The organism is Streptomyces sp. S.PB5, from assembly GCF_030403745.1.
In the GTDB taxonomy this organism is placed as follows: domain Bacteria; phylum Actinomycetota; class Actinomycetes; order Streptomycetales; family Streptomycetaceae; genus Streptomyces.
Genome location: NZ_JAQMWP010000017.1, coordinates 1 through 225,566, shown reverse-complemented (window position 1 = coordinate 225,566; position 225,566 = coordinate 1). Strand labels below are relative to the sequence as shown.

Genomic DNA, 225,566 nt, shown 5'->3' with positions numbered 1-225,566 from the left:
AGCCGGCGAACAGCGGCGTCGCGAACATCAGCAGCATGATCGTGCCGTGCATCGTGAACGCCTGGTTGAACTGCTCGTTCGACATGATCTGCAAGCCGGGGCGGGCGAGTTCGGCGCGCATGAGGAGCGCCATCACGCCACCGATGCAGAAGAACGCGAACGACGTGACCAGATAGAGCGTTCCGATCGTCTTGTGGTCGGTGGTCGTCAGCCACTTGAGGTGCCTCATGCCCCGCCTGTGTCCGCGCCCCGCCCGGACGTCACACTTCAGGGACGCGACGAGAATCACGGAAACGCCGGTGACGATCCCGAGGGTGCCGGACACGAACGGAACATGAGCGACGACGACAACTTCGCCGCTGCCTATCGCGAGCACTACTGGGCGGTCAGCCGCTATGTCGCGCGGCGACTGGACGGGCGCACGCATGAGGTCGAGGAAGTGGTGGCGGAGGTCTTCACCGTCGCCTGGCGCCGCCGGAGCGACCTCCCGGACACCCCGCTGCCCTGGCTGTACGGCGTGGCACGGAACTGTCTGGCCAACGCGGTCCGGGGGCAGGGGCGACGGCGGCGACTGGTGGACCGGCTGGGCAACGACGACACCGCGCACCGCCGGCACATAGCGGCGGGCCCGGAGGCGGAGACCCCCGGCGGCTGGGTGCACGAGGCGCTGGCCCGGCTCTCCCCGGCCGACCAGGAGGTGCTGCGGCTGACGGCCTGGGAGGAACTCGGCGTCGACGAAGTGGCCGTCGCCCTCGGCTGCGGCACCCGGGCCGCGTCGATGCGGCTGCACCGGGCGCGGCGTCGGCTGAGAGCCGAGATCGACCGCCTGGGCCCCACGACCGCAGCCACCCTGAAGGAGAACGGCCATGGCTGACGAACTCGAACTCCTGCGCCGCGCCAACCCGGTGCCCACCGACGGCCCCCACTTCGGCGACGGTCCCCTGGACCACCATGCCGAGCGGCGGCTGAACCTGCTGATGCGGCAACGGACTTCCCGTCGGCCGCGTCTGCTGTGGGGGCTGGCGGCTACGGCAATCGTCGCCGCACTGGTGTCGGCGCTGCTGTTCACCGGGGGCACGACCACTCCGGCGGCCGCCGCACCGCGCCCGCTGGTCGTACGGGCCGACTCCACCCCCGTGTCCCTGGAGACCCTGGCCGACCGGGCGCGAGCGGCCGGCGGTTCGCTGGGGCTCCGCAAGGGCACCCACGTCAGGACGTGGAGCCTGGGCATGAGCGAGGACGAGCCCCCGATCACCTACCCGGAGGAACGCGTCGTGCGCTGGCACGCCGACGACAGCCACACGGTCGTCGTCGACAACGGCCGGGACCGCACCGAGCAGACCTACCCGCCCAGTTGGAGCGACGCCCCGCCGCAGTCACCGCCCCCGCACGACGCGGAACGTCTGCGCGCCTACCTGCTGGAAGCCACCTACACCGAGGGAAAACTGGACACCGGCCGACTCCTCGACGGCGTCGAGGTGCTCCTGGACACCTGGCAGCTCGGCGCCCGTGAGTCGGCCGCGGTCGCCCGGCTGCTCGCGGACGCCGAAGGGCTGACGCCCGTCGGACAGGTGACGGACCGGCTCGGGCGGCCCGGACAGGCGTACGTGTACACGCAGTCCGCGACCCGCCGGATGCTGATCATGGACCCGGCCACCGGCGCCGTACTCGGTCTGGAGACCACCTTCACCGAGGCGGCACCCGAGTACGGCGTGAAGGCCGGCGACGTCATGGACTACAGCGCCTGGATGCGCTGACTCACACCCCGAGCTGCCGGGCCGCGGCGTCCACCGTCTGCTCCAGCAGCGTGGCGATCGTCATGGGACCGACGCCGCCCGGCACCGGGGTGATCAGCGAGGCCCGCTCCACCGCGGAGTCGAAGTCGACGTCGCCGACGTTCCCGGCGTTGTACCCGGCGTCGAGCACGACCGCGCCGGGCTTGATGTCCTGCCCCTTGATGAGCTTCGCCCGCCCCACGGCGGCGACCACGATGTCCGCCTCCCGGACGGCCGTGGACAGGCCCGCCGTGCGCGAGTGGCAGTACGTCACCGTCGCGTCGCGGGCGAGCAGCAGCATCCCGGCCGGCTTGCCGAGGATCGCGCTGCGGCCGACGACCACGGCCCGCTTGCCGGCGGGGTCGACGCCGTACTCGTCGAGCAGCCGCATGATCCCGCCGGGTGTGCAGGACACGAAGCCCGGCAGGCCGAAGCTCATCGTTGCGAACGAGGCGAAGGTGACCCCGTCGACGTCCTTCTCGGGTGCGATCGCCTCGAACGCGGCGCGCTCGTCGATGTGGTGGCCCATCGGGTGCTGGAGCAGGATGCCGTGCACGGCGGGATCCGCGGAGAGCTCCCGCAACGTGGCCACCAGCTCCTCGGTCGTGGTGGCGGCGGGCAGCTCCACGTGCCGGGAGGCGATACCGGCCTTGCGGCAACGGTTCTGCTTCATCCGGACGTACGTCACGGAGGCGGGGTCCTCGCCGACCAGTACGGTCGCGAGACAGGGTGTCGTGCCGGTGCGTTCGGTGAGGTCGGCGGCGCGCTTGCCGGTCTCCTCCACGATCCGCCGGGCGAGCGCGGTGCCGTCCTCCCCCAGTGCCTTAAGGGCCTGGGAGGTGCCCCCAGCCGGGCCTGGGACATGATCCACTCCTGGGCTGGTAGTCGGTTCGCCCAGGCGCACGGCATCAGATCCTGCGGTCCGCTCCCCGGTGGTGCTCCACCTCAGCGCCAGTCACGGCCCGCCCTCAGCCTGACCGAGCCGGTGGGAGGGCCGGGACCGGACCTTCGGCAACCGCCTCCCTACTCGTCCCAGGCCTGGATCATGGTCTGCTCGGCGATCTTGCCGTCGCGCAGCGTGATCATCGACTCGGCGAGCACGCGCACCCCGTCCGAGTACAGACAGGACTCGCTGTAGGCCACGTGGTCGCCGTCCACGACGCACCGCTCCAGCTTGTGCGTCATGTCGCGGCTGTAGACGTCCTCGAGGAGCTCGCCGATCTCGTCCCGGCCGTGCAGGATCCTCGGGCTGCTGGGCTGGGTGTTGCGGTCGACGACGCGCAGCTCGGCGTCGTCCGTGTACAGCGACAGCAGATTCGCAGCGGTGTTTCCTTCGATGCCCCGGCGCAGTGTCTCGGTGCTGAACCCGGTGCCCATGATTGCCTCCTGCGAGGCCCGCGGCAGCGGGGAGCGGGCCGCGAGGGCCTCACCTTCGAGACTCCTCCGCCCCGCCGGGCTCGGCAAGCGCAGCAGCGGCACTCCGCCGCCCCGATGGCGACCGCGGCTCCCGGGCATCCCGTACTGACGCGCACCGCGTACTGATCCATACGTTCATACGCGTACCTCCGTACCGAGGACCGTCCGGGAATCCCGGGCGGCCCTTGACATTGTTGCCGGTTGAACAGAGCATGCGCTTAGAAATGAATCATGGTTCACGTGGCGAACAAAGAGGTCCGCATCATGCCCATCACCCGCGAACTGTTCATCGGCGGCAAGGACGTGCCCGCCGCCTCCGGCCGTACGACGGAGGACCTCAACCCCTACACGGGCGAGGTGTATGCGACCGTCGCGGCCGCGGGCCCCGAGGATGTGCGCCGGGCCGTCGACGCGGCCGAGGCGGCGTTCCCCGAGTGGGCCGCGCTGGCCCCCTTCGCCCGGCGCGCGATCCTGCTGAAGGCCGCCGACCTCCTCGAGACCAAGGGCGACCAGGTCGCCGAGCTGATGGCCCACGAGGCCGGCGGCACCCGGCCCTGGGCGCACTTCAACGTCTACCTCGCCGCGAACATGCTGCGTGAGGCGGCCGCCGCCGTGACCGCCCCGCGCGGCGAGGTCCTCACCGCCCAGGAACAGGGCGCGCTCGGCCTCGCGGTCCGCGAACCGGTCGGCGTGGTCGCCGCGTTCGCGCCGTGGAACGCCCCGGTCATCCTCGGCGTACGGGCCGTCGCCGCGCCGCTGGCCGCAGGGAACACCGTCGTCGTCAAGGCGAGCGAGGACGCGCCCATCGCCTGCGGTCTGTTCGTGGCCGACGTGCTGCGTGAGGCGGGCCTGCCGGACGGCGTCCTGAACGTCGTCACCAACGCCCGTGAGGACGCGGCCGAGACGGCCGAGGTCCTCATCGCCGACCCGCGCGTCCGCGCGGTGAACTTCACTGGCTCCACAGGCGTCGGCCGGATCATCGGCGAGCACGCGGCCCGTCATCTCAAGCCCGCCGTCCTGGAGCTGGGCGGCAAGAACTCCGTCATCGTGCTGGACGACGCGGACGTCGACTACGCCGTGGACGCCGTCACCTTCAGCGTGTTCATGAACGCCGGACAGATCTGCATGTCCGGCGACCGCATCCTCGTCCACGAGTCGCTGGCCGAGGAGTTCACCCGGAAGTTCACCGCCAAGACGGCCTCGCTGCAGGCCGGTGACCCGGGGGACCCGCACACCGTGATCGGCCCGCTGGTCGCCGCCTCCTCCGCGCAGCGCGTGGCCGGGCTCGTCGAGGACGCCGTCGCCAAGGGCGCCAAGGTCCTCACCGGCGGCGGCAAGCCCGAGGGCGCGGTGCACCCGGCGACCGTCCTCACCGATGTGCCCAAGGACGCCGAGCTCTACCACGCCGAGGCGTTCGGGCCGGTCTGCGTGGTCGAGACGTTCACCGACGACGACGCCGCCGTGGCCGTCGCCAACGACACGGAGAACGGTCTGACCTGCGGCATCATCACCGAGAACGCCACCCACGGACTCGCCGTGGCGCGCGGCATCCGCACCGGCATCGTGCACATCAACGACCAGTCGGTGGCCGACGAACCGCAGGCCCCCTTCGGCGGCTTCAAGGCTTCCGGCTACGGCCGCTTCGGTGGCCGCTGGGGCATCGAGGCCTTCTCCAACACCCGCTGGGTGACCATCGCCACCCAGCAGGCGCACTACCCGTTCTAGACCCCTGACTCCGGCCCGGCGTCCAGGAAGTGGAAGCCGGGCCGGGGGTGCATCAGGAACTCGTGGTGGGAGATGTTCCACGCGTACGCCCCCGCCAGCGAGAACGCCACCCGGTCACCGGCCCGCAGCCCGGGCGCGGGAACCCGGCGGGCGAGGACGTCCTTCGGCGTGCACAACTGCCCGGCCAGCGTGACGTGTTCGCCCCCGGCGGCCGGCCGCTCCCACGGGTGCGGCCAGTCCGCCACCCGCAGCACGGCACAGGGCTGGTCATGCCCCTTCGTCGCCGGGGTCCGCAGATGGTGGGTGCCGCCGCGCACCACGCCGAACTCCTCGCCGTGACTGCGCTTCACGTCCAGCACCTCGGTGGCGTACCAGCCGCAGTACGCCGTCAGCGCCCGCCCCGGCTCGATGCGCAGGGTCAACTCCGGGTGCGCCTCGCTGAGTTCGGCGAGACCCTTGCCGTACGCGGCCCAGTCGAAGCGGCGCTCGGGGTCGGCGTAGTCGACGTGCATGCCGCCCCCGACGTTGACCTCTTGGAGCGGCACCCCGAGCCCGGTGGCCCACCCCACGACCGCCTGAGCCACCGCGAGCTGCTCCGGGGCTTCGAGGCCGCTGGCCAGGTGGGCGTGCACGCCCCTGAATTCGAGCTGCGGGCAGGCGCCGCCCACCAGCTCACGGACCACCTGGCGCGCCCGGTCCGGATCCATGCCGAAGGGTGTCGGACGCCCGCCCATCGCCAGCGAACTGCCCGCCAGCGACCCGTCGGACAGCGCCAGGTTGACGCGCGCCAGCACACCGGCACGCCGTCCCGTCCGCCGGGCCAGCTCGCCCAGCATCCGCAGCTCGTGCTCGCTCTCGACGTGGAAGCGCTCGACTCCCCGCTCCAGAGCGGCCATCACCTCGTCCGGTGTCTTGCCCGGACCGCCGAAGGCGAGAGGACGCCCCGGCATCGCCTCGGCGACATGGGCGAGTTCACCGCCCGAGGACACCTCGTAGCCGTCGACATACGGTCCGAGCGCGGCCAGGATCTCCGGCTCGGGGTTGGCCTTGGCCGCGTAGTACAGCTCGACCCGCGACGGAAGTGCGGCCCGGACGGCGGCGGCGTGTCTGCGGAGCTCCGCCAAGTCGTAGAGGTAGGCGGGAAGTTCGGTCGCCCCGAGGGCCAGGGCGCGTTCCTGCACGGCAGGGGTCATCGGGTGCTCCCGGTCAGGATGTCCTCGGCGAGCGGGGACGGCAGACGGACGTAACCGGCCTCACGGTCCGCCTTGCGCTCCCAGCGGGTGAGGAGGTTCGCCTTGGCGGGCAGGGGGACACCGGCGAGGAGGGCGGCCAGGCGGGGCGGGCAGCCGAGCTGGTCGGCGTACGAGCGCAGCGTCGCACGGACCCGGGCCCAGAGGGCGGCCTCCGCCCCCGGGTGCAGATCGGCGAGGGCGGCCAGCAGCTCGGCCACATGGTTGACCAGCAGACAGTAGACGACACGGTCCCAGCCGCGCCGGGCGTCGTACGTCATCGGGCCCGCGACCTCGGGCGGCAGCGCGGCGAGCGTGTCGGCGTGGTGCTCGGGGACGAGCTTGGTGCCCTCCAGGTCGCGGAAGAGGACCTGGGCGGGCATGCCGTCGGCGTCCACGCAGACCAGGACGTTCTGGAGGTGGGGTTCGAGAACCAGGCCGTGGTCGAAGTAGGCGGCCAGGACCGGCGGCAGGAGCAGGTCCAGATAGGCCGACCACCACTTGAGGGCCGTCCGCTCGTCCGCCGCGCCGAGGAGGCGGGAGATGTGGGCGGCACCGCTCGGGTACTCGTCGGCCACCGCGGCCGCCAGCAGGGCGGTGGTGCCCGGCGCGAGGCGGCTCGGCAGACCTTCGCGGACGATGACACCGAAGCCCTCGAACAGGGCGCGGTCCGGTGTGCCGTCCGGGCCGGGCAGCGCGAGCGTGCGGTAGGCGGGCTCGCGGAGCACCGCGCTGCCGGGGAAGCGTCCGGCGAGGTCCGCCAGGGCCGGGGCCAGCACACGGGTCAGGGCGACGGCCCCGGACAGCTCGTAACTGCTGTTCTTGCGCAGGCAGTTGGTGATCCGCACGTTCAGGCTGAACTTGAGGAAGGTCTCCCCGTCGTAGAGGGTGCGGACGGACGCGGTCGCGGCGAAGGGCCGCCCGCCCGGGCCGAGGTCCAGGACGTCGCCGCTCTCCAGCGCCGCGCTCAGTGCCGGGTGCCCGCGGAGCGTGTCGTACTGCCAGGGGTGGGCGGGCAGCAGCCGGTAGCCGTCGGGGAGGTCGGGGCGCAGCCGGTCCAGGGCCGCGGCGGCCGATGGCTGCGCGCACTCCTCGGCGATCAGGTGCTCGCGCACGGCGAGATGACGCAGCGGGAAGGCGGCCCCGGCCTCGGGCGCGTACGCGGACCAGGCGCGCGGGTCGCCGGTGCGGGCCTTGGGGGTGGGGTGGAAGCGGTGGCCGAACAGCAGGGACTGCTCGGAGGCGAGATAGGCGTCGGTCCGGGAGGTCCCCGCCGACGCGAGTGCGGTCGTGACGGCCTCATGACTGGAGACGACCTGTTCCAGGAACTCCTCGTTGCGCACCCCCGTCCGCAGTGACAGCTCGTCGTGCGTGTACTCGGCGAGGCGGCGCCAGTCCAGCTCCGCCCAGTCGCCGTCGCGTTGCTCGGACACGGGGCCGGTGAACCGGTGCGCGCCGAGGAGGGAGGTGCGGCGCAGTGTGATCCGGAGCAGCACTCCGCGGCGGGGCAGGCGCAGCAGGAGCCGGCCGTCGGTGACGACCGTCTGGTGCTCGGGTCCTGAGACCTCGCGCAGCAGGCAGTTGAGGAGGGTGTGCGCCACCACCTCGTCGGCGGTGGGCAGTTGGGTGCGCCCGGGGGGAGTCTGGGGGACGGTGAGCGAGGGCATCAGCGGCTCCAGCGGGGGGTGAGGGTGGGGAGGAGGGTCGCGACGGCGATGACGGCGGCCACGGCGGCGCCGGTCAGGACGGGCGCGGCGGGTCCGAACCGGGCGCTGCCGGCCGCCGCGGCGAGACCGGCGGCGACCGCGCCGGCCTTGGAGAAGAACTCCAGCGAGCCGAACATCCCGCCGGGCGCCCGGCCCTTGGCGCACTCCGCGGCCAGGACCTGGAGACACACCAGGCCGAGGGTGAGTCCGGCGCCGAGCAGCAGTCGTACGGCGATCAGCGCGGGCAGCGAGTCGACGGCACCGTGCCCGGCGAGACCGAGCGCGATCAGGACGAAGCCGAGCGCGATCCCGGCCCTGGGGCGGTCGCGGAAGGCGGAGTGCACGGTCAGGGCCGCGACCAGATAGCAGAGGTGGGGGAGGGCGAAGAGCAGTCCGGAGAGCGTCGGTGACGTGCCCGGGAGCCGGTCGTCGACGAGGGCGATGAGGTAGGGGAAGGAGATCACGGTGGAGAACACGAAGGTGAACTCCAGCGCGTAGAGCGCCTTGAGCGACATCACGGGAGGCGGCTGGTCGGCGGCGACGGCCGGCTCGCTCTTCTCGCGCCGGACCGGCCCCGGCTCGGGCAGGGCCGCGAGCAGCAGAGCGGCCGTGAGCGGCAGCACGGCGAGCAGCGCGTACTGGCGGTGCGGTGACAGCCAGCCGGACAGGGCGCCGACCACGATCGGCGCGACCACCAGCGCGGCCCGGGCGCTTCCCTGCATCAGGGTGAGCGCCTTGGACAGGGACGGGCCCTCCAGGCCCGCGCCGAGATAGCCGTTGGAGGCGGCGAAGGTGCCGCCCAGGATGCCCTGGAGGACGAGCGCGAGGGTGAAGGTGGCGAGCGAGTCCGCCCACCCGGCCATCAGGAAGGCCACCGCGAGCCCCAACTGGGCCCGCAACAGCAGCCGTTTACGGCCGTACCGGTCGGCGAGCCGGCCCCACAGCGGTGCCGTGATCGCACCGAACACGGTCGGGACGACATAGAGCACGCCCGCCCAGCGGGCCGCCCGGTCGCCCAGCTCCGGGAGGATCTCGGTGAGATACGGGGGCAGGCCGAGGGCCGCGAAGGACGCCACGAAGTAGCAGCCCGCCACCGCGTGCACATGACCGCGGCCGAAGGCCGGACGGGGCATGCGGAGGGTTTCGGCGCTCATGCCGAACCCCCTTCGCGCAACAGGTAGTTGGGCCCGCTGGTGTAGTGCTTGTTGATGTCGGCCGCGCCCGAGCGCTCCTTGGACAGCAGCGTCCCGGCGGTGACCATCGCCTTCACCGGGAGCCGTGGCGCGTCCAGCACCCGCTCCCGCAGGGCGGCGCCCGCGTCCCCGCCGAGCCGGTCGACCGCCTCGCTCAGCCGCTGGCGTACGAGAGCGAGCAGGGCTCTCCGGTGCCGGGGGAGGCCGAACGCGTAGGCGCCCGCGCACAGATGGACGGTGATGGTCGTGAACACGTCGGCCACCGGCCCGTCACCGGTGACATGGGTCCGGGCGTCGTCGAAACCCCATGGGCCGGGCAGGACCGCACCCAGGCGCTTCGGGTTGATCCGCGGCCCGTCGTCGTCCTTGAACAGCAGCCGCAGACCGCCGGGCCGCAGCACCAGCGAGATGTTCTGCTGGTGCGACTCCAGCGCGATGCCGTACCCGAACAGCGTGGTCTGCCAGTCGAGGAGCAGCGTCAGGAAGGCGTCAAGGAGGGCGAGCGGGTCACCGCCGTAGAAGCGCTCGGCCAGGTGGTCGAGGACCAGCCGTCCGTCGGGCGCTTCGGCGAGCAGGGCGGCCAGCGGTACGACCTCGGCGTCGTCCAAGCCGACCGGGAAGCGGCGGCACAGCACGGCCAGCAACTCGTGCCCGGCATGGGCGTACGTCGTCTCGTCGGCGTGCAGGATCGAGTCCCGGAACCGGGGTTCACGGGCGAGCACGGCCTCGACGAGCCGCTGTCCCGCCGCGCCGTCGACGAGGGTGCCCGGCTTGATGGACCGCTTGTTGCGCAGGCCCAACGTGGACGTCGCGAGGGGGAGTTTGAGGTGGTGCGTCGCGTCCACGGCCACGGTGCGCATCGACAGGGTCGGTACGACGTCGAGGTGGGCGCGGTCGGCGAACAGGGCACCCTCGGGAAGGCCCGCCTCGCGCAGGGCGTCCACGGTCAACGGGTGCACCGGCAGGGGCAGATGGGTGCCCTCGGCCGCCGCCAGCCCGAGGTCGGTGCAACTGGGCCAGAACTTCGGGAGGGTGCCGGCGAGGGTGAGGGACTCGCGGGGCACGGCCAGCCAGCGCAGGGCGAACCGGGGGTGGAACTCCGGTGCATATGCGCGCAGTTGATCCTCGGTGAGCCCCGCGCGTCCGCGTGCCGTCGGATACACGGGATGGTCGAGACGGGCGGCGAGGGCGTCGTACGCGAGCGGCGGCCACCGGGTGGGGTCCGCACCGAAGCCGACGGGTGAGGTCGCGTGCAGCCGCATGGTGGCCAGCGTCTGCCGGCACTCCTCGGCGAAGGCGTCGTAGCCCGCGCGGTCGACGGGGTCGGCGAGTGCGCGCAGTGCGCTGAGGACGGTGTCGTGCGAGGTCAGCTCGGCGCCGTCCGACTCGCGGACCAGCAGCGGCAGCCGGGCGGCGTACTCGCACTGGAACCCGTCCTCGGTGACGGGCAGCAGGAGCGCGTCGCCTTCGGCGGGCAGCCGGAGCCAGGGGCCGTCCGGGTGGTCGACGAGGGTGCTGCGGGTGCGCAGGCCCGCGACGTCCTCGCGGAGGAGGGCGCTGAGGACGCGGGTCAGCAGCTGTGCGTCACAGATCGCTTCGGCTCGGGTCGTACCGGCCGTCACGGCTGGATCTCCCAGCGCAGGCCCGCCAGGAATCCGGCCGTCACCCGGTCCACCGTCGGCTGGTCGGTGCCGACGGCCCGCAGGACGCCGAGGTAGTCCCGGTTGGTGCGGTACAGCTCGTGCCGCTCGCCCGTCGCGCGCAGCGGACGGTACGTCAGGTGGACGCCGTCGACGGTCAGTTCCGTTGCGGCGGGTGCCTCGGTGAGGAGGCCCGGGCGCTCGGCGCACGGATACTCCAGACGGGCGGCACCGTCCCGGCGCGCCCCGAGGTCCGCGGGGAGCGGCTCGCCCAGATGGGCGCGGAGGATGTGCTCGAAGAGCGGGATCTGAAGCAGGCGCGCCAGCAGCAGATCGCACTGGTCGCCGATGGCCCGGTAGTTGACCTCGATGATCCGGGCCCGCCCCTCGTGGACCACGAACTCGGTGTGACAGGCCCCGAAGCCCACCCCGAGCGCGTCCAGTTGGGCGAGGATCTGCCCGACGACGGCCTCGGGGTGGGCGGGGACGAAGGTGAGGCGCTCCTCGATGAAGTACGGCGGCGGCGACAGCTCGGTGTGGAAACCGCCGAGGACGTGCCGGGTCCGTCCGTCCCCGAGGGTCTCCAGGGTGTACAGCTCGCCGGGGAGGTACTCCTCGACGACCAGGACGGCACCGGGACGCCGGTCGAGGATCTCCTTGGAGCGGGTGAACAGGTCCTCGGCGGTGTCGACCAGGACGACGTCCTCGCTGGCCACGCCCTCGCGCGGCTTGACGACACACGGGTACGGGGCGTCCGGCAGGGCGGCCGGTCCGGTGAGCTCGGCCGACCACACGGTGTCCACGCCCGCCGCGGCGAGACGACGGCGCATCTCGGCCTTGTCCTTGCAGCGCAGGGTGGCCCGCCAGTCCTTGCCGGGGAGCCCGAAGTAGGCGGCGGCGAGGGCGGCCTGGGTCTGGAGGTGGTCGCTGTTGGTGAACACCGCGTCGGGGCGGTGGTGGGTGGAGACGCGGGTGACGACGGCCCGGAAGTCGCGGACGTCGCACTCCAGGACCTCGATGTCCGGATACACGGCGCGGTGGGCGTCGGGCTGGTCGGTGAGGACGGTGACGTCCAGGCCGAGCCGGGCGGCCGCGGGCAGGAAGCCCTCGGTCACGGAGTCGGTCGGGTTGAGGGCAAGCAGGTACAGACGCATGGGTGGTGGGGAACTTCCGCTAGCGGGTGGGGGGTTGAAGGGGCGGGCCCGGCCCATGGCTGCGGCCCGCCCCGATTCAGCGGGAGTTACTTGGCGGGGAGTTCGACGCCGGTGTCCTTCGCCACGTCCGCGAGCATCTGCTCGGCGGCCTGGACGCCGATGCCGGACATCCACGTCTCGTCGGGAACCTCGAAGACCTTGCCGTCCTTGACGGCCGGCAGGGACTTCCACACGGGGTTCGAAGTGACCTGCTTCTTCTGCGTCTTGTCGTCCACGTCGGCGGAGGTGACGAAGATCAGGTCGGCGTCGGCCTGGTCGATCTGCTCCGGGCTGACGTCCTTCATCGTGACCTCGGGGTCGGTGGAGACCTGCGAGGAGGGCCGCTTGAAGCCGATGTCGTTCAGGACGACACCGCTGTAGGAGTTGGACTGGTAGAGGCGGGTCGGGCCGGCGATGAAGCGGACCACGGACGCGGTCGGCATGGTGCCGCCGTCCTTCTTCCTGATGGCCTCACCCAGCGCCTTGGCCTGCGTCTCGTACTCGTCGAGCTTGGCCGCGGCCTCCTTCTCCAGGCCCAGCGCCTCGGCGTGGACCTTGAGGTTGTCCTTCCACACGCCGCCGGTGGTCTCGGTGAAGACGGTGGGGGCGATGGCGCTGAGCTTGTCGTAGACCTTCTCGTGCCGGATCTTGGAGGACAGGATCAGATCGGGCTTCAGCGAGGCGATCTTCTCCAGGTTGGGCTCCAGGAGCGGGCCGACGTCGGCGGTGTTCTTCAACTCGCCCTTGAGGTACGTCGGGAAGCCGCCCTCGGTCTTGAAGTGCGGGGCGACCGCGCCGACCGGGTCGATGCCGAGGAGCGTGACGTCGTCCAGCTCACCGGTGTCGAGGACGACGACCCGCTTGGGCTGGGAGGGGATCTTCACGTCGCCCATGGCGGTCTTGAGGGTGCGCGGGAAGGCACCCGAGTCGGCGGCGGGCTTTGCGGCGGTGGCGGTGTCGTCGGACTCCGAGCCGCCGCAAGCGACCAGGGCGGCCGTACCGAGGGTCACGGCGAGCAGCGGGGCCAGAATCCGGCGGATTCCGGGCATGGCGAAGCGGTGGGACATGGGGGGGCGGCTCTTTCTTGGTAGGGAGTTGATCAGGCGGTGGCGGCGGAGCGCCGCACCACACTGCTCTTCGGGACGACCAGCGGGGTGCCGGTCTCCGGGTCGGGAATGACCCGGCAGTCCACGTCGAACACGGACTTCACCAGCTCCGCGTCGAGGACGTCCGCCGGGGCTCCGGCGGCGGCGAGCCGGCCGTCCTTGAGGACCACCATGTGGTCCGCGTAACGGGCGGCCTGTCCGAGGTCGTGCAGCACCATCACCACGGTGCGGCCCGCCTCGGCGTGCAGGGCGGCCACCAGATCGAGGACGTCGAGCTGGTGCCGCAGGTCGAGGAAGGTGGTCGGCTCGTCGAGCAGGAGCAGTTCGGTGTCCTGGGCCAGCGCCAGCGCGATCCAGGCCCGTTGCCGCTGACCGCCGGAGAGCCGGTCCACCGGCTGGTCGCGCAGGGCGGTGGTGCCGGTGCGCTCCAGGGCCTCGTCCACCGCCTTCTGGTCGGCGGCCGACCAGGGGCTCAGCAGCCGCTGATGCGGATAGCGGCCGAGCCGTACGAGCGCCTCCACGGTGATCGCCTCGGGCGTGACCGGCTGCTGCGGCAGCAGACCCATCCGCAGCGCCAGGGACTTGGCCGGCATGCGGTGGATGTCGGAGCCGTCGAGGGTGACCGTACCGGCGGCCGGGGCGAGCAGTCGGCTCAGCCCCCGCAACAGGGTCGACTTGCCGCAGGCGTTGGGGCCGACGATCGCGGTCACGGCCCCGCCGGGCAGGGTGAGATCGAGGCCGCCGACGACCAGACGGTCGCCGTAGCGGAGGTCGAGGGACCGGGTGGCGAGCTGGTTGAGGGTGTCCACCGGGGTCTGCGGTCCGGCCTTCATGCGTGGCTCCTGTTCACGGGTGAGCTCTGCCGGAGCATCAGCACCAGCAGCCAGGGCGCTCCGAGGGTCGCGGTGACCGCTCCCACCGGCAGCCCTTCGATCGGCAGCAGGTGCTGCACCACCAGGTCGGAGGCGAGCAGCAGCACCGCGCCGGTGAGACCGGCCAGCGCCAGTGACGCGGCGGTCGGGGGCCCGGTGAGGAACCGCACGATGTGCGGCACCGCGAGCGCCACGAAGGTCACGGGCCCGGCGAGCGCGGCGGCGAGCGAGGCCAGCACCACGGCGAGGACGAGCAGTTGCAGGCGGGCGGTGGAGGTGCGCAGGCCGAGGGCGCCCGCCGAATCGTCCCCGAGGTCGAGCACGGCCAGCCGGCGGTGCAGTACCAGGGCGGCGGCCAGCGCGAGGACCATGGCACCGCCCGCTCCCCACACCTCGGTCCAGGTCCGCCCGTACACCGAACCGGTCGTCCACTGCAGGGCCGATCCGGCGAGCTCCGCCGGGAAGCGCACGATCATCAGGTTGACGGCGGCGGCGAGCCCCGCCTGCACGGCGAGCCCGGTGAGCACGAGGCGGGTGACGGCGAGCCCGGAACCCCAGGCGAACACGCCGAGGAGCAGCGCGGCGAGGAGACCCCCGCCCAGCGCGCCGACCGGCACCAGTGTCTGCGAGGCCCCGGCGGCGATCAGCGCGACCGCGCCCAGCGAGGCACCGCCGGTCACCCCCATGACGTCGGGGGAGGCCAGAGGGTTGCGGAACAGCCGCTGCAGCACACAGCCCGCCACACCGAGCCCGGCCCCGCCGGCGATCGCCGCCACGGACCGGGGCGCCCGGAACTGCTGCACCACCAGCACATCGCCGGCATCGCCGAGCCCGGCCAGCGCGCGCAGTGCGGTGACCGCCGGGATCCGCATCTCACCGGTCGTCAGGGAGACGGTGAGCAGCACGAAGAGCGCGACGAGAGCGGTGCCGGCGAAGGCGAGAACGCGTATGCGTGTTGTGACCCGGTTCACCGTGTCGCCACCTTCCGGGCCAGCAGCGCCAGCAGGGGCGCGCCGAGGAACGCGGTCACGATGCCGACCTCCAGTTCCGAGGGGCGCAGCACCATCCGCCCGAGCACATCGGCGCAGAGCAGCAGCAGCGGACCGGCGATCAGACAGCCCGGCACCAGCAGCCGGTGGTCGCCGCCGAGCAGCGGACGGACGAGATGCGGTGCGGCGAGCCCGATGAAGGCGACCGGCCCGGCGACCGCGACCGCGGAGCCGGCGAGCAGGACGACCGCGATGCCGCCGGCCAGCCGGATCCGGGCCACCGGGACACCCAGGGCCTGGGCCGAATCGTCGCCCAGCGCAAGGGCGTTGAGGGCGGGGGAGACGGCCAGCGCGACCACGATCCCGAGCAGCAGGGTCGGCAGTACCGGCCACAGCGTGTCGAGGGGACGCCCGGACAGCGACCCGGCGAGCCAGAAGCGGGCCTCGTCGAGCGTGCGCTGGTTCATGAGCATCACGGCCGATGTCCAGGAGAACAGCACGAGTTGAAGCACGGTGCCGCCCAGCGCGAGCCGTACGGGATCGATGTCCCCGGCGCGCCGGGACAGCGCGGTGGCGAACAGGGCGGCGCCCGCGGCGCCCGCGAACGCGAACCACACGTACTCGACGGGGTCGTTGAGCTTCAGCGCGAAGATCGCGACGACGACCGCGAAACCGGCGCCCGCGTTGATGCCGAGGGTCGTGGGGGAGGCGAGCGGGTTGCGGGTGATGCCCTGGGCGACGGCCCCGGCGACGCCGAGCGCGGCACCGACCGCGAGGCCGATGACGGTGCGCGGCAGCCGCAGCCCGGTCACCACGAGGGCGTCCCGTCCATGGGCGTCGCCGAAGAGGGCGTCGGCCACCGTGGACAGCGGCACCGAGCGGGCGCCGAGGGCGAGGCTGAGGGCGGTGCAGAGGGTCAGGGCCGCGAGGCCGGTCAGAAAGAACGGTATGTGCCGGAAGGCACGCAAGGGCACACCTGTGGGGGGTGCGCCCCGTTGGGTCGCAGTCACGAGCGGTGAGCTTAGGTGAGGCTTGCTTTACTTTTCAACTGCCTGTGCGGTTCCTTTGAGCCGCCTTGACGTGGGAGTCCCTTGATCAAGCTAAGGTAAGCCTTGCCTATCAAGGCTCTACCGAAACTCCCCCGCACTGGAGCACGCTGATGTCCGTGACCCTGAAGACCTCACCGGACGTCACCGTCGCCCGAGCCCTCGCCGACACCTACCGACGGCTGGCCGGCATCTGCGAGGCGCTGGAGGTACGGGTGTCCGAGGCGCCTCAAGGAGGAGTGACGGCCGCGGAGCTGGCGTCGGACCGGGACGTGCTGGACGCGTTCGTCGCGGCCGAGACGGCCCGTGTCCGACACCGCTACGAAACCGCCGTACGCCCGGACGTCGCCGCCTCCCGCGCCCTGCACGACTACGCGTGGTCCGTCGGCGCACTGATGGGCGGCACCTGGTACCTGGAGCGCCGGGTCCCCCGGATCCGCCCCGAGGACCTGCGACTCGACCTCACCACGGGTTCGTACGAGATCACCCCCGGCACGGAACTGGCCTGCCTGCCGGACGACGCCCTCTCCGCCGCCCCCGGAGTGTTGACGCTCCCTCAGGAGGACCTGCTGCGCACCCAGTTGCGCATCTCCCTGGCGGACCACATGCGCCCGCTGCTCGCCGCGATCGGCCCCGTCGCCCGCCGCCGCTCGCGCGCTCTGTGGGGCATGGTCGAGGACGACCTGGTCTCCGCCATCTGGTACCTGGGCCGCATGCTGGGCGAGGAGAGCGAGGCGATCCGGGCGGCGACCGAGGTGCTGCCGATGCCGGTTCCGCCGTATCCGGCCGGCGCAGGCTTCCGCCACCTGGTGGGCGAGGACGGCCGCAGCCACGCGACCCGCACCCGGACCGGCTGCTGCATGTTCTACGCGATCCGCCCGGCGGAGGCGTGCTCGACCTGCCCGCGCACCTGCGACCAGGAAAGGCTGCGGAGGCTGGAGGAGTAGACGGACGACTCAGTCCGCCGTCGCCAGGAACTGCGTCGCCGCCAACTCCGCGTACAACGGATCCCCGGCCACCAGCTCCCGATGCGTCCCCACCGCCCGCACCCGCCCCGCGTCCATCACCACGATCCGGTCGGCCATCGTCACCGTGGACAACCGGTGCGCGACCACCAGCACCGTCGTCGTCCGCGCCACGTCGGCGACCGTGTCCCGCAACGCCGCCTCGTTCACCGCGTCCAGCTGCGAGGTCGCCTCGTCCAGCAGCAACAGCCGCGGCCGCCGCAGCAACGCCCGCGCGATGGCGACCCGTTGACGCTCGCCCCCGGACAACTTCGTCCCGCGATGGCCCACCAGCGTGTCGAGCCCCGACGGCAGCCGCGCCACCAGACCGTCCAGCCGCGTCGTCTTCAGCACCCGCGCCACCGCGCCGTCGTCCGCCTCCGGGTTCCCCAGCAGCAGGTTGTCCCGCAACGACCCCGACAGCACCGGCGCATCCTGCTCGACGTACCCGATCGCCGACCGCAACCGCGCCAGCTCCCAGTCGGCGAGATCACGCCCGTCCAGCGTGATGGACCCCGACTCGGGATCGTAGAACCGCTCGATCAGTGAGAACACCGTCGTCTTCCCCGCGCCGGACGGCCCGACGAACGCCGTCATCCCCTGCGCGGGCACGGAGAACGTCACACCGTGATGGACGTACGGCAGATCGTCGGCGTACCGGAAACGCACATCCGTGAAGGTGAGCGCGGCCGGCTCCGAACCCGCGGCCGGCAACGGCGCGGCCTCGCCCGCCGGTTCGGCCGGCAGCCGCAACGCCTCCTGAATGCGCCCCAGCGCCGCCGCACCCGTCTGGTACTGCGTGATCGCCCCGACCACCTGCTGGATCGGCGACATCAAGTAGAAGACGTACAGCAGGAAGGCCACCAGCGTGCCGACGTCGATCGCCCCGGTGGCCACCCGCGCACCGCCCACCGCGAGCACCGTGATGAAAGCGATCTGCATCGCGAGCCCCGCCGTGTTGCCCGCGGCCGCCGTCCACTTGGCGGCCCGCACGCTCTGCCGCCACGACTCCTCCGCGGCCGCGTGCAGCGTACGTTCCTCCCGGTGCTCCGCACCCGAGGCCTTCACCGTGCGCAGCGCGCCGAGGATCCGCTCCAGCGAGGCCCCCATCACACCGACCGCGTCCTGCGCCTGCCGACTCGCACGGTTGATACGCGGCACGATGACGCCGAGGACCGTGCCCGCGCCCACGATGACGGCCAGGGTGACCCCCAGCAGCACCGGATCGACCAGGCCCATCATCACCACCGTCGCCACCAGCGTGAGCCCGCCCGTGCCGAGGCCGACGAGGGAGTCGGTGGTGACCTCGCGCAGCAGCGTGGTGTCCGAGGTGATGCGGGCCATCAGATCGCCCGGTTCGGTGCGGTCCACGGCGGTGATCCGCAGCCTGAGGAGGTACGACGACAGCGAGCGCCGCGCGCCCAGCACGACCGACTCCGCGGTGCGCCGCAGCACGTACGAACCCAGCGCTCCCACCGCCGCGTTGGCGACCACCAGGCCCGACATGACGAGCAACGCGCCCGTGATGGTGCGGTCGTGGGAGAGGTCGTCGATCAACTCCCGTGCCACCAGCGGGAGCAGCAGCCCGGTGGCCCCGGTGACCAGGGAGAGCAGAGCGCCTGCCGCCAGGGCCCAGCGGTGGGGGCGTACATATCCCAGGAGCAGCCGCCAGGTGGGCGGGGCCTGCTCCGTCGCGGCGATGCTCACGGCGCTCCTTGTGGGGTGGGGCGGAGCATTCAGGCTACGTCGGCCCCCTTCCGTGCGGCCCACCGGATCCGCGTCACGGAGAACATCAGGGGCCGGGAGTCGGTGCGCGACAGGCAGCCGTCGAGCATGCCGGTGAGGACCTCGCCGGGGCCGAGTTCGACGCCGGCCGGGCGGACCCGGTGCCGGTCGAACAGGGCCTGCCGGGAACCTCGGCCGGACAGGTGGCCCGCACCCTGGTCCATGTGCCGCACCGCGTGCCGGCGCAGGGCATCCGCAGGGCCCCCGGCCCGCGTGCCGGCGGCTCCCATGCCGTTACCGATCAGTTACACGTAGGGTCGAGAGGACGGACACCGGCCGACGGAAGGGTTTCACCACCATGGCGCAGGAAGTACGCGGCGTGATCGCACCGGGCAAGAACGAGCCGGTCCGGGTGGAGACGATCCTGGTGCCCGACCCCGGGCCGGGCGAAGCGGTCGTCCAGGTGCAGGCCTGCGGGGTGTGCCACACCGACCTGCACTACAAACAGGGCGGCATCTCGGACGACTACCCCTTCCTGCTCGGCCATGAGGCGGCCGGCATCGTGGAGGCGGTCGGCGAGGGAGTCACCGATGTGACCCCGGGCGACTTCGTCATCCTCAACTGGCGCGCCGTGTGCGGCAATTGCCGCGCCTGTCTACGGGGCCGCCCCTGGTACTGCTTCAACACGCACAACGCCCGGCAGAAGATGACCCTCGCCTCGACCGGACAGGAGCTCTCCCCGGCGCTGGGCATCGGCGCGTTCGCGGAGAAGACGCTGGTCGCCGCCGGACAGTGCACCAAGGTCGACCCGCAGGCCTCGGCCGCCGTCGCCGGTCTGCTGGGCTGCGGCGTGATGGCCGGGATCGGCGCCGCCATCAACACCGGCAACGTCGGCCGCGGTGACACGGTGGCGGTGATCGGCTGCGGCGGCGTCGGCGACGCGGCGATCGCCGGGTCGAACCTGGCGGGCGCGGCGCGCATCATCGCCGTAGACATCGACGACCGCAAACTGGAGAAGGCCCGCTCGATGGGCGCCACCCACACGGTGAACTCCCGCGAGAGCGATCCGGTCGAGGCGATCCGCGAGCTGACCGGAGGGTTCGGGGCCGATGTCGTCATCGAGGCGGTCGGCCGCCCCGAGACGTACGAGCAGGCCTTCTACGCCCGCGACCTCGCCGGCACGGTCGTCCTCGTCGGAGTCCCCACCCCGGAGATGAAGCTGGAGCTGCCGCTCCTGGACGTCTTCGGCCGCGGCGGCGCGCTGAAGTCGTCCTGGTACGGCGACTGCCTGCCGAGCCGTGATTTCCCCATGCTGATCGACCTGCATCTGCAAGGCCGCCTGGACCTGGAGGCGTTCGTGACCGAGACCGTCCAACTCGACGAGGTCGAGAAGGCCTTCGAGCGCATGCACGGCGGAGACGTCCTCCGCTCGGTGGTGGTGCTCTGATGACCGCCCGCATCGAACGCCTCGTCACCTCAGGGCAGTTCAGCCTCGACGGCGGCACCTGGGACGTCGACAACAACGTATGGCTCGTCGGCGACGACCACGAGGTGATCGTCATCGACGCCGCACACGACGCCGAGGCGATCGCCGCCGCGGTGGGGGAGCGCAGGCTGACCGCGATCGTGTGCACCCACGCCCACAACGACCACATCGACGCCGCCCCGGCCCTCGCCGACCTCACGGGCGCCACGATCTGGCTGCACCCCGACGACCTGCCGCTGTGGAAGCAGACCCATCCCGACCGCGACCCCGACGCCCACCTCCAGGACGGACAGGTCATCGAGGCGGCCGGCGTCGATCTGCGGGTGCTGCACACCCCGGGCCACGCCCCCGGCGCGGTCTGCCTCCACGACCCGGGCCTGGCCACCGTGTTCACCGGCGACACCCTCTTCCAGGGCGGTCCCGGCGCCACCGGCCGCTCCTACTCCCACTTCCCGACGATCATCGACTCGATCCGCGACCGGCTGCTCGTCCTGCCGCCCGCGACGAAGGTCCTCACCGGCCACGGCGACCCCACCACGATCGGCGCGGAGGCCCCGCACCTTCAGGAGTGGATCGCCCGCGGCCACTGACGAGGGCGCGGCGGCCGGCGGACCGGGCGCCGCCGCGAGTGCGGATCAAGACCCGCAGGAAAAGGTGACAGAAGATGTCCGGCTTACCGTGCACCGTGGAATGGACGACGCACCACGCACACAGGGGAGCCGGACATGTCACAGCCGCTCAAGGGCAAGGTCGCACTGGTCGCCGGAGCGACCCGGGGAGCCGGACGGGGGATCGCCGTGGAGCTTGGGGCGGCCGGTGCCACCGTCTACGCGACGGGGCGCAGCACACGCGACCAGCGCTCGGAGTACGACCGCCCCGAGACCATCGAGGACACCGCCGACCTGGTGACCGAGGCCGGCGGGACGGGCATCGCCGTCCCCACCGACCACCTCGTCCCCGCCCAGGTCCGCGCCCTCGTCGACCGGATCGCCGACGAACAGGGCCGCCTTGACGTCCTGGTCAACAACATCTGGGGCGGCGAGAAACTCTTCGAGTGGGAGAGCCCCGTCTGGGAGCACGACCTCGACAACGGCCTCAGGCTGCTGCGGCTCGCCGTCGAGACCCACGCGGTCACCAGCCATCACGCCCTGCCGCTGCTGCTGCGCAACCCGGGGGGACTGGTGGTCGAGGTGACGGACGGCACCGCCGAGTACAACGGCACCAACTACCGCGCCACCTTCTTCTACGACCTCGCCAAGACATCCGTCCTGCGTATGGGCTTCGCCCTCGGCCAGGAACTCGGACCGCGCGGCGCCACCGCCGTCGCGCTGACCCCGGGCTGGCTCCGCTCGGAGATGATGCTGGAGCACTACGGGGTGCGCGAGGACAACTGGCGCGAGGCCCTCGACCAGGTCCCCCACTTCGCCATCTCGGAGACCCCGCGCTACGTCGGCCGCGCCGTCGCCGCCCTCGCCGCCGACCCCGACGTGTCCCGCTTCAACGGACAGTCCCTCTCCAGCGGCGGCCTCGCCCAGGTCTACGGCTACACCGACCTCGACGGCAGCCGCCCGGACGCCTGGCGCTACGTCGTCGAGGTCCAGGACGCGGGAAAGCCGGCGGACACCACCGGATACCGCTAGATCAGACCGGGCCGCCAGATCAGACCGGGCCGCCAGATCAGGACCGGTCCGCCGACGGCAGCTGCCACCGCACCGAAAGGCCCGGTGGCAGCGCCAAGTCCTCGCGCACGGCCGCGTAGTAGCCGTCGCGCCCGACGCGGTGCCGTTCCACCAGCGCCCGCCAGGCCGCCGGATCACGCGTCCCGTCGCGCAGGACCTGCTCCATCTCCAGCACCACGGTGACCCAGGCCCGCGCCTTCTCCACCACCCGCGGACTCCCCAGCAGCAGGAGCGCCTCCCCGGCCGGGTCCCGGGCCAGGGTGGCCTCGGCCAGCCGGGGCGTGGCCTCCTCGGGGGACAGGGGGTGCGGGTGCGGGTCGTTGCCGAGGTGCGAGGCCGCCCGGCACGCCAGCGTGACGGTCTGCTTCAGCGTGCTCGCGTAATCGGCGTACACCGCGAGCCGCCGCTCCTCCCAACGGGCCGACTGCTCACGGCGGAAGCGGGCGCCGTCGCTGCGCACGACCGCCAGGTACGAGCCGAGCGCACCGATGACGACGCCCAGGAGCGCGGGCAGTTGCTGTATGAACGCGGACATGGGCGCACGGTATCTGCCCGGTTGATCGACCAGGCACTACGGTGCGATCCCATGACGGACACAACGCGCTTCGAGGGGTACTCAGTTCTCATCACCGGCGCCGCCCGCGGCATCGGCGCCGCGACCGCGCGACGGTTCGCCGAGGAGGGGGCGCGGGTGCTGGTGACCGACATCGACGCGCCCGCGGCGGAGAAGACCGCGGCGGCCCTGCGTGAACAGGGGCTGGCGGCCGAGGCGTTCGGATGCGACGTGGGGGACCGGGCCGAGGTCGAGGCGGCCGTCGAACACGCCGTCGGCGCCTTCGGCTCGCTGGACGTCCTGGTCAACAACGCCTTCCACTGCACCCCCGACGCCCCGCTCTTCGAGGACGAACCGGACGACGAGTGGGCCCGCGACCTCGACATCACCCTCACCGGCGCCTTCCGCTGCTGCCGGGCCGCCCTGCCGCACCTGGCCGCCTCCGGACGCGGCGCGATCGTCAACGTCGGCTCCGTCAACGGCCTGTACGACTTCGGCTGCCACGCCTACAGCGCCGCCAAGGCCGGTCTCGGCTCCCTCACCCGCACCCTCGCCGGACACGCCGCCGACCGCGGCGTCCGCGTCAACCTCGTGGCACCCGGCACCGTCCGCACCACCGCCTGGGCGGGCCGTGACGACGACCTCGCGAAGGCGCGCGAGCTGTACCCCCTGGGCCGCGTCGGCGAACCCGAGGACATCGCCGCCGCGATTCTCTTCCTCGCCTCCCGCGACGCCTCCTGGATCACCGGCGTGACGCTGCCCGTCGACGGCGGGATCACCGCGGTCGAGTCCGGGTTCCACCGATTCCGCAGGAACGCTTAACACTCGCTGTAGATCTTTTCACTTGTCCTGCGCGGACGGTGTCGGGCAGCGTTCCTGTGTGCCCGACACCGAATCCCCTTGGCGCAGCGCCGACTTCCGCGTCCTGTTCGCCGCGAGCACCCTCAGCCAGCTCGCCACGAACGTCAGCTACGTCGCCGTCCCCCTGATCGCCGTCACCGCCCTCGACGCCGGTCCCGGACAGGTCGGTGCGCTCGCCACCCTCAGCACACTGGCGTTCCTGCTCATCGGCCTGCCCGCGGGCGCCTGGGTGGACCGGCTGCGGCACCGCCGGGTGCTGATCCTGGCCGACCTGGCCCGCGCGATCCTGTACGCCTCCGTGCCGCTCGCCTGGTGGACGGACACGCTCACCCTCGGCCAGCTCTACGCCGTCGTCCTGCTGAACGGCGCCGCGACCGTCTTCTTCGACGTCACCTCCCAGAGCACCCTCCCGCGCCTCGTCGGCCGCGAGGCCCTCGTGCCGGCGAACGCCGCCATGGTCGGCCTCCAGGCGGTGGGCAACGTCGCGGGGCGGGGCGCGGGCGGCGCCCTGGTGCAGTTCCTCACCGCCCCGCCGGCCGTACTCTGCGCGGCGGCGACCTATCTCGCCTCCGCGCTCCAACTCGCCCTGATCCGCCACCAGGAGGAGCCACCGGCCCGGCAGCGGAAGGCGAGCCTGAGGGCGCAGATCGCCGAAGGGCTGCGCCATGTCTTCGGCAACCCGGAACTGCGCGCCCTCGCCCTCACCGCGGCCCTCACCAACCTGGGCATGCAGATCGTCAACACCATGCTGCCCCTGCTCTTCGTCCGCGAACTCGGCCTCCCCGCGAGCGCGTTGGGCCTCTTCTGGGCGGCGGGCGGCCTCGGTCTGCTGCTCGGCGCCCGCTGTGCCCGCCGCCTCGCCGGACGCCTGGGATACGGCCGCTCTCTCGGACTGGCCGGGGCGGTCCTGGCACCCGCCGCCCTGCTGGTGCCGCTGATCGACCGGGGTGCCTGGCTGTGGGTGGCCGGCGCGGGCTGGACGCTGGCCCTGTTCAAGACCGGCACGGACAACGTCCTCGGCGTGAGCCTGAGGCAGCGGATGACCTCGGACGACCTCCTCGGCCGTATGAACGCCACGTTCCGCTTCGTTCTGACCGGAGCGCTCGCCCTCGGCGCGGCGGTCGCGGGTGTGCTCGGCGAACTGGCCGGTGTCCGCGCCACGCTGTGGGCCGGCGGGGCGGTGCTGGCGGCGGCCTTCCTGCCCGTCTTCCTCTCGCCGGTCCGTGTGCGACGCGAACTCCCGCACCCCGCCCCGGTCACCGCGCCCGCGCCACAGCCCCGATGATCCGCTCCACGTCGTCCGCCGACGTCCGCCAGTTGCTGAACGCCGCCCGCAGCCCGGGCGTCCCGCCGTACACGGTCGGCGTCACGAACGCCTCGCCGCTCGCCGCCACGGCCTGCGCGAGCGCGTCGACCCGCTCCGGCGTCGGATCCCCGGCCAGGGTGAAGCACACGACGTTCAGCCGCACCGGAGCCAGCAGGCACAGCCCGTCAAGCCCGGCGAGACGCTCACCGAGCTCACGCGCCAGCGAGACGTTCCGCTCCACGATCTCGCGGTGCCCGTCCCGGCCGTACGCCATCAGCGAGAACCACGCCGGGAGGGCCCGCAGCCGGCGCGAGTTCTCCGGTGTGAGATGCACGAAGTCGGGCTCGCCGACGGGCAGTCCGAGATACGGCGAGGCGTTGTGGAAGACCGCCACCTGCAGATCCCGGCGGCGGGTGAACTGGACGGCCGCGTCATAGGGCACGTTGAGCCACTTGTGCAGATCGACACAGACGGAGTCGGCCGCGTCGAGGCCGTCGACGAGAGCGGCGTACGACGGGGAGAGCGCGGCGAAGCCGCCGAACGCGGCGTCGACGTGCAGCCAGAAGTCGTGCCGTTCCTTGAGCGCCGCGATGGCCCGCAGATCGTCGAAGTCGACCGTGTTCACGGTGCCGGCGTTGGCGACCACGATCGCCGGGCGGCCCTCCAGCGCGGACAGCGCCGCGTCCAGCGCGCCGACGTCGACCGCCTCGCGATTGCCCGACAGCACCGGCACGGGCCGCAGCCGGTCCCGGCCGATGCCGAGCACGGACAGGGCCTTGCCGATGCTGGAGTGCGGGCTGCCGGACAGCACATGGACCGGGCCCAGCGCCCCGACCCCGTCCCGCGACACGGACACCCCGAGTCGCTCGCCCAGCCACTCGCGGGCGACGGCGAGCCCGACGGTGTTGGACGCGGTCGCCCCCGTGACGAACGCCCCGCTGTGCGCCTCGCCCAGCCCGAACAGCTCGCGCAGCCACCCCACCGTCTCCCGCTCCAGAGCCGTCGCCCAGGACCCCACCGCCCCCGAGACGTTCTGGTCGTACGCGCTGGTCAGCCAGTCCCCGGCGACCGAAGCGGGCGTCGCGCCGCCCGTGACGAACCCGAGGTAGCGCGGCCCCGCCGAGCCCGAGAAGCCCGGCGCCCACCGCTCGGCGAACCGCGCGAGAGCCCCCTCCGCCCCCGCACCCCCGGTCGGCAGTGCCTCACGGTCGGGCGCCTTGTCGAGCTGCACGACCGGCCGCCCGGACACCCCGGCCAGCTCACGGGCGGCCAGATCACGGGCGGACTGGAGAAGTTCGGGGAGCCGGGAGAGATCGTCGGCGAGAGTACGGTGCATGAGCGGCAGCCTAGGAGGGTCGTGTCCGTCCGCGCCTGGTCCACTTGGGCCGAACTGGACCGGCGATCACGGGACCCGCCGACGTGGGTATGGTCCACTTCGGTCAGACTGGACCGATGACCATCGGATTCGCCGCCGCCCTCGGCGCCTGGCGCGAGCGGCGCGGCCCCCTGGCCCAGACCCTGGCCGCCGCCGTGCGCGAGGCGGTCGTCGACGGCCGGCTGCCCGCCGGGACCCGACTGCCCTCCGAGCGCGAACTCGCCCGCGTCCTGGGCGTCAGCCGCGGCACCGTCGTCGCCGCCCTGACCCTGCTGCGGGACGACGGCTGGCTGCACACCCGGCACGGCAGCGGCAGCCGGGTTTGCCTCCCCGCCCGTCTCACCGAGCGCACCACACCCTGGTCCCTGGACCGCGGCGGAGCGGGCGACGCCGACCTCGACCTCACCCTCGCCCTCACATCCGCACCCCACGACGCCTACCGCGCCGCCCTCGCCCGGGCCGCCGACCGCAGCGCCGCCCTCCTCGTCGACTCCGGCATCGCCACGGCGGGCCTGCCCCGGCTGCGTGAACTCCTCGCCGACCGCTACACCCGCGCGGGCCTCGCCACCCGCCCGGAACAGCTCCTCGTCACCTCCGGCGCCCAGGCCGCCCTCACCCTCCTCCTCGACCACCTCCACACCGACCGCCGACGCCCCGTCGCCGTGGAGAGCCCCTCCTACCCGGGCGCCCTGGCGGTCCTGCGCGCCCGCAGGACCCGGCTCCTCCCCGTCCCGGTGACATCGGACGCCGGCTGGGACACCGAGCACCTCGCGGCCGCCGTACGCACCCGAGGCCCCCAACTCGCCTACCTCATCCCCGACTTCCAGAACCCCACCGGCGCCCACATGGACGCGGCGACCCGCGCGGAGATCGCCCGGCTCCCGGTCACCGTCATCGCCGACGAGACGATGCGCGACCTCGACCTGCGGACCGAGCCCGGCACCGAACCCCATCTCGCGGGCCCCCGCGTCATCCAGATCGGCTCGGCCGGCAAGACCGTCTGGAGCGGCCTGCGGGTCGGCTGGATCCGCGCCACCGCCGATCTCGTACGACAACTGCGCCAAAGCCCCCTGCAAGCACAGCTGTCGCCGCCGCCTCTGGAACAGCTCATCGCGGCCGAGATCCTCGGGGAAGGACTGGACGAGGTGCTGCGGGACCGACGGACCCGGCTGCGCGCCCAGCGCGACCACCTCGCCGGACTCCTCGACGGGACGGGATGGACGTACACGCTGCCCGGCGGCGGTCTGTCGCTGTGGGCGCACCTCGGCGCCACCACCTCGGCCACGGATCTCGCGGCCCGGGCCGCCCGGCTGGGCCTGGCGGTGACGCCCGGCCCGCACTTCGCCGCCGACCGCACCACCCTCACCCACCACCTGCGCCTGCCGTACACGGCGACACCGGACGTCCTCAGCCGCGCGGCGGGTCTGCTCCGGCGCTGCCACGAGCAGGAAGTTCACCGTTTCGTCACAGCCTGACCCGGCATACAACCGCCGCCCCCGCGCACCGGTCTAGCAGGCAGCTCACACAAGACTGCGCAAGGGAAGGGCCCGCCATGGGGGACATACGCAGACGAGGGGCAGTCGCCCTCGGAATCACCGGACTGATCGCACCGCTCACGCTGACGCTGGGCGCCGCGCCCGCCCAGGCGGCGAGCTGCACCACGCAGACCGGGCCGTACCAGAAGCAGGTCGAGAAGTTCCTCGGCCTCCCCGTGGACGGCAAGCAGTCCAGCACCGACTGCAAGGCCATCCGGGCCTTCCAGAACAAGCACGGCATCAAGCCGAACGCCGGCTACGCGGGCCCCGTCACCTGGGGCGTGATGAACCTGATGAACAAGCAGAAGGCCGTGGGCAACAAGCCCAACAAGGACGGCAAGTGCCCGGTGAACAAGGGCCGGATCGCCTGCGTCAACCTGACCCTCCAGCTGAGCTGGATCCAGGACGGCGACAAGCTCGTCTACGGCCCGGTCCCCGTGCGCACCGGCCGCGACGGCTACGAGACCCGCACCGGCCTGAAGAAGATCTACTGGCGCGACATCGACCACGTCTCGTCCATCTACGACGTCCCCATGCCCTACAGCCAGTTCTTCGACGGCGGCCAGGCCTTCCACTCGGTCAACCTCAGCATGTGGAACCCGCCGGGCTCGCACGGCTGCACCAACATGACCAAGAAGGACGCCAAGAAGTACTGGTCCCTGCTGAAGAAGGGCGACGACGTCTTCGTGTACGGCCGCAAGCCGGGCACCTGATCCCTGGCACCCGGCTCACGGCCGGCGCCCTACTGAGGGGCGTCCCCGAAGTCCGGGATCCGAAGCCGTGCCCCGCCCTGCCGAGCCGAGTCGTGCGCGATGATGCCCGGCAGGGTGTAGCGGGCCGCCACCCAGGCGTTGACCGACGGCAGGGTGCGGGTGTTGACCGCGGTGACGAAGTCGTCCACCAGGAAGTGGTGGCTGCCCTCGTGCCCGTTGTGGAGGTTGTCGAACTCCCTCGGCAGCCGCGACCGGTCGTGCACGGGAGCCGAGCCGGAGGTGAACGCGGCCCGCAGATCCGGCGCGATGTGCTGGAGTGACGGGTCGTCAGGAGACAGTGTGGGCTTGGGTTCCAGCAGTTCGCTGATGTCCTTCACGCCCTTCTTGTCCTGCCACAGCGCGAAGGTCGCGAGCTGCTCCATGCTCCCCTCCGTGCCGAAGAACCGGAAACGGGACTCCCGGATGTGGGACGGATACCCCACCCGCCGGAACTCGTTCGTACGGAACGAACCGCCGCCCGCGACCTCGAACAGCGCGGTGGCGTTGGAGACGTCGTTGCCGAACTGGCTGACCTCCTTGTCGAAGACCCCGTCGCCCCGGTCGTCGACCACACCGATCGCCGACACGCTCACCGCATGCGTCTGCCACGCGCCCAGCACCCCGCCCACCGAGTGGGTCGGGTACAGCAGCGGGGGATAGCTGGCCGTCGCCTTCCAGTTCTCGCCGCCGCTGTACCGGTACGCCTCGTAGAACCCCAGATCCATGTCGTGGACGTAGTCGCCCTCGGCGTAGAAGAGCCGCCCGAACGCGCCCTCGGCGATCTGGTTGCGGGCGTGCACGGTCGCCGGGTTGTACTGGCTGGTCTCGCCCATCATGTACGTCAGTCCGGTCGCCCGCACCGCGTCGATGATCGCCGCGATCTCCTCGGTGGTGATCGCCATGGGCACCGCGGAGTACACGTGCTTGCCGGCGTCGAGCCCCTGCACCACCAGCGGGCCGTGGGTCCAGCGCTGGGTGAAGATCGCGACCGCGTCGACCGCCTTCGACTCCAGCATCGCCTCGTACGAGGGGAAGGTGCCGGTCAAGCCCTCGGCGGCGGCGAGGAGTTCGGCTCGTTCGGGCAGAAGGTCGGTGACGTGGACGTCGCTGACGCCGGGGTGGGCCAGGAACAGTTTCGCGAACTGTCCCGAGAACTGCCCGGCGCCGACGATGCCGAGGGAGAACGTCATGGATGCGTTGCCCTTCACTGGTCGAGGATCAGGTTGATCTGGCCGTTGGTCTCGTCGAGGCTGCTCATGGACTTGCCGTTGCCGTAGATGTCCTCCATGGCGGGCGGAGGCCAGATGGGCCACCCACTTACGGGCGTTGACCTCCGGACGTGCCGCCACACAATGATCAGGGCGATCGTGGGGATCGCCCAGGTTGTCCAGGCCGCAGCGTCGGCGCGATGAACAACGCGGCGAGCCGCCCGTCGCCCCCGCCCGACGGCAGACGTGACGGAGGACTGCTGGGGGCGATGGTCATCGGGGGGCTCCCTCGTCCACGGCGGCTCATCCTCGGCATTTACTTTTGTAGCGAAAGAATCAATGCGTCAAGGGGCCTGCAGTCATCGTTTCAAGGTCAGCGCGAGCGCCTTAGAATGGTCATGTTGCTTTCATTGCGAAAGAAACCTGAGGGGGGAGGCTGACCCGCATGACCGCAGTAGCCGCCAGCTGGCATCCCCTGAGCGCCGGTGAGCGCTCGGTGGCGATCGAGGTGCTCGTCAACGGACCGCTGTCACGCACCGAGCTCGCCCGGCGCCTCGACCTCTCCGCGGGCAGCCTCACCCGGCTCACCAAACCGCTGATCGAGTCCGGCCTGCTCATCGAGGTCCCCGAGGCCGGAGCCCCGGCCGAGTCACGCACCGGCCGCCCCTCGCAGCCCCTCGACGTCGTCGCGGAATCCCGCTCCTTCGTGGGGTTCAAGGTCACCGACGACATGGTGTACGGCGTCGTCACCACCCTGAGGAGCGACATCGTCGCCCGCCACGACCGCCCGCTGCCCGGCCATGAACCGGCCGAAGTCGCCGATCTGCTGGCGGAGATGACCGAGGAGCTCGCCCGCGTCCACCCCGGACGGCTGGCCGGTATCGGGATCGGTGTGGGCGGCCTGGTGCAGCAGCGCGCCGTCGTGGGGGAGTCCCCGTTCCTGCACTGGCGGGACGTGCCCCTCGCCGAACTGGTCGAGGAACGCACCCAGTTGCCGGTCGTCGTCGAGAACGACGTCGCCGCCCTGGTCGAGGCCGAGACCTGGTTCGGCGCGGGCCGCGGACTGGACCGCTTCGTCGTCCTCACCATCGGCGCGGGCCTCGGCTACGGGCTCGTGCTCGGCGGACGACGGGTGCCCTGCGCCGAGGAGGACCGCGGTTTCGGACGGCGCTGGATCGTGAACCCCAACGGCCCGCTCACCCCCGACGGCGAACGCGGCAGCGCCGTCTCGCTGCTGACCATCCCGAACATCCGCTACCAGGTGCAGGCCGCGACCGGCCGCGACCACACCTACGAGGAGATCCTCGCCCTGGCCGCCGCGGGCGAGGCCATGTCCGCCCGTGTCGTCGACGAGGCCGCGCGCGCCCTCGGCACCCTGGTCGCCCAGATCTCCAACTTCGTGATGCCGCAGAAGATCCTGCTCGCCGGAGAAGGGGTCGGACTGATGGACGTCGCGGGCAGGACCGTGGAGGCCACCGTCCGTGCCGGACGGGACCCACTGGCCGCCCCCGTCGATGTGGAGACCAAGGTGTCCGACTTTCACGACTGGGCGCGCGGGGCGGCCGTGCTGGCGATCCAGGTGCTGGTGCTGGGCACAGCGGAAGCGTGAATTCCGCCGCGACTGCGGGTCTTAACTCCCTGACCTGCATTGACAGATGGACGTGATCAGCAACACGGTCCGAATTGCCCGAATTACTCGTACTTACTCACGCTGCCTTCACCTCCGGCGCCGTATGCTTCACAGCATGTCCACCACTGTTGAACCCGCCTCCGATAGGACGGCTGACGAGGTCAACGAGGAGATCCGGGCCCTGTGGCGCCGGTCGGGCGGGACACTGAGCGGCGAGCAGCGCGAGGAGTACCAGCGGCTCGTCCTGGAGTGGGCCGCCGCGGCCCCGCAGCCGGCCTGACCCCTCCCTCTCGCAGACCACCGACGGCACCCGCTCGCACGGGTGCCTTCTTCATGTCGGCCCCAGGTCGCCTCAGCCTCAGCCCCAGGTCGTCGAGTAGTACCGCTGATACGCCTTGCGGTCCTGCTCCGCCCGGATGTACCGCGTCGCCACCAGCGCCATCATGCTGCCCCCGATCACCAGCAGCCCCGGACCCACGTTCCGGGTGTCCGTGAGCCGGGCCAGCAGCGTCTCCCCGGCCGTGCCGCCACCCGTCACGGGTGTCGAGGAACCCGGCGTGGCCGCACCGGGAGCGGCGGCGCCCTGCGAGGCCGCCGCGGACGGTGCCGGAGCGGCGCTCTGCTGTCCGGCGCCGGTCTGCTGCTGCGACACGATCAGCTGGACACCGAGTTCGCTCATCGCCTTCGTCACCGGCTGGAAGAACGTCGTCCCGCCCGTCGTGCAGTCACCGCTGCCGCCCGAGGTCAGTCCGAGCGCGATCCCCTCGGAGAACATCGGCCCGCCGCTGTCCCCGGGCTCCGCGCACACATTCGACTCGATCAGCCCGGTGACCGTGCCCTCGGGGTAGTTCACCGTGGCGTTGACGGCCGTCACCGTGCCGTCCCGCAGCCCGCTCGTGCTGCCGCTGCGGAACACCCGCTGTCCGATGGCCGGATCGGCGGCGCCCGTGATCCGCACACCGTTGCCGTTCCCGATGGCGACCACGTCGGCGCCCTCGCCCGCCTTGCCGCTGTCGTACCGGACCAGCGAGAAGTCGGCGCCGGGGAAGTTCTGCCGCACGGTCTCGCCGACCTGTGTCCGGCCCCGGTTGTCCGCGAACCAGACCGAGCCCGTGGGACCGCAGTGCCCGGCCGTGAGGATGAAGTCCTGCCGGCCGTCGGTCACATTGAAGCCCGCCGAACAGCGCCCGCCGGTCGACAGGATCGGCTGCGCCCCGTTGATCCGGGTGGTGAAGGTGCCCTCACTGCGCTCCATGCGCACGAAACCGCCGATGCTGCGGGCGACCTCGGTGAGCTCGGCCCAGTCGGCGGCCGAGACGGTGCTGTCCGCCCGTACCACGACCTGGTTGGTCCGGTAGTCCATGGCCCAGGACGTGCCCGCGATGCGCGGCGCCGAACGGAGCGTGCCCGTCGCCGACTTGAGTTCGTTCATGCTGTGCGACACGACCTTCGCCGTGGCGCCGGACCGGCGCACCTCGGCGGCCGCGTCCTCGTCGGTGACGGCGACGACCGGTTTGCCGTCGGCGCCGATCCAGGTGCCTGCCGTACGGGAAGTGCCGAGCTTCGTCACCAGGCCGCTGCCCGTCGCCGCGGCGGACTGCGCGGTCGTGAGCGGCAGGGCGGAGGTGCCCGCGGGCTCGCTCGCCACGGCCTGCGTGACCATCACTCCGCCCAGAAGGATTCCGCCGACGGCGGCCAGCCGTGTCACTCGCCGGACGACCCGTCGTCGTGCGTGCCTCATGCATGGCTCCCGAACCCCGAACAGCACGGCGTCAACACCGTGAGGCACTCCGGTAGTCGAGCACCCCCTTGTCATACGTGGGCTGAGCCGCCTTTGTTCATCTCTTGCGGCCCACTCCGCCGTACATCGCCACCTCCCGCGGATCGGCGCCGTCGGCGTGCTCGGGCCGCCAGCGCGAGCACGACACCACGCCGGGTTCCAGGAGGTCGAGGCCGTCGAAGAAACGGGCCACCGCCTCAGGGGTGCGCTGGGTCAACCGGGGCGTGCCGTGCGTGTTCCAGAACCGGACCGCCGCGTCCACGTCCGGCATCGCCGGCAGGACGACGGTGTGCGACAGCACCAGATGGCTGCCCGCCGGCAGCGCGTCCATCAGCCGCCGCACGATGCCGTACGGGTCCTCCTCGTCATCGATGAAGATGACCACACCGAGCAGCATCAGGGCGACGGGACGGCTGAAGTCCAGGGTGGCGGTGGCCCGTTGGAGGATGGCGTCCACATTGCGCAGATCCTCGTCCAGGTGATCGGTCGCACCCTGCGGGGTGCTGGTGAGCAGGGCGCGGGCATGCGCGAGGACGAGCGGGTCGTTGTCGACGTAGACGATCCGCGCCTCCGGAGCGACACGCTGCGCGACCTCGTGCGTGTTCTCCGCCGTGGGCAGCCCGGTGCCTATGTCGAGGAACTGCCGGATCCCGGCCTCGGCGACCAGATGTCTGACCGCCCGCCCCAGGAACAGCCGGTCGGCGCGCGCGTACTCCCCTATGTCCGGGTGCAGTTCACGGATCCGGTCGCCCGCCACCCGGTCGACCTCGTAGTAGTCCCCGCCGCCCAGCCAGTAGTTCCAGATCCGGGCCGTGTGCGGCTGCAGCGTGTTGATCCGCCGGCGCAGCGTCGCGGCAGGGTCCTCGGTGGCCGGTGAGTGGTCCGTCACGGGGCTCGGTTCTCCTGGAGTGCCTGGCACGGTGCGTGGAGTACGACGTCAACCGGAAATCTAGCCCCGCAGTTGATGTTTGTTGAGGGTACGGAGGTAATTTCCGTGAGCGAGCGCCGTACTCCCGTCCGGGTGCACGAACCCTCCGCGGTGCGGCGCCCCGGCCGCTGCCTAGACTCCCTGTCATGAGCGACACGCCGCTGGACCGGCTCGGGGCCGGCAAGTACCTGCTGATCACCAGCTACCGCAAGAACGGCACCCCGGTCCCCACCCCGGTGTGGGTGGTGCGCGACGGGGACCACCTGGGGGTGTGGACGGTTGCCGACTCCTGGAAGGTCAAGCGGATCCGGGCCCGCTCCGACGTCCTCGTCGGCCCCTGCGACATGCGCGGCAACCCCACCGGCGACCCCGTCCCGGCCGGCGCCGAGATCTGCGACGCGCAGACCAGCGCCCGCTACCGCCGGCTCATCGCCCGCAAGTACGGCATCGTGGGCCGGCTCAGTCTCCTCGGCAGCCGGCTGCGCCGCGGGTCCGACGGGACGGTGGGGCTGCGGGTGACGCTCAGGGACTGAGCCGGGGGTGAGCCGCCGCGCCGTCGGGGAAGGCCACGAAGAACGACGGCGGAGCGGGAGCGCCGCGCGGGGCGGGCCCGGGTCCCGTCAGGTCCAGGCGCGGTAGGGCTCGTCGAGCAGTTGGAAGACGGGCTCGCCGCGCACCGGGTCCTTGGCCGCGGAGAGCCGCACCCGGTCGCCGCTGTGGATGCCGATGGGCGGACCCATGACCCGGCCGCGCACGACGAACCCCTCGGCCATCTCGACCATCGACACATTGCGCGCGCCGGGGGTGTTGCGGTGCACGACGGTGGAGTGCCGGACCGTGCCCGTGCCCTCGCTGCGCTCCGTGCGCAGGTCGCTGCCCTGGCAGACCGGACACAGCAGCCGGTGGTACATGGCGGTGCCGCACCAGTTGCACCGCTGGTAGAGCATGGCGTCGTTGTCCGGGGCCGCCGGTTCGAGTACGCCCGCAGCGGCACCGAATCCCTGAGGAGCGACGTTTCCTGAGTAGTGGTACACGCTGGTCAACTCCCTGTGCTCGGCCGGAACCCACGTGCGCGGAGGGCCGTGCCACCGTGCACCACCTCAATGTATGGCACTGAGTGTCGAGCGTAAAGGCACTGCGTACCCTGAATTTCCTGGGACCGGGCCGGGGTCAGTCCTGCGTGAGGGTGGCCTCGATCTCCTGGACCACCCGCCACAGCGGCGCCCCGCGGCGGGACACCAGGACCACCACGTCCTCGGTGTCCGCGGGCTGCCCGGGCCGGGCGGGGGGCGTGCCGAACGCGGTCTGCACGTACCCGAGCGCGTGGTCCATCTCGGTGCCCACGTCGCCCTTGCCGTCGGAGCGCAGCCAGGAACGCAGCGCGTTGTTGTGCGCCGCCGCGACCGCCGCCGAGACCACGTCCGCCTGGAGATGGCCGTCGGGCCGACCGGCGAGCCGGCGCCGCAGATACTCGGCGAAGGCGCGCTCGTAGCGCCACACCACGGACAGCTCGTAGGCGCGCAGCCCGGGAACCTGCTTGGTGAGCCGGTAGCGCTGCACCGAGAAGTCCGGGTTCTCGGTGTACATGCGCAGAACCAGCCGCACCGCCTCGCAGACCCGCTGCACCGGCTCGTCCGCGTCGTCGCCGGCCGCGAGGAAGGCCGTCACATCGGCCAGGCAGCCCTCGTGGTCGGGGAAGACCACGTCCTCCTTGGAGGGGAAGTAGCGGAAGAACGACCGCCGCCCGACCCCGGCGAGCGCCACGATGTCGTCGACCGTCGTCTGCTCGTACCCCCGCTCCAGGAACAGCTGGAAAGCCGCCGCGACCAGGGCGTCCCGCATCGGCGGCTTGATGGCGGCCGCATCCGTCTTCTCGCCGCGGCGGGGGACCGCGCTGCTGGAGCTCATGGATGTGAACGTAGCACCGGAGGGCGCTCGATGGCACTAAGTGCGCTACTGGGAGGGTACTGAGTGCTGCACTCGCTCGTTTTGATCGTATCGAGCGTAAGTGATCGATACGATTGCGGGCGTAGGGTGAGCGCTTCGGGATCACGCTCCGCGTCGCCCCGTGAACGTTCGTCCGGCCTCGCCCCAGGGGGGATTCCATGCGACTGCACGTCGACCGGCGTCATGAGCGGGTGCTCCAACTGGTCAAGGAGCGGGGCAGCCTGCGGGTGGCCGAACTCGCCGCCGAACTCGGTGTCTCCGCGGTCACCTTGCGGCGTGACGTGGAGGCGCTGGCGGCGCAGGGCCGGGTGCAGCGGCTGCACGGTGCCGTGGTGTGGCCGGGGGAGAGTGCGGCCGAGGTGCGGGAGCGGCCGGAGAGCTCCGAGGGTGTGGTGATCGGGATGATCGTTCCGACCACCAACCATGTCGTCGTCGATGTCGTGCGCGCCGCCCGCGAGGCCGTCGCCGCGCAGGGGGGCCGCCTCGTCCTCCGGGTGACCGGATATGTCGGCGCCGAGGGCACCGTACAGGCGGAACACCTGGTCGCGGGCGGTGCGGAGGGGCTGCTCGTCGCGACCGGCTGGTTCGACGGCGGGCCCGCGGACGGCCGGGAGAAGTGGCTCCTGGACCATGACGTGCCGGCCGTCCTGGTCGAGCGCTCGGCCCCGCCCGGCAGTCCGGCCGCCGGACTCGACCGGGTACGGACCGACCGCGCCCACGGCGCCGCCGTGGCCGTCGGTCACTTCGCCGCGCTCGGACACCGCAAGATCACCGCGCTGATGCAGGAGGGCCCGCACGCCACCCAGATCGCCGCCGGTTTCCAGGCTGCCGTGCGCGCCCTCGGCCTCGAAGTCGACGCGGGCGCCCCGAGCGTGCGCGAGCACGGGGACTACGAGGCCGGCGTCGATCATCTGATCGCCGCGGTGAAGAAGCGCGGCGTCACCGCGGCGCTCGTGCACAGCGACGAGGACGCGATCGTGCTCGTGCCGCGGCTCCAGGCGAGCGGTGTGCGGGTCCCGGACGACCTCGCGCTGATCGCCTACGAGGACCAGGTCGCGGGCCTCGCCGACGTCCCGCTCACCGCTGTCGCACCGCCCATGCGGTCGGTGGGGGAGCAGGCCGCCAAGCTGCTGCTGGAGCGGGTCGCGGAACGCCGGAGCGGTCGGCGGCCGGAGCCGCGCCAACACCTCGATCTGCTCCCGGAGTTGCGGGTCAGGTCGTCGTGCGGTGGCGCGGCGGTGACCGACGGAGGCAGAACGACCGACTGATGAGCATGACCGACGTCCTCACCGGACACCTGGTCCCTCGGCAACGAACTGCACCGAATGACCGATTGGGCCATCGACGAGGTCTCCCGGTACGCGCGAGGCTTGCCGTTCGCCCACGGGGTCGGGTCCGGGGAACTGTCCCGCTCGGCCTGAACGCCCCACCGCTGAAGGGAGATCCCGTGCAGGATCGTGTCCTCGTCGTCGGCATCGACGGCGTACGTCTCGACGTACTGCGCCGCCTGTCCACCCCGCACCTCGACGCCCTGGCCGCCGACGGCTTCCTCACCCCGATCGAGGTGGACGCGGACACCCCGACCATGTCGGGCCCGTGCTGGGCGACCGTCGTCACCGGCGTGACGGTGGTCAAGCACGGGGTGTGGAGCAACAACTTCATCGGTCACCGGCTCGACACCTTCCCCGACTTCACCACCCGCCTCGCCGAGAAGGACGGCCGCCACACCCTGGTCGCCGCCGGCTGGCAGCCCCTGATGCAGGTCCGCAGCGGCGGCCCTCTGTTCCGCGCCCCGTCCCGGTCCGTCTACATCGCGCCGGCCGAGGACACCCCCGAGGCCTGGGAGGAGTGCGACGAGCAGATCACCGCGGCGGCCGCGCGCGTGCTCGCCGAGGAGGACGTGGCCGCGTCGTTCGTCTACCTCGGCGCACCCGACGAGACGGCCCACTACCGCGGCTGCGGCGAGGAGTACGAGACCTCGGTCCGCCGGGCCGACACCCGGCTCGGCACACTCCTGACGGCAGTGCGCTCCCGGCCCTCGTACGCCGACGAGCGCTGGACCTTCCTCGTCGTCACCGACCACGGCCACGCCGACGCGGGCGGCCACGGCGGCCGTACGCCCGAGGAGCGCACGGCATGGCTGGCCGCGGCGGGTCCCGGCATCGGCGCGGCACCGCCCGTCGTGCGCCACACGGACGTCGCCGTCCAGGCGCTCGTCTCCGCCGGCCGCCATCCCGACCGGCACTGGTCGCTGGACGGCCGCCCCTTCGCCGCCCGCCCGCACGCCGTGCTCCTCGACATGGACGGCACCCTCGTCGACACCGAGTCCCTGTGGCTGCGCACGGTCCGCCAGACCGCTCCCGACATCGACGTCACCCACGTCCTCGGCCGGTCGGTGGGGGACACCGCCGCTCATCTGCACACCCTCACCGGCGCCGACCCCCGGACGCTCGCCGCCGATCTGGAGGCGCGTTTCCTGGCCGTCGTACGGGAGGAGGCCGCCCCCCTGCCGGGCGCGCTCGACCTGCTGGATCTCCTCGCCGAGTCCGGCATCCCCGCGGCCCTCGTCTCCGCCTCCTCGCGCCCCGTCGTGGACGCGGTCCTCGAAGTGCTGGGCGCCCACCGCTTCCGTACGACGGTCGCCGAGGGCGAGACGCCCCGCACCAAGCCCGCCTCGGACCCCCACCTCGCGGCCGCCCGTGCGCTCGGCGTCGAGGCGGCCGCCTGTCTGGCGGTGGAGGACTCGCCCGCCGGTGTGCGGGCCGCCGAGGCCGCGGGGTGCCGGGTGCTCGCCGTCCCCTCGTACGCGGCGATCGAGCCCGCGCCCCGGCGGACCGTGCTCCCCGAGCTGAAGGGGATCGGGCGGCGGGAGCTCTGGACGGCGGGACTGTGACCTCGTGGACCGGCATTTTGTTCGAAGAACTCCCGCTGCATACGATCACTGCTCGCCGCCGCCGAGGAGTCCCGTATGTCCCGCATCCTGTACGTCACCGACCTGGCCTACCAGGCACGCGGGCGCCGGTACTGCGACGAGGACATCTTCCTCACCGCACGGCTGCGCGAGGACTTCGACCTCGCCCTGTGCGATCCGCGCGACGCGGCGGCGCTGATGGACGCCTTCGACGCAGTCGTCGTCCGCAACAGCGGGCCGGTCCTCACGTACCAGGAGGCCTACGGCGGCTTCCGCGAGCGGGCGCTCGCCACCGGGGCACGGGTCTACAACCCGCTGTCCGGCAAGGCCGACATGGCCGGCAAGCAGTACCTGCCGGACCTGTACGCGGCCGGGTACCCGGTGATCCCCACCGTGGACCGCGCGGACGACCTGCACCGGCTGCCGCGGACGGACCGGTACGTCGTCAAGCCCAGACTCGGCGCCGACTCCATGGGGCTGGAGATCGTCGGCGGCGACCGGGTGCGGGACCTCGTCGGCGAGGACGTGCTCGTGCAGCCGTGTATCGACTTCGTCCACGAGGTCTCCTTCTACTTCGTCGACCACGCCTTCCAGTACGCGCTGTACGCACCGCACACCGATCGGCGCTGGCAGCTGGAACCGTACGAACCCACCGGCGCGGACCTGGAGTTCGCCCGCAGGTTCGTCGAGTGGAACGCCCTCGGCCACGGCATCCAGCGCGTCGACGCCTGCCGTGCGCCCGGCGGTGAGCTGCTGCTCGTCGAGTTGGAGGACCTCAACCCCTATCTGTCCCTGGACGCGTTGAGCGACGACGGCAGGGACGCCTTCGTCGCGGCGATGAAGGCGTCCCTGCACGGGTTCCTCGCGGCCTGAAACTCACCCTGGCCTGACGGTGATCCTCTGTGTGGCCATCGATCGTTTGATGAGGAGGAGTGGCGCTGAACTCGCCGGGCCGCAGCCGCGTATCACTGCGCGAGGGGACGGGCCCGGCCCCTGTGCGAGGGACGGAAGGAGAGTGAGATGCCGATACCTCCCGAACACGGGGAGCCGCAGGTCCGCCCGCCTCTGGAGCCGATCCGGGTGGTGCGTCCGCGGAACACCGACGCACTGGCGGCACTGTTCAGGGATCCACCGATGGAGACCCGCGGCCGCGAGTCCTTCGTGATGCCGCGACGGCTGTCCGGAGCCGAGGACGAGACACAGGACCTGCCGCCCGTCCCCGCACGCGACGGCAGCCCCCGCTTCGGGTTCGGTCCGGGCCTGCGCCGCTCCGCCGTCGCGCTCGGCGTGTCCGCGGCCGCCCTGGTCGGCTTCGGCTGCGCCCTTCTGCTCCCCGGCCGCGGCGGTGACGACACCGCAGCGCCCCCGCCCGCCCCGCTCCCCTCCGTCACCGCGACCCCTTCCGTCACCGCGACCCCCTCCGCCGCCACGACGCCGTCGGCCGCCACCGACCCCGACGGCCCCGGCACCCTGCGCGAGGGCGACAGCGGCCCCGAGGTGACCGACCTCCAGCAACGGCTGCAGCGCATCCCGAACGTGTACGACAACGGCTCCACCAGCGGTAGCTACGACACCGTCCTCACCGAGGCGGTGGCCCGCTTCCAGCTCTGGTACGGCATCCGGGGCGACGAGAGCGGCGTCTACGGCAATGACACCCGGCTCGCACTGGAGTCCCGGACGGCCGCCGGCGGCGGCTGACCTCTCGAACGCCCGGCAACACAAGGGAAAAGAATGCCGGTGCACGGGACGACGGGCCTCACCATGGAGGCACCCGTCCGACCCGAAGGCCGAGCCGATGAGCGCCTCCCGCATCCCGGGCCTCCTGCTGCCCGCCGTGTTCCTGCTGGCCCTTGTCGTGGGCGCATGGTGGTACTGGCGGCATCGCGACGACGAGTGAGCAGTGCGGACAGTGCGGACAGGGGGCGTGGACGGCCGGGTGAAGCCGGGCCACGCAGGGCCGGCAGGAGCCTGGCCTAGAACTCGTCCAGCGGCACCCGGACGTCCACGACGCACACGTCGTCCCGCCGTTCGCCCTCCAGCAGATCCGCGAGCATCGGCCCCAGGGAGCCGGGACCCTCGGTGTGGCGGGCGACCATGGACTCGGCGAGCCGCTTCAGGCCCCGGTCGATGCCTTCCGTCGGCCGCTCGACCAGCCCGTCCGTGTACAGCAGGAGCCGGTCACCGGGTTCGAGGCGGAACTCGGACTCCGTGAAGTGCGGTGAGGCGCTCGCCCCGAGCAGCATGCCGCTCGGCCGCTCCAGATAGCTCACCTCGCCGTCCCGCAGCAGCAGCGGCGGCGGATGCCCGGCCTGGGCCCACACCAGGCGGCGTTCGTCCGGGCTGTAGCGGGCCATGACCATGGTGGCCGTGCCGTGCGAGTCACGGGAGTGCAGGAGCAGGGTGTTGAGCCGGGTCAGCGCGCCGGTGAGCGAGGAGCCGGTGATGACCATGCCCTTGGCGGTGAACCGGAGCTGGGCCATCGTGGCGACGGCGTCGATGCCGTGCCCGGCGACATCGCCGACCACGAACAGGGCGTCGCCGTCGGGCAGTTCGATGGCGCTGAACCAGTCGCCGCCGACATGGATCCCGGACTGCGCCGGAAGATAGGTGACTTCGACACGCAGCCCGGACAGCTGCTGCGGTCGGGTGGGCAGCGGCAGCAGCGCGTGCTGCAGCCGCGCGGCCAGCATCCGCTCGGACCGCAGGATGTCGTGCTGGGTGACGATCGCCTGCTCGCTCTCGACGAGCGCCAGTTCGGCGCTGCGCTGCGCGGTCAGGTCCTGAAGGAAGCCGTGCACCTCGACGGGCGTGCCGTGGATGTCGGTGACCGCCTCCGCGACGATCCGCAGATGCCGGATCCCGTCCGCCGCCCGGACCCGGAACGGCAGGGCGCAGGGCCGCCCCCGGCCCACGAGTTCGCCGACGGCGCGGGTCAGGGCGGGCACATCCTCGGGGAGGGTGAGATCCGGCATCGCCGTGATACGGACCGGGCCCTGCTCGGGGTCCCGGCCGAGGACGGCGTAGACCTGCGACGACCAGGAGACCTCGTGCGTGATCAGGTTCCAGTTCGCCCAGCCGAGGTTGCCGAGCCGCTGCACGTCCGCCAGCCGCTGCTCCTGCCGGTCGGAGGGATCGTGCCGGATCCAGCTGAGCGCGAGGGCGTCGCCGAGGCGTGACACGCGCACCGAGTACATGGACAGTTCCGCGACGCCGCCCACCACCGCCTGTTGGGCGAACGGCTCGCCCTCGTAGGGATCGCCGGTCGTCAGGGTCTCCAGGCAGCCCCGCCACAGCGGCTGTTCCTCCGACAGTGTCGGGAAGCACTCCAGGAGCCGCAGCCCGACCAGTTCCCGGCCGGTGCGGCCGAGCAGGTCGAACGCCTCCTCGGTGGCGGCGGAGACACGGTAGTCCTCGATGCCCCCCGAAGCTGCGCGGAGCGGGCTGAGCAGCATCGTCGCGCCCGGCAGGATGTTCAGTACCTGCTGTACGGCGTCGGCGACGGGGTCGGGCGCCGAGCCGCTGCGGGGGTCGAAGGCGCGCAGTCGTCCGGCGCAGAGCCGGGCGACGGCCATCAGGTGTTCCCGTACGTCCGGCGTGAACGGCCCGGTCTCGGTGCGCAGGAACCCGATGCAGACCTCGGCCGTGTCCCTGGTGACGACGGGCAGCCAGGCGCGGGAGAGCCAGCGCTCGGGCGGGTCCCCGATCAGCAGATACCGCTTCCGGTCCGCTCGGATGTCCTCCAGCCAGCGCGGCCGCCGGGCCTCCAGGGCGTCGAGTGCGGCGATTCCGCTCAGGGGTGGGACCTGGCGCCACTGGGCGGCCAGTGTGGCGTCGATGCCGGCGTGCCCGATCAGTTCGAGGCCGCCCGAGGGCAGTCGGGCGAAGATCATGATCGCGTCGGCGGAGTCGCCCGGCGACAGGTGCTCCAGCAGACAGCGGGCGAGATCTTGCGGGGTGCCCACCCGGACCAGGGCCTTGCCGAGGCGGCCCAGGTCGCGGGTGCGCTCGCCGGCCGTGCCGCATGCGGTGGAAGCGGTGACGCGCGGGGCGGCCCCGGGCTGCTCGGCGGTGTCCGGCGGCGGAGGAATCAGGCTGCCGAGGGTGATCCAGCACTCCTCCAGCAGCGTGCGCTCGGCGGTCTTCGCACGCTGCACCAGCTCCTCACCGGCGGCGTCCGGCGAGCAACCGGTCAGCGCCATCACCGCGCCCTTGGCCCGCTCGACGACGGCCGCGGTCGCCGCCTGGTCGCGCAGCCGGTCCAGCTCGGCGCGCTGGCGGGCGACGATCTTGGCCAGCGCTACCGTGTCTGGTGCGGGTCCGGATTCCACCGGGCCGGCGGGCTCGCTCGTCACGCGATGAGCATCGCACACGGGGCCCGGTTCGATCGCGGCCTTGTCAGGACCGGTTTCACTCGAAAGTGCGGAGTATCCGCGCCCCGGTCAACGCCCGGCGCTGTGGTCGGTCAGAGCCCGGGTGACGGCCCGGACGCTGCGGGCGATGTGCTGCAGCTGCATGACCTCCGCGGCGTACAGCTTGATCGTGTGCTCGATGACCGACTCCGGCAGTCCCAGACCGGGCAGGTCGGCGCGCGCCGTCTGCAGGGCGGTACGTGCGACCCGGACCTCGTTCTGGACCTGGATCTGCGCGTGACGGGCCAGCAGCACGGGGTGGCGCAGCAGCGCCGGGTAGCTGGCATAGCGCGCCGGTACCAGTTCGCGCAGCCACTTGGTCGCCGAGCGCTCCCAGTCGTAGCTGCCGGGCGTCTTGACCTGGCAGGGCCAGTCCTGGCTGATGCGCGTGGTCGTCAGGGTCATGGACATCTCTTCCCAAGGTGCGGCGTCAGGAGGGGTGGTCCGACGTTTATGGGCGGCCCCGGCCTAGGGGATGACCGGGGCCGCCCAGGGCGCTCGCCGAGGCGAGGCCCGATCGGACACCCGGGGCACCGACGCGGGTAGGTGACGGCGGCTGCGGGTGTCCGCTCAGGGGCCCGGGGCGGCAGACGGCGCCCGCGCGGCGGATGGTGCAGCGTGCGCATGGGCGGACCGTCGGCTTTCTGCGGGCGGATGCGGAGATGAAACGGGTGGGGACGGGGGTGCGGAACGTGTCCCCGGGAGCGTCCGGGGCGATCCGTGAGCAGTATTTATATATGCCGTCCTCTTTGCAAGACGTATGAAAACATTCATGCGTGAAATGCAACGACTTGTCCCCGTGTGGCATGGTTCGTCGGGCGTGGCCGAAGTGGCCGGAAGAGGCGGGTCAGTCCCGCAGGAAGAACTGGTGCTGCTCGGAGATCTGCTCGTACTCCTCGAGCCGGGCCTGGGTGCGCTCGGGATCGGCGTCGGTCATGGCCTGCAGCAGCGCGGCGGCCATCACTCCGGGGGCGGCGTAGGAGTCGAAGACCAGCCGGGAGCCGGTGCCGGTGGCGAAGACGACGTCCGCCTCGTCGGCGACCGGGCCGAGCGCCAGATCGGTGATCAGGGCGACTTTGAGTCCGGCGCTGCGGGCGACCTGCACGGCCGTCAGTGTCTCCTGTGCGTGCCGGGGCATGGAGAACGCGAGCACCCAGGTCCCGCCCGCCTCACGCGACTGCAGGAGTGCGTCGTAGGCGACACTGCCGCCCAGTGTCACCAGCCGTACGTCGGGATGGATCCGGCGGGCCGCGTAGGCGAAGTACTCCGCCAGCGACACCGAGATGCGCACCCCGAGGACGGTCAGCGGTGTCGACTCCGACAGCTTGCGGCCGATGTCGATGACCTGGTCGGGGTCGAAGAAGTCGCGCCGCAGGTTCTCCAGGTTCTCGATCTCCGCGTCGACCGCGGCCTGCAGTTCGTTGCCGCGCATCTCCTCTGCCGCCGCCGGGCCGCCCGCCAGGGTGCTGAGGGCGATGGACTGGAGTTTCTCGCGCAGTGCGGGGTAGCCGCTGAAGCCCACCGCCGCCGCGAACCGGGTCACCGAGGGCTGGCTCACGCCGGCCCGCTCGGCGAGGTCGGTGATCGAGAGGAAGGCGGCCTCGGTGATGTGCTCGATCAGGTACTGGGCGATACGGCGCTGTCCCGGCGACAGCCGGGGCCGGTCGAAAAGGGTTCTGAGCTGGGAGGTCGGTGAGGCCTCGGCCTCCGGAACCGACTTGCCAGAGGTGATCGCGGATGCCTGTGCGCGTGCCTGCTGCGGCGATGGCACCGGTGCGCCTCCTTTGTCTTCCACAGTGCCTCAACATAGCTCACACACCGTCGTGACCAGGGCGTGTACGGTCACCTTCGATAGATCGTGATCGAATGACCGACTTGATCGATCGAGCGACTGCTGTCGATCAACTCGGCAAGCCGCCCTCGTGCCTTGGCGACCGACGAGTCCGACACCACGAGCAGCCCGCGCACCGTGTCGACCGGCACCTTGCGCGGATCGGACGCCTCGATGCCGTAGTACGACGGCACACCACTGCCCTTGTACACGAGCCAGATCCGCTCGCCCGGATACCGCTCGCGCAGCCGGTCGGCGAGGCGGCCCAGGTCCTGGCCCCAGTCCACATTGGAGTCGTGCAGCCGCAGATGCGTCTTCGCCGGACCGCCGAACGCCTCGTTGGAGTACGGAAGATAGTAGGGGAACGTCCGCACCGAACTGGCCCCGGCGAACAGCACCAGCGCCCCCGCCACGGCACCGGCCCACCGCCGCCGCACGGCGAGCACACCGGCCGCCGCCACCGCGAGGAACATCGGCACGAACACGGCGTAGCGGGTCCCGAAGTCCCGGGAGCCGGTCATGGCCGCGACGAGCAGTACCGCGGTGGGGGCGAACAGATAGAGCGCCGCGGGCCGGAGCCGGCGCACCGCCACCATCGCCACGGCGCCCGCGGCCCACAGCGCGAGCATGCCCAGCGGCGTCTTCACCAGCAGCGCGGCCGGCAGGTAGTACCAGAGGGACCCGGTGTACAGCCGACCGAACAGATACCCCTGCCACGGCTGGTTCTCGAAGCCGAACTGCACCCGCATCCCGTCCCGGTACGCCTCGGGGAACGGCATCAGATCGACGAGCAGCGCGCGCAGCCCGTGCACGACGGGCACATGCTGCTCCGGGCTCCAGCGCAACCGCGGATCCACCGCGAGGTACGAGGCCCACACGACGGCGACCGCGGCCGCCGCGAGGACGCCCGCCCCCGCCGCCGCCCGCGCCAGGGCCCCCCGGCGGTCCGCCGGACCGGCGGCCTGCCACACCGACCAGGCGGCGAGCGCCAGCAGCACCGGAACGGCCGCCAGCGCGCTCATCCGCGTCGCCAGGGCGGCCCCGGCCGCGAGTCCGGCCAGCGGTACGTACAGGCGTGGGCGCCGTCGGGCCCGCCACAGCAGCCACACCGACGTCAGCAGGAAGCCGGCCGTGAGGACGTCGAGGGTGGCCAGGGAGCCGTGCGCGATCACATCGGGGGAGAAGGCGTACAGGGCCAGGGCCAGAACCGCGCCCGCGCCGCCGACGAGTTCACGGGCGAAGGCGAACACCACCAGACCGAACGCCAGCGTCAGCACGATGACCGGCAGCCGGGCCCACAGCATCACCCGCCAGGGGTCGTTGCCGGACGCGTACAGCAGATGCCGCCCCACCTGCCCCTGGTCGCCGGTGAAGGAGGGGTCGTAGTGCGGGTCGGCGAGGGCCAGCCCGGCGCCGATGACCAGCTTGCCCAGGGGCGGGTGCTCCGGGTTGTACCGGATGCGGTGCTCGTGGAGATAGGAGGCGGCCGTGCCGACGTAGACGGGTTCGTCGATGGTGGGTGTCTGCTGCACGGCGGTCGTGACCATCGCGACGGCCATCTGGGCCAGCAGCACCACGACCAGGAGCGGCACGAGCCACGGCCTGTGCGACCCCGTGAGGGATCGCGCGGCGGGCACCTCGCGGGGTGCCCGCGCTGCCGGGACCGGGTGCGGTGCGCGTGCCATCATCCGTCCCGCGACGACAGGGGCCGCGAGAGGGCGGGAGCGATGCCGGGAGGCCTCATGCGCCTACTGTGCATCAGCTCCCGCCCTCAGGGGCGTCACCGCTTCAGGAGTCGTACCGACAGACCTTCCGCCGTGTAGACGGGTACGGCCCGCAGCGTGTCGGAGTTCAGCTCCACACGCTCGAACCGGCCGCGCAGCCCCGCGGCGCTCAGGACCCGCACCGTGCTTCCCGCCGCCGGCGGCCGGTCGGCGTCGAGCCGCAGCGACAGCACGCTGCCCGCGCCGAGGATCGCGCGCCGCGTGACCTCCAGCGCGGGGCCGCGGCCCGAGCGCAGGGTGACCTCCAGCGTGGACGTCTCCTGCGCGTACGTGCCGTGGATCTGGACCGACTTGGCCGTCGCCACCCGCAGCGTGCCGCCCGAGACGCGTACCTCGCCGTGGCCGAGGGCGTGCGCGGAGGCCGCGGAGAGCACGCCCTCGGCCACCATCGTGCCGCCGGTGTACCGGTTGTGGCCCGTCAGGGTGAGCGTGCCGGTGCCGCGCTTGGTCAGACCGCCGTCGCCGTCGATGTCGTTGCGCCACGCGTCGGCGGCACCGAAACCGCCGGCCGAGGCGTCCAGGGTGACGGTGACGTCGGAGTCGAAGGAGCCGTAACCGTCCGCCGCGGCGAACAGGTTGAGCCGGCCCCACTGCTCGAAGCCGTCCAGCAGGACGTACCCGGCGGGCAGCGCGGTCGTGCGCAGCACCGCGCGCCGCTGCTCCGCGTCCAGATAGGGCAGCCGCGTCTCCAGCAGGACCTCGGCACCCTTGGGCACGGTCAGCGGCCGGTCGCGGCCCTGACGGGTGAGGATGTACGTCAGCTTGGGCCTGACCAGGCAGGCGTTGGCCTCGCGGTCGGCGTACGGGTCGGTGTCGGGGCCGGCCGAGTGCGCGTAGGCGTACAGCGTGTCGGCGGTGGTGCCCGTCTTCGCCTGGAAGTACTCGGCGGCCTGCTTGCGCGCCGCCGCCTTGAGCTCGGCGTTCTTCGGATCGGCGAGCGCGGCGGCGGCCAGGGCGGTGGCCATGACGCGGCCGCCGAGGACGTCGAGCGCCGAGTGCATCCCTGAGACGATCCGGTCGTGGCTCGTCTCGAAGGCGCGGGTCACCATCTCCTGGAAGCGCTCCGGGACGGCGTAGGCGTAGGCCAGCGCCGCCAGGTGGAGGGCGTTGGTGTGCCCGCTGGGGAAGCCGCCGTCCGTGGCCGGGTCCTCACCGCGCTGCCGCAGCAGCTGGTCCACGACGACGACGTCGCAGTCGTACACCGGGAACCCGAACGCGTCGGTCCGGCCGGTGTCGACGACCTCGCTGTTCTCGTTCAGCCGCCAGGGGCGGGGGTACTGGTAGGCGAACTTGGACGGGTTGCTCGACGCGAACGGACCGCGCACGGTGTCGACGAGCTCCGCCACCTTGCCGAGCTCGGAGGTGGTCGATCCGGCGCCGTTCGCGGATCCGGCGGGGGCGTCGGCGGGGACGGAGTCGCTGATCTTGCCGGGCGGGGTGCCGTCCGGGGCGGAGGTGATCGCGGTGACCGCCTTGGCGCCCGCCTTGTACAGGTCGGCGAGCGGGCCGAGACCGGTGATCACCGAGTAGCTCTGGTGCTGCCGGTCGGTGAGGAACGCCTCGCGTGCCTGCTCCTCGGTGCGCCGCGAGGTGACGAGCACGCTGTAGCGGATGTTGGCCCGCGTCACCTCCGGCAGCAGCGGGGTGCCGGTGTTCCAGGCGTCCCCGGTCTTCCATATCCGGGCGAAGCCGCCGAGCACCCGGATCACCGCGTTGGTCTCGGGCGTGAGGTTCGCGGTGGTGTTGGTGGTGTAGTCGTCGACGAACGCGGCGGGGCCCGTCGCCGCCTTCGCGTCCGCGGCTCCCAGCCACGACGCGAAGGCGGGCGCGGCCAGCACACCGGCCGAGACTCCGACGGAGGTCCGCAGGAACCCCCTTCTGTTCACGGCGAGTTCACTGGCCGACGAGTTCGAGCGGTGCCCGGCGGATGACGGCATGCGTCTGCCTCTCTTGAGTTCTTCGGCCGTTGGGCCGGGGAAGTCGTGCGATGACAGCCGTGGGGCGCGGGAAGACGCATGAGTCGCGAGGTGCCCCATGAGGCTTACGAGCGAAGATCTACTGGCGAGTTGTGTCGGACCGGGGTGGGCCCGGCGTCCGGCAGGTGTCACAGAAGTGAACGCGCCAGCGCCACCGCCCCCTCGACCGGAGGCACCCGCAGCGGCTGTGGTCTGGCCGTGGGCACCCGGTCCGAGAGGGCGGAGGTGAAGGCGTCGTACAGAACGGGCTGGGCGAGGACGGTGCTGCCCGCCACCACCACGTCGTCCACCGGGACTCCGCGTTCGGCGAGTCGCCCGACCAGCGCGGCCAGCGACCGGCCGCCCTCCTCGATGACCGCGAGGGCGAGCGCGGAGCCCGCCTCGGCGGCGGCGAAAACGGCGGGAGCGTGCCGGCCCCACTCGGCGGAGATGTCCTGCGCGGCCTCCATCGCCGCCCCGATCGCGGGGACTTCGGGGACGTCGAAGGAGGCGACGAGCCCGAGCGCGAGCGCGTCGGGTTCCTCACCGCGGTCATGGGCCGCCCACACGGCGCGTGCGGCCTCGCGGACGAGACCGGCGGCACCGCCCTCGTCACCGAGGACCGCACCCCAGCCGCCGACCTGAGCGGGCCGGCCGTCGGGGAAGCGGCCCACCGCGACCGAACCGGTGCCGGCCACCAGACCGACACCCTTGTCCAGACCCGCGGCGGGGACGAGGAGTTCGGCGTCGCCCACGACCAGCGCGGGCGCGTCGAAGTGGAGTTGCAGTGCGGTACGGATCTGGGCGCACTGCCGGGGGGTCTCGCAGGCGTGTCCGCCCACGGCGAGGGCGGACGGGCGGGAGCCCGCCGGGAGGGCCTCGGCGGTGAGGGCGGCCAGCCAGCCGGCGGCGGCCACGGGGTCGTGGGGCCGCCAGCCACTGCTGGAGCGGACGTGATCGGCGACCGGCGTGTCGCCCGCGAAGGCGCGCAGCTGTGTCTTCGTGCCGCCCACGTCGATACCGACCACCAGGGGTGCGGATTCCTGCACGGATCCTCTTTCGTCGTTGCGTCGAGCATGCGACGGCGGGCGAAACCGTGCGGGAGGAAGGGCAGTTGAGAACTCGGGAAGCCCCGGGACGGGCCTCTGGACGGATCACGGCAGGCGAGTACCGTGACGTTCGTTAGGAAGTTAACTAACGAAGTACAGTGCGTCAAGAGAAAGCGCGCACTCGACCACCGCAGAGCCGCTGCGGGGCGGGAAAGCGTGACGTCATGGCATCCCATCGCCGCATCCCGTGAAGACTCCTCGACCCCGGAGCGCGGCGCTCGACCCTGTGGGAGAACTGTGGAACACGACGTGGCGGAAGCCCCCCGCCTGACCGAGAGCGCGAGCGCCGTATTCGCCGTTCTCGCCCGGGCCGGCACGGCGACCCGCCCGCAGCTCGCGAGCCTGGCGGGCCTGTCCAAACCGACGGTGTCCTCGGCCGTCGCGGAGCTGGAGAGCGCCCGCCTCGCCGCCCACTCCGGCACCGCCTCCGGCGCCACCGGGCGCTCCGCCGCCGTATATGGTCTGGGGCCCGCCGCCGGTGCGGTGCTCGCCGTCGACCTCGGTCCCGCCCTCACCCGGGTGCGCGGCTGCGCCCTGGACGGCACCCTGCTGGCCCAGGCCACCGGTTCCCGCGACGAGGCCGCCGACGTGGTGCGCGAGGCCGTCTTCGCGCTGCCCGCGGACGCTCCGGTGCGCTCCATCGTCGTCGCCGTCGGTGACGTCACCGCCGAGCAGGAGGGCGCCGGACCGCGCCCCGCGACCGCCAAGGCCGGGCCCGTCTTCGACGCCATCACCGTCGCCCTGCCCCGGGGCGTCCCCGTGCACCTGGAGAACAACGTCAACTGCGCCGCGCTCGCCGAACTGCACGAGGGCGCCGCCCGCGGCCGCACCACCTTCGGCTATCTGCGGATCGGCGTCGGCATCGGTCTCGGCATCGTGGTCGGCGGCCAGGTGCTGCGCGGGGCGAACGGGGCGGCCGGTGAGCTCGCCCGGCTGCCCTATCCCTGGGACGAGGACGTGGAGCCGCGTCAGGAGGCCCTGGAGGAGTACATCGGCGCCCGCTCGCTGGTGCGCCGGGCCGCCGAGGCCTGGCCGGACACCGACGGGCCCTGCCCCCGCACCCCCGACGAGCTCTTCGCCCTGGCCCAGGAGGGCCGTACGGCGGCCCGCACGGTCGTCGACCGCCACGCCGCCGACATCGGCCGTCTGGCGGCCGCCGTGACCGCCGTACTGGACCCCGGACTGATCGTGCTGGGCGGCAGCACCGGCGCGGATCCGCAGCTCCTGTCGGGGGTGCGGACGGAGATGGCGCGGCTGAGCTGGCCCACCGAAGTGGTCAGCAGCACGCTCGGCGATCTCGGCACCGTCGTGGGTGCTTCCCGGCTCGCGGTCGCCCGGGGAGTCCAAACCGTGACCCAGGGCGGGGTGACCAAGGATTGACGGTTTCCGGCTCGGTCTGCCAATGTCCGGACAAGCGCTTTCTAAGTCGGCCGGGAACGCCGGCTTGGAGCGAGCGTCCCGCCCGTACGCGACGTACGGCAACCGCACGAGGGCGTGCCCGTGCGGTGACGGCCAGGGGCCGGGGATCCTCGCCCGTCAGGAAGACGCGGCCGGGCGAGGCCGCGCCCCCGGAAAGTGACTTTTCCTGCAAAATGCACCAGTGCCGCCTTGGCCGGCGCCGTGCTCCGTCCCCTGTGACGAAAAAGGGATCCAAGATGATCAATGTAGGTGCGCGGCGCTCTCGCCGACTCGGCCGCGGCGGTGTGGGCCGCCTGGCTTCCCTCGCTGCCGTGACCACGGCAGGTGCCCTGCTGCTCTCCGCCTGCGGAGGTGGCTCCGACTCGGGCGGCACCTCCAAGTCGCTGACGTTCTGGATCTCCACGGTTCCGGGGCAGGACGCGGGCTGGAAGAAGATGGTCGCGCAGTACAAGAAGGAAGCCGGCGTCGACATCAAGCTCGTCAACATCCCCTACGACGGCTACACGACGAAGCTGCACAACGCCGCACAGGCGAACTCCCTGCCCGACGTGGCCGCCGTGCCGGCCCTGGACCCGATCTGGTCGAACAAGCTGCTCGACCTCAAGTCCATCGCCGACAAGAAGAGCAACAACATCAACCCGAACTTCCTCGCGAAGGACTCGTCCGGGAAGGTGCTGGCCATCCCCTCGGACGTCACCGCGTCCGGCATGTACATCAACAAGTCGCTGTTCGAGAAGGCCGGCGTCGAGTACCCGACCTCGCCCGACAAGACCTGGACCTGGGACGAGTTCATCAAGGCGGCGAACACGGTCCGCGAGAAGACCGACGCCAAGTACTCCCTGACGTTCGACCAGTCGCCGTCGCGACTGCGCGCCATGGTGTACGAGAAGGGCGGCAAGTACGTCCACGCCGACGACTCCGGCAAGTTCTCGGTGGACGCGGCGACCAAGAAGGCCGTGAACACCTTCGTCGGTTGGAACGACGACAAGACCATGCCGAAGTCGGTGTGGACGTCGGGCGCCGACCCGTCCGCGATGTTCCAGAGCGGTGACGTGGTCGCGTACTGGTCCGGCGTGTGGCAGGTCGCCTCCTTCTCGGACAGCATCAAGAAGTTCGAGTGGGCGAGCGTCCCGACCCCGGCCCAGCCGGTGCAGGCCAGTGACGTCAACGCCGGCGGCCTGGTCGTCGGCTTCAACAACAACGGCGACGCCGCCAAGGCCGCGACGACGTTCCTGTCCTGGCTGTACGAGCCGGCCCACTACAAGGTGCTGTGCGAGACGTCCGGCTTCCTGCCGGTCGAGAGCGGTCTGAACCCGGTCTACCCCTTCAAGTCCGAGGCGGCGCAGGCGGCGTTCAAGCTCTACAACGAGTCGATCCCGCTGTACGCCCCGATCTCCGGCTACTTCAACAACGCGCAGACGGAGTGGGTGCTGAAGGGCAAGAGCCTCACCGAGGACCCGACCAAGACGGAACTCGGCAAGGCGATCAACGGCCAGCAGTCGACCGACAAGGCCCTGCAGAACATCGTGGACAGCTACAACCAGCAGGTCGGCGGCTGATCACGGGCCACCGGCGCCCGGGCGGCGGCGTCCCCACCCCGCCGCCCGGCCCCGGCCGCCCGCCTGACGCCGGGCTCAGGGCCTGAGCCCCCGGCAATCCCCTTCCACCAGCACGGAGACAGGAAGATGACAAAACGCGCCTCGGTCGTGTCGGTGAGCTCGCCGAGTCCGCCCAGGAGACGCAGCAAGTACACCCTTGCGCCGCTCGTCCTCATCGCGGCCAACGTCGTGCTCTTCGCGCTGTTCTTCGTCTGGCCGGCGGTGATCGGGCTCCTCTACTCCTTCACGAACTACACGGGCGTCGGGGCGTTCCAGTGGGTCGGGCTGGACAACTACCACAACCTGGTCGGGGACTCCACGTTCTACGACGCGCTGACCCGGACACTGCTGTACACCGTCCTCTTCGTCCCGCTGAACTTCGTGGTCTCCCTGCTCGCCGCCAACCTGGTGGTGAGCAAGTACGCCAAGGGCGGGTCGGTCGCCCGCGTCATCTTCTTCATCCCGTGGCTGCTGTCGCCCATCGTCGTGGGTGTCCTGTGGCGGTGGATGTTCGGTGAGAACTTCGGACTGGTCAACTACGTCATCGAGAAGTTCGGCGGCGACGCCGTGCCGTGGCAGTCGAACGCGGACCTCTCGCTGCTCGTGGTCGTGATGGCGGCGTCCTGGACCTGGACGGGCTTCACGATGCTGCTGTTCATCGCGGCCATCAAGAACGTACCGGTGTCGTACTACGAGGCCGCCTCGCTCGACGGCGCCGGCCCCTGGCGCCAGTTCTTCAGCATCACCCTGCCGAGCATCGCGCCCACCTCGTTCATCGTCATCCTGCTCAACACGATCAACGCGATGAAGGAGTACCCGGTGTTCGTCGCCCTCAACAAGGGCGGCCCCGGCACGTCGAACAACCTGCTCGTCCAGTACATCTACGAGACCGGCTTCAAACGGGGCCAGATCGGCTACGCGAGCGCCGCGTCGTTCGTGCTCATGCTCATCCTGATGGCCGTCGCGATCATCCAGCTGATCGTCAACCGACGGGTGGAGAACCGATGACAACCACCGACATCCCGCGCCCGGCCGACGTCGGCCCCAAGCGGAGCGTCTCCAAGAAGCCGCCTCGCAAGACGGCCACCGGTGGGCTCCGGCAGGCGGTGTCCGCGACGACACTGCTGTGGATCATGGCGTGCCTGTACGGCTTTCCGCTGCTGTGGTTCATCCTCAGTTCCTTCAAGCCGGCCAGCGACCTGTTCTCCTATCCGCTGACGCTGGTCCCGCACAACCCCACCCTGTCGGGGTTCAAGGCGGCGTGGGACAGCGCCAACTTCTCCCAGTACTTCATCAACACGGCCCTCGTGTGTGTGATCACGACGATCCTCACGGTGGGGGTCAGCTGCTGCACCGGGTACGCGCTGGCCAAGTACGACAACCGATGGCTCAAGGCGTTCTTCCTCTGCATCCTGGCCACCACGATGCTGCCGGGCGAGGTCATGCTCGCCCCGTCGTTCCTGGTGGTCCGCGACCTCGGCCTCTACAACTCGTTCGCCGGCATCATCCTCCCGGCCGTGCTCACCGCGACCGGATGCTTCATGTTCCGCCAGTTCTTCCTGACGGTCCCCGACGAACTCGTGGAAGCCGCCCGCATCGACGGCGCCAAGGAGCTGTCGATCTTCCTGCGGATCATGGTGCCGATCTCCCGGCCCATCATGCTGACCCTCGCCATCCTGTCCTTCCAGTGGCGGTGGAACGACTACATCTGGCCGCTGCTGATGCTCAACGACCCGAACAAGTTCACCGTCCAGATCGGCATCCAGAGCATCGTCGGCGCCGAGAACATCAACTGGTCGGTCCTGCTGGGCGCGTCGGTCATCTCCATGATCCCGCTGATCGCCATCTTCCTGGTCTTCCAGCGCTATGTCATGAGCGCCGACATCAACGCGGGTCTGAAGGACTGACCTTGCCCGCTCCGATCGACCACGAGTTCGTCCGCGCGGCCGCGCTCGCCGCCGACGGGTCGGCCGACCCGTCGGCGGAATTCATCGAGCCGCACCGCGCCCTGGCCCGGCGGGTGAAGACCCTGGTCGCGGCGTACCGCTCGCCGGAGTCGGCCCTGCACGGCAGCGAGCGGGCCGTCGCCGCCGCGCTGACCCACCTGCGCGACCTGCGGGCCGTGCAGACGCCCTCCGGTCTCTTCGCGGGCGGCGACAACGTCCAGTCGCCGCCCGACTCCGCGTTCACCGTCAACGACGTGTGCGACGCGTACGTCCTCGCCGCCGACGCGGGACCGGAACTGGGCGAGGTGGCGGCCGCGCTCGCCGAGATCGCCGGCGCCGCCGCCGAAAGCCTCCTCATCGGCGGGGTGCACACCCCGAACCACCGCTGGGAGCTGTCCGCGGCGCTCGCCCGGCTGCACCGGTCGTTCCCCGACGACCGGCTGCCCGCCCGCGCCGAGGAGTGGCTCGCCGAGGGCGTCGACATCGACGCCGACGGCCTCTACTCGGAACGCAGCGCCGTCTACGCGTCCATCGTGACCAACCCGGCGCTGCTGTTGCTGGCCGAGGTGCTCGGGCGCAGCGACCTGCTGGACGCCGTCGAACGCAACCTCACCGCGACCCTGGACCTGATCAGGCCGGACGGCACGGTGGAGACCGTCCACTCGCGCCGCCAGGACCAGAGGCAGTCGTTCCCGCTGTGGCCCTACCTGCCGCACTACCGGCTGCTCGCGATCCGCACCGGCCGGGGCGACTTCGCCCGCGCGGCCCGCCTGGCGGCCGCCGACGGCATCCACGACCCCGACCTGCTCGCCCAGACCCTCCTCACCCCGGACCTGGCCCGCGCCCTGCCGGCCCCGGACACGGAGCAGCTCCCGCGCGAGCGGTACCTCCCCACCGCACGCCTCGCCGCACACGCCTCGGACACCGCGCACACCGTGGTGTACGGCGGCTCCGACGTGCCCGAGCACCGGCGCATCCGCTCGGGCCTCGCCTGCAACCCCACCTTCCTGCGCCTGTTCGCCGGTGCCGCCGTCCTCGACTCGGTCCGCCTCTCGCGGGCGTTCTTCGACCTGGGCCCGTTCCGCGCCGCCGGCATGGAGCGGCTCGCCGACCACCGGTACCGGCTCACCCAGACCCTCACCACCGCCTACTACCAGCCGCTCCCGAAGGACCGAAGGCGCCACGACGGCGCCTACCGTCTGGTGGACGAAGGCCGCTTCTCCGCCGCGATGTCCTTCCCCGACCGCCCTCAGGACGAGGTCTCCCACACGACCCGCGTCGAGGTGGACCTGCGGGAGGACGGGGCCGACCTGCGGATCGACATCAGCGGACCATCGGTGCCCTGGGCCCTCGAACTCACCTTCCGGCCGGGCGGCGAGCCGCAGGGCGCCGTACCGCTCGACGACGGACGCTGGTGCCTGACGACCGAGCCGGTGACCTACCGCGTCGGCGACGACGAGATCCGCATCGAGGCCGCCGTGGAAGCGGGCGAACCCCTCGTAGGACCGGACCGCACCGACGTGTTGCGCTACGACCCGGGGCAGGACCACACCGTGGCCGGCGGCACCGACGCGACGACCGGAAACCGCGTGTACCTCGGTGGGCACGGACCGCAGACACTGACTCTCACACTGCGCTCCACCTCTTTGGCATGAAGGGCTGATTTCCGTGTACCTCCCTCGCCAGCTCGGCCCGTTGCACGACCTGCCGGACACCCCGCAGGCGTACGACGCCGTGCTCGCCGACGTCACCGAGCAGGCCCTCGCGCGCCTCACGCCCGAGGGCAACCTCGAACACCCCGACTCCCTCGACGACATCGGCGACACCTCGCTCGGCATCACCTCCCTGCTCGCGCTCGACTGGCAGCGCGGCAAGGACCCGCGGCTGCCGGAGGCGGTCAACCGCAGCCTCGCCTTCCACCTCCGGGAGCGGGTGTACACCGAGGACAACCCCGGCTACCCCAACCTGAAGGTGCGCAACTCCCATCTGCCGTACGCCCGTTACACCCTCGCGGCGGGCGCCCACCCCATCGGCGACTGGCCGAGCACGGTGTGGGCGCTGCTCCAGGCCGTCAACGTGCTCGACCTCGCCGACGGCCTGGTCGAGGACAAGGCGCGCGCCCAACTCCTCGACGTGGCACGCGGATACTGGCGCTGGCTGACCGAGGCGACCTTCTTCAACCCGCAGGAGGCGGGCAACCAGGCGATCGGGTGTGTCGTCGGCGGGCTGATGCTGGCCCGTCATCTCCCGCCCGAGCAGGGGGAGTCGGTCCGGTCGAAGGCCGTCGAGCTGTACGCCGACGAGATCCGCGCCCACCGCGTCCGCGACCGGGGCGCCCTGCTGCCGCCCGAGCACGGCGGCGCCTACGACAACAACTACGGCCCGATCTCCCTGTCCTTCCTCGCCCAGGCCCACCGGATCAGCGGCGAGGAGATCTTCGCCGAGGACGGCGACACCCTGGCCCGCTACATCGACGCCCGCCTGACGAACGGCGGTTTCGACAACGGCGGCCCCCGCTACAGCGAGCAGCACTCCGCCTTCGAGTCGGTCCTGGGGCTGCGCTACTTCGGCGCCCGCATCGGCTCCGACCTCGGCCGCTACCGGGGCGACAGCCGCTGGGCCCGGCACGCGGTCCAGGAGGACGGCAGGGTCGACGGGCACTTCGCGTGGATGCTGGTCTGGCAGATCCAGGACACCACGCGCTGGCACCGCACGCCCTCGGCCGAGCCCGTCCGCCATCAACTCCGGGCCGGCACGGTGTCCGTGGCCTTCGACGGCCATCTGACCCCGGCGGTGGTCGAGGCGGGCGGCACCTACTACCTGCCCGCCGCCGTCCACCGCCAGCACGGCTTCGGCCCGGTCGTCGACGGCTTCCTGTTCTGCCGCCCGATGGGCGAGGTCCGCGTCCGCGACATCCGGGCCGAGGGCCTCGCGGCCAAACTGGTCACCAAGCCGGTCGTCGGCCGCGACCACGTCCTGCGGCACGTGCGGTCCCTGTACGTCACCGACGGCACCAGCCTGTGGACGACGGTCGCCGTGGAACGCCTCCCCGGCACGCCGTACCTGCTCGCCGGAATGCCGTACGCCACCGACGACGGCGACCGCGTCCGCCGCACCGCAGGGCACCAGGCCGTCGCCGCTGGCGAACTCCGCCTGACCCACCCGGACACGGAGGGCCCCGACCACTTCGACGCCCGCTCGGAGCTCACCCAGGAGCAGGCCGCCTTCGCCCTGGCCGAGGACCCGCGCGGTTACGGCAACCCCGACCTGGGCTGGCGTCATCTCGTCTCCTCGACGGCGCTGGAGGCGGGCCCGGTACCGGGCGCCCCCGAGGACCTGCATGTCTTCGCCGTGCGCTACGGCCCCGGCGGTGCGTTCGCGCCGGTGATCGAGCACGGGCCCCAGGGGCTGACCGTCCGGACCGAGGCGTTCACCGCGGTGATCGGCGACCCGGCCGGCGACGCGCACGGCGAGCCGGAGCTGACGATCGTCGCCTGAACGTCCACGGCGGCCCCATGCGGTGAGTCCTACCGGAACGCCGCGGCGTTCCGTCGCGCCCAGTCGGCGAAGGTGCCCGGGGCGCGGCCGGTGACGCGCTCGATGTCGGGGCTGACGCGCTGTTCGGCGGGGGTGGGGGAGCCCAGGACGTCGAGTGTGGTGTCGGCCACGGGCTCGGGCATGAAGCGCAGCAGGTGGCTCCGGGCCTCGTCCCGGCCCAGCTCGACGAACCGGACCGGCTCGCCCAGCGCCGTGCCGAGCGCCGCGGCCTGCTGACGGGGCGTGACCAGGGCCGGGCCGGTCAACTCGTAGGCCTGTCCGGCGTGTCCGTCCTCGCGCAGCGCCACCGCGGCGACCGCGGCGATGTCCGCGGGGTCGACCGTGGGCAGACCGACGTCGCCGAACGGAGTGGCTACGGTGCGCCGGTCGCGCACGGACTCGGCCCAGGCGAACGCATTGGAGTGGAAACCGTTCGGCCGCAGGATCGTCCACTCCAGGCCCGACTGGCGTACGGCCTCGTCGATGGCCCGCCCGATGCCACCGTGCGAGACCGACTCCGGCCTGGTCACCACGCCCAGCGAGGACAGCAGGACGACCCGCCGGACCCCGCCGGCCTTGGCGACGTCCATGAGATGCGGAACGTCGAGATGGTGTGCGGACAGACCGCCGTCATGCAGGAAGAGCGCGTCGGCTCCGTCGAGCACGGCCCTGAGACTCTCGGCGTCCGCCAGATCCGCCGGCCGCGCGCGGACCCCCTGCGGCGCGTCCCCGTCGGCGATCCGCCGGGACGTCGCGGTCACCTCGGCACCGGACCCGGCGAGTGCGCGGACGAGCTCCCGGCCGACGTTCCCCGTCGCCCCCGTCACCACGATCATGAGCAACTCCCTTGTGAAATCGGCCTTGTTGCCGACGAAGGGACGCTAACACCGTGGATATAGTAGGTACCTAGGGGAAAGTGACTACCCCGGAGGGATGTGCGCATGGAGATCGCGGCCGCGACCGACCCCGAACTCGCCTGCCCCATAGGGCCGGTGGTCGACATGGTGTTCAGCCGCTGGACCACACCGATCCTGTGGAGCCTGCACGCGCACGGCCGGCAGCGGTTCGTGGAGCTGGAGCGGCGCATCACGAAGATCACGCCGAAGGTGCTGACCCAGCGGCTGCGGCAACTGGAGCGCGACGGCCTCGTCGTACGCACCTATCACCCCGAGGTCCCGCCCCGGGTCGAGTACGAGATCAGCGAGCTGGGCCGCAGCCTCGCCCCGCTCTTCGCGCACCTCGCCGACTGGTCGGCCGACCACCTCGACGAGGTCGAGCGGGCGAGACGGGACTACGACACCGCCTGACGGCCCTCGAGTGCCGTGACCGGCACGACCAGATCCGCCCGGCCCCGCGTCGCCGCGACCAGGTCGGCGTTGCGCTGGTCGGTGCCCAGCACCCAGGCCACGGCCTCCTCGTGCTCCTTGCCGAACTCCTCGTGCCGGGCGACCAGCCGCCGGATCCGCTCCTGCTCGTCCACCTCGCAGAACCACACCTCGTCCAACTGCTGCCGCACCCGGACCCACGCGCCCGTGTCCAGCAGCAGGTAGTTGCCCTCGGTCACCACCAGCCGGGCCGACGGCGGCACCGGCACGGCGCCCGCGACGGGCTGCTCCAGCACCCGTTCGAAGCTGGGCGCGTACACGATGTCGTCGCCGTCCTCCTCCGTGCGCAGCCGGCGCAGCAGCGCCGCGTAGCCCGCCGCGTCGAAGGTCGCGGGCGCGCCCTTGCGGTCGCGCAGGCCGAGCCGCTCCAGCTCCACGTCGGCCAGATGGAAGCCGTCCATGGGGACGTGCGCGACCCATGGCTCCCCGCTCGCGTTGAGCTCGCGCACCAGGGTCTCGGCGAGTGTCGTCTTGCCCGCACCGGGGCTGCCCGCGATGCCGAGCACGGCGCGTCCGCGCCCGCCCCGCCGGAGGGACCGGGCGCGCAGCAGCAGGTCGTCGAATGTCAGGGGCACACGCAGAGTGTGACACCCGCCGCCGCGCGGGGGCCCGGGGCGGCGGGGAGGATGGCGAGGGGACCGAGGAGGGAGCCGCCACCGTGTCCGACGACGCCGCGCAGATCCGCACCCTCATCACCGCCTGGGCCGACGCCGTGCACCGGGGCGACCTCGCCGGCGTGCTCGCCGGGCACGCCGAGGACATCGTCATGTACGACGTCCCGCCGCCCCACCACGGCATCCACGGACTCGACGCCTACGGCGCCGCCTGGCCGCCCTTCTTCGCCTGGCAGGCCCAGGGCGCCTGCTTCGACATCGAGACCCTCGACGTCACCGCCGGCTCCGACGTCGCCTACGCCCACGCCCTCCTGCGCTGCGCGACCCCCGAGGAACTCGCGGCACACCCCGCCCTGCGGCTGCGCCTGACCTTCGGTCTGCGCAAGGAGGGCGGCCGCTGGCTCGTCGCCCACGAGCACCACTCGTTCCCGCACGACTGACGCGCGACTGACGCACGATGGGCGCAACAGTTGTGCCGATAATCGGACGAAATATCAGGCACCTGGCCGAACTTCGCGCTGCGCACCGACAGGACACGGGTTAGTTTGTCCGTGTTTTCTGTAATTCCCCAGCTCAAAGCCGTGGGATCTCAGGAGCGCCACGGCGCGTAGGGGTGAGGGGTGGACGATGACGCAGGGCGGGAACGCCGTACTGATGGGCGTGCGACGGCACGAGGCGGCGGCCGCGCCCGGCAGGCTCCGGCGGACGCGCGCAGACGCCCTGCTCGCCGGCGTGGCCGGCGCGTTCGTCCTCGCCCAGCTGGCGCTCGTACGGCCCGGGATGGGCCTCGGCTGGGACGAGACCGTGTACGTCAGCCAGGTCGGCGCCCAGGCCCCGGCCTCCTACTTCAGCGCCCCACGCGCGCGTGGCGTGTCCCTGCTGGTGGCGCCGGTCGCGTCCTGGTCGACGTCCACGCCGCTGCTGCGGATCTACCTCGCCGTCCTGTCCGGACTCGCCCTCTACCTCGCCCTGCGCGTCTGGCGCGGTGTCTTCCCCGCGCGCGTCCTCGCGGGCGCCGGGGCACTCTTCGCGTCCCTGTGGGTGACGCTCTACTACGGTCCGCAGGCCATGCCCAACTACTGGGTGGCGATCGGCGCCCTGGTCGCCGTGGGCTGCTTCCTGAAGGGCCGCGTGTGGGGCGTGCTGGCGGGCGCCGCCCTGATGGCACTGATGCGGCCCACCGACGCCGTCTGGGTGACGGCGCCCCTCCTCGTCCTCACGGTCGTGGGCCGGCGGTGGCGGCTGCTCGGCGGCCTCGTCGCGGGGCTCGTCCTCGGCGCCGCCCAGTGGGTGATCGAGGCGTATCTGAGATACGGCGGCCTGGCGCAGCGGCTGCACGACGGCTCGCGCATACAGGGCGGACTCGGCTGGAACCTCGCCGTCGACGACCAGATGAAGAGCCAGGTCGGCCGCACCCTGTGCCGCCCGTGCACCGGTGAGATGCCCCATCCCGCGCTGACCGTGTGGTGGGTGGTCCTCCCGCTGCTCGCCGTCCTCGGCCTGGTCGTCGCCGTCCGCGCCCGGCGCACCGCGCAGAGCCTGATCCCGTTGCTCTGCGCCACCACGGCGGCGTTCCCCTACCTGTTCCTGATCGGATACGCGGCTCCCCGCTTCCTGCTGCCCGCCTACGCCCTGGCCGCGATCCCCGTCGCCGACGGGCTGCTCCGGCTCGTGACCGCGCCCGGCGGCCGATGGCGGCCGATGGCCACGGCCCTCGTCGCGCTCGGGCTGGCCGCGCACCTGGCCGTGCAGTACGCCGTCGTCGACCGCGTCGTCACCCGCTCCACCACCGACCGCGAGGCCTGGGAGCGGACGGCCGCCGAACTCCACCGCGTGGGCGTCAGCCCGCCGTGCGTGCTCACCGGGTACGAGGCGCTGCCCATCGCGTACTACACCGGCTGCTCCTCCGCTGCCGTGAAGGGCCCCAACACCAACTCCACGGCGGCCGAGATCGAGGACACCGCCCGCCGGATCCCCGTCGCCCACCTCGTCTACCCGGACAGCCGTCCCGCCGGGTACGCCCACGACTGGACCCCGTACCGGCTGAACGGGCTCGATGTACGGGTCGGCCCCGTGGCGGACGGCGGCGGCCCATGACGTCCGAACCGGTTGTCGTCGCCGCCCCCGGCCGAAGACGCGTCTACTGGCACGGCGCGCTCTCCCTCGTCGTGCTGATCGGCGCGGTCTGTCTCGCCCGGCGGCACTGGCCGGTGCTGGAACAGGGAGCCGTGCGGCTCGCCGTCGCCGACCAGGGCTGGCTGCTGGTGGGGGCCACGGCCGCCGCCGCGACCTGGGTCTGCGCGGCGCTGGCCCAGCAGGGCGCGGTGGTGCGGCGGCTGCCCCAAGGGCGGCTCGTGGCCGCCCAGTTCGCCGCCTGCGCCGCCAACCATGTGCTGCCCGCCGGACTCGGCGCGGGCGCGGTCAACCTCCGCTTCCTCATGCGGTGCGGGCTGCCGGCCTGCCGCGCGGCGAGCGCCCTCGCCGTGAAGGGCACCGCCGGAGTGGCCGTCCGCGCCGTCCTGATCGTCGCGCTCACGGTGGCCTGCCCCGGCGTCCTGCGGATGCCACGGCTCTCGGCGGGCGTGCTCCTCGCCCTGCTCGCCGCGGCCGTCGGGGTGGCCGTCGTGCTCGCCTGGTCGCGATGCCGGCGCGCGCTGGCCGCCGTGGTCGCCGACATCAGGGCCGTCCACGCCAACCCGTCCCGGGCGGCGGCCCTCTGGGGCGGCTCGCTCGCCTTCGCCGCGCTGCACGCCCTCGTCCTGATCGCCGTCACCCAGGCCGTGGCCCTGTCGCTGCCGCCGGCCCGGGTGGCGCTGCTCTATCTCGCCGCCAGCAGCGCCGCCGCCCTGCTGCCCACCCCGGGCGGCTTCGGCTCCCTCGACGCGGCCCTGGCGCTCGCCCTCACCGCCTCGGGCGCCCCGGCCACCGCGGCGGCCTCCGCCGTGCTCGGCTACCGCCTCCTGACGGTGTGGCTGCCGCTGGTTCCGGGCCTCGTGGTGCTCGGGGTGCTGGTGCGGCGCAAGGCGCTGTGAGCGGGGCGGGACGGTCCACGGCGGCAGTTGTGACGACGATCGCGTGTTTCCCGCGCAGCCGCTCCAGGTAGGACTCGGATGTCGGCCCGGGCAGACGAGGGGGAACGCCATGACGGACAGTGAGCGGGGCGGGCGGCTGGGGGAGGAGTTCTTCACTCCCGGGACCTCGTCCTTCACCGAGTTCCTCGCCGCCCACCGGCCCGGACTGCTCCCCACCCGCAGGCCTTTCCCCGACGGCGTGCGCGCCGCACCCGACGCCTTCCCGCACGGCACCACCGTGCTGGCCCTCGCCTACCGCGACGGTGTGATGATCGCCGGCGACCGCAGGGCCACCATGGGCAACCTCATCGCCCAGCGCGACCTGGAGAAGGTGCACCCGGCCGACGACCACACGGCCGTCGCCTTCGCGGGCACCGTCGGGCTCGCGCTGGACATGGTGAAGCTGTACCAGGTCGAGCTCAAGCACTTCGAGAAGATCGAGGGCGTCCCGATGACCCTCAACGCCAAGGCCCGGCGCCTGGCGGGCATGATCCGGCAGAACCTGGGCCAGGCCATGCAGGGCCTCGCCGTCGTCCCCCTCCTCACCGGCTACGACCACACCGCCCCGGACGGCGAGCAGGGCCGCATCTTCAGCTTCGACGTCGCCGGCGGCCTCTACGAGAAGACCGACTTCCACGCCGAGGGCTCCGGCTCGCCCTACGCCCGGGGCGCCCTGAAGAAGCTCTTCCACAAGGGCATGTCCCGGCGCGACGCCGCGCTCGCCGCCCTCCAGGCCCTCTACGACGCCGCGGACGACGACTCCGCGACCGGCGGCCCCGACATCAGCCGGCGGATCTTCCCGATCGTCTCGGTCATCACCGAGGACGGCTTCGAGCGGCTGCCCGAACCGGAGACCGAGGAACTGACCCGGGTGATGGTCGAACAGCGCCGCAGCCGCCCGGACGGCCCGACGGCCACGCCCTGACGGTGTCCTGACCGCGGACTTTCCCCTCCCGTGGGGAAGATCTGTCACGGCCTTTACTGCACATGAGTTGCAGGTGCCGCAGGATGGCACAAGGCTGCGGTGTGCGGCCGTACGACCGAACGAAAGATCCTCCCCGTATGACGGCCGCCCCTGACTCCGCTCCGTTCTGGTCCCGCGTCCGCGGCTCGATGACGCGTCAGGAGTGGATCAGGGTCGGCGGGATGGCCGCGTTCGTCGTCGCCCTGCACGTGATCGGCTGGTTCACGCTCGTCGCCCTCGTGGCGCCCGGGCACTACAGCATCGGCGAGAAGTCCTTCGGCATCGGCATCGGCGTGACCGCCTACACCCTCGGCATGCGGCACGCCTTCGACGCCGACCACATCGCGGCCATCGACAACACCACCCGCAAGCTGATGGGGGAGGGGCAGCGGCCCCTGTCGGTGGGGTTCTGGTTCTCCCTCGGCCACTCCAGCGTCGTCTTCGCCCTGGCCCTGCTGCTCTCCCTCGGCGTGAAGGCCCTCGCGGGCCCCGTCCGCGACGACGGCTCAGGACTCCACGACATCACCGGCCTGATCGGCACGACGGTCTCCGGAGTGTTCCTGTACGCCATCGCCGGCATCAACCTCGTGATTCTGGCGGGCATCTGGAAGGTGTTCCGCCGGATGCGCTCGGGGCACTTCGACGAGGCGGCGCTGGAGGAGCAGCTGAACAACCGCGGCTTCATGAACCGACTGCTGGGCCGGGTCATGAAGTCCATCACCAAGGCCTGGCAGATGTACCCCCTCGGCCTGCTCTTCGGCCTCGGCTTCGACACCGCCACCGAGGTCGCCCTGCTGGTCCTCGCCGGTTCGGGCGCCGCGTCCGGCCTGCCCTGGTACGCGATCCTGTGCCTGCCCGTCCTCTTCGCCGCCGGCATGTCCCTGCTGGACACGATCGACGGCACCTTCATGAACTTCGCCTACGGCTGGGCCTTCTCCAAGCCGGTCCGCAAGGTCTACTACAACCTCACCGTCACCGGCCTCTCGGTCGCGGTCGCCCTCCTCATCGGCACGGTCGAACTGCTCGGCCTGATCGCGGAGAAGGCGCACCTGCACGGCCCCTTCTGGAACTGGATCTCCGGCCTCGACCTGGGCACCCTCGGCTTCGCCGTCGTCGGCCTGTTCGTCCTGACCTGGGTCGTCGCCCTGCTGGTGTGGAGGTACGGCCGCATCGAGGAGAAGTGGACCGCGGACCTGGCCGACCGCTGACACGGATCAGCCGCGCAGCCCCATCTCCTTGCGCCACTTGACGATCTGCTTCTCCGGCTCCCCGGTGTACGACCAGGGCGTCCGGGTCGCCCGCCGCCCGAGCAGCCGGAACAGCGGGCCCGCGACATCCGCCAGCCCCGCGAGACAGGCCGCGTGGGTCAGGTAGTTGAGGTCGCGGAGCTCGGCGGGGGCGACCTCGCTCTCCGGGCGGCCGGCGATCCAGCGCTGCCAGGTGCGGCGTACGTCGCTGACGGCGCCGTCGCTGTTCCAGTGCTGGGCGAGCCCCACCGCTGCCTGGCGGCCCTTGGCGGCGTCCAGGGCGAAGCGGTACTCCTCGACCCGGGCGTACTGGACCAGCACCGGCAGCGCGCAGCCCGGCGGCGCCACCCCGGCCGCGTCGCGGGCGAAGTCGTACATCAGGCCGTGGGTGCCGTGCCAGCGGGACGAGTAGTAGTGCAGCACCTGGAGGTGGCCCTCCACGCTGTAGGGGTCACGCTGGTGCAACTCGTCCCACCAGCGCGCCAGTTCCTGTCTGCGGACGCCGGACGGGTACAGCCGTGCGACCGAGATCAGGGAGATCCACGGGGTGGGGTCGTCCAGGTACGCGTCCGCCGCCTGCAGGCACGCCATCACCGCCGTGTCGATGCGGTGCTGGTCGATCGGCACGCCACGGCCCGCGCTGATCGCCAGGTTGAACGCCCGGGCCGTCTCCGTCGCCGCGCGCAGCACCAGGGCGTCGGCGCCGTGCGGTTCGGCGGCCAGCCAGGACTCCGCCGTCGAACTGCCCGCGCAGGCCTGGGCGAGCAGCCGGACCCGGTGGCCGCGGACCGGCCAGTTGGGGCCGGTCGCGCGCAGCAGCTCCCTCAGACCCTGCCAGCGGCCGATGACGATGTCCTGGCGGGCCGTGGTGAGAGGGATGTCCCCGCAGTCGGGGTCGAAGTCCGGAGCGAAGCGGTCTCGCGCCATCGTCGTCTCCCTCAGAAGTCGGTGGGGAGACCCTCGTGGACACGGGACTGCTCGGGCAGGGCCCGGTCGGGCACGTAGTCCGTCTCGACCGTGCGGGCGGCGTCCAGCTTCGCGGGCCGGTAGTAGTCGCTGCCCTGCCGCCAGTACCAGAGCATCGGGATCAGCCCGACGGCGAGCCCGCCGATGCCGATCGTGACCGAGGCGGAGCTCAGCTCACCGAGGGACTCGACGAGGATCCAGAACATGAACACCGCGCCCAGCAGTGGCCACAGCCCGCCGAAGACGAGGTTGGCCGCCGACTTCAGCAGCATCCTCCGGTAGGCGACGACCACCGCGAGGCCCGCGAGACCGTAGTAGACGGCGATCTGCAGACCGATCGCCGAGATCGCGTCGGAGAGGATGTCGCCCACCGAGCCCAGCGCGTTGGAGGCGATGAACATCACCAGCGCCACCCCGCCGACCACGGCGATCGCTACCCACGGCGTGTTCCACTCGCGGTGCACCTTGCCCAGTGCGGACGGCATGGTCCGGTCGCGGCCCATCGCGAACAGTGAGCGCGTCACCTGGATCAGCGTCGTCTCCAGGGTGGCGATCGTGGACAGCATCACGGCGACGATGAGGAGCTTGCCGCCCCAGCCCGGCCAGATCTCCTCGCCCAGCACCGCGAGGACGTTGGCGTCGTTCTGCTGGATCTGCGTCGAGGACAGCACCACGTTCACCGCGACGGTGAACACCTCGAACAGCAGGAAGACGATGCCGACCCCGATCAGGCCCGCGAGTCCCGTCGTACGACGGCTGTTGCGGGTCTCCTCACTGAGGTTGCTGGTGACGTCCCAGCCCCAGTAGTAGAAGGCGGCGATCAGCGCACCCGACGCGAACCCGGAGACCCCGTCGAACTGGCCGAAGCCGAACCAGGACCAGTCGAAGGCGCGGGCGTTGTCGGTGTGGAAGAAGGCCAGGACCGCGAAGAGGGCCAGTATCGCCAGCTCCACGCCCGACATCAGCAGCTGGGCGCGGACGGTGAGCCGGGCGCCGCCGAGCACCACCAGGAGCATCACCACGAACCAGGCGGCGCCGACCACCGTGGACAGCGCGGTGTTCTCGGCGAGGCCCTCGTCGAAGAGGGCCAGCGTCATCGACCCGGCCGGCAGCGAACCGGCCACCATGAAGATGGTCGCCGACACCACCAGTGCCCAGCCGCTCAGGAAGCCGAGGAACGGGTGCAGCGTACGCCCCACCCAGGAGTAACTGGCGCCCGCGTTGACGTCGATCCGGCTGAGATAGCTGAACGCCAGCGCGATGCCCAGCATCGGGATCGCGCAGTACAGCAGCGCGGCCGGGCTGGCCAGGCCCACCGAGCCGACGAGCACCGCGGTGGTGGCGGCGATCGAGTAGGCCGGGGCACTGCCCGCCACCGCCATCACCACTGTGTCGAACGTGCCGAGGGCGCCGGCCTGCAGCCCTCTGCCCCTGTGGTAGCTCATGCCGAACTGCTTTCCGTCTTGCACGGCGCGAGGACGACCAGGCCTCGACGACGTAAAGGAGTGGGGGGTGGACCCGCCTCGGACCGAGGGAGGATGGCCTCGGCCCGGGACGGCACATGGGGGGCGGCGGACACCGTTCAGCGTCGCGTCGGCAGACGGTCACACCGTGTGTGCGAGTGATGATAGCCCTACCGGAACCCCTTTCAAGATTGACCGGAGGGTAATCTCCCGCATCCAACTCCACCGCAGGTCAAGGCCGTTGTCGACCCTGGGTCAGTCTCCGATGCGGTCGATCTGGCGCAGCTTGTTCGTGGCGTCGAGAGCCGCGATCTTGTAGGACTCGGCGAGCGTCGGGTAGTTGAACACCGCATCGACGAGATAGTCCACCGTTCCGCCGCACCCCATCACGGACTGCCCGATGTGGATCAGCTCGGTCGCCCCGGTGCCGAAGCAGTGCACGCCGAGCAGGGAGCGGTCCTCGGGGGAGACGAGCAGCTTCAGCATGCCGTGCGAGTCGCCGATGATCTGCCCGCGGGCCAGTTCACGGTAGCGGGAGATACCGACCTCGAAAGGCACGCTCTCCTCGGTGAGTTGATCCTCCGTCCGGCCCACGAAGCTGATCTCCGGGATGGTGTAGATGCCGATCGGCTGCAACTGGTGCATCCTGCCGACCGGTTCACCACAGGCGTGGTAGGCCGCCGAACGCCCCTGCTCCATCGAGGTCGCGGCCAGCGCCGGGAACCCGATGACATCGCCGACCGCGTAGATGTGCGGCACCTCGGTGCGGTAGAACTCGTCGACCGTGATCCGGCCCCGCCGGTCCGCCGTCAGACCCGCCTTGTCGAGGTCGAGTTCGTCGGTGAGACCCTGCCGGCCCGCCGAGTACATGACGGTGTCGGCGGGGATCTTCTTGCCGCTCTCCAGGATGGTGAGCGTGCCGCGCGGGTGGCGCTCGACCGCGGCCACCGTCTCCCCGAAGCGGAAGGTCACGGCGAGATCCCGCAGGTGGTACTTGAGCGACTCGATCACCTCGATGTCGCACATGTCGAGCATCCCGGCCCGCTTCTCCACCACGGTGATCTTGCTGCCGAGCGCGGCGAACATGGACGCGTACTCCATGCCGATGACTCCGGCACCGACGATGACCATGGACCGCGGAACCCGTTCCAGGGCGAGGACGTTGTCCGAGTCCATGATCGTCCGCCCGTCGAACTCGACGCTGTCCGGCCGCGCGGGCCGGGTGCCGGTGGCGATCACGATGTGCTCGGCGCTGAGCAGCCGGTCATGCCCGGTCACCTCGCGCAGCGCCACCGTGTGGGCGTCGACGAAGCGGCCGGTCCCGGCGTACAGGGCGATGTGGTTGCGGGCGAGCTGGCTGCGGATGACGTCGACCTCACGACCGACCACATGCTGGGTGCGGGCGGTCAGATCGGAGACGGTGATGTCCTCCTTGAGGCGGTAGCTCTGGCCGTACAGATCGCGCTGGGTGAGACCGGTGAGGTACAGCACCGCCTCGCGCAGGGTCTTGGAGGGAATGGTGCCGGTGTGGATGGAGACCCCGCCGACCATGTCGGGGCGGTCGATGATGGCCACGCGGCGGCCCAGCTTGGCCGCGGCGATGGCGGCCTTCTGGCCACCCGGACCGGATCCGATGACGAGCATGTCGAAGTCGGGCACCCTCCGCAGTCTGACAGTCCGAGGCCCGGATTCGAAAGGGTGAACCGGTGGACACCGTGCGAGCGTTGGCTCACGGCGCCACACTGGAGTCATGGGGCATCGACTCGGTGACGCGAGCGCACCCGCCCGGCTGGCCGCCCCCGACGAGGGCATCGGCCGGGACGAACTCGCCCTCGCCACCCGCAACCACGGCCTGCCGCTGGAGACCCTGCGCCACGACGTCACCCCGCCGGGCCTGCACTACGTACTGACGCACTACGACATTCCGTACGTCCCCGACGACACGGAGTGGCAGCTCACCCTCGGCGGCCTGGTCCGCCGCCCGCTCCGCCTGGACCTGGCCGACCTGCGGGCGTTTGCGCCGGTCACCACCCGCGTCACGCTGGAGTGCGCGGGCAACGGACGCGCCCTGCTCACGCCCCGCCCGGTGAGCCAGCCCTGGCTCGTCGAGGCGGTCGGCACCGCCGAGTGGACGGGCGTCCCCCTGCGGCGGCTGCTCGAAGAGGCCGGCGTCGGGCCCGGAGCCGTCGACGTCGTCTTCACCGGCGCCGACCACGGCGTGGAACGCGGCGTCGAACAGGACTACCAGCGCGCCCTGCCCGTCGACACCGCCCTGGGCGCCGATCCCGAGGTACTGGTGGCATACGCCATGAACGGCGCCCCGCTGCCGCCCCAGCACGGGCGTCCGCTGCGCCTGGTCGTGCCCGGCTGGTACGGCATGGCACACGTGAAGTGGCTGCGCGAAGTGACCGTCACCGACACGCAGTTCACCGGATTCCAGCAGGCGGTGGCCTACCGGCTGCGGGCGCGGCCCGAGGACGTGGGCGAACCCGTCACCCGGATCGTGCCGCGCGCCCTGCTGGTGCCGCCGGGCTTCCCGGACTTCATGTCCCGCACCCGGGTGGTCCGGCCCGGCCCCATCGAGCTGGAGGGGCGCGCCTGGTCCGGACGGGCCCCGGTGACCCGGGTCGAGGTGAGCACGGACGACGGGCACAGCTGGCACGAGGCCGCGCTGGAGCCGGACGGCGGGCATCGCTGGGCATGGCGCCGGTGGCGTGCCGGCTGGACGGCGACGCCCGGCGAGCATGTGCTGAGCGCGCGGGCCACCGACGCCGAAGGACACACCCAGCCACTCGAACAACCGTGGAACCGGGGCGGCTTCGCCAACAACCTCGTCCAGCGGGTCCCGGTGCTGTGCCTCGACGAGCCCGAGCCCGGGCAGCCGGGAGCGGACGCGGACGCGGGGGCGGGCGCGCCGGAGTGACGGGCCCGCGGCCCTACAGGCCCGGGGCCCGCTGCGCCGGCACGACCCGCCGGACGGGCCCTAGGGCAGCAGCTTCTCCAGGGCGGCGGGCCCCTCGGCCTCCAGCTTGCGCCTGGCCCACTCCAGGTTCCGCGGGGTCAGGTCCCTGCCTGCGGCAAGCACCACGTCCTCGGGCGACACCTCGGTGCCGGTACGGGTGTGGAGCAGGGCGTCCGGGGTGGCGCGGTCCTCGGACGGCCCGGACGCGTCGGGCTGTGACGTCGGCATGATCTCTGCTCCTCGGATCGTCATCGGGTCCGATATCACCATTAACCCGCCGGGCGCCGCGTGCATCCGGAGCGGGCCGCGCCCGGGATGCCGGGGTGATCGTGCGGGCGTCTAATGGGGGTAGCGAGCGAAGGTCAAGGCCATGTCACCCACCCGCAGTGCAGCGCAGGACGGGGGGACTGGGGGGACTGGGGGGACCGGGGGGACCGCCGCCACCGGGGGACTGCGACGGCTGGGCGAGTGGTGCGCCCGCCACTTCGTGATCGTCATCGTCGCCTGGCTCGTCGCCCTCGTCGCGCTCCAGACCCTGAACCGGTCCGTCGGCGGGGAGTACCAGGACAACTTCTCACTGCCCGACGTGCAGTCCCAGCAGGGCCTCGACGTCCTGAAGAAGCACGACCCGGCGGCCGGCGGCTACAGCAGCCAGATCGTCGTCCACGACGCGGACAAGGCCCTCACCGCGCTGGACTCCCAGATGTCGACGACCGTCGCCGACCTCCAGAAGCTTCCGCACGTCCTGGCCGTCCAGAACCCGCTGACCGCCACCGCGACGCCCGTCGGCCCGCTGTCCTCCGACGCGCGGACGGCGTACGTCACCGTCCGCTTCGACGTCCAGCCCTCCACCCTCGGCGACGACTACCTGCCCGGCGTGGACAAGGCCGTGCAGCCGCTGCGGGCGGCCGGCGCCGACGTCGAGTACGGCGGACCGCTCGGCGAGCTGGCGCGGCCCGCCGCCGACGACCGGGTGAGCGAACTGATCGGTTTCGCGGTGGCGATCGTCGTGCTGCTCGTGGGCTTCGGCAGTGCGATCGCCGCCGGACTGCCCCTGGTGACCGCATTGATCAGTGTGATCGGCGGGCTCGCCTGTCTCGGACTGCTCGCAGCGGCGTTCACCTTCGCGACCGTCTCGCCCACCTTGGCCACGATGATCGGACTCGGCGTCGGTATCGACTACGCACTGTTCCTGATCACCCGTCACCGGCAGCACCTCATGAACGGCGCCGACCCGGTCACCGCGGCGGGCCGGGCCGCCGCCACCAGCGGCCGCGCGGTACTGGTCTCCGGCTGCACGGTCATCGTCGCGCTCGCGGGCCTGTCCGCCTCCGGCGTCAGCTTCATCGGCAAACTGGGGCTCGCCGCGGCCGTCACAGTCGTCTCCGCTGTCCTCGGCGCGCTCACCCTGGTCCCGGCCCTGCTCGGGCTGATCGGCACCCGTGTCGACCGCTACCGAGTGCGCCGCCCCGTCGCCGAGACCGACGCCGAGGAGGGCGCGACCCCGCACGGGACCTGGCACCGCTACGCCCAGCGCGTCGAACACCATCCGCTGCGCTACCTCGCCGCGGGCGTCGCGGCCGTGGTCGTCCTCGCCATCCCGGTGTTCTCCATCCAGCTCGGCCACATCGGCGACGGCGCCGACCCCACCTCCTTCACCGACCGGCGCGCCTACGACCTCATGACCGACGCGTTCGGGCCCGGCTCCAACGGCCCGCTCACCGTCGTCATCGACCAGAGCTCCGTCCCCGACTCCGCACGCTCCGCCCTCGCCGACCAGGCCGGCAAGACCCTCGACGGCGTCTCCGGCGCGGCCGCCGTCACCCCGCTGACGCCCACGAAGGACGGCGACGTCCTGATCGGCACCGTCTACTCGAAGACGTCCCCGCAGAGCGCCGCCACGACGGACCTGACCAACCGGCTGGTCGACGACACCCTGCCCGCCGCGGTCTCCGGTACCGACGCCAAGGGCTATGTCACCGGCACGACGGCGGCCCAGGTCGACTTCCGCGACATCGTCTCCAGCCGGCTGCCCCTCATCATCGGCGTGGTCGTCGCGCTGGCCTTCCTGATCATCCTCGCGGTCTTCCGCGGCCTGCTCGTCGCGATCAAGGCGGCCGTCCTCAACGTGCTGTCCATCGCCGCCTCCTACGGGGTCGTCGTCGCCGTCTTCCAGTGGGGCTGGGGCGGGCCCGCGCTCGGAGTGTCGGGCAAGGTGCCCATCGAGAGCTATGTGCCGATGATGATGTTCGCGATCATCTTCGGGCTGAGCATGGACTACGAGATCTTCCTGCTCTCCCGGGTGCACGAGGCCTGGGTGCGCACCGGGGACGCGAAGGCCTCGGTCGCCCACGCGCTGGAGATCACCGCCCGGGTCATCACGTGCGCGGCGCTGATCATGGTGAGCGTGTTCGCCGCGTTCATCGTCAGCGACAACGTCGTGGTCAAGATGCTCGGACTGGGGCTCGCCGTGAGCGTGTTGATCGACGCGACCGTCGTACGGCTGCTCATGGTGCCCGCGGTCATGGTGCTGCTGGGCCGGCACGCCTGGTGGACGCCGCGGTGGCTGGACCGGCTGCTGCCGCACATCGACGCCGAGGGGGAGCACCGGGAGGCGGTCGCCGGACCGGCGGCGCGGGCCGAGGTCAGACAGGGCTGAGGACGAGCATGGTGACATCGTCCGGGACGGTCCCGCAGTGGCCGGTCAGGTCGTGCCACACGCGCTCCACCATGACCGCGGGCTCGTCCCCGGCGAACGCGGGGAGCCGGTCGAGCAGCGGGTAGAACGCCCCGCTCGGCCCCCTCGCCTCGGACACCCCGTCGGACGCGAGGAAGAGCCGGTCGCCCGGCCGCAGGGGCACGGTGAGCCCCCGCGGCACACCGGCCCCCGCCAGCCCCAGCCCCAGCGGCACACCCGCCGTGACGTCCAGCTCGACGGCCCGCCCGTCCCGCAGCAGCACGGGCGCCGGATGACCGCACACCACGATCCGCACGGCATGCGCGTCGGCGGTGAACTCCAGCAGCACGGCCGTCGCGAACAACTCGGCGTGCGGCACGTCCGCCGAGTCCACGACCAGCCGGCGATCGAGACGCGAGGCCACCGACTCCGGGTCCGGCTGGTCCAGCACCGCCTCCCGGAACGCACCCAGCAGCGACGCGACCGTGGCGACGGCGGACAGCCCGTGCCCCTGCACGTCACCCATCACCGCGCGCACCCCGTGCGGCGAGGGGCGTACGTCGAAGAAGTCCCCGCCGACCAGGGTCCCGCGCTGCGCCGCCCGGTAAAGGCCCGCGCAGCGCACCGCCCCCACCCGCTCCGGCAGCGGCGGCACGACCGCGCGCTGGGCGGCCTCCGCGACCGCCCGCTCGGTGACCAGCTGGGCGTCACGCCGGCTCCGGACGAACGACACGAGCACGCTCAGTGCCGCCACGAAGCCCACGGTCAGCAGATCGGTGCTGCCGGGGTCGTCGAGCCGGAACGCCGGCACGACCAGCACGGCCACGACGAGGCCGCCGAGCACCGCGGTGGCCGCCGGCCCGTACGACAGCACCGCCAGCGGCGGAATGGCACCCAGCAGGAACCCGATGTCGAGCGGATCGGGGCTGGCCAGCGTCGCCGCGCACACCCCGCCCAGCAGCGCGACCGGCAGCACCCGCACCCACCCGGGCGGCGGCGCCCCGTGCAGCCACCCACGCCGCTCCCCGTCCCGAGGGCCCCGCACGACACGCGCCTTTCCCACGCCTCCACGCTCCTACGAGGGGCCACGCCTCGCACGCCGAGCCTGCCACCCGGGACACCGGCTCCGGCCGAGAGACCTCGCGAGCCGACCCTCGTCGAGCCTCGCGTTCCGTGTCCGCACCCGAGAAACCGCCCACCCTCCCGGAAATTCACTGGACGCCCCCGCCCCGCTCTCCTAGCGTGTCCCCGTCACGCCACACGACCCGGCGAAAGGAGGCGAGTGCCATGCAGTTCATCGACATCCAGCGCTCCCTTCCCGTCGCCCCGGGCGTGCGCGACTGAGTCTCCCGGGAGCGCTCCACGCAGCATGCATCCCGGAGGAATCCATGACCGGTCTGGTCATCCGCTCGCTCGACGAGAGCAGCGCCCACGAGTTCGACTCCCTGCCCGACCCGCTCGGTGTACGAGCGGCGCACCCGCTGACCCGGCACCGCCCCGACTGGCAGCGGGTGGCGCTGCGCGACGGCCGGATCGTCGCCCGCGCGGCCTGGTGGGGCGGCCCCGACGACACCGAGCCGCTGTGCGTCGACCGGCTCGACATGGCGGACGCAGAGGTGGAAGCCGCCGCCGAACTCCTGCGCAGCGCGCCCTGGCGCGTCGACATCGACTTCAGTCTCCCGGCCGGCTGGCGTGACGACCCGGCGCTGCGCACCGCCGTCGAGGCCCGCTTCGGCGCCGCGCGGGCGGCCGGGTACGAGCTCCTGGTCGAACGCTTCACCTACGTGTGGACCCCTGAATGCGGTCTGCCCGAGCGGCCGGGACGGCTCGTCTTCGCCCCCGAACCCGACGACGCGGTGTTCTTCGAGGCGCTGCGCCGCATCCACTCCGTCACGCTCGACGCCCACTCCCTGAAAGCCATTGCCGAGGGAGGTCTCGACAAGGCGGCCCAGGAAGAGCTCGACTTCTTCCGCTGGTGCCCGTCCCCGCGCGAGTGGTGGCAGGTCGCCCGGACGAAGGACGGCGACCTCGTGGGCATCCACGTCCCGGCACGCAACTTCCAGTCCCCGGTCGTCGGTTTCATCGGCGTCGTACCCGAACAGCGCGGCCACGGATACGCCCACGACCTGCTGGTCGAGTGCACCCACTTCCTCGTCGAACACGGCGCCGACCGGATCGTCGCCGCGACGGACCGGGGAAACCACCCCATGGCGGCGCACTTCGCCAAGGTCGGCTACCCGGTCACCAGGGAGAGGGTCAACTTCCATCACCCCGACGGGACGCCGTAGCCGCAGTGGGGCGAAAGGCGCGGACGCCGCTGTCGGTGCCTGTTGGCAAGGTGCCGATGACGATCGGCGCCGGATGACGGAGGCGGAGTGGGCGGTTTCACCGCCCGCTCCGCCGGTTCCGATGGAGCGACAAACCGTTCGACGCACAGCCGGCCTCCCTGCGATCTTGGATGCCCGGGATCGTGGAGAGGACCACCATGCAGAGCGCCGCGGACTTGATCGCAGAGACCTACGCACTCGGTGACGGACCGTGGAAGATCACCCCCGTCACCCGGGGCGCACTGGGGCAGATCTGGAAGCTGTCGGGGCCCCGGACGTCCTGGGCGGTGAAGGAGCTGCTGTTCGGCTGCGACGAGGATCAGGTCCAGCGCGAGGCCGCCCTGCGCGACGCCTCGGAAAAGCTGGGCATCTCCGCGCCACGGCTGATGCCCGACCGCGACGGCGCGCACGTCTCGCGGCTCGCCGGGTCCCATGTGAAGCTCTACGACTGGGTCGACGGCACCCAGGCGGACCCCACCGACCCGGAGCTGCTGCGCTGGTGCGGCAGGACCCTGGCCCTCCTGCACAGGGCGGGACAGGGCACGACCGAGACCCTGGACGACTGGTACGAGAAGTGTCCGCGGGAGACCGACTGGGCCGGGCTGTACAAGAAGGTCCGGCAGGCCGGGGTCGCCTGGTCGGACGAGCTGGGCCGGTTCCTCGACACCCGGATGCGGGAGCCGGCACGGCATGTCACACGGTCGGGCCCGGACGGCGTGGTGATCTCGCATCTCGACATGCAGCCCCAGAACGTACTGGTCGGGCCTGCCGGTCCGACCCTCGTCGACTGGGACAACGCCGGCCCCGTCGCGGCGGACCGTGAACTCGCGCGCGCCCTCTTCATGTGGGTGGGCGGAAACGACTTCTCGGCCGACGCCGCCCGGCTGCTCGTACACGCCTACCGCGACGCGGGAGGCCCGGCGCGGATCACGGGCCTGGACTCGTTCTCGATGCTCTTCGCCACCGCCCTGAACTTCGTGTACGTCCAGGCGGAGTGCGCCGTCGATCCGGATGTGACCCCCGCACAGCGGGAGTTCGCGAGCGGCAAGGTCGTCGACACGCTGGCGACCCTGCCGGACCCGGCCGCGATGGCCCGCCTGACGGAGGCCCTCGCCGGCTGAGCGGCCTCGGTCCCTCAGCCGAGGTCCGCACCCAGCAGGGACTCGGCCGCCGCCAGGATCTCGGTGACCCGCAGCCCGAACGCCGCGTCGCACGGGTGCGGACGGCCGGTGCGGGCTGCGGCGAGCAGGGCGTCCGTGGCGCGTCCGAGCGCGGGGACCGCACCGTCCGGACTGCGCGGCAGCAGCGTCACCCCTGCCTCGCCGCGCAGCTCGACGGCGGCCCCCGCCGCCGCGGGCGGCGCCGTGAGGCTCAGGGTCAGGGTGCTCGACGCACCGCCGGCGTGTTCGAGGACCAGATGCACGGTGTCCGCGGGACCGTGCGCGGCCGCCGCCACCCGGCGTACGTCGCCCAGCACCGGCAGCAGCACCGACAGGGCGTGCGGACCCACGTCCCACAGCGCGCCCTTCTCCCGTCGCCACGGCGAGGCCCCGAACGGGCTGTCCGTGGTGAACACCGCGCCGAGCCACTCGGCCCGCGCGGTGAACCAGCCGTCGAGGGCGGCCTGTTCGGTGATCCAGGACTCGGTCACGCTCTGGAAGCGGGTGGTGAAGAAGACGACCGAGGCGACACCGGCCTCCTGCGCCGCCGCCACCACGGCCCGGCCCTGCTCGACCGTCGGCGCGAGCGGCTTGTCCAGCAGCAGATGGCAGCCCGCCCGGGCCGCCCGCACCGCCAGATCGGCCTGGACCGCGGGCGGCAGGGCCACCGCGACGGCGTCCACGTCGGCGAGGAGCGCGTCGACGTCGTCGTACGCCCGGGTGCCGAACCTGCCGGCCAGCTCCTTGGCGGCGTCCGGACGGCGGCCCCACACCCCGGTGAAGTCCACCTCGCCGTGCCCGCTGAGGGCGGGCGCGTGCGCCCCCTCGGCCCACGGGCCCGTGCCGAGCAGTCCGATGCGCATACCGCCGCCTCTCCACACCGTTGAACAGGGAACGACCGGTCGAAGGGGAGCGTGCCACACGCACCCGGTGAGCGTGCGACGAATCCGAGACAAGGGGGGGACAAGGGCGGTAGAAGGGCGGGAGAAGGGCGGGACAAGGACCGGACACCCGTCGGCACGTGCCGCAATTCAGTTGTCGCGGTGCTGAATGCGTTCTCTTTCTTCTATTGGACCTGCGGGCGCGGGCGGGGTGAGGGTGGGACCAACGGTCCCGCGCGACAGCCGGAAAGAGGTCACGAACCCATGCAGACGCGACGCATCGGTGACGTCGAGGTCAGTGCGATCGGCCTGGGCGGGATGCCCATGTCCATCGAGGGGCGGCCCGACGAGGCACGCTCCCTGGCCACCCTGCACGCCGCCCTCGACGCGGGCGTCACGCTGATCGACACCGCGGACGCCTACCACCGCGACGCCGACGAGGTCGGCCACAACGAGACCCTGATCGCCAAGGCCCTCGCCTCCCACGACCGGGGAGCGGACGTCCTGGTCGCCACCAAGGGCGGGCATCTGCGCCCGGGCGACGGGAGCTGGACGCTCGACGGCAGCCCGAAGCACCTCAAGGAGGCCTGCGAGGCGTCCCTGCGCCGGCTCGGTGTGGAGGCCATCGGGCTGTACCAGTTCCACCGCCCCGACCCGCGCGTGCCGTACGCGGACTCGGTCGCAGCGGTGCGGGAGCTGCTGGACGAGGGGAAGATCCGGCTCGCGGGGATCTCGAACGCGAACCCGGAGCAGATCCGGCAGGCCCAGGACATCCTCGGCGGGCGGCTCGTCTCCGTGCAGAACCAGTTCTCCCCGGCGTTCCGCTCCAGCGAGCCGGAGCTCAGCCTGTGCGACGAGCTCGGCATCGCGTTCCTGCCCTGGAGCCCCCTCGGGGGTATCTCCCGCGCCCGTGAACTGGGCTCCGCCTACGCGCCGTTCGCCCGGGTCGCCGAGGCCCACGGGGTGAGCCCGCAGCGGGTGTGCCTGGCCTGGATGCTCGCCAAGTCGCCGGTCGTCGTACCGATCCCGGGCGCCAGCCGCCCCGAGTCGATCCGTGACTCGGTCGCCGCCGCCGATCTCGAGCTGACGGCCGGGGAGATCGCGGCTCTGGACGCGGTGTAATCCGGGACGAGGCCGGGCAAGGCGGAGGGAAAGCGCTTGCCGACGGCCACCGGAGGCCGCTGGAGGCCGTTCGCCGGACAACCGTCGTCCCAGCCGCCCGGAAGGAACCACCGCCAATGGCCTCGCCGTTGGAGAGACCGCTCGACCACCGTTACCGGGGCGAGCACCCCGTCCGCACCCTCGCCTATCTGTTCCGCGCCGACCGCGGGCGGCTCGCCGCCGCGGTCGGCGTCTTCGCGGTCAAGCACAGCCCGATCTGGCTGCTGCCCCTGATCACCGCGACCATCATCGACACCGTCGTCCAGCACCAGCCGATCAGCCGCCTCTGGCTGAGCACCGGCATCATCCTGTTCATCCTGCTGATCAACTACCCCCTGCACGTCCTGTACGTCCGCCTCCTGTACGGCAGCGTCCGCCGCATGGGCACCTCCCTGCGCTCCGCGCTGTGCACCCGCATGCAGCAGCTGTCCATCGGCTACCACGCACGCGTCAGCGCCGGTGTCCTGCAGGCCAAGGTCGTCCGGGACGTGGAGACCGTCGAACAGATGGTGCAGCAGACCGCCGAGACCGGGCTCGGCGCGGGCACCGTCCTCATCGGCGGCCTCGTCATCATCGGCGTCCGCACCCCGGAGTTCCTGCCCGTCTTCCTCGTCGTCGTGCCCGCGGCCGCGCTCGTCGTGGCCCGCCTCAGGGCCCGGCTGCGCACCCACAACGAGCACTTCCGGCACGAGGTCGAGACCCTCTCGTCCCGCGTGACCGAGATGACCCGCCTCATTCCGGTCACCCGCGCCCACGGTCTGGAGGGCAAGGCGCTGCGCCGCATGGACGGCACCCTGCACCGGCTGCTCACCTCCGGGATGCGCCTCGACCTGGTCAACGGCCGGTTCGGGTCACTGGCCTGGGTGGTCCTCAACGTCGTCGGCGTGCTCGTCCTCGCCGGCGCCGCACTGGTGTCGTACTACGGCGTCTGGGGCGTCACCCCCGGCGACGTCGTGATGCTCAGCGCGTTCCTGACCACCCTGACCAACTCGACGACGACACTGGCCGGCCTCGCCCCGGTCATCACCAAGGGCCTGGAGTCCGTCCGTTCGGTCGGCGAGGTCCTGCAGGTGCCCGAACTGGAGGAGAACGAGGGCAAGTCGCAGGTCGCCGAGGTGCGCGGCGCCGTGACCTTCCGGCAGGTCGGCCACGTCTACGCCGACGGCGAGCGGCCCGCCGTACACGACTTCACCCTCGATGTGCGCCCGGGGGAGACCATCGCCCTCGTCGGCGCGTCCGGCGCGGGCAAGTCCACCGTGCTCAACCTCGTCATCGGCTTCATCCGCCCGACCGCGGGCCGGCTGCTGCTCGACGGCACCGACATGAACAGCCTCGACCTGCGCACCTACCGGCGGTTCGTCTCGGTGGTGCCGCAGGAGTCGATCCTCTTCGACGGGACCGTCCGCGAGAACGTCGCCTACGGCATGGAGGACGAGGCCGACGAGGAGACCGTGCGCGCCGCGCTGCGGGACGCCAACGCGCTGGAGTTCGTCGACCGGCTCCCGCAGGGCGTCGACACGGTCGTCGGTGAGCGCGGGGCCCGGCTGTCCGGCGGGCAGCGCCAGCGGCTCGCCATCGCCCGCGCCCTGATCAGGGACCCCAGGGTGCTGGTGCTCGACGAGGCGACCTCGGCGCTCGACACCCGCTCCGAGGCGCTCGTCCAGGAGGCGCTCGCCCGGCTGCTGCACGGACGCACCACGTTCGTGGTGGCCCACCGGCTGTCCACCGTGCGCGGCGCCGACCGGATCGTGGTCATGGGTGACGGCCGCATCCAGGAGATCGGCACACACGAGGAACTCCTGCGCCGGGGCGGCGTCTACACGGCGCTGCACACCGGACAGGTCGCCTGACCGGACCCGTCAGGCGGCGCTGCTGCGCGGGATGCGGTGCGGACACGACGAGTCGTGATCCGTACCGCAACTCGTCCACCACCGCTCACAGCACGCGGCGTCGAGCTCGATACGTACGACGTCCTCCTCCGCGGCGCACTCGACGCCCCACAGCTCACCCACGGCCGGCCGGGGGCGCGGCTCGCTCTCGCGTGCGAGGGCGATGACGGGGACCAGGCTCGCGGCACCGAAGAGACACGCGGCCCACAGGGGGCCGTGACGGTACTCGAGGACCGTGGTCCAGGTGAGCCCGGCGCTCGTGGCGACGTAGAGCGTGCAGAGCAGGCGCTGGAGGTGATTCATGGGCGGACACCGTTCGTGCGATCACGCGTGCGTGCTGGGGACGTGCCCTCTGTTCAACTGCCGAGGGCGCGTGGGGAAGCGGGTCGGCGCCGTACCCGCCGGAACGTCACTCCTGTGGGTAGCGCCCCGGTGGGATTCGAGCGTCAGTCGGGCTTCGGGCGACAGGATTCCGTCAATCGCGAGCCGGAGAGCGGCAGATGGGATTCGTCCGCCACCGCCCGGGCATACGCAGCGGAAACACCAGAGAGGGGCTCTTCGTGCTCGTTCCGGATCCGAAAGTCGTCAGAAGACTGCTGACGCGCTATGCCACCCTGCGCATCGCCGAGGCCGAACGGAACAACCCGGCGACGACGGTGGAGTTGGCGGACGTCAGTTACACGCTCTGCGTCATGATGGGCACCACCGACATCCAGGACGCCATCACGAAGGCGGACGCGCTCCTCCTCGACGCCGCCCGGACCAGGGCCGCGCCGGGGGAACCGGCGGCGCCGCGGCGTCTGTTGACCGTCTCCGACCTCCTCGACACGCTCGCCGAGGAGTCAGGCACCCGCGGTCCGGACGCCCTGCCGCCCATGGAACGCCGAGCGGTAGGCCTGCGGACCGGTGCCGACCGCGCGGCTGAACCGCTCACGGAAAGCGGTCGCTGACCCGAACCCCGCCTGCGGCGCGATGCGTTCGACCGGATGATCGCTGTTCTCCAGCAGGTACTGGGCGCGCCGTACCCGCGCCCTGAGCAGCCACTGCGGCGGTGTGGTGCCGGTCTGTTCGCGGAAGCGGCGGCTGAAGGTGCGCTCGCTCATCCCGACCGGGAGGCCGTCGCCCCCAGGGTGATCTCCCGGGCCAGACGGTCCTCGATCCACTCCAGGGCGGGCTCCAGTGTCGAGCCGCGCGGCACGGGCGGGTGGTCGTGCACGATGAACTGGGCCTGCCCGCCCTCCCGTTCGCGCGGCATCACGGACATCCGGGCGGCGTCCGCGGCGACCGCGGAGCCGAAGTCGCGCCGGATCATGTGCAGACACATGTCGAGGCCCGCGGCGGCACCGGCCGAGGTGAGGACCTGCCCGTTGTCGACGTGGAGGACGTCCGGCTCGACCCGTACGTCCGGGAAGCGGCGGACCGAATCCCCGGCGGCCACCCAGTGCGTGGTGGCGCGCAGCCCGTCCAGCAGCCCCGCCTCGGCCAGCACGAAGGCGCCCGTGGCCGGACCCGGTACGGACGGCGGCCGTCGGGCAGCCGGGGCCAGTCGAAGAGTGCATGGGCGCCGCCATGTCGAACGGCGCCACCTGGTCGAGGGCCAGGATCGCGACGGTGTGCATGCGCGCCACGACAGGTTGCCGGCCGGTGTCCGTGGCGCGTGGGTCGGTACGGCCGGGGCGATCCTCGCCTTGCCGTCGCCGGTCATGGGCTGTCAGTCGACGGAAGCCATGAAGTTGCGCATCCTGCGGTTGATCGCCTCCGCCTGGTCGATCTGCGGCCCGTGGCCCGTGCCGGAGATGATCTCGGCTCGGGCGCCGGGAACCAGGCGCGGCACGCGCTCTGCCTGCCGCTGCGGGCGCACGAGGAGGCTTCGCCTGCCGAGCACCAGATAGAGCGGAGTCCGGATGGCGGACAGCTCCTCCTCGGTCAGGGGGAGCGGTGCCGGGCGGCGTATGCGGTAGGCGCGCACCGCCGTTCTGATCATCGTGCGCAGTTCCGGCACGACGAGGACCGGCTGTTCCAGCCAGGCCGCCAGTCGCGGGCGGAGCGCCTTGGGTGCGAAGGTCGCGAAGAGGCCGGCGAAGAGCCAGACGAAGAAGCGCAGTCCCACTTTCTCCAGGCCGCCGGGGTCGAGCAGGGTGACCGAGGCGAGGCGACCGGGCCTGCGGTGCGCCTGGTTCAGGGCGAGCCAGCCGCCGTAGGAGGAGCCGATCAGGTGGACGCGTTCGAGCCCGAGCCCGGTGAGCGTCTCGTCCAGCCACTGCGCCGCGCGTTCGGGCCGGTGGACGGGTTGGCGCTGTGCGCTGCGGCCGGGATCGCCCAGGGTGTCGATCGCGTAGACCGGGCGGTCTGCGCTGAGGGCGGGCGTGTTCGGGTACCACATGGCGGAACAGGAGCCCGCCCCGTGCACCAGGACGACGGGGGTGCGGGAGCGGGCGGCCTCGTTCGTGGGGCCGTAGCGGTAGACGTGCGTGGTGCCGAAGGAGGTCTCGACGTCCTCTTCCGCGAGTGCGGGCGCTCCCAGCGCGTAGACGGCGTCGCAGGCCGCGAAGTAACGCTCCCGACAGGCATCGCTCACATAACGGCCGACGTCGGCCCGGGCTCGGGCAGCGGTCTGGGGCATGGCCACCTCCGGCGTCTCGGTTTTGTGATACGAACGTACCACGAAGTTGGTACAGCTGTATCATCAAAAGGCCCCAGAGCCATCGCAGGAACGACGAGCGGAGAGCCGGCCGATGCCCAAGCGCGTGGACCACGCAGAACGGCGCACCGAGATCGCCGAGGCCCTCGTCCGGGTCGCCGGCCGACGCGGGCTGCATGCCGTCGGGATGCGCGAAGTGGCCGCGGAGGCGGGCGTATCACTGCGGCTGGTGCAGTACTACTTCCAGACCAAGGAGAAGCTGCTGCTCTTCGGACTCGAACTGCTCACCGAGCGATTCGGCGAACGGGTCTCCGCCCGGGTGCGGGCCGCCGGGGACAGTCCTGGTCCGCGCGCGACGGTCGAGGCGCTGCTGAGGGCGGCGCTGCCGACGGACGACGAGAGCCGCACCTTCCACCACCTCTACACCTCCTACGCGGTGCTGGCCGTGAACGACCCGGCGCTCGCGGCCCAGCCCTTCATCAAGAACCCTGATGCCGCCGAGGATGCCCTGACCGAACTCCTCCGGCAGGCACAGGAAGCGGCACTGCTCGAGCCCGGTGTGGACGCACGGCTGGAGGCAGCCGGCCTGCTCGCCATGTCCGCGGGACTCGGCACCGGCATCCTCGTCGGCCAGCGCAGCCCGGAGTCCGCGACCGCAGTCCTGGACCACCATCTGAACCGGATCTTCCGCGCCGGTGACGCGGCGGGCCGTCACGAGAGCGCGGTCACGACCCCGCGATAGGCAGGTTCTCGTCCCCCCCACGCCTTCAGGGCAGTGGGGGAGGGGGGCCTGGGCGACGGCCGGCTCGTCACCTCCCTCGCGCTGACCGCCGCGGCCGCCGGGATCCTGGTCGCCTTCGTGCTGCCCCGTCAGGAGGAGCTCCTCGAACAGCTGGACACGCGGCAGGCGGTCGAGCGGGCCGGTACGGTTCGACTCGCCATGTTCACCGGCATCTTCAACCTGCTGGGCCACGGTCACGGTCCTCATGATCGTCCGGCCCGGTTCCACGACGGGAGCCTGAGTCAAGCCGAACGGTGGAATTCACCCCGCAGGGTGCAGTGGCGCCTAGACTCGGCAGCTGCGCCCATACCCATGGGCCATGACACGAAAGGCACGTTGACGGGTGTTCCAGGATTCCCCCATCTATGACCGACTCATCGCGGAGCGCGGCGACGTACCCACTCAGGTCCGACGGGAGGCCGAGCGAGTCAGCAGGGAACTGGAGTTCGTCATGCAGCCCCTGCAGTCCATGGGCCGCTCCCACCCCGGCGAGCTGCCGTCCGCCCCGGCCCCGCAGTGGCAGCGGACGGCGCTCATGCCCGGCCCCGGGCAGCTGTGAGGCATGGAGTTCTTCTGCTATCACCGTGACCGGCCGGGCTCGCTCCCCCTGCGCCGGGAACTGCTGGAAGAGCACTGGTCCTACATGGACCGGTACGACAAGGAGCTGATCGCCCGCGGCCCCACCTTCGCCGCCGACGGCGAGACGCCCACCGGCAGCGTGCACATCGTCGACCTCCCGGACCCGGCCGCGGCGCGCGCGTTCGCCTTCGACGAGCCGGGCTACCAGGCCGGTGCGTACCGCGACGTGCTGCTGCGCCGGTGGCGCAATCTGCTGGGGCGCACCATGTGGGACTTCCCCGGCGGCCGCACCGGCGGCAACCGCTATCTCGTGCTCGGCCTCGGCTCGGGACCGGCGGTCGACCTCGAGGTGCCCCCGGACCGGGACGAGCTGATCGCGTACGGGCCGCTGCTGTCCGACGACGGCGCCGGCTGGCTGGGCACCGCGGCCCTGCTGCGGGCCCCTGACCCTGCGACGGCGGGCGCCGTGCTGACGCGCGACCGGTACGCCCATGTCGAGGTCCACGACTGGGAGTTCGGCGGACGCCGGTGAACCGGCCGCTCAAGTCGCCGCGGTGCCCCGGCCGTTGACGCACTCCTCGTGCTCCGGCACCGGCCGGGCCAGCCACTCTGCGATGGTCCGGGCGATCGGCTGGCCCGTCTCCACCTCCACGAAGCCGAACTGCCCCGACTGGTTGCACTCCAGGAACCACCACGTGCCGTCCGCGTCCTCCGCGAAGTCGAAGGCTCCGTAGGCCAGTTCGGCCTCACGGACGTACGCGCGCACCCCGTCGGCGATCCGCGGCGGGACCTCGACGGGGCACCACGGGGTGTCCGGGGAGGCGAAGCGGACGTCCACCTCGTCGTCCGCCGCGGCCGCCTTGCGCGCGGCCAGCATCCGCTCGCCCACCACCGTGAGCCGTATGTCCGCCCGCTTGGCCACGCGGCGCTGCAGCAGCGTGGGACCGAAGGCGACGGCGGAGAAGTCCGCGTCCGGCGTCACCCGGCTGGTCGGCACCGCCCGGGGCGGGTCCTGCGGATGCGCCCCGGAGACCGGCTTGACCACCAGATCCGGGTAGCGCTCCGAGAACTCGCGGGCGGCCTGCGGGAACGTCGTGATCAGCGTCGCCGGCACGGGCAGCCCGCAGCGCTGCGCCAGCCGCAGCTGCCAGGGCTTGTGCCGGGCCCGGCGGGCCGCGTCGGGATGGTTCATCCACCGCGCCCCCGAACTGCGCAGCATGCCGTACAGCGCCTGCGAGGACTCCTCCGTCAGCCAGGCGGAGGGCGCGCCGGCCCGGGTGGCGGCGGTGCCCGGCCGCCGTACCCACACCGAGCGCAGCCCTCCGATGCTCACCAGCCGCCCCCCGGACGACAGATGGCCCCGGAAGGCGCCGTGCACGTACTCGCCGGACAGCGCCGCCCCCTCGGTGAGGTCGGCGGGGTCCAGCCGCACCACCGGGACCCCCGTCGCGTTGAGATGGACGACCACCATGTCGGCGGTGACGTCCGCTTCACAGGTGAGGATCAACACGGTCATGTGTGTCCGCCTGCGTTCAGTCGTCGAAGTGCGTCTTCGACCCCGCGGTGGAGGTCGTGGTCCCGAGCTCTCTGAGCAGTGCCAGGTCGTGGGCGGCGATCCGCCCGTCCGAGAGCACGTTCAACTGCAGTCCGGAGTCGTAGACATAAGCAGCGGTGACCTCCGACTCCGCTGCCGGACGTGCGTAGTTGAGCGCGAACGGTTGCATCGTCTCTCCCTCGTGGGTCCTGCGCCGATCCAGCGATGGTCACCTTGCGCCGTCGCTCGGTCCGCCGACTGCCGTCGGCTTCCTGAGACTTATACGAATCGAACGGGTGATTGGTTTCCTTACGCTGCGTAGTCATGGGCGGTTCGTGGTCCGGACAACGGGGGAGACGTGGGTGAAGTCAGACAGGTTCACTGCGCGAATATCTGCGCAGTGAACGCAGCGCGAGGAGCAGCACGCCGATGTCGTCCAGGTACACCGGATCGGGCAACAGATCGGCGGGCAGGAAGAAGTACGCGAGGGCTCCCCAGAAGACCCAGCGGGGTCCGGTCGGAAGACCGGCCTCCTGCAGCCCGCGCCGGGTGCGGAGCAGTCGTACGAACACGGCCACGGCCACGGCCAGGACGGCCGCCGCGACGACCGAGGCGACGACGATCCAGCTGACGGTGGTGTCCAACGGCCCTCCTCCCTCCGGGGCGCCCTGAAACGCGCACGCATACTCGGATTCCCGCTCGCGGCCCCTGTATTGCCTGCCGGGGCCAAACCGGTGCACTCGAACACCAGTGGGAGTGGAGAGGCATGGGCGCCGAGCCGCGGTCGTACCCGTGGCGCACCCGAGTGGCACGCCCCGTACGACACCCGGTGATGGTCACCGTAACGGCGATCCGGTGGACGGTCCGGTGCGGTCAGCCGTGGCCGACCGGCCGCTGGAAGAGGTGGCCCAGCCCATCACGCTCCTCGAACAGTCCCCGCTGTACGCGCGGGCCACGGTCGACGCGCCGCGCGCGGTCGGCGTGAACCGTTGCGTGGACGACGTCCCCCGGCTGGTCGTCCTGCTCACCCGGCCGTCACCGGACGGTCCGTCGAGGACCTCGTGGAGCTGACCGGACGTCTCGCCGAGGAGCGCAGGGGAACCAGCCGCCGCAGACCACGGAACCGCCCGCCCCGGCGGTCGAGGGCGACCCGGCGCCGGCTGCGGCGACGCTCCCCGTCCGCGGGCGCCTCCGCGCCGCCGGACCGCCCGCCTGGCCGGGCCGTCTCACCGCCGCGGCCCTCCTCGTCCGCGCCCTCGCCCATTTCCCGGGCCAGCAGGACGGGGTGTCCCTGCGCCGCTACGGTTTCGTCCTCGGCCTGTCCGCCCTGTGCCGGCTGCTCGGTCTCCTGGTGGCGGCCCGCCCCACGGCCCCGGTCCTGACCGTCGCGGTCCTGCTCCCGGCGGCCCTCGCCGCGACCCAGCTGTACGCAAGCCGCTTCGGCGCGGGCCGGCTCTCCGGCGCCCTCGACCTGACCCTCGCACCGTCCTGGCCGGCCGGACTCGCCGCCGTGTGCGCGGCCCTCGCGGCACTGACCGCCCCGGTCGTCCGACCGGCGTCACACACCGCGGCGGACCGCTGCGGAACGCCTCCTGGCGGAGTGACCGGGGGCGGGCGTGGCCTCATCGGATCCGGTGACGTCGGCTGCGGTTCGGCGGCGCCCTGGAGGGGCGCGGGACCGTGTCACCTGTGCGGCTCCGCCGCGTGGGCGCGACCGGCTACGACGGCGCCGCAGCCGACCGGCGACCCCTCGCCGTACTTCCGGCGGAGCGCTCAGTGGCCGGACCGGCCGCCCGACCCGGGACGCGGCCTGAAGCGTTCCAGGGCTCGGGTCAGGTGCTGGAGCGGGGAAGCGGGCTGAGCGGCGGCCGGGTCGGGCGGTACGAGGCCCGCCTCGCGGTAGGCGGCCAGCGCCTCGTTGGCACGCTCGGCGGCCTCCCGGTACAGGTCCCGGGACTTCGTCATGGCGTCGAGTGCCTCGGCGTACATGGCGACGAGCTCGCGCTGGCGGGCGAGTTCCTCCTCCACGGTCGTCAGCCGCCACTGCTCGCGCAGTGCGGTGACCGCGTCCTCGGCACCCTCCGGCAGCGGCCTGGGCAGGGCCGCGAAACGGGTCAGGGCGTCGACCAGTCCGGTGGGTTCGGTGCCGTCGAGGAAGACGCTGCGTACGGCGAAGTCGTCGGCGTCATGGCCGGCCGGCAGCGGTGGCAGGAGGGCGGCTCCGCCCCGCGGCACCTCGACGTCGAACTCCTTGAGCGCCCAGTTGACGGCCCGCAACTGGTGCGGCGCGGCCCGGTGCTCCACCACACGGTGCCGCAGTCCCGGCGGCAGCTGCCCGGTCAGCGACCGCCGGCCGATCTCGTCCGGGGTCATCGCCTCATGGACGACGACGTGCACCGCCCAGGAATCGCGCACGCACTCCCTGAACAGCCGCCGTATCTCCTTGTCGTCCTCGGGCAGCCGGTTGACCTCCCGCAGCCGCAGACCGGCGACCGTGTCGTGGTCCCAGCCCGCGTCCGGTCCGAGCGGCCAGAACATGCCGACGGGGGAGGCCCACTGCGGGCTCCACGGCCGTTCGGCCTCCGCCACCAGCGTCCACCGCTCGTCGGGCCCGAGCGTCAGCCGCGCCCGTACGACGGCCTCGCCGTCGACCCGCCAGCGGGCCTCGAAAACGCGCTCCTCCTTGAGCTCCAGGAAGTCGTCGACGACTGCGCCGTCCTTGAGCTGCTGCAGGTTGACGCGGAGCACGTCGGCGGCGGCGGATCCGACATGGCGGCCGCGGGCCGGCCACACGGTCGAGGGCAGGGGGTCGGGGGAGGAATGCATGAGTCCATCTGTGGGGCGGGGGATCGTGCACCCACCAGTATCGTCACCGCGGCCCGGCCGGGTTCACCCGGGGTGTACTCGATCCACTTCGGGTGCCCGCCGTTCACCCATGTCCGGAACGCGACCCGGCCACCACAATGGCTCGGACGAGCAGGGCCCGCCCACCATCCGCATTGGGGCGGGCCCTGTTCACACCGAGGCGTCACGCCCCGGACGGGACGTCGGTCTTCTCCTTCTCCTCGGCAGCGCCGCGGGCGCCTTCCCCGACCGTTGCGAGAGCACGGTTGCGGCGCACGGAGGACACGAAGGAGGCCGCGATCAGGAAGACGCCGACCAGGCCGGTGACGATCTCGCTGATCTCGTGCCGGATGGTGACCAGCAGGATCGCGGCCAGGGCGCCGATGGCGTAGTGGGCACCGTGCTCCAGGTAGACGTAGTCGTCCAAGGTGCCCTGACGGACCAGGTAGACCGTGAGCGACCGGACGTACATGGCGCCGATGCCGAGACCGAGCGCCATCCAGAAGATGTGGTTGGTGACGGCGAAGGCACCGATGACCCCGTCGAAGGAGAAGGACGCGTCGAGCACCTCCAGATAGAGGAAGAGGAAGAACGCGGCCTTGCCGGCGAGTGCGACGACCGAGACCTGCCGGCCCTCGGCCCTGGCCTTCTCCTCTTCCTCGTGTGCGTGTTCCTCCTCCTCTTCGAGCCGGTCCTCGAAGTGGCCGGAGAGGCCGCCGACCACGAGATACGTGATCAGCCCGGCGACCCCGGAGAGCAGCACCGTGGCCGCCTTGTCCGCGTACCCCGTACTGACGTGCGCGTGCGTCGCGAAGGTGAGCGCCGTGACCAGGAGGGCGATCAGCGCGACACAGACCGACAGCATGTCGATTCTGCCCAGCCTGGCCAGCGGGCGCTCCAGCCGGGCCAGCCACTTGATGTCGCGGTCCTCGAGGATGAAGTCCAGGAAGATCATCAGCAGGAACATGCCGCCGAACGCCGCGATCGCCGGGTGCGCGTCGGTGACCAGGTCCTCGTACCGCTCGGGCTGATCGACGGCGAGCTCGACCGCCTCGATCGGACCGACCTTCGCACTGATGGCGACGATCACGACCGGGAAGACCAGCCGCATGCCGAACACGGCGATCAGAATGCCGACCGTGAGGAAGATCTTCTGCCAGAAGGCGTTCATCCTCTTCAGGATTCCGGCGTTGACGACCGCGTTGTCGAAGGACAGCGAGATCTCCAGGACCGACAGGATCAGCACGATCCCGAAGGCCTCCCAGCCCCACTGCCACGCGGCGAAGGCGAGGCCGAGCGCCGTGACGGCGAACGACCAGCCGAAGGTTCTCAACGCCACCGCTACACCGCCGCCTTCACGGCGAGAACCGGGCAGTCGGCTCCCAGCAGGATCTGCTGCGCGGCCGAGCCCGTGATCAGCTTGCCGACCGCGCTGCGGCGCCGCAGCCCGATCACCACCAGGGACACATCCGCCCGCTCCGCGAGCTCGATGATCTCCTCGGCGGCGTCGCCCCCGCCGAGCACTTGGCGGATGTCGAACTCGACGCCCAGCGCGGCCAGATCCTCCCGGACATGGGCCAGATCCGGCTCCTGCGCGAACCGTGGGTCCACATACGCGTCTCCGCGCGAGGTGTTCACCACCAGCAGCTTCTCACCCCGCAGCCGGGCCTCGTCGATCCCCGCCCGTAGCGCGGCCTCACCCTCGGGGGAGGGTACGTATCCGACCAGTACGGTCATTTCTGCTCTTCCTCTCAGGCACTTCGCTCACGCAGGGGACGTACGACGAACCGCCGGACCAGCGGCCAGACCAGCACCAGGACGATCGTGGTGTAGACGGCGTAGGACACCGGTCCGCCCACCAGCCCCGACAGTTCGCCGCCCGAGAGCTGCAGGGAGCGCCGCCCCTGCAGCTCGGCGCGGGGGCCGAGGATCACACCGATGATCAGCGGCAGCACCGGCAGGCCGAACCGCCGCATCCCGAAGCCGAGGAGTCCCAGGAGCAACAGCAGGAACAGGTCCAGGGGCTGGGCGTTGACGGCGTACGCACCCATCGACGCGAAGAACAGGATCCCCGCGTACAGATAGGGGCGCGGAATCCGCAGCAGCCTCGCCCAGGCGGGCGCCAGCGGCAGGTTCAGCAGGAGCAGCATCAGATTGCCGATGAAGAGGCTGGCGATCAGCACCCACACCAGGCTCGCCTCGCGCTCGAACAGCAGGGGGCCGGGCTGGATGCCGTACGACTGGAAGGCCGCGAGCATGACGGCGGCGGTCGCGTTGGTCGGCAGACCGATGGCCAGCATCGGGACCAGGGTGCCGGCGGCGGAGGCGTTGTTCGCGGCCTCGGGGCCGGCCACCCCCTCGATGGCGCCCTTGCCGAACTCCTCGGGGTGCTTGGTCAGCCGCTTCTCCGTCGCGTACGACAGGAAGGTGGGGATCTCCGCTCCGCCGGCCGGCAGCGCGCCGAACGGGAAGCCGTACGCCGTGCCCCGCAGCCAGGGCTTCCACGACCGCTTCCAGTCCTTGGCGCCCATCCACGGCGTGCCGACCGGGATGACCTCGGCGGGCTTGCGCCGCAGATGCGCGGCCACCCACATCGCCTCGCCGACGGCGAAGATGCCGACCGCGACGACCACCACGTCGATGCCGTCCGCGAGCTGGGGGATGCCGAGGGTGAGCCGCTGCTGTCCGGAGACCGCGTCGATGCCTACCAGACCGATCGTCAGACCCAGCAGCAGCGAGATCAGACCCCGGACACGGGAGGCGCCCAGCACGGAGGTGACCGCGATGAAGGACAGCAGCATCAGGGCGAAGTAGTCCGGTGCGCCCAGGCTGACCGCGAAGTCCACCACGAACGGGGTCACCAGGACCAGCAGCAGGGTGCCGATGGTGCCCGCCACGAAGGAACCGATCGCGGCGGTCGCCAGCGCCTGCGCGGCCCGCCCCGCCTTGGCCATCTTGTTGCCCTCGATGGCCGTCACCACCGAGGACGACTCACCGGGGGTGTTCAGCAGGATGGAGGTGGTCGAGCCGCCGTACATGCCGCCGTAGAAGATGCCGGCGAACATGATGAACGCCTGCACCGGCTCCATGCCGTAGGTGACCGGCAGCAGCAGGGCCACGGTCATCGCCGGGCCGATGCCCGGCAGGACGCCCACCGCGGTGCCGATGACGACGCCTATGAGCGCCAGCAGCAGGTTCATCGGAGCCACGACGTCCGCGAAGCCCTGCATGAGGTTGTCGAGGTTGTCCATCTACAGGATCCCTTGCAGGACACCGGCCGGGAGGTTCACACCGAGCCCGATCGCGAAGGCGTAGAACGTGGTGAGGGACAGCGTCACCGCGATCAGCAGATTGCGTATGTAGTGGCGGTTGCCGAGGGCGAAGGCCGTCCCCCAGAAGAGCAGGGCCCCGCTGATCACCCAGCCGAGCCGCTCGATCAGCACCGCGTTCACCACGAACGCGGTGATCAGCAGCAGCACCGTCCGCCAGTCGCTGCCCTGGGACAGGTCGACGTCCTCGCCGGCCTCCGGCTCACCCCGGCCGCCCCGGGCCACGTCGACCGCGTACACCGCGGCGACCACCAGGAGCAGCACGCCCAGGATCACCGGCACCGCGCGCGGCCCGACCGGGTCGGTGCTGCTCGTGATGTGCGGGATCCCGAGCCCGTCCACGATCACCGCGGTGCCCAGCAGGACGAGGAACGCGCACACGCCGTACTGTGCGCGGTCCCCGCTCCGGGGCGGAGGGGCGTCCTCCACGGTCCGCTCGTCTGTCATCGGGGAGCTCATGCTCACGCCAGCCCGAGCTCTGCCAGCAGATCGGCGACGGACTTGTCCTGGTCCTTGAGATAGCTGCCGAACTCATCACCGGTGACGAAGGCGTCGGTCCAGCCGCGCTTGGTCAGCTCGGCCTTCCACTCCTTCGAGTCGTGCATCGTGGTGAGGGTGTCGATCCAGGTCTTCTTCTGCGCGTCGGTGATCCCCGGAGGGGCGACGATGCCACGCCAGTTGGTGAAGACCAGGTCGATCCCGGAGCCCTTGAGGGTGGGGGCGTCCTTCACCGCCTCGATGGGCTCCTCGCTGGTGACCGCCAGGACCCGTACCTGTCCGGCCTCGATCTGGTCGAGGAACTCGCCGTACCCGCTGGCGCCGAAGGCGATCTTGTTGCCGAGGATCGCGGGCAGCAGTTCGCCGCCGCCGTCGTACGAGACGTAGTTGACCTTCTTCGGCTCGATGCCGACCGCCTTCGCCAGCTGCATCGGCAGCAGATGGTCCGGGCCGCCCGGCGAGGAGCCGCCGCCCACGGCGACCTTCTTCGGGTCCTTCTTCCACGCCGTCACGAGGTCGTCGATCGTCTTGTACGGGGAGTCCTTCGACACGACGATCGCGCCGGCCTCCTCGATCAGCTTGGCCAGGGGCGTGGTGTCGGTCAGGGTCGCCTCGGACTTCGAGGTGTACGCGGAACCGACGACGCCCAGGCCCATCTGCATGGCCAGCTTGCCGTTGCCCTTCTCGTTCACCAGGCGCTGCAGGCCCACGGTGCCGCCCGCGCCGGGCAGGTTGTAGACCTGGACGCCGGAGGCGACCTTGGAGTCCTGCATCACCTGGGCGACGGTCCGGGCGGTGACGTCGTACCCGCTGCCCGGGGTGTTGGGCACCATGAGGCGCAGACCGCTGACGGGCTTGGAGCTCCCGCTCCCCGAGTCCTCCTTCTCCGCGGTGGCACCGCAGGCGCTGACGGCGAGCATCGACACAGTGGCAAGAGCGCCGAGAAGTGCGGCTCTGCGAGTTCTCATGGCTCATCTCTTTCGCTGGGGCTGGTCCGGCGCCATGATTGTGCGATTCCTCGGACACCCCGTCTGCCTTGTGTGAGCATTGAAGGTTGAGTTCATTGTGGTCGTGAGATCCCGCCGCCCCACCCTCGCCGGTGAGCTGCTGGTCCTGCAGCTCGCCATCGTGGTGGTCGTGCTGGTCGCGGTGGCCGCCGTGTCGCTGGCGCAGTCCGAGGCGACCTTCGACCGGGTCGAGGGACGCCGGGTGACCGCCCTCGCCGAGGAGATGGCCGGCAACCCCCTGCTGCGTGCCCAGCTCGTGCTGCCCGCGCCCGGTGAGACCCTGGCGCCGCTGCTGCAGACCACGCGGACCCGGTCGAACGTCACCTCGGTCACCGTCGCCGACGCGGACGGCGAGATCGTGGCCGCCACCAACCCCACCCTGGTCGGCACCCGGCTGCCGGTCGACGGGCCGAGCGTCGCGCAGGCCCGCGGCTGGTCCGGGGAGCTGCCGGTGGCCGGGGTCCGTGAACTGGTGGCCCAGGCACCGGTGCTCGCCGAGCACGACGACCATGTCGGCGAGCACGTCGGGACGGTCATGATCGGACGGGCCTCACCGTCGGCCTGGCAGCGCCTCAGCGGCGCCTCCTCCTATCTGCTCGCCTACCTCGGCATCGCGAGCGTGCTCGGCGTCGCCGGCTCCTGGCTGCTGGCCCGGCGGATCAAACGGCAGACCCTCGGCCTCGAACCCCGCGAGATCGCCGGCCTCGCCGAGCACCGGGAGGCCATGCTGTTCGGCCTCGCCGAAGGTGTGATCGCCCTCGACCCCAGGCTGCGCCTCACCCTCGTCAACGACGTCGGCCGCCAGCTGCTCGACCTCCCCGAGCCCTGCGTGGGCATGAGCCTGGCGGACCTGGGGATCACCGGCAGGCTGTACGACGTCCTGGCCGGGACCGGCGCCGACCACGGCACCGAGCGCCGTGACGAGGTGGTCGTGCGTCGGGGCCGGGTGCTGGTGATGAACCGGATGGACGTCACCAAGGACGGCCGCCGCCTCGGCTCCGTGACGACCCTCCGCGACCGCACCGAACTGGCCCAGCTGGAACGCGAGTTGGGCTCCTTCCGCAGCAGCACCGAACTGCTCAGGGCGCAGGCCCACGAGTTCTCCAACCAGCTGCACACCATCTCCGGGCTCATCCAGATCGGCGAGCACGACGAGGTCGTCCGGTACGTCCGCGCCCTGCGCAGACACCGCGAGTCCCTCGACCTGACCCTCACCAGCCGGGTCCGGGACCGGGCCGTCGCCGCGCTGCTCATGGCCAAGTCCGCGCTCGCCGCGGAACGCCGGGTACAGCTGCGGATCTCCGAGCGCACCGCCCTGGACCGGCTGGAGCCGACGGACTCCGCGGACGTGGCGACCGTGCTCGGCAATCTCGTCGACAACGCCCTCGACGCGGCCGCCGCCTCGGAGCACGACTCCGACGCCTGGGTGGAGGTCGAACTGCGGCAGGACGCCTCCAGCGTGGAGATCGTGGTCCGCGACTCGGGCCCGGGCGTGGCGCCCGAGCTCGCGCAGGAGGTCTTCCTGCGCGGCTTCACCACCAAGGCCGCGCAGGGCGGCGACCGCGGGATCGGCCTCGCCCTCACCCGGCTGGTGTGCACCCGCAGGGGCGGCGAGGTGTCGGTGACCAACACAGAGACGGGCGCCGTGTTCACGGCCTGGATGTCCGTGGGCCGGCCGGCCGAGCGGGAGACGGAGGAGGTCCGATGATCGACGTACTCGTGGTCGAGGACGACTTCATGGTGGCGCGCATCCACCGCGGATTCGTCGACAGCGTCGAGGGCTTCCGCGTGGTCGGCACGGCGAATTGCGGGGAGCAGGCGCTCACCGCCGTTGCCGAGCTGGAGCCCGACCTGGTCCTGCTCGACCTCTATCTGCCCGACATGTTCGGTCTCGACGTCGTTCCCCGGCTGCGGACCGCGGGCCACGACTGCGACGTGATGGTGATCAGCGCCGCCCGCGAGACGGATGCGGTCCGCCGCGCCGTCCGCCAGGGCGTCGTCGACTACCTGCTGAAACCGTTCGACGCCGATGAACTCAAGGACCGGCTGGAGCGCTACAGCGCCCGGCGCGGCGACCTGTGCGTCGGGACGGTCAGCGGGCAGGCCGAGGTGGACCGGGCGCTGGGGCGGGTCGTCGCGCCGACGGTGGCGCCGGCGCTGCCGAAGGGGATGAGCGTGGAGACCTCCGAGCTCGTCGAACGGGCGCTGCGCGCGGTCCAGGGCACCCTGTCCGCCGCCGAATGCGCCGAGCGGGTCGGCATCTCCCGGGTCAGCGCCCGCCGCTACCTCGAACACCTCGCGGTCACGGGCCGAGCGGTGGTCTCCCTGCGGTACGGCCACGCGGGACGGCCCGAACGGCGGTACCACTGGGACGGGCGGTGAGCCTCCGCCCCGTGGTTCGCCACCGCCGACGCGCTGTTCGCCTGGGCGCCCGGCACGCCGAGCCCGGCACCGGAAGCTCAGCTGTGGAACTTGATGTAGCCGTTGCGGTCCGGGTCGGAGCCGCTCTTGGTGTAGGAGTGCACGTCGGCCCTGCTCCCGGAGGGCTTGTACAGGTAGATCGTGTCCTTGTCGTTGTTCCAGATGAAGTTGCAGTTGTCGCGGTAGACGACGTTCTTGGCGTCGGAGTCGCTGCCGTGGCCGCCGCGGAGCTTCACGTAGTCACCGGGCTGGAGGTAGTGGTTCGCGGTGAACTCGAAGAAGTTGCCGACCGCGTCCTCGACCAGGTAGCCCTTCAGGTTCACGGTCTTGGTCGACGAGTAGTTCTTGACGGTCAGATACTCCTCGTCGGTGTTCCCGGTGGCGCAGTTGTTGGAGTCGCTGCCGGGCGCGTCGTACTGGACACCGCGGACCTTGAGCGCGGAGGTGTACTCGGCGGCCTCGGCCGGTACGGCCGTGAGCGCGATCAGTGTGCCCGTGGCGGCGGCGGTCGTGGCGGCAAGGCGTATACGCATGACAAGGCCCCCCTTGTGAAGGTTGCGTGAAGACGAGCCTGGAGCGTATACAGCCTTGCCCTGCGATCACGGCCGATTCCCCGAAACGTGACCTTCAGTGCGGATAGGCGCGCGGCGGCCGCTGTCGCGGCAGTTCGTCACGGAACTCCGCGATGACGGAACTGATCTGGCGCATCAGCGCGGTGTCCTCCAGCCGGTCGAGGTAGAGATTGCGGCGGGCGAGGGCGGGGGCGTCCACGCAGAAGTACAGGGCCATGAGCGGATTGACGAACAGCTCGCTGTCACGGGTCCGAGCGGTGAAGCGGACGTCCCCGAAGTCACCGCGCACGGCCGCGGCGACGGAGCCGTTGACGATGCTCGGATGCTCCGGGGTGCACTCCTGGGCATGGGCCACCGCGTCGAGGTAGAGGGCACCTTCGCGGCTCGCGCGCGGCAGCGAGAACGCGCCCAGGTAGCCGCCCTCGCGGTCCAGCGCGGCCAGGTTCTCCAGGACGAGGGAGTGGTTGACGCCGTGGTAGGAGTCCACCCCGAACCCGAGGCAGGCGACGAGGCGTTCGGGTATCTCGTCCAGCCCCGCCACCGCGGCCAGACTCGCCATGTCCTCCTCCGGGGTGCCGAGCCCGTGCTCGTCGCCCCGCAGCAGGATGTCCGTCCCGCCGTCCACGAGCACGATCGCGTCCACCGGTCCCAGGTGGTCGAGGAGGCGGCGATAGGCGGCCCGCAGGGGGCGTACGCCCAGGCTCGGGAAGGCGTACACCGTCGCGGGCAGCCCCTGGCGGTCCAGCCATCGGGCCAGAGAGCGCTCGGGGAAGTAGTCGCCGCGGGCGGCGGTGTCGGGATGTACGGCCGCGACGTCCTCGCGCAGCCACACCTGCGTGTCGAGGCCGTACAGATCCGCGAACGACAGGTTGGCCAGGTGTACTTCCTTCCCGGCCGAGCCCAGTGCCAGAGCCAGCGGAAGACCGGCGTAGATGTCGAAACCGCCACCGGCGCCGGCGACGAGGACCCGCCGCGCGGCGCGCAGGCGGGTGAAGAGGGCGGGCTCTTGGAGGGAGAACATCGCAGGACGCTAACAGGTGATCTTCCGCCCACCGGGTTGTGGGAGCGCTCCCAAGTAGGCAGGATGCTGCGATGACTTCGTCAGCCGTGATCCGCTCGTACCGCCGCGAGGACCGAGCCGCCCTTGAGGACATCTGCATCCGCACCGCGCACAACGGCCTCGACAGCCGCCCGGTGTACAAGGACCCCGGGATCCTCCCGGTGATCTTCGCGACCCCCTACGCGGAACTGGAACCGGACCTCACCTTCGTCCTGGACGACGGACGGGGGCGGGCGGTCGGTTACATCCTCGGCACCGCCGACACCCCCCGGTTCGTCGACGCCTTCCGTGAGAAGTGGCTTCCCCTGGTCGCCGGCCGCTATCCGGAATCCAGTGGCCCGCCCACCACCCCCGACGAGGCGATGGTCCCGCTGCTGCACCACCCCGAGCGGATGATCATCCCCGAACTCGCCGCCTATCCCGCCCACTTGCACATCGATCTGCTCCCCGAGTGGCAGGGGCGGGGCCATGGCCGCGAGTTGATGCGGACCTTCCTGCGGGCCCTGAGCGACCGCGGGGTGCCGGCCGTGCATCTGGTGATGGCGACGGCCAACGTTCCGGCCCGCGCCTTCTACGACCGCCTCGGCTTCCAGGAGATCGACGTACCGCACCTCGGTGGCCATGTCGCCTGCCTCGGCCGTGCGACGGGAGAAACGGACCGTCTGTAACTCGGCGGGCCCGAGGTGCTGCGCCCGGAGGACGCGGCGGTCGGCGCGGACGTGACCGGGTTCTCGATCGGCCGACACATCAGCGTGGTACCGGCGTTCTCCATGAACGACCACGGGGTCCACGCCGGGCGTGCCGTCGTCCCCGCCAGGGCGGTGCTCCGGCGGCCCGAGGGGCTCGAGCCGTCGCCGCGGCCGCGGTGTGGATGCCGTATCCGACGGCCTACGGCGCGCCCGTGGAGGCCGGCGGGGCGCGGGCCAGCGACACCGTCGTCGTGACGGCCGCGTCCAGCAGCGTGGGCCTGGCCGCCATCCAGGTCGTCCGCGGTCTCGGCGCGGTTCCCGTCGCCACCACCCGGACCCGCGCCAAGAGAGAGGCGCTGCTGAAGGCGGGCGCGGCCGAGGTGATCGTGACGCAGGAGGAGGACCTCGTCGGCCGGGTCCGGGAACTGACTGCGGGGCGCGGCGCCGAGGTTCGTCTTCGACGCCGTCGCAGGGCCGGGCGTGGTGGACCTGGCCCGGGTCGTCGCCCCAGGCAGCACGCTGTTCCTGTACGGCGCGTTGAGCGGTGAGGCCACGCCCTGCCCCGGATTCGACCTCGGCATGCCCGCGCTGAACATGCGTACCTACACCCTCCACGGGATCACACGGGACCCCGAACGGCTGCGCCGCGCCGAGGCGTTCGTCGCCGCCGGTCTGGGCACGGGTGCCTTCGTGCCGGCCGTGGATCGTGTCTTCGCCCTGGAGGAGATCGCCGAGGCGCACCGGTACCTGGAGGCGGGCGCGCAGGTCGGGAAGATCGTCGTCACGGTCGAGCACGAAGACGCGTGACGGGCGGGGCCGGGGGGCACACCCCCGGCCGCGCCCGTCACACGGTACGGCCGAACTCGCTTACGCGCCGCTCGCCTTGAGCATGTCCTCACGCTCGACGATCTTCACGCGCTCGCGGCCCTCGGGCTCGCCCAGCGCCTTCTCGGCGGCGTCCAGCTGGTACCAGCCCTCCCAGGTGGTGAAGCGGAGCTCGCGCTCGGCGAGGAACGCCTCGACGGCCTCCGGCTCGGGAGAGGCGGGCGTCTGCAGACGGCTGTTCGCGAAGTCGTCCAGGAGGTTCGCGACGGTCTCGTTGGCGTCGCCCTTGGTGTGGCCGATCAGACCGACCGGGCCACGCCGGATCCAGCCGGTGACGTACACCGACTGCAGGTGCTCGCCGCTCTCCTGGATGACCCGGCCGCCCTCGTCCGGGACGGTGCCCGAGTCGATGTCCCAGGGCAGCTTGGGGAGCTTGTCGGAGAGGTAGCCGACCGCGCGGTAGACGGCGTCGACGTCCCAGTCGGTGAACTGTCCGGTGCCCTTGACGTTTCCGGTGCCGTCCAGCTCGGTGCGCTCGGTGCGCAGGCCGACGACCTCGCCGTCCTCGCCGAGGATCTCCACGGGCGACTCGAAGAAGTGCAGGAACAGCTTGTGCGGGCGGTCGCCGATGTCGCGGATCGCCCAGTTCTCCAGGGTCTTGGCGACCATGTCGACCTGCTTGTTGCCGCGCCGCTCGGCGATCGAGCCCTCGTCGTAGTCGATGTCCTCGGGGTTGACGATGACCTCAATGTTGGGCGAGTGGTCCAGCTCGCGCAGCTCCATCGGGGAGAACTTCGCCTGCGCCGGGCCGCGTCGGCCGAAGACATGGATCTCGACGGCCTTGTTCTTCTTCAGGCCCTCGTAGACGTTCGGCGGGATCTCCGTCGGCAGCAGCTCGTCCGCCGTCTTGGCGAGGATCCGGGAGATGTCGAGCGCCACGTTGCCCACACCCAGGACGGCGACCTTCTCCGCCTGAAGCGGCCAGGTGCGCGGGACGTCCGGGTGGCCGTCGTACCAGGAGGCGAAGTCGGCGGCGCCGTAGGAGCCGTTGAGCTCGACGCCGGGGATCCTCAGCTCGCGGTCCGCCATGGCGCCGGTCGAGAAGATCACGCCGTCGTAGAAGGCGCGCAGGTCGTCCAGGTGGAGGTCGGTGCCGTAGTCGATGTTGCCGAAGAGGCGGACCTGAGGCTTGTCGAGGACCTGGTGGAGGGCCTTGACGATGCCCTTGATGCGGGGGTGGTCGGGGGCGACGCCGTACCGGATCAGCCCGAACGGGGCGGGCATCCGCTCGAAGATGTCGATGGACACACCGGGCTCGGTGGCCACGTCGGACTTGAGCAGAGCGTCGGCGGCGTAGATGCCGGCCGGTCCGGCGCCGACGATGGCTACCCGCAGGGGGCGGGGCATGATCAGGTTCCCTTCGAGAGGCGACAAGCGATCTCGCCGGGAAGCCTAAACTAAGGCAAGCCTAAGCTGGTACACGGGTCCGGTCTATGAGCTCATAAGGCTACTTTATGACCCGGGCGGGCTGTGCGAGCACTCTCTCATGCCGGACGGGAACCCGTTCGCGGGCATCGGCCAACAGCAGTCGACCATGCCCATGACTTCGAGGGAACCGCATGCAATCGACAGGCGATCCGTGCGTCGCAGACCTTCCCGATGTCGTCCCCCGCGACGGCGTCGAGTCCGACGCCTCGGTCGTCGAGCGGTCCTGGGAGGAGCCCGATGCCTTCGAGATCCTCTTCCAGAGGTACGCCGACGACATCCACCGCTACGCGGCCCGGCGGCTCGGCGCCGAGGCCGCCGACGACCTGATGGCCGAGACCTTCGTCATCGCGTTCCAGCAGCGCCACCGCTACGACCTGTCGCGGTCGCAGGCCCGCCCGTGGCTGTACGGGATCGTCACCAACCTCGTCGGCCAGCACCGGCGTGCCGAGGCGCGGCGGCTGAGGGCGTTCTCGCGCGTCGCCTCGACCACGGCCGGCGACGGCGCCGAGGCCCTGGACGACCGGGTCGTGGCGCGGGTCGGCGCCGAGCACTCCCGCGCCCGACTGGCCGGCGCGCTCGCCAAGTTGCCCGCGCGCTACCGGGACGTGCTGCTGGTGATCGCCTGGGGCGATCTCGACTACGCCGAGGCCGCGGAGGCCCTCGGCATCCCCGTGGGCACGGTGCGCTCACGGCTCAACCGGGCGCGGACCAGGTTGCGCGCCGCACTGGGCGGGGCGGACCCCACAGCCCTTCACGAGGAGACCGAGGAGACCGACCGTGGATGACCTCATCGTGGTACGCGAGTTCGAGGCCGACGTGGCCCCGCTCACCGACGACGCCCGTTCCGCCGCCCGCGTCCGGCTGCGGCGCGCCATCCTCCGGGACGGGCACCCGAGGCCGCTGTCCCGGCGGCTGATGCTCCGGGTCGCCGTGGTCGGGACCGCCACGGCGGTCGCTGCCGGCGGCGTGGCCGTCGCCGGTCTGAGCCAAGGGGGCGGGGGTGCGGACGGCACGCGGATGGCGACGATGAGCGCGGCCGAAGTGCTGCACAAGGCCGCCGCACGGTCGCGTGCCGACGACGCCGGGACGCCGGTTCCGCGCGACGACCAGTACGTGTACACCAAGACGCGCGTCACCCGGACCTATGACAAGGGCGGGAAGCGCAAGACCTGGACCGACGAGAGCTGGATCTCCGTGGACGGCTCCAAGCCCTCCAGCCGTCAGGAGTACGGCAAGGTCCACCGCGACCCGCCGCTGGGCAAGCAGGAGGTGAGGTGGCCGCCGACCGAGTACGACGAGCTGGCGAAGTGGCCGACGGACCCGGACCAGCTCCTGGACAAGCTGCGGGGGGACCGGGGCCCCGATGACAAGGTGGTGGAAGGGAAGGCGGGATCGGGCGAGGTCCGCGAGCGGCCGGTGCGCCAGGCCGACATCGACAGGGAGGCGTTCGTCAACGCCGTCCAGTTCTACGTGGTCCCGCGGATCATGCCGCCCGGGCTGGAGGCGGGCACGTTCGAGGCGGTCGCCCGGATCCCCGGCATCCGGATCGACCGCGAGGTTGTGGACGGCCTCGGCCGCAGGGGAGTGGCCGTCTCCTACCCGGGGTTCGACTTCGCGTTCATCTTCGACGCGACGGACTACACGTACCTGGGGCTGCGTCTGAAGGGGAGCACCGCGGACCTGGTCGACGGGAAGGTCAGGCATCGCGACCGGTACCACGAGACGCGTGCCCGGCAGGAGCTGGGCGTCGTGGACCGCATCGGTCAGCGCCCGTAGCCGGACCGCGGTGCCCCGGGGCGGTCAGCCGATGTGGTAGCTGTCCCCGTACACCTTCCAGTCCAGGGGCGGGTTGAGATCGAGGTTGCCCGCGCGCAGGAAGACGCGCTGGGCGGTGTCGACCCGGCTGGTGTCGCTGTGGGCCTCCTCCTGCTTCATGGCCCACACCCGCGCGTCCAGGAAGGCGTGCAGGTAGGTGACCTCGTCGCCGCCCTGGGCCGGGGGCCGGGCCCGGTTCAGGGCGCGCCTGCGGATGTTGCGGAAGCTGGTCGGGTCGGTACCGTCGCCGTGCATGACGATGGCGTCGTAGTAGGCGAACTGGCCGAGCACCCGTAGTCCGTCGGCCTTGCCCTGACGGACCGCGGGGTTGAAGTACACACGGTCGCGCTCGTCGTCCTGGGCCCGCCGGAACTCCGCGTCCTGTGCGGCCCGGCGCCAGTCCGCCGGGAAGTCCGGGTCCAGACCGGCGTGCGAGTCGGTGCCGTCGACCCGGCGCAGTGCCGGCAGATACGGGGCGAGGACGTTGCCGGGGCGGCGGTCGGCGTAGAGCTCGACGAGGTCGAGCATGTCGCCGGTGCCGGAGCAGAACCCGATGATGCCGGCGGTGTAGCCGCGGCCGTCGCCGATGTCCTCGATGTACTTGTACTGCGCCTTCCAGTCGAGCGAGGAGTTCTCCGCGCTCGACACCAGCTGCATGGCGATCTCCTTCTTCGCCGGGTCGTCCAGCCCGCCCGCGCGGGCGCGGGCCGCGGCGGCCGGGGAGGCGAGCAGGGGGGTGGTCACGGCGGACGCGCCGAGCAGGGTGAGCAGGGCGCGGCGCGACATGCCTGAGGGGTGCTTCACGGCGGCTCCAAATGGAGGTGGGGGGTGGGGAGTTGGCCGTACGTTGCACTGATAGGAAGGTTTACTATCAGATGCTGGACGCAGTGAACACCCGTCGCGTCAAAGGTTCGTACCTATCGACAAGCCGCGCGCTACGGCAGCGGTTGCTCCGCCCAGATGACCTTGCCCTCGGGCGTGTACCGGGTGCCCCAGCGCTCGGCGAGCTGCGCGACCAGGAACAGGCCGCGGCCGCCCTCGTCCGTCATCGCCGCGTAGCGCAGATGGGGCGAGGTGCTGCTGCCGTCGAAGACCTCGCAGATCAGGGTCCGGTCGCGCAGCACCCGGACCCGGATGGGCTCGCCGCCGTAGCGGATCGCGTTGGTCACCAGCTCGCTCAGGATCAGCTCGGTGGTGAACTCCAGCTCCTCCAGGCCCCATCCGGCCAGCCGCCGGGAGACATCGGCGCGCACCCGTCCCACGGCCGCCGGATCGGACGGTACGTCCCACTCGGCGACCCGGTCCTCGGCCAGGGCCCGGGTGCGCGCCACGATCAGCGCGATGTCGTCGCTCGCCCGCGAGGTGAGGCGCGAGTCGAGCACCACCCGGCAGGTGTCCTCCGGCGAGTCACCGGCCCGCGCGAGAGCGGCGCGCAGCAGTTCCAGGCCCACGTCGATGTCGCGTTCCCGGTCCTCGACCAGACCGTCCGTGTACAGCACCAGGCGGCTGCCCTCGGCGAGTTCGAGGTCGGCCGTCTCGAACGGCAGCCCGCCCAGACCCAGCGGGGGACCGGCGGGCACGTCCGGGAACTCCACGGTGCCGTCGGGGTGGATGAGGGCCGGCGGCGGATGGCCCGCGCGGGTGACGGTGCAGCGCCGCGAGACCGGGTCGTACACGGCGTACAGGCAGGTCGCGCCGGTGACCGGGGCGCTCTCGCCCTCCTGTGTCTCGTCCTGGTCGATGCGCCCGACCAACTCGTCCAGGAGGGACAGGAGTTCGTCGGGCGGGAGGTCGAGCGAGGAGAAGTTGTGGACCGCGGTGCGCAGCCGCCCCATCGTCGCCGCCGCGTGCAGCCCGTGGCCCACCACGTCGCCCACCACCAGCGCCACCCGGGCGCCGGACAGCGGCAGGACGTCGAACCAGTCCCCGCCCACACCCGCCTGGGCGGGCAGATAGCGGTAGGCGATGTCCAGGGCGTTCTGCTCGGGCAGGCTGCGCGGCAGCAGACTGCGCTGGAGCGTGACCGCCATGGTGTGCTCGCGGGTGTAGCGGCGGGCGTTGTCGATGGAGACCGCGGCCCGCGCCACCAGCTCCTCCGCCAGGGCGAGTTCGTCGGTGTCGAAGGGGGCGGGCTTCTCGGAGCGCCAGAAGTTGACCACGCCCAGGACCAGGGCGCCCGCCCGCAGCGGCACGGCGATCAGCGAGTGGATGCCGAACTGCAGGACCAGCGCGGTCCGTTCGAGATCCTGGGCCCGCCAGCCGGGGGACTCGGCCAGCCGCGCCTCCAGGACCGCCTGGCCGGAGCGCAGGGAGCGTGCCTGCGGGGAGGACGCGACGAGCCGCATCCGCTCGCCCACCGCGTACAGCGGCGCGTCCTTGCGGATCCCGCTGAACGCCGTACGGCGCAGGTCGGTGCCCGACTCCGGCTGTCCGCCGCTGAGCACCGCGTCGAAGAGGTCCACGGTGACGAAGTCCGCGAACCGGGGCACGGCGAGCTCCGCCAGCTCCTCGGCGGTCCGGGTGACGTCCAGGCTGGTGCCGATGCCGACCCCGGCGTCGTACAGCATGTCGAGGCGCTCGCGGGCCGCCTCGGCACGCCCGGACAGGGCCCGCAACTCGGTGGAGTCGCGCAGGGTGGCCACGCTGCCGGCCGGGCCGCCCTCCAGCTCGGTCGGCCGCTGGTTGACGGCCAGCAGCCGGTCGCCGACCAGGTGCACCTCGTCGGTGGCGACCCGTCCGGAGGCCAGCAGCTCGGCGGTGTCGGCGGGGAGCCCGAGGCTGAGCACGTCCCGGCCCTCGGCGTCGGCCGGCAGATGCAGCAGCCGCTGCGCCTCGTCGTTGGCGAGCAGCAGGCGGCCCTCGCCGCCGACGATGAGCACGCCCTCGCGCACGGCGTGCAGCACCGCGTCGTGGTGCTCGTACATCTTGGTCATCTCGTGCGGACCGAGCCCGTGGGTCTGGCGCAGCAGCCGTCTGCTGACCAGGGCCGTGCCCGCCATGGCCAGGGCGAGTCCGCCGGCCGCGGCGGCCAGCAGCAGCGGCATCTGCTCGTCCGCGGTGCCGCCCACGTGCTCGGTCGTGATGCCGGCCGACACCGCGCCCACGACCTTCCCGTCGGGCGCCCTGATCGGTACGACGGCCTGGACGAGCCGGCCGATGGTCCCGTCGATCTCCTCGGTGACCACCTTGCCGCCCAGTGCGGGGGCGAGGTTGCCGACGAACTTCTTGCCGATGCGGTCGGGCTTGGGGTGGGTGTAGCGGATGCCGTCGGTGTTGAGGACCACGATGAAGTCGACGCCGGTCGCCTTGCGCGCCGCCTCGGCGCGCGGTTGCAGCACGGCGGTGGGATCGGGGGCGTCCAGGGCCTCGACGGTGCCCGGCGCGTTGGCGAACGCCTCGGCGACGGCGACCGAGCGGTTGCGGGCCTCCGTCGTGCTGTCGTGCCGCACCTGCAGCACCAGCGCCACCACCGCGGCCACGACCAGCAGCAGCACGATCACGACCTGGGAGACGAACACCTGTCCGGCGACGCTGCGTCCGCCCAGCGCCGACCGCACCCCGGCGACTCGCCCGCGCCGCGACCGGTCTGCGTCACGTTGCGAGAGTCGGACCATGTGCCATGTCTACACTGCACGGCCCCAGGAGGCGAGAGGCGTCACACACCGTGACAGGTTGTTCACGTCGTCTCAACGCGGTCTCCTGCGGGTGGCGAGCAACAGGGCGATGTCGTCAGGGCGGTCGGCGGCGTGCCGGGCCGCCGTGGTGAGCCGGTCGGCGATGCCCGCGAGCCGTGCCGTGGGGGTCCCGGCGCGGGCGAGGGCCACCCGCAGGGCGCTGATGCCGTCGTCGATGTCACCGCCGGGCCGCTCCACCAGCCCGTCGGTGTAGAGCGCCAGGACGGCGCCGGGCTCGATCCGCAACTCCGTGACCGGGTAACGGGCGCCCGGGTCCACGCCGAGCACGACCCCGCCGGGCAGGTCGAGGACGCGGGTGCTGCCGTCCGGGTTGCGCAGCAGGGGCGGCGGGTGCCCCGCGCGAGCCACCCGGGCGAGCCCGGTGACCGGATCGAGGCGGATGTAGCAGCAGCTGGCGAACTGCCCGGGGTCGAGGTCGATGAGGAGGTGGTTCGTGCCGCTCATCACCTCGTCGGGCGGCCGGTCACCGAGCGCGAACGCCCGTACGGCGGTGCGCAGTTGGCCCATGGTCGCGGCGGCCTGCACACCGTGTCCCTGCACGTCCCCGATGACCAGGGCCAGACCGTCGCCCGACTCGACCACGTCGTACCAGTCCCCGCCCACCTCCATGCCCTGGGTGCCGGGCAGATAGCGGCCCGCGGTCTCCACCAGCGGATGGTCCGTCAGACGGCGGGGCAGCAGCGCCTGTTGGAGGCCCCGGGCCAGCGCGGCCTCGCTCTCGTAGCGCTGAGCCTTCTCCATCGCGTGGGCGATCAGTCCGGCGAGCGCGGTGAGCACCGAGCGCTCCTCGCCGCTGAAGGTGCGGGGGCGGTCGAAGCCCAGGATGCAGGAGCCGACGGGGCGCCCGGAGGCGATCAGCGGCAGGAACGCGCGGGCGCCCTCCGTCGCGTCCAGCGGGATCCCCGGGTAGGCGGCGGTGAGTTGCTGCATCGAGTCGAAGAACAGCGGGCGGCCGGTGGTGAGCGTCTCGACGCCGGGCAGATGCGCGTCGAGTCCCACCCCGTCGAAGGGGGCGAGGAAGCCCGGCGGGAAGCCGGACTCCCAGGCCAGATACAGATGCCGGTCCTGAAGCAGGTACAGCGCCAGACGGCGGCCGCCGAACGCGGGGAGCAGCTCCTTCATCACCACGGCGGACACCTGACGGGCGGTGACCGCCTCGGTCAGCGCGATGGCGAGGACGATGGGGCGGTACAGCGGCGCCAGGGACGACGTGGCGGCGCCGTCGGCCTCCGCGGAGTCCGGCATCCGGCGCGTCGGCTGCACCGTGCAGGTCAGCACGTCCGGGCCGGGATAGACCGACAGCGCGAGCCAGTCGCCCTCGTAGGAGGCGTCCAGGCCGGGCGGCCGTCGTACATGGAGGTGCACCGGGTCCGGGGACAGCAGGGCGCTGCGCAGATGGTCCTCGACGTCGGGCTCGTTCAGCCAGGGCACGCCCTCCCACAGCGGACGGCCCAGCAGCACCTCCCGCGGCCGGTGCAGCAGCTGTGCGGCGCGCGGATTGGCGTACGCCACCAGCCCGAGCCGGTCCAGGCAGAACACACCCTCCGGCAGCAGGTCCGCGGCCGCGTCACCGGCCGCACCCGGCCCGGGATCGAGGACGAACCCGCGCACCGGTCGCGCGTCCGATCCGGCCGCGGAGGCGTCCGGCGTCCAGAACTCCATCAGCCGCAGACCGCCGTCCGCGGCCCGCACGTACAGCGGCAGTGACGGGGTGCTCGCGGCCGCCTCCCGCAGCGCGGCCAGCACACGCTCGGCGTCGTCGGGGGCGACGGCCTCGGCCAGCGCCCGGGCGGTCCCGTCGAAGTCCGTGGGCGTGACCCCCACCAGGGCGTGCAGATGGGCGTCCGCGGTCACCACGCCGGTCGCCGGGTCCCAGGCGAAGCGGCCGAGCCGGCCCGCCGACGGGTGCGCGGCCGGCGGCCGCACACACAGGGGCTCGTCGTCCCAGATGACGGGGCCGGCATCCCTGAGGCTCCCGAGCCGCCGGGCCAGTTCCTCCGCGACCCGCGCCAGCCGCTCCCGCTCGGCGAGCACCTCGGTGGCGTCCGCGGCGGCGGGCCGCAGCACACTGAGCACGCCGTACGTCGTCGACGCGTCGGCGACGGGCACGTACAGCGACCCGAACTGGAACGGCAGACCGGCGGCGAACTGCGGATAGCGCCGCATCGTCTCGGTGGCGTTCGGCAGCACGACCTGCACGCCCAGCCGGTAGGCATCGGCGACGGGGAACGGCCGGTCGGCGTGCAGCCGCCACCACGGCCTGAACAGCGGCCCCGGCAACCCGGCCAGCACCGCCAGACGCAGCACCCCCGGCGTGCTCGAACGCAGGTAGACGCCACCGGCATGACCCCCGGCCGCGGCGATCGCCTCCGTCGAGGCACCGATCAGCAGCGCGGCCAGCCGTCCCGGCATCCGGTGCGCGTCCTCGCCGCTCCCAGTCATCGGCCTCTGCCTCGTCCCTGTGCCGCCGCACGGGCGACACAGCAAGAATGCGCCAGGAGGGGCCTGCGGCGCATCCGGGTGGACGAGGTCGGGAGCGGAGTTCGCGGGATACGGAGGCGGTCAGGGGCGGCCGGCGGTGCGGTCGGGCGCGGGTTCGGGGGTGCGCCGTGAGGGAGGCGGCGAGGCCCGGTGGACCGCGCAGGGGCTGAGGGGGCGGGCCGGGTCGTACGGTCCCGGATGTCCTCGTGGACCTCCCGCATCACGACCGAGGCCGGGCCCCGAGCGAGCCGTCTCCGAGGCCGTGCGGGCCGGCTGCGGTGCCCGGGGCGGCCGCACTCCGATGGCGGGGCTGAGGGGGCGGGCCGGGTCGTACGGTCCCGGTTGTCCTCGTGATCCCCCCCCCGCATCACGACCGAGGCCGGGCCCCGAGCGAGCCGTCGCCGAGGCCGTGCGGGCCGGCTGCGGTGCCCCAGGCGGCCGCACCCCGGTCACGGCGTCGGCGACGGTCCGCCTCGCAGGCCCCCGGGGCGATCAGCCGCCCAGCCCCTGCAAGCCCTCGTACGCCGCCATCACCAGCTCCAGCCCTCGGTTGTCCGCCTCCGGCTCCCGCATCTGGTTGGTCACGTACGCGACCGTCATCCGGGCCCCGGGATCGATCATGACCAGGGAACCGCCCCAGCCGCCCCAGCCGTACGTGGTGCCGAACCGGCCGTAACCGAGGCCCCAGCTGACCGGCATGCCCAGGATGCGGTCCTCGCCGGTGTACTGCTCCTCGAAGGCCCGCTCGACGCCCGCCGGGGACAGCAGCCGTACCCCGGACACCGTGCCCGCGCAGGCCATCACGGACTGCGCGCGGGCGACCGAGCGGGCGTTGCCGAAGCCGCTCGCCGCCGGGATCTGGGCGCGGCGCCAGGCCACGCTGTTGCCGTCGCGCAGACGGATGCCGGTCGCCGTGGAGGGTGACGCGTCCTGGTCGGGGGCGCCCGCGACGTAGTCCTCGTCCCGGCCCGGCGGCGGGACGGTGAGGGCCACACGGTGGTCGCGTTCCGCGGACAGGCCGATGCTGAAGTCCGCTCCGAGCGGTGCGGCCACCTCCCGGGCGAAGAACTCGCCCACGGTGCGTCCCGTGATCCGGCGGAGCACCTCGCCCACCAGGAAACCCTGCGTCAGGGAGTGGTAGCCGGCCGCGGTGCCCGGTTCCCACTGCGGGGTCAGGGCGGCGAGCCGGGACGTCACGGACGGCCAGTCGTACAGCTCCGCGACCGGGCCGTCGTAGTCCGGCAGACCCGCGGTGTGCGAGAGCAGATGCCGTACGAGCACCTTCTCCTTGCCCGCCGCCGCGAACTCCGGCCAGTGACGGGAGACCGGCGCGTCCACGTCGAGCTCGCCCCGGTCCGCGAGGATCAGCGCGGACAGGGCCGTCATCGTCTTGGTGACGGAGAAGACGTTGGCGACGGTGTCCCGCTGCCACGGCACGCTGCGGTCCGCGTCCGCGAAACCGCCCCACACGTCGACCACGGGCTCGCCGTCCACGAAGACCGCGGCCGAACCGCCGACGTCCCCGGCGTCCAGGAAGGCGGCCAGCGCGTTCGGCACAGCGGTGAACAGATCGTCGTACGAGCCCTGGATGTCTGCCATGCGCGGAATCTAGTGGGCGACGGCGGGCCGGGGGCAACCGAATTTCCGGTGCCCGGGTCCGGGGGAGGCCCCCCGGACGGCGCGGCCCATATCGTGGGAAGTGGTGCGATATCGGCAGTGAGGCGGCAGAGCCATGGCGGACGCGGAGATCGACTACGCGGCGGTGTTCCAGGCGCTGCCCGGCATGGTGGCGGTCCTGACACCCGGACTGGTGTACGCGGACGCCAACGAGGAGTTCGTGCGCATGTCCGGCCGCAGCCGGGGGCAACTGGTCGGCAACCACCTCTTCGACGTCTTCCCCGACAACCCCGGCGACCCGGCCGCCTCCGGCATGCGCAACCTGGCCGCCTCGCTGCAGCGGGTCCTGGCCACCGGCGAGCGGGACACGATGGCCGTGCAGCGGTACGACGTCCAGTCGCTTCAGCAGCCGGAGCGCTGGGAGGAGCGCTACTGGAGTCCGGTCAACGCCCCCGTCCTCGGCCCCGACGGCGAGGTCGTCCTGCTCGTGCACCGCGTGGAGGAGGTCACCGAGTTCATCCGCGACCGCGGCGGCCCGGTCGGCACCCGGGCCCGGGCCCTGGAGGCCGAACTGTACATCCGTGCACGGGAGTTGCAGGAGGTCAACGAGCGGCTGCGCAAGGCCCACGCCCGGGAGCGCGAGGTGGCCCTCGCCCTCCAGGAGGCGATGCTCCCCGCACCCCGGCTCGTACGGGACCACCGCGCGGCCGTCCGCTACCGCCCCGCGGTCGGCGCGCTGAACGTCTGCGGCGACTGGTACGACGTCGTGGACCTGGTCGGCGGCGACCGCATCGGCGTCGCGGTCGGCGATGTCGTCGGGCACGGGCTGGCGGCGTCCTGCGTGATGGGCCAGCTGCGCAGTGCGCTGAGCGCCGCGTCACGGGTGGCCGAGGGCCCCGCGCAGGCACTGGACGTGCTGGGCCGCTACGCGCACGTGGTGCCCGGCGCGGAGTGCGCCACGGCGGTCACCACGTTCATCGACTTCGAGGCCCGCACCATCACCTACAGCAGTGCGGGACACCTTCCGCCCGCGCTCGTCCACGCCGACGGCGAGGTGGAGTTCCTCGACGGGGCGACCGACCCGCCGCTGGACGCCGGCCCCGACCCCGTCCCCAGGCGTCGACCGTCTTCGGCGACGGCGCGACGCTGGTGCTCTACACCGACGGCCTGGTGGAACGCCGCCGTGAGGACATCGGGACCGGCCTCGGACGCCTCGCGGACTCCCTCGCCCGCCACCGGGAGGCCGACCCGGAGGCCATGGCGGACGCGGTCCTGCTCGAACTGCTCCCGCAGGCTGGCGCCACGGACGACACGGCACTGATCATCGTGCGGCTGTGAGTGACGACCGGGTCGACGTCCGGTGGTGCGCGGCGGGTTCGTCGCACGGCGGTGCGCGGCGGGCTCATCACGCGGCGGTGAGCTGCCGGGCGTGCTCGGACGACGGGAGCAGAAGCGGTGTGGCGAGCAGGAGGACCCCGGCCGCGGCGAGGGCGATACGGGGCCGGTGACCGCGGCGAGCAGACCCCGGGCGGCGGTGAGGGCGGCCGTGGTCAGCTTGTTGCTGACGGACCAGGCCGAGAGCGTGCGGGCGACACGGTCGGGCGGGGTGCGGTCGAGCCGGCAGGTGGCCGGCACCGGGTTGTGGACGGCGCAGCTGGTGATCACTCCGAGTTCGAGGAGCATCACGAGCAGCAGCCCGGGCAGCCCCGGACCGACGAAGGCGAGCCCGACCGGCCAGGGCCGAGCATGAGGACGGTCAGCAGGGGGACCGCCGGCATGGTCAGGGCGTTGACCAGGACGGTGTTCAGGAACAGCGGTCGCAGCACCGGATCGGCGAGGAGGAACCGCCAGCCGCCGAAAAGGTCACCGGCCTTGGGCCGGCCCTCCGCCGCGGTCCGCACCGGACGCGCATCGCCCTGTCCGCCCATGGCGCGGATCCCCACCGCCGACAGCAGATGGCTGACGGCGTCGGCGGCGACGGTCACCACGGGCCGGAACACACCGATCGCCGCACCGCCCAGAGTCGGTCCGATCATGGTGGCCGTCCATGAGGTGGCCTCGAACCGGCTGCCTGCGACCAGCAGGTCCCGGGAGGCACCAGGGCCTTCAGGCAGGCGCCGGAGGCCGCGGTGAAGGTGATGTCGGCCGCCGCGACGAGCACGGACACAACCAGAAGTCGTGCAGCCACCCGAAGGACCGCCCCATGCCCCCACCTCTCGCGCCACCCGCCGCGGACCAAGGGCATCCAAGCGGGCCGAGGACCCGCGGATCAAGCAACCGCCATACTCCCGAGCCACAACGCATGGTTGTGCCCTTCCGGTGACGGTCATGGACCTCGATGCCGTACGTACGGCCCGGAAGCCGGGCCCTGCGCGTGGAGGTGATCGGCCGGCGTCTCGCCCCGGCCCGCGGTCAGCTACTGAGCCCCGTGACGCCCGGGCCCTTGTCATCCCCGCACCAACCTCTGCCCCGCCGGACTCATCTTCCGCAAACAGAACAGTGATGGACCCGGCTCGCCCCACCGGCCCTGCCATATTCGAAAGCCATTTCGGAGGTGGTCATGGCAGTAGAGGTGGAGACAGCCAGGACGAGGCCGGTTCAGGAGAGGGGGCCGGGGCCCAGCGGTGATGCGCTCGCCGACCGGACCACCGAGCGCATCACCGCACTGGAGCACCGCCGGATGCGGGCGGTCGCCCCGAACGGGCCCCGCAGACGCGGGGAGTACGGGGCTCGCGAGCGGATCGATCTCTTACTGGACGCGGGCTCGTTCACCGAGACGGGCCTGTTCGTGCGAGCCCGGGACACCGGCGACGGGGCCGGGCGCCCGTACGGCGACGGAGTGGTCACCGGATTCGGCACGATCGACGGCCGGCAGGTCTGTGTCTTCGCCCAGGACGCCACGGTCTTCGGCGGCAGCATGGGGGAGGCCTTCGGGGAGAAGACCCTCGCGCTGATGGACCTCGCCCTCAAGACGGGCTGCCCGGTCATCGGCCTCAACGACGGCGGCGGCGCCCGCATCCAGGAAGGCGTCACCTCGCTCGCCCTCTACGCCGAACTGGTGCGCCGCAACGTACAGGCGTCCGGAGTGATCCCGCAGATCTCGGTCGTCCTCGGCCCCTGCGCCGGCGGAGCCGCCTACTCGCCCGCCATCACCGACTTCACCGTGATGGTCGACGGCGCCTCGCACATGTTCGTCACCGGCCCCGACGTCATCGAGACGGTCACCGGCGAGCACACCAGCGCCGAGGAACTGGGCGGCGCCCGCACCAGCAACACCCTCAACGGCAACGCCCACTTCCTCGCCGCCGACGAGGTCAACGCCCTCGACACCGTACGGGACCTGCTGTCGTACCTGCCCGCCAACAACCTGGACCGGCCCCCGCAGTACGCGCCCGGGGCCGCACCCGCCGGACCGTGTCTCGACGCGCTGGTGCCGGACCGGCTCGGACAGGCCTACGACATGCGCGACATCCTGCGCGCGGTCGTCGACGACGGTGAACTCCTGGAGATCCAGGAGCTGTTCGCGCCGAACATCATCTGCGCCCTGGCCCTCGTCGAGGGCAGCGCCGTCGGTGTCGTCGCCAACCAGCCGCTGCACGCGGCCGGCGTCCTCGACATCGACGCCTCCGAGAAGGCCGCACGGTTCGTACGGTTCTGCGACGCGTTCGGCATCCCCCTGCTGACCTTCGCCGACGTCCCGGGCTATCTCTCCGGCGTCCGCCAGGAGCAGGCCGGCATCATCCGGCGCGGCGCCAAACTCCTGTACGCCTACGCCGAGGCGACCGTCCCCAAGGTCACGGTGGTGGTGCGCAAGGCGTACGGCGGCGGGTACGCGGTGATGGGCTCCAAGCACCTGGGCGCCGACATCAACCTCGCCTGGCCCACCGCCCGGATCGCCGTCATGGGCGCCGAGGGCGCGGTGGGCGTCCTGCACCGCCGCGAACTCGCCGCCGCGGCCGACCCCGAGGCCCTGCGCACCCGCCTGGTCACCGCGTACGAGAGCACCTACGGCACCCCCTACCTCGCCGCCGAGCGCGGCTACGTCGACGCCGTCATCGCCCCGCGCGACACCCGCGCCCACATCTGCCGCGCCCTGCGGGCCCTGCGCGGCAAGCGTGCCCCGATGCCGGAACGCCGCCACGGCAACATCCCTCTCTGACCCGACCCCCTTTCGCCACCGGCCGATCTCGCTCCACCACCGACCGCGCGCCACTCCCGACCCCCACCCTTCTCCCCGCAAGCCGTCCCCGCGACGTGAGGAGTCCATCCCCCATGGAGACGCCCCGCCCCCCGCTCGCGCCCGACTTCCGGACGTTGCCGGAGTATGTGCGGCACTGGGCCGAAACCACCCCCGACCGCCGGGCGCTGACCTTCGTCGACCATCCGGCGCCCGACTCGCGCGGCGTCCACCGCACGCTGACCTGGCGCCGGCTCGACCAGCGGATGCGGGCCATGGCCGCCCGCCTCGCCGCGGAGGCGGAACCCGGGGCGCGGGTCGCGCTGCTGTGTCCGCAAGGAACCGACTACGTCACCGCCTTCCTGGGGGCGCTCGCCGCCGGCCTGGTCGCCGTACCGCTGTATCCGCCCGGACTGCCCGGCCAGGACGACCGGCTGTCGGCGGTGCTGGCGGACGCGGACCCGGCGGTCGTGGTGACGAGCACGCACGCCCTCGCAGGGGTACGGGAGTTGTGTGCGGGCCGGGATGTGAAGGTCGTCGCCGCGGAGCGGGTGCCCGATGCCGCCGCCGATCGGCTGCCGGCCACGCCCGAGGCCGGAGCGGTCGCCTATCTCCAGTACACCTCCGGCTCAACCCGCACCCCGGCGGGCGTCGAGATCACCCACGCCAATGCCGTCGCCAACGCCCGCCAGGCGCTTGTCGCCTACGGTGCCGACACGCACCCGGTGACCTGTGTGGGCTGGCTGCCGCTCTACCACGACATGGGGCTCGTGCTGAGCGTCGCGGCGCCGGTGGTGCGGGGACTGCTGTCGGTGCTGATGGACCCCGTGGCGTTCCTGCACGAGCCGGTGCGCTGGCTGCGGCTGCTGGCCATGCACCCGCGCGCGCTGAGCGCGGCGCCCAACTTCGCCTACGACTACTGCGCGTCGACGGTCACCGAGGCACAGAAGGCCGGGCTGCGGCTGGACGGCGTCTTCGCCCTGATCAACGGCAGCGAACCGGTCCGCGCCGGCACCGCCGACCGCTTCCACACCGCGTTCGCCGCCCAGGGACTCGTCCCTCACACCCACTGTCCGTCGTACGGACTGGCCGAGGCGACGGTCTTCGTCAGTGCCGCGCGGCCCGGGGCACCGCTGCGGGGATTCGCGCTCGACCGCGACGCCCTGGCCACCGGGAAGGCCCTGCCCGCGCGGCCCGACGATCCCAGAGCCGTGCTGCTGACCGGCTGCGGGAGACCGGCGGGCCAACGGGTGCGGATCGTCGACCCGGTGGCGCGGGTCGCGCTCGGGGAGGGGCAGGTCGGCGAGATCTGGGTGCAGGGACCCAACGTGGGCCGCGGGTACCGCAACCAGGAGCGACAGAGCCTGTCCGTCTTCGGGGCCGAACTCGCCGACGGAGCGGCCGGGCCCGGCACATGGCTGCGCACCGGTGACCTGGGCACGGTCCTGGACGGGCAGTTGGTCGTCACCGGGCGGCTGAAGGACGTCATCGTCGTCGACGGACGCAACCACTACCCGCAGGACGTCGAGGCCACGGCCCAGGACGCGCACCCGGCCGTCCGGCGCGACCGGCTCGCCGCCTTCGGGGTACCGGGCGGCGCCGGGGAGCGGGTGGTCGTCGTCGCGGAGCACGCACGGACCGCGCCGCTCGCCGGCATCGACGTACCGGCCCTGGTACGGGCCGTACGCGCGGCCGTCTCCGGCCGGCACGGGCTGCGGCTCTCCGACGTGGTCCTCGTCCCGCCGGGCACCGTGCCCCGCACCTCCAGCGGAAAGGTGTCGCGGGCGCGGACCCGGGAGCGCTATCTGGCGGGTGCGTACGCGGTGGAGGCCGAGGGATGAGAGTCGTGGGCGCGGGAGACGGTGAGGGCTCGGGAGAAGGCGAACTGCGGCGGCTGATCGCCGAGAAGGCGGCCGCCTGGAGCGGGATCGCCGTCGAGGACGTGCCGATGGACCTGCCGCTCGCCGAACTCGGGATGTCCTCACGGGACGCGGTCGCGCTGGCGGGGGAGCTGTCCCGGGCGACGGGCCGCGAACTGCCGGCGACCCTGCTGTGGGAGGCGCCCACCGGCGACGCGCTGGTGGCGCGGGTGTGCGGCGCCGCGGCGGAGCCCGCCCCGGTGCCCGGTGCGGTCCCTGGGGTCACGGCACCCGCACCCGACCCCGCCGAACCGATCGCGGTCATCGGCGTCGGCTGCCGGCTGCCGGGGGGAGTGCACGGCCCGGCGGACTACTGGCGGCTGCTGCACGACGGCGTCGACGCGATCCGGCACGTCCCGGAGGACCGGTGGCGGGACTTCACGCCGTACCCGCCCGCCGACGCCCTCCCGTACGGCGGCTATCTGGACGACATCGCCGGGTTCGACGCGGACTTCTTCCGCATCACACCGCGCGAGGCCGCCGTGACGGACCCGCAGCAGCGGATGCTCCTGGAGGTCGTCCAGGAGACCCTCGACCACGCCGCCGTCCCGGCCGCGTCCCTGGCCGGCACCGGCACCGGAGTCTTCGTCGGCGTCTCGGCTCCCGAGTACGGTCAGCTCACCGGCGCCGACCCCGAGGCCGTCGACCCCTGGGCGCCGGCGGGCGGGGCACTGAGCGTCGCGGCGGGCCGGGTGGCGTACGTCCTCGACACGCGCGGGCCGAGCATGGCGGTCGACACCGCGTGCTCGTCGTCACTGGTCGCCGTGCACCACGCGTGCGTCAGCCTGCGCACCGGCGAGAGCGGTCTCGCGATCGCGGCGGGCGTCAATCTGCTGCTCTCGCCCACGGTCACCGTCGCGTTCCGGCGGGCGGGCGCCCTCGCGCCCGACGGGCGGTGCAAACCGTTCTCGGCGGCCGCCGACGGCATCGGCCGGGGCGAGGGCTGCGCGGCCGTGCTGCTGAAACGGCTCTCCGACGCCGAGCGGGACGGCGACCGGGTCCTCGCCGTCATCCGGGCCACCGCCGTCAACTCCGACGGCCGCTCGGGCGGCCTCCTCGCGCCCAACCCGGCCGCCCAGCAAGCCCTGTTGACGACCGCGTACGCCCGGGCGGGGCTCTTGCCGGCCCATATCGACCACGTCGAGGCCCACGGCACCGGCACCCCGCTCGGCGACCCCATCGAGGCGGGCGCGCTCGCCGCCGTGCTCGGCGCCGGACGCGACCCCGAACGACCGCTGCTCCTGGGCTCGGTCAAGGGCAACCTCGGCCATCTGGAGTCCGCCGCGGGCATCGCCGGACTGGTGAAGACAGTGCTCGCCCTCCACCACGACCTCGTCCCGTCCTCCCTGCACTGTGCCGAGGGCAGCGCCCTGGACGACCCACGGCTGCGGGTCGTCACGGAGGCCGAGCCCTGGCCCCGGTACGGCGGTACGGCCACCGCCGGGGTCTCCGGATTCGGGTTCGGCGGCACCAACGCCCATGCGGTACTGGAGGAATGGCGCCCCGGAGCCTTCCTGCCGCCCCCGGCCGAGGAGCCTCCCGCCCGGCTCCACCTCCTCTCCGACGCCGACACCGCCCGCGTCCGCGACACCGCGGGCCTGCTGGCGGACTGGCTCGGCACACCCGAGGGACACGCCACCCACCTCGCCGATGTCGCCCGCACCCTCGCCGGACGCACGGGGCGAGGGGCCCTACGAGCCGCGATCGTCGCCCGCGACCGAGCCGAACTCGCGGAGGCGGCGGGCGCGTTGGCGGCGGGACGGCCGCACGCACGGGTCGTCACGGGCGACGGCCGTGACCTCGTCGGCCGCGGTCCGGTGTGGGTCTTCTCCGGGTACGGCAGCCAGTGGGCCGGCATGGGGCGGCGACTGCTGTGCGAAGAACCCGCCTTCGCCGCGGCCGTGGAGAAACTGGACGCACAACTGGCCCCCGAGTGCGGGTTCTCCCTCGCAGGCCACCTGGCCTCCGGCGGCGGCCTCGACCGCCTGGAGGTCGCCCAACCCGTGCTCTTCGGGCTCCAGTTGGCCCTCGCCGAACTGTGGCGGGCGCACGGCGTCGAGCCGGCCGCCGTCATCGGCCACTCCCTGGGCGAGGTGGCCGCCGCGGTGTGCGCGGGCGCGCTGGAGGTCTCGGACGCCGCCCGCGTGGTCGCCGTACGGGCCCGGCTGCTCAGCGGGCTGCGCGGCGGGGCGATGGCGGTGGTCGACCTCGACGACGGCGAACTCGACGCGCTGGCGGGGGAGTTCCCCGACGTACATGTCGCGGTGCACTCCTCCCCGGGCCAGAAGGTGGTCACCGGGGAGGAGGCCGCGGTCGCCCGGCTCGTGCGCCGGCTGGAGAGGGAGGGGCGGGTCGCGCGGTCCATGCGGGTGGCCGGGGCCGGGCACTCCCCGCAAGTGGAGCCGCTGCTCGGTGAGTTGACGGCTTCCCTGGCGGACATCCGAGGCGGCCGCCCCCGAGTCCCCGTCTACTCCACGGTGCTGGACGACCCGCGCGGCACTTGCGTCTACGACGCCGCGCACTGGGCCGCGAACCTGCGGCGGCCGGTGCGCCTCGACCGGGCCGTCGCCGCGGCCGCCGCCGACGGCCACACCGCCTTCGTCGAACTCTCCCCGCACCCGGTCCTCACCCGGGCCGTCACGGACACCGCCCCCGGCGCCCTCGCCCTCGGCACCCTCCACCGCGACGCCGACACCGCCGCCGACTTCCTCACCCGCCTCGGCACGCTCCACGCCGCCGGCCTCCCGCTGCCACTGCCGCCGGGGCGCGTCACCGACCTGCCCGCGCCACGCTGGCGGCATACGCGGCACTGGTGGACGGACGGGCGGCCGGGAGCCCTGCCGAAGACATCTGCGGGCGCGGCAGGGGCGGGGAGACAACTGCCGGAGTCAGACCGGCCGTCCGCCGACAGCCAGGTGGCGGAAGCGGGCCTAGAGGCGGAGGACTCCACGGTCACGGCCCGCCTCCGCCACCACATCGCCGCCGTCACCGGACACGCGACGGCACGCATCACCCCGGCCACCGCCTTCGCCGACCTGGGCCTGGACTCCCTGATGGCCCTCCGTATCCGCGCCGCCCTGGAACGCGAGTTCGCCGTCGAACTCCCCCTGCGGGACCTGCTCGGCGCCACCACGGTCGAGGACACGGCGACCCGGATCCGGCAAGCGCAGAACCCGATCCGTCCCGACCGAACCCCGCAGAGCCACCTTCCCCACCCTCCCCTCCGACCCCTCCACCCCACCGGTGCCCGCACCCCGCTCTTCCTCTTCCACGCCGCCGGAGGCACGACCGACGTCTACCGGCCCCTCGTCGAACGCCTCGGCGGAGAACGGCCCGTGCACGGACTGGAGCGGCTCACGCAGGCCCGCACCGTCGCCGAGAAGGCACGCCGGTACGCCGAGGCCGTGGCCGCCGTGCACCCCGACGGGCCCTGTCTGCTGGGCGGTTGGTCGTTCGGCGGGTTCGTCGCGCAGGAGACGGCGCGGCAACTCACCGCGACCGGGCGGGACGTGGAGCTGGTGGTGCTCATCGACTCCGTACGGCCGCTCCCGCATGCCGAGTCCGCACCGGGCGACCGGATCCGCGCCCACTTCGCCGGTTTCGCCCGCCATGCCGCCGAGACGTACGGGGTCGAACTGAACCTGTCGTACGACGAGTTGGCCGCGACGCAGGACGACGAGGAGCGCATCGACACCGTGCTGCGGGCCCTGCGCGAGGCGGCCGGCGTGCCGCGCGCCGCCCTGGAGCACCAGCGGTCCTCCTATCTGGACCTGCGGATCGGCGAGGCCCACCGGCCGGGCCGCCACGACGGGCCGGTACTGCTCTACCGGGCCACCGACCCGGCCCCGCACACCGTGCGCGACCCCGCCTACGAACGGGACGACGAATCGCTCGGCTGGGACGAGGTGTGCCCCGACCTCCGCGTCGTCCGCGTCCCGGGACACCACTTGTCGCTGCTCGACCCGCCGCACGTCGACGAGATCGCCGCCCATCTGCGGCGGACGCTCGCGAAGGACCGCCGCTGAACCCCATCCGAGGAGAGCCGCCATGCCCGACCGAACCACCGCAGTGCCGACCGGCCGCGCCGGAACGTCCCGGCGCGCGGTCACCAGAGCGGCCACCGCCGCCGGCCTGGCCACCCTCTTCGGCGCCACGGCCACCGGCACCGCCGGGGCGACCGGCAGCCGCATCGGCGCCGGTCGGACCGACGCCGGCCGGAGCACCGCCCGGGCCGCCGCCACCACAACAAGCGCCACCGCGAAAACCGCCACGACAGCACCAGTCACCACAGCAACCGCCGCCACCACTCCCACCGTCACCCCGCTCGGCCCCCGGACCCTCGACGTCGCCCTCCCCTCCGCCGCCCTCGGCCGCAGCGCCCCGGTCCGGCTGATCCTCCCCTCCTCGTTCGCGACGGCGCCCCGGCGGACGTACCCCGTGCTGTACCTCCTCCACGGAGCCCACGACGACTACACGTCCTGGACCCGGGAGACGGACATCGTGGCGTTCACGGAGGGACGGGAGCTGATCGTGGCGATGCCGGACGCGGGGCCGACCGGCATACCCACCGTCTGGCAAAACGGCGCGGACTACGAGACCTTCCAGCTCGCCGAGGTCCCGGCGCTGCTCGCCCGGGACTACCGGGCGTCCGGGGTACGGGCCGTCGCCGGGGTGTCCACCGGCGGCTACGGGGCGATCGCGCACGCGGCACGGCACCCGGGGGCGTTCACGGCGGCGGCCGCGTACAGCGGCATCCTCGACACCCGGGCACCCGGCGTGCCCGCCCTGATGAGCGCCATCGTCGCCCGCGAGAACCTGACGCCGACGTCCCTGTGGGGCAACCCGCTGCTGAACCTGCTCACCTGGCGGGAGTTCAACCCGCGGGACCGGGCGGCGGGACTGCGCGGCACCGCGCTGTACGTGTCCAGCGGCAGCGGAGTGGTGGGCGGCAGCGGCGACTGGCTGCCCGAAGCGCTGGAGAGCGCGCTGTGGCCGTCGGCGCACGCGTTCACCGACACCCTCGCACGCCTGCGTATCCCGGCGACGACCCACTACTACGCGGGAGGGGGACACAGCTGGGCCTACTGGAAGCGGGAGTTCGCCGCGTCGTGGCCGATGCTCGCCGGTGCGCTGGGGGTGCCGGCGTGAGGCCGCTCTCGTCGGGGCACGGAACGGAGCGCAGGGGACGTCCGTCCAACCCAGGACTTGTCCCTCGCCCCACGGGCACCAGCCCGCGGGTGAGCGTCTTCCGGGCGAAAGGAGGGTCCGTCGTGGCCGCCCCCACCCCGCCGCCCGGCGTACCGGACGGCCCCCGCGCCGCCCCGGTGCCCCCCGAACTGGCCAGACTGCTGCGCGACCAGCTGGAGGCCGTCGCCGACCAGGTGGAAAAGGAGGTGCGCAGACAGGTCCCGGAGTACGCCCGCCCGGGCGACGGGACGTACGACAGGCACCTGAGAGCCGGGGTCGTACAGGCGCTGACCCTGTTCGTCGACCACATCGCCGACCCGCGCGGCCAGGGCGCGGCCATCACCGCCACCTACTACGAACTCGGCCGCGGCGTGGCACTGGAGGGCCGCGACCTGGACGCTCTCCAGTCCGCGATACGGGTCGGCGGGCTGCACGCCTGGCGGCTGATGGGACGGACGACGGAGGAACTGGGCCTGGACTCCTCGGTGGTGGCCGCGCTCGGTGAACTCGCGTTCCGGACGGTGCACGAGGTCGCCGAAGCGGCCGCCGCCGGATACGCCGAGGCCCGGCTGCGCAGCAGGGACGAGCTGGAGCGGCGGCGCGGACGGCTGCTCGGACTGCTCCTCGGCGAGGGGCCGCCGGCCCCGGAGGCGGTGCAGGACCTGGCGCACGGCGCCCGGTGGTCGGTGCCCCGGCAGGCCGCGGTGGTGGCGCTGGCGGCCACCCCGGACCAGCGGGAGGAGGACCGGCCGCTCGCGGTCGCCGGGGCGCTGGTGGACATGGCGTCCCGGCCGCCGCGGATGCTGTTGCCCGACCCGGACGGTTCCGGCCGTTTCGGAGGCCGGGCGTTCACGCTCGCGCTGCGCGGCAGGCCTGCCGCGATCGGCCCGACGGTCCCGCTCGCCGAGGCCGCCCGTTCGCTGCACTGGGCCACCCGGGCGCTCGGCCTGATGGGGCGCGGCATCCTGCCCCGGCAGGGCGTGGTGCGCTGCGCCGACCATCTGTCGACGCTGCTGCTGCACAGCGACGAGCCGATGCTCGACCGGCTCCGGTCCCAGGCGCTCGCGCCGTTGGACGAGGTCTCGGAGGGGGCGCGCGGACGGCTCGCCGAGACGCTGCTGGCGTGGCTGCTGAGCGGCAGCAACGTGCCCGATGTCGCCACCCGCCTCCACGTCCACCCGCAGACGGTCCGCTACCGCCTGCGCCAGCTGGAGAAGCTGTTCGGCGACGCCCTGCACGACCCGGACACCCGGCTGGACCTCATCCTCGCCCTGCGCGCCGAGGAATTGCAGGGCGACGACACGTTCAGCGCCTAGAAAACCCGACTCACCTCGGCTCAAAAAGACGAGGAATTCCTGAATTCCCGTCCATAACACTCGGTCCGACCACGCGAATATGTTCGGGGAAGTCCTTTCCACAGGCGCGCCACGCGCCCCACCCGCGAAGGATCCCCCATGCGTATCCGCTTGTGCCTCGCCGCGCTCTCGCTCGTCGGCGGGGCCGGACTGGCCACCGTCTCGGCACCCATGGCAACGGCCGCGGCCTGCACGGACATCGACGTCGTCGCGGCCCGCGGCACCTTCGAGCCGGGCTCACTCGGCTTCATCGTCGGTGACCCGGTGTATTCCGCGCTGCAGAGGAAAATCACCGGGAAATCACTGTCCAGCCATCGGGTGAACTATCCCGCGGACCTTTCCCCCACCTCGGCGGCACAGGGCAACACGGACCTGGTGAACCATGTGAACAGCCAGGCCGCGTCCTGTCCGAACCAGCGTTTCATTCTCGTCGGCTATTCGCAGGGTGCGAATGTCGTCGACAATTCCATCGGGATCAGCAGCGCCGGAGCGTTGGTCGGCAGCCCCATCGTGGCCACGATTCCCGCGGCGCTCGAACCGAAGGTCGCCGCGGTACTGCTGTTCGGCAACCCGATCCGGGCGCTCGGCAAGAGCGTCACCGGCACCTACCAGAGCCGCACCATCGACTTCTGCGCGTCCGGCGACCCGGTCTGCCAGAACGGCGGCACCGACATCGGCGCCCACCTCGGCTACACCGCGAACGCCGACGCGGCGGCGACCTTCGCCGCGACCAAGGTCTGAACGGCACCACCGCCTCGCCGGCGGGACGGGTGAAGGGCCCGGGAGGAAAGATCCTCCCGGGCCCTTCTTCCATGAAGGGAACGGCCGGTGGGATGGCCGGCCGGGATCCCGCGCGAACTCCGCGCCGTCCGTCACCCGCGAGCACGGTGAGCGTCAAACGGACGGTCGTCCCGTCCGGATGCACCACGAGCCGCTTCGCCTGCGGCGACGTGGCCGGCTGGAGGTCCGTGACCGGCTTGTGGACAGGGCCGTCGATCTGCCCGTGCCCGGCCCATGCCCCGACCCTGCCGTGGGGCCTACGCTGGCCCGGACGAAGGGGGTTGGACGATGCAGAGGCTGAACAGGCGCCTGCGGGCCTGGCTGATCGTGGTGACGCTGCTCGCCGGCGGACTGGCGGCACTCGCGCCGGTGAGCCACGGCGGCTGACGTCGCGCCGGGAACGGCGACGCGTACGCCGGGGACGTCACCACCTGCGCCGAGGCGCCGCCGTACGGCCGACCGTCGCCGCGAGTTTGCGCAACCGGCGCCAGTCCAGGCGGGGTTGCCGCCTGGCCGCCCCCGGGCGTTTGCGCGGCACCCGGACGGTGAGCGCGCCGGGTGCGATGCGGCAGTGCACGGGTGAGGGAAGGACGAGCGCCTCGCCGTCGAGGCCGACCTCCAGCTCAGGGGTGTCGGCCTCGACGACGACCTCGCGGGCGGTCACGACGGTGAGCCCGGCGGGAGCGGGGTCGAGGAGCAGCGCGGCGGCGTCGGTCGCGCTGTCCACCCGCAGACCGAGAACCCCGAGCGCGCCGGTGTCGAGCCGGTCGCGCGTGCCGAAGCCGAACGGATCGCCGGTGACGTAGGGGTTGTTGCTCACCAGCACGGCCTGCGGGGAATCGAGCGTGGTGTCACCCGCCGACGCGGTGAGCCGGGGCCCCTGCTGGCGGGTGAGGAGGTCGGGGAGCAGATCCAGGCTGGTCCCGATCTTGTCGTCCCGGTAGGACGGGCTCTGCACGATGGCCGCGTACGCGCCGAAGGAGGCGTTGTTGACGAAGGGGCGGTCGCCGGCGAAACCGAGGTCCACGCGGAGTTCGACGCCGTCGGTGAGCGCGTCGAGACAGGTCGCGGGGTCGTCGCGGTCGAGGCCGAGGTCCAGGGCGAAGTGGTTGCGGGTGCCCGCGCTGATCACGAGGAACGGTATCCCGTGCTCGGCGGCGACCGCCGCGACCAGGGCCTGGGTTCCGTCCCCGCCCGCGGCACCGAGCAGATCCGCGCCGTCCGCGACGGCGGACCGCGCGAGGGCGGTGACATCCTGACGCGCGTCAGGGTCGAGCAGGACGACCCGCGCACCGAGCCGCTCGGCCTTCTCCCGCAGCCCGAACCGGCCCACCTTCCCGCCGCCCGAACGCGGATTCATGATGAGGAACGGCCGCTTCGGCGGCGCGGCCCGGCGTTCCCTCGCCCGCACCCGGTGACTGCCGGTGCCCCGCAGCGCGTACCGGCCGCTCCACACGGCCACGCCCCACAGCGTCAGCGACACCGGCAGCGCCCAGAAGAGCGTCGCGGCGAACAGGGCGACGAGACCGGCGGGCACGGCCACCGCCAGCAGCGCCGCCGCCCACCGCAACGGCCCCCGCAGCGTCAGCGTCCACCACACCGCGGCCGCGGCGAGAGCCAGTCCGGCAGCGCCGCCCGCCAGCAGCAACAGCCCGCCCAGGCCGCCGTATATGAGAGGCGCGAGGACCGCGAGCGCCGCCGAGGCCAGTGCCACCCTCGCCGCCCATCGCTGCTCGCGATAGGCCCGCTCGGTCATGTCCACGCCTTGACTCTCCGTTCGCACCGGAGGCCCGCACCCGGCCTCGCACGACAGAACACTGACAGATCACGCGCGGGGCGGGTAGCCGAACTGATCTTCAGCAGACAGGTCGTTGCCGTCCCCTTCACCACACCACCCGACGTACGCCCCACCGGATCCGGGCGGGCACGTCACGCACACCGGCGACCCCGGGGCGCCCCCGCGATGGACGACGACCACCGCCGCGAGGCAGACGCCCAGCCCGAACGCGGTCCGCGCACCGAACGGTTCGCCGAACATCAGCGCACCCCGGACCGCGGTGACCGGCGCCGTGAGGAACATGAGCGTGTTGACCTCGGTCACCCCGGAGCGCTTCAGGATGAGCCAGTACAGCCCGTACCCGCCGAAGGCCGACAGGGCCACGAGCCAGCCGATCGCGGCCCAGAGCGAGAGCTCGGCGGACGGCCGGGCGGCCCCGGCGCCCACGGCGAGCACCGTGAAGACGACGGCGCTGGTGGCGCAGTGCACGGTCAGCGACACCACGGGCGCGACCTGCTCGGGGCAGCGGCTCTCGACGAACATGGCCGCCACGATGGCGAGCATGCCGAGAAAGGGGATGAGACAGGCCCAACCGGCCGCGGGATCGTGAGCGCCGGCGCACTGCCCGCGCCGAGCTTCGTCCCGATGAACCCGGAACTCCAGCAGAGCACGAAGGCGATCGACAGGAGGAGGTTCACCGGTGACGTCCGTGCCGGTTGCCCCATGACCGCCGACGTGCCCCCTTGATCACAGGATCTTCACCACTGTTACATGGGGGACACATGGGCCTCACCGCTCCTGGTGAGACCGACAACGCCTGTGGGGGGAACAGTTGAACAGCGCACACCGTCGCAGACACCTTGCGGCCACGGTCCTCGCCGTCGCACTCACCGGGACCGGAGTGACCGTCGCCGCCGCGCCCGCGGCCCACGCGGCGGCCTTCGACGCGGTGGCCAAGCTGCCGATCACGTCGTACTCGGCGCTGGCCGTGGACTCCGTGCACGAGCGGGTCTACGTCGCCGACAGCAACATGGGCAGCTACTCCTACGCCGGCCTCATCGCCGTCTACAACTTCCAGGGCGAGCGGATCACCACGATCAGCACCCAGCAGCACGTCTCCGGACTGGCGTTGAACGCCGACGGCTCCACGCTCTACGTCGGCGGCCGCGAGGTCATCTGGCGCTACGACACCAGCACCTACACCTCGAACGGCCTGTACGTCTCCACCGACACCTGCGGCCGCAGCCTCGCCCACTCCGGCGGCACGGTGTACTTCACCACGCCTTACTCGTACTACTCCGCGGAGTGCGACTCGTCACTGACCTATCTGGACTCCTACGTCCCGGCGGACAACACCTCCCCGCGCACCAACTGGCAGGACCACGGAAAGCTCCAGCTGGAGGCCGGCCCCGGCGACCGGATGCTGATGGGACAGCCGCTCAACGCCAAAGCCTCCGACCCGTTCCTGACGGTGTACGACACCGGCGGCGGCACCCTGGTGCGCAATGCGGCCCGGCGCTTTGCCGACGCCGACGGCCAAGGCGCCCTGAACCTCAAGGACATGGCGTTCTCCGCCGACGGCAGCAAGATCGCCGTCGCCGACGCGGCCGCCGGCACCCGGCTGCTGAACACCACCGACCTGTCCGACGCGGACACCGGCTACCAGGCCCTGCCCGCCGGGGCCTCTGCCAGCGCGGTCGCCTTCAGCGGCGACGGCAAGTACATCGCCCGCGGCGCCTCGGCCACCGGCGCGACCCCGGACCTGCTGGTGCAGCCCGCCGACCCGGGCGACTCCACCGCCCCGCTGGAGTTCGCCTTCGAGGGCAGCCTCGACGGCGACCGGGTGGCGCCGCGCGGCATGGAGTGGTCGGCGGACGGCTCCCGGCTGTTCGCGGTCACCACCAACGCGGCCGGCAACCAGTTCTGGCTGCACGTCATCCAGCCCCCGGCGGTCCAGTACGACGTACGCCTCGCCGCCACCCTCACGCACAGCCCCGCCCAGGCCGTCGCCGGCGAGCCGCTCTCCGTGCGGGGCCGGCTGGAGCACGACGGTCCGGCGCCCGCCGAGCCGCTGAAGGTCAAGGCGACCCGTACCGACGCGAACGGCACCCACGACCTGGGCACCTTCCCCGTCAAGGACGACGGCAGCTACACCGTCCTCGACGAGCCCGGCCTGGTCGGGGACGCCACCTACACCGTCTCCTACCTCGGCGACCTCACCCACCGCCCGGCGACCGACGTCACCCACACCGTGTCCGTCGGCAAGGCGCCCACCACCATCGCCCTCACCGCCCCGGCGCAGGTCCCGCTCGGCACGGGCGTCGAGATCACCGGCACCTTCACCGCCCAGGGCAGGGCCCTGCCGGACCGCGCGGTGCTGAAGGTCGAACGCACCGACCGTCTCGGCACCGGCACGCTGTCCTCCGTGACCGTTGCCGCGGACGGCACGTTCACCGTCAACGACATCCCGCGCACCCGGCGGGAGACCACCTACAAGGTGAGCTGGCCCGGCGACGACCTGCACACGGCGTCGACGGCCTCGGCGACGGTGTACGTCACCCGCTGACCGGACGAGGAACCCATGACGGCGGCTTCCCGGGCGGGGAGCCGCCGTCGGCTATATCCACGTGTCCAGCCACATCCGCGACCGCCACTGGTCGACCGGGACGGTGGTGCCGGAGTAGACCGGCCAGAAGTAGATGAAGTTCCAGGCGATGAGCAGCACCAGCACGCCCGCGGCCACCACCCCTCGTACCCGGCGCCTCTCACCCGCGCCCGGCGGACCCGCCAGTGCCCCCAGCAGCATCGTGACGGCCAGACACAGATACGGCACGAACACGACCGCGTAGAAGGAGAAGACCGTGCGGTCCTGGTACAGGAACCACGGCAGATAACCGGCTCCCACCGCGCACAGGACGGCTCCCGAGCGCCAGTCGCGGCGCAGCGCCCAGCGGTGGAGCAGATACACGACCGCGCAACAGGCCGACCACCACAACAGCGGGGTGCCCAGGGCGGTGATCGCCTGCGAGCAGTCGGCCGCCGTCGCGGGGCAGCCGTCCGTCCCCGGTTTCGGCGACTCGTAGTGGAAGAGCACGGGCCGGCCCAGCACCAGCCAACTCCACGGGTTGGACTCGTACTTGTGCGGGGTGTGCAGCCCGACGTTGAACTGGTACACCCCGTGCTCGTAGTGCCACAGACTGCGCAGCGGCGCCGGGATCCACGACCAGGTGCCGCCGCGGCCGTCCGCCCAGTGGCGTCCGTAGCCGTCGTCGGACAGGAACCAGCCGGTCCAGGTGGCCAGATAGGTCAGGACGGCGACCGGGACGAGCGACATCACCGACCAGCCGAGGTCCTTGCGCAGCACGGCACGCCAGGGACGACGCGCCCCGGCCACACGACGCGAGCCGACGTCCCACAGCAGCGTGAGGACCACGAAGAAGGCGAGGAAGTACAGGCCGTTCCACTTGGTCGAGGCTGCGAGCCCCAGGAGGACACCGGCGGCGAGCCGCCAGGGACGAAACCCCGTCCCGGCGCGGTCACCGGTGGGCCCGTCGGGGCGGACGCGGCCGTCCTCGTCCACCGGCAGGGCCGATGCGAGCCGGGCCCGTGCCCCGTCCCGGTCGATGAGGAGGCAGCTGAACGCCGCCAGGACGAAGAACATGACGACGAGGTCGAGCAGAGCCGTCCGGCTCATCACGTAGTGCAGCCCGTCCACCGCCATCAGCGCTCCGGCGAGGCAGCCCAGTGCCGTCGAACGGAACAGACGGCGCCCTGTGCGGCACAGCATCAGCACCGACAGCGTGCCGAGGACGGCCGTCATGAAACGCCAGCCGAACGGCTCCAGGCCGAACATCCACTCGCCGAGCGCGATCACCCACTTGCCCGTCGGCGGGTGCGCGACGAAGACCCCGGGGTCGGACAGCGAAATCACCTGGGGATCGGCCAGGATCTGCGGGTCGGCGATCTCGCGGTCCGGCCAGGTGCCCTCGTAGCCGAGCCGCAGCAAGGACCAGGCGTCCTTGGCGTAGTACGTCTCGTCGAACACGACCGCCCGCGGACTGCCCAGCCGCCAGAAGCGCAGCAGCCCGGCGAGGAGCGCCACCAGCAGCGGCCCGCCCCATCCCGACCAGCGCGCGAGCCGGTCCGCCGCCACCGGCGACAGTCCGATCGCGCGCCACCCGCGTGAGCCGGGTTCGGGAAACGGCTCCACCAGGCGGTCCCGCACGCAGGCACTCGGCCCCGAGACGTACCCGAAGCGGCGCAACCGCCGCTCCCAGGAGCCGGATCGGCGAGGGTCCGCCGTTCGCGGCGGGTCGACGACCGCGGACGTGTTCTCCTGGATCACGAGGTGGGCTTTCCGTTCGCCGGCAATGGCAGCGGCAGCGGAGGCGGTGCGGTCGTCGACGGCATCAGGACCGACTCGGCGGAGGTCACGGGGCGCGGCCCAGGGCCGGCGGGACCGCCCTGGGCGAACGGACCCGTCATCAGTACCAGGACGACGCCGAGGCCGGTGAGGGTCACCGCCGACCCGGTGGCCATCCAGACCGTACGGTTGCGGCGCCGGGCGCGAACCCCGGCCTGCAGCCGGTCGCGGTGCCGGTCCTCGTACGGAGTGTGCTCCTCGCTGTCACGCATCAGCCGTGCCAGCTCCTGCTCGAAGTGGTCCATGGCTCCTTCTTCACTCCACCGGCTCGACGGCCTCGGCCAGCAGCCGCCGCAACCGCGCGACACCGCGTGCCGTGAGCGAACGGGCGGTCCCCAGCGGGCACCCCAGAATTTCCGCGACGTCCTGCTCGGGCAGGTCCTGGTAGTAGCGCAGCACCACCGCGGCCCGCTGCCGCGCCGGAAGGGACGCCAGCATGGCCTCAAGCCGGGTCCGCTCGTCCACGACGGCGGTCGCGTCCGCCACCTCGGGCGGGTCGGGCAGCTGCTCGACGGGCTGCTCGCCCCACCAGCGCCGCCGCGCCGAACGGGCCGCGGCCCGGGCGAGGATCCTGCGCACATAGGCCTCGGGTGCCTGTCCGCCCACCTTCGGCCAGGCGAACCACAGCTTGACGAGCGCCTCCTGCAGCAGATCCTCCGCCCGGTGCCGGTCCCCGCCGGTGAGCAGCCTCGCCAGGTGCAGCAACGTCGACCACCGAGCCGCCACGAACCGGTCGAACTCCTCGGTCCGCACCTGCCCCATCGCCGCGCCCCCCTGCCTGCCTGTCGTGCCCACCGGCTTCCACCGCGCCCCCACACCCTCTACAAAGACGCCGGCCCCGGCCCCGCTATGCACCCGGACCATGTGGCATGGGTCACACAGGTGTGGGTGTGAGTGTGGGTGTGGGTGCGGGCGACGGCGTTCGCCAGGTCGCCTCGACCAACGCCCGTTCCGTACGGGACAGATAGACGGCCGCGGCGAGCCATGCCCGCGCGTATCCCTCCGGATCGGCCTGCCGGGTCCGGCCGAAGACATCACGGCCACGGCGGTCGGCCTCCGCGGCGAGCGCATCCGCGAGATCCGCGGCCGCCCGGAAACCGCTGCGGCGCAGCGAGGCCGTCCCCGAGGCCCGGTCACCGTCGCGCGCGGGTGCGGCGGTGGCCCGGCGCCCCCCGGACACGGCCACCTCGACCAGCCGCCGCAGCCGCCACAGGGGCGCCTCGGCCACCGGATCGGCCGGGACCACGGACAGGCCCGCCACCGGCGGCAGTTCACCGGCCGACGGGAAGTGCGCGCCTTCGAGACGGTCGTAGCCGAGATCGGCGTGCCCGCCCCACTCCGGCGGCAGGCGCAGCGTCGCCGTGCCGTCCGGCACGGGGCCGACCGCCAGCGGCCGGAGCGTCGCGGCGCGGGCCGGATCGAGCCGCCCCACGACACGCAGCCGTAGCCCGGGGCGGGCGGCCAGCTTGCGGAAGTTGGCCGTATGGGCCAGGTCGGGGTGGCTGTTGGACGGCACCAGCCGGATCAGCAGCCCCTCCGCCTCCGTCTCCGCCCCGCCGGGCGGCAGCTCCCGGGCGAGCAGCTGGTCCTCGGCCGCTCCGACGACGACCACGTCACAGCCGATCAGTTCACCGTCCGCCGGCCCGCCCTGCTGCGGCTCGGCCGCCGGCGCCGATCCCGCGAGCAGGGTCGCCGCGGCCTTTGCCAACGGGCGGGCGAACAGCAGGGCGAGCGGGCCCGACGTCCACGACAGCCCCGCCACCGGGGTGGCCCGCACGCCCTTGCCGGCGCCGAGGCGACCGTCCGGGGACAGCGTCGCACCGGAGATCAACAGCCCGCCCCGGGACAGCTGCGCGTGATCGAGACTGCCGGAGCCGAGCGCGACGGTGGCCGTGGCGGCGCCCCGCGCCCGGGCCGTACCGCCGGGTCTGACGTCGGAGACGGAGAACCACCGGCCGTCCTCGGACAGCACATGCGTGACGATCCCGCCGTATCCGGTGGCCGAGACCACCGGCTCCCGGCACACCCCGTGGACCCGCAGGGCGCCGCCCGGACGGTAGGCCCGCCGGGCGATGCCGACCAGCGCCGGGTCGGGGTCCGACGCGGCCAGCAGTGCGCTGGTGAGGAGCAGTTCGCGCAGTCCGGCCACCAAGTCGGCCAGCCGGTGGCCGTCGTGGCGGGCGCGGGCCGCACGCAGTGCGCGCACGACCCTCAGGGCGGCCGCCTCCGGGCGGTGCAACCCGGCGAGTCGTGCCGTGTGCGCGGCGCGCAGCAGCTCGGCCTGCGGCACGGCGCCCGCGGCGGGGACCCCGGCGGCAAGGACCGCGGCGGCCGCGGCCCACAGCCCGGCCGCGGCCGCCACCTGCGCCTGGGTCGGCCCGGCCGGCGGCGCGTCGGACCCGCCGGTGTCCGGCTTCCCGGTGTCACCGGCACCCTGTTCCGGCTCGGTCGCCCCGGCGCCATCGCCTTCGGTCACGGGCACGGCCGCGGGCGCCGGCGTCTCGGCAAGTGCGTCCGCGTCGGCCACCGGAGCGGCACCGAGCACGGCCGCGCGATGCAGACAGCGGGGCGCGAGCAGACAACTGCACCGGGCCTGGGCGTCGTCCGTGACCGCACCGGACGGCCCCGGAGCGAGCGTGACCTCGGCGTCCTCACCGCACCGCACGCGCCGCACGGTGCCCTCGGCGACGACGGGCAGCGTCGCGTACGCCTCGATCGCGGCGTCCAGCTTCTTGCGCAGCCGGGACGTCAGCTGCTCCACGGCGGCGGCGACCACCTCGGGCGCCACGGAAGGCAGTTCGGCGTTCATCGGGTCTCTCCGCGGAGGCGTTCGCCCACCCAGCGGGCGAGGGCGAGGGGACTGAGGGCGGCGACCGGCATCCCGGCCGCGACGAGCTGCCGGGCCACGGGGACCGAATAGCGCGGGGTGCCGGTGTCGTCGAGGGCGGCACACCCCATCAGGTGCACCCCTGAGCCCGCCAGGGCCCTCACCTCGCCGAGGAGCCCGCCGAGCGGACGCCCCTCCTCGAAGTCGCTCACCACCACCACGAGGGTCCGGCTGGGAACGGTCACCAGGGAACGGGCCTGCGCCAGACCCGCCGCGATGTGCGTACCGCCACCCACGCGCACCTCCAGGAGCAGCGACAACGGGTCGTCGACCCGATCCGTCAGATCGATGACCTCCGTGGAGAAGGCGAGGAAGTGCGTGCTCAGCGTGGGCACCCCGCCCAGCACGGCCGCGGTCAGCGCCGACCAGACGACGGACGCCTCCATCGACCCGGACACGTCGACCACCAGGATCAGCCGCCAGTCCGCCTCCCTGCGGGAGCGCGTGCTGAACACCGGCCGCTCCGGGACGACCAGGGTGCGGCCGTCGTCCGTCCTGCGGGTGTGCGCGAGATTGGCGCGCAGGGTCCGCGGCAGATCGATCCGGCCGCCCGGCCGGTGCGTGGGACGCGGTGTGGCCAGTCCCGTCAGCGCCGGACGCAGACGGGTCGCCAGCTCCTTGGCCAGTTCGTCGACCAGCCGGCGCACCAGCGGGCGCAGCCGGGCCAGTTGCTGCTCCGGCATGCCCCCGGTCAGGGAGAGCACGGACGTCAGCAGATCGACCGAGGGGCGGACCGCCTTCGGGTCGAGCTCGGCCAGGACGTCCGCACGCCCCTGGTCGGCGGCGCCGGCCAGGACCTCCTCGCGCACGTCGGCACCGAACAGCGCGTCCAGTTCCTCGGCCCACTCGCGGGCGGTCGGGAAGGAGGCGCCCTGCCCGCCACCGCGGTTGCCCTCCCGGCCGAGATCGGCGGAACCCTCACCGCGGCCGGCACCGTACAGCTCGTCGAGCGCGTGCGCGTAACGGCGGGCGCCCGGCGGCAACTTGTCGGTCTCGCGGCCGAGGAGGAGACGCCAGCGGTCGGTGGGGGTGAGGTGGAGGACGGGGGCGGCCGGTGCCTCCGTCTCCGCCGGTGCCTCTGTCCCTGACCGGGCCCCCGTTTCCGCTACCGCGTCCGCCTTGGCCTCCGCCCCTGCCTTGGCCTGCGCTTCTGCCGGGGCCGGAGCCGGGACAGGTGCGGTCGTGTCGGGGGTGGGGGCCGGGCCTGGGTCCGGAGACTTCGCGGCCTCCGCCGCCCAGGGGGCCCGCGGGGCTTCCGGAGATTCCGGGGCTTCGGGAGCCGGCGTGCTCCCGGCCGTGGGCAGGCCCGCGCCGCCCAGCGGTGCGCGCAGGGAGTCGACCGCCGCACGGCCCGCCGCATCCGCGGCCGCCCACAGCGCGAACAACTCCGGTGAGGCACCGAGCGACAGGTCGAGACGGTCGCCCAGACGGTCGGTGACGGTGTCCAGCAGCCGGTCGCGGCCGGCCGGGCTGAGCGAGTCGAAGCCCCCGCGCAGGGCGGGCAGCCGGACGAGGAACCCCTGGTCGCTGAGTGCCTCGACCCGGTCGAGCAGCGGGTCCAGTGCGGACGGCGCCGACTGGAGCAGGGGAGCGGCGCCGCTGAGCAGTCCGGTGAGCCGACGGCTCAGCGCATGCCGGGCCTCGGGGCCGCCCGCGTTGTCGATCCAGCCCGCGGTCCGGGTGCCGAGGGTGTCCGCGCCGTCCAGGTCGAGCATGACCCGGGCGGCGAGCGCGGCACCCTGGACGAGCGGGGACCCGGTGCGCGCGAGGTCGTCCAGCGCGCCGTCGATCCGCAGGCCGAGGCGGTCCTCCGCGGCCCGCGAGGCCAGCGCCACAAGGGCGGCCGCGTCCTCCGGGGCGTCGCTGCCGGCCAGCCCCGGCAGGGACCGGACCGCCGACTCCAGCAGCTCGGCGGCGAGTTCGGCTGCCGCGGGACGGCTCCCGGCCGTCGCACCGGGCAGGTGGCCCCGCCGCAGCGCCTCCAACAGGTCGAGCGCGGTGAGGAGTTCGGGCAGGGTCGCACAGACGGGGAGCACCTCGGCGGCGTCCGCCAGCCGCTCGGCGACCAGCGCGGGCAGGTCGCACCGGGCGGCGCCGCGGAGTTGCGCGAGCACGAGGGCGGCGGTGGGGCCGCCGTCCGCCGACTCGCGGCGGTAGGTCTCCCGCAGGGTGCCCTCGGCGGCCAGGGCCGCGGTGACGCCCCGGACACCGGCCAGATCCAGCCGGACGGGGACGGCGGGGCTCCACGACAGTCGCCAGCGCGTGGTCAGCGCGGTCGCGTCGCCCGTGCCCGACACCTGGACCGGCTCGCCGTATCCGGCGCCGCACACAGCGAGCCGCTGGAGCAGGATCTCGCGCCGGCCGTCGAGCGGGGAGCGCAGCGGATCGAGCCGTACCTCGCGCGAGGCGGGGTCCTCGGGGCCGGGCAGCCGCAGCGCGGCGAGCTCCGCCTCGACGGACGGCCCGAGCCCGGAACGCGGCGTGCCCGGGGCCACCCGGCCGCGGTCGGTGCCGACCAGGACGACCTCGGACGCCCGGGCCAGGGCCCGGCCCCGGCCGAGCGGTTCGCCCTGGCCCATCACGGTCGTCAGCGCCTCGAGCACCTCACTGCGACCGGGAGCCGCGAGACCGCGCAGTCGCGCCAGGTCGCCCGCCACGCGCAGCGTCTCACGAGCCTCACCCGTGCCGGCGACGTGTCCGGCGGCACGCAGCTCACGGCACACATCGGTGATGGCCCGCGCGGCGGCCTCGTACAGCCGCCCGGGATCGCCTGCGGCGGTGAACACGGCCTGCTGCCAGCGCGGGTCCCGGATGCCGGCCGGATAGCCGGAGCGGGAGTCCAGCAGGTCGAAGGCGTACGGCACGAGGGAGGTCACGACGGACGGCCCCCCGTCCGCCACGACGTCGGCGGCTCCGGCGGTTGCGGCGGAGCCCGCCCCGAGCGCCCCGCCCGCGTCCACCAGCGCCGGTGCGTGGAAGGCGCCGACGACGGCGGCGACGCGGCGTCCGCCGTCCGCGGCCCGGGCGATCGCCCCGCGCATACAGGCCTCGCGCGCCAGGTCCACCGAGGGCACCCCGCCCGCCGACTCGGCGTCACGGCGCAGCGCCCATCCGACACCCAGGGCCGCCCGCCGTACGGCCTCGGGGGCGCATCCCGGGGCGAGGACCTCCACACCGCGGTCCCACAGGTCGTCACCGTCGCGGCCCGTCCCCGCCGCGGTGAGCGCCGCCCCGAACGCGGTCGGAACTCCGGCCGCCTGCCCCCGCTCGCCCTCCGCCACAGCGGGATCCTGCGCACCCCACCGGGGGTCGGACATCGGCAGGTCGCAGCACACGACCTCCGCTCCCCGCGCCCGCGCCCAGCGGATCGCGGCGAGCTCGGGGGAGAAGTCGGCGAAGGGATAGAAGCCCAGCCGCCCGCCCTCAGAGGCTCCGGCGAGTGCGACCGGGGCGACGGTGCCCGGCGCACCGAGATGCGTCAGCCACGGCTGGAAGTCGGCGGGCAGCTCCACGCATACGACGTCGGCGCCGCAGGCGTCCAGCAGCGCGGGCACGGCCGCGGCGAGCGCCGGACTGTGATGCCGTACGCCCAGCAGGTACGGCGCCACGGAGCCGGCGAGCGCGGTGAGGGCCGCCCTCGGTTCCTGAGCGAGCGTCACCGAAGGTTCTCCCGCAGGTCCCAGAGGCGGCGCCAGGTCGCCGAGCCGTCCTCGGCGCGGCGGCGCACCGGGCCGTCCCAGTAGCCGAGCAGCCGCGCGTGGTCGGCGGGGTCGTCCTTGCGGACCACGCCCAGCAGATGGCCGGGGACCAGGTCGAGACAGTCGCCGCCGGGGAGATAGGCGGCGGCCACGCCCAGGGAGGCGGCGACCTGCACCGCCTCGGCGGTGGACATCACCGTGCCGGGCCGCTCCACGTCCCAGCCCTCGGCCGAGCGTCCGGCCCGCAGATCGCGGAAGACGGTGACCAGGACGTCGAGCACCGCGTCGTCGACGCCGAAGGCCGCGCCCGCCCGCTCCACGGCGGCCGTGGCCTGCCGCTTGACGAGGGCGGTCTCGGCTTCGACGTCCGCGATCGGGTGCACGGTCTCGAAGTTGAAGCGGCGCTTGAGCGCGGCGGACATCTCCGACACGCCGCGGTCACGGAGGTTGGCGGTCGCGATGACGGTGAACCCGGGGGCCGCCGCGACCTGGGCGTCGTCGGTGCCGGACAGCTCCGGCACGCTCATCCGCCGGTCGGACAGGATCGACACCAGCGCGTCCTGCACCTCGGGCAGGCACCGGGTGATCTCCTCGATCCGGGCCACCTTCCCGGCGCGCATCGCGGCGAGCACCGGCGAGTCCACCAGCGCCTGAGGGCTCGGTCCCTGGGCGAGGAGCAGGGCGTAGTTCCAGCCGTAGCGCAGGGCGTCCTCGGTGGTGCCCGCGGTGCCCTGCACGGTCAGCGCGCTGGTGCCGCAGACGGCGGCCGACAGCAGCTCGGACAGCATCGACTTGGCGGTGCCGGGTTCACCGACGAGCAGCAGCCCGCGCTCTCCGGCGAGGGTGACCACGCACCGCTCCACCAGGGCGCGTTCGCCGACGAACTTGGGGGCGACGACCAGCTCGTCCGGCAGCCCCTCGGGTGCGTCGGCCAGCTTGAGGGACTCGCCTCCGCTGCCGCAGACGAAGGTGATCACGGCGCGGGGCGTCAGCAGCCAGCCCGGCGGGCGGGGACCGTCGTCATGGGCGGCGAGAAAGGCGAGTTCGGTGGCGAAGCGCTCCTCGGCGGGCAGGGTCTGCCGGGCCGGCGGGGCCGTCGCGGTGTCGGTCAGGGTCATGGATGTCCTTGCTCGGTGGATCGGTCCGTAGAGGTGCGTGGGGGAGAGGCATGAGGGGGAAGCGCGGGAGAGAGGCGCGGGGGCGCGGGGGCGCCGCCCGACGAGCGGCGCCCCGGGACCGGGTACGTCAGCGGCGGCGTCCCCGCCGCACCTTCAGCTCCTCGAACCGGGGAGCGTCACCCTCCCGCACGCGCTGCCACGCCCGGCGGTAGAGGTCGGCGGCCGGCTCGAACGGCACGATCAGGCCGAACGGCGTGTGCTCGTCGGTCACTTCGTCGAACAACGCCAGCTTCCAGCGCTCCAGGGGAACGCGCGGAGCCGACTGCTCGACCCAGCCACCGGGCAGGAACAGCGACCGCCCGGCCCGCGACCGGTTGGCCTCGACCACCAGGCCGGTGGCGGCCAGTTCGGCACGGGCCGCCTTGAGCCGGGCCGGCTTCCAGCCCGTCCAGCGAGCCGTCATACGGTCGGTCGGATCGGGCATCGTGAGCAGCATCAAGTGGAGCGTGGCGGCGTCCTCACCGATGCCGTACTCCTTGGCCGACTCGGTCACCAGGTCGGGCACCGAGCGGTTCGGGTCCTGCGGCCACCACGTGCCGTCCTTGTCCCGGCCGCCCGCGAGCGGCTCACCGGGGTCCGCGAGGAGGGCAGCGAACCGCTGGTCGCGGACCAGACGGAGCGCCACCTCGGCGGTGTAGGGCCGCTGGTTGTCGACCCGCACCGCGGGCAGGTAGGGATCCTGGCCGGCCTCGTCGAGAAGGGCGACCCTGATGCCCGGTGCGGGCTGGTCGTCCTGGGTGGCGAGGACGACGGCGCCGTACCGTTCGAAACCGGGTCCGGTCTCGGTGGGGGCGCCCGCCGTCTTCCGGAAGTCGGGCAGGCTGATGTAGCGACCCAGGTCGAGCATCAGCCCGGGGTGGGCCAGCCGGTCCCGCACGGCGGTCAGGGCCGGGGGCAGTGCGGCCCGCACCGGATCGCCGGCGGGCAGCCGGTGGGCGAGCCAGGCCATGAGGCCGACCGCGCCGACCAGCGTCTGTGCCGTGAACCCGTCCGTGTCGCCGCCGACGGGCTTGACCCGGTCGCCGCTGACCGCCCACTCCAGGTCCCGGCTGAGCTCGGGGGAGGAGGCCGGATCCACGAGGGCGGGCAAGGCCTGCCGGACCGGCCAGGACGCGTACCGGAAGGTGCGGCTCGCGTCGCCGAGCAGCACCTCCGGCACGGCCACCCGCTTGCCGACCCTGGAGTTCCACACGGCGGCGGCCGCGGCCACGTCCGGGCCCTCGGTCCACAGCCGGGCCGGCTCGGCGGGCAGCAGCGCGCCCAGGACCGCGGCCCGCACCGCGCCGTCGATGCGGCTCAGCTCGTCCTTGGCGACCGCCGCCGGGGCGACCTTCACCCCGATGAGGGTGCGCGCCGCGGCGCTCAGGAAGCTCCGCTCGTGGACGTCGATCCCCGGCAGACCGGCCACGATCAGCCGGGCCATCGTCTCGGTCACTCCCGTCAGACGGGCGAACTCCTCGGCGGCCTCCGGGAACCAGGGCGCAGGGCCGCGCTCGGCCAGCTCGGCGAGGAACGCGCCGAGCCGTCCCGTGCCCGGGTCCTCGCCCAACGGCTCCGACTCCAGCGCCTTGTAGGGCTGCGGCGCCTCGAACCGCCCGGCCGGGTCATGGAAGTAGCCCGTGAAGGTGGCGCCGTCGTCCTCGAGCGAGCGGCGCCCGGTGACGGCGAGGAAGGCGCCGTCGGCCAAGGACAGCAGACCAGTCCACGTGCCCTCGCGCCAATGGCCCAGGGGGGTCCGCAGCGGGGCCGCCGGCACGTGCAGGCTCACCCTGCGCCAAGGGCCGGACGCGGCGGGGGCGAGGCCGAGGCGGTCGAACTCGGCGAGCAGCGTGCGCAGCACCTCGCGGTGCTCCTCGGTGGTGGTGCCGGAGGCGGCCCGGTAGGCCAGTGCGGTCGTCCGCTCCAGCAGCGACTGCAGGTCCGGCTGTCCGACGGGCAGCGGATGACCGTCGAGGTGGAGCCGGGCGTCCGGCCGGCCGGGGAGGGCGGGCCCGGTGAGCCCGGCGGCCCGGGCGAGGACACGCAGACCTCGGAAGACGGTGTCGGCCTCGTCGTCACCGTGCCACCAGTAACCCCTGGACGTGCCGAGTCCGTTCGTCGCCGCGAAGAGCGCGCGGTCCGGGGGACCTGCGGGCCCCTCGTCCTCCAGGGCGCCTTCGAGAGCGCGGGTGAGCCGGGCGGCCGCCGCGTCCAGGACGGCCTGTTGGGAGGCGGCGTGGCGCGTGACTCCGGCGATGCCCTTGACGAGCGCTTCGTGGGTGACGGGAAGAAGGGTGCGGATCGCGTCGGACAACGCCTCCTCGTCGCCGCGCGCCGCGGTGGCCAGGAGGGCGGCGGCCGTGTCCCGGTCGATGGTCCGCAGCGCCTTCGACCCCTCCGGGTCACGTGGCGTCAGGCATTCCCAGTACTGCACGGGCGGCAGCAGCAGGGTGCCCTCGCCGAAGATGCCCGGCGTGCGGTCGGTCTTGGCCCAGGCGGTGACCACGCCGTCCGCGTCGACCAGGTCCAGCTGCCAGTTGTTGCGCACGACCGCGGTGGCCCGCTCGGCGCCCGGGAAGACCACGAGTGCGGTCGGACTGCCCGCTTCGGCGGGCAGGGTGACGGTGTGTCCGGCGAGGTCCTCGGCACGTCGTGAGCCGTCGGGCAGCTTGACGACCCGCAGGCCGACCAGGCCGTCGACGGGAGCGCAGGCCGGGGTGGCGCCGGCGGTGGGGGAGGGGCGCAGCCGGCCGCCCGCGAAGCTGCTGTGGCCGGGGGCGTCCCGCAGCGCGTCGGCCAGGAAGGCGGGCCTGCTCATCCGCCCGCGCTCGTTCGTGGCCGGGTCGTACTCGTACCAGCCGTGTGCCGCACGGTCCTCGGACTCGGCGTGCCAGACCCAGTAGGAGGAGCCGTCGAAGAGCAGCGGCCGCTCGTCGGGCAGGGTGGTGTCCCCGGCGTGCAGGACGCCGCGCCCGGTGGTCCGGCCGCCGTCCGGCAGCGGCAGGGTGATCGGGAAGTCGCCCCGGTACCAGTCCATCTCGGTGCCGCGGGTGCCGTGGGAACCCTTGAGGGACTCGACGCGGTCGGCTCGGGGGTGCCAGTAGCCGCGCAGCCCGTCCTTGCGGGAGTTCCAGTAGACGAGGAGTTCGCCGTCCACGTGGTGGAAGCCCGGGTCGCCCGACACGTCGTTCGCGGGCAGGCGCAGGTCGTGGGTGAGCAGGGTGCCGTCGGCGCCGATCACCCGGGCCTGGGCGTTGCCCGCGACGACGAGGTGGGGCCAGGCGTCGGCGACGATGACGTCCTCGACCCGGTCCGCGGGCACGAGGGCGGCCGTCGCCTCCTCCCAGGCGGGCCAGCACAGTTCGTCGAAGAGCCCGGCGCGCAGGGTGCGGGCCAGCACCGGTGCCAGATCGGTGCCCACCGCCGCGCGGACGTCGTCCTCGGCCAGCGCCAGTGCCTCGGCGGGCAGCCAGCCCAGCCGGGTCAGCGCGTTCGGCAGACCGGGCAGGCCGACCGCGGTGAACCGCCGTACGACCGAACTCACCCACTCGGCCAGCAGGCCACGGCAGCCGGGCGACGCCGCCAGCAGACGGATGGCCCGCAGCCCCTGGTCGTTGTTGTGGAAGCGGTCCGCGCCCCGCAGGAACGCGTCACGGAAACGGGGGTCGGCGCCGAACAGCACCAGGTCCCGCTGCCCCTCACCGACGGCCCAGGCCATCAGCGGCAGGGCATCGTCCGCGTCGTTGCCCGGGGCGGCCACCGGCACGTCCAGGGACAGCAGCAGATCGATCAGGTCGATGTCGTGCAGGACGCTCAACGCCCGCCCGGACGCGGTGAGTTCGGCCCGGAGCTGGTCCGCCGCCCGCTCCACCAGCGGATACAGCTCCGGCATCCGGCTGGAGCCGCGCCAGGACCGCGCCCGCTCCCGGAACACCAGGAAACGCCCCAGCCAGCCCGCCGTACCGTCCCCCGGCCGCTCCTCCGCGGGCAGGGAGCCGTCCCACAGCCCCGCCGTCGCCCCGGACGCCTCCAGCACCTGGAGCCACAGCGCGGGCAGCTCCTCGTCGGAGCCGGCGGGCAGCATGTCCAACAGCGCACCGCGCACCCGCCGGTCGCGCTCCGCCAGCCCGACCAGAGCGGCCCGGTGCCCCTTCCACCACCCGGCCGCCGCCCGCTGCGTGGCCGGCAGCCCCAGCAGCTCGGCCAGGTAGTCCTGCTCGGCACGATCGGCGTCCTGGCCGGCGGCCCGCGCGAGCCTGCGCAGGTCGGTCGCCATCTGCGCGGACGGCGGCAGACCGCCCGCCGTACGACGGAGGCACAGCTGGGTGAAACGGCGCAGCGCCTGCTCGGCCGGCACCCGCGCGGACAGCTCCTTGCCGTACGCGGACAGCACCTTCACCGGGAGCGCGCCGGCCAGCGCGAACTCCAGGAACACCGCGTCCAGGCGCTCCTCCTGGACCGTCAGCCCGTGCTCCGCCTCCGCCTTGCGGGCCCGGGTGAACAACTGGGCGGCGTAGGTGGCGTTCTCCTCGGCCAGGAACACCCGCCCGGCCTGCTCGTAGAACGTCGGCAGGAAGTGCGGCACCGCCGCGGCCAGCCGCTGACCGAGCTCCAGATACGCGTCCAGGGCGGCCTTGGGACGGGACTTCGCCTGCCGGGCCGCGCGCTCCAGATCCGGTACGACGCCCAGCGCGTGGTGACCGTCCTGCGGATGGTGCACCAGCACCCACTCGGGGAAGCCCAGCGACTGCCGCAGCCCGAGCCCCACGACGGCCGGCTCGGCGTCCGGCTCCATGCCGAGGAACCCGGCCGCCAGATCCTCGGCCGCCCCCAGTTCACCGGCGACCAGGCGCACCACCACCCGGTCGTCGAGCCCCGGATGACGGTAACTGCGCGCCGTCAGCGGCACCGCGCGCTCCCCGGCCCCCTCCGTGCCCGGCGGCAGCACCGCACCCGCCGCCAGCAGTCCCTCGTACGACACCTGCGTCCCCCCGCTCATGCGTTCCGGTCCTCCTCGATCACGCGCCCGGCGTACAGCGCCGCGGCCATCCGCATCCCCTCCGACCAGGCCACCGGGCCCACCTCCCGCAGCGGCAGCGCCCGCCCGTCCTGGTCCTGCCAGGTCAGGCCGCCGGTCTCCACCGTGTCCTCCCAGTACGGCTCCCCGATCCACACCGAGGCCTCGACGGTGCGCCCGCCGTCGCGGACGCGCGCCGTGGAGTACCCCCCGCTGACGCGGTAGCCGAGCGAACTCGCCCGCGCGGCAAGGGCGAAACGGGAACGGAAGGAGCCGCCGGTGAACTCACGTATCTCCGTGGCCTTCGGGTCGAGGTCGTCCGGCCGCCGCCAGGTGGCGCGGTGGATCTGCTCCACGCGCTGCACGATGTCCAGCTCCGCCGCGAACTCCCTGATGTCCTCCAGGTCCGGCAGCAGCACCGGGTGCGGCAGCGTCACCGTGCGCGGGGACAGCCGTACCGTCTCGCCGTCCAGGTTCACCACCCGCAGCTCGCCGTCCTCGGTGGCACCCCGCAGGAATCCGACCTCGTCGGGGTCGTCGCCCACCACGGCCATGTCGCGCAACGCGGACTGCCAGGCCTCGTCCGGCCACACCCGGGCCAGCAGACCGGTGGGGACGGGCAGCGACGACACCATCCAGGAGTCGACCTGTGCCACGCAGGCGGCGGCATGCCGATCCAGCCATTCCGCGAACCGCCGCAGCCGGTCCACCTCCGGGTGGTCGCGGAGCGCGCGCGGCAGCGACTTCAACTGCCGTCCCGCCGCCCGGCCCGAGGTGGCACGCGCCGCCACCCGCCCGTCCACCAGGGCGACTTCATACCCGTCACCCGCCGAGAGCCAACCCACGAGTCCCCGCCTTCCACATCAGGACAGCAAGAAGAAAGCACAGTTCAGCCGGGGACTCCCCGGCGCCAGTGCGACGATGCGAGAAACGTTAGCGGCGATCACTGACAATCGGTCCGAGAGCCGGTGAACGGGCCTCGGCGGCCGGGTGCGAAAGGCGGCGCCGAGCGCCTCGGGCAGGGGCCGCGCGGGGTGCGGGAACGACTGCGGGGCCGGCTGACAGACCAAGCTGTTTCAGCCAACCCCGCTGATCCCCACCGACGCGGACCTCAAGGGCCCGCGGGATCACGTCACATGTAACGGCGCCGGGTGCGACGCAGCAGAACGAACCCGGAGACGAGCAGGACCGCTCCGGCCGCGGCCGGCCACAACTGGGTGCCGGTCTCCGCGAGGCTGCCCCCGCCGCCCTGCGGTGCCGTCCCGTCACCGGCCGGCGGCTGCGCCACGACACCACCGGTCGAACCACCGCTGTCCGACGCGGCCTGTGTGCTGTCGTCCCGGGGGTACGACGTGGCCTCGGGGGACTGCACGGCGGGCCGCTGGGTGGCCGAGGGCGAGGTGTACGTCCTGGGCTCGTCCTCGGCGGGCGCGGTGCTCTCGTCGGCGGTCGGTTCGTCGGCGGTGGGTTCACCGGCCGTGGGTTCACCGGCGGTCGGCGTCGGCTCGTCCTGCGGCTGGCCGCCGGACCCGCCGCCGTCCCCGGAACCGGAACCGTCACCGGGCTCCTGGCCGGACCCGCCGTCCGAGCCGTTGCCGTCTCCTTCGTCCCCACCGTTGCCGTTGCCGGGGCCGGGATCGTCGTTCTCGTCCGCGCCCGCGCCGCACCGACGGCCGTCGTTGATGCAGCCGACCATCTCGTTCATCAGGTTCTCGTCGAAGACGTTGATGAAGTCGCCGTGGTCGGTCACGGGCTTGTGCAGCTGCTCCGGGAACGCGTCCACGGCGAAGAGCGGCGCTGTGCGGCCGCCGTCCTGCAGGCTCGGCGCGTCGACGTCGTAGACGATGCGCTGCACCAGCTGCGGGATGGCCTGGAAGCCGGCCGCGCAGGCGCCGTCGGCCTGCGCGAACGCCACATGGGTACGGTGGTTGGCGCTGTCGATGTTGCGACCGTCCCAGCAGCTCTGGAACTTGAAGGTGCGGACCACGTCACTGCCCTGGGGGCACAGCGGGTACTTGTCCTTCAACTGGCGGTCCTCGAACCCGGTGCAGCTCCAGGACGCGTTGGCGTTGGCGGTGCCGTTGACGAACGCCTTGGCGTCGCCGGTGATGATGCGCAGCAGCCGCGGCATGGCCGTGACCTTGCTGTTCGGGTTGCCGACGAAGGTGAGAGTGACTTCCTTGGGCGTGACGATCTCGCCCGCGTTGCCCTCGATGCCGCCGCCGGGGGAGTTCGCGTCCTGCTCCTGGGTGCCGTTCTGCAGACGCAGTACGGGCCAGTAGTAGGAGGACTTGTCGCCCTGGTCGACGCAACTGGTGCCGGCGTTCGCCAGTTCGTTGTCGTCGGCGAAGGCGTTGTTGGCCTGGTTGCCGATGTAGTCGTGGAAGTGGTGGGCGCCGTTGGACACACCCGGGGCCACGATCACGTTGTCCGAGTTGAACAGCCCGCCCGCGTTCACGCCGCAACTGGTGACGAACGTGCCGCGCGAGGCGTCGGCCCCGGGGGCAGGTGCTTGTGCGGCGGCCGGAGCGGTGGTGATGTCGGCGTAGTCGGCGGCGACGGGACCGTTGCCGGACTGGCCCCCGTTGCCCTGCTGCTGGCCGTCCTGCCCCTGGTCGCCCTGCTGCTGGTCGCCCTGCTGCTGGTCGTCCTGGTTCTGGCCGTCCTGGGCCCCGTCGCCCTGACCGTCGCCCTGGTCGTCGCCCTGCGCCCCGGCCTGGTCCTCCGACTCCTGGATCGTGCACGCCGCCATGGCGTCGAGGCCGTCGGGCCGCGCACCGGCGCGTTCAAGAGCGGCGGCGATGCGTCCGATCGTCGCGGTGCGGTCCTCCGCGAGGGGATCCATCACCCCGCTCTCGGCGGCCTCACGGCTCTGCACCGACGGGTCCTGCAACTTCTGATAGGCGGCGGCGGTCTGCTGGTCGAGCACCGCGAGTTCCGCGTCGACCTCCGTCCTCGCCTCGTCAGGGACGCTGGTCAGCGCGTCACCCACATCCGGGCAGGCCACCGTGCCCGCTCCCCAACTGGCCGAGAACGGCTGGTTGATGCCGCCGCCCTCGGTCGCCGAGGCGTACACGTTCACGGCCACCAGTCCACCACCGCCCAGCATCAGGGCCACGGCGGCAATGGTCGCCCGCCGTGCGCCTGTTGGGCGTTTGCGCTTGCTGCGTCCCACGGAAGTACTCCTGCGCGTGTCGTCCGTCCGAGCATGGATATCCCCCCGGCCCCATACGGACGCGGACCCGCATCTGTTCAACCGCCCCGAAAATTCACAGTGACCTCATACGGCGCCGAGGTGCGTCCGCCGGACGTGGATCAGCCGTTGTACGGGGCGGCCACGTCCAGGACCCAGGTCACCCCGAAGCGGTCGGTGAGCATCCCGTACAGCGGAGCCCACGGCGACGGCGCCAGGGGCTGCACCACCGTCGAACCCTCCGCCAGCCTCTGCCACAGGGCGCTGATCTCGTCCGTGTCGTCACCGCGCACGGAGACGAAGAACGGGTTGCTGCCCTGATCCCACGGCAGCTCGGAGGGCACGTCGTAGGCCATGACATGGAAGCCGTTGTCGCCGGCCACCTCGCCCCACACCACCCAGTCCGCCTCGCTGCCGCCGCGCACATCGCCCATCTCCTGGTAGGTGACGGCGACGACGCGCCCGCCGAAGACGGACCGGTAGTGATCCAGCGCCGCCCTCGCGTCGCCCCGGAAGTTCAGGTGGGTGGTGGTCGTGACGGACATGTTCTTCTCCTCGCACACGGTTCGCAGCGGATCTTCAGACGTACCGTTCCACGAGTAGCGGACAGGATCGGTCCTGTACCGCCGCCAGAATGACGGGCATGCAGAAGACGTCCGCGCGGCTGCTCACCCTGCTCTCGCTGCTCCAGACACACCGCGACTGGTCGGGCGACGACCTCGCCGAGCGCCTCGGCATCACCCCGCGCACGGTCCGCCGCGACATCGACCGCCTACGGGAACTGGGCTACCCGGTCCTCGCGTTCAAGGGCCCCTCCGGCGGCTACCGCCTCGCTGCCGGCTCACAACTGCCCCCACTGCTGTTCGACGACGACCAGGCCGTCGCCCTGGCCCTCGCCCTGCAGTCCGCCGCAGCCGACACCACGATCGGCGAGGACGCCGCACGCGCCCTGGCCACCGTCCGCCAGGTCATGCCGCCCCGGCTGCGCCGGCGCATCGACACCCTGCAGGTCACCGCCGTCCCGCCACCCGGCAGCGGCAACGCCTCCCCGGCCGGTACACCACTCCTCACGGAGCTGAGCCGCGTCATCCACGCGCGCGAGGAACTCCGTTTCGACTACCCGTACGACACCACGCGCCCCGCCGAGCCCGAGCGACCCCGCCGGTCACAGCCCCACCACCTCGTCACCCGGTACGGCCACTGGTACCTGATCGCCTGGGACCTCGACCGCGACGCCTGGCGCACCTTCCGCGCCGACCGCATCCGCCCCCGGACACCCACCGGGCCACGCTTCACCCCGCGCCGCCTCCCCGGCGACGACGTGGCCGCGTTCCTCACCGGCCGCTTCCGCGGAACCGACGGCTCCAGCACCGACTGGCCCTGCCGCGGCGAAGTCCTCCTGAACCTCCCCGCGCAGGCCGTCGCCCCCTTCGCCCAGGACGGGATCGTCGAAGAGTTCGGCCCCGACCGCTGCCGCCTCTCCCTCGGTTCCTGGTCCTGGGCCGGCCTGGCCGCCACGCTCACCCGCTTCGACACCGACATCGAAGTCGTCGGACCGCCGCAACTGACCGATGCGTTCGCCGAACTGGCGGTGCGCTGCGCCGAGGCCGCAGGCACGACACGGGGACAAGGAAACCGAGGGGCGGGATCGTGAGGCCGCCGTGCGACCGTCGTACGCCGAAGACCTCGGCTCTCACACGGGGAACCGCTCCGGGCGGAAGTCCGCGAGCAACTCGTCCCTCTTCCCGCTGAGGATCTCCGCGGCGAGCAGCCGGCCGAGCACCGGTCCGAGCGTGATGCCGCTGTGGGAAACGGCCTCGAAGTAGCCGGGCACGGACGGCACCGCCCCTACCGAGGGGAATCCGTCGGCCGGGATGGGCCGGTGGGACACCCGTGTCCGTGCGACGCGGGCGTCACCGAGCACGGGAACGGCGTGCCGCGCCGAGTCGTGGAGCAGGCGGGCGAGCCGGGCCGGCTCCTCGCCGGTGTCGATGAGCGCGTCGATCTCGCGGCTGTGCAGGACCACCGAACCCTCTCCGTCGGGACGGATCTCGATGTGCGGCGCGTGCATGGCCCGGTGAACCGGGACCTGGGCGCAGGCGAGCCGGGTGACGACGCCGGGTTCGCGGAGCATCGGCAGATCCCGTGCGACGAGCCCGGCGACCTGAGAGGCAGCGGGGCCCGCCGCGTTCACGACGACGTCGACGTCGAGACGGCTTCCGTCGGACAGAGCGACGGTCCGGACGCTCCCGTCGCCGCCGGTACCGATGTCACGGACCGCGGTACCGGACCGGAGCTCGGCCCCGGACGCGACGGCCCGGTCCACCAGACGGCCGACGAGCCGGCGTCCGTGCACCCAGGCCTCGTCGGGGTAGAACAGGACGGGAGTCTCGTCAGGCATCGCGAGAGCGGGTTCGAGACGGCGGCGCACCTCAGCCCCCGTGCACACCTCGACCCGGTAACCCCAGTCGAGCAGCAGCTCGGCGGTCTCCAGGTTCTTCGCGTGCGTCACGGGGTCGTCCGCCCAGCGCAGATGGCCGCCGGGATGCCACCACGAGTCCGCTCCGATGATCCCGGCGAGCTCCCGGTGTGCCGCCATGCCCGCGACGTTGAGATCGAAGTAGGACCTGCGCACGGTCTTGTTGCCGGCGTTGACCCAGGAGAAGGACCAGTCGGTGACACCTTCGCCCGGCCGCCCCGCGTCGACGAACACCACCCGGGCGCCGTGCCGGCAGAGGTGCCATCCGGCACTCGCGCCGAGGATGCCCACACCGATGACGGCGACACGCACCGGCCGATTCCCGGACCCGATCGTCACGCGGGCCTCCTTCCCGGATCACGGGTGAACTTCCGGGTGTAGCACGCAAGGATGCGGAGCGGATAGCCCGCGCGGCTGCGAACGTCCCATCAGATATGTCAAAGTAAATAACATGACCCAGCGCTTCGGCGACGCCCGGGAAAGGAGCAACAGGTGCCTCAGCACACGTACAGGACGCCCGCGGTCAGACAGTTGGCCGAGGCGGTGGCCCGTGTCGCACCGCGTGATCCCGGCCGCTGGCCGGAGCGCGAGGCCGTGGGCGGGCCGGGCGGGCTGCCAGGGAAGGTCTCCGCGGCCCGGGCCCGCCAGCTGTGGATGGTCGTCGGCATGTGGGACCGGGCCGCGGACGGCGGGAAACTGCCGGCCCGGTCGACCCGCTCGGCCTCCCAGCTCTTCACACCGAAGGCGCTGCGGGCCTTCTGGGAGCTCGCGCAGGCCGGAGAACTGCGGGCATTGCAGCAGGAGCAGGGCAGGGGCGTGGAGCTGCCTCCCGCGACGCTGCGGATCGTACGTGACTGTCTGAGGATCATGGCGACGCTCGCCGCGCCGGAGGGCAGGGCGGAGTGGCTGCCCACCGTGTCGCAGCCGGAGCCCAAGTCGACCGTCCGCCCCGAGTCGTTGGGCACGCTGTACCGACGGCTGGCGGACATGGCCGGGACGGGCCCGTACGAGCGTGACGGCACGACCCTGTCCTTCGAGGACCGCACCCGGCTCCTGGCGATGGTCTCGATCGTCCTGGACGCCGCACCGCGCTCCGGCGAACTGGCGGCGCTGCACCTGACCGATCTCGCGCCCGGGGAGCGGGCGGTGGCCATCCGCCGCAAGCAGCAGAAGGCGCCGCCGAACCGTGCCGAGGAGATAGCGGCTCTGGCCGAGGTCTACCCGTCATCGGTGCGCGCGGTCCTGTGGGGCCGCAGGGACCAGGTCTCGGAGGCCACCTACCAGCGGATCCTCGCGGCACAGCGCGAGTTGACCCCCGCACCGGAGATCGAGTGGTACCCGCTCGGGCAGGGCACGCGAGTGGCGGTACGCCGCTGGCTGAAGGTCCGCGAAGAACTGCTGGAGTCGGTGCCCCTCACCGGCGGCCGCTCGGGCCTGTGGGTCACGCTGGTCCCCACCAAGGCGGGCCCACCGGGCATCACCCTGCGCCCCCAGGGCCTCACCCAGGCCTTCGCCCGCGGGATGACGGCCCTCAACTGGATCATGGCCGGCCTGCCGGGCTGGGAACCGATGCCGGTACGGATGGAACAACTGCGCAGAGCGGTGGAGGCGGAGCCCATGGAGACCCCTCCGGAACCAGTTCGCACAGCAAATAACATGACCTAGCGGGTGGGCCGAACCCCTCTCATCCCCCTCCCTCACCTCCTCACCTTCACCGCGCGCGGTCTGCTCCGCAGACCCGACGCGCCGTCGCTACGCGACGGACAGCCCCACGCGCTCCGCGCGCCCACCCACCGGCGGCTCCGCCGCCTTGCTCCGGTTTCGGACAACTCCGTTGTCCTAGGGTGTCAGGTACACCTCCGCACACCGTCGCGATAATCCGGTCATGGCCGTCACCCAGCAACTCGCCCGCGTACCGGCGGAGTACCTCGTAGCCTGCCGAACGTCCGCCGAAGCACCGTCCGACGCGGACCCTCGCTGGGATCCGCCGTCGGCGGACGTCCTGGACCTGGACTGGGCACCGGCCCTGCTGGAACGGGTCTGCGAGCTGGCGGATCTCGACGCGACACACCTCGACGCGCTGCGTCGGGCCACGGACGGCGACCCGGCGGGCGACACCGCGATCGACGTCGGCTTCCTCGATGTACCCCCGTACGACATCGCGCCCTTCGGACCGCCGCCCAGGGCGCTTTCCGCGCAGCAGGCGGCCCGCGTCGCGGAGCTGCTGGGAGAGATCGACCTGCCCGCGGTCCTGGCCGGCCTGCCGTCCGACGACGCCGAGGCCGGGCAGGTGATCGGTCACGGGGCGGAGAAGATCGTCGGCCCGACGCGGGGAGGGGTCAGGCGGCGAAGCCGATGTTGGTGACGTACTCGTACTGGCCCCACTGGGAGCCGAGGTCCACGATCTGGTCGACCCAGGCGTCGTCGAGGGCCTGGAGGTCGTCGAGGGACCAGGCTTCGACGATGCGGTCCCAGTGACGGACGTTGAGGGTGCGGAACTCCACCATGCGCTGGCGGGGCCGGGGGACCTGCGACTGGTTGAGGGGGTGGATCTCGACCCGGGTGCCGCGGCCCTCACGGTTGAGGCGGGCCAGGAGATAGCGGGCCGTGTTGTGGCGGCGGACGGTGCGGTAGGCCTGCTCGATGCGGTCCAGGTTCTTCTTCGAGGGGCTGCGCTTGCCGTCCAGCCAGGCCTTCAGGGTGCGATCGGTGACCGTCAGGCCCGCGGCGCGCGCGGCCGCGCGGGCGTGGTCGGTGCGGGTGAGGTAGTGCAGTCGGGCCAGCAGACCACGGCGGGCGGTGACCGGGGTGGCGACATAGCCGGCCAGGGCGTCCAGCCGGCGGGCGACGGCCTCGTGGCCCTTGATGCCACGGGCACCGTACATGCCGAACTCATGGGTGCGATCCGGCACTTCGTTTCCTCCCTGGCCCTGGGTGGAGGCGGGTCTGGTGTCCTGCTGAGAGATCAGTATGGGGCAGGGGCACGGAAAGTTCCGCCTGCGGATCAGGGGTGTCAGCGACCGAAGCGACTGACGGCCCGACAGGACGAGCGGGCTGCAGGTTCGCTGCAGAGCCGCTTGAGCTGCCCGAGCCGCTTCATCCGTCCGGACTGCCCGCCGGGGCGCCTTCAGTCGCTGTCGGCGGTGGCTCCGCTGCGGATGAAGCGACCGAGGAGCAGCGACCGGAGATCATTTCCGTCGCTGTCCCGCATCGGTGAGAAGTGCCAGGTCAGGCGGGTGCCCCTGGTCGGGCAGCGACTGAAGCGACTCAAGGTCCAGGTTTATGAGGACAGTGGTGGGCGTGCGAGGGTGCGCGCGGGCGTCATATATGGGGAAGTTGAGTCGCTTCAGTCGCTGATCTCCGGCGGCCGCCTCGCTGACCTGGGGTTTCTTCGAGACCGTAGAGCGCCGACCGGGCGCCGACGGTCGCTGGGCGTCTCACGGGGACGGTCTTCAGCCATGTGGCGGCGACTCGAATCTTTGTTTCCCCATGAGGCTCTCGTCCCCCACACGCTTCGCTACGCTGTTTCGGTCGCTCAGTCGCTTCGGTCGCTGTTGGGGGGTGCGCATGGCCTCTGAGCTGCAGAACTCGCTTGTCCGCTCGATGCTTTCCGCTCCCGTCGCCGGGTCGCTGGCCATCGCCCGGTGGTGTGCGAGCCGGGGCTGGCCGGTCCATCCGCTGACGCCGGGGCGCAAGACTCCAGCCGGGAACTGCGCGTCCTGCCGGCAGCCCGGGCACAGTCGTCAGGGCTGCGGCTGCACGGCCACCGGCCGCTGGTGTCACGGGTTCCACGCCGCCACCCTGGACTTCGCCCGGATCGAGCAGTGGTGGGGCGGCAACCCGGACCTCGGGGTCGGAATCGCCTGCGGTCCCGCGGGGCTGGTGGTCGTGGACATCGACGCACACGAACGGGAACTGCCCGGGAGGGACCGGCTGTTACCCGGGATCGGTATCTCCGACGGGGTGGACCTGACCGGTCTGGCCAACGGCTTCCACACGATCGGTGTGCTGGCCGCCCTGCGGGGCGTCGTGGGGCCCGCCGATGACGAAACGACACTGCGCGTACGCACCCCTTCCGGTGGACTGCACGTCTGGTACCGGGCCCATGAGGGACATCGCTGGCAGTGCTCCACCGGGTCCGGCGGCCGCGCCCTGGCATGGCAGGTCGACGTACGGGCGCACGGCGGGTACATCGTCGCCCCCGGCACCGTGACCGAGGCCGGGGTGTACCGGGCGGTCGGGGCGGTGCGGGAGCCCGCTCCGCTGCCCGGGTGGCTGGCGCGGGAGCTGGAGCGCACCGGGCATCTGCCGCCCGCCCATGTGCCGGCTCCGCGGCCGGTGCCGCCCCGGGCCAGGCAGGCCGTGCTCGCCGCGGGCGGAGGCGGGGGTGCCGTGCAGCGGGTGCTGGGTGCCCTGCTCGCGGAGGTGGCCGACTGTGCCGCCGTGTCCGAAGGGGCCGCGTTCTCGGAGAAGTTGAACCGCGCCGCCTACACCGCGGGAGGGCTTGTGGCCGGTGGGCGGCTCACCGTTGACGAGGCCGAGCGGGCCCTGCGGGCCGCGGCCGAGCATGCCCGGCCGGGGCAGGAGCGGCGTTGTACGGGCATCATCCGCAGCGGGCTGAATGCGGGTCTGCTGCGGCCGTTGTCGCTGGGAGGGCGTGCATGACGTCCCGTCAGGACGACGTCCTCTTCGACGCCCAGGCCGTCGCCGCACAGATCCTCGCCCAGCCCGCGGCGCATCCCGCTCGGCCCGTGCCGCATCCCGGCCAGGGCGGAGAGCTGCCCGTCGGGGCGGGGGAGGCCACGGCGGACGGGCTGCTGCCCGACACGCTCAGCGACCGGGGCAACGCCAAACTGTTCGTGCAGCTGTACTCCAACGACTACCGGCATGTGCCGGGGCTCGGCTGGTTCCGCTGGGACAGCACCCGCTGGCAGGTCGACGAGGACGACACGGTGATGTGGGCCGCCGGTGACCTGGCGGAGTCCCTGGCCACGAGCGATCCGCGCGGCCTGTACAGCGCTTCCGCGCTGCAGCAGCATCGCCGCCGGGCGCTGAGCACCGGTGGCATGAACGCGATGCTCACCCAGGCCCGGTCCGCGCCCGGCATGGTCCTCAATGCGGCCCGCCTGGACGCCGACCCGTACGCGCTGTGCACCCCGGCCGGCATCGTCGACCTGCGCACCGGACTGATCCGCACCCCCGACCCGGACAAGGACTTCCACTCCCGCTCCACCACCGCGGCCCCGCAGCCGATGCCCACGCCGCGCTGGGACCGGTTCCTCACCGACACCTTCGGCGACGGACCCGAGGGCGCGGAGATGATCGAGTTCCTGCGGCTGCTGCTCGGCTACTCCATCACCGGGGACGTCGGCGGGCAGGTCATGCCGTTCCTGTTCGGGTCCGGCAAGAACGGCAAGTCGGTGCTGCTGGACGTGCTGATGAAGCTGGTGGGCGACTACGCGGACGCGGCGCCCCCCGGCTTCCTGATGGCGCGTCCCTACGAGGGGCATCCGACCGACCTGGCCGAACTGCACGGCCGGCGGGTCATCGTGTGCAGCGAGGTCAAGCCCGGGGACCGGTTCGACGAGGCGCGGGTGAAGCTGCTGACCGGCGGTGACCGGATCAAGGCGCGCCGGATGCGTCAGGACTTCTTCAGCTTCGAACCCACCCACAAACTCTGGCTGTTGGGCAACCACCGGCCCGAAGTGGGCACCGGTGGCTTCGCGTTCTGGCGCCGGATGCGGCTGATCCCGTTCGAGCGGGTCGTCCCCGACGACCGGAAGATCGACAACCTGGCCGACATCCTGGTCACCGAGGAGGGCCCCGGCATCCTCAACTGGCTGATCACGGGCGCCCGTCGCTACCTCAGCGGCGAGAAGGACCTCACCGGGCCCGAACGCGTCCGGATCGCCACCACCGCCTACGCGGACACCGAGGACCACACCGGGCGTTTCCTCGGCGAGTCCTGCCGGCTCGACGCAGATCTGAGGGCGGAACAGGCACATCTGTACGCGGCCTACAAGGCGTGGTGCCAGAATGAGGGGGCCCCGGCCATCTCGTCACGTGCCTTCGCAGCCCGGGTCCGCGAAGTGGTGGGACTGGCCTCGCCCAAGGACATGATCCTGTCCAATCAGCGCAAGTACTATCCGGGCATCGGACTTGTCGCCGACGAGGAGACAGCATGAGCGCTCTCATCGCCGAGGACGAGCTCGTCCACGAGGCCGACTTCGTCTGGCTCGAGGACATGAGCGCGCTCGACTACGTACGCCAGAGCCTGGACCGGCTGCCGACCCGGCGCGGCAAACCCGCCTACCACCGCGACGGACGCATGGTCGGGTACGCCCTCCTCGGGCCGGGCGCGAAGCCCTCCCGTTCCTCGGGTACCTTCCGCCGCCGCGTGTTCTGGCTGCTGCCGCACGACCGCGACACCGACCCCGAGGGTCTGTACGAGACCGGGGCGCCGGCCGAGGCGGTCGATCCGCGGACGCTCGCGCCGGGCGTCAAGGGGTGCAAGACGGAGCGCTCGGAGGGCGGGCCGCCGTCGACGGCGATGCGGGAGCTGGGGATCACGCTGCCGCTGTAGGGGTGCTCCGCGGGACTGAAGGGTGCCGCGACCTTCCTTAAACCTTAAACAGCCCTGCTCCCTGCTTCGGGCTACGGGATGTGCGCAGAATCCAAGGGAAGTCGGGCGGTTCGGCTTGAGTGAGCACATCCGGTACTGCTCGCCCAGTTCTGCGGCGGCCGATGAGACCGTGCGCTTCACGACGCACACGGTGCTGATGGCGGTCCAGCCCATCAGCACGTTGGACCTGCGACGGCCGCTGTGGTTCGTATGCAGTTACGGGGGCGGTGTCAGCGGTCCTTCTGGCCGACGGCTGGTTCGTCGATCAACCGCTTCCGGAATCCTGCCCGGGAGGGTCAAGCCACTGTGGTGTCGAGGCGGTTCACTTCGCTGAGCACGCGGGCTCCGCGGTCAGGGGCCATGTCCAGCCGCAGTAGTACGGCGGGGGCCGCGATGGAGGGCATGAGATGGCTCATGAGGACCGAGATGCGGTGCTCCACGTCCACCAGGTTGGTTTCGAGATGCGCGTAGAGCTGCACCCCGTTGAACGCGCCAACGATCAGCTCGGCGATTTCGCGTGGGTCGACATGAGCCAGAGTCTCGCCGTTCCGGTGCGCCTCGGACAGCAGGCCGGTGAGCAGACTCACCCACAACGACCAGGCGCTTCCGTAGTATTCACGGCCGACGGGATCTGAGGAGAGGCGCGCCCCTGCTCGCAGGACGGCATCGACGGGCAGCCGGTGGGCCACCGTCATGGTGATGTCCACCACTTCTTGCAGCCTGGTCTCCTGGGGTGGGAGATGCTGGTCCGTCTGGAGCTCCAGGACCCCTTTGGCCAGCGCTTCCTTCGAGTCGAAGTGGAAGTACAGGGCGCCCTTTGTGACCCCTGCGGTCTTGAGGATGTCCGCTACCGTTGCCGCGACATACCCGTGTTCTGCGAAGACCTGTGCAGCTGCTTCCAGAACCGCACGACGAGTCCGGATTGCGCGTTCTTGTTGAGCCACCGGAGCTCTCCCTCAGCTAGCTGTCCCACCTGTATACAGCGATGGACCCTAAAAGAAACCGTCTAGCGGGTACCTTACCGCCTCTTTGCCCTTACAGCATGAGGGCTTGCGTGGACTTCGTGTGCCTTCCATGTGTGGAAACCTGGCGGGCAGGAGGCGGAAGTCGAATGAACTAGCAGGTCAGAGCCTTCTTGGAGGTTCTTGAACGGCCAACTTTTTTCAGGGGCGGCAGTGTCAGCCGAGGCCCGCAAACCGGCCTGATGGTCGGATTCAGCCTTCTGGGTCATCTCTCACGCATGCGCAACAAGGGACGAGTCCCGCCACGTCATGCCGTCGGCGGCCTCGGAGTCGAGGGTCCAGAGCAAGGTCTCGTCCATCTCGTCGAGGGACCGGACCAGGTGCCGTACGCCGGCCTCACGCATCAACTGTTCCTGGAAACTGTGCTCGTAGCTGCTCGGATGCCCGATGAACGCAGCCCCCAGGGCTCGTGCCGCCTCGGCCACGCGTGCCACGTCGTCGATGAACAGCACCTGGTCGCAGCGGAGTCCGAAAGCGTCCTCGGCGATCTCCCGTACTCCGGGACGGAAACGGTCGGTGCACACGTACTGCGGCTGGTCGAAGTAGTCGGCGTACACACCCAGATGGCGGTCGAAGTGCGGCCGCTCCAGCCCCCCGTAGCAGATCAGGGGTACGTCAAGGCTGCGAAGCCGCCGCAGCAGTCGGTCGGCGCCGTCGACGAGGCGCACCGGATGCTCGGCGAGGTACCGCTCCCGCTCCAGGAAGTAGGCTTCCACGACTTCCTGGGGGGACCCCGCGACGCCGATCGCTGCGGCGGCCTGGAGTCGGGGCTGTGACAGCACTGCACGCTCCAGCTCGGCTGTGTAGACACCGCCGTGGTTGACCACAAACCGGTGGATCACGGGGCTGAACGTGTCGTTGAGTAGCACTCCATCGATGTTGACCGCAATGAGACGCAGGTGGCGTAGGGCCATGGGGCTGCCTCCGGATCGGGCCGCACCGAACGTGCGGGCACACTGCTGAAAGGTGGAGCATGGCGCCGCAGCCATAATAAACCGGGTGCGCGGTATTTTTAAAGGGCCTTCTGGCCAACTCGTCGGACTGGCTCCCGCCGGGGTGAGGCGTGCGCAAGACTGCCACCCGGCAGTCGAACATGTGTATGCGCTGACGAGGGGGAAGCGTGGGAGATCTGGCCGGGAAGATCGCGCTGGTGACAGGTGGCGGGCGGGGAATCGGCCGAGGCATTGCCTGTCGCCTGGCCGCGGACGGAGCCCTCGTCGCCGTGCACTACAAAGAGCAGGAAGACGCAGCCCGCGAAACCGTGGGACTCATCACCGCGGAGGGGGGGCGCGCCTTTCCGGTGAGAGCCCCGCTGGGGGAGCCTGGCGACGTCCAGACTCTGTATGAACGTCTGGATCGCGGGCTGTGGGTACAGGGCGAGCCCGCGGCTCTGGACATCCTGGTCAACAACGCGGGGTTCAACATTCCCGCAGGGGTCGCCGACGTGCGGCCACAGGACTTCGACCGGCTCATGGCCGTTCATGCGAAGGCACCACTGTTTCTCATCCAGCATGGACTGAAGCGCTTGCGCGACGGAGGCCGCATCATCAACGTCAGTTCTGCGGCCACCCGCGTGGCCTTCCCCGAATCCGTCGCCTACTCCATGGTCAAAGCCGCACTGGAGGCCCTCACCCAGGCGCTTGCCAAGGAACTCGGCCCTCGTGAGGTCACCGTGAACGCTGTGGCGCCCGGGTTCGTGAAGACGGACATGAACAAGAAGCGGTGGGCCACGCGCGAAGGTGAGGCCACCCATGCGGCGTTCTCGGTGTTCCGTCGTATGGGCAGGCCCGCCGACGTCGCCGACGTCGTGGCGTTCCTCGCCTCGGACGACTCCCGCTGGGTGACGGGCCAGTGCATCGATGTGTCCGGAGGATCGTTTCTGTAGTCGGCGGCTTCGGCGATGGAGCGTACGCTGCCGTCGCCGAAGTAGGCTCCCGGGCGGGCAGCTCACGCGATGGGCGACGCCACGGTCACGAGGGCCTGGAAGACAAGAGAGCCTTCCTGGTGGCCGGTCATGAGGACGCGTTCCTCATGACCGGAGCCCGGTACGGGCACCGGGTTGGCCTTGATGAGGCACGGCGCGTCCAGCTCGCTGTAACGCATGAACTCTGCGGTGACGCTGCGGGGCAGGCAGGGGCGCCCCAGGTGCGCGACCATGGCCTGGCGAGCGGCTTCGAGCAGCAACATGCCAGGCGTGTGGTCGACAGGATGGTCGAACAGCACCGGGTGGCGGGTGTCCACCCGCAGTTGCCACTGGTCAGGTTCGCCGGTGGGGGAGAGAACCACGTCCGTGGGGGACAGGCGATCGACGTCCTGTGGTGCCAGTGGGGCCGTGAGCGGGAGCGGATTGCGGCTGCCCGACTCCGGTCGGGGAGCGCGTACGCGCTGGTAGACGGCAGGTGAGAGGCAGGTGAAGCGGGCGCCGCCGGTGGCGGCCAGCTGCCCGTTGCGGAAGATTAACGCCTCGTAGCGGAGTCCGGAGAGGTCGCCGCGACGGCGTTTGACGTCCTTGCAGGTGATCTCGATGTGCAGTGAGGCCGGGGCGGTGCCGACGAGCATGTGCTGCGGCTTGACCTCGACGGCGAGGTCCCACATGAGGAAGCGGTGGTCGAGGGGCACGCCGTACTCGGCGTGCGCGAGGAGGATCCCCGCCTGCCTGATCGTTTCAGCAACGATGAGTGGATCGTGGCAGTCGTCCACCGTGGTGAAGAAGCCGTGCCGGCGCGGCCATTGGCCGGTGAGAACGAAGTGGTCGTCGGCTTCGCGCTCCCAGTCCGTGAGCATGACTTCCGAGACGCTGGCGCGGTGGACGAGTTCCTTGGGCACGGTGGTCGTGAGGGACGCGTAGCGCAAGCCAGTGGCCCTCGTCGATGCCGTAGTGTCGTTCTCGGAGCGCCCCGCGCTGGGTATTGCGCGGTCTATGCGGAACGTGCTCGCAGACATAGTTCCCCCTGAGCCGCGTTGGCCTGATTTCTGAGGGTGAGCCCCCTCAGGCAAGTGAAGATACATACCACCCGGTTTAATTTCTAGCGGAAGCGGGGGCTCCAGGCCGACTAGAAGTGGACGGATTTGTTCCGAATGTGTCGGGCCCGATCGGCCTCCCTGCCCTGAAGCGGCTCTCCATGTGGGCTCTTCTCGTGTCGGTCGACTTGATGGCCGAGTGGAGATGCTGCTGTTGGGCGTGAGGTTTCCGCCATTGCCGGGAGTGCGTGGGCGGATTGGCTCCCTGGGTCTCAAGCGGCCCCAAAGCGGTGCTTGAGCGGTCTGCCCGACCGTGGACCAAAGCCCGAGAACATAAGGGGAATCGGTCGGATGAAGAGCGGAGAAGCACTGCTTCGGGTGGAGCGCGGCAACCCCGACGATGTCGAACTGGCCGCCCTCGCCATGGTGTTGTTCGCCCTGTGCGCGACCGGACAGGAGCCTGGCGAGGAGCTGCAGGCTTCGGGTGTCCGCTGGTGGCGACGGTCCGAGGTCTACACAGCTCCCGGCAGCTGGCGCTGACTCGACTGACTACGTACATCCTCGTAGGTTCTTCACTTCCCAAGTATAAACCGCCTACGCGGTTTGTTAAGATGCCACTCTGGACCAGGGGTGGGACCTCCTCGGCCTTGTCCCAGGAAGGGACCTGACATGGCGATGACGACTGCCCCGGCGTCGAGCGAGACGCGGCCCACCGGCATGCGCGGGCGCGTGGCCGAGCTGCACGCGACGCGTGCCCGTGCACTGGCCGGCCCGAGCGAGAAGGCGACCGAGGCCCAGCACGCCAAGGGCAAGCTGACCGCCCGGGAGCGGATCGAGCTGCTTCTTGACGCGGGTTCCTTCCAGGAGGTCGAGCAGCTGCGCCGGCATCGCGCGGTCGGGTTCGGCCTGGAGGCCAAGAAGCCCTACACCGACGGTGTCGTGACCGGCTGGGGCACGGTCGAGGGCCGTACGGTCTTCGTGTACGCCCATGACTTCCGGATCTTCGGTGGTGCGCTGGGTGAGGCTCATGCCACGAAGATCCACAAGATCATGGACATGGCGATCGCGGCCGGTGCGCCGCTGGTGTCGCTGAACGACGGTGCGGGTGCGCGTATCCAGGAGGGTGTCTCGGCGCTGGCCGGGTACGGCGGCATCTTCCAGCGCAACACCAAGGCGTCCGGGGTGATCCCGCAGATCTCGGTGATGCTCGGTCCGTGCGCGGGCGGTGCGGCCTACAGCCCCGCCCTGACCGACTTCGTGTTCATGGTCCGTGAGACCTCGCAGATGTTCATCACCGGCCCGGACGTGGTCAAGGCCGTCACGGGTGAGGAGATCTCGCAGAACGGCCTGGGCGGCGCGGACGTGCACGCCGAGACCTCCGGCGTCTGCCACTTCGCGTACGACGACGAGGCCACGTGCATCGCTGAAGTACGCTATCTGCTCTCCCTGTTACCACAGAACAACCGGGAGAAGCCGCCCCGGGCCCGCCCCACCGATACCGCGGACCGTCGTAACGACAACCTCCTGGAGCTGGTGCCGGCTGACGGCATTCGTCCGTACGACATGGCCAAGGTCATCGAGGAGATCGTCGACGACGGCGAGTACCTGGAGGTCCACGAGCGCTGGGCGCGCAACATCATCTGCGCGCTGGCGAGGCTGGACGGCCAGGTCGTCGGCATCGTGGCCAACCAGCCGCAGACCCTGGCCGGGGTACTGGACATCGAGGCCAGTGAGAAGGCGGCACGGTTCGTGCAGCTGTGCGACGCCTTCAACATCCCGATCGTGACCCTGCTCGACGTGCCGGGCTTCCTGCCCGGCGTCGACCAGGAGCACGGCGGGATCATCCGGCACGGCGCGAAGCTGCTGTACGCGTACTGCAACGCGACCGTGCCGCGGGTCTCGCTGATCCTGCGCAAGGCGTACGGAGGTGCGTACATCGTCATGGACAGCCAGTCCATCGGCGCGGACCTCACCTACGCGTGGCCCACGAACGAGATCGCCGTGATGGGCGCCGAGGGTGCCGCCAACGTCATCTTCCGCCGTCAGATCGCCGAGGCGGAGGACCCCGAGGCGATGCGGGTTCGGATGGTCAAGGAGTACAAGGCCGAGCTCATGCACCCGTACTACGCGGCCGAACGCGGCCTGGTGGACGACGTGATCGACCCGGCACAGACCCGCGAGGTCCTCGTCAAGTCCCTCGCGATGCTCCAGACCAAGCACGCCGACCTGCCGGCCCGTAAGCACGGCAACCCACCGCAGTAGCGCATGACGAACGACCAGTGAACGACGAACGACGGGACAGGTGAAGCGCTTCCGCCCTGGAGCGCCAGGACCGTGACCCGGGCCAGGAGATGACTGATGGTCAAGCAGGAGCGTGCAGCGCGTACCCGCCAGGCTCTGATACGTGCCGCGGCCGAGGTGTTCGCTGAGGAGGGCCTCGCCCGCGCCTCGCTCACGACGATCAGCCGACGGGCCGGGGTGAGCAACGGGGCGTTGCACTTCCACTTCGAGAGCAAGCAGGCCCTGATGCAGGCCATAGAGGCGGAAGCGCTGGAGAGCGTGCGGGAGATCGTGCGGGACGCCGTGGCGCGCGAGGGGGAGCCGCTGCAGGCGTTGGTGGACTCCACCTACCGGTTGATGAGCCGGATCGCCGACGACGCCGTCGTCCGGGCGGGATTCGAACTGGCCGACGAGCCCGGCCGCGCCGAGGGGCCGACCATCCGGCGGGAATGGCAGCGCTGGGTCGAGGAGGCGCTGCTGCGGGCCGACGAGGGCGGCTGGCTCACCGAGGGGGTCTCGGCGGACGACGCCGCGACGGCCGTCGTCGCCGCCACCGTCGGGTTCGAGGTGCTCGGTGGCGAGGACAAGGCGTGGCTGTCCGAGGAGAAGGTCACGGGCTTCTGGGACCTGTTGCTGCCCCGGCTGACCGAGCGGAACACGCGGGCGTCCGTGAACGCGGACGTGACCGGGCGCGATCCGAACACCCAGTAAACAGACCATACGGTCTTGTTTTGTTTCCGTTTTAACAGTGCCACGGAAGCCCTGGGTCTCCTTTGGGATCTTCGTTGTGCGGCGATGGGCGGACTAAAGCGGTCATAGAGCCCCACTTGAGTGGCTGCTGATCATAAAAAACAGCATGGACGGTTTGGTATTGACAAACCATCCGCCCTGTTTTTAACTGGGTTCATGCCGGAAACGGCTTCGTCAGGACCAGACGTCAGGCGACTCACGAACTCAACTCATGCACGGATAGGGGAGACGGCATGGACATCGCAGTCCTGGGCGCGTTGGACGTCAGGGAGAACGGGGTCTCGGTGACCCCGACGGCACCGAAGCCCCGCCAGGTTCTGGCGCTGCTCGCCCTGCACGCCGATCAGGTGGTGCCGGTCGCCACGCTGATCGAGGAACTCTGGGGCGAGCGGCCCCCGCGCAGTGCGCGCACCACGCTCCAGACGTACGTACTGCAGCTGCGCGAGCTCATCTCCGCGGCCATCGAGCGCGACCCCGAGGACGCCCCGGCGCGCACGGCCAAGGACGTGCTCGTCACCTCACCGGGCGGCTATCTGCTCAACACCTCGGGCGGCGCCAGTGACGTCCGCGAGTTCGAGCGGCTGGCCGGCACCGGCTACCGGGCCATGGACGCCGGGGACTTCGCGGGCGCGGCCCGCCAGCTGCGGGACGCGCTCGGGCTGTGGACCGGCTCCGCCCTCGCCGACGTACAGACCGGCGTGCAGCTGGAGATGGAGACCAAGCGGCTGGAGGAGACCCGGCTGTGCGCGCTCGACCAGCGCATCGAGGCCGACCTGCGGCTGGGGCGCCACCGCGAACTGCTGGGCGAGCTCACCGTCCTGGTCACCCGCTACCGCACCCACGAGAACCTGCACGGCCAGTTCATGCTGGCGCTGCACCGCTCCGGCCGGCGCAGCGAGGCCCTCGACGTCTACCAGCGGCTGCGCACCGCCCTCGTCCGTGAACTGGGCCTGGAACCCTCCGCCGGGCTGCGCCGGATGCAGCGGTCGATCCTGATGGCCGGCCCCGAACCGACGTCGGTCGCCACCAGCGGGGGAGGCAACGAGCGTCTCAGCCGCGTCGGCTGAATCGTCGTCAGCTCGTGGCGGGGGCGTTCCCGGTCACGACGCGCCGTACGTCAGGGGGAGGAGCGGCCATGCAGGCCAGGTCGGAAAGGACGCGACGCAGGCTGGTCCGCGCGGGGGCACAGATGTTCAACCGCAGCGGCTATGCCAGCGCGACGCTGGGACAGATCGCCGCGGCGGCCGGGCTGACCAAGGGGGCGCTGTACTTCCACTTCGCCTCCAAGGACGGGCTGGCCGACGCCGTGCAGGAGCAGGCGCACACCGTGCTGAGGGACTTCGTGCGCCGCCAGTGGGCGGCGGGCGTGCCTCCGGTGCAGGCGCTCATCGACATGACGCACTGGCTGGCCTGGGCGCTCCACGAGGACCCGGTGATCCGTGCGAGCTTCCGGATCACCAACGAATGCGTCGGACGTCAGCCGCCCGTCACCGACTTCCACCAGGCGTGGATCGTGGAGGTGCTGCGGCTCATCGACCGGGCCCGCGAGGCCGGGGCACTGCGCGAGCACACCTCGGCGGACGGGCCGGAGACCCTGCTGTCCGCGGCGGTGTGCGGGATCGGAGTGCTCTCCGGTACCGGTATGCCCTACCCCGAACTCCGGCGCAGAGTGGGCGCGCTGTGGGACTCGCTGCTGACGGCCCTGGTGCCGGCCGGGCACACCGGACGTTACGACGTGCGCGCCTCGGCCCTGACGACCGGCTTCGCCGGTGCGGTCTGAGCCGCCGGGTCCCTCTTGTGGACCAGCCGCAGCTCCGCAGTTCACTCCGTCCGGCGATGGTCCGGACCCCTGCACACCTTCGATACTTCCGTAGTCGGCCGGCCGGACGGATCCCTGGAGTCAAGCCATGCCCCAAGACAGCCAGCCCTCCCCGAACTCGGCGACCGCCGACCTCATGACCGAGCTCGTGGACATGCTCGCCACCGTGCTGCGCCTCAAGCCGGAGAAGATCGACGCGGAGCAGACGTTCCGGTCACTGGGGCTCGACTCGCTGCTGACCGTCGAGTACGTCGCCACCGTCAACGCCCGCTACGGCACGGCGGTCAAGCCCGACGCCCTCTTCGACCACCCCACCCCCTTCGAGCTCGCCCGGCATGTGGCGCGTGAACGGGGGACACCGGGAGCCGCCCCCCTCGACAGGCCGGCCCCTCGCGCGGCGGAGCGCCAACCGGGTCACGTCCCGGCGCAGGCCCCCGCGATCTCCGGAGGCTCGGTGCTGGACGTGCTGCGCGAGGAACTCGCCCGCATCCTGTGCTGCGACCCCTGGGACATCGACACCACGGCCCCCTTCAACGTGCTGGGCGTGGACTCCATCCTGGGGGCGGAGTTCGTGGCCACGACCAATCAGATCTACGGGCTGCGGGAGCGCGCCGTCACCCTCTACGACCATCCGAGCCTGGCCGCGATGGCCGCCTACGTCGCCTCCGTGACCATGGCGAGCGCGCCGGGACCCGCCCCCACGGCACCCGTGCCGGCCGCCGACACGGCGCCGCCCGCCCGGGTGATGGGCCTCGACGCGCTCCTCGACGCGGTGCGCGACGAGCGGATCTCGGTGGACGAGGCAGTCGGGCTGCTGCCCCCGCGCTCCTGAACGGGGGACCTGGACGACATGGACGAACGCGAGATTCTCACGCGCTTCAAGGCGGGGACGCTCGGGCGTGAGGAGGCCGCGCGGCTGCTCACCGAGCAGGCCGAGGCCCCACCGGGACCGGTGCCGGTCCCGGAGCAGGCGTCCCGCACGGACACCGTTCCGCTGCCGGTGGAGGACATCCCGGCAGCGGACGGGAAATACGCGGTCGTCGGCCTGGCCGGGCGCTATGCCATGGCCGACGACCCGCACGCCTTCTGGGAGAACCTGCGCGAGGGCCGCGACACCTCCCGCGGTGCGCCCGTCACCCGGCCCGGCGGAACCGCGCTCAGGCCCGGGCAGCGCGGTCGTCTCCTGGACGGCATAGCGGAGTTCGACCCCGACTTCTTCGGACTCACACCCGCTGAAGCCGCCCTGATGGACCCTCAGGAACGGCTCTTCCTGGAGACCGCCTGGGCGGCACTGGAGGACGCCGGCTGCACCGGATCCCGGCTGGACGCCCTGACCGGCCCCGACGGCACCCCGCGCGCGGTCGGCGTCTTCGTCGGAGTGAGCTCCGCGGACTACGCACTGCTGGCCGCCGGGTCATGGGGCAAGGGACGCACCGGGATGCCCGGCAGCGGCCATGGCCAACTGCCCGGCAGGCTCGCCGCACCGCTCGGTCTCACCGGTCCCGGCCAGGCCGTCGACACCGGCGACTGCTCCGCGCTGACCGCCCTCCACCTCGCCGTCGCATCCCTGGCCCGGGGCGAGTGCGCGGCAGCCGTCGCCGGCGGCGTCGAACTGCTGCTGCACCCCTCACGGGCCGGTGACGGCGCCGGGGAAGGAGTGGGGGCGGTGGTGCTCAAACGACTCGACCGCGCACTTGCCGACGGGGACCGGGTGCACGCCGTCGTACGGGGCACGGCGAGCGGATTCCGGCCGGGGAACCCCGCGCCGGTGGCGGCGGCCACGGCGGCCACGGCGGCCGCGGCGGCCGCGGCGGACGGCCGGCGCCGGGGCGACGGGACCCTGGCGGCCGGCGATACCGGCCCCCGGCAGGACGGCCCGCCCCGGGCGGCCGGTGACGCGCAGCAGGTCCCGCAGCGGGCGGCACTCGACGCGGCCGGCGGCCGGCGGCAGGGCGACGAGCCTCGCGCCTCCGACGGCACCGGGCGGACGCTGACGCGGGACGTCGTCGAGCGATGGGTCGGGCAGGCCGGGGCGGCCCTGGGGATCGCGGGGATCACCGCCGCCGTGCTGCAGGTGGCGCACGGTGTCGTCACTCCGGTGCAGGACGGCGAAGAAGCCGTGCCGTGGCGGCGGGAGTGCGACGCGCAGGGGAGGGAACTGCCCCGGCGCGCCACGGTCGTGGTGGAGAGCGGGGGAGGTCTCGTCGCTCGCGCGGTCGTCGAGGAGTTTCCGCCGGTGCGGCGCACGCCGCGGGCGGACGGCGACGGCGGACACGAACTCGTTCTGCTCTCCGCGCCCAGCCCCGCCCATCTCGCCGCCACCGCCGCCAGGCTGGCCGACTGGCTGGAGAAGACCGCGGACGGGGAGCGCGGAGCGCTGCTCGCCGACGTGGCGCGGGAACTGCGCGTCGGGCGGGCCGCCCTGCCCTGCCGGATCGCGCTCCTCGCCGAGGACATGCCCCAACTCGTCGCCGGACTGCGGAGGTTCACCGAGACCCGGACCGGGGACGCGGAGGTGCGGCACGCCGATCTGCGGGACGGCGGCGCCGACCCGCTCGCGCTGGGCGAGGCAGCAGAGACCCGCGACTACGTGGCCGCGCTGTGGCGCAGCGGACGGCTCGAACAGCTCACCCGGCTGTGGCTGAACGGCGTCGACGTCGACTGGGCCGCGCTGGAGAACCGGCCCGCCACGGCCGACGTCGTACCCCCGCCGTCCGCCCTGCTGCGGCGGACGCTCTGGCTGGACACGGTGGGGGAGCGTGCCGGATGAACAATGCGGTTCTGGCGCCGCGGCCCACGGCGACCCGGATGCGGGACGACGCGGTGAAGCTGTGGTTCTGCCCCAACGACGAACTCGCCCCCGGAATCGCCGCCACCCTGGCCGCGCACTGGCTGGACGAGCACGAACAGGAGATCGCGGGCCGCTTCCTCTTCGAACGCGACCGGCGGCAGTACCTCGTCGCCCACGCCCTCGTACGGCGGGTGCTGGCCCTGGAGAGCGGGGTACCGGAGGCCGAGGCGGTCATCTGGCGCTCCTCGCGCGGGCGGCCGTTCCTGCAGAAACCGCCGGAAGGACTGCCGCGCGGCGGGCGGGAGCTGGACTTCAACCTCTCCCACGCCCAGGGCCACAACCTGCTCGGTGTGGTGCGCCGGCACCGGATCGGTGTGGACGTGGAACGGCTCGACCGCGGTGACCAGGGCTTCGACACCATCGTGGAGACCTTCGCCGAGGTGGAGCGCGACTGGGTGGCCGAGGCCGCGCCGGGCCGGCCCCGGGACCGGCGGGTGCTGCGGCTGTGGACGCTGAAGGAGGCGTACTCCAAGGCACGCGGACTCGGCCTCGGACTGCCCTTCGACGCCTTCTCCTTCGACCTCGCCGAGGACCGGGGCGTGACCGGTTTCCGGCCGCCCGAGAACGACCACGAGCAGTGGTGGCGCTTCGTGGAGCTGGAACCGGTGCCCGATGTGCTGGTCGCCGTGGCCGTGCTGGCCGGTCCGGAGGCGCCGCCCGCGCTGGAACTGCACCACGGCTTCCCCTGGGGACGCGCCGCGCCACGACTGCTCACCCTGCCCGAGCCGGCGAAGGTGCTGGCCTAGCGGAAGCGAACCGGCGGGGGCACCTCCTCCCCGGCCCCCGCCGGTCACCAGGGCGCGAGCGCCGACTCCGCGTGCTGCCTGGCGAGATGGAGCGTGGCCGTGGAGTTGCGGCCCAGCGCCTCACGGACGTAGCGGCGGGCCTGCTCGACGGTGGCGCCCTCGCCGAGGACCGGCACGATCGCCTCCTCGCGCAGGACCACGCTGTGCCGGGAGGTGACGGTCGCACCCGTCCCGTCGGACACGACGGACCAGGCGCCGGTGTGGGCGTCCATCAGGGCCGGGGTGGCCGTCTGCTTGTAGACGATGCGCAGGGCCTCGGGGAAGCAGACGCGGATGGACTCGGTGGTGTGCACCGAGCCGTCGGCGGTACGGGTGTCCATCGACATGACCTGCACCCCGGGGGAGTCCTCGGTGACGTCGAGGCGGTCGACGTGCGGTACCAGCTCGGGCCAGTCGGCGACCCGGTGGAGGAAGTCGTACACCGGCTCGGGCGGGCCCTGGACCCGCACGCTGTCCTCGAAGGAGAGCACCAGGTCGTCCAGGCGCGTCCACCGCTCCGCCAGGTTCTTCACCCGGCCCAGCTCCGCACGGCTGTTGGTGTCCGTCGCCCGCTCCACCCACGCGACGTCCTCGGGGCGGTCCCCGCCCACCGTGAAGTCGTGCAGCAGGACCAGCCGGCACGAGCTCGCGCCGCGCTCCTCGACGATCCAGCTGCCGCCCATCCCGGTGAGCGGGGCGGCCGACACCTCCTGGCGGAAGTCGACACGCCGGGCGGCGGCGTCCAGGCGCCGGCGCGACGTCCAGGACTTCACCGTGCCGTTGGCGGTCGCCCACATCCGCAGCCGCTCCTGCGTGCCGTCCGACTCCAGCTGCTCCACGTGCACGTTCGGCGGGAAGAACAGCGGCCAGTGCACCGCGTTTGAGATCAGTCCGTGGACGACCGTCGCGGGCGCGGCGATCTCCACCTCGTGGGCCGTGCGGTGGACCTGTTCAGCCGACACCTTCGCCGCCTCTTCTCGTCGGGTGTGCTTCGTGGTGGTGAGTGCGGGGCCCCGGTCAGGCCCGGCAGGTCGGCAGTGCGCCGTGATACTCCGTCATCTCCCGGAACAGGGCCGGGATGTCGAGCCGCTCCCCGGGAGCCGCCCCGTGCTCCTCCGCGTAGGCCCGGTGCAGGTTCGGCACCAGCCGCTCGGCGTCGAGGAGCTCCGCGAAGGGCCCGGGGCCGGTGGCGCGGGCCAGCTCCAGCGGGCTGGCCCCGGCCGTGACGCCCCGGCGGGCGAGGTCCCGCAGCCAGTGGAAGTACGCCTCGTTGGCGTCGAGCACCTCCGGGCCGCCGACCGGACCGTGCCCGGGGACGACCACCAGCGGGTCCAGCCGGCGCATACGGTCCAGAGCGGCCAGCGAACCGCTGACCGAGCCCATCACACAGAACGGGGTGACCCCGGACATCACCAGATCACCGGTGAACAGCACCCGTTGCCCGGGCAGCCACACCGCGGTGTCGTTGGTGGTGTGCGCGGCCGGCCCCAGGTGCAGCAGCTCCACCCGCACCCCGCCCGCGTGCAGGGTGAGCGCGTCCCGGTAGGTGATCTCGGGCAGCGCGAGCTCGATGTCGCCCCAGCACACGTCCGGCCACAGCGACGTCAGATGCAGTCCGGCGGCCGCCATGTCGGAGCGCGTCCGCTCGTGCGCGACGACCACGGCCTCCGGGAACAGATGGTTGCCGAAGGTGTGGTCGCCGTGGAAGTGCGTGTTGACCAGGGTGCGCGGCGCAGCCGCCGTACGCAGCAGCACCTCCTCGCGCAGCCGCCGCGCCCGGGACTCGGTCGCGGCGGTGTCGACGAGCACGCTCCGGCCCTCGTCGCCGACGACCAGGCCCGCGTTGTTCAGACACCAGCCGCCGTCGGGCTGCACGAAGGCGTACACCCCGTCGGCGACCTCCGTGAGCGTCGGCGACATGTACGTCCCCGCTCAGACCGCGGTGCGCTCGGACAGCGCCCGGTTGACCAGCTCCAGATAGGCGCGCGGGGTGTCGGCGTCGTCGATCGCCTCCTCGTCCAGGAGGACGTCGAAGTCCCGCTCGATCCGGCCGGTGGTCTGCAGCACCGCCAGCGAGTCGTAGTCGAGTTCGGCGAACGTCATGTCCAGGATGTCGCCGTCCAGGTCCACGGCCTCGTTCTCGCCGGCGCACTCGCGCAACAGGGCGATCAGATCAGGGAGTTCGAGCCGGTTCACGGGATGCCCTCTTTCTTCGGGTTCCTCGGGTTTGCATGGGTTTCAGTGGGGTTCCATGGGGTCTTGCTCGGTGCTGTCCTCGGTCAGGCGCGGACCACGGCGGCGGCGTTGAAGCCGCCGCGGCCGCGCGCCAGCACGAGTGCGGTGCGCAGTTCGGTGTCCCAGCGCGGTGCGTCCGTCACCAGGTCCAGAGGGCAGTCGTCGGCCGGGTGCCGGGTGCCGGTGGTGGGCGGGATCACCTGGTCCCGCAGCGCGAACAGGGCGGCGGCCAGGTCCAGCGAGGCACCGCCGGCGGCGAGCCGGCCGGTCATGCTCTTCGGCGCGGTCACGGGGACGCTGTACGGACCGAACAGCTCGGTGATCGCGGCCGCCTCCGCGCGGTCGGCCGCGCGCTCCCCGGCACCGTCGGCGAAGACGACGTCGACCTCGTCGGGCCGCACGCCGGCGTCGGCGAGGGCCAGTTCGGCCGCGGCGCCCAGGCGTGAGGTGCCGTCCGCCGGGTCGAAGGTGGCCGCATATCCGGCGACCGCCCCGTACACCCGGGCCTGGCGGTCCCGGGCCGCGGCCGCGGACTCCAGGACCAGCAGCGCGCCGCCCTCGCCGGGGACATAGCCGCAGGCGTCCGCCGAGAACGGCAGGAACGCCCGCTCCGGGTCGTCGGCGAGGCTGATGCGTCCCTCGGCCAGATGCGCGGCCCACGCCCACGGACACAGCGCGGAGTCGACCGCGCCCGTCACGACGAGCGAGGCCCCCTTGCGCAGCTGGCGGCGGGCCTGGCCCACGGCGTCGAGACCGCCGGCCTGCTCCGACACCAGCACCCCGCTGGCGCCGCGCAGCCCGTGCCGGATGGAGATCTGACCGCTGTTCACCGCGTAGAACCAGGCGAACGACTGATACGCGCTGACATGCTGGGCGCCCTTGCTCCACAGGGCCTGCAGCTCGCGCTGGCCGAACTCGAAACCGCCCGCCGAGGCCGCGGTCACCGCGCCCGCCGCGTACTCCGGCAGTTCGGCCGGGTCGACCCCGGCGTCCTTGAGTGCCTCCTCGGCGGCCATCAGCGACAGCCGGGTCACCTGGTCGGTCTGCGGCAGCAGCCGGCTCGGCACATGCTCCTCGGCGACGAAGCCGGGCACCTCGCCCGCGAGCTTGGCCGGATAGCGGGAGGCGTCGAAGCGGGTCAGCGCAGCGATGCCGCTCTCGCCCCGCAGCACCGCCGCCCACCAGGCCGCGGCGCCCAGCCCGTTGGGGGCGGCGACGCCGACACCGGTGACCACGGCGTGGGTGGCGGCGGCAGGCGCCGTCGGGGTGGCGTGGAGGGTGCTGGTGGCGGGCGGCGGGGACGGGGTGTCGTGGACGATGGTGGTGGAGCGTTCGAGGAGGGTCGTGCCGGTCATGCGCTCACTCCCAGATGCGGGCGGGTCAGGACCATGGCGCTCTGGAAACCGCCGAAGCCGCTGCCCACGGTCAGGACCGTGTCGGTGACCTGCTCACGGGCCACGAGCGGGGTGTAGTCCAGATCGCAGGTGGGGTCGGGTTCGTGCAGATTGGCCGTCGGCGGCACCACGTCGTGCTCGATGGCCAGGGCGCAGGCGGCGACCTCCAGCGAGCCGATCGCGCCGAGCGAGTGACCGATCATCGACTTGATGGAGCTGATGGGCACCTCATAGGCGCGCGAGCCCAGGCTGCGCTTGAACGCGGTCGTCTCGTGCCGGTCGTTCTGCTTGGTCCCCGAGCCGTGCGCGTTGATGTAGTCGACGGCCTCGGGGGCGAGCCGGGCCTCGTCGAGGGCGGCGGTGACGGCCTCCGCCATCTCCTTGCCGTCGGTCCGCAGACCCGTCATGTGGTAGGCGTTGCTGCGGCTGGCGAAGCCCGCGATCTCCGCGTACACATGCGCGCCGCGGCGGCGGGCGTGCTGCAGTTCCTCGATGACCAGGACGGCCGAGCCCTCGCCGAGCACGAACCCGTTGCGGGTGCGGTCGAAGGGCCGGGAGGCGGTCTCCGGTTCGTCGTTGCGGGGCGAGGTGGCCTTGATCGCGTCGAAGCAGGCCAGGCTGATGGGGCTGATCGGTGCCTCGGTGGCGCCCGTGACCATGACGTCGGCGCTGCCCTCACGGATCAGCTCGACGGCGTGGCCCACGGAGTCCAGTCCGGAGGTGCAGCCCGTGGAGACCAGCGACACCGGGCCCTGGGCGTCCGCGGTGCGGGCGACCTCGGCGGCCAGCGAGCTGGGCACGAAGTAGTCGAACAGATGGGGGACGGCCCGGTGGTGGTCGACCAGCCAGTGCTCGCCGTTGCCGCTGACCGCCGCGTACTCCAGGTCCAGACCGGTGGTGCAGCCGAGCGCGCTGCCGAGGGCGACCCCGGTGCGCAGCGGGTCGAGCCGGTCGTCGAGCCCGCTGTCGGCCAGGGCCTCGCGGGTGCCGACGAGCGCGAACTGCGCGGCGCGGTCGAGCCGTTCGGCCTCCGCCGGGGTGAATCCGTGCGCCCCGGCGTCGAAGTCCACCTCGGCGGCGATCTTCGAGCGGAACTGGGACGGATCGAACAGGGTGATGCCGCGGGTGGCCGTGCGGCCCGCGGTGAGTACCGACCAGAACGCCTCGGTGCCCACGCCGCCCGGGGCGACCACTCCGATTCCGGTGATCACGACCCGTCTCATCGGCTGTCCTTCCCCAGAGCCACATCTCGACCGTCCGAGCGTCGCCGACAGGCCTGGAGAACCGCTTGAACACCGTACGGAACCCGCTCGACTACCCGGTGTCCGGCAGCCGCGCCACCAGTGCGTCGAAGCGGCGGACCAACGCCTCCTGACGGCGGCACAGTTCGTCGATGTGCTGCTGGAGCCGGGCGATCTCGCTGCCGAGTTCCAGGGTGTCGGCGAGCGTCGTGGGCGCGGCGGACACCTCCGGTCCCGTGGGGGCGGACAGATCGGGGGCGTGGTTGAGGATCGCCTCCAGACGGCCGCGCAGCACGGGACCCGGTTCGATGCCGAGGGCCTCCACCAGCCGGCGGCGCGCCCGCTCGTAGACACCCAGCGCCTCGGCCTGGCGGCCGCTGCGGTACAGGGCGACCATCAGCAGGTCGTAGAAGCGTTCCCGCAGCGGGTGGTCGGAGGTCAGCTTCTCCAGTTCGCCGGTGATCTCGCCGTGCTGGGCGCAGCGCAGGCTCGCCTCGTACAGGGTCTCCAGCGCCGTGAGCCGGGTCTCCTCCAGGCGGTCCGCCTCGCTCGTGCAGATCGGCCCGTAGCGGCTGTCCTGGAGCGCCGGACCGCGCCACAACGCCAGGGCGCGGCGCAGCAGTTGGGCCGCGTAGCCGGGATCGGTGGCGACGGCCGCCCGGCCTCGCGCGGAGAGCCGGTTGAAGCGCTGGACGTCTGTGGTGGCCGGGCCCAGGCTCAGCAGATAGCCGGTCGGCAGGGTGCTGATCCACTCGTGGCCGGGCAGCGGCACGGGCTCCTCCGGCAGCAGCCGGCGCAGCCGGGCCACATGGGCCTGCAGCGCGTTCGACGCGTTCGACGGGGGACTGTCGCCCCACAGCTCCTCGGTGAGCTGGTCCACCGAGAGCAGCCGGCCCGCGTGCAGGACCAGCGCCGACAGCAGGACGCGCTGCTTCGGCCCCGGCGGCACGATGTCGGCACCCGCCCGGCCGTCCCGGATCTCCACCGGGCCCAGCAGCCGGAACTCCGTCGCCTCGGCGGGTCCGGCGGAGGGCGGGGCACCGGGTGCGGCCACGGCCGTGACGCCCTCGCCCGCCACGCTCATCGCGGCACCGCTGTGCCGGTGCACGGCTGCGCCGGGTGCGCGGGCCGCCGAGGGGTGAGCACTCTCGCGCGCGGCCGGCCCCACCTGCGCACGGTCCCGCGCCCCTCGCCGGGACCGCTCAGGGCCGGATGCCCCTCCCGGGGCAGCCGGCGGCGGGCCGTGGCGCGGGCGGGCGCGAGGTGGCGCTGTTGCATGGATGACTCCGTCGCTGGTGGGTGTGGAGCAGCCAGGTGCCGTGGCGGTGTCCGTTCCGGTTCGGCCAGGTACGGCCGCGGGACGGGACGGCCGGCTCTTCGGACGATAGCCACCCGAAGCGGGCGGCGGCCGCTCGCGCGAGCCCCCCTCCAGGGTTCGTACAAGCGTTCTTGAGCGGGTCGGTCCCAGGTGGAAAGGCCGCGTGTGGAAGGCCGCTTGAACGCGGGTGGAGATTCCGAGGCGCGCCACGCGAACGGGGCTAGCGTGCTGCACGGCCGACGGCTTTGAGCCAAAGAGTGGAACCCACCACTCAGCCGGCACGGGGAGGAAACTGTGGAGATACAGGTTCTGGGTCCGTTGAGCGCCGATGTCAACGGGATCTCGATCGTTCCGACCGCGGGCAAACCGAGGCAACTCCTCGCTCTGCTCGCGTTCTACCCGGGCCGGGTCATGCCTGTGCCCACTCTCATGGAGGAGATCTGGGGCACGGACATGCCGCAGAGCGCCATGACGACCATGCAGACGTACATCCTGCAGCTGCGCCGCCGCCTCGGCACCGCCATGGGGCCCGATGCCCCCGGCACCGCCAAGGAGGTCCTCGCGACCCGGCACGGCGGCTATCTGCTCCAGGTGCCGCCCGAGAGCGTCGACGTGCACCGCTACGAGCAGTTGGTGACGGCGGGTCAGGCGGCGTTCGAGGAGGGCGAGGACGCGGCCGCGGCCGGGCTCTTCCGCGATGCGCTGGGCATGTGGCAGGGGCCCGCCCTGGTCGACGTACGGGTCGGCCCGATCCTGGAGATCGAGGTCATGCGGCTGGAGGAGAGCCGGCTCGTCACCGTCGAGCGGCGTATCGACTCCGACCTCAGGCTCGGCCGCCACTCCGAACTCATCGCCGAGCTCACCGATCTGATCGCCCGTCACCCGCAGCACGAGGGCCTGCACTCCCAGGCCATGGTGGCGCTCTACCGCTCCGGCCGGCAGGCCACCGCGCTGGACGTCTACCGCCGGCTGCGCAAGCGGCTGATCGAGGATCTGGGCGTGGAGCCCTCGCCGCAGCTGCAGCGGCTGCACCAGGCGATGCTCACCGTGGACCCGGCCCTGGACGTGGTGTGCGGACCGCGCCGCACCTCCACCTTCAACCTGTACGCGGCCTGAGCCCGAGCGCGGCTCCAGAGCGCCACGCGAGCCTCGTGGGGCGCGGGACGCGCCGAGTCCGCCAGAGGAAAGCCAGAGAAAAAGGGACGGACGATGCCCGACGAACAGCCGGTGCCGCTGCACTGCTTCGCGCACGCCGGAGCCGGAGTCTCGTCCTTCCACGCCTGGCCGGCCGGCCTCGGCAGCGGCGTCCGGGCCGTGCCGCACCTGCTCCCGGGCCGGGACGGCAGACGCCGCGAACCCCGGGCGACGGGACCCGAGGCGCTGCTGGCCGACCTGATGGACGACTTCCGTACGACGCCGAACACGCCCTGCGAGCCGTACGTGCTCTACGGGCACAGCCTCGGCGCGCTGGTCGCCTACACGCTCACCCGGGCGCTGCACGAGGCCGGGCTGCCCGGTCCGGCGCTGCTCGCGGTGGGGGCGTGTCAGCCGCCCGATGTCGCGTCCCGGCTCGCGGACGCGTGCGGTGAGTCCGACGACCGGCTGCTCCACTTGCTGGAGTCCACAGGTGCCGTTCCTACGGGGACCGTGCCCGGGGATTTCTGGTTCCGGTCGGTGATGCCGGTGCTGCGGGACGACCTGACGCTGGCCGACAGTCTGCGGCGCGCCGCGCGTACGCCGGTGCGGGGTGGGCCGTTGCGGGTGCCGGTGCTGGCGGTTGCCGGTGCGGATGATCCGCTGGTGCGGCCCGCCGAACTGGCGGCCTGGCGGCACTGGACCGATGGGCCGGTGGCCACCCGGACACTGCCTGGCGATCACTTCTTCGTTCGAGGGTCCGCACTGCCCCGGTTGCTGGGGCGGGCCTGTCGTGTCGTGCGGCGGCTGAGCGTTCCGCAGCCGGTGCGTTGACGGCTTGCGGGCCGGTGGGGGCCGGTCGCGCCCACGCGGCGCCGGCCGCACATGAAGCAGCCCCGCGCCCCCGAGGGGGGCGCGTCATCGCACCGTCAATTCATCAAGGAGGGCGAGCATGAGTGAGCAGCCTGAGGCGATTGCGGTTCCTGAGATGGGGCGCGTGGGGGAACTGGAAGCCGATGTCTGTGTCGTCGGCGCCGGGCCCGCCGGACTTGCGCTCGCGCTCATGCTGTTGCGTTCCGGAGTGAAGGTCGCTCTGCTGGAGCGGTCCACCGGGCTGCGACGCGACTTCCACGGGGAGATCCTTCAGCCCGGCGGGCAGCGGATCCTCGGCGACCTGGGGGTCCTCGACGCCGCCCGCGAGCGGGGAGCCTGCACGCTCAAGGGGTTCCAGGTACTGCAGGACCAGCGGCTGGTGCTCGACATCGACTACCGGCGCCTTCAGTCCCCGTACGACTGTCTGCTCGCGCTGCCGCAGCGGCATCTGCTGCAGGAACTCCTCGCCGCCTGCCGGGGGCTGCCCGGGTTCACGCTGCTGGAGGGGTACCGCCTCAACGCGCTGCTGCGGGACGGGGACGCCGTCACCGGGGCGGTGGCGCAGCGGGGGACCGGGCATACGGCGACGGTACGGGCGCGGGTCGTCGTCGGGGCCGACGGGCGGTTCTCGCGGACACGGATGCTCGCCGGGATCGACGCCGGGCGGACCGAGGCCTTCGACCAGGACGTGGTGTGGTTCGCCCTGCCCGCGCCGGGGCTGGCCCCGGGCTACGTGCAGGTGCATCGCACCGAGCGCGGCGCTCTGCTCGTCCATGACACTCACCCCGGCCGGCTGCGCATCGGCTGGACGCTGCCGCACCGGAGCTGGAACCGGGTCGCCGCCCTCGGGATCGACGCGATCCGCCGTGAACTGACCGACGCGCTCCCGCAGTTCGCGGAACTGTTCCGCGAGCATCCGCCGGCGCTGTCGGACCTGCAGCTGCTCGACGTGTTCGCCGCGCAGGCGCAGGAGTGGGTGCGCGACGGGCTGATGCTCGTCGGGGACAGCGCCCATACCCACGGACCCATCGGCGCCCAGGGCATCAACCTCGCCCTCCAGGACGCCGCCGCCGCCCATCCCGTGCTGCTCGACGCCGTCCGCGCCGGTGACGCGAGCCGGGACCGGCTGCTGCCCTACGAGCAGCGGCGCAGGCCCGCGGCGGCGTCCGTGCACCGGATGCAGCGCATCCAGGCCAAGGCGGTGCTCGGCCACGGCGGACCCGTCGTCACCCGGCTGCGCTCCCGCGCCGCCGCCGTGGTGACGCGCTCCCGGATCGGCGAGCGCATCACCCGCAAGGTGGCGTACGGGATCGACCCCGTCGACGTCCGTACCGACCTGTTCGAGGTCACGCCCGCGGCGCCCGAGGCGCCGGCCCCCGCTCGCCGCGCCTGACCCGGCCCGCCCTTCGGTCAGAACGACAAGTGGTCCGGTGTGACCCGGCGTTCACGGGTCAGCAGGCCGCCGGTGTCGTCGTGGACCAGGACGTCCTCGACGACCGCGCTCGGGCCGAGGACCGGGGCGGGCTCCCCGGGCCGGGTGACCGCGACCAGCAGGTAGTAGTGCGTGAGCAGGGTGCCGTCCGGGCCCGGCTCCACGCGCAGCATGTTGTGCCAGTGGCGGCGGCGCACCTGCTCGGTGCCGAACCTCCGCTCGTGGGCGGCCCGCAGCGCCGCCGCGATCGCCGTCCGGCCCCGCGCCGGGGGCGCGCCCGGAGCCGGTGCGAAGACCCCGTCCTCGGTGAACGTCGCGGCGAACTCCTCGGCCCGCAGGTCGTCCAGGAAGGCGACCTGCCGGGCGTAGAACTGCTGCACCTGCGTGTACGGGTCGGCCGGGCCGGTGCCGGCCGAGGCCTGTCGCGGGGCGTGACTCGTCATCAGGAACCTCCCGGTCACGCCAGGTCGTCGCGGGTCACGAGGCGGTAGCGGGTGCGCAGCCTGCCGCGCACCCGGACCAGTACGTCCTCCATCACGCACACCCGCAGCACCCGTGAGGAACCGCCGAGCGGAGTGGCGTACACCAGCGCGTAGCAGCGGGTGCGCAGCTCCTCGTCCTGCTGTGCCCGGATGTCGAGCATGCCGATCCAGTGCCGCAACTGCTCGCCGCTGCGCTCCTGCTGGGCCTTGTTGCGCAGCACGTTCGCCGCCAGGGCGGCGCGGCCGCGCACCGGTTCGTCGAGGGTGGGGACGTCGAAGACGGCGTCCTCGGTGAAGGTGGCCGCCCAGCGCTCGGCGTCGTGCTCGTCGAAGAGCTGCATCTGGTGCGAGTAGTACTGCTGCACCTGTGCGTACAGGTCGCCGAACTCCTTCGCGTCGGTGGGGAGTTCGGCGGGGGTGAGCATGTCGGTGGTCATGGGACCGGCCCTCCGTTCCGTGATGTGCGCCCCACTCTGCGCAGCACAGATCGAGCACCCTTCGAACATTCCTCAAGCGGCCCGGCAGAACGTGAGAGACGCCGAGCGGTGCACGCGCCGCCCCACCGAGCCCCCGGAGGAGAACGAGCCGTGCCGGACTTCACGTACCCCGACCTCCCCGTGCACGGACTGCTGCGGACGGCGGCCGAACGCGACCCGCACGGCATCGCCGTGCGCACCGCGGACACGGCCCTCTCCTTCCGCGAACTGGCCGCCAGGGCCGACCGGATCGCCGCCTACGTCCAGCAGGAGACCGCCGGACGCACGGATGTGCGGGTCGGCGTCGCGAACGTCCTCGACCCGGTCTTCGCCGCCGCCTACTACGGCGTCATGGCCGGTGGGGCGCAGGTCGTGCTGGTCAATCCGCTGATCGGCGACGACGGACTGCGGCATGTCTTCGCCGCGTCCGGGGCCGAGATCGCGCTGGTGCCCTCGGCGACCGCCCAGCTGCTGGCCAAGATGCAGGACACGCTGCCCGCCCTGCGCAGCATCGTCGTGACCGACGGCCCCGAGATGGCGGTGCCGCCCGGCTGTGTGCCGCTGGAGACCGTCCTGGAGACGGCTTCGGCCACCCCACGCCGGGTCGACCCCGACCGGGACTCGGTCGCCTGCGTGCAGTTCACCACCGGCACCACCGGACCGCCCAAGGGCGTGCTGCTCACCCACCGCAACGTGGTCGCCAACGCCTGGCAGACCGCGCAGGCACACCGGCTGGGCCGGGACTCGGTCACCGTCAACCATCTGCCGCTGTACCACGTCATGCACCTCAACTCGGCGCTGTACGCGGGCGCCTGCCAGGTGCTGTGCAAGGACCCCGACCCGCTCGTCTCCCTGGCCGTGGCCGCCGGCGTCGGCGCCACCCACTACTACGGGCTGCCCGCACGCCTGCACCGCCTCGCCGCGGACGAACGCCTCGCCGGGACCCCGCGCGAGGCACGGGGCGGACCCCGGCTCACGGCCGTGCTGTCCGGCGGCTCGGGCCTGGGCCGGGAGGCCGCCCGCACCCTGCGCGGCCTGCTCGGCGTCCCCGTCATCCAGGGCTACGGCATGGCCGAACTCTCCCCGCTCACCCACTGCCAGGCCCCCGGCCTCGACCGTCCCGGCGCGGTCGGCCTCCCGGTGCCCGGCACCGCGTGCCGGCTCGTCGACGTCACCACCCGCCGGACCGTCGACGTCTGGTCCACCGGCGAGGTCCAGGTCAAGGGCCCCCAGCTGATGGCCGGTTACCTCGGCGAGGACAGCTGCGCACGCATCGACGTGGACGGCTGGTTCTCCACCGGTGACGTCGGATACGTCGACGACGACGGCGCCCTGTGGCTGGTGGACCGGCTCGACGACATCTTCAAGTACGACAACGAGATCGTCTCGCCCAGCCGCGTCGAACAGATCCTCGGCGCCGACCCGCGCGTCGCCGAGTGCGTGGTCGCCGGCTGGCCCGACCGCGAGCACGGAGCCCTGGTCTGGGCGGGCGTCGTGCTCCGCCCCGACGACCGCCCGGACAGCGCCCACCAGACCCTCGACGTCCTCGAGTCGGTCGCGGCCCGGGCCAACGAACACCTCGCCCACTTCGAGCGGATCCGCCTCACCGAAGCCCTGGACGCCGTACCCCGCACGCCCGTCGGGAAACCGGCGCGGCGCCTGGCGCGGCTACGCCTCAAGGAGCGGGCCGCAAGCTGACCCCCTGCCCCACCCGGGCCCGCCCCGGCCCGGACCACCCCTGGCCCCTGTCCTCCCGCCCCCTTTCCCACGTACTCAGGAGACGACCATGGTGACCTTCGTCAACAAGCTGACCGTGCACGGTGACATCGACACCTTCCTCGCCGTCAAGGGCCGGCTGACCTCCTACATGTCCGCCCAGCCCGGCTACGTCAGCCACCTCACCCTGCGCCACGCGGGCACGCCCAACGTCTTCCTGGAGCTCGCCGTCTGGAAGGACGCCGCCGCCCACCAGAAGGCCGTGCGCAGCGAGGAGTTCCAGTCGATCGTCAAGGGCCTGGGCCCGCTGGCCACGCCCGACCCGGGCCTGTACGAGATCGTCGAGGAGAGCGCGTGACCACCGACCACGACCGGCCGCGGGCGCTCGTCGTCGGCGCGGGCGCCGTCGGTCTGACCGCCGCCCATGAACTCGCCCGCAGGGGAGTGCGGGTGCGGCTCGTCGACGCCGCGCCCGGGCCCGCCACCACCAGCCGGGCCGTCGCCGTGCACCCCCGCACCCTGGAGACGTTCGCGCAGATGGGCGTCGTCGACGACCTGCTGACGCGGGGGCGGCAGAACCGTGCCTTCACGATGTACTCCGGGGGCCGCCGACTGGTGCGTCTTGAGGCGGACTACTCGACGATGCCCACCTCGTACCCGTACACGCTGATCGTCCCGCAGACCGAGACCGAGGCCGTGCTGCGCGAGGCCGTGGCCCGCCTCGGGGTCGACGTCGAGTGGGGCGTGCGGCTGACCGGGTTCACCCAGGACGCGGACGGGGTGCGGGTCGGGCTGCGCGACGCCGACGGGACCCAGACAACCGTACGGACGTCCTGGCTGGTCGGCTGCGACGGCGGGCACAGCACCGTGCGCAAGCTGCTCGGACTGGAGCTCATCGGCGAGTCCAGCGAGACCTGGATGCTCGCCGACGCGCCCGTCGAGACCGACCTGCCGCCCGACACCATCTACTGGACCCACACCGGCGGACACGCGCTGATGATGGTCCCCTACGCCCGCGACGGGCACTGGCGGCTGCTGGACACCGCGCCCGCACCGGACGGCGGCACCGCGGAGCTCGGCGCCCGGCTCTCCGCGGGGCTCGGCCGGGACGTCAAGGTCGGCGAGGCCGAGTGGACGTCCACCTTCACCTTCCAACAGCGGATGGTCGAACGCATGCACAAGGGCCGGGTCTTCGTGGCCGGGGACGCCGCCCATGTGCACAGCCCCGCCTCCGGACAGGGCATGAACACCGGCGTCCAGGAGGCGTACAACCTCGCCTGGAAGCTCGCCCAGGTCGACCTGGGCAACGCGGGACGGACGCTGCTCGACACCTACAGCGAGGAGCGGGTACCGATCGGCGAGGCGCTGCTCGGCTCCACCCGCACCGCGACCTTCCTCGTCCAGCTGAAGAACCTGCTGGCCTCGGCCGCGCTGCCGGTCGTCTTCACGGTCGTGCGCAATGTGCGGCCGCTGCGCAAGGCCATCCAGCGCAAGGTCCTCGGCGGTATGTCCGGGCTGCGCATCGGCTACGACGAGTCCTCCCTGAGCACCGTCGACGCCTACCGGGAGATCGCCGGGACCGTGTCGCTGTCGGTGTCCGTGCCGACCCCGGGCCCCGGCCCCGGCCGGCGGATCACCGAGGCCCAGGTCCACGATCCCGGCTCGCCCGGCTGCCGCGCCCTGCACGACGAACTGCGCGACCCCCGCTGGTCGTTGCTGCTCGCCGCGGGCGGCACCGGACCCGGGGACACCCCCGGCGGCGTCGCCGTGACCGCCGCCGTCCAGTACGGCGAATGGCTCTCCGTACGGACGGTCGACGGCGCCGACACCGACGGACCCGCCCCGCTCGCCGACCCCGACGCCCGGCTGCGCACCGCGCTCGGCCTGGCCCCGGGCTCCTGGGTGCTGGTGCGCCCCGACGGCTATGTCGCCGCGCGCGGCCACAAGCTGACCCGCGGCGTCCTGAACCGGGCCTTCGCCCCGCTCGGCCTCGCCGCCCCGCTCGCCGGACAGGCCCCACGGGAACCGGGCCCCGCCCTGCTCACCCCCGCCAACCCGCCCAAGGAGTACTGATCGTGACCGACAACCAGTCCACCGCCCTGGTCACGGGCGCGACGAGCGGCATCGGCCTGGCGGTCGCCCGGCAGCTGGGCGGCAGCGGTCACCGGGTTTTCCTGTGCGCCCGGGACGAGCAGAAGGTCAAGCAGACCGTCGAGGACCTGCGTGCCGAGGGTCTGACCGTCGACGGCATCGCCGCCGACGTACGCGACAAGGAGTCGGTGGCCGGGCTGGTGGCCGCGGCCGTCGAGACCTTCGGGCCGATCCGCGTCCTGGTGAACAACGCCGGGCGCAGCGGCGGCGGGGTGACCGCCGATCTCACCGACGAGATCTGGTACGACGTCGTCCAGACCAACCTCAACAGCGTCTTCCTCGTCACCCGCGAGGCGCTGAAGAACGGCGGCCTCGCCGAGGCCGGCGACCGCGGCCGGATCATCAACATCGCCTCCACCGCGGGCAAGCAGGGCGTCCTGCTCGGCGCCCCCTACAGCGCCTCCAAGCACGGCGTGGTCGGCTTCACCAAGGCGCTCGGCCGGGAACTCGCCCCGTCCGGTGTCACCGTCAACGCCGTCTGCCCCGGGTATGTGGAGACGCCCATGGCCCAGCGGGTCCGCCAGGGCTACGCCGCCGCCTGGGACACCACCGAGGACCGGGTCCAGGAGCAGTTCGAGGCGAAGATCCCCCTCGGCCGCTACTCCACCCCCGAGGAGGTCGCCGGCCTCGTCGGCTATCTCACCTCGCCGCTCGCCGCCTCCATCACCGCACAGGCGCTCAACGTGTGCGGCGGACTCGGCAACTTCTGAACCCGCGGCCGCGGCCGCCGTACCCGCAACCGCACCCAGCCCACAGCAGACCCGCAGGAAGAAGAGGTGTTTGTGGTGACGAACGAACACGTTCACCGCACGTCGCACTCGGTCGAGGTGGCCGCCCCGGCCGGAGTCGTCTACGGACTGATCTCGGACGCGGTGCGCTGGCCGCTGTTCTTCCCGGAGAACGTGCATGTGGAGCGCCTGGAGTTCGACGGCACCAACGAGCGGCTGCGGATGTGGGCGACCGCCGACGGGCGGGTGCGCTCCTGGCTCTCCCAGCGGATCCAGGACCCCAGGACGCGGTGCGTCGAGTACCACCAGACGCATCCGCAGCTGCCCGTGACGTCCATGCGCGGCACCTGGCTCGTCGAGGAGCGGACCGGCGCGACCAGCGTGCTGACCCTGCTGCATGACTTCACGGTGCACGGGGACGGCGCGGCCGAGGCGGCCTGGGTGGAAGGGGTCCTCGACGTCAACTCCCGGGCGGAGCTGGCGAATCTGAAGACGCTCGCGGAGCGGTGGACCAAGCTGGACGAACTCGTGCTGTCCTTCGAGGACACGGTCCGCATCGAGGCGGACGCCGAGCACGTCTACGACTTCCTCTACCGGGTCGCGGACTGGCCCAGGCTCGTACCGCACGTGTCACGGCTGGAGCTCACCGAGGACATCCCCGGGGTGCAGCTGATGTCGATGGACACGCTCACCGCGGACGGGTCCTCGCACACCACCGAGTCGGTGCGGATCTGTTTCCCGCACGCGGGACGCATCGTCTACAAGCAGACCGCGACGCCCGCTCTGATGGAGGCGCACACCGGGGAGTGGAACGTCGTCTCCGACGAGAGGGGGGTGACCGCGGTTGCGCAGCACAGCGTGGTGCTGCGCGAGGAGGCCGTGGAGCGGGTGCTGGGGCCGGGCGCCGACCTCGCCCAGGCCCGCCGCTATGTCCGCGAAGCCCTGGGGCGCAACTCCACCGCCACGCTCCACCTGGCCCGGCAGTACGCGGAATCCCTGACCCGGGTGGCGTAGGTTCCCTGCTTCCGACCGAGGACCGACCGAGGCTGCCGCGCCCCCGTGGGGGGAGCGGCAGCCCTTTCGCGGGTCGCGACCCGGTGGGGAACCGCTGGAGAGGCGGTCGCGGAACTCACGAGTTCCGCTGGAGAGTTGCTCGGAAACCGCTCGGAAATCGCTCGGGAAAAAACCGCCTGTGCGGTCTGTTCAGCGGATTCGGGTGAGCGGCCGCACCGGGCGCCCCCGATTCCTGGACCGGATGTCGAGCACCGCTCCAGCGCGCTGCGAGCAGCCGCCGTCAGCGTCGAGCGTAGGCATGCGACAGGTATGCACCGTGATGAAGGAGCTGACCACCGCCGCCATGACCACCACCGCCGAGACCGTATACGCAGCCGGCGCCGCGCGCGGCCGTTGGGAAGCGGACGCCCTCGCGCGTGCCGCACGGCTCGAGGCCCGGCTCGGCGATCCGTACGACCCCGCCAACCCGCACGGCCTGCGCGCCGTCTTCGCCGCCGACGGCCGGCGCACCCCGCCCGCCGCCACCGAGGCACTGCTCGCCGAGACCGGCCTGGGTGCCGAGTTCGTACCCGCCGAGTACGGCGGCCGGCTCACCCGCGCCGACCTCCTCGCCCGCACCCTGCGCCCCGTCTTCCGGCGCGACACGGCACTCGGCTTCGGGTACGGCATCACCTCGCTGTTCGCCACCGGAGCGGTCTGGGCCGCGGGCAGCGCGGCACAGCGCCGCGAGCTGGCGGACCTGCTGCTCGGCGGCGGCCGGGCGACGATCCTCCACCACGAACTCGCCCACGCCAACGCCATCCTGAGGGACGAGTTCACCGCCCGGACGCTGCCCGGGGGCGGCCGCGGGCTGCACGGCCGCAAGGACCTCATCATCAACGCGGCACGGGCCGACGCCCAGATCGTCTACGCCCGCACCGACGAGGCCCGGGGCCCGCGCAGCCACTCCGTCTTCCTCCTCGACCCCGCGCAGTCCGAGCCCGGCACCATGCGGCACCTGCCGCGGATCGAGACCTCCGGCATGCGCGGCGCGCTCTTCTCCGGCCTCGAGTTCCACGGCCGCCCGCTGCCCGAGGACGCGCAGGTCGGCCGTACCGGCGAAGGCGTCGCGCTCGCCCTGCGCACCTTCCAGGTCAACCGCAGCGTCATCTGCGGGGTCGTCACCGCGGCCGCCGACACCGTCCTGCACTCCGCGGTGCGGGCCGTGACCACCGGGCGCAGCGGGCCCGTCGCCCGCCGCTGGCACAAGGCGCTCACCGGAGTCTTCGCCGACCTGCTGGCCTGCGACGCGATGGCCACCGTCGCCCTGCGCGCGCTCGGGCTGCTGCCCGACCGGGCCCATGTGCTGGCCGCCGCCGTCAAGTACGTGGTGCCCGACCTGTTGCGGGAGAACCTGGAGGAGCTCGCCACCGTCCTGGGCGCCCGCGGCTACCAGCACGGCAGCGCGGAGTACGGTGCCCTCGACAAGCTCGTCAGGGACCTGCCGGTCGCCGGGCTCGGCCACGCCGGCACCGCCGCCTGCCAGGCCGTGATCGTGCCGCAGCTGCGCACCCTCGCCGAGAGCGCCTGGTTCGCCGAGGACGAGCCGCCGCCCGAGCTGTTCCGCAAGGGCGCCGAACTCCCGCCGCTGGACTACCGGTTGCTGGGCATCGCGGGCGGCGGCGACTTCATGGCCGCCTCCCTCATCGGGTCGGCCGACCGGCTCGCCCCGTCCCGCGGCGTCGGCGGTCAGATCACCGTCCTCGCGGAACTCGCCGAGGCCTTCGTCGCCGAACTGCGCGCGCTGCGCGAGACCTGCCGGCTGCTGCCGCCCTACGGCGTCTCCGCGCTCGGCGATCCCGCGGTGTGCGTGCTCAGCGACCGTTACAGCCTGATTGCCGCCGCGGCCGCGGTCCTCGGCGTCTGGGAGGGCCAGGACGGCAGCGATCCGTTCCTCGCCGACGCGGCCTGGGTGGTGCTCGCCCTGTCCCGGATCGGCAAACGGCTCGGCATCCCGGTGCCCGACCTGCCCGACGGCTGCATGACACACGTACTGGACGAACTGATCCGCCGCTACCGGGCCGGCATCGCCTGCGACCTGGACGCGACGCCGCTCGCCCAGTGAGCGTCCGGGCACCGGGGAAGCAGCGGACCAGAACCGATCAGCGGACAGGGACCGGAGAGGGAGGGACACCGTGAACCCGTCGACGCGAGCCGAGGCCGACACCACCATGGCCGACATCTCGTCCATACCGGACGACGCCGACCGCATCAGCGAGCCGATCCACGTCAGCGGCCCCGACGGGCCCTGGGACCTGGTGCGCGAGGGCATGCGGCTGCGCGGCAACGCCGTGGTGTACACCACCTGGGGCGAATGGCTCACCACCGCCGTCACCGACCCCGCGCTCAGGCCGCTGCTCGGCCGCGACTGGACGCGCTACCGGCGCACCGCCGACCCCGTCATCCGCTTCCGGTTCGTCGCCTCCCGGCTGGCCACCAAGTTCACCGCCGCGGCCGCCCTGGACACCGAGGCCGCCGAACTCGACCTCGCCTACAAGATCGGCGGACGGCCCTATCTGCGCGGACTCGACCAGATCGACGTGAGCCTGACGCACACCGACGACCTGATCGCCGTCGGCGTCAGCCGCAACGGGCGCATCGGCGTCGACGCCGAACCCTCCGGCCGCAAGATGCAGTTCGACCTGATGCAGGACCATGTGTGCACACCCGCCGAGCGCGCCGAGCTCCAGTGGCTGCCGGACGCCGAGCGGTCGGCCGGACTGCTGCGGCTGTGGACGCTGAAGGAGGCCTACACCAAGGCCCTCGGGCAGGGACTGCGGCTGGGATTCGCCGAGTTCGGCTTCGGCGCCGGCAGCGCCGGACTGCTCGCCCCGGACGGCACGCCCGCCGCCCGCGGCGAATGGGCCTTCACCACCCAGCAGGTCCTCGACCGCTATCTGATCAGCGTGGCCTGCCACGACGCCGGCCTGGACACCTCCCGCGACACCGCACCGCACACCATGCTCGACGAGGGCTTCATGGGCGCCGTCGCCGACCTCCTCGCCGACCCCTGAGCCCACCGGCCCCGCACCCGCGACAGGCCCCCTCGCACGCCGTTCGAGGACCTGTCCAGGAGCGGTGGAGGATCCGCGGCGAGGGCGTCCGAGGGTACTAAGGTGCCGGGCGACGGTTGCGGACGCAGAACGAGGAGGCCGTCGTGGCAGAGCCGGGCTTCTCGACACGGCCACCGATGCGGCGCGCCGCCCTGCAGGTGCTGCCCGGCGGCGCACCCCACCGCCCCGCCGCCCCGGACCATACGGCCGAGGGCCCGGTCCGGGTGTACGTGCTCGGCACGGACCCGCTCGCCCGCACCGGCATCAGATCCCTCCTCGACGGCCGCCCCGCGCTGCACGTCGTGGGCGACGGCAACGGCAGCGACGTCTCCTCCGCACACCCGGACGTCGTCCTGTGCCACGGCACCGTCCCCGCCGTCCCGCCCGTGCACGGCTGCCCGCTCCTGGTCGTCGGCGGCACCGGTACGGCACCCGGCGCGGCCCACGGCCATCTGCCCGCCACCGTCACCGCCGACCAGCTCGCCGCCGCGGTCGTGCTGGCCGCCGCCGGATACGCCCTGACCGCCCGGCAGGGCGGGCCGACGGCCGGGGAACCGGTGCGTACGGTTTCCGACGCCGACCCGGCGACGCTCACCGAACGGGAGCGGGAGGTCCTCGGCATGGTCGCCTGCGGACTCTCCAACGCGGAGATCGCCGACGCGCTGACGCTGTCCGAGCACACCGTCAAGACGCATGTGCAGAACCTGCTCGGCAAACTGCGCCTGCGCAACCGTCTGCACGCCGCGATCTACGCCTTCGAGACGGGCCTGCGCACCACCCGCTGAGCCCCGGCACCGCCCGCCGCGGGCCGCCCGGACCAGCACGGTGTCAGCGCCGTATCAGGGCCGTATGGGCGGACCTGCGCATACTCGTTCCGCGCTCGCAGAGAGGGGAGGGAGGGGGATCTCCGCAGCCGTACGCGGAGGCCGTGCACACAGCCGTACGTGTGGACAGCACACCGTACGCGCGGCCACCCGGACGTGTGCGCCCCGGACAGCCGATGACCGACCACCACGTCCCGCCCCCGCCGCCCGAGGAAGCGACGACCGTCTTCGTCGACCTGGGCCGGCCCCCCTACGACACCCCCGCCCTGGAACTGCGCGGCCCCCTCGACACGGCCCGGCTCACCGCGGCCCTCGACCACCTCGCCGTCCACGACCCGCGCGCCCCCCTCTGGCGGCACCACGTCGACGAACTCGCCCCCGGCCACCACGCCTTGCGGCTCGCCGCCGACACCCCGGACACCCCGGCCGACACCTTCCCCTACGGACGGCTCGCCGACCTCCTCACCCACCCGCTGCCCGGCGCCCGCCCCACCCGCAGCGCCGCCGCGACCCCGCTCCAGCGTGAACTCCTCGCCGACTCCGACGCCCATCCGGGCCGCCACGTCGAGCAGCTCACCCTCGCCTGGCACGGCCCCCTCGACCTCGGACGCCTGCGCACGGCCTGGCAGTCCGTCACCGACCGCGAGACCCTGCTGCGCGCCGCCTTCGACGACGGGGACGAACCCGTCGTCGTCCTCCACGACCACGTCGACGCCGCGGTCCTCTGGCTGCCGCACGGCGCGATCCGCTGGAGCGACCTGGTCGAGCACGACCGGCGCCGTGGCATCGACCCGCGCCTGCCCGGGCCGCTGCGCGTGACGGTCCTCGCCGCCGGGCCGGCCACGGACGACCGGCCGGCGCCGGCCCGCATGCTGCTGACCTACCACCACGCCCTGCTGGACGACTGGAGCGCGCGTCTGCTGCTCCGCGAGTTCTACCGGGCGTATCTGGCGGGCGGCGGGCTTCCCGGCGGCGAACGCCGCCCCGACATCCGCGACTACGGCCGCTGGCTCGACCGGCAGGACAACGGGCCGGCGCGCGACTTCTGGTCCACGGCGCTGCCCTCGCCCGCCGAGGCGGCGTGGCCGGTGCAGGAGCCGGCGGAGGCGGCCGGTCCGGGGACGCCGGGGCCGTCGCAGCCCCTGCCGCCCGCCGAGGCCGGCCCGCGCGGAGACGCCGTGCCGTCCGCCCCGAACACCGACGCGGCCGACCGGGCGGCGACGCAACCGTCGGCCGCGCCGCGGCCCCCGGAGTCCGCCGACGCCCCTCCCGCGGCCGTACCGCCCTCCGACGCCCTCGGCCGCACACGGCTGCGTCTGACAACCGCCCAGACCGAGCGGCTCGGCGCCTGGGCCGCGCACTGGGGCACCACCGAGAGCAGCGTCCTGCAGGCCGTGTGGGCCCTGCTGCTGTACCGGGCCTCCGGGGCCCGGAGTTCGGCACGCGTCCGCTTCGGCGTCACCGCCTCCGGGCGCGGCATCCTCTTCGAGGGCGCCGAACGCCTGCCCGCGGCCCTGCGCACCGCGCTGCCGCTGTCCGTCGAGGTCGACCCCCACGTCACCATGGTGACGCTGCTGTCCGAACTCCGGGACCGGGTCCTGGACATGTCCGGCTACGAATGGGTCTCCCCGGGACAGATCCGGGACTGGGCCGCAGGTGAGACCGGGGCGGCGACCGGGGACGCCGTCGAGGAGGACGGGACTCTCCTCGTGTTCGAGTCCCGGCCCCGCGACCCCGACGACCTCGCCGACGCGCTCGCCGCTCAGGGCGTCCGCGTCGCGCAGCTGGAGACCCTGGGCGCCCGTACGGCGTTCCCGCTCACGCTCGTCGCGCACCATGACGGCGACGGCAGGCTCGTGCTGACCGCGTCCTACGACCGGGCCCGGCTCGACGACGCCGCCGGTGTCCTCACGCACAGCGCGCTGCTGCTGAGCGAACTGCCGTACGTGGCGGGGGACTCCACGACCGTGGCCGACGTCCTGGAGCTGCTCTCCGCCGTCGTGGACGCCGCCGACGCCGTCGCGCCCGTCCGGGACGCCGACAGCATGCCGGACCGTCAGCCGGTGAGCCTGCTGCCACCGGCCGAGGCGGAACCCCCGCTCGTCCCGCTGCGCGCCGCACGGACCGCCGGCGCGGGCACCGTGTGCCTCCTGCAGACCCACGGCACCCCCCGCTCCCGCTACGACCGGCTCGCCCGGGCCTACCGCGGTCCCGAGTCGATCGTCCTGCTGCGCTCCCTGCCCGGCGGCACCCACGGCCGGTACAGCGCGCTGCGGCCCGTGGCCGACGCGGCGGAACTCCTCGTCCTGGGCGCCTTCTCCGGCGGCGGGAGCGTCGCCTACGAGATCGCGCGGCGTATCGCGGCGAACGGCGTCCGCCCTCCGCTCGTGGTCCTCACGGGGGCCGGGGCCGACGTCGAGGGGCACGCCCGGATGCTGGAGACGGCCGCGGAACGGGCCGGGCACCCGGGGTGAACGGCGGGCGGCGGACGTCCGCGCGCTGAGGGGACTTCCCGGGGTGGCGGTGCAGTGTCCCGCCGTCAGTTCCCGGCGGTCGAGGCGGCCATGGCCGGTGCCCCGATCGGGGTGCGGCCTGCCGCCGTGTCCGCCAGCACCCATGGCGTCCGCGGGCAGTACGTGACCCGGACGGCTGTCCCGGTGCTGCCGTACGTGGTGATCAGCTGCGCGTCCGGCGCGATACCGGAAGCCCACCAGCGGCGCACGTCCGCGGGGATCAGGGGTTCGCCGGCGAGCACGACCCGGCGCAGGGCGGGCAGCCGGACCTTCTCGGCCACGGCCTCGGCCAGCAGGCTCCCGAAGGCGGAGGGCTTCCGGGTCAGGACGGTGACCTCCCGGGAGGCCAGCAGTCGGGCGAACCCGAGCGCGTCCGCCGCCGTCTCCCGTTCCACGACGATCAGCCGGCCACCGTGCAGCAGCGGCCCCCACAGCTCCCAGACGCCGGAGCCGAGGCCCAGTCCGTGGAGCAGGGTCCACACGTCCTCGGGTCCGGTGCCGAGCAGCGGGACCGCCGCGTCCAGCAGGGCCAGGACCTGGGCGTGGCTCACGACGCCGGCCGGACTCGGGGCGGGGGCGACGTACGCGGTGTCCCCGGGCAGGTGCGCCCGGGGGGCGGGATGCGTCCGGCGGGAGGCCAGCGTGTAGGGACCGGTCCTGGCGATCGGGGTCTCGTCGGGGAGCAGACCGCTGTCCGACACCACCAGGCCGACGCCGAAGTCCTGAAGCAGCCGCTCCTGCCCGCCCGTCGCCCGGCCGGCTCCCACCGTCATGTAGGCGGCACCGGAGCGCAGGATGCCGAGGACGCCCGCGGGCGCGTACCGGGTGCGCCCGGCGCGCAGTGCCACCAGCCGGCCGTGGCCCGTGCGGCTGCGCAACAGCCGGGCCACCTCGTCGGCGAGCCACTCCAGCTCCAGATACGTCGCCTCGCCCCCGGCGTCCGACGCCGCGGTACGGGCGGCGTTGCGGGTGGCGACCTTCGCGAACCTGCTGTCGATGCGGTCGGCGTCCATCGGGACCTCCAGTCGGCGGGGGCAGGCTGTCGGAGCAGGGCGAGGCGTGGTGCCGTCCGCTACGCGGCCTGCTCGGCGAGTGCGGGCCGGTCCTCGGCCGCCTCCGGTCGAGGACCGAAGCTCGCCGCGTCCGCGAGGGCCGCCGCGCGGGCGGCCGCCTTGGACTCCTCGGCGCGAAGACCCTCCGGCCGCTCGCCGAGCGGCGCACGCAGGCGTACGGCCGTGAGCAGGCCGGCGATGACCGTGCGGGTGCGTGGCGGCAGTTGGCGCAGCAGGGTCAGGGGAGTGGTCATCAGTGGGCCTCCAGGACGTACAGCCAGGGTCGGGGCGTGCCGAGCGGCACGGTGCAGAGCGGGACCACGGCAGCCGCGGCGAACAGCTGCGCGGTCCACAGCTCCAGGGAGAACGGCATGTCGTAGCCGCCCGGCTCCGGCTCGCAGCGGTCGGCGAGCGGGGTCTCCGGGCGGGTGGTGGCCGCGGCCCTCATGCTCCGGCCCTCGTGTCGAGGACGTCGGAGCCGAGTACGCCGGAGCCGAGGGTGGCGGTGTGAGCGGCCGGGACCTGGTCCGCCAGGAACAGGCTCAGCTCCGTCACCGTCGGATGGGCGAGGAACTCACCCACCGTCAGGGAGACGCCCAGCCGGCTCTTGAGGGTCTGGGTGATCCGCGCGGCGCACATCGAATGGCCGCCGACCTCCAGGAAGTTCTGGTCGTCGCGGAACTCGTCGTGGCCGAGACCCTCCGCCCAGGCGGTGTGCACCAGCGCGGCCAGTCGGACGGCCCTGTCTCGGATGGGGGGCGTCGATGTCATGGGCGGTTCCTTGAGGAGTTCGGGAAGCGGCGGGAGGGCGAATCTCCTGGGCACTCTCCGGGACACGGAGACAGTCCTTCAGAGACTCGCCCGAAGCGCTGGAGAGTCGCTCAACCCCCGGTCCAGGGTCAGCGGCGGCGCATGGCCAGCGCGGCCAGCAGCGCGCACCCCGCGAAGGCCGCCCCCGTCGCGAACCCGCCCGGCAGGCCGCCGGTGTGCGAGGAGACCATCACGAGCGTGGCCAGACCGATCGAACCGCCCACGGACTGCAGCGAGTTGAGCACGCTGGACGCCGCGCCCGCCTCGTCGCCGCGCAGTCCCGAGGTGGCCAGAATGGTCGGCGGCAGCACACTGAACGCCATGCCCGCGCCCAGCAGCACCAGGGCCGGCAGCACGGTGCCCGCGTAGCCGTCGCCCGCAGAGAGCCGGGACAGCCACAGGTTGCCCGTCACCAGCAGCGCCGCACCCGTCGCCCACAGCAGGCGGGCGCCGAAGCGCCGTTCGAGCCGCACCGCGGCCACCGCCGACACCGCCATGGTGACCGGCAGCGGCAGCAGCGCCCACGCGGTGCTCAGCGCCGACCAGCCGTGCTGCTGCTGGAAGTACTGGTTGAGGAAGAAGTACGTACCGATCAGCGCGCCGGGCACCGCGAGCGTCCCCAGGTAGGCCAGCAGCCGGTCCCGGTCGGCGAACAGCCGCGGTACCACGATCGGCTGCTGGGCCCGCCGCTCGACGGCCGCGAACACCGCCAGCGTCACCACCCCGCCCAGCACGCAACCGACCACCACCGGGTCGCTCCACTCCCGTTCGGCGGCCTGCGCGAGGCCGTACACGAGCAGCGCGGCGCCGAGCGCCGACAGCAGCGCGCCCGGCAGGTCGAAGCGGCCGCGGTGGCGCGGGGTCTCGTCGAGCACGAACGGCGCGAGCAGCACGATCGCGAGGCCCAGCGGTACGTCGAGGTAGAGCACCCAGCGCCAGGAGCTGAGCGAGGTGAGCGCCCCCGCGAGCAGCAGCCCGCCGGCGGTGCTGGCCGCGCCCACCGTGGTGCACACGGCGATCGCCCGCTTGCGGGAGGCCCCTTCCGCGAACGTGCTCAGCAGCAGCGCGAGCCCGCTGGGCGCCGCGAGCGCCGCACCGGCGCCCTGCACCGCCCGTACGGCGATGAGGAACTCACCGGACTGCGCGAAGCCGCGCACGGCCGCGGCCGCCGTGAACAGGGCGACGCCCGCCATGAACACCCGGCGGCGGCCCAGGATGTCCCCGGCCCGGCCGCCGAGCAGCAGTAGTCCGCCGAAGGTCAGCAGATAGGCGTTGATCACCCACGACGCGCCCACCGCGGACAGCCCGAGCCCCTCACGCAGCCCGGGCAGGGCGATGTTCACGATCGGGTCGTCGAGCTGGATCATCGCGTTGCACCCGGCGATCACCGCGAGTGCGGCGGCGCCGCGCGCCCGGCTCCGCACGCGCGGTGCGGGTGCCTGGGGCACCGCAACCTGCTCCGACACCTGCGCGGTCATGGACGGCCTCCTGACGACGGACGGCGAATGGCGATTGCCGGTCACCGTCCCAAGAACCGCCGGAGGAACGGTCCAGCCTCGCTCGAAGCCGACTCGGCATCGACCCGCCCGCCTGATGCAGAAGCTGATTTGCCTAAAGGTTTTAGGTAAATGCACAATGGTCTTAGCCAGGTACAGCAACCCGGAAGGTCGCCCATGGCCCGTGCAGGACTGACCGCAGAGCGTCTCACCAGGGCCGGTGCCGACCTCGCCGACGAGATCGGCTTCGAGCAGGTCACCGTCTCCGAACTCGCCCGCCGCTTCGACGTCAAGGTCGCGAGCCTGTACTCGCACGTGAAGAACTCCCACGACCTCAAGACCCGGATCTGCCTCCTCGCTCTGGAGGAACTCGCCGACCGGGGTGCCACGGCCCTCGCCGGCCGGGCCGGCAAGGACGCCCTGACCGCCCTGGCCGACGTCTACCGTGACTACGCCCGCGAACACCCCGGCCGCGCCACCGCCGCCCGGATGCGGCTCGACCCGGAGACCGCCGCCGCCAGCGCGGGCGTGCGGCACGCCGAGATGACCCGCGCGATCCTGCGCGGCTACGACCTGACGGAACCGGACCAGACCCACGCCGTCCGGCTGCTCGGCAGCGTCTTCCACGGCTACGTCAGCCTGGAGGCGGGCGGCGGCTTCAGTCACAGCGCCCCCGACTCCGACGAGACCTGGGTCCGCGTCCTGGACGCCCTCGACGCTCTGCTGCGCAACTGGCCCGCCCGCACCGACCGTTGAGCCACCTGTAGAGGACACCGATGACCCCCCGCTGGACCACCACCCCCCTCACCGCCGACCTCCTGCGCGGCGCCCTCGACCTGGAGCGCACCGAACTCGGCGTCCTGCCCCACCGCCTGCCCGCCCGGGCCCGCGCCCAGTGCGCGGACCCCCAGCTCCTCATGGCGGAGTCCCAGCCCTCCGGCGTACGCCTGGTGTTCCGCACGACCGCCACCACCGTGGAGCTGGACACGCTGCCCACCAAGCGGTCCTACGTCGGTGCCCCGCCCCGCCCCGACGGCGTCTACGACCTGCTCGTCGACGGCCGTCCCACCGCTCGGGCCGTCGCGCCCGGCGGTCATGTCGTGACCGTCGACATGGCCGCGGGCACCGCCGAGCACCGTCCGGGCGCGCCCGTCACGGTCCGCTTCGGCGAACTGCCCGCGCGGGACAAGGAGGTGGAGATCTGGCTCCCGCACAACGAGACGACCGAGCTCATAGCCCTGCGCACCGACGCCCCCGTGGCGCCGGTGCCGCGGCGCGGCGACCGCAGGGTGTGGCTGCACCACGGCAGTTCGATCAGCCACGGCTCCGACGCGGCGAGCCCGACCGGGACCTGGCCCGCCCGCGCCGCGGCCCTCGCCGCCGTCGACCTCGTCAACCTGGGGCTGGCGGGCAGCGCGCTCCTCGACCCCTTCACGGCGCGGACGTTGCGCGACACGCCCGCCGACCTGATCAGCGTCAAGATCGGCATCAACCTGGTCAACACCGACCTGATGCGGCTGCGCGCCTTCGGACCCGCCGTCCACGGCTTCCTGGACACCATCAGGGAAGGCCATCCGACCACGCCCCTCCTGGTCGTCTCCCCGATCCTGTGCCCCATCCACGAGGACACCCCGGGCCCCAGCGCCCCGGACTTCACCGACATCGCCGAGGGACAGCTCCGCTTCCGGGCGATGGGCGACCCGGCCGAGGCCGCCGCCGGCAAGCTGACCCTGACCGCCATCCGGGCCGAGCTGTCCCGCATCGTGGCGCAGCGGATCCCGGACGACCCGAACCTCCACCACCTCGACGGCCGCGCCCTCTACGGCGAGCGGGACGCCGACGCGCTCCCCCTGCCCGACGACCTCCACCCCGACGCCGCCACCCACCGCCACATCGGCGCCCGCTTCGCCGAACTCGCCTTCGCCGCCGACGGCCCCTTCGCGGAGAAGGCCCCCTAGCCCGGGGCGGATCCGCCGGGCACGGAGCCGCTCGGCCGACTCGGGTACGGCTCGAGCCCGCCGGGACTACAAACGTTGGTGATGGTCCCGGCGGACCGTGCGGGCCAGACTGATCGGGCTTCGGACGGGCGGACGAGCTGGGGGCGCCATGCGGCGGCTGGACATAGCACTGATCGGCGCGGGACTCATCGCGCGGATGCACCTGGAGGCGTGGATCGCCGCCGGCGCGTCCGTGCGGGTCCACTCCCTGGACGGGCGGGCGGCCGAACTGGCCGCGGAGTTCGGGGCGAAGGCCGTCGACTCGCTGGCCGAGGCGCTGGACGGCGCGGACGCCGTGGACATCTGCTCGCCGACCGGCACCCACCGTGACATCGCCCTCGCCGCCGTCGAACGGGGCGTGGCCGTGGTGTGCGAGAAGCCCCTCGCGGCCGATGTCACGGAGGCCGAGGAGATCGTCGAGGCCGCGGACCGGGCCGGTGTACCGGTCTACCCCGCGCACGACGTCCGCTTCGCCCCCGCCTTCGCCCGGCTCCACGAGCTGGTGGCCGCAGGGCATCTGGGCGCGGGCACGGTCGCCCGGTTCACCGTCGCCGGCTACCACCCGCGGCCCTGGACCGGCCACGCCTCCGCGGAGTCCGGCGGCATCCTGACCGACAACATGCTGCACGGCGTGGACATCGCCTACTGGATCTTCGGGGACGTCGTCCGCGTGCACGCCCACTACCAGGGCGAGATCGCCGCACCGGCCCCGCAGGGCGCCGCCGCGACCGGAACCGTCGTCCTCACGCACGCCAGTGGCGCGCTCAGCCAGGTCGTGGCCCGCTGGACCCCGACCCCGGACCCCATGATCCGCGTCGCCTACCACGTCTTGGGCACGGGTGGGACGATCGCCCACGACTCCGAGTGGCCCCAGGAGATCAAGGTGTACGGCGGTCCGGCCGGGGCCCTCGGCTACTTCGGGGAGTCCCCGTTCCACGCCGAGATCGGCGAGTTCGCCGCGGCGCTCAGGGGCGGACCCCAGCCACGACTGGTGTCCCACGACGCCCTCGCCGCCGTCCGCATCACCCAGGCCGCGGCCCGCTCCGCATGGACCGGCCGAGCCGTCGAACTGCCCGTGAAGGGGGCCGCCGCATGAAGGTCGCCGTGCTGTCGTTCGCCCACGAGCGCGCCGCGGCATACGCCCGCCTGCTGCACGCCGCGCCGGACGTGGACCTGGTCGTCGCCGACCCCGGAGGGACACGCGGCAGGGAGGCGGCCCGGGAGCTCGGCGCCGCGTACGCGGACAGCTGGGACGAGGTCTTCGCGCTGGGCCCGGCCGCCGTGGTCGTCACCGGCGCACCCGGCCACCGCCGGGAACTCGTCGAACGGGCCGCCGCGGCCGGGGCCCATGTGCTGTGCGAGCAGCCCTTCGCGGCCGACGCGGCGGACGCCGAGGCGATGGTGCAGGCGTGCGCGGACGCGGGGGTACGGCTGAGCCTCGCCTCCCCGACCTGCTACAGCCCGGCCTTCGCGGCCGTACGTGAACGGCTCTCGGACACCGAGCTGCTCGGCGCCCTGACCACCGTGCACGGGGCGTACAACGCGCCGCGTCCGGCCGGGGCGCCGGGCGGAGCGCTGGACACCAACGCGCCCGGCCTGTTCGACCTGGTCGACCTGGTGCTCGGCGGGACCCCCGCGGAGCAGGTCTACGCCCAGACGAACGGCATCCGCGGCGGTGCCTCGGACGGGGAGAGCGCGGCCCTCGTGAGCGTGCGCTACGCCGACGGAACGGTCGTGTCGGTCGACTGCAGCTGGGGCACGGACGGCGACAGGTCCGTCCATGAGCCGGCCCTGACCTTCATCGGGGAGCGGGCGAGCGTGGAGTTCGCCGGCGCCCCGCGACTCCTCGGCGGATACGACGCCGCGAGCGCCCGCGAACGGTGGGTGCTCCGCGAGGACGACCCGTACGCGGTCATGCTCGGGGCGTTCCTCACCGCGGTCCGCGAGGGGACCGCGACAGGCCCCGACGGGGCGACCGGAGTGCGGACGTTGCGCATCATCGAGGCGGCGCGGGAGTCCGCACGCACCGGGCAGCCCGTCGGGCCGGCGGCGCCGCACGCCGTGGCGTCCTAGCCGGTCCCCGTACGGCCGCCGCTGGAACGAACAGCGCAGGGGCCCACCGCCGATATCGGCGGTGGGCCCCTGCACTGCGAGCTGTCCCCGTCGGGTCAGCCGACCGGCCGGCGGGCGACGATCCTGGCGTGGTGGGGGTCGGTCTTCCCTGCCTGGATCATGGCGGTCAGGACCTCGTCCACGAACTCGTCGCCGCGGTCGCCCAACGCGGCGGCCTGGGTGGCGAATCCGGCGAGCTTGTACCGCTCGCGCATCTCGGGCAGGTCCGCCATGGTCTTCTTCGCGCTGAACGGGTGCGGGAGCTCCGGCTCGAAGTGGACGAGCTCCAGCCCCGCCTCCTGAAGCACCTTGGCCACTTCCTCGGCCGGGTACTCGTACGAGCCCGGCTGGGCCTCGGCGAGCAGGTCCTTCCACTTCGGGCTGCCCGCGATCTCCCGCAGGATCCCGAACATCCCGGGGCCCTCGGCCCGCGGATGGGCGCCCGTCCACTGCAGGACGATGTGCCCGCCCGGGCGCAGCCCGTGGGCCGCCCGGCGCAGCGGCTCGTCGATCCCGGTCACCCAGTGCAGCACCCAGGAGGAGTGGATGACCCCGAACCGGCCCTCGGGGAAGTCCAGTTGCTCGGCCGGGCAGACCTCGGCGGTCACCGGGAGCCCCTCGCAGAGCTTTTTGGTGGCCTCCACCATGGACTGCGACGCGTCGGTGGCCCAGACCTCGAACCCGCGCTCCGCGACGAACCGCGCGACCTCCCCGGTGCCGCAGCCGATCTCGGCGAACGCGCCGCCCTGCTCCAGGGTGTCACCCGTGAGCCGGAGCGCGGCCAGTGCCGTCTTGACGTGCGGTGCGTTCACCTGCGCGAAATCCTCCGCCTTCCAGGCGTGGGTCTCGGTCATCGGCGAAAGTCCTTTCTCAGGGGCCGCGACGGCTAGTCGATGCGCTCGGCGGTCAGCTGCCAGACCTGCGACAGGATCCGGCCCTCCGCGTCGAGCTGCAGGTCGGTGCGCGGCGGCTTGTTGGTCACCTGGCCGAGGATCTCGGGGGTGAAGGAGGTGTCGTACAGGGCGGGCTTGAGCTCGGTGATGTTCCACCGCTCGCCGACGATCCCGCGGAGGTTTTCCTCGCTGACCCGCTGCAGCACCGGGAAGGCCGGGCGGAGCTCCTTGGAGAAGCAGAAGAGGTGCAGCCGGGCACCCGGCTTGGTCGCACGGTGCAGAGCGGCGACGTAGCTGCGCTGGTTGTCCTCGTTGAGGCAGTGGTAGAGCGCGCTGTCGACGACGGTGTCGAAGCGGTCCTCGAAGCCGTCCAGGGTGGCCGCGTCGGCGACGGCGAACTCCACGTCCAGACCCTGGGCGCGGGCGCGCCTGCGGCACTCGTCGACGGCGTTGGCCGAGCCGTCGACACCGGTGACCTTGTAGCCGCGCGACGCGAGGAAGATGGCGTTGTCGCCGAGCCCGCAGCCGACGTCGATGACCTCGCCCTTGATCTGTCCGGCCTCCTCCAGCGCCACCAGCGCCGACTGCGCCCGGCCGATGTCCCACGGGGTGGGCAGGGCGTCCGGGGTGTCCTCGCGGTAACCCTCGTAGACGGCTTCGAGGTTGAGGTTCTCCAGGGTGACGGTGCGCAGCGTGTACTTCTCTTCGGTCACGTCAGTCTCCAGCGGGTGGTGGGGTGAGCGTGGGACGGGTTTTCTCGGCCGGCCGCCTGGGGGAGGCCGGCCGCGTACGCGCCTCGACGGTTCTCAGCCGAGAGTCAGCGGGATCTGCTCGGCCCGGGTGAAGCCGGGGCGCAGCGTCCACGGGATCTGGTCGCGGGCCACCGCGAGGGACAGGTCGGGGAACCGGGTGAACAGCGCGTTCAGCGCCACCTCCGCCTCCAGGAGGGCCAGCGGCGCCCCGAGGCAGTAGTGCGCCCCCTGCCCGAAACCGACGTGACCGTGACCGGTGTCGCGGCCGACGTCCAGACGCCGGGGGTCCTCGTACTTGCGCGGGTCGGTGTTCGCCGACAGCAGCAGCGGAATGACCGGGTCACCCTTCGGGATGGTCACCCCGCCCAGCTCCACGTCCTCGACCGGATAGCGGGGCTGCCCGAACTGGGCCGGGCCCAGCCGCATGAGCTCGTTGACGGCCTGCGCCCAACGGGACGGGTCCTCGCGCAGCAGCGCGAGCTGGTCCGGGTTCTCCAGCAGGGCGAGCACGGAGTTGCCCAGCAGATACGTCGTGGTCTCGTGCCCGGCGATCACCATGGTGAAGACGAGGGAGACCATCTCCCGGTCCGAGAGGCGGTCGCCGTCGTCCTCCTGGGCCTGGATGAAGGCACTGATCAGATCGTCACGCGGCTCGGCACGGCGGCGCGCGATGATGTCGAGCAACTGGCCGATGCTGTCGCGGAAGACCACCGGGAGCCGTTCGACATGCGCCATCGGGGTGGACAGGACGCCGCCCCAGTCGTGCCACTGCGGGCGGTCCTCCTCGTCGATGCCGATCAGTTCACAGATCACGGTGATCGGCAGCGGGTAGGAGAACGCCGCCATCAGGTCCACCGGGGAACCGTCACGGCCGGCCTCTGCCATCCGGTCCAGAAGCGTGGCGGTGATCTCCTCGACCCGGGGGCGCAGCCGGGCCACCCGGCGCGCGGTGAAGGCACGGGACGCCAGCTTGCGCAGCCGGCGGTGGTCGGGGCCGTCGATCTCGAAGATCTTGTCGGCGAGGTAATCCACCAGATCCGTCGGGATGTTGAGCTTCTTCATGATCGTGAACCGGTCGCGCGGCTCGGCCCCCGGCACCGAAGCCGGGTTGTTGACGAACACCGGATCGGTCAGCAGCCGGCGCACATCCGCGAAACGGCTGACCAGCCACATCGGCGGTCCGCCCATCAGCGTGCCGGTCAGGACCGGCGCCTGCTCGCGCAACCTGGCGTACTCGCCGAACGGGTCGGCCGTCAGCTGAGGCGAGAGCAGCTCTATCGCATCGGTCTGTTTCCCGACGGTGGTGGTCATGGGCGTTCCCCTTCTGCGTAAAAGAAAAAGCGGACCGAATGAAAACGGCGACCGACCCGGCTCTTCGGCAGATCAGCAACGCACACGGCCGACCCGGCAGCGCGACAGGCACGGACCTCCGCCGTGGTGATCGGTGCACACGGCACCGCCCGACCACCGCCAAAGCCGTGCCTGCCGGCATGAGCGAGCTACTGGGCCAGCTTCTCGAGGGTTTCGTACGCGTTCGCCTGGGACGCCTCGGCCAGCGGCTTGAACTGGGCCATCTGCGGGGCCACGTTGGCCATCGTGAGCTCGGCGGTCACGAACGTCAGATCCTCGCCGAGGCCGATCGCCTCCAGGATCGCCTTGAGATACGTCTGCTGGTAGTCGAAGGCCTCACGCGGCGTGCCGGGCGCGTAGGAGCCGCCCCGGGACAGCACGGCGACGACCTTCTTGCCGCCGAGCGGGCTGGGCGTCGCCATGTGCGCGGGGTGGACCAGGCGGTCCAGCCACGCCTTGAGCGTCGACGGGATCGTGAAGTTGTGCATCGGGACGCCGAGCACGATCACGGACGCGTCGAGCACCTCCCGGGTGATCGCCTCGGTGAGCTCGCGCTCCTGCGGGCTCTGACGCTGCTCGGCGTCCGGGTAGGTGAGCGCCTGGTGCACGGGCTCGGTGATGTGCGGGATCGGCTGGGCCGCGACATCGCGGTAGACGTAACCGGCCCCCGGGTGCTTGTCGCGCCACTCCTCGGCGAAATAGGCCGACAGCCGCCTCGACACGGATTCAGTACCGAGACTCGAATCGACATGCAGAAGCTGCGGCATGCGGACATCCCCTTGTTTGTTTCGTCGTGACGGCATGGTCTTGATCTGCACGGTCAGATTAGGTGAGCCATCGGAGCCGCATCACCCCTCGACTTGGTAGGCCCTGGTTCTCTGTTGTGTTCTTCGAGCGGATCTGGACAGGAATTCAAGTGCAGGCGCTCGAAGGGCGTTTCAGGACCGCTCGAGATCCCCGCCCCCTACCAGATCGAGGGATGACCGCACGTGGCCACTCGCCTAATGTGGCTGCGTCGACGCCGGAATGGCGGGTGTGAAAAACCGGGGAAGGATTCCATGAGCGACGCAATATCCTTCGAGGAACCGTGGGCGCGTACCCATCAGTTCGATCCGCCGGCGATATTTGATGCGCTGCGCGAGGAGCGGCCGCTCGCGAAAATGGTGTATCCCGACGGACATGTCGGCTGGATCGTCTCCAGCTATGAATTGGTGCGCAAGGTCCTCAGCGACCCGAGGTTCAGCCACAGCACGGAGATAGGGCATTTCCCGGTGACCCACCGCGGCGAGGTGATGCCCAACCATCCGAAGATCCCCGGGATGTTCATCCACATGGACCCGCCCGACCACACCCGCTACCGGCGGCTGCTCACGGCCGAGTTCACCGCCCGCCGCTCCAATCTGCTCACCGCCCGGGCCGAGGAGGTGGCCGCCGAGCAGATCGCCGTCATGCGCGAACTCGGCTCACCCGCGGACCTGGTGAAGAACTACGCCAAGCCGCTGTCCCTGCGCGTCCTGTCCGAGCTGGTCGGCCTGCCGTACAGCGAGGTGGACCGCTACGGCCACGCACCGACCCTGCTGCACGACTCCGACGGCGACCCCCAACAGGTCGCGGCCGCCATGGGACAGGCCGTCGCCTTCTTCGCCGAGGTCGTCCAGCGCTGGCGCAAGGAGCCCGAGGACGACCTGATCAGCCGTCTCATCGCCGGTGGGGAACTCACCGACGAAGAGCTCTGCAACATGATCACGCTGCTGCTCTTCGCTGGCTACGAGACCACCGAGAGCGCCCTCGCCGTCGGCGTGTTCGCCCTCCTGCACCACACCGACCAGCTCGCCGCGCTCCGCGCCGACCCCGCGAAACTCGACGGCGCCGTGGAGGAACTCCTGCGCTATCTCAGCGTCAACCAGTACGACACGTACCGCACCGCCCTGGAGGACATCGAACTCGACGGCGAGACCGTCAAGAAGGGCGACAGCGTCACCGTCTCCCTGCCCGCCGCCAACCGCGATCCGGCGAAATTCAAGTGCCCCGCCGCCTTGGACATCGACCGTGAGACCTCCGGTCACATGGCGTTCGGTTTCGGCATTCACCAGTGCCTGGGCCAGAACCTGGCGCGCGTCGAACTCCGCGCCGGATTCTCCACCCTCCTCGACGCGTTTCCCGACCTCGCTCTCGCGGTCGATTTCGAAGACGTTCCGCTGCGCCTGAAGGGATCCGTCTTCGCGGTGAAGAGCCTGCCCGTCTCCTGGTGAACTGACTTTTCTCCGAAAGGATCCGCGGCACCGTGCGCACCGACCTCATCAAGCCCCTTCCTGTCGCACTCCTTCAGAACGCGACCCGTTTCCCCGACAAGGTCGCCTTCGCGGACGACCGTCGAGCGGTCACCTACGGGGCCCTGGAGGCACGGACGCGCCGGCTGGCCGGACATCTCGCCCACCTCGGCATCGAGCGCGGCGACCGTGTCGCCATCTGCCTCGGCAACACGGTGGCCACGGTCGAGAGCTACCTGGCGATCGTGCGCGCCGCCGCCATCGGCGTGCCGCTCAACCCCGCCTCCGCGCCGGCCGAACTGGAGTACCTCCTCGCCGACAGCGGCGCCACCCTGGTGATCACCGACGCCGCCCGCGCCGCGACCCTCCGGGAGGTGGCCCCCGAGGCGGCACTCCTGGTCACCGGCACCGCCCCGGCGGACGAGCAGGTCACGTCGTACGACGAACTCGCGGACCGTGAGCCGCCCGTGCCCGCCCGCGACGATCTCGGGCTCGACGACGTGGCCTGGATGTTCTATACCTCCGGCACCACCGGCCGGCCCAAGGGCGTGCTGTCGACGCAGCGCAACTGCCTGTGGTCGGTGCACAACTGCTACGTCCCGATCCCCGGCCTCACCGACCGGGACCGGGTGCTGTGGCCGCTGCCGCTCTTCCACAGCCTCTCGCACATCGCCTGCGTGCTGTCCGTCACCGTCGCGGGCGCCACCGCCCGGCTCCTGGACGGCGCCTCTGCCGAAGACGTCGTGCGGGCGCTGCAGGAGCACGACTCCACCTTCCTCGCCGGTGTCCCCACCACCTACCACCACCTGGTGGCGGCCGCCCGCGAACACGGCTTCTCCGCCCCGAGCCTGCGCATCGGCCTGGTCGGCGGCGCGGTCACCGGATCCGGCCTCAGCCGCGACGTCCAGGAGACCTTCGGGATCCCGCTCGTCGACGCCTACGGCTCCACCGAGACCTGTGGCGCCATCACCATCAACCCGCCCGACGGCGCCCGCGTCGACGGCTCCTGCGGCCTGCCCGTGCCGGGCGTCGGGGTCCGCGTCGTCGACCCCGGGACGGGAGCCGACGTCCCCGCGGGACAGGAGGGGGAGGTGTGGGTCAGCGGGCCGAACGTCATGGTTGGCTACCACAACAGCCCCGAGGCGACCGCCGAGGCGATACGCGACGGCTGGTTCCGCACCGGAGACCTGGCCCGGCGTGACGACGCCGGGTACTTCAGCATCTGCGGCCGGATCAAGGAACTCGTCATCCGCGGCGGCGAGAACATCCACCCCGAAGAGGTCGAGGCGGTCCTGCGCACCGTCGAGGGCGTCGCCGACGTGGCCGTCGCCGGCGCACCCCACGACACCCTCGGCGAGATACCGGTCGCCTACGTCGTCCCCGGCCCCGACGGCTTCGACCCCGAGGCCCTGATCGACCACTGCCGCGCACGGCTCTCCGCCTACAAGGTCCCGGAACGCGTCCACGAGGTCACGAGCATCCCGCGCACCGCCTCGGGCAAGACCAGGCGCCGCCTGATGGCCGAGCAGCCGAGCCGACTCCGCTACGAGGCACCGGTCTTCGAGACACCCGCCCGGCAGGGCGAGCCGGACCCGGCCGTCGCCACAGCCCTGCGCGAGCGGCTCGCCGCCCTGCCGGAACGCGACCGGACGGCACTCCTGGAGGACCTGGTCCGCACCCAGGCCGCCGAGGTCTCGCACCGCCCGGGGCCCGAACTCGTCCCGGCCGACCGCGCGTTCCGCGACCTGGGCTTCACCTCGATGGCAGTCGTCGCCCTCCGCAACCGGCTCACGCAGCGGACCGGACTGCGGCTGCCCACCACGGTCGCCTTCGACCATCCCACCCCCGCGGCCCTCGCCGCCCACCTCGCCTCCGAGCTCTTCGGAGACCCGGGACCGGCCCCGGCCACCGAACCTCTCCCGGCCGCCGACCCCGACGAACCCCTCGCCATCGTGGGCATGGCGTGCCGGCTGCCCGGCGGCGTCGCCGGCCCCGAGGACCTGTGGCGCCTGGTACGCGACGGCCGCGACGCGATCTCGGACTTCCCGGACGACCGGGGCTGGGATCTGGAGGCCCTGTTCGACCCGGACCCGGCCCGCACAGGGACCTCGTACACCGACCAGGGCGGCTTCCTGACGGGTGCGGGCCTGTTCGACGCCGGGTTCTTCGGGATCTCGCCGCGTGAGGCGCTGGCGATGGACCCGCAGCAGCGGCTCCTCCTGGAGACCTCCTGGGAGGCCCTGGAGCGGGCGGGCATCGACCCGGTCTCGCTGAAGGGCGCCGATGTCGGGGTGTTCTCCGGGCTCTTCGGCCAGGGCTACGGGACCGGCGGGGCCACACCGGAGGTGGAGGGCTTCGCGAGCACGGGCCTGGCATCGAGCGTGGCCTCGGGCCGGGTGTCGTACGTCTTCGGCTTCGAGGGCCCCGCGGTGTCGGTGGACACGGCGTGCTCCTCGTCGCTGGTCGCGATGCATCTCGCCGCCCAGGCACTGCGGGCGGGCGAGTGCTCCATGGCACTGGCCGGCGGCGTGGCCGTGATGGCGACGCCCGACAACTTCATCGAGTTCTCCCGGCAGCGGGCGCTCTCCGCCGACGGCCGCTGCAAGGCGTTCGCCGACGCGGCGGACGGCACGGGCTGGGCCGAGGGCGTCGGCGTCGTGGTCCTGGAGCGGCTGTCGGTCGCCCGGGAGCGCGGGCACAAGGTGCTGGCGGTGGTCCGGGGGAGCGCCGTCAACCAGGACGGGGCCTCGAACGGTCTGACGGCTCCGAGCGGTCCGTCACAGCAGCGCGTGATCCGCAAGGCCCTGGCCGGCGCCGGGCTTTCGGCGGCGGACGTGGACGTGGTGGAGGCCCACGGGACGGGAACGTCCCTGGGTGATCCGATCGAGGCGCAGGCGTTGCTGGCCACATACGGCCGTGACCGTGAACAGCCGCTCTGGCTCGGCTCGTTGAAGTCGAACATCGGGCACACCCAGGCCGCCGCCGGTGTCGCCGGCGTGATCAAGATGGTGCAGGCGCTGCGCCACGAACTGCTGCCCAGGACGCTGCACGTGGACGCGCCGACGACGAAGGTCGACTGGTCCGCGGGCGCGGTGGAGCTGCTCACGGAGGCCAGGCAGTGGCCGCGCGGCGAGCGTCCGCGCCGGGCCGGGGTGTCCGCGTTCGGCGTGAGCGGGACGAACGCGCACCTGATCCTGGAGGAGGCGCCCGAAGAGCCCGTCACGGAGGCGGTGACGCCCGAGGGCGTGGTGCCGCTGGTCGTGTCGGCGCGCAGCGCGGGCTCGCTGGCGGGTCAGGCCGGTCGGCTCGCCGCCTTCATCGAGGACAGCGGCCAGGCACCGGCCGGCATCGCCGGGGCACTGGTCCTCGGCCGAGCACTGCTGAGCGACCGAGCCGTGGTCCTGGCCGACTCCCAGGACGAGGCACTGGCCGGGCTGCAGGCACTGGCACGCGGTGAGAACCCGGCCGGCGTCGTCACCGGCAGCGCGGGAACCGACGCGCCGGGCAAGGTCGTGTGGGTGTTCCCCGGTCAGGGCTCGCAATGGGTCGGCATGGGACGGGAGTTGCTGGACTCGTCGCCGGTGTTCGCGGAGCGGATCGCGGAGTGCGCGGCGGCCCTTGAGCCGTACATCGACTGGTCGCTCGTCGACGTGCTGCGGGGTGACGCCGGGCCGGAGCTGCTGGACCGGGTGGATGTCGTACAGCCCGCGAGCTTCGCCGTGAACGTCGCTCTGGCCGCCGTCTGGTCGGCCGTCGGGGTCAGGCCGGGTGCGGTGCTCGGTCACTCGCAGGGTGAGATCGCGGCCGCGTGTGTGTCCGGTGCGCTCTCTCTCGAAGACGCGGCTCGCGTGGTGGCGTTGCGGAGTCAGGCGATCGGTGAGCAGCTGGCCGGACGGGGCGGCATGGCCTCGGTCGCGCTGAGCCTCGCGGAGGTGGCCTCTCGTCTGGAGCGGTGGGCGGACCGGGTCGAGGTCGCCGCAGTCAACGGCCCGACCTCCGTGGTCATTGCCGGTGACGCCGAGGCGTTGGACGAGGCGCTCGAAGCCTTCTCGGCCGACGGCGTGCGCGTACGCCGGGTCGCGGTGGACTACGCCTCCCACACCCGGCACGTGGAGGACATCGAGGAGACGCTCGGCGAGCGGCTCGCGGGTATCGACGCGCAGACCCCTCGGGTGCCCTTCTATTCGACCGTGACCGGCGAGTGGATCCAGAACGCCGGTGTCCTGGACGGCGGTTACTGGTACCGCAACCTGCGCGGGCAGGTCGGCTTCGGCCCCGCCGTGGCGGAACTCCTGAGCCAGGGTCACGGTGTCTTCGTCGAGGTCAGCGCCCATCCGGTGCTGGTTCAGCCGATCACCGAGACCGCCCATGAAGCGGACGTGGTGGTGACCGGCTCGCTCCGGCGTCAAGAGGGTGGCCTGCGGCGGCTGTTCGCCTCGATGGCCGAGCTGTTCGTCCGAGGGGTGCCCGTGGACTGGGCCAGGACCCTCCCCGCCGGTGCCGAGGCGGCGGACGTCGACCTCCCGACTTATGCCTTCGATCACGAGCGTTACTGGCTCCAGCCCGCCGCGGCCGGCGGTGACGTGGCCGCGCTCGGGCTCTCCGGGGCCGGGCACCCGCTGCTCGGTGCGGTCGTCGGCAGGCCGGACTCGGGTGGGCTGATGGCCATGTCGAGGTGGTCGCTCAGGACGCATCCCTGGCTCGCGGAGCACCGGCTGTCCGATGCGGTCCTCGTGCCGAACGCGGCGCTGGTCGAACTGTCCGTCCGGCTCGGCGATCTGACCGGTGCCCCGGTTCTCCGCGAACTGACCGTCGACACGCCCGTGGTGCTGCCGGAGCAGGGCAGCCGCGCTCTCCAGGTGGTCGTCGGCGCGGCCGAGGACGGGACAGGGCGGCCGGTGGAGATCTACTCCCGTGCCGCGGACGCCCCGTTGGACGCGGAGTGGACCCGGCACGCGCACGGCACGCTGACGTCCGCCGCCGGCACGCCCGCGGCAGGAGTCGGTTCCGGCGCCGAGGTCACCGAAGTCGCCCTGGACGGTGTCGCGTCGCGTGACGCGGACCGGTACGGGGTGCACCCGTCGCTCCTGGACGCCGCCGTCCGTACGGTCGTCCCCGACGGCATGCTCGCGTCCGTGTGGACCGGTGTGTCCCTCCACGCCTCGGGCGCCGCGGCACTGCGTGTGCGCGCCGAGGGGGCGTCGCTGCTGCTGACCGACCCGACGGGGCAGCCCGTCATGACGGTCGAGGGACTGACCGGCACCCCCTTCTCTCCCGAACAGGCGGGAATCAGAAGGGCGTTGGCCGCCGACTCGCTCTTCCGGGTCGAATGGACGGCGTTGTCGCTTCCCGCCGTGGACCGTGCCCCGGACGTCGTGTACGTCGCGAACGGCGCGGACGTCGCCGCCTCGGCTGCGGCGGACCGGCCCGCCCCCGAGGTGCTGCTGTACGAGGCCCCGCCCGCCCAGGACGATGCCCGTGCGGCGGTGGCCGCCGCGCTCGACGTCCTCCAGGCGTGGCTCGCGGAACCCGCCCTGGAGGAGACCCGGCTGGCCGTGGTCACCGGGGACGGTGACGACCTCGGTGCGGCCGCGGTGTGGGGTCTGGTGCGCTCCGCGCAGTCCGAACACCCGGGCCGGATCGTCCTGGTGGACATCGACGACGACTCCCGGTCCGTCCTGCCGGCCGTGCTCCTGAGCGGCGAACCGCAGCTCCGGCTGCGCGCAGGTGCCGCAAAGGTGCCGCGTCTCGTACGGGCGCCCGTCGGCGCCCGCCCTCGGCCGCGCCCGCTCGACCCCGAGGGCACCGTGCTGATCACCGGCGGCACCGGAACGCTCGGTGCGCTGACCGCACGGCACCTGGTCACCGCGTACGGCATCCGACATCTGCTCCTGGTCAGCCGCAGCGGCGAGGCCCCGCAGCTGCACGAGGAGCTGACGGCGCTCGGTGCGACCGTCACCCTGGCCGCCTGCGACACCTCCGACCGGGCCCAACTCGAGGCGCTGCTGCGGGAGATACCGGACGGTCATCCGCTGACCGCCGTCGTGCACTCCGCGGGCGTTCTGGACGACGGGGTGCTCACCGAGCTCACCCCGGAACGCGTCGACACCGTGCTGCGGCCCAAGACCGACGCGGCGCTGCATCTCCACGAGCTCACCCGCGACCTGGACCTCGCCGCGTTCGTGCTGTTCTCCTCCGCCGCGGGCGTCCTCGGCAACCCCGGTCAGGGCAACTACGCCGCGGCCAACGCCACGCTGGACGCCCTGGCCCGCCGACGGCACCGGCTCGGCCTGCCGGCCGTGTCCCTGGCCTGGGGCTACTGGTCGACGGTCAGCGCCATGACCGGGCACCTGGGCGCCGCGGACCTCCGGCGCAACCAGCGCATCGGCATGAGCGGCCTCGGCGCGGCCGAGGGCATGGCACTCCTGGACGCCGCGCTGAGCGGCGACACCGGCTCGGACGGCACGCTGGTGGCGGCCAAGCTCGATGTGACGGCCCTGCGGAAGGCGGCCGCCGACGGACCCCTCCCGGCGGTGCTGCGCTCGCTGGCGCCCGCCCCACAGCCGACGGCCCGGGGTGCCGCCGCCCCGTCCGGAGCGGCCTCGCTCGCCGACCGCCTCGCCGCGCTGAGCGGACCCGAGCAGACCGAGGCCCTGGTCGACCTGGTACGACGGCACGCCGCCGAGGTCCTCGGACACGGCTCCGCCGACGCCGTACGCGCCGACCGGACCTTCAAGGACGCCGGCTTCGACTCGCTGACCGCGGTGGAGCTGCGCAACCGCCTGGTCGCCACGACCGGGCTCACGCTCTCCCCGGCGGCGATCTTCGACTATCCGAAGCCGGTGCTGCTCGCCGAGCACCTGCGCACCAAGCTCTCCGGCACGACGGCACAGCACACCGCGCGGCACACCGCCCCGGTCCTGGCCCCCGCCCCCGTGTCCGGCGACGAGCCGATCGCGATCGTGGCCATGGCCTGCCGTTTCCCCGCCGGGGTGCACAGCCCCGAGGACCTGTGGCGGGTGGTGGCCGACGGAGCCGACGTCGTCACCGAGTTCCCCGACGACCGCGGCTGGGACATCGACCGGCTCTTCGACCCGGACCCCGACCACCCGGGCACCACCTATGTGCGGCACGGCGCCTTCCTGGACGACGCCGCCGGATTCGACGCCGCCTTCTTCGGCATCTCACCGAACGAGGCGCTCGCGATGGACCCGCAGCAGCGGCTGCTGCTGGAGACGTCCTGGGAGGCCTTCGAGCGGGCCGCGATCGACCCGACGACCCTGGCCGGACAGGACGTCGGCGTGTTCGTCGGCGTCAACAGCCATGACTACAGCGTGCGGATGCACCAGGCCACCGGCGTCGAGGGATTCCGCCTCACCGGCGGCTCGGGCGCCGTCACCTCCGGCCGCATCGCCTACCACCTGGGCCTGGAGGGCCCCGCCGTCACCGTCGACACCGCCTGCTCCTCCTCGCTGGTCGCCCTGCACATGGCGGCGCAGGCGCTGCAGCGCGGCGAGTGCACCATGGCCTTGGCCGGCGGTGTGATGGTGATGGGCACCGTCGAGACCTTCGTCGAGTTCTCCCGGCAGCGCGGCCTCGCTCCCGACGGCCGCTGCAAGGCGTTCGCGGACGGCGCGGACGGCACCGGCTGGTCCGAGGGCGCCGGACTGCTCCTGGTGGAGCGGCTCTCCGACGCCCGGCGCCTCGGCCATCGCGTGCTGGCCGTGGTCCGCGGCTCGGCCGTGAACCAGGACGGCGCGTCCAACGGCCTCACCGCGCCCAACGGCCCCTCCCAGCAGCGGGTGATCCGCAAGGCCCTGGCGCAGGCCGGGCTGCACACCTCCGACGTGGACGCCGTCGAGGCGCACGGCACCGGCACGGTGCTCGGCGACCCGATCGAGGCCGAGGCCCTGCTGGCGACCTACGGCCAGGACCGCGACCCGCAAAAGCCGCTGTGGCTCGGCTCGGTGAAGTCGAACATCGGTCACACCCAGGCCGCCGCGGGCGTCGCCGGTGTGATCAAGATGGTCATGGCGATGCGGCACGGTGTGCTGCCGCAGACGCTGCACGTGGACCGGCCGTCGGGCAACGTCGACTGGTCGGCGGGCGCGGTGGAGCTGCTGACCCGGGCGCGGGAGTGGGAGCGGGGCGGGGACGGGCGTCCGCGACGGGCGGGGGTGTCCTCCTTCGGGATCGGCGGGACCAACGCGCATGTGATCCTCGAGGAAGCGCCTGCCGTCGAAGACGTTCCTGCCGCCGAAGCGACCCCCGATCAGTCTGCATCGGCACCGATTCCGGCTTCGGTAGCGACTCCGGCTCCGATTCCGATACCGGTGTCCGCTCGGACCGGCGCCGGGCTGCGCGGCCAGGCCGAGCGCCTCGCCGGCTTCCTCCGGGAGCGGCCCGGCACGGCCCTCCCCGACACCGCGCACGCCCTCGCCACCGCCCGCGCCCAACTCGACCACCGCGCCGTCGTCCTGGCCTCCGACCGGGAACAACTCGCCGCGGACCTCACCGCCTTCGCGCAAGGCGCGGCCGCCCCGACGGTCGTCACCGGTACTCCCTCCGCAGGCAAGCTGGCCGTCCTCTTCACCGGCCAGGGCAGCCAGTGGGCCGGCATGGGCCGCGAACTCACGGAGACGTTCCCCGTCTTCCGGGACGCTTTCACCGCCGCCTGCGCCGCGGTGGACGTACACCTGCTCGGGCATGTGGCGGTCCCGTTGCGCGAGGTCGTCCTCGCCGCGCCGGGAACGCCCGAGAGCGAACTGCTCGACCGGACCATCTACACGCAGGGTGCCCTGTTCGCCCTGGAGACCGCCCTGTTCCGGCTCTTCGAGTCCTGGGGCGTGCGCCCCGACCTCCTCGCCGGGCACTCGGTCGGAGAGATCACCGCCGCCCATGTCTCCGGAGTCCTCGACCTGCGGCAGGCCGCCGAACTCGTCGCCACACGCGGCCGGTTGATGCAGGAGCTGCCGGCCGGGGGAGCGATGGCCGCCGTGGAGGCGACCGAGGAGGAGGTCACCCCGCTGCTGCGCGGACAGGCCGTCGTCGCCGCCGTCAACGGGCCCACCTCCGTCGTCATATCCGGCGACGAGCCGTCCGTGGAGGCGATTCTCGCCGAGCTGAACGGGCGGAAGGTGAAGCGGCTGACCGTCAGCCATGCCTTCCACTCCCCGCTGATGGACCCCATGCTCGACGAGTTCCGGCAGGTCCTGGAGTCGTTCGAGTACGCCGACCCCGGCATCCCGATCGTCTCCACCCTGACCGGCGAACCCGCCCTGGACGGCCGGCTCTCCGCCCCCGGCTACTGGACCGACCAGGCGCGAGGCGCGGTGCGGTTCGGCGACGCCCTCGCCGCGCTCGGTGCGCAGGGCGCCACGACCTTCCTCGAACTGGGCCCCGGCGGTGCCCTCGCCGCGATGGCGCTCGCCACGCCGGGCGAGCCGGGCTGCATCGCCACGCTCCGCAAGGACGCTCCCGAACCCGTCGGCGTCCTGACCGCGCTCGCCGAACTGCACGTGCGCGGCGTGGACATGAACTGGTCGGCAGTCCTCGAACGCTCGGACACCGCGGCGGGCACCGAACTGCCCACCTACGCCTTCCAGCATCAGCGGTACTGGGTCGAGACGGACACCGCCACGACGGGCGGTGCGGAGGCCCTGGGCGCCGTGAGCGCCCGGCACCCGCTGCTCAGCACGGTCGTCGAGGTCCCGGGCGACGGAGGTGTCGTCCTCACCGGACGTCTGACGGCGCGCAGTCGCGGGGTGTCGTGCGGTACAGGACGGGTTCCGGCGGCCGCTCTCCTGGAGATGCTCGTCAGGGCGGGCGACGAGGTGGGCTGCGGAGGTCTCGAACAGGTCGTTGTCGAGGCACCGTTGACGATCCCGGAGCACGGCCACACCCAGATCCGGCTCGCGGTCGACGCGCCGGGCCCGGACGGGCGGCGGCGTGTCACCGTCCATGGCCGCTCCTTTGCCACAGAGGAGCAGGGACCCTGGACGTCCCACGCCCATGCCGTTCTCGTCCCCGGAATGCCACAGCCGGCCTTCGACCTGCGGACCTGGGCGCCGCCTGCGGAAGCGAGTGCGCACGGCGTCTGGCAGCAGGACGGACAGACCTTCGCGGAGGTCGCCCTACCGGACGAACTGGCTGACGAAGCAGCCGAGTTCGCCCTGCACCCCGCCCTCCTCGACACCGCGCTCCGCGTCCTGGACTCCGGTGCCGAACTGCATGACGTGTCCGAGTGTGCCGCCCTGACGGTGTACGCGGAAGGTGCCGCAGCCCTGCGAGTGCGGGTCACCCCCGCGAACGGCGGACGCCAACTCGTCGAACTGGCCGACCCGAGCGGCGAACCCGTCGCCGTACTGGGCCCGTTGAGCCTGGACACAGTCTGCGGAGAGGCCGAGGACTCCCTGGCCTCGGCCGCGCCGCACCACGCGCCGGTGACCGCCCCCGCCCGCCGAGTGGTGGCCCGGAGCGAAGCCGTGGGCAGCGCGTTCGCCGCACGGCTGGCCGGCCTGCCGGTGGACGAACAGCACCGGGTCGTGATGGACCTCGTGAAGGAGAGCACCGCGGTCGTGCTCGGCCACCGGGAGCCGGACACCTTCGAGTTCGACCCGGAGCAGTCCTTCAAGAGCCTGGGCTTCGACTCGCTCAGCGCGGTCAAGCTCCGCAACCGGCTGCACGACTTCACCGGCGCCGACCTGCCCGCCACGCTCGTCTTCGACTATCCCACCCCTCAGACGCTGGCCGGTGAGCTGCGCGCCGAACTGCTGGGCGAGGACACGGAGATGCCCGCGCCGCTACCGGCCTCGGCGCAGGCCTCCGACGAACCCATCGCGATCGTCGCCATGAGCACCCGGCTGCCCGGCGGAGCCGACAGCCCAGAGGAGCTCTGGAAGCTCGTCACGGAGCGGCGCGACGCGGTCTCCGGCTTCCCGGTCGACCGTGACTGGGACCTCGACGGCCTCTACCACCCGGACCCCGACCACGCGGGCACCAGCTACACCCGCTCGGGCGGATTCCTGCACGAGGCCGCCCAGTTCGACGCCGCTCTGTTCGGAATCTCGCCGCGTGAGGCGCTGGCGATGGACCCGCAGCAGCGGCTCCTCCTGGAGACCTCGTGGGAGGCCCTGGAACGGGCGGGCATCGACCCGCTCTCCACCCGGGGCAGTGACATCGGCGTCTTCACCGGCATCGTCCACCACGACTACGTCACCCGGCTCCACCAGGTGCCCGAGGACGTCCAGGGCTATCTGATGACCGGCACGGCCTCGAGCGTGGCCTCGGGCCGCGTGTCGTACGTCTTCGGCTTCGAGGGGCCGGCCGTCACGGTGGACACGGCGTGCTCGTCGTCGCTGGTGGCGATGCATCTGGCCGCCCAGGCGCTGCGGAGCGGCGAGTGCTCCATGGCGCTCGCCGGCGGTGCCACGGTCATGGCCAGCCCCGACGCCTTCCTGGAGTTCTCCCGTCAGCGCGGCCTGTCCGCCGACGGCCGGTGCAAGGCGTTCTCCGCCACGGCCGACGGCACCGGCTGGGCCGAGGGTGTGGGGGTCGTGGTCCTGGAGCGGCTGTCGGTGGCGCGGGAGCGCGGGCACAAGGTGCTCGCCGTGCTGCGGGGCAGCGCGGTCAACCAGGACGGCGCGTCGAACGGTCTGACGGCCCCTAACGGGCCCTCGCAGCAGCGGGTGATCCGCAAGGCCCTGGCCAACGCGGGGCTTTCGGCTGCGGACGTGGACGTGGTGGAGGCGCACGGGACCGGTACGGCCCTGGGCGATCCGATCGAGGCGCAGGCGCTGCTGGCCACGTACGGCCGGGACCGTGACGCCGAACAGCCGCTGTGGCTGGGCTCGTTGAAGTCGAACATCGGGCACACCCAGGCCGCCGCCGGTGTCGCCGGCGTGATCAAGATGGTGCAGGCGCTGCGCCACGAACTGCTTCCGGCGACCTTGCACGTGGACGAGCCGACGGCACAGGTGGACTGGTCCGCTGGTGCGGTGGAGCTGCTGACCGAGGCCAGGCAGTGGCCGCGCGGCGAGCGTCCGCGCCGGGCGGGAGTCTCCTCCTTCGGGGCCAGCGGAACCAACGCCCACCTGATCCTGGAAGAGGCACCGGAAGAACTCGTCACGGAGGACACGGCGCCCGAGGGCGTGGTGCCGCTGGTGTTGTCGGCGCGCAGTGCCGGTTCGCTGGCGGGTCAGGCCGGCCGGCTCGCCGCCTTCATCGAGGACGCAGGTCAGGAGCCGGCCGGGATCGCCGGGGCACTGGTCACCGGCCGGGCGCTGCTGAACGAGCGCGCGGTGATCGTGGCGGACTCCCAGGAGGAGGCGCTCGCCGGACTGCAGGCGCTGGCCCGCGGTGAGAGCGCCCCCGGTGTGGTGTCGGGGAGTGCCGTCGGCAAGCCGGGCAAGGTCGTATGGGTGTTCCCCGGCCAGGGTTCCCAATGGGTGGGCATGGGCCGGGAGTTGCTGGACTCCTCGCCGGTGTTCGCGGAGCGGATCGCCGAGTGCGCGGCCGCGCTGGAGCCGTACATCGACTGGTCGCTCGTCGACGTGCTGCGGGGAGAAGGCGAGTCGGAGCTGCTGGACCGCGTGGATGTCCTACAGCCCGCCAGCTTCGCCGTGAACGTCGCTCTGGCCGCTGTTTGGTCCTCGGTCGGCGTGAAGGCCGACGCGGTACTGGGCCACTCCCAGGGCGAGATCGCAGCGGCCTGTGTGTCCGGTGCGCTGTCGCTCGAAGACGCGGCGCGTGTGGTGGCGTTGCGGAGCCAGGCGATCGGTGAGCAGCTGGCCGGGCGGGGCGGCATGGCGTCGGTGGCCCTGAGCCTCGCGGAGGCGGTCGCCCGTCTGGAGCGCTGGGCGGACCGGGTCGAGGTCGCCGCGGTCAACGGCCCGGCCTCGGTCGTGATCGCCGGTGATGCCGAAGCATTGGACGAGGCACTGGAGGCCTTGTCCGCCGACGGCGTCCGGGTCCGCCGGGTCGCGGTGGACTACGCCTCCCACACCCGCCACGTCGAGGACATCGAGGCCACCCTCACCGCCACCCTCTCCGGCATCGACGCCCAGGCCCCGACACTCCCCTTCTACTCCACCGTCACCGGCGAGTGGATCCGGAACGCCGGTGTCCTGGACGGGAGTTACTGGTACCGCAACCTGCGCGGCCAGGTCGGCTTCGGACCCGCCGTCGCCGACCTCCTCGACCAGGGCCACGGCGTCTTCATCGAGATCAGCGCCCACCCGGTGCTGGTCCAGCCCATCACCGAGACCGTCTACGACGCCGACGGCGACGCGGACGCCGTGGTGGCCGGCTCCCTGCGCCGCCAGGAGGGCGGCCTGCGGCGGCTGTTGGTCTCGATGGCCGAGCTGTTCGTCCGGGGTGTCCCCGTGGACTGGGCCAGGACCCTCCCCGCTCGAGCCGAGAAGGCGGCCGTCGACCTGCCGACGTACGCCTTCGACCGGCAGCGCTACTGGCTCCAGGAAGCGGCGGTGGAGACCGTCGAGGCCGCCGAAGGCGCGGACTCCGACTTCTGGACGGCGGTCGAGCAGGCGGACGTCGATTCCCTCGGCGCACTCCTGGAGACCGACGACCGCGGCGCGCTGAGCGCTGTCGTGCCCGTCCTCGCCCAGTGGCGGGGGAAGCGGCGGGAACTGTCGACCGCGGAGAAGCTGCGCTACCACGTCACCTGGCAGCCGCTGGAGCGCGAGCCCGCCGGGGTACCGAGCGGGAGCTGGCTGGTGGTCGTGCCGGCCGAGCGGCCGGACGACACCGCGATCGACGCGCTGCTGGAGGAGCTGAGCGGTCAGGGCCTCGGAATGATCCTGCTGCAGGTCGGCGAGTCCGACCGGACCCGGGAGCGGCTCGTCGAGCTGCTGACGGACGCCGTGGCCGGACACGACGTGACCGGGGTGCTCTCCCTGCTGGCCCTCGACGAACAGGCGGCGGGCGGCCCGCAGGACCCCCTCTCCCTCACCGCGTCGACGCTCGCGCTGATCCAGGCGTTGGCGGGCGCCTTCGTCACCCAGCCGCTGTGGTGCCTGACCCGGGGTGCGGTGAACATCGGCATCCACGACACCCTCACCTCGCCCGCGCAGGCGGCAGTGTGGGGACTCGGCCGGGCCGCCGCGCTCGAACGCCTCGACCGTTGGGGCGGGTTGGTCGACCTGCCCGCCAGGACGGACGCGCGTACGGCGCAGTACCTGCTCGGCGTCCTCAACGGAGCCGGGGGCGAGGACCAGCTCGCGGTCCGCCGGTCGGGCGTCTACAGCCGCCGGCTCCTCCGCAAGCCCGTGCCGGAGGCGAGCGCCGGTGACGGCCGCTGGCAGCCCCGGGACACCGTCCTGGTGACCGGGGGCGCCGAAGGACTCGGCAGGCATGTCTCGCTGTGGCTCGCGCTCAACGGCGCCGCACGGATCGTCGTCACCACCACCGCGCACGCACCCGGGGGAGCCGTGGAGGACCTGCGGGCCGAGCTCGCCGGACGCGGCGCCGCCACGACGGTCGAGTCCTGCGCGGACACGGACCGGGACGCGATCGTGCGCCTGGTGTCCGTGACGGACCCGGAGCAGCCGCTCACCGCCGTCGTCCACGCCGCCGACATCGTCCAGACCAGCTCCGTCGACGACACCGGGCCGGCCGAGCTCGCCGAGGTGTTCGCCGCCAAGGTCGACAACGCCGTATGGCTGGACGAGCAGTTCGAGGACACACCGCTGGACGCGTTCGTGGTGTTCTCCTCCATCGCCGGTGTGTGGGGCGGTGGCGGTCAGGGGCCGTCCGCGGCGGCCAACGCCGTCCTCGACGCCCTGGTCGAATGGCGCCGCGCCCGGGGACTGCGGGCCACCGCGATCGCCTGGGGCGCGCTCGACCAGATCGGCGTCGGCATGGACGAGGCGGCCCTCGCCCAGCTGCGCCGCCGCGGTGTCCTGCCCATGGCCCCGCAGCTCGCGGTGACCGCGCTGGTGCAGGCGGTGCGGGGCAACGAGAAGTTCGTGGCGGTCGCCGACATGGACTGGGGTGCCTTCGTCCCCGCCTTCACCTCCGTCCGCCCGAGCCCCCTGTTCGCCGATCTGCCCGAGGCGAAGGCGGTGCTCCAGGCCGCCCGGCCCGACAGCGAGAACAGCGACGCGGCCGCCTCCCTCGCGGACTCCCTGCGGGCGGTCGCGGACACCGAGCAGAACCGCATCCTGCTCCGGCTGGTGCGCAGCCACGCCTCGACCGTCCTCGGACACGGCGGGGCCGAGGGCATCGGCCCGCGCCAGGCGTTCCAGGAGGTCGGCTTCGACTCGCTGGCTGCCGTGAACCTGCGCAACAGCCTGGGCAAGGCCACCGGACTGCGGCTGCCCGCGACGCTGATCTTCGACTATCCCACCCCGGAAGCACTGGTCGGCTATCTCCGCTCCGAGCTCCTGAAGGACGCCGACGACGGCCCCGACGCACGCGAGGACGACCTCAGGCGGGTCCTGGCGTCCGTTCCGTTCGCCCGGTTCAAGGAGGCCGGCGTCCTGGACGCCCTCCTCGGCCTCGCCGAAACCGACCCCGAATCCGGTGGCGGTGACGGCGACGGTGCCGGGTCGGCCGCCGGGGCACCGGCCGCCGAGGACCTGATCGACGCCATGGACGTTGCCGACCTGGTGCAACGGGCCCTGGGCAAGACGAGCTGACCACCGATGGCGAACCAATCGTGGAGGAAAGTTATGTCCGCGCCGGACGAGCAGATCGTTGAGGCACTGCGGGCCTCGCTGAAGGAGAACGCCCGACTTCAGCAGGAGAACAGCGACCTCGCGGCCGCCGCCGCCGAACCCGTCGCCATCGTCTCCATGGCCTGCCGGTACGCCGGCGGCATCCGCAGCCCCGAGGACCTGTGGCAGGTCGTCTCCGAGGGCACGGACGTCTACACCCCCTTCCCCGAGGACCGCGGCTGGGACCTGGAGGGCCTCTACGACCCGGACCCCGACAACCCCGGCACGACCTACGTCCGCGAGGGCGCCTTCCTGCACGACGCCGGCCGGTTCGACGCCGCGTTCTTCGGCATCTCGCCCCGCGAGGCCCTCGCCATGGACCCCCAGCAGCGACAGCTGCTCGAAGTGTCCTGGGAGGCCCTCGAACGCGCCGGCATCGACCCCCACTCGGTGCGCGGCAGCGACGTCGGCGTCTTCGCCGGCATGGTCCACCAGGACTACGCCCCCGACCTCAGCGGCTACGAGGACTTCCTTAGCCTGGAACGCGCCCTCGGCACCGCGGGCGGTGTCGCCTCCGGCCGCGTCGCCTACACCCTCGGCCTCGAGGGCCCCGCGGTCACCGTCGACACCATGTGCTCCTCCTCCCTGGTCGCCACCCACCTCGCCGCCCAGGCGCTGCGCCGCGGCGAGTGCTCGATGGCCCTCGTCGGCGGCTCCACGGTGATGGCCACCCCCGGCGGCTTCGTCGGCTTCGCCCGCCAGCGGGCCCTCGCCTTCGACGGCCGCATCAAGTCGTACGCCGCCGGCGCCGACGGTTCCAGCTGGGCCGAGGGCGTCGGCGTCCTGCTCCTGGAGCGGCTCTCGGTCGCCCAGGAGCGCGGACACCGTGTCCTCGCGGTCATCCGCGGCAGCGCCATCAACCAGGACGGCGCCTCCAACGGCCTCACCGCCCCCAACGGCCCCGCCCAGCAGCGGGTGATCCGCAAGGCCCTGGCCGGTGCCGGACTCGCCCCGACCGACGTGGACGCCGTCGAGGGCCACGGCACGGGCACGGTCCTCGGCGACCCCATCGAGGCACAGGCGCTGCTCGCGACCTACGGACAGGGCCGCGACCCGCAGAAGCCGCTCTACCTCGGTTCGGTCAAGTCCGTGATCGGACACACCCAGGCCGCCTCCGGCATCGCCGGTGTCATCAAGACGGTGCAGGCGCTGCGCAACGGAGTCCTGCCCAGGAGCCTGCACATCGACGCCCCGACCCCCCAGGTCGACTGGTCGGCGGGCACGGTGGAGCTGCTGACCGAGTCGCGTGAGTGGACGCGTGACGGGCATCCGCGCCGGGCCGGTGTGTCCTCGTTCGGAGCCAGCGGCACCAACGCCCATCTGATCCTGGAGGAGGCGCCCGAGGCGGAGACATCGCGGCCGCCCGCCGCCACGGAGCCCGTGCCGCTGGTCGTCTCGGCGGGCACCGCCGACTCCCTGGCGATCCAGGCCGGTCGGCTCGCCGACCTCATCGAGAGCGGCGAGCAGGACCTGGCCGCCGTCGCCGGTGCGCTGGTGACCGGCCGCGCGACCCTGGGCGAGCGCGCGGTCGTGGTGGCGGGCTCCGGCGAGGAGGCCGTCGCCGGACTCCGGGCGCTGTCCCGGGGCGAGAGCGCGGCCGGAGTCGTCTCCGGCTCCGGCACGCCGGGCAAGGTCGTGTGGGTGTTCCCCGGCCAGGGCTCCCAATGGGCCGGCATGGGCCGGGAGCTGCTCGACTCCTCGCCGGTCTTCGCCGAGCGGATCGCCGAGTGCGCGGCCGCCCTCGAACGCTGGGTGGACTGGTCCCTCGTCGACGTCCTGCGCGGCGAGGCCGAACCCGCCCTCCTCGACCGGGTCGACGTCGTACAGCCCGCGAGCTTCGCCGTGATGGTCGGCCTCGCCGCCGTCTGGGCCTCCGTGGGCGTCGAGCCCGACGCGGTCGTCGGCCACTCCCAGGGCGAGATAGCCGCCGCCTGCGTCGCCGGCGCGCTGTCCCTCGACGACGCCGCCCGCGTCGTGGCCCTGCGCAGCCAGGCCATCGCCCGGCAACTGGCCGGGCGCGGCGGCATGGCCTCGGTCGCGCTGAGCGAGGAAGAGGCGGCCGCCCGCCTGGAGCGCTGGGCGGACCGGGTCGAGGTCGCCGCCGTCAACGGCCCCGCGTCGGTGGTCGTCGCCGGGGACGCGGCCGCGCTGGACGAGGCCCTGGACACCCTGGAGGACCAGGGCGTACGTGTGCGGCGCATCGCCGTCGACTACGCCTCGCACTCCCGGCACGTGGAACAGATCCGCGACACCCTCGCCGACGCCCTGGCCGGGATCAACGCCCAGGCACCGACGATCCCCTTCCACTCCACCGTCACCGGCACCTGGGTGGAGGACGCCGGCGTCCTGGACGGCGGCTACTGGTACCGCAACCTGCGCGGCCAGGTGAAGTTCGGCCCCGCCGTGGCGGAGTTGCTGCGGCAGGGCCACGGCGCCTTCGTGGAGATCAGCGCTCACCCGGTGCTGGTCCAGCCCATCACCGAGACCGTGTACGAGGCCGATGCCACCGCGGACGTCGTGGTCACCGGCACACTGCGCCGCCAGGAGGGCGGCCTGCGACGGCTCTCCGCCTCCCTGGCCGAACTCTTCGTCCGCGGCGTGTCCGTGGACTGGGCGAAGGTCCTGCCCGCCGGTGCCACCGAGGCCCGCGTGGACCTGCCGACGTACGCCTTCGACCAGCAGCACTACTGGCTGCGGATGGGCGGCTCCGCCACGGACTCGGCATCGCTGGGCCTGACCGGCACCGAGCACCCCCTCCTCGGCGCGGTCGTCCGACTGCCGCAGTCCGACGGCCTGGTGTTCACCTCACGCCTGTCGCTCCAGTCGCACCCCTGGCTCGCCGGACACGCGATCGGCGGAGTCGTCATCGTCCCCGGCACCGCCTACGTCGACCTCGCCGTCCGCGCCGGCGACGAGTTCGGCCACGGCGTCCTCGAAGAGCTCGTCATCGAGGCGCCGCTGGTCCTCCCCGAGCGCGGCGCGGTGCGTGTCCAGGTCGCGGTGAGCGGACCGGCCGAGACCGGCCTGCGCACCGTCGACGTGTACTCCCTGCGCGAGGACGCCGCCGACGAGGGCGGCACCGAGGGCTGGACCCGGCACGCCACCGGCCTTCTGTCGGCCGCCGAGCGCACCCCGACCGCCGACGCGGACTTCGCCGCCTGGCCGCCGCCCGGCGCACAGCCGGTCGACATCGAGAACTTCTACAGCGACCTGACCGAACGCGGCTACGCCTACGGTTCCGCGTTCCAGGGCATGCGGGCGGTGTGGCGGCGCGGCGAGGAGGTCTTCGCCGAGGTCGCCCTGCCCGAGGAACAGCGTGAGGAGGCCGTCAAGTACGGCATCCACCCGGCCCTCCTCGACGCCGCCCTGCACACCAACGCCTTCGCCAACCCCGACGACGACCGCAAGGTACTGCCCTTCGCGTGGAACGGCCTCGTCCTGCACGCCGCGGGCGCCTCCGCGCTGCGGGTCCGGGTCGCGCCCTGCGGCCCGGACGCCCTGTCGTTCCAGGCCGCCGACGCGACCGGCGGCCTGGTCCTGACGATGGACTCGCTGGTGTCCCTGCCGGTCTCCGCCGACCAGCTGGACGCCGCCGCGGCCGACGACAGCCGCGACGCCCTCTTCGGCGTGGAGTGGACCGAAGTGGCGGCGACGCAGGGCGCACAGCCCGTTCCGTCGTGGGCGCCGGTCGCCACCGCTGACGACATCGAGGTGTTCGCCGCCCGTGCCGAGGTCCCGGCAGTGGCGCTCCTGGAGGCCGCCGCGGACGACGTACTCGCCCTGACCTCACGGGTGTTGGCCGTCGTGCAGGCATGGCTCGCGACGGACGGCCTCGAACAGTCCCGCCTCGTCGTGGCGACCAAGGGCGCGGTCCCGGCCGGCGACGGCGTGGTCACCGACCCGGCCGGAGCCGCCGTCTGGGGCCTGATCCGCGCCGCGCAGGCCGAGAACCCCGACCGGATCGTCCTGCTCGACACCGACCCCGCCACCACCGACGGGCCGACGGCCGTGCTCGGCACGGTCCTCGCCGGTGACGAACCGCAGATCGCGGTGCGCGGCACGACACTCTCCGCGCCCCGCCTCGCCCGCGTCACCGGCCAGGTCCCGGACGCCCCCGAGCTGTTCGGCCCGGACGGCACGGTCCTGGTCACCGGCGGCACCGGCTCCCTCGGCGGCCTCGTCGCCCGGCACCTGGTCACCCGCTACGGCGTACGCCACCTCCTGCTGGCGAGCCGTCGCGGCCCCGACAGCGCGGGCGTACCGGAACTGCTCGCTGAACTGGCGGAGTTGGGCGCGGACGCCTCCGTCGTGGCGGCCGACGTCTCCGACCGCGAGCAGGTCCGGGCGCTCCTCGCCTCCGTAGCGGACACCCGCCCCCTGACCGGCGTGGTCCACCTGGCCGGTGTGCTCGACGACGGAGTCATCGCGACGCTCACCCCCGAGCGCCTCGCCGGAGTCTTCGCCCCGAAGGTGGATGCCGTACGGCATCTCGACGAACTGACCCGGGAGGCGGACCTCGACGCGTTCGTCGTGTTCTCCTCCGCCGCCGCCCTCATGGGCTCGGCGGGCCAGGGTAACTACGCCGCCGCCAACGCCTTCCTGGACGGCCTGATGGCGTCCCGCCGCGCGGCCGGCCTGCCCGGTCTCTCCCTGGCCTGGGGCCTGTGGGAGCAGAACGACGGTCTGACCGCCCACCTCAGCGCCACCGACCAGGCCCGCATGAGCCGCGGCGGCGTCCTCGCGCTGACCCCGGCCGAGGGCCTGCACATCCTCGACCTCGGTCTGCACATGGGCCAGGCACTCCTCGTCCCGATCAAGCTGGATCTGAAGACGCTGCGCGGCCAGGCCGCGTCCGGCGGGGGAGTCCCGCACCTGCTGCGCGGCCTGGTCCGCGCCGGCCGGCGTACGGCACGCGCGGCCGCCGGGGACAGCAGCGCGCTGGTCCGCCGGCTCGCCGGCCTGTCCCAGGACGAGCAGGAGAGCGTCCTGCTCTCCGTCGTCCAGGCCGAGGCGAGTGCCGTACTCGGCTTCAGCGGACCCGAACTCGCCCAGGGGACCACGGGATTCAACGAGATCGGCTTCGACTCCCTGACCGCCGTCGAGCTCCGCAACCGGCTCAGCGCGGCGACCGGCGTGAAACTCCCCGCCACGCTGATCTTCGACTACCCGACCCCGGCGGCCCTCGCCGGCTATCTGCGCGAGGAACTCGGCGACACCGCCGTGGCCGACACCTCCGCCGCGACCACGGTCGCCGATCCCGACGAGCCCATCGCCATCGTCGGCATGTCCTGCCGGCTGCCCGGCGGCGTCACCGACCCCGAGGGCCTGTGGAACCTCGTCCGGGAAGGCCGCGAGGGCATGTCCGGCTTCCCCGACGACCGCGGCTGGGACCTGGACACCCTCTTCGACGCCGACCCCGACAAGGCGGGCACCTCGTACTCCACCAAGGGCGGCTTCCTCGAAGGTGCCGGCCTCTTCGACGCGGGCTTCTTCGGCATCTCGCCGCGCGAGGCACTGGCGATGGACCCGCAGCAGCGGCTCCTCCTCGAAGCCACCTGGGAGGCCCTGGAGCGCACGGGCATCGACCCGGCCGCGGCCCGCGGCGACAACATCGGCGTCTTCTCCGGCGTCTCCATCCACGACTATGTCGAGTCCCTGACCCAACTGCCCGCCGAACTCGAGGGCTTCGCCACGACCGCCACCGCCGGAAGCGTGGCCTCGGGCCGCATCTCCTACGTCTTCGGCTTCGAGGGCCCTGCCGTCACCGTCGACACGGCATGCTCCTCGTCGCTGGTCGCCATGCACCTGGCCGCCCAGGCGCTGCGCCAGGGCGAGTGCACCATGGCGCTCGCCGGCGGAGTCGCCGTGATGGGCTCGCCGATCGGTGTCCTCGGTATGTCCCGGCAGCGCGGCCTGGCCGCCGACGGCCGCTGCAAGGCCTACGCCGACGGCGCGGACGGCACGGTGCTCTCCGAGGGCGTCGCCCTGGTCGTGCTGGAGCGTCTGTCGGTCGCGCGGGAGCGCGGGCACAAGATCCTCGCCGTGCTGCGGGGCAGCGCGGTCAACCAGGACGGCGCGTCCAACGGCCTGACCGCCCCGAACGGTCCCTCGCAGCAGCGGGTCATCCGCAAGGCCCTGGCCGGCGCCGGGCTCTCGGCGGCCGACGTGGACGTCGTGGAAGGCCACGGCACGGGCACGGCCTTGGGCGACCCGATCGAGGCCCAGGCACTGCTCACGACATACGGCCGCGACCGTGAACAGCCGCTGTGGCTCGGCTCGTTGAAGTCGAACATCGGGCACACCCAGGCCGCCGCGGGCGTCGCCGGCGTGATCAAGATGGTGCAGGCGCTGCGGCACGGTGTGCTGCCCCCGACCCTCCACGCCGAGCAGCGTACGACCCAGGTCGACTGGTCCGACGGCGCCATCGAGCTGCTGACCGAGGAACGGGAGTGGCCGCGCAACGGGCATCCGCGCCGGGCCGGGGTCTCCTCGTTCGGCATCAGCGGGACCAACGCCCACCTGATCCTGGAGGAGGCG

Annotated in this window: 176 protein-coding genes, 7 pseudogenes and 1 riboswitch; of the genes and pseudogenes, 93 read left to right on the top strand and 90 right to left on the bottom strand. The window is 72.4% G+C overall.

Annotated features, from left to right (window positions below; translation table 11 throughout):
• Positions 1-229, bottom strand: a 229-nt coding sequence (locus PH203_RS37050; protein ID WP_289925914.1) for a cbb3-type cytochrome c oxidase subunit I, incomplete at its 3' end; no start/stop codon positions are given.
• Between the two features lie 105 nt (positions 230-334).
• Here PH203_RS37050 and PH203_RS37045 point away from each other — a divergent pair.
• A complete protein-coding gene (locus tag PH203_RS37045) occupies positions 335-874 on the top strand; it encodes a sigma-70 family RNA polymerase sigma factor (protein WP_289925899.1) in 540 nt (179 codons plus the stop codon).
• Positions 867-1,757 (top strand): CU044_5270 family protein, encoded by an 891-nt coding sequence (locus PH203_RS37040; protein WP_289925897.1) that lies wholly within the window; start codon positions 867-869, stop codon positions 1,755-1,757. Before PH203_RS37045 ends, PH203_RS37040 begins: the two co-directional genes overlap by 8 nt.
• A 1-nt stretch (position 1,758) precedes the next feature.
• Here PH203_RS37040 and PH203_RS37035 read toward each other — a convergent pair whose 3' ends face one another.
• Positions 1,759-2,646 (bottom strand): bifunctional 5,10-methylenetetrahydrofolate dehydrogenase/5,10-methenyltetrahydrofolate cyclohydrolase, encoded by an 888-nt coding sequence (locus tag PH203_RS37035; RefSeq protein WP_289925894.1) that lies wholly within the window; start codon positions 2,644-2,646, stop codon positions 1,759-1,761.
• A 14-nt stretch (positions 2,647-2,660) separates the two neighbouring features.
• Positions 2,661-2,744, bottom strand: a riboswitch (ZMP/ZTP riboswitch).
• 54 nt (positions 2,745-2,798) lie between these two features.
• Positions 2,799-3,152 (bottom strand): nuclear transport factor 2 family protein, encoded by a 354-nt coding sequence (locus PH203_RS37030; RefSeq protein WP_289925891.1) that lies wholly within the window; start codon positions 3,150-3,152, stop codon positions 2,799-2,801.
• Positions 3,153-3,455: 303 nt separating this feature from the next.
• Between PH203_RS37030 and PH203_RS37025 the strand changes: the two genes are divergently transcribed.
• The gene (locus PH203_RS37025) at positions 3,456-4,916 is read left to right on the top strand and encodes an aldehyde dehydrogenase family protein (RefSeq protein ID WP_289925913.1); all 1,461 of its coding nucleotides are present in this window, start codon (positions 3,456-3,458) and stop codon (positions 4,914-4,916) included.
• Here the strand turns inward: PH203_RS37025 and PH203_RS37020 are convergent.
• From PH203_RS37020 to PH203_RS36980, 9 genes are all read right to left on the bottom strand, one after another.
• A complete protein-coding gene (locus PH203_RS37020; RefSeq protein ID WP_289925889.1) occupies positions 4,913-6,109 on the bottom strand; it encodes a type III PLP-dependent enzyme in 1,197 nt (398 codons plus the stop codon). The two genes, PH203_RS37025 and PH203_RS37020, sit on opposite strands and share 4 nt — an antisense overlap.
• Complete coding sequence (locus tag PH203_RS37015; protein WP_289925888.1) at positions 6,106-7,812, bottom strand: IucA/IucC family protein; 1,707 nt, start codon at positions 7,810-7,812, stop codon at positions 6,106-6,108. The genes PH203_RS37020 and PH203_RS37015 overlap by 4 nt, the downstream gene beginning before the upstream one ends.
• Positions 7,812-9,005 (bottom strand): MFS transporter, encoded by a 1,194-nt coding sequence (locus PH203_RS37010; RefSeq protein ID WP_289925887.1) that lies wholly within the window; start codon positions 9,003-9,005, stop codon positions 7,812-7,814. Before PH203_RS37010 ends, PH203_RS37015 begins: the two co-directional genes overlap by 1 nt.
• Positions 9,002-10,666: an IucA/IucC family protein gene (locus tag PH203_RS37005; protein WP_289925886.1), complete on the bottom strand. Its 1,665-nt coding sequence runs from the start codon at positions 10,664-10,666 to the stop codon at positions 9,002-9,004. Before PH203_RS37005 ends, PH203_RS37010 begins: the two co-directional genes overlap by 4 nt.
• Positions 10,663-11,838, bottom strand: coding sequence for an ATP-grasp domain-containing protein (locus tag PH203_RS37000; protein ID WP_289925885.1), 1,176 nt, complete (start codon positions 11,836-11,838; stop codon positions 10,663-10,665). The genes PH203_RS37005 and PH203_RS37000 overlap by 4 nt, the downstream gene beginning before the upstream one ends.
• Positions 11,839-11,924: 86 nt before the next feature.
• A complete protein-coding gene (locus PH203_RS36995; protein ID WP_289925884.1) occupies positions 11,925-12,944 on the bottom strand; it encodes an iron-siderophore ABC transporter substrate-binding protein in 1,020 nt (339 codons plus the stop codon).
• A 32-nt stretch (positions 12,945-12,976) separates the two neighbouring features.
• Positions 12,977-13,816 carry an ABC transporter ATP-binding protein gene (locus PH203_RS36990; RefSeq protein ID WP_289925883.1) on the bottom strand — a complete coding sequence of 280 codons (840 nt, stop codon included), beginning with the start codon at positions 13,814-13,816 and terminating at the stop codon, positions 12,977-12,979.
• Complete coding sequence (locus PH203_RS36985; protein ID WP_289925882.1) at positions 13,813-14,826, bottom strand: iron ABC transporter permease; 1,014 nt, start codon at positions 14,824-14,826, stop codon at positions 13,813-13,815. Before PH203_RS36985 ends, PH203_RS36990 begins: the two co-directional genes overlap by 4 nt.
• Positions 14,823-15,818 carry an iron ABC transporter permease gene (locus PH203_RS36980; RefSeq protein ID WP_289925911.1) on the bottom strand — a complete coding sequence of 332 codons (996 nt, stop codon included), beginning with the start codon at positions 15,816-15,818 and terminating at the stop codon, positions 14,823-14,825. Before PH203_RS36980 ends, PH203_RS36985 begins: the two co-directional genes overlap by 4 nt.
• 185 nt (positions 15,819-16,003) lie before the next feature.
• Here PH203_RS36980 and PH203_RS36975 point away from each other — a divergent pair, with 185 nt between their 5' ends.
• A complete protein-coding gene (locus PH203_RS36975; RefSeq protein WP_289925878.1) occupies positions 16,004-16,837 on the top strand; it encodes a (2Fe-2S)-binding protein in 834 nt (277 codons plus the stop codon).
• A 9-nt stretch (positions 16,838-16,846) separates the two neighbouring features.
• Here PH203_RS36975 and PH203_RS36970 read toward each other — a convergent pair whose 3' ends face one another.
• Both PH203_RS36970 and PH203_RS36965 read right to left on the bottom strand, forming a co-directional pair.
• A complete protein-coding gene (locus PH203_RS36970; RefSeq protein ID WP_289925875.1) occupies positions 16,847-18,601 on the bottom strand; it encodes an ABC transporter ATP-binding protein in 1,755 nt (584 codons plus the stop codon).
• Positions 18,602-18,630: 29 nt separating this feature from the next.
• On the bottom strand, positions 18,631-18,909 hold the full coding sequence (locus PH203_RS36965) for a hypothetical protein (RefSeq protein WP_289925873.1): 279 nt from the start codon (positions 18,907-18,909) through the stop codon (positions 18,631-18,633).
• A 68-nt stretch (positions 18,910-18,977) separates the two neighbouring features.
• On the opposite strand from PH203_RS36965, the gene PH203_RS36960 reads away from it, so the two are divergent.
• From PH203_RS36960 to PH203_RS36950, 3 genes are all read left to right on the top strand, one after another.
• Positions 18,978-20,066, top strand: a complete 1,089-nt coding sequence (locus tag PH203_RS36960; RefSeq protein WP_289925871.1) for an S-(hydroxymethyl)mycothiol dehydrogenase — start codon at positions 18,978-18,980, stop codon at positions 20,064-20,066.
• Positions 20,066-20,695: an MBL fold metallo-hydrolase gene (locus PH203_RS36955; RefSeq protein WP_289925870.1), complete on the top strand. Its 630-nt coding sequence runs from the start codon at positions 20,066-20,068 to the stop codon at positions 20,693-20,695. The genes PH203_RS36960 and PH203_RS36955 overlap by 1 nt, the downstream gene beginning before the upstream one ends.
• Before the next feature lie 135 nt (positions 20,696-20,830).
• Positions 20,831-21,745 (top strand): SDR family oxidoreductase, encoded by a 915-nt coding sequence (locus tag PH203_RS36950; protein WP_289925869.1) that lies wholly within the window; start codon positions 20,831-20,833, stop codon positions 21,743-21,745.
• A 37-nt stretch (positions 21,746-21,782) separates the two neighbouring features.
• Here the strand turns inward: PH203_RS36950 and PH203_RS36945 are convergent, their stop codons facing one another.
• Positions 21,783-22,319 (bottom strand): hypothetical protein, encoded by a 537-nt coding sequence (locus tag PH203_RS36945; protein ID WP_289925868.1) that lies wholly within the window; start codon positions 22,317-22,319, stop codon positions 21,783-21,785.
• 51 nt (positions 22,320-22,370) lie between these two features.
• On the opposite strand from PH203_RS36945, the gene PH203_RS36940 reads away from it, so the two are divergent.
• Both PH203_RS36940 and PH203_RS36935 read left to right on the top strand, forming a co-directional pair.
• The gene (locus PH203_RS36940) at positions 22,371-23,159 is read left to right on the top strand and encodes an SDR family NAD(P)-dependent oxidoreductase (protein WP_289925867.1); all 789 of its coding nucleotides are present in this window, start codon (positions 22,371-22,373) and stop codon (positions 23,157-23,159) included.
• Between the two features lie 58 nt (positions 23,160-23,217).
• Positions 23,218-24,483 (top strand): MFS transporter, encoded by a 1,266-nt coding sequence (locus PH203_RS36935; RefSeq protein ID WP_289925865.1) that lies wholly within the window; start codon positions 23,218-23,220, stop codon positions 24,481-24,483.
• Here the strand turns inward: PH203_RS36935 and PH203_RS36930 are convergent.
• Positions 24,455-25,840, bottom strand: a complete 1,386-nt coding sequence (locus PH203_RS36930) for an aminotransferase class I/II-fold pyridoxal phosphate-dependent enzyme (protein WP_289925863.1) — start codon at positions 25,838-25,840, stop codon at positions 24,455-24,457. The genes PH203_RS36935 and PH203_RS36930 overlap by 29 nt on opposite strands.
• Positions 25,841-25,956: 116 nt before the next feature.
• On the opposite strand from PH203_RS36930, the gene PH203_RS36925 reads away from it, so the two are divergent.
• Together PH203_RS36925 and PH203_RS36920 are read left to right on the top strand one after the other, a co-directional pair.
• Positions 25,957-27,354: a PLP-dependent aminotransferase family protein gene (locus PH203_RS36925; RefSeq protein ID WP_289925862.1), complete on the top strand. Its 1,398-nt coding sequence runs from the start codon at positions 25,957-25,959 to the stop codon at positions 27,352-27,354.
• Between the two features lie 77 nt (positions 27,355-27,431).
• Positions 27,432-28,127 (top strand): L,D-transpeptidase family protein, encoded by a 696-nt coding sequence (locus tag PH203_RS36920; RefSeq protein WP_289925861.1) that lies wholly within the window; start codon positions 27,432-27,434, stop codon positions 28,125-28,127.
• 29 nt (positions 28,128-28,156) lie between these two features.
• On the opposite strand, the gene PH203_RS36915 is transcribed toward PH203_RS36920, so the two are convergent.
• Positions 28,157-29,356: a Gfo/Idh/MocA family oxidoreductase gene (locus tag PH203_RS36915; RefSeq protein ID WP_289925910.1), complete on the bottom strand. Its 1,200-nt coding sequence runs from the start codon at positions 29,354-29,356 to the stop codon at positions 28,157-28,159.
• A gap of 14 nt (positions 29,357-29,370) precedes the next feature.
• Positions 29,371-29,517 (bottom strand): hypothetical protein, encoded by a 147-nt coding sequence (locus PH203_RS36910; RefSeq protein WP_289925917.1) that lies wholly within the window; start codon positions 29,515-29,517, stop codon positions 29,371-29,373.
• 302 nt (positions 29,518-29,819) lie between these two features.
• On the opposite strand from PH203_RS36910, the gene PH203_RS36905 reads away from it, so the two are divergent.
• A complete protein-coding gene (locus PH203_RS36905) occupies positions 29,820-30,983 on the top strand; it encodes an ROK family transcriptional regulator (RefSeq protein ID WP_289925859.1) in 1,164 nt (387 codons plus the stop codon).
• 136 nt (positions 30,984-31,119) lie between these two features.
• On the top strand, positions 31,120-31,284 hold the full coding sequence (locus PH203_RS36900; RefSeq protein WP_289925915.1) for a hypothetical protein: 165 nt from the start codon (positions 31,120-31,122) through the stop codon (positions 31,282-31,284).
• Positions 31,285-31,362: 78 nt separating this feature from the next.
• Here PH203_RS36900 and PH203_RS36895 read toward each other — a convergent pair whose 3' ends face one another.
• Positions 31,363-32,745 carry a S1 family peptidase gene (locus tag PH203_RS36895; RefSeq protein ID WP_289925857.1) on the bottom strand — a complete coding sequence of 461 codons (1,383 nt, stop codon included), beginning with the start codon at positions 32,743-32,745 and terminating at the stop codon, positions 31,363-31,365.
• 97 nt (positions 32,746-32,842) lie between these two features.
• Positions 32,843-33,673, bottom strand: a complete 831-nt coding sequence (locus tag PH203_RS36890; protein WP_289925855.1) for an SAM-dependent methyltransferase — start codon at positions 33,671-33,673, stop codon at positions 32,843-32,845.
• A 185-nt stretch (positions 33,674-33,858) separates the two neighbouring features.
• Between PH203_RS36890 and PH203_RS36885 the strand changes: the two genes are divergently transcribed.
• Positions 33,859-34,245, top strand: a complete 387-nt coding sequence (locus PH203_RS36885) for a PPOX class F420-dependent oxidoreductase (RefSeq protein WP_289925854.1) — start codon at positions 33,859-33,861, stop codon at positions 34,243-34,245.
• Positions 34,246-34,332: 87 nt separating this feature from the next.
• Here PH203_RS36885 and PH203_RS36880 read toward each other — a convergent pair whose 3' ends face one another.
• Together PH203_RS36880 and PH203_RS36875 are read right to left on the bottom strand one after the other, a co-directional pair.
• Positions 34,333-34,746 (bottom strand): zinc ribbon domain-containing protein, encoded by a 414-nt coding sequence (locus PH203_RS36880; RefSeq protein WP_289925853.1) that lies wholly within the window; start codon positions 34,744-34,746, stop codon positions 34,333-34,335.
• A 136-nt stretch (positions 34,747-34,882) separates the two neighbouring features.
• Positions 34,883-35,620, bottom strand: a complete 738-nt coding sequence (locus tag PH203_RS36875; RefSeq protein WP_289925852.1) for a TetR family transcriptional regulator — start codon at positions 35,618-35,620, stop codon at positions 34,883-34,885.
• 197 nt (positions 35,621-35,817) lie between these two features.
• On the opposite strand from PH203_RS36875, the gene PH203_RS36870 reads away from it, so the two are divergent.
• The 5 genes and pseudogenes from PH203_RS36870 to PH203_RS36850 all read left to right on the top strand — a co-directional run bounded on the left by PH203_RS36870 (position 35,818) and on the right by PH203_RS36850 (position 40,268).
• The gene (locus tag PH203_RS36870) at positions 35,818-36,927 is read left to right on the top strand and encodes a substrate-binding domain-containing protein (protein ID WP_289925851.1); all 1,110 of its coding nucleotides are present in this window, start codon (positions 35,818-35,820) and stop codon (positions 36,925-36,927) included.
• 33 nt (positions 36,928-36,960) lie between these two features.
• A pseudogene (locus PH203_RS36865) lies at positions 36,961-37,080 on the top strand (hydroxyacid dehydrogenase); the annotation flags it as partial.
• 26 nt (positions 37,081-37,106) lie between these two features.
• Entirely contained in the window at positions 37,107-38,552 is a 1,446-nt protein-coding gene (locus tag PH203_RS36860; protein WP_289925850.1) for an HAD-IA family hydrolase, read from the top strand.
• A gap of 75 nt (positions 38,553-38,627) precedes the next feature.
• A complete protein-coding gene (locus PH203_RS36855; protein WP_289925849.1) occupies positions 38,628-39,443 on the top strand; it encodes a hypothetical protein in 816 nt (271 codons plus the stop codon).
• Positions 39,444-39,590: 147 nt separating this feature from the next.
• Positions 39,591-40,268 (top strand): peptidoglycan-binding domain-containing protein, encoded by a 678-nt coding sequence (locus PH203_RS36850; protein ID WP_289925847.1) that lies wholly within the window; start codon positions 39,591-39,593, stop codon positions 40,266-40,268.
• Between the two features lie 275 nt (positions 40,269-40,543).
• Here PH203_RS36850 and PH203_RS36845 read toward each other — a convergent pair whose 3' ends face one another.
• From PH203_RS36845 to PH203_RS36820, 6 genes are all read right to left on the bottom strand, one after another.
• On the bottom strand, positions 40,544-42,922 hold the full coding sequence (locus tag PH203_RS36845) for a SpoIIE family protein phosphatase (RefSeq protein ID WP_289925846.1): 2,379 nt from the start codon (positions 42,920-42,922) through the stop codon (positions 40,544-40,546).
• 87 nt (positions 42,923-43,009) lie between these two features.
• Positions 43,010-43,390, bottom strand: coding sequence for a hypothetical protein (locus PH203_RS36840; RefSeq protein ID WP_289925845.1), 381 nt, complete (start codon positions 43,388-43,390; stop codon positions 43,010-43,012).
• 436 nt (positions 43,391-43,826) lie between these two features.
• A complete protein-coding gene (locus PH203_RS36835) occupies positions 43,827-44,750 on the bottom strand; it encodes a MurR/RpiR family transcriptional regulator (protein ID WP_289925844.1) in 924 nt (307 codons plus the stop codon).
• Between the two features lie 71 nt (positions 44,751-44,821).
• Entirely contained in the window at positions 44,822-46,369 is a 1,548-nt protein-coding gene (locus PH203_RS36830; protein ID WP_289925909.1) for a phospholipid carrier-dependent glycosyltransferase, read from the bottom strand.
• A gap of 221 nt (positions 46,370-46,590) precedes the next feature.
• Positions 46,591-48,531, bottom strand: coding sequence for a phosphatase PAP2 family protein (locus PH203_RS36825; RefSeq protein WP_289925843.1), 1,941 nt, complete (start codon positions 48,529-48,531; stop codon positions 46,591-46,593).
• Between the two features lie 167 nt (positions 48,532-48,698).
• Positions 48,699-49,598, bottom strand: a complete 900-nt coding sequence (locus PH203_RS36820) for a BadF/BadG/BcrA/BcrD ATPase family protein (protein ID WP_289925841.1) — start codon at positions 49,596-49,598, stop codon at positions 48,699-48,701.
• A gap of 309 nt (positions 49,599-49,907) precedes the next feature.
• Between PH203_RS36820 and PH203_RS36815 the strand changes: the two genes are divergently transcribed.
• The 6 genes from PH203_RS36815 to PH203_RS36790 all read left to right on the top strand — a co-directional run bounded on the left by PH203_RS36815 (position 49,908) and on the right by PH203_RS36790 (position 58,119).
• Positions 49,908-51,038, top strand: a complete 1,131-nt coding sequence (locus PH203_RS36815) for an ROK family transcriptional regulator (RefSeq protein WP_289925839.1) — start codon at positions 49,908-49,910, stop codon at positions 51,036-51,038.
• Positions 51,039-51,313: 275 nt separating this feature from the next.
• Entirely contained in the window at positions 51,314-52,636 is a 1,323-nt protein-coding gene (locus PH203_RS36810) for an extracellular solute-binding protein (protein WP_289925837.1), read from the top strand.
• Between the two features lie 126 nt (positions 52,637-52,762).
• Positions 52,763-53,683, top strand: a complete 921-nt coding sequence (locus PH203_RS36805; protein ID WP_289925836.1) for a sugar ABC transporter permease — start codon at positions 52,763-52,765, stop codon at positions 53,681-53,683.
• The gene (locus tag PH203_RS36800; protein WP_289925835.1) at positions 53,680-54,582 is read left to right on the top strand and encodes a carbohydrate ABC transporter permease; all 903 of its coding nucleotides are present in this window, start codon (positions 53,680-53,682) and stop codon (positions 54,580-54,582) included. The genes PH203_RS36805 and PH203_RS36800 overlap by 4 nt, the downstream gene beginning before the upstream one ends.
• 2 nt (positions 54,583-54,584) lie before the next feature.
• On the top strand, positions 54,585-56,276 hold the full coding sequence (locus tag PH203_RS36795) for a hypothetical protein (RefSeq protein ID WP_289925834.1): 1,692 nt from the start codon (positions 54,585-54,587) through the stop codon (positions 56,274-56,276).
• A gap of 13 nt (positions 56,277-56,289) precedes the next feature.
• A complete protein-coding gene (locus PH203_RS36790; RefSeq protein WP_289925833.1) occupies positions 56,290-58,119 on the top strand; it encodes a hypothetical protein in 1,830 nt (609 codons plus the stop codon).
• A gap of 29 nt (positions 58,120-58,148) precedes the next feature.
• On the opposite strand, the gene PH203_RS36785 is transcribed toward PH203_RS36790, so the two are convergent.
• The gene (locus tag PH203_RS36785) at positions 58,149-58,994 is read right to left on the bottom strand and encodes an NAD(P)H-binding protein (protein ID WP_289925832.1); all 846 of its coding nucleotides are present in this window, start codon (positions 58,992-58,994) and stop codon (positions 58,149-58,151) included.
• Between the two features lie 105 nt (positions 58,995-59,099).
• Here PH203_RS36785 and PH203_RS36780 point away from each other — a divergent pair, with 105 nt between their 5' ends.
• Positions 59,100-59,465, top strand: coding sequence for a helix-turn-helix domain-containing protein (locus tag PH203_RS36780; protein ID WP_289925831.1), 366 nt, complete (start codon positions 59,100-59,102; stop codon positions 59,463-59,465).
• Here the strand turns inward: PH203_RS36780 and PH203_RS36775 are convergent.
• Complete coding sequence (locus tag PH203_RS36775) at positions 59,450-60,118, bottom strand: nucleoside/nucleotide kinase family protein (protein WP_289925830.1); 669 nt, start codon at positions 60,116-60,118, stop codon at positions 59,450-59,452. The genes PH203_RS36780 and PH203_RS36775 overlap by 16 nt on opposite strands.
• 83 nt (positions 60,119-60,201) lie before the next feature.
• Here PH203_RS36775 and PH203_RS36770 point away from each other — a divergent pair, with 83 nt between their 5' ends.
• From PH203_RS36770 to PH203_RS36750, 5 genes are all read left to right on the top strand, one after another.
• The gene (locus tag PH203_RS36770) at positions 60,202-60,597 is read left to right on the top strand and encodes an SgcJ/EcaC family oxidoreductase (protein ID WP_289925829.1); all 396 of its coding nucleotides are present in this window, start codon (positions 60,202-60,204) and stop codon (positions 60,595-60,597) included.
• Positions 60,598-60,784: 187 nt separating this feature from the next.
• Positions 60,785-62,254 carry a hypothetical protein gene (locus PH203_RS36765; protein ID WP_289925828.1) on the top strand — a complete coding sequence of 490 codons (1,470 nt, stop codon included), beginning with the start codon at positions 60,785-60,787 and terminating at the stop codon, positions 62,252-62,254.
• Positions 62,251-63,189 carry a lysylphosphatidylglycerol synthase domain-containing protein gene (locus PH203_RS36760; protein ID WP_289925827.1) on the top strand — a complete coding sequence of 313 codons (939 nt, stop codon included), beginning with the start codon at positions 62,251-62,253 and terminating at the stop codon, positions 63,187-63,189. The genes PH203_RS36765 and PH203_RS36760 overlap by 4 nt, the downstream gene beginning before the upstream one ends.
• A 109-nt stretch (positions 63,190-63,298) precedes the next feature.
• Positions 63,299-64,153, top strand: coding sequence for a proteasome subunit beta (prcB, locus tag PH203_RS36755; protein WP_289925826.1), 855 nt, complete (start codon positions 63,299-63,301; stop codon positions 64,151-64,153).
• A gap of 137 nt (positions 64,154-64,290) precedes the next feature.
• Positions 64,291-65,400 (top strand): HoxN/HupN/NixA family nickel/cobalt transporter, encoded by a 1,110-nt coding sequence (locus PH203_RS36750; protein WP_289925825.1) that lies wholly within the window; start codon positions 64,291-64,293, stop codon positions 65,398-65,400.
• A 6-nt stretch (positions 65,401-65,406) separates the two neighbouring features.
• Here the strand turns inward: PH203_RS36750 and PH203_RS36745 are convergent, their stop codons facing one another.
• The 3 genes from PH203_RS36745 to sthA form a co-directional block, all read right to left on the bottom strand.
• Positions 65,407-66,366, bottom strand: a complete 960-nt coding sequence (locus PH203_RS36745; RefSeq protein WP_289925824.1) for a hypothetical protein — start codon at positions 66,364-66,366, stop codon at positions 65,407-65,409.
• 11 nt (positions 66,367-66,377) lie between these two features.
• Entirely contained in the window at positions 66,378-67,850 is a 1,473-nt protein-coding gene (locus PH203_RS36740) for an APC family permease (protein ID WP_289925823.1), read from the bottom strand.
• 273 nt (positions 67,851-68,123) lie between these two features.
• Positions 68,124-69,527 (bottom strand): Si-specific NAD(P)(+) transhydrogenase, encoded by a 1,404-nt coding sequence (gene sthA, locus PH203_RS36735; RefSeq protein ID WP_289925821.1) that lies wholly within the window; start codon positions 69,525-69,527, stop codon positions 68,124-68,126.
• Between the two features lie 91 nt (positions 69,528-69,618).
• Here sthA and PH203_RS36730 point away from each other — a divergent pair, with 91 nt between their 5' ends.
• Positions 69,619-70,791, top strand: a complete 1,173-nt coding sequence (locus tag PH203_RS36730; protein ID WP_289925820.1) for a sulfite oxidase — start codon at positions 69,619-69,621, stop codon at positions 70,789-70,791.
• Between the two features lie 60 nt (positions 70,792-70,851).
• Here the strand turns inward: PH203_RS36730 and PH203_RS36725 are convergent, their stop codons facing one another.
• Positions 70,852-71,058: a hypothetical protein gene (locus PH203_RS36725; protein WP_289925819.1), complete on the bottom strand. Its 207-nt coding sequence runs from the start codon at positions 71,056-71,058 to the stop codon at positions 70,852-70,854.
• A 142-nt stretch (positions 71,059-71,200) separates the two neighbouring features.
• On the opposite strand from PH203_RS36725, the gene PH203_RS36720 reads away from it, so the two are divergent.
• Positions 71,201-73,489: an MMPL family transporter gene (locus PH203_RS36720; RefSeq protein WP_289925817.1), complete on the top strand. Its 2,289-nt coding sequence runs from the start codon at positions 71,201-71,203 to the stop codon at positions 73,487-73,489.
• Here PH203_RS36720 and PH203_RS36715 read toward each other — a convergent pair.
• On the bottom strand, positions 73,476-74,570 hold the full coding sequence (locus PH203_RS36715; RefSeq protein ID WP_289925816.1) for a PP2C family protein-serine/threonine phosphatase: 1,095 nt from the start codon (positions 74,568-74,570) through the stop codon (positions 73,476-73,478). The genes PH203_RS36720 and PH203_RS36715 overlap by 14 nt on opposite strands.
• A gap of 325 nt (positions 74,571-74,895) precedes the next feature.
• Between PH203_RS36715 and PH203_RS36710 the strand changes: the two genes are divergently transcribed.
• Positions 74,896-75,795 (top strand): GNAT family N-acetyltransferase, encoded by a 900-nt coding sequence (locus PH203_RS36710; protein WP_289925814.1) that lies wholly within the window; start codon positions 74,896-74,898, stop codon positions 75,793-75,795.
• A 197-nt stretch (positions 75,796-75,992) separates the two neighbouring features.
• Complete coding sequence (locus PH203_RS36705; protein ID WP_289925812.1) at positions 75,993-76,955, top strand: phosphotransferase; 963 nt, start codon at positions 75,993-75,995, stop codon at positions 76,953-76,955.
• Between the two features lie 14 nt (positions 76,956-76,969).
• Here the strand turns inward: PH203_RS36705 and PH203_RS36700 are convergent, their stop codons facing one another.
• Positions 76,970-77,857, bottom strand: a complete 888-nt coding sequence (locus tag PH203_RS36700; protein WP_289925811.1) for a Gfo/Idh/MocA family oxidoreductase — start codon at positions 77,855-77,857, stop codon at positions 76,970-76,972.
• 282 nt (positions 77,858-78,139) lie between these two features.
• Here PH203_RS36700 and PH203_RS36695 point away from each other — a divergent pair, with 282 nt between their 5' ends.
• Both PH203_RS36695 and PH203_RS36690 read left to right on the top strand, forming a co-directional pair.
• Positions 78,140-78,997 carry an aldo/keto reductase gene (locus tag PH203_RS36695; protein WP_289925810.1) on the top strand — a complete coding sequence of 286 codons (858 nt, stop codon included), beginning with the start codon at positions 78,140-78,142 and terminating at the stop codon, positions 78,995-78,997.
• A 116-nt stretch (positions 78,998-79,113) separates the two neighbouring features.
• Positions 79,114-80,886 (top strand): ABC transporter ATP-binding protein, encoded by a 1,773-nt coding sequence (locus PH203_RS36690; protein WP_289925809.1) that lies wholly within the window; start codon positions 79,114-79,116, stop codon positions 80,884-80,886.
• 9 nt (positions 80,887-80,895) lie between these two features.
• Here PH203_RS36690 and PH203_RS36685 read toward each other — a convergent pair whose 3' ends face one another.
• The gene (locus PH203_RS36685; protein WP_289925808.1) at positions 80,896-81,228 is read right to left on the bottom strand and encodes a hypothetical protein; all 333 of its coding nucleotides are present in this window, start codon (positions 81,226-81,228) and stop codon (positions 80,896-80,898) included.
• Between the two features lie 257 nt (positions 81,229-81,485).
• Here PH203_RS36685 and PH203_RS36680 point away from each other — a divergent pair.
• Positions 81,486-81,674: pseudogene (locus PH203_RS36680) on the top strand (DUF5133 domain-containing protein); the annotation flags it as partial.
• Between the two features lie 93 nt (positions 81,675-81,767).
• On the opposite strand, the pseudogene PH203_RS36675 reads toward PH203_RS36680, so the two are convergent.
• Together PH203_RS36675 and PH203_RS36670 are read right to left on the bottom strand one after the other, a co-directional pair.
• Positions 81,768-82,544, bottom strand: a pseudogene (locus tag PH203_RS36675) (helix-turn-helix domain-containing protein).
• 92 nt (positions 82,545-82,636) lie between these two features.
• Positions 82,637-83,548: an alpha/beta fold hydrolase gene (locus PH203_RS36670; protein ID WP_289925807.1), complete on the bottom strand. Its 912-nt coding sequence runs from the start codon at positions 83,546-83,548 to the stop codon at positions 82,637-82,639.
• 112 nt (positions 83,549-83,660) lie between these two features.
• Here PH203_RS36670 and PH203_RS36665 point away from each other — a divergent pair, with 112 nt between their 5' ends.
• The 4 genes and pseudogenes from PH203_RS36665 to PH203_RS36650 all read left to right on the top strand — a co-directional run bounded on the left by PH203_RS36665 (position 83,661) and on the right by PH203_RS36650 (position 85,458).
• Complete coding sequence (locus tag PH203_RS36665) at positions 83,661-84,308, top strand: TetR/AcrR family transcriptional regulator (protein WP_289925806.1); 648 nt, start codon at positions 83,661-83,663, stop codon at positions 84,306-84,308.
• A gap of 42 nt (positions 84,309-84,350) precedes the next feature.
• Positions 84,351-84,588: pseudogene (locus PH203_RS36660) on the top strand (hypothetical protein); the annotation flags it as partial.
• 102 nt (positions 84,589-84,690) lie between these two features.
• Positions 84,691-84,906, top strand: coding sequence for a hypothetical protein (locus tag PH203_RS36655; RefSeq protein ID WP_289925804.1), 216 nt, complete (start codon positions 84,691-84,693; stop codon positions 84,904-84,906).
• A gap of 3 nt (positions 84,907-84,909) precedes the next feature.
• Complete coding sequence (locus tag PH203_RS36650) at positions 84,910-85,458, top strand: YciI family protein (protein ID WP_289925802.1); 549 nt, start codon at positions 84,910-84,912, stop codon at positions 85,456-85,458.
• A 9-nt stretch (positions 85,459-85,467) separates the two neighbouring features.
• Here PH203_RS36650 and tgmB read toward each other — a convergent pair whose 3' ends face one another.
• The 3 genes from tgmB to PH203_RS36635 all read right to left on the bottom strand — a co-directional run bounded on the left by tgmB (position 85,468) and on the right by PH203_RS36635 (position 87,104).
• Positions 85,468-86,442 (bottom strand): ATP-grasp ribosomal peptide maturase, encoded by a 975-nt coding sequence (gene tgmB, locus PH203_RS36645; RefSeq protein WP_289925800.1) that lies wholly within the window; start codon positions 86,440-86,442, stop codon positions 85,468-85,470.
• A gap of 16 nt (positions 86,443-86,458) precedes the next feature.
• Complete coding sequence (gene tgmA / locus PH203_RS36640; RefSeq protein ID WP_289925798.1) at positions 86,459-86,650, bottom strand: putative ATP-grasp-modified RiPP; 192 nt, start codon at positions 86,648-86,650, stop codon at positions 86,459-86,461.
• 178 nt (positions 86,651-86,828) lie between these two features.
• Positions 86,829-87,104 (bottom strand): YkvA family protein, encoded by a 276-nt coding sequence (locus PH203_RS36635; RefSeq protein WP_289925797.1) that lies wholly within the window; start codon positions 87,102-87,104, stop codon positions 86,829-86,831.
• Between the two features lie 223 nt (positions 87,105-87,327).
• Between PH203_RS36635 and PH203_RS36630 the strand changes: the two genes are divergently transcribed.
• Positions 87,328-87,531, top strand: coding sequence for a hypothetical protein (locus tag PH203_RS36630; protein WP_289925795.1), 204 nt, complete (start codon positions 87,328-87,330; stop codon positions 87,529-87,531).
• A 214-nt stretch (positions 87,532-87,745) separates the two neighbouring features.
• Entirely contained in the window at positions 87,746-88,321 is a 576-nt protein-coding gene (locus PH203_RS36625; RefSeq protein ID WP_289925794.1) for a hypothetical protein, read from the top strand.
• Here the strand turns inward: PH203_RS36625 and PH203_RS36620 are convergent.
• The 6 genes from PH203_RS36620 to PH203_RS36595 all read right to left on the bottom strand — a co-directional run bounded on the left by PH203_RS36620 (position 88,234) and on the right by PH203_RS36595 (position 94,099).
• Complete coding sequence (locus PH203_RS36620; RefSeq protein WP_289925792.1) at positions 88,234-89,286, bottom strand: hypothetical protein; 1,053 nt, start codon at positions 89,284-89,286, stop codon at positions 88,234-88,236. The genes PH203_RS36625 and PH203_RS36620 overlap by 88 nt on opposite strands.
• Positions 89,287-89,488: 202 nt before the next feature.
• Complete coding sequence (locus PH203_RS36615; protein WP_289925790.1) at positions 89,489-90,643, bottom strand: DUF475 domain-containing protein; 1,155 nt, start codon at positions 90,641-90,643, stop codon at positions 89,489-89,491.
• A gap of 2 nt (positions 90,644-90,645) precedes the next feature.
• Complete coding sequence (locus PH203_RS36610; RefSeq protein WP_289925788.1) at positions 90,646-91,041, bottom strand: universal stress protein; 396 nt, start codon at positions 91,039-91,041, stop codon at positions 90,646-90,648.
• Positions 91,042-91,055: 14 nt separating this feature from the next.
• Positions 91,056-92,555 carry a tripartite tricarboxylate transporter permease gene (locus PH203_RS36605; protein ID WP_289925787.1) on the bottom strand — a complete coding sequence of 500 codons (1,500 nt, stop codon included), beginning with the start codon at positions 92,553-92,555 and terminating at the stop codon, positions 91,056-91,058.
• A complete protein-coding gene (locus PH203_RS36600) occupies positions 92,556-93,092 on the bottom strand; it encodes a tripartite tricarboxylate transporter TctB family protein (RefSeq protein WP_354671295.1) in 537 nt (178 codons plus the stop codon).
• Positions 93,093-93,094: 2 nt separating this feature from the next.
• Entirely contained in the window at positions 93,095-94,099 is a 1,005-nt protein-coding gene (locus PH203_RS36595; RefSeq protein ID WP_289925785.1) for a tripartite tricarboxylate transporter substrate binding protein, read from the bottom strand.
• A 97-nt stretch (positions 94,100-94,196) separates the two neighbouring features.
• Here PH203_RS36595 and PH203_RS36590 point away from each other — a divergent pair, with 97 nt between their 5' ends.
• Both PH203_RS36590 and PH203_RS36585 read left to right on the top strand, forming a co-directional pair.
• A complete protein-coding gene (locus PH203_RS36590) occupies positions 94,197-95,846 on the top strand; it encodes an ATP-binding protein (protein ID WP_289925784.1) in 1,650 nt (549 codons plus the stop codon).
• On the top strand, positions 95,843-96,520 hold the full coding sequence (locus tag PH203_RS36585) for a response regulator (protein ID WP_289925783.1): 678 nt from the start codon (positions 95,843-95,845) through the stop codon (positions 96,518-96,520). The genes PH203_RS36590 and PH203_RS36585 overlap by 4 nt, the downstream gene beginning before the upstream one ends.
• A gap of 77 nt (positions 96,521-96,597) precedes the next feature.
• Here PH203_RS36585 and PH203_RS36580 read toward each other — a convergent pair whose 3' ends face one another.
• Together PH203_RS36580 and PH203_RS36575 are read right to left on the bottom strand one after the other, a co-directional pair.
• Positions 96,598-97,092, bottom strand: coding sequence for a lamin tail domain-containing protein (locus PH203_RS36580; RefSeq protein WP_289925781.1), 495 nt, complete (start codon positions 97,090-97,092; stop codon positions 96,598-96,600).
• Between the two features lie 94 nt (positions 97,093-97,186).
• Positions 97,187-98,152 carry a DUF1152 domain-containing protein gene (locus tag PH203_RS36575; RefSeq protein WP_289925779.1) on the bottom strand — a complete coding sequence of 322 codons (966 nt, stop codon included), beginning with the start codon at positions 98,150-98,152 and terminating at the stop codon, positions 97,187-97,189.
• A gap of 71 nt (positions 98,153-98,223) precedes the next feature.
• Here PH203_RS36575 and PH203_RS36570 point away from each other — a divergent pair, with 71 nt between their 5' ends.
• From PH203_RS36570 to PH203_RS36560, 3 genes are all read left to right on the top strand, one after another.
• A complete protein-coding gene (locus tag PH203_RS36570; protein WP_289925778.1) occupies positions 98,224-98,859 on the top strand; it encodes a GNAT family N-acetyltransferase in 636 nt (211 codons plus the stop codon).
• Positions 98,860-99,131: 272 nt separating this feature from the next.
• On the top strand, positions 99,132-99,428 hold the full coding sequence (locus PH203_RS36565) for a zinc-binding dehydrogenase (protein ID WP_289925908.1): 297 nt from the start codon (positions 99,132-99,134) through the stop codon (positions 99,426-99,428).
• Complete coding sequence (locus tag PH203_RS36560) at positions 99,310-99,687, top strand: zinc-binding dehydrogenase (RefSeq protein WP_289925906.1); 378 nt, start codon at positions 99,310-99,312, stop codon at positions 99,685-99,687. The genes PH203_RS36565 and PH203_RS36560 overlap by 119 nt, the downstream gene beginning before the upstream one ends.
• 60 nt (positions 99,688-99,747) lie before the next feature.
• Here the strand turns inward: PH203_RS36560 and PH203_RS36555 are convergent, their stop codons facing one another.
• Positions 99,748-101,112, bottom strand: coding sequence for an FAD-dependent oxidoreductase (locus tag PH203_RS36555; RefSeq protein WP_289925777.1), 1,365 nt, complete (start codon positions 101,110-101,112; stop codon positions 99,748-99,750).
• Between the two features lie 212 nt (positions 101,113-101,324).
• Here PH203_RS36555 and PH203_RS36550 point away from each other — a divergent pair, with 212 nt between their 5' ends.
• Together PH203_RS36550 and PH203_RS36545 are read left to right on the top strand one after the other, a co-directional pair.
• Positions 101,325-101,978 carry a sigma-70 family RNA polymerase sigma factor gene (locus PH203_RS36550; RefSeq protein WP_289925775.1) on the top strand — a complete coding sequence of 218 codons (654 nt, stop codon included), beginning with the start codon at positions 101,325-101,327 and terminating at the stop codon, positions 101,976-101,978.
• Positions 101,971-102,969 (top strand): CU044_5270 family protein, encoded by a 999-nt coding sequence (locus PH203_RS36545; RefSeq protein ID WP_289925774.1) that lies wholly within the window; start codon positions 101,971-101,973, stop codon positions 102,967-102,969. The genes PH203_RS36550 and PH203_RS36545 overlap by 8 nt, the downstream gene beginning before the upstream one ends.
• 24 nt (positions 102,970-102,993) lie before the next feature.
• Here PH203_RS36545 and PH203_RS36540 read toward each other — a convergent pair whose 3' ends face one another.
• From PH203_RS36540 to PH203_RS36525, 4 genes are all read right to left on the bottom strand, one after another.
• Positions 102,994-103,794 (bottom strand): chitosanase, encoded by an 801-nt coding sequence (locus tag PH203_RS36540; protein WP_289925904.1) that lies wholly within the window; start codon positions 103,792-103,794, stop codon positions 102,994-102,996.
• Between the two features lie 149 nt (positions 103,795-103,943).
• Positions 103,944-106,622, bottom strand: a complete 2,679-nt coding sequence (locus tag PH203_RS36535; RefSeq protein ID WP_289925773.1) for a SpoIIE family protein phosphatase/ATP-binding protein — start codon at positions 106,620-106,622, stop codon at positions 103,944-103,946.
• Between the two features lie 72 nt (positions 106,623-106,694).
• Positions 106,695-109,145: a SpoIIE family protein phosphatase gene (locus PH203_RS36530; RefSeq protein ID WP_289925772.1), complete on the bottom strand. Its 2,451-nt coding sequence runs from the start codon at positions 109,143-109,145 to the stop codon at positions 106,695-106,697.
• Positions 109,146-109,676: 531 nt separating this feature from the next.
• A complete protein-coding gene (locus tag PH203_RS36525; protein ID WP_289925771.1) occupies positions 109,677-110,783 on the bottom strand; it encodes a serine hydrolase domain-containing protein in 1,107 nt (368 codons plus the stop codon).
• Positions 110,784-110,916: 133 nt separating this feature from the next.
• On the opposite strand from PH203_RS36525, the pseudogene PH203_RS36520 reads away from it, so the two are divergent.
• Positions 110,917-112,139: pseudogene (locus PH203_RS36520) on the top strand (SpoIIE family protein phosphatase).
• A 67-nt stretch (positions 112,140-112,206) separates the two neighbouring features.
• Here the strand turns inward: PH203_RS36520 and PH203_RS36515 are convergent.
• A pseudogene (locus PH203_RS36515) lies at positions 112,207-112,980 on the bottom strand (MFS transporter); the annotation flags it as partial.
• Between the two features lie 501 nt (positions 112,981-113,481).
• Here PH203_RS36515 and PH203_RS36510 point away from each other — a divergent pair.
• The 6 genes from PH203_RS36510 to PH203_RS36485 all read left to right on the top strand — a co-directional run bounded on the left by PH203_RS36510 (position 113,482) and on the right by PH203_RS36485 (position 124,180).
• Positions 113,482-114,960 carry an acyl-CoA carboxylase subunit beta gene (locus tag PH203_RS36510; protein ID WP_289925902.1) on the top strand — a complete coding sequence of 493 codons (1,479 nt, stop codon included), beginning with the start codon at positions 113,482-113,484 and terminating at the stop codon, positions 114,958-114,960.
• A gap of 113 nt (positions 114,961-115,073) precedes the next feature.
• Positions 115,074-116,819, top strand: coding sequence for a fatty acyl-AMP ligase (locus PH203_RS36505; RefSeq protein WP_289925770.1), 1,746 nt, complete (start codon positions 115,074-115,076; stop codon positions 116,817-116,819).
• Positions 116,816-120,922 carry a type I polyketide synthase gene (locus tag PH203_RS36500; RefSeq protein WP_289925769.1) on the top strand — a complete coding sequence of 1,369 codons (4,107 nt, stop codon included), beginning with the start codon at positions 116,816-116,818 and terminating at the stop codon, positions 120,920-120,922. The genes PH203_RS36505 and PH203_RS36500 overlap by 4 nt, the downstream gene beginning before the upstream one ends.
• Positions 120,923-120,944: 22 nt before the next feature.
• Positions 120,945-122,045 (top strand): alpha/beta hydrolase family protein, encoded by a 1,101-nt coding sequence (locus tag PH203_RS36495; protein WP_289925768.1) that lies wholly within the window; start codon positions 120,945-120,947, stop codon positions 122,043-122,045.
• 122 nt (positions 122,046-122,167) lie between these two features.
• Complete coding sequence (locus PH203_RS36490) at positions 122,168-123,400, top strand: PucR family transcriptional regulator (protein WP_289925767.1); 1,233 nt, start codon at positions 122,168-122,170, stop codon at positions 123,398-123,400.
• 138 nt (positions 123,401-123,538) lie between these two features.
• The gene (locus PH203_RS36485) at positions 123,539-124,180 is read left to right on the top strand and encodes a cutinase family protein (protein ID WP_289925766.1); all 642 of its coding nucleotides are present in this window, start codon (positions 123,539-123,541) and stop codon (positions 124,178-124,180) included.
• Between the two features lie 463 nt (positions 124,181-124,643).
• Here the strand turns inward: PH203_RS36485 and PH203_RS36480 are convergent, their stop codons facing one another.
• A complete protein-coding gene (locus PH203_RS36480; RefSeq protein WP_289925765.1) occupies positions 124,644-125,975 on the bottom strand; it encodes a diacylglycerol kinase family protein in 1,332 nt (443 codons plus the stop codon).
• Positions 125,976-126,044: 69 nt separating this feature from the next.
• Positions 126,045-126,694 (bottom strand): annotated as a pseudogene (locus tag PH203_RS36475) (EamA family transporter).
• Positions 126,695-126,828: 134 nt separating this feature from the next.
• Here PH203_RS36475 and PH203_RS36470 point away from each other — a divergent pair.
• The gene (locus tag PH203_RS36470; protein ID WP_289925764.1) at positions 126,829-128,562 is read left to right on the top strand and encodes an Ig-like domain repeat protein; all 1,734 of its coding nucleotides are present in this window, start codon (positions 126,829-126,831) and stop codon (positions 128,560-128,562) included.
• A 51-nt stretch (positions 128,563-128,613) separates the two neighbouring features.
• On the opposite strand, the gene PH203_RS36465 is transcribed toward PH203_RS36470, so the two are convergent.
• From PH203_RS36465 to PH203_RS36420, 10 genes are all read right to left on the bottom strand, one after another.
• Positions 128,614-130,260: a phospholipid carrier-dependent glycosyltransferase gene (locus tag PH203_RS36465; protein ID WP_289925901.1), complete on the bottom strand. Its 1,647-nt coding sequence runs from the start codon at positions 130,258-130,260 to the stop codon at positions 128,614-128,616.
• 77 nt (positions 130,261-130,337) lie between these two features.
• Positions 130,338-130,664 (bottom strand): hypothetical protein, encoded by a 327-nt coding sequence (locus PH203_RS36460; RefSeq protein ID WP_289925763.1) that lies wholly within the window; start codon positions 130,662-130,664, stop codon positions 130,338-130,340.
• A gap of 10 nt (positions 130,665-130,674) precedes the next feature.
• Positions 130,675-131,181: a SigE family RNA polymerase sigma factor gene (locus PH203_RS36455; RefSeq protein WP_289925762.1), complete on the bottom strand. Its 507-nt coding sequence runs from the start codon at positions 131,179-131,181 to the stop codon at positions 130,675-130,677.
• 112 nt (positions 131,182-131,293) lie between these two features.
• Positions 131,294-133,228, bottom strand: coding sequence for an SWIM zinc finger family protein (locus PH203_RS36450; protein ID WP_289925761.1), 1,935 nt, complete (start codon positions 133,226-133,228; stop codon positions 131,294-131,296).
• A complete protein-coding gene (locus tag PH203_RS36445; RefSeq protein ID WP_289925760.1) occupies positions 133,225-136,965 on the bottom strand; it encodes a DUF5682 family protein in 3,741 nt (1,246 codons plus the stop codon). The genes PH203_RS36450 and PH203_RS36445 overlap by 4 nt, the downstream gene beginning before the upstream one ends.
• A complete protein-coding gene (locus tag PH203_RS36440; RefSeq protein ID WP_289925759.1) occupies positions 136,962-138,122 on the bottom strand; it encodes an AAA family ATPase in 1,161 nt (386 codons plus the stop codon). Before PH203_RS36440 ends, PH203_RS36445 begins: the two co-directional genes overlap by 4 nt.
• A gap of 127 nt (positions 138,123-138,249) precedes the next feature.
• Positions 138,250-143,160 carry a DNA-binding protein gene (locus PH203_RS36435; protein ID WP_289925758.1) on the bottom strand — a complete coding sequence of 1,637 codons (4,911 nt, stop codon included), beginning with the start codon at positions 143,158-143,160 and terminating at the stop codon, positions 138,250-138,252.
• The gene (locus tag PH203_RS36430) at positions 143,157-144,023 is read right to left on the bottom strand and encodes a DUF4132 domain-containing protein (RefSeq protein WP_289925757.1); all 867 of its coding nucleotides are present in this window, start codon (positions 144,021-144,023) and stop codon (positions 143,157-143,159) included. The genes PH203_RS36435 and PH203_RS36430 overlap by 4 nt, the downstream gene beginning before the upstream one ends.
• Positions 144,024-144,310: 287 nt before the next feature.
• Positions 144,311-146,287: a DUF1996 domain-containing protein gene (locus PH203_RS36425; RefSeq protein ID WP_289925900.1), complete on the bottom strand. Its 1,977-nt coding sequence runs from the start codon at positions 146,285-146,287 to the stop codon at positions 144,311-144,313.
• 206 nt (positions 146,288-146,493) lie between these two features.
• Positions 146,494-146,916 (bottom strand): VOC family protein, encoded by a 423-nt coding sequence (locus tag PH203_RS36420; protein ID WP_289925756.1) that lies wholly within the window; start codon positions 146,914-146,916, stop codon positions 146,494-146,496.
• A 98-nt stretch (positions 146,917-147,014) separates the two neighbouring features.
• Here PH203_RS36420 and PH203_RS36415 point away from each other — a divergent pair, with 98 nt between their 5' ends.
• Positions 147,015-148,025, top strand: coding sequence for a WYL domain-containing protein (locus PH203_RS36415; protein ID WP_289925754.1), 1,011 nt, complete (start codon positions 147,015-147,017; stop codon positions 148,023-148,025).
• Between the two features lie 39 nt (positions 148,026-148,064).
• Here the strand turns inward: PH203_RS36415 and PH203_RS36410 are convergent, their stop codons facing one another.
• A complete protein-coding gene (locus PH203_RS36410) occupies positions 148,065-149,189 on the bottom strand; it encodes an FAD-dependent oxidoreductase (RefSeq protein ID WP_289925752.1) in 1,125 nt (374 codons plus the stop codon).
• A gap of 153 nt (positions 149,190-149,342) precedes the next feature.
• On the opposite strand from PH203_RS36410, the gene PH203_RS36405 reads away from it, so the two are divergent.
• Entirely contained in the window at positions 149,343-150,515 is a 1,173-nt protein-coding gene (locus PH203_RS36405; RefSeq protein ID WP_289925749.1) for a hypothetical protein, read from the top strand.
• Positions 150,516-150,735: 220 nt separating this feature from the next.
• Positions 150,736-151,215 (top strand): DUF1877 domain-containing protein, encoded by a 480-nt coding sequence (locus PH203_RS36400; RefSeq protein WP_289925747.1) that lies wholly within the window; start codon positions 150,736-150,738, stop codon positions 151,213-151,215.
• Here PH203_RS36400 and PH203_RS36395 read toward each other — a convergent pair.
• The gene (locus PH203_RS36395; RefSeq protein WP_289925746.1) at positions 151,190-151,762 is read right to left on the bottom strand and encodes a transcriptional regulator; all 573 of its coding nucleotides are present in this window, start codon (positions 151,760-151,762) and stop codon (positions 151,190-151,192) included. The genes PH203_RS36400 and PH203_RS36395 overlap by 26 nt on opposite strands.
• A gap of 655 nt (positions 151,763-152,417) precedes the next feature.
• On the opposite strand from PH203_RS36395, the gene PH203_RS36390 reads away from it, so the two are divergent.
• From PH203_RS36390 to PH203_RS36380, 3 genes are read left to right on the top strand one after another with little or no spacing between them, the layout of a single operon-like run.
• Entirely contained in the window at positions 152,418-153,515 is a 1,098-nt protein-coding gene (locus tag PH203_RS36390; protein ID WP_289925744.1) for a bifunctional DNA primase/polymerase, read from the top strand.
• The gene (locus PH203_RS36385; RefSeq protein WP_289925743.1) at positions 153,512-155,035 is read left to right on the top strand and encodes a phage/plasmid primase, P4 family; all 1,524 of its coding nucleotides are present in this window, start codon (positions 153,512-153,514) and stop codon (positions 155,033-155,035) included. The genes PH203_RS36390 and PH203_RS36385 overlap by 4 nt, the downstream gene beginning before the upstream one ends.
• A complete protein-coding gene (locus PH203_RS36380) occupies positions 155,032-155,433 on the top strand; it encodes a DUF6009 family protein (protein ID WP_289925741.1) in 402 nt (133 codons plus the stop codon). The genes PH203_RS36385 and PH203_RS36380 overlap by 4 nt, the downstream gene beginning before the upstream one ends.
• 335 nt (positions 155,434-155,768) lie before the next feature.
• On the opposite strand, the gene PH203_RS36375 is transcribed toward PH203_RS36380, so the two are convergent.
• Both PH203_RS36375 and PH203_RS36370 read right to left on the bottom strand, forming a co-directional pair.
• A complete protein-coding gene (locus PH203_RS36375; RefSeq protein WP_289925740.1) occupies positions 155,769-156,416 on the bottom strand; it encodes a ScbR family autoregulator-binding transcription factor in 648 nt (215 codons plus the stop codon).
• 290 nt (positions 156,417-156,706) lie between these two features.
• Positions 156,707-157,408 (bottom strand): HAD family phosphatase, encoded by a 702-nt coding sequence (locus tag PH203_RS36370; protein ID WP_289925739.1) that lies wholly within the window; start codon positions 157,406-157,408, stop codon positions 156,707-156,709.
• A gap of 206 nt (positions 157,409-157,614) precedes the next feature.
• On the opposite strand from PH203_RS36370, the gene PH203_RS36365 reads away from it, so the two are divergent.
• The gene (locus tag PH203_RS36365) at positions 157,615-158,379 is read left to right on the top strand and encodes an SDR family oxidoreductase (protein WP_289925738.1); all 765 of its coding nucleotides are present in this window, start codon (positions 157,615-157,617) and stop codon (positions 158,377-158,379) included.
• A gap of 62 nt (positions 158,380-158,441) precedes the next feature.
• On the opposite strand, the gene PH203_RS36360 is transcribed toward PH203_RS36365, so the two are convergent.
• A complete protein-coding gene (locus PH203_RS36360) occupies positions 158,442-159,347 on the bottom strand; it encodes a ScbA/BarX family gamma-butyrolactone biosynthesis protein (RefSeq protein ID WP_289925737.1) in 906 nt (301 codons plus the stop codon).
• A gap of 459 nt (positions 159,348-159,806) precedes the next feature.
• Here PH203_RS36360 and PH203_RS36355 point away from each other — a divergent pair, with 459 nt between their 5' ends.
• From PH203_RS36355 to PH203_RS36320, 8 genes are all read left to right on the top strand, one after another.
• The gene (locus tag PH203_RS36355) at positions 159,807-159,995 is read left to right on the top strand and encodes an acyl-CoA carboxylase subunit epsilon (protein WP_289925735.1); all 189 of its coding nucleotides are present in this window, start codon (positions 159,807-159,809) and stop codon (positions 159,993-159,995) included.
• Positions 159,996-160,124: 129 nt separating this feature from the next.
• Positions 160,125-161,717 carry an acyl-CoA carboxylase subunit beta gene (locus PH203_RS36350; protein WP_289925733.1) on the top strand — a complete coding sequence of 531 codons (1,593 nt, stop codon included), beginning with the start codon at positions 160,125-160,127 and terminating at the stop codon, positions 161,715-161,717.
• 96 nt (positions 161,718-161,813) lie between these two features.
• The gene (locus PH203_RS36345; protein WP_289925732.1) at positions 161,814-162,446 is read left to right on the top strand and encodes a ScbR family autoregulator-binding transcription factor; all 633 of its coding nucleotides are present in this window, start codon (positions 161,814-161,816) and stop codon (positions 162,444-162,446) included.
• Positions 162,447-162,718: 272 nt separating this feature from the next.
• Positions 162,719-163,552 carry an AfsR/SARP family transcriptional regulator gene (locus tag PH203_RS36340; protein WP_289925731.1) on the top strand — a complete coding sequence of 278 codons (834 nt, stop codon included), beginning with the start codon at positions 162,719-162,721 and terminating at the stop codon, positions 163,550-163,552.
• A 68-nt stretch (positions 163,553-163,620) separates the two neighbouring features.
• Positions 163,621-164,265, top strand: coding sequence for a ScbR family autoregulator-binding transcription factor (locus PH203_RS36335; protein ID WP_289925729.1), 645 nt, complete (start codon positions 163,621-163,623; stop codon positions 164,263-164,265).
• 127 nt (positions 164,266-164,392) lie between these two features.
• Complete coding sequence (locus PH203_RS36330; RefSeq protein ID WP_289925727.1) at positions 164,393-165,136, top strand: acyl carrier protein; 744 nt, start codon at positions 164,393-164,395, stop codon at positions 165,134-165,136.
• Between the two features lie 18 nt (positions 165,137-165,154).
• Positions 165,155-167,074, top strand: coding sequence for a beta-ketoacyl synthase N-terminal-like domain-containing protein (locus tag PH203_RS36325; RefSeq protein ID WP_289925726.1), 1,920 nt, complete (start codon positions 165,155-165,157; stop codon positions 167,072-167,074).
• Positions 167,071-167,901, top strand: coding sequence for a 4'-phosphopantetheinyl transferase superfamily protein (locus tag PH203_RS36320; protein WP_289925725.1), 831 nt, complete (start codon positions 167,071-167,073; stop codon positions 167,899-167,901). Before PH203_RS36325 ends, PH203_RS36320 begins: the two co-directional genes overlap by 4 nt.
• A gap of 44 nt (positions 167,902-167,945) precedes the next feature.
• Here PH203_RS36320 and PH203_RS36315 read toward each other — a convergent pair whose 3' ends face one another.
• From PH203_RS36315 to PH203_RS36290, 6 genes are all read right to left on the bottom strand, one after another.
• Positions 167,946-168,902 carry an aromatase/cyclase gene (locus tag PH203_RS36315; RefSeq protein WP_289925724.1) on the bottom strand — a complete coding sequence of 319 codons (957 nt, stop codon included), beginning with the start codon at positions 168,900-168,902 and terminating at the stop codon, positions 167,946-167,948.
• Between the two features lie 55 nt (positions 168,903-168,957).
• Entirely contained in the window at positions 168,958-169,860 is a 903-nt protein-coding gene (locus PH203_RS36310; RefSeq protein ID WP_289925723.1) for an MBL fold metallo-hydrolase, read from the bottom strand.
• 12 nt (positions 169,861-169,872) lie between these two features.
• On the bottom strand, positions 169,873-170,136 hold the full coding sequence (locus PH203_RS36305; protein ID WP_289925722.1) for an acyl carrier protein: 264 nt from the start codon (positions 170,134-170,136) through the stop codon (positions 169,873-169,875).
• A gap of 83 nt (positions 170,137-170,219) precedes the next feature.
• Positions 170,220-171,530, bottom strand: a complete 1,311-nt coding sequence (locus PH203_RS36300) for a ketosynthase chain-length factor (protein ID WP_289925720.1) — start codon at positions 171,528-171,530, stop codon at positions 170,220-170,222.
• The gene (locus PH203_RS36295) at positions 171,527-172,792 is read right to left on the bottom strand and encodes a beta-ketoacyl-[acyl-carrier-protein] synthase family protein (protein WP_289925718.1); all 1,266 of its coding nucleotides are present in this window, start codon (positions 172,790-172,792) and stop codon (positions 171,527-171,529) included. Before PH203_RS36295 ends, PH203_RS36300 begins: the two co-directional genes overlap by 4 nt.
• Positions 172,793-172,883: 91 nt before the next feature.
• Positions 172,884-173,978, bottom strand: a complete 1,095-nt coding sequence (locus tag PH203_RS36290; protein ID WP_289925717.1) for an AfsR/SARP family transcriptional regulator — start codon at positions 173,976-173,978, stop codon at positions 172,884-172,886.
• Positions 173,979-174,422: 444 nt separating this feature from the next.
• Here PH203_RS36290 and PH203_RS36285 point away from each other — a divergent pair, with 444 nt between their 5' ends.
• From PH203_RS36285 to PH203_RS36275, 3 genes are all read left to right on the top strand, one after another.
• Positions 174,423-175,244, top strand: coding sequence for an AfsR/SARP family transcriptional regulator (locus PH203_RS36285; protein WP_289925715.1), 822 nt, complete (start codon positions 174,423-174,425; stop codon positions 175,242-175,244).
• Positions 175,245-175,337: 93 nt separating this feature from the next.
• Positions 175,338-176,096 carry an alpha/beta fold hydrolase gene (locus PH203_RS36280; RefSeq protein ID WP_289925713.1) on the top strand — a complete coding sequence of 253 codons (759 nt, stop codon included), beginning with the start codon at positions 175,338-175,340 and terminating at the stop codon, positions 176,094-176,096.
• 118 nt (positions 176,097-176,214) lie between these two features.
• Positions 176,215-177,528 carry an FAD-dependent monooxygenase gene (locus PH203_RS36275; RefSeq protein ID WP_289925712.1) on the top strand — a complete coding sequence of 438 codons (1,314 nt, stop codon included), beginning with the start codon at positions 176,215-176,217 and terminating at the stop codon, positions 177,526-177,528.
• A gap of 17 nt (positions 177,529-177,545) precedes the next feature.
• Here PH203_RS36275 and PH203_RS36270 read toward each other — a convergent pair whose 3' ends face one another.
• A complete protein-coding gene (locus tag PH203_RS36270) occupies positions 177,546-178,010 on the bottom strand; it encodes a nuclear transport factor 2 family protein (RefSeq protein ID WP_289925709.1) in 465 nt (154 codons plus the stop codon).
• Positions 178,011-178,024: 14 nt separating this feature from the next.
• Complete coding sequence (locus PH203_RS36265; protein ID WP_289925708.1) at positions 178,025-178,486, bottom strand: nuclear transport factor 2 family protein; 462 nt, start codon at positions 178,484-178,486, stop codon at positions 178,025-178,027.
• 150 nt (positions 178,487-178,636) lie between these two features.
• On the opposite strand from PH203_RS36265, the gene PH203_RS36260 reads away from it, so the two are divergent.
• The 9 genes from PH203_RS36260 (at position 178,637) to PH203_RS36220 (ending at position 190,524) form a co-directional block, all read left to right on the top strand.
• Positions 178,637-180,223 (top strand): AMP-binding protein, encoded by a 1,587-nt coding sequence (locus PH203_RS36260; protein WP_289925707.1) that lies wholly within the window; start codon positions 178,637-178,639, stop codon positions 180,221-180,223.
• Positions 180,224-180,311: 88 nt separating this feature from the next.
• Positions 180,312-180,599, top strand: coding sequence for an antibiotic biosynthesis monooxygenase family protein (locus PH203_RS36255; RefSeq protein ID WP_289925706.1), 288 nt, complete (start codon positions 180,312-180,314; stop codon positions 180,597-180,599).
• Positions 180,596-182,314, top strand: coding sequence for an FAD-dependent oxidoreductase (locus PH203_RS36250; protein ID WP_289925705.1), 1,719 nt, complete (start codon positions 180,596-180,598; stop codon positions 182,312-182,314). Before PH203_RS36255 ends, PH203_RS36250 begins: the two co-directional genes overlap by 4 nt.
• Before the next feature lie 2 nt (positions 182,315-182,316).
• A complete protein-coding gene (locus PH203_RS36245; protein WP_289925704.1) occupies positions 182,317-183,102 on the top strand; it encodes an SDR family NAD(P)-dependent oxidoreductase in 786 nt (261 codons plus the stop codon).
• 75 nt (positions 183,103-183,177) lie between these two features.
• Positions 183,178-184,134 carry an aromatase/cyclase gene (locus PH203_RS36240; protein ID WP_289925703.1) on the top strand — a complete coding sequence of 319 codons (957 nt, stop codon included), beginning with the start codon at positions 183,178-183,180 and terminating at the stop codon, positions 184,132-184,134.
• 319 nt (positions 184,135-184,453) lie between these two features.
• Positions 184,454-186,238, top strand: coding sequence for an acyl-CoA dehydrogenase (locus tag PH203_RS36235; RefSeq protein WP_289925702.1), 1,785 nt, complete (start codon positions 184,454-184,456; stop codon positions 186,236-186,238).
• Positions 186,239-186,308: 70 nt separating this feature from the next.
• A complete protein-coding gene (locus tag PH203_RS36230; protein ID WP_289925701.1) occupies positions 186,309-187,187 on the top strand; it encodes a 4'-phosphopantetheinyl transferase superfamily protein in 879 nt (292 codons plus the stop codon).
• 143 nt (positions 187,188-187,330) lie between these two features.
• Positions 187,331-188,011: a response regulator transcription factor gene (locus PH203_RS36225; protein WP_289925700.1), complete on the top strand. Its 681-nt coding sequence runs from the start codon at positions 187,331-187,333 to the stop codon at positions 188,009-188,011.
• 215 nt (positions 188,012-188,226) lie between these two features.
• The gene (locus PH203_RS36220; protein WP_289925699.1) at positions 188,227-190,524 is read left to right on the top strand and encodes a condensation domain-containing protein; all 2,298 of its coding nucleotides are present in this window, start codon (positions 188,227-188,229) and stop codon (positions 190,522-190,524) included.
• 65 nt (positions 190,525-190,589) lie between these two features.
• On the opposite strand, the gene PH203_RS36215 is transcribed toward PH203_RS36220, so the two are convergent.
• The 5 genes from PH203_RS36215 to PH203_RS36195 form a co-directional block, all read right to left on the bottom strand.
• On the bottom strand, positions 190,590-191,576 hold the full coding sequence (locus tag PH203_RS36215; RefSeq protein ID WP_289925697.1) for an AMP-binding protein: 987 nt from the start codon (positions 191,574-191,576) through the stop codon (positions 190,590-190,592).
• A 59-nt stretch (positions 191,577-191,635) separates the two neighbouring features.
• Entirely contained in the window at positions 191,636-191,869 is a 234-nt protein-coding gene (locus PH203_RS36210) for a hypothetical protein (protein ID WP_289925696.1), read from the bottom strand.
• Positions 191,869-192,063, bottom strand: coding sequence for a hypothetical protein (locus tag PH203_RS36205; RefSeq protein ID WP_289925694.1), 195 nt, complete (start codon positions 192,061-192,063; stop codon positions 191,869-191,871). The genes PH203_RS36210 and PH203_RS36205 overlap by 1 nt, the downstream gene beginning before the upstream one ends.
• Positions 192,060-192,386: an acyl carrier protein gene (locus PH203_RS36200; protein WP_289925693.1), complete on the bottom strand. Its 327-nt coding sequence runs from the start codon at positions 192,384-192,386 to the stop codon at positions 192,060-192,062. The genes PH203_RS36205 and PH203_RS36200 overlap by 4 nt, the downstream gene beginning before the upstream one ends.
• A 128-nt stretch (positions 192,387-192,514) precedes the next feature.
• Positions 192,515-193,903 carry an MFS transporter gene (locus tag PH203_RS36195; protein WP_289925691.1) on the bottom strand — a complete coding sequence of 463 codons (1,389 nt, stop codon included), beginning with the start codon at positions 193,901-193,903 and terminating at the stop codon, positions 192,515-192,517.
• A 195-nt stretch (positions 193,904-194,098) separates the two neighbouring features.
• Between PH203_RS36195 and PH203_RS36190 the strand changes: the two genes are divergently transcribed.
• From PH203_RS36190 to PH203_RS36175, 4 genes are all read left to right on the top strand, one after another.
• Positions 194,099-194,677, top strand: coding sequence for a TetR/AcrR family transcriptional regulator (locus tag PH203_RS36190; RefSeq protein ID WP_289925690.1), 579 nt, complete (start codon positions 194,099-194,101; stop codon positions 194,675-194,677).
• Between the two features lie 20 nt (positions 194,678-194,697).
• Positions 194,698-195,879 (top strand): SGNH/GDSL hydrolase family protein, encoded by a 1,182-nt coding sequence (locus PH203_RS36185; RefSeq protein ID WP_289925689.1) that lies wholly within the window; start codon positions 194,698-194,700, stop codon positions 195,877-195,879.
• A gap of 148 nt (positions 195,880-196,027) precedes the next feature.
• The gene (locus tag PH203_RS36180) at positions 196,028-197,014 is read left to right on the top strand and encodes a Gfo/Idh/MocA family oxidoreductase (RefSeq protein ID WP_289925688.1); all 987 of its coding nucleotides are present in this window, start codon (positions 196,028-196,030) and stop codon (positions 197,012-197,014) included.
• A complete protein-coding gene (locus PH203_RS36175; protein ID WP_289925686.1) occupies positions 197,011-197,991 on the top strand; it encodes a Gfo/Idh/MocA family oxidoreductase in 981 nt (326 codons plus the stop codon). Before PH203_RS36180 ends, PH203_RS36175 begins: the two co-directional genes overlap by 4 nt.
• 95 nt (positions 197,992-198,086) lie before the next feature.
• Here PH203_RS36175 and PH203_RS36170 read toward each other — a convergent pair whose 3' ends face one another.
• The 4 genes from PH203_RS36170 to PH203_RS36155 form a co-directional block, all read right to left on the bottom strand.
• Positions 198,087-198,884, bottom strand: coding sequence for a class I SAM-dependent methyltransferase (locus PH203_RS36170; RefSeq protein ID WP_289925685.1), 798 nt, complete (start codon positions 198,882-198,884; stop codon positions 198,087-198,089).
• A 32-nt stretch (positions 198,885-198,916) separates the two neighbouring features.
• Entirely contained in the window at positions 198,917-199,636 is a 720-nt protein-coding gene (locus PH203_RS36165; RefSeq protein ID WP_289925684.1) for a class I SAM-dependent methyltransferase, read from the bottom strand.
• A gap of 93 nt (positions 199,637-199,729) precedes the next feature.
• Positions 199,730-200,986 carry a cytochrome P450 gene (locus PH203_RS36160; protein WP_289925682.1) on the bottom strand — a complete coding sequence of 419 codons (1,257 nt, stop codon included), beginning with the start codon at positions 200,984-200,986 and terminating at the stop codon, positions 199,730-199,732.
• A 188-nt stretch (positions 200,987-201,174) separates the two neighbouring features.
• The gene (locus PH203_RS36155; protein WP_289925681.1) at positions 201,175-201,792 is read right to left on the bottom strand and encodes an NAD(P)H-dependent oxidoreductase; all 618 of its coding nucleotides are present in this window, start codon (positions 201,790-201,792) and stop codon (positions 201,175-201,177) included.
• Between the two features lie 291 nt (positions 201,793-202,083).
• Here PH203_RS36155 and PH203_RS36150 point away from each other — a divergent pair, with 291 nt between their 5' ends.
• The 3 genes from PH203_RS36150 to PH203_RS36140 all read left to right on the top strand — a co-directional run.
• Positions 202,084-203,277, top strand: coding sequence for a cytochrome P450 (locus PH203_RS36150; RefSeq protein WP_289925679.1), 1,194 nt, complete (start codon positions 202,084-202,086; stop codon positions 203,275-203,277).
• A 32-nt stretch (positions 203,278-203,309) separates the two neighbouring features.
• The gene (locus tag PH203_RS36145) at positions 203,310-218,951 is read left to right on the top strand and encodes a type I polyketide synthase (RefSeq protein WP_289925678.1); all 15,642 of its coding nucleotides are present in this window, start codon (positions 203,310-203,312) and stop codon (positions 218,949-218,951) included.
• Between the two features lie 33 nt (positions 218,952-218,984).
• Positions 218,985-225,566, top strand: a 6,582-nt coding sequence (locus tag PH203_RS36140; RefSeq protein WP_289925676.1) for a type I polyketide synthase, incomplete at its 3' end; no start/stop codon positions are given.

Coding starts and splice junctions, on each gene's coding strand:
- PH203_RS37045 (WP_289925899.1), top strand. CDS start 335: ATGAGCGACGACGACAACTTCGCCGCTGCCTATCGCGAGCACTACTGG.
- PH203_RS37040 (WP_289925897.1), top strand. CDS start 867: ATGGCTGACGAACTCGAACTCCTGCGCCGCGCCAACCCGGTGCCCACC.
- PH203_RS37030 (WP_289925891.1), bottom strand. CDS start 3,152: ATGGGCACCGGGTTCAGCACCGAGACACTGCGCCGGGGCATCGAAGGA.
- PH203_RS37025 (WP_289925913.1), top strand. CDS start 3,456: ATGCCCATCACCCGCGAACTGTTCATCGGCGGCAAGGACGTGCCCGCC.
- PH203_RS37020 (WP_289925889.1), bottom strand. CDS start 6,109: ATGACCCCTGCCGTGCAGGAACGCGCCCTGGCCCTCGGGGCGACCGAA.
- PH203_RS37015 (WP_289925888.1), bottom strand. CDS start 7,812: ATGCCCTCGCTCACCGTCCCCCAGACTCCCCCCGGGCGCACCCAACTG.
- PH203_RS37010 (WP_289925887.1), bottom strand. CDS start 9,005: ATGAGCGCCGAAACCCTCCGCATGCCCCGTCCGGCCTTCGGCCGCGGT.
- PH203_RS37000 (WP_289925885.1), bottom strand. CDS start 11,838: ATGCGTCTGTACCTGCTTGCCCTCAACCCGACCGACTCCGTGACCGAG.
- PH203_RS36995 (WP_289925884.1), bottom strand. CDS start 12,944: ATGTCCCACCGCTTCGCCATGCCCGGAATCCGCCGGATTCTGGCCCCG.
- PH203_RS36990 (WP_289925883.1), bottom strand. CDS start 13,816: ATGAAGGCCGGACCGCAGACCCCGGTGGACACCCTCAACCAGCTCGCC.
- PH203_RS36975 (WP_289925878.1), top strand. CDS start 16,004: ATGTCCGTGACCCTGAAGACCTCACCGGACGTCACCGTCGCCCGAGCC.
- PH203_RS36965 (WP_289925873.1), bottom strand. CDS start 18,909: ATGGGAGCCGCCGGCACGCGGGCCGGGGGCCCTGCGGATGCCCTGCGC.
- PH203_RS36960 (WP_289925871.1), top strand. CDS start 18,978: ATGGCGCAGGAAGTACGCGGCGTGATCGCACCGGGCAAGAACGAGCCG.
- PH203_RS36955 (WP_289925870.1), top strand. CDS start 20,066: ATGACCGCCCGCATCGAACGCCTCGTCACCTCAGGGCAGTTCAGCCTC.
- PH203_RS36950 (WP_289925869.1), top strand. CDS start 20,831: ATGTCACAGCCGCTCAAGGGCAAGGTCGCACTGGTCGCCGGAGCGACC.
- PH203_RS36945 (WP_289925868.1), bottom strand. CDS start 22,319: ATGTCCGCGTTCATACAGCAACTGCCCGCGCTCCTGGGCGTCGTCATC.
- PH203_RS36940 (WP_289925867.1), top strand. CDS start 22,371: ATGACGGACACAACGCGCTTCGAGGGGTACTCAGTTCTCATCACCGGC.
- PH203_RS36930 (WP_289925863.1), bottom strand. CDS start 25,840: ATGCACCGTACTCTCGCCGACGATCTCTCCCGGCTCCCCGAACTTCTC.
- PH203_RS36925 (WP_289925862.1), top strand. CDS start 25,957: ATGACCATCGGATTCGCCGCCGCCCTCGGCGCCTGGCGCGAGCGGCGC.
- PH203_RS36920 (WP_289925861.1), top strand. CDS start 27,432: ATGGGGGACATACGCAGACGAGGGGCAGTCGCCCTCGGAATCACCGGA.
- PH203_RS36915 (WP_289925910.1), bottom strand. CDS start 29,356: ATGACGTTCTCCCTCGGCATCGTCGGCGCCGGGCAGTTCTCGGGACAG.
- PH203_RS36905 (WP_289925859.1), top strand. CDS start 29,820: ATGACCGCAGTAGCCGCCAGCTGGCATCCCCTGAGCGCCGGTGAGCGC.
- PH203_RS36900 (WP_289925915.1), top strand. CDS start 31,120: ATGTCCACCACTGTTGAACCCGCCTCCGATAGGACGGCTGACGAGGTC.
- PH203_RS36895 (WP_289925857.1), bottom strand. CDS start 32,745: ATGAGGCACGCACGACGACGGGTCGTCCGGCGAGTGACACGGCTGGCC.
- PH203_RS36885 (WP_289925854.1), top strand. CDS start 33,859: ATGAGCGACACGCCGCTGGACCGGCTCGGGGCCGGCAAGTACCTGCTG.
- PH203_RS36875 (WP_289925852.1), bottom strand. CDS start 35,620: ATGAGCTCCAGCAGCGCGGTCCCCCGCCGCGGCGAGAAGACGGATGCG.
- PH203_RS36870 (WP_289925851.1), top strand. CDS start 35,818: ATGCGACTGCACGTCGACCGGCGTCATGAGCGGGTGCTCCAACTGGTC.
- PH203_RS36855 (WP_289925849.1), top strand. CDS start 38,628: ATGTCCCGCATCCTGTACGTCACCGACCTGGCCTACCAGGCACGCGGG.
- PH203_RS36850 (WP_289925847.1), top strand. CDS start 39,591: ATGCCGATACCTCCCGAACACGGGGAGCCGCAGGTCCGCCCGCCTCTG.
- PH203_RS36840 (WP_289925845.1), bottom strand. CDS start 43,390: ATGTCCATGACCCTGACGACCACGCGCATCAGCCAGGACTGGCCCTGC.
- PH203_RS36830 (WP_289925909.1), bottom strand. CDS start 46,369: ATGGCCGTCGCGATGGTCACGACCGCCGTGCAGCAGACACCCACCATC.
- PH203_RS36825 (WP_289925843.1), bottom strand. CDS start 48,531: ATGCCGTCATCCGCCGGGCACCGCTCGAACTCGTCGGCCAGTGAACTC.
- PH203_RS36810 (WP_289925837.1), top strand. CDS start 51,314: ATGATCAATGTAGGTGCGCGGCGCTCTCGCCGACTCGGCCGCGGCGGT.
- PH203_RS36805 (WP_289925836.1), top strand. CDS start 52,763: ATGACAAAACGCGCCTCGGTCGTGTCGGTGAGCTCGCCGAGTCCGCCC.
- PH203_RS36800 (WP_289925835.1), top strand. CDS start 53,680: ATGACAACCACCGACATCCCGCGCCCGGCCGACGTCGGCCCCAAGCGG.
- PH203_RS36785 (WP_289925832.1), bottom strand. CDS start 58,994: ATGATCGTGGTGACGGGGGCGACGGGGAACGTCGGCCGGGAGCTCGTC.
- PH203_RS36780 (WP_289925831.1), top strand. CDS start 59,100: ATGGAGATCGCGGCCGCGACCGACCCCGAACTCGCCTGCCCCATAGGG.
- PH203_RS36765 (WP_289925828.1), top strand. CDS start 60,785: ATGACGCAGGGCGGGAACGCCGTACTGATGGGCGTGCGACGGCACGAG.
- PH203_RS36760 (WP_289925827.1), top strand. CDS start 62,251: ATGACGTCCGAACCGGTTGTCGTCGCCGCCCCCGGCCGAAGACGCGTC.
- prcB (WP_289925826.1), top strand. CDS start 63,299: ATGACGGACAGTGAGCGGGGCGGGCGGCTGGGGGAGGAGTTCTTCACT.
- PH203_RS36750 (WP_289925825.1), top strand. CDS start 64,291: ATGACGGCCGCCCCTGACTCCGCTCCGTTCTGGTCCCGCGTCCGCGGC.
- PH203_RS36745 (WP_289925824.1), bottom strand. CDS start 66,366: ATGGCGCGAGACCGCTTCGCTCCGGACTTCGACCCCGACTGCGGGGAC.
- PH203_RS36740 (WP_289925823.1), bottom strand. CDS start 67,850: ATGAGCTACCACAGGGGCAGAGGGCTGCAGGCCGGCGCCCTCGGCACG.
- PH203_RS36730 (WP_289925820.1), top strand. CDS start 69,619: ATGGGGCATCGACTCGGTGACGCGAGCGCACCCGCCCGGCTGGCCGCC.
- PH203_RS36725 (WP_289925819.1), bottom strand. CDS start 71,058: ATGCCGACGTCACAGCCCGACGCGTCCGGGCCGTCCGAGGACCGCGCC.
- PH203_RS36720 (WP_289925817.1), top strand. CDS start 71,201: ATGTCACCCACCCGCAGTGCAGCGCAGGACGGGGGGACTGGGGGGACT.
- PH203_RS36710 (WP_289925814.1), top strand. CDS start 74,896: ATGACCGGTCTGGTCATCCGCTCGCTCGACGAGAGCAGCGCCCACGAG.
- PH203_RS36705 (WP_289925812.1), top strand. CDS start 75,993: ATGCAGAGCGCCGCGGACTTGATCGCAGAGACCTACGCACTCGGTGAC.
- PH203_RS36700 (WP_289925811.1), bottom strand. CDS start 77,857: ATGCGCATCGGACTGCTCGGCACGGGCCCGTGGGCCGAGGGGGCGCAC.
- PH203_RS36695 (WP_289925810.1), top strand. CDS start 78,140: ATGCAGACGCGACGCATCGGTGACGTCGAGGTCAGTGCGATCGGCCTG.
- PH203_RS36690 (WP_289925809.1), top strand. CDS start 79,114: ATGGCCTCGCCGTTGGAGAGACCGCTCGACCACCGTTACCGGGGCGAG.
- PH203_RS36685 (WP_289925808.1), bottom strand. CDS start 81,228: ATGAATCACCTCCAGCGCCTGCTCTGCACGCTCTACGTCGCCACGAGC.
- PH203_RS36670 (WP_289925807.1), bottom strand. CDS start 83,548: ATGCCCCAGACCGCTGCCCGAGCCCGGGCCGACGTCGGCCGTTATGTG.
- PH203_RS36665 (WP_289925806.1), top strand. CDS start 83,661: ATGCCCAAGCGCGTGGACCACGCAGAACGGCGCACCGAGATCGCCGAG.
- PH203_RS36650 (WP_289925802.1), top strand. CDS start 84,910: ATGGAGTTCTTCTGCTATCACCGTGACCGGCCGGGCTCGCTCCCCCTG.
- tgmB (WP_289925800.1), bottom strand. CDS start 86,442: ATGACCGTGTTGATCCTCACCTGTGAAGCGGACGTCACCGCCGACATG.
- tgmA (WP_289925798.1), bottom strand. CDS start 86,650: ATGCAACCGTTCGCGCTCAACTACGCACGTCCGGCAGCGGAGTCGGAG.
- PH203_RS36620 (WP_289925792.1), bottom strand. CDS start 89,286: ATGCATTCCTCCCCCGACCCCCTGCCCTCGACCGTGTGGCCGGCCCGC.
- PH203_RS36610 (WP_289925788.1), bottom strand. CDS start 91,041: ATGACCGTACTGGTCGGATACGTACCCTCCCCCGAGGGTGAGGCCGCG.
- PH203_RS36605 (WP_289925787.1), bottom strand. CDS start 92,555: ATGGACAACCTCGACAACCTCATGCAGGGCTTCGCGGACGTCGTGGCT.
- PH203_RS36600 (WP_354671295.1), bottom strand. CDS start 93,092: ATGAGCTCCCCGATGACAGACGAGCGGACCGTGGAGGACGCCCCTCCG.
- PH203_RS36595 (WP_289925785.1), bottom strand. CDS start 94,099: ATGAGAACTCGCAGAGCCGCACTTCTCGGCGCTCTTGCCACTGTGTCG.
- PH203_RS36585 (WP_289925783.1), top strand. CDS start 95,843: ATGATCGACGTACTCGTGGTCGAGGACGACTTCATGGTGGCGCGCATC.
- PH203_RS36580 (WP_289925781.1), bottom strand. CDS start 97,092: ATGCGTATACGCCTTGCCGCCACGACCGCCGCCGCCACGGGCACACTG.
- PH203_RS36575 (WP_289925779.1), bottom strand. CDS start 98,152: ATGTTCTCCCTCCAAGAGCCCGCCCTCTTCACCCGCCTGCGCGCCGCG.
- PH203_RS36570 (WP_289925778.1), top strand. CDS start 98,224: ATGACTTCGTCAGCCGTGATCCGCTCGTACCGCCGCGAGGACCGAGCC.
- PH203_RS36555 (WP_289925777.1), bottom strand. CDS start 101,112: ATGCCCCGCCCCCTGCGGGTAGCCATCGTCGGCGCCGGACCGGCCGGC.
- PH203_RS36550 (WP_289925775.1), top strand. CDS start 101,325: ATGCAATCGACAGGCGATCCGTGCGTCGCAGACCTTCCCGATGTCGTC.
- PH203_RS36540 (WP_289925904.1), bottom strand. CDS start 103,794: ATGTCGCGCCGCGCCCTGCTCACCCTGCTCGGCGCGTCCGCCGTGACC.
- PH203_RS36535 (WP_289925773.1), bottom strand. CDS start 106,622: ATGGTCCGACTCTCGCAACGTGACGCAGACCGGTCGCGGCGCGGGCGA.
- PH203_RS36530 (WP_289925772.1), bottom strand. CDS start 109,145: ATGACTGGGAGCGGCGAGGACGCGCACCGGATGCCGGGACGGCTGGCC.
- PH203_RS36525 (WP_289925771.1), bottom strand. CDS start 110,783: ATGGCAGACATCCAGGGCTCGTACGACGATCTGTTCACCGCTGTGCCG.
- PH203_RS36510 (WP_289925902.1), top strand. CDS start 113,482: ATGCGGGCGGTCGCCCCGAACGGGCCCCGCAGACGCGGGGAGTACGGG.
- PH203_RS36505 (WP_289925770.1), top strand. CDS start 115,074: ATGGAGACGCCCCGCCCCCCGCTCGCGCCCGACTTCCGGACGTTGCCG.
- PH203_RS36500 (WP_289925769.1), top strand. CDS start 116,816: ATGAGAGTCGTGGGCGCGGGAGACGGTGAGGGCTCGGGAGAAGGCGAA.
- PH203_RS36495 (WP_289925768.1), top strand. CDS start 120,945: ATGCCCGACCGAACCACCGCAGTGCCGACCGGCCGCGCCGGAACGTCC.
- PH203_RS36485 (WP_289925766.1), top strand. CDS start 123,539: ATGCGTATCCGCTTGTGCCTCGCCGCGCTCTCGCTCGTCGGCGGGGCC.
- PH203_RS36480 (WP_289925765.1), bottom strand. CDS start 125,975: ATGACCGAGCGGGCCTATCGCGAGCAGCGATGGGCGGCGAGGGTGGCA.
- PH203_RS36460 (WP_289925763.1), bottom strand. CDS start 130,664: ATGGACCACTTCGAGCAGGAGCTGGCACGGCTGATGCGTGACAGCGAG.
- PH203_RS36455 (WP_289925762.1), bottom strand. CDS start 131,181: ATGGGGCAGGTGCGGACCGAGGAGTTCGACCGGTTCGTGGCGGCTCGG.
- PH203_RS36450 (WP_289925761.1), bottom strand. CDS start 133,228: ATGAACGCCGAACTGCCTTCCGTGGCGCCCGAGGTGGTCGCCGCCGCC.
- PH203_RS36440 (WP_289925759.1), bottom strand. CDS start 138,122: ATGACCCTGACCGACACCGCGACGGCCCCGCCGGCCCGGCAGACCCTG.
- PH203_RS36435 (WP_289925758.1), bottom strand. CDS start 143,160: ATGAGCGGGGGGACGCAGGTGTCGTACGAGGGACTGCTGGCGGCGGGT.
- PH203_RS36425 (WP_289925900.1), bottom strand. CDS start 146,287: ATGCTGGGCGGTGGTGGACTGGTGGCCGTGAACGTGTACGCCTCGGCG.
- PH203_RS36420 (WP_289925756.1), bottom strand. CDS start 146,916: ATGTCCGTCACGACCACCACCCACCTGAACTTCCGGGGCGACGCGAGG.
- PH203_RS36415 (WP_289925754.1), top strand. CDS start 147,015: ATGCAGAAGACGTCCGCGCGGCTGCTCACCCTGCTCTCGCTGCTCCAG.
- PH203_RS36400 (WP_289925747.1), top strand. CDS start 150,736: ATGGCCGTCACCCAGCAACTCGCCCGCGTACCGGCGGAGTACCTCGTA.
- PH203_RS36390 (WP_289925744.1), top strand. CDS start 152,418: ATGGCCTCTGAGCTGCAGAACTCGCTTGTCCGCTCGATGCTTTCCGCT.
- PH203_RS36385 (WP_289925743.1), top strand. CDS start 153,512: ATGACGTCCCGTCAGGACGACGTCCTCTTCGACGCCCAGGCCGTCGCC.
- PH203_RS36380 (WP_289925741.1), top strand. CDS start 155,032: ATGAGCGCTCTCATCGCCGAGGACGAGCTCGTCCACGAGGCCGACTTC.
- PH203_RS36370 (WP_289925739.1), bottom strand. CDS start 157,408: ATGGCCCTACGCCACCTGCGTCTCATTGCGGTCAACATCGATGGAGTG.
- PH203_RS36355 (WP_289925735.1), top strand. CDS start 159,807: ATGAAGAGCGGAGAAGCACTGCTTCGGGTGGAGCGCGGCAACCCCGAC.
- PH203_RS36350 (WP_289925733.1), top strand. CDS start 160,125: ATGGCGATGACGACTGCCCCGGCGTCGAGCGAGACGCGGCCCACCGGC.
- PH203_RS36345 (WP_289925732.1), top strand. CDS start 161,814: ATGGTCAAGCAGGAGCGTGCAGCGCGTACCCGCCAGGCTCTGATACGT.
- PH203_RS36340 (WP_289925731.1), top strand. CDS start 162,719: ATGGACATCGCAGTCCTGGGCGCGTTGGACGTCAGGGAGAACGGGGTC.
- PH203_RS36335 (WP_289925729.1), top strand. CDS start 163,621: ATGCAGGCCAGGTCGGAAAGGACGCGACGCAGGCTGGTCCGCGCGGGG.
- PH203_RS36330 (WP_289925727.1), top strand. CDS start 164,393: ATGCCCCAAGACAGCCAGCCCTCCCCGAACTCGGCGACCGCCGACCTC.
- PH203_RS36325 (WP_289925726.1), top strand. CDS start 165,155: ATGGACGAACGCGAGATTCTCACGCGCTTCAAGGCGGGGACGCTCGGG.
- PH203_RS36320 (WP_289925725.1), top strand. CDS start 167,071: ATGAACAATGCGGTTCTGGCGCCGCGGCCCACGGCGACCCGGATGCGG.
- PH203_RS36310 (WP_289925723.1), bottom strand. CDS start 169,860: ATGTCGCCGACGCTCACGGAGGTCGCCGACGGGGTGTACGCCTTCGTG.
- PH203_RS36300 (WP_289925720.1), bottom strand. CDS start 171,530: ATGACCGGCACGACCCTCCTCGAACGCTCCACCACCATCGTCCACGAC.
- PH203_RS36295 (WP_289925718.1), bottom strand. CDS start 172,792: ATGAGACGGGTCGTGATCACCGGAATCGGAGTGGTCGCCCCGGGCGGC.
- PH203_RS36280 (WP_289925713.1), top strand. CDS start 175,338: ATGCCCGACGAACAGCCGGTGCCGCTGCACTGCTTCGCGCACGCCGGA.
- PH203_RS36275 (WP_289925712.1), top strand. CDS start 176,215: ATGAGTGAGCAGCCTGAGGCGATTGCGGTTCCTGAGATGGGGCGCGTG.
- PH203_RS36270 (WP_289925709.1), bottom strand. CDS start 178,010: ATGACGAGTCACGCCCCGCGACAGGCCTCGGCCGGCACCGGCCCGGCC.
- PH203_RS36265 (WP_289925708.1), bottom strand. CDS start 178,486: ATGACCACCGACATGCTCACCCCCGCCGAACTCCCCACCGACGCGAAG.
- PH203_RS36255 (WP_289925706.1), top strand. CDS start 180,312: ATGGTGACCTTCGTCAACAAGCTGACCGTGCACGGTGACATCGACACC.
- PH203_RS36235 (WP_289925702.1), top strand. CDS start 184,454: ATGAAGGAGCTGACCACCGCCGCCATGACCACCACCGCCGAGACCGTA.
- PH203_RS36220 (WP_289925699.1), top strand. CDS start 188,227: ATGACCGACCACCACGTCCCGCCCCCGCCGCCCGAGGAAGCGACGACC.
- PH203_RS36215 (WP_289925697.1), bottom strand. CDS start 191,576: ATGGACGCCGACCGCATCGACAGCAGGTTCGCGAAGGTCGCCACCCGC.
- PH203_RS36210 (WP_289925696.1), bottom strand. CDS start 191,869: ATGACCACTCCCCTGACCCTGCTGCGCCAACTGCCGCCACGCACCCGC.
- PH203_RS36205 (WP_289925694.1), bottom strand. CDS start 192,063: ATGAGGGCCGCGGCCACCACCCGCCCGGAGACCCCGCTCGCCGACCGC.
- PH203_RS36200 (WP_289925693.1), bottom strand. CDS start 192,386: ATGACATCGACGCCCCCCATCCGAGACAGGGCCGTCCGACTGGCCGCG.
- PH203_RS36195 (WP_289925691.1), bottom strand. CDS start 193,903: ATGACCGCGCAGGTGTCGGAGCAGGTTGCGGTGCCCCAGGCACCCGCA.
- PH203_RS36190 (WP_289925690.1), top strand. CDS start 194,099: ATGGCCCGTGCAGGACTGACCGCAGAGCGTCTCACCAGGGCCGGTGCC.
- PH203_RS36185 (WP_289925689.1), top strand. CDS start 194,698: ATGACCCCCCGCTGGACCACCACCCCCCTCACCGCCGACCTCCTGCGC.
- PH203_RS36180 (WP_289925688.1), top strand. CDS start 196,028: ATGCGGCGGCTGGACATAGCACTGATCGGCGCGGGACTCATCGCGCGG.
- PH203_RS36175 (WP_289925686.1), top strand. CDS start 197,011: ATGAAGGTCGCCGTGCTGTCGTTCGCCCACGAGCGCGCCGCGGCATAC.
- PH203_RS36170 (WP_289925685.1), bottom strand. CDS start 198,884: ATGACCGAGACCCACGCCTGGAAGGCGGAGGATTTCGCGCAGGTGAAC.
- PH203_RS36160 (WP_289925682.1), bottom strand. CDS start 200,986: ATGACCACCACCGTCGGGAAACAGACCGATGCGATAGAGCTGCTCTCG.
- PH203_RS36155 (WP_289925681.1), bottom strand. CDS start 201,792: ATGCCGCAGCTTCTGCATGTCGATTCGAGTCTCGGTACTGAATCCGTG.
- PH203_RS36150 (WP_289925679.1), top strand. CDS start 202,084: ATGAGCGACGCAATATCCTTCGAGGAACCGTGGGCGCGTACCCATCAG.